Origin of the sequence: Pedobacter sp. SYP-B3415 (genome assembly GCF_004138205.1) — a bacterium.
GTDB lineage: Bacteria > Bacteroidota > Bacteroidia > Sphingobacteriales > Sphingobacteriaceae > Pedobacter.
This window is the reverse complement of the sequence record NZ_RXNQ01000032.1, coordinates 1-230,686: the sequence shown is the minus strand read 5'-3', so window position 1 is coordinate 230,686 and position 230,686 is coordinate 1. Positions and strand designations below refer to the sequence as shown.

Here is a 230,686-nt window from a genome sequence, read left to right as displayed (position 1 = left end):
TAAGTTGGAATCATTTCGCGCAGTTTAGATTGCCATTCAGGCGTCTGCACCTCCTCCCTGAAGCAACGATGCAGCAGGTCGATCATAATGGACACCGCTGTAGATGCGCCGGGCGATGCACCAAGCAATGCAGCGATCGACCCGTCGGCAGCACTCACCACCTCGGTGCCGAATTCGAGAATACCGCCTTGTTTTTCGTCTTTTTTAATAACCTGTACCCGCTGGCCGGCTGTCTCGAGCTCCCAGTCTTTCAGTTCGGCCTCAGGCATATATTCGCGGAGCGCTGCAAGACGGTCCTCGTTCGACTGCCTGACCTGATCAATCAGATATTTTGTAAGCGGGAGGTTATGTATACCGGCAGAAAGCATAGGCCGGATGTTGTTCAGTTTTATAGAAAGCGGCAGATCGAAATATGAGCCGTGTTTCAGAAATTTCGTTGAGAAACCTGCATAGGGGCCGAAAAGCAACGCTTGCTTGCCGTCAATCATCCTCGTGTCCAGGTGTGGAACTGACATAGGCGGGGCACCAACGGCAGCCTTGCCATAAACCTTTGCATGGTGGCGCGCGATAACTTCTTCGTTTGTACATTTCAGCCACTGCCCGCTAACCGGAAAACCGCCAAAGCCCTTTCCTTCCGGAATATCTGATTTTTCCAGCAGCGGCAGAGAACCACCGCCCGCACCGATAAAAACAAACCGGGCAATTCGACTCCGTTTCTCACGCGTAGCCAGATCACGCACCACTACTTTCCAGCCACCTTGACGGTTTCTTTTAAGCGTACGCACATCATGATTAAAGTAAAGTGGTGAGGAATCTTTAAGCGAATTAAACATCGCGCGTGTTAGCGCGCCAAAATTTACGTCTGTACCGATGTCCATACGGGTCGCAGCAACTTTCTCATTTTTATCGCGGCCCTCCATCACCAATGGAATCCAGGAATCGATCTCTTCAAACGACTCGCTGTACTTCATATCCTTAAACAATACGCCCTGCTGCAGGGCTTCGAAACGGGTTTTAAGGTATTTAACGTTACGCTCGCCCCAAACGAAACTCATGTGCGGAATGTTGCGTATGAAACTGCCCGGATCTGAAACAATGTTTTTGTCAAGCAGGTAAGCCCAGAACTGTTTTGAAACTTCAAACGATTCGGCAATTTTGAACGCCTTGCTCGTTTCTACACTTCCGTCAGCAAGTTCGGGCGTATAGTTGAGCTCGCAAAAGGCCGAGTGACCGGTACCTGCATTGTTCCAGGCATCAGAACTTTCGGCTGCTGCTACATCCAGACGCTCATAAATCTCTATTTTGAGTGCCGGGTTAAGTTCTTTCAGCAATACGCCCAGGGTTGCACTCATGATCCCTGCGCCTATCAAAATTACATCAGCGTCTGCTTTAAACTCGGGTTTCGATCTCTTTTTCATTCAAATTCTCGCGAACCGCAAATTTAGAACGATTATCAATAAAATCCCGGTATTTCTTTAGGAAAATCCTAAAAATGACGGACTAATAATTAAAGCTTATCGTTTTCTGGATGTCAGGATGTAAACTATATGCAACCGGGCAGGTTTTTGCCGAATTTTCAATAATCGAACGTTGTTTCTGGCTATACTCCTGTGCATGAAAATGCAATTCGATGGTAATGCCTGTTACCCTTCTCGGCTGTTCGCCCATAATTTTTGTTACCTCGGCAGTAGCACCGTCAATACTAAAACCGTGTTCGTTTGCCGCAATACCAATGATGGTCAGCATGCAGTTACCAAGCGACGTTGCCAGCAGGTCGGTAGGTGAAAAGGCTTCGCCCTTGCCCTTGTTATCAACCGGAGCATCTGTTAAAATTTCATTACCCGATTTCAGGTGTACGGACGTGGTGCGGAGACCGCCGTTATAGGTTATTTTTGAGGTTGCCATAGATCAGCTATTTTCCACAAGGTTACGTTTTCTGAATGAAATTTTGCAATCCGGCATCAAAACTGAAGTTCATATGAAAAAGGTAAAGCTCCTGCCCTGCCGGCCAGGCCATCTTCTTACACGCCATAGACAGTAGCCGCTTCGCAGATTTGTTTTCTATTCTTTACCTTTGCTGTATGATTGAATTGCCTGTAGTTCCCGCGGTTGAGGTAAAGAGAAAACCAGACTGGCTTCGCGTTAAGCTACCTGTTGGTAAGGAATATGCTCAGGTTCGAAACCTGGTTGATACACACAAGCTGCATACCATTTGCGAAAGCGGCAATTGTCCAAACATGGGCGAATGCTGGGGTGCGGGCACGGCAACGTTCATGATTCTTGGTAATATCTGTACCCGCTCCTGTTCATTCTGCGCGGTTGCCACCGGCCGGCCCCTTGCCGTCGATGCCGGCGAGCCAAACCGGGTTGCAGATTCGGTCAGACTAATGGGTGTCAAACATTGCGTAATTACTTCAGTAGACCGTGATGACCTGAAAGATGGCGGCTCAATCATCTGGGCCGAAACACTGCAGGCCATTCGTCGGGAAAGTCCTGAAACAACGCTTGAAACACTGATTCCCGACTTCAAGGGTCAGTGGGATAATTTGTATCGCGTGTTGGCAGAACGTCCGGAGGTTGTTTCGCACAATATGGAAACCGTACGCCGGCTAACCAGGCAGGTACGCATTCAGGCAAAATATGACCGGAGCCTCGAATGTCTGAAAAGGATCTCTGAGCATAAGCTGCGTACCAAAACAGGTATCATGCTTGGGCTTGGGGAAACAGAAGACGACGTCTTTGAAGCAATGGATGACCTTGTGGCCAATGGCGTGCACATCCTGACACTGGGACAGTACCTGCAGCCAACAAAAAATCACCACCCTGTGGTAGACTGGATCCACCCCGATCAGTTTGCAAAATATAAAGAAGTTGGTCTTGCAAAAGGCCTGAAATACGTAGAAAGCGGTCCGCTCGTGCGGTCTTCTTATCATGCAGAAAAACATTTGTTCGATCTGTCGCTGATCGGCTAAAAACAAAGGTTCCTTTTTGGTGTTTAATTCATTATCTTAGCCCACTAGAGTGACCTCACAAAAAAAAACACCTATATCTGAACCTGAACTGGTTCTTGCGCTTCAACGCAAGGATCCGGTTATTTTGAAGCGACTTTACCAAATGTATTCAGGTGCACTTTATGGTGTCATTTCGCGTATCGTTACTCAAACCGAGATTGCAGAGGACCTTCTGCAGGAAACATTTGTGAAGATCTGGCACTCTGTAGACAGTTACGATTCATCGAAAGGAAGGCTTTTTACGTGGATGATGAATATCGCGCGTAACCTCAGCATAGATAAGTTACGTTCTAAAGATTTTAAGAACGCTTCGAAAAACCAGGACATTGAAAATAACGTAAGTGTTATCGACAGGGAAAACAACGTAAGTTTTAATCCGGATACACTTGGCATGAAAGACCTGATCGGCAGTTTAAAACCCGATCTGCAAAAGGTACTTGAACTCGTTTATTTTAAAGGATATACGCATGTTGAGGTTTCAGAAGCCTTAGAATTACCCTTGGGTACGGTCAAGACCCGGATACGCTTGGCCATTATGGAATTGAGAAAGAACTTTAATTAGCAGTGGAAGATATCAGATCATATTTGGAATCAGGAATTCTCGAGCTGTATGCGCTGGGTGAACTTTCACCCGAAGAAGCCATACAGGTCGAGGAACTCGCTGCGAAGCATAAGGAGATCGCCGATGAGATTGCCGCGATTGAACTTGCGCTCGAACGGTACGCGCTAGCAAACGCCGTTGAACCTGATGCTGATGTGCAGCAACGATTGTTTTCCAGTTTAAACCTAACCGTATCTCCCGGTATTATTGAGGAGCCGGAACCTTCTGTATCTTCAGCTGCGCCCGCAACACCTGTTGTCCAGCTTGAAACGCATTCTGGCAAAGTTCGCAGACTGCAGTTTTCGCTCGCAGCAGCCGTGGCCCTGCTGGTGTTAAGTGTTGGCGCACTGTTCTACACGTATAATGAACTTAATGTTGCCCGGGACCAGATAGCCGGCCTCAGCCAGCAGAACCAGCAATACACGCGCAATGCCGGTTACATACAAAAAAGCAACGAGGAGCTTAAAGAAATGCTCAGTATGAGCGCAGATGCGAATTGGGCGGCTGTTAAGCTTGCCGGTACAGCGAAAACTCCCGATGCTAAAATGATGCTTTACTGGAATAAAAAGAGCAAAGCAGTGATGGTGAACAATGCCAACCTGGCGCTTCCAAAAACCGACAAAGCTCATCAGTATCAGTTATGGGCCCTTGTTAACGGCAAACCGGTCGATCTTGGTGTCTTTGACGCAGGCGCTGATACCAGCAGCATGATGATCAGGATGAAAGAAATCGAGACAGCCCAGGCATTCGCGGTTACACTCGAGCCTGCCGGCGGAAGCAAAAACCCGACACTCGAACAGATGGTCGTAATGGGCGCAGTATCGATCTGATCAGTTTTACAGCAGACTTTTTAACTCAAGCGGAATGCGGGCTGCTACCGCAGATGCCGACACCACGAACTGGTCTTTTGCCAGGGTGGATCCGGCGGAGCCGTGCACATAACAACCTATTTTACAGGCTTCTGCAGTTGGATAACCCTGAGCCAGAAATGCCGTCAGGATACCGGTAAGCACATCGCCCATTCCACCCTGCGCCATCGCCGGATCGCCTGTCGGGTTTACGAAAATATGGCCCTGTCCGCCTACAATAAAAGTATATTGATTTTTAAGTACGATATGCAGTCCGTATCTGACTGCAGCTTCCTTTGCACGGTCCAGGCGCTGTGACCAACTGTCGGAAACACCAAAAAGCCGGTCGAATTCTTTCATATGCGGTGTAAGCACGCTGCCCGGAGCCAAACGTTCCACCCAATGTTTCTCCGCAAGGATATTGAGCGCATCGGCGTCGAGAAGAAGCGGCCTGCCTGTTTCCAGGAGGCTGTCAATCTTGCTGACCGCTTTAGCGTCGGTTCCCATGCCGGGACCGGCCGCAATGGCGGCGAATCGTTCCAACTGTCCGGCCTCAAACAGACTGTGGTCTGTCATAGCCATCACTTCCGGCAACGCCGCGTTCAATGCTGTCAGGCCCTGCTCCGGGATGGCCAGCGTGGTAAGTCCGGCGCCTGCGTTCAGACAGCCGCTGGCCGCAAGAAGCGCCGCGCCCATGGTAGCCGGACTGCCCGCTATAAGCAAAGCATGCCCATAGGTTCCTTTGTGCGTAAATGGCAGGCGGGGCTTTAACAGCGCTTTGATATCTGTTGCCTCCAGAAGATACATATCGGTGGGTTGCGCTTCGATAAAACTTTCATCAAGGCCAATATCGAGTACAGTAAATCCGATTTGGGCATGTGCAGACTCCGGCATAAAGAAACTACGTTTCGGCCTTTGAAATGTGAAGGTTTGCTGCGCACGGATGCAGGTATACGCGCCTGCAAAAGGCTGTTCAGCAGAAAGGCCGCTTGGAATATCAACCGCATAGACCCGGGCGCTCATCGCATTGATCCGCCCGGCCAGCCAGGCGTAGCCACCGCTAAGTGGCCTGTTCAGTCCGGAGCCAAAAATTGCGTCAATGACAACAGTAGCGGGCTCAGAGAAATCTGCAGATTGATCCTTTATCCATACCGGTTCAATGCCTGCCTGCCGTAAGCGTATCAGATTTTCGCTGAAGTCGGGGCTTTCCCCGCCGGTAAATGCCGCAATACTGACCTGTACCTGTGGGTAGCCCTCTGCTTTCAACAGCCGTGCAATGGCCAGACCGTCGCCGCCGTTGTTGCCCTGACCCGCAAATATATGAATGCTGATCTTCCTGTCGGGTTCACAATGAACAAAGGCTTCTGCAAAAGCGCGCGAGGCTTCTTCCATGAGCGTCAGTGAGGAAATCGAGCGCTGACTGATTGTATGTTCATCGGCTTGTCGCATTTGCGCTGCCGTCAGGATTGTCTGCATAAAACAAAGGTATAGTTATCCAAAGTTCCGGTAGCGGCAAAATGTTTTACCGCGGGCGAATCAGAATATAATTTAATAAATTGCAGGCTTATGCTTAAACACATCAACATGAAACAACTTACCTGTCTCCTGCTGGCTTTGGCGTTCTCCCTCTCTCTGGCAGCACAACAGCGATCTGCGAACGTAAATCTCATTCCCGAGCCGGTATCCCTTGTAAAAAACGGCGGGCACTTTGCGCTCCCGCAGCAGGTTACCATACAATGTGCAGCGGTACCCGAGCTAAAAATAGCTACCGATCTCCTGAAGGAAAAGATAGGAGCGGCAACCGGCAGTTTCGTGAACCAGGTAACACACAGTGATAAGACACCGGCTATTCGTTTTGTGCTCCTTGCCAAGAAAGACGAAACGCTGGGCGCTGAAGGTTACCAGTTAAGCGTTACCCCGCAGCAGATTCTGATCCGCGCGAATGAAGCTAACGGCATCTTTTACGGAGTACAGACGCTGCTACAGTTGTTCCCGGCAGAAATTGAAAGTAAAGAGAAGGTTGCCGGCGTAAAATGGCATGTACCCTGTCTGGAAATTACCGATTACCCCCGATTGGGATGGCGTGGACTCATGTTCGATGTTGCCCGGCACTTTTTTACGAAAGATGAAGTGAAACAATATATCGATGCTATGGTTCGGTATAAATTCAACCTCCTGCATCTGCACCTTACAGATGATGAAGGCTGGCGGATTGAAATAAAGGGTCTGCCCAAGCTAACTGAAGTCGGCGCATGGAATGTAAAAAAAGTTGGCACTTTCGGCAATTTTACGCCGCCGGCAGCGAACGAACCGCGCAACTATGGCGGCTTTTATACCCAGGATGACATTCGTGAACTTGTACAATATGCAAAGGAACGATTCGTAAACATTTTACCAGAAGTTGATGTACCGGGGCACAGTCTGGCGGCGATTGCGTCGTACCCTGAGCTATCCTGCACACCCGGCGCTGAAAATTACAAAGTGCGCTCCGGCGAACAGATTATGGACTGGTCGCGCGGTGCCCCGCCTATCGCTTTGCTTGACAACACGCTGTGCCCGGCAAATGAGAAGGTTTATACATTTTTAGATACCGTTATTACCCAGATTGCGAAACTCTTTCCGTTTGAATACATTCACCTCGGCGGTGATGAAGCACCGCATAATTTTTGGGAAAAAAATGAGCAGGTTAAGCAACTCATGAAACGTGAAGGTCTTAAGACAATTCCACAGGTACAGGCTTATTTCGAAAAACGGGTTGAGCAGATTGTGATCTCTAAGGGTAAAAAATTTATGGGTTGGGACGAGATCCTCGAAGGCGGCGTATCGCCTACTGCGGCCGTGATGAGCTGGCGCGGTATGAAGTACGGCATCGAGGCGGCAAAGGCCGGCCACAATGTAGTGATGAGCCCCACTGAATTTGCTTATATCGACTACATGCAGGCAGATGAGGCAACCGAACCGCGTGTTTATGCCAGCCTGAGGTTAAATAAAAGTTACCAGTTTAATCCTGTTCCGGCGGGTGTAAACCCGAAATATATTATCGGCGCGCAGGCCAACCTTTGGACTGAGCAGATCTACAATATCCGCCAGGCCGAGTACATGACGTGGCCCCGGGGTTTTGCTATCGCGGAGTCAGCATGGTCACCGGCAGACAAAAAAGAATGGAATGACTTTGTAAGCCGTACCGAAGACCATTTTAAGCGCCTGGACCTGGCAGAAACCAAATATTCTCCGGCGATTTATGACCCGGCGATCCGGGTACGGCGGGCGGCAGATAAATCGCTTTCTGTAGAACTTACGCCGGAAATCCAGGGACTTGATATTTACTACAGCTTCGATAATTCAACGCCCGACCGTTTTTATCCGAAATACACCGCACCGGTAGCAGTGCCAAAAGATGCTTCGCTCCTGCGGGTCGTCTCATATCGCGGTAAAGAACAGGTAGGCCGCCTGATCAGCATTCCCGTAAGCGATCTTGGCAAGCGGGTTGGCAAGTAAACAAATAAAGAAGCCGGTTTCATTTGGAACCGGCTTCTCTGTTATTTGAGTGTTGCGCCTGCGGCTAACCCTCCATCTCTTTCTTCAGGAATTTGCCTGTCAGACTGATTGGGTTTTGGATGAGTCCCTCCGGTGTGCCTTCGAAGATAATTCTTCCGCCCCCGGCACCGCCTTCTTCTCCCAGGTCAATTACCCAGTCAGCAACCTTAACGACATCCAGGTTATGTTCGATGACAAGAACCGTATTGCCGCGATCTACGAGTTCGTCGAGCACGCCGAGCAGCACCCTGATATCTTCAAAGTGGAGACCCGTTGTAGGTTCATCAAGAATGTAAAAGGTCTTTCCGGTATCTTTTTTTGAAAGTTCGGTAGCCAGTTTAACCCGTTGCGCTTCGCCACCCGAGAGGGTAACAGATGATTGGCCCAAGGTAATGTAACCCAAACCAACATCTTTGAGGGTCCGGATTTTTCTGTAGATGGCGGGTATATGCTCGAAAAACTCAACGGCATCTTCAATGCTCATATCGAGTACATCACTGATCGACTTACCCCGGTAACGAACCTCAAGGGTTTCACGGTTGTATCGTTTGCCCGAGCATTCCTCACAGGGAACCTGCACATCAGGCAGAAAATTCATTTCTATGACCTTCATGCCGGCACCCTGGCAGGTCTCGCAGCGGCCACCCTTTACATTAAAAGAGAACCGACCTGGTTTATACCCCCTGATCTTAGCTTCAGGGAGCTGAACAAACAGGTTGCGGATATCTGAAAACACGCCAGTATAAGTTGATGGGTTCGATCTTGGCGTCCGGCCAATAGGCGTCTGGTCAATCTCGATCACCTTGTCGATCTCCTTCAGGCCAGTTACCTTTTCATAAGGCAGCGGCGTCTTCTTTGCCCTGAAAAAATGATGGTTCAGAATCGGGTAAAGCGTTTCTGTGATCAGACTGGATTTACCACTCCCCGACACGCCGGTAACAGCAATAAATTTACCGAGGGGGAAATCTACCGATACCTCTTTCAGGTTATGGCCGGTTGCTTTGATGATAGAAAGTTTGTGTCCATTTCCTTTTCGGCGCTTTGCCGGAACCGGGATTTCCTTCCGCCCGTTCAGGTAGGCCGCCGTCAGCGTATCAGACTTCAAAATATCTGCGGGCCGACCCTGTGCAACCACGGTACCCCCATGCAGACCGGCGGCAGGCCCCACATCAATCACATAGTCTGCCTCCAGGATCATATCTTTATCATGTTCTACAACGAGAACGGTGTTCCCCAGATCACGGAGGTCCTTTAAGGCCCGGATCAGGCGCTCATTATCACGCTGGTGAAGACCGATGCTCGGCTCATCAAGAATGTACATGACGTTCATCAGTTGTGAACCAATTTGCGTAGCCAGGCGGATACGCTGCGCTTCTCCCCCCGACAGCGTCCGCGATGTACGGTCGAGCGTGAGATATGTCAGGCCAACATCAGTCAGAAAACCGATTCTTGCACGGATCTCTTTTAAGATTTCCCTTGCAATTGTATTTTGACGATCTGAAAGCTGCGGTTCGACATTGGCGAACCAGGCTTTGAGCTCGCTGATATCGACTGAAGCCAGCTCAAAGATGTTTTTACCGGCCACCTTAAAGTGAAGACTTTCCTGTTTAAGGCGCGCACCATTACATTCCGGACAGGTTTTCAGTTTCCTGAAGGCATCCATATCATCAGTAATACCTTCAGAACGGCGTTCCTGTTGTTCTTCCAGCGTCTTGATGATTCCGTCAAAAGTGATGCTATAGTTCTGAACGTTCCATTTGTTGTATTCTACCGGAACGCTCAACAGGTCCGGACTGCCATTCAAAATGATATCAACTGCCTCTTCGCTAAGCTTCTCTATGGGTGTGGAAAGCGAAAAGTTGTACTTTTTACCCAGGGCTTTGAGCACCTGAAACATAAATGTGTCCCTGTATTCGCCAAGGGGCGCAAGACCGCCGTTTATAATGCTCAGCTTGGGATTTGGAATGACAGACTCCCGGTCTACGACGGTAATGTAACCCAAACCACTACACCGCTCGCAGGCTCCATAAGGGGAGTTGAACGAAAAACTGTTTGGCTGCGGCTCATCATACGAGATCCCTGTTGTTGGGCACATCAGAAACTTACTGAAATGAGATACATTGTCATCTTTATCTGTGATCTTGATAACGCCCTTACCCATTTTCATTGCCGTTTGTACCGAATCCAGTAAACGTTTACGGTCTTTGCGGTCTACAAGCAGCCGGTCTATCACCACTTCAATATCGTGGATCTTGTAACGGTCTACCTGCATTTTCGGACCAATATCCTTGATCTCGCCGTCAACCCGGACCTTCACATACCCCTGTTTCCTGATCTGCTCAAACAGTTCACGATAATGGCCTTTTCTTCCTTTTACAACCGGCGCCAAAATGTTGACCGGTACTGAATCATATTTTTTGAAAATGGTTTCAATGATCTGATCTTCAGACATACGTTCCATCTTCTCGCCGGTGTTGTACGAAAACGCATCTGCAACACGCGCAAACAACAGACGCATAAAATCATAGATCTCTGTAATGGTACCGACGGTAGAACGCGGGTTTTTGCTCGTCGTTTTTTGCTCGATAGCAATAACCGGACTAAGGCCGGAAACCTTATCGACATCCGGTCTTTCCATGCCACCCATAAACTGCCGGGAATAGGCACTGAAAGTTTCCATGTAGCGGCGCTGGCCCTCAGCATAGATCGTATCAAATGCGAGCGAGGATTTGCCGCTTCCGCTTAACCCGGTTACAACCACCAGCTGGTTCCTTGGAAAACTGACATCAATATTTTTAAGGTTATGCACCCGGGCACCATACACCTCCACATCCTTTTGCTCGCCCAGATCGACGTTGTCTTTGCTCATATATTAAGTTGAAAATCAATGCCGGCAGGCGGCATTTTCCAGCACAAAAATGCTAAAAATTTTATCAAAAGAAAAGCCGGAATCTTTTGTTGATGTTGAACAAACAAACCTGGCGGTTGTTTTGCCGCCAGATCTGCTTACAAGCAAAAAAGGACATCCCGAAGGATATCCTTTTACCAAATGCTCGTTTTGTAATATCTTAATTGTTGTTCATGGCCAGCAGTGATTTGCCTTTATCATAACCATATTTGACGGGATCTTCAAGAATCTGTTTCATGGAGATCAGCTTATATACATACGCTCCCGTCTCGCGGTTAAGGCGCATTTTGTAATAGTTGTCCTGGTTTTGCCTGTGAATCTGCCGCATCAACCTTACATCGCCAACATTATACGCAGCGGCAACCAATGTCCAGCTGTCAAAAATTCCATAAAGTTCGCGTATATATCTGCAGGCTGCAACGGTAGACTTGCGCAGGTTGTGGCGTTCATCAACATGGCGATTTACCTTGAGGCCATAGTTACGGGCTGTTTGCGGCATAAACTGCCAGATGCCCGCTGCCCCTTTGGGTGAGATCCCTACTTTAAGACCCGATTCTACCAGGGCAATATATTTAAAATCGTTTGGTATTCCGTATGCCGCCAATATAGGCTCAATAACCGGAAACCACTTTGCTGCCTGCACATGCAATAAGTTTGTCTGCAGTTTTCCGTAGGCATGAGCAGATAACGTTTTCCTTAATTTCTTTTCTACCCTCCGGTCGCCCGCCGGGAGGTTCTCATCTGCAAAACTGAACTGGGCAATGTAAGGCCTTGCCGGCGCCTTTTTTACCACCCTCGCAGTGGCTTTCTTAGTGATTTTTTCTTCCTTCGGAAGCGGTTTTTTTGCTTGGGGCATTTGGTAAGCGAACACTTTTGCCATGATCAACAACGCTAAAATTATTGAACATATTAACAGGTGTTTCTTTATCATTTTCCTCCCTTTTTTGGTGAACAATTTAAAAACGGCAACAAATGTACGATATATATATCTAATTATCAAACAGTTACAAAAATAAGCCTCAGAATCACGGTTTAAAGTGCCGTGAAGGCCGATTTTAGAAACACAGAATCGGGCGGATTTACCTTCGGCGTAAGCACTTTTTTTTGTAAATTTGCTGTTGCATATTTTTATGCATTTACATCTTAACACATGAGTAGTCAGAACAAGAGGAACAGTCGGGATGACAAGTCCGGATCGGATCGCCCAAGATCCGAAAACAAGCGGGGAAGGAACACAGAAAACAGTGCAGACAGGAAACCCGCCGGCAACCGTGCAGCAAGGCCCGAGAGACCGGGTAGCCTGAGCGGAGCCAGAAAAAAACCAGCAGGATCAGGAGATGAACGCGGCTTCGGCGGCAGAGGCCCGGCAAAACGGAGCGGAGATAACGGATCAGAAAGAGATTTTCAATCAAAAGGTCGTGGTTATGGTGCCAGCGGCGGCCGTAGCTTTGCAGCGAAGCACGATCGCGGCGACCGCCCTGAACGTTCAGAGCGTTCAGCGCCCAGCAACCGCAAGCCATACAGCAACCGCGATGACCGCTCAGCGTCGTCGCGTGGAGAGCGTGGAGAGCGTTCAGAGCGCGGAGAGCGTTCAGACCGTACAGAGCGCAGCGACCGCAAGCCATACAGCAACCGCAACGACCGCTCAACCACACCGCGTGGAGAGCGTGGAGAGCGTTCAGAGCGTTCAGAACGCGGAGAACGGCCGGACCGTACGCCACGCACAGAGAGACCGGGCAGGTCAGCAGACCGCAGTGAACGGCCGTCATGGTCAGATCGCTCCGAACGGCCGCAACGCGCTTCAGATGCCGGCAGATCATCACGCGGAAGAGGAAACGACACGGAACGTGAATTTTCAGACAGCAGGCCTTTCAGAAAGCGCGAAACCTCAGCCCGGAAACCTTCGGCAAAAAGAGATACAACCGATACACCTGTACGCAGAACTGCAGCCGATGACGGGCTTATTCGTCTGAATCGCTACATAGCCAATTCAGGAATCTGCTCGCGCCGTAAAGCAGACGAATTGATCGAAGCTGGCGTGGTTATGGTAAACGGCATTGTGATCAGCGAACTTGGTCATAAGGTCGACCCTTCAAAAGATGAGATCCGCTACAACGGTGAACTTTTGAAGCGCGAGAAAAAAGTATACGTGCTGCTCAACAAACCAAAAGATTATATTACAACTACCGAAGACCCTCAGGAACGGAGAACCGTGATGGCCCTGGTCGATAAGGCCAGTAAAGAACGTATCTATCCGGTAGGAAGGCTTGACCGCAATACCACCGGCTTGCTGCTCATGACGAATGATGGCGACCTGGCCGACAAACTTTCACACCCGAAAAATGGTGTAACAAAAATCTACCAGGTAGAGCTCAACAAAAATTTAACCCAGGGCGATATGAACAAAATTGCTTTTGGCCTGGAACTGGAAGATGGCATAATCAAGCCGGACAGTGTATCTTACGTAACCGGCGGATCAAAAAAGGAGATCGGTATCCAGATACACAGTGGTAAAAATCGTATTGTAAGAAGAATATTTGAACATCTTGGTTACGAAGTTGTTAAACTTGACCGGGTTGTATATGCGAATCTGACAAAAAAAGATCTTCCGCGGGGACGGTGGCGTTACCTGGAGGAGCATGAATTGATTCAGATTAAACACCTGATCAAATAAAGAAACGCGTTGTGCTGAAGATGGCCCGGCAGGTGCCGGGCCTTATTTTTTTTAAAAAATTAAAATATTTTGAGATGAAAAGGCTTTTTTATGTGTTACTCGTTATTATGACGGCAACAGAAGCATCGGCACAACAGTTTAATCTCCTCATCGGCACCTATACCTCCGGCGGCAAGAGCGAAGGCATCTATTCATATCGCTTTACCGCGGCTAAAGATTCGTTCTCCTATGTCAGGCAGGGTGTTACCAAAATCTCTGACCCGAGTTTCCTGTCTGTATCGCCTGATGCGCGGTTTGTTTATGCTGTAACTGAACAAGACGATGCGAAAAGCGCAGTGAGCGCCTTCCGTTTTGACAAGCATGACGGAACGCTGGCTTTTGTAAACCGGCAGAGAACAGAAGGCGCCGCACCATGTTTCGTCACTTCAGACAGGCAGAACGTCATGACCGCCAATTACGGCGGCGGCAGTATTTCACTGTTCGGTATTGAGGAAAATGGCCAGCTGTCACCGCTCAAACAGCAAATACAACATACCGGAAAAAGCATCGATGCAAAGAAAAGACAGGAAAGCGCACATGTGCACATGGTACAGCTGAGTCCTGACAAAAAATTCCTGATCTGCACCGATCTCGGCGAGGATCATATCTATATCTATAACTATGATAAATCTGCCGCAAGACCCCTATCAATCAAGTCTGTGGTAAGAACAACGGCAGGGACAGGACCGAGGCACTTTACATTTAGTCCGAACGGAAAGTTCGCCTATCTTGTTCATGAATTCAACGGCAGCATTTCTGCTTTCCGGTATCGCAACGGTGAGTTGAGCCTTTTGCAACAGATTACTACGATACCTGCAGGCTTCAAGGGAAATGTTGATGCGGCAGATATACACATTTCGCCGGACGGTAAATTTCTTTACGAAACAAACCGAGGTGATGCGAATACCATCAGCGTCTTTGCTGTCGGCACAGACGGACGGCTTTCTTTTGTACAACGGATTCCTACAAAGGGAAAGGGACCACGAAATTTTGCAATCGACCCAACAGGAAATTACGTGCTGGTGGCACACCAGTATACCAATAACATTGTAATTTTCAAGCGTGACAAGACAACGGGAAGGCTTTCAGACACAAAATCACAGATTAAAGTCGGCTCGCCGGTTTGCCTTGTGTTTACACCGGTTCGTTAGGCGTTTATCTGTGCTCCTGAATTAGCCTTTTCTAATATCTCTGTGTAGTAATTGATGTACAGCGGCAGGATCTGCTTCAGATCAAAATCTTTGGCCCTGGTAAGTGCGTTGTTTTTAAATGTAGCCAGCACATCGTCATCCTGCAGGATATGAATCGCGTTAGCGGCCATACCGTCTACATCCCCAACATCATTCAGAAAGCCTGAGAAACCTTCCACGTTCAGTTCCGGCAATCCGCCCGCGTTCGAAGAAATTACCGGCACCTTGCAGGCCATCGCCTCAAGTGCAGCTAAACCAAAGCTTTCAGACTCTGACGGGATAAGGAAAAGGTCTGAAACGGACAGTATCTCTTCAACTGCATCCTGTTTACCCAGGAACCGCACATGATCGCCGATCTGCAGACTGCGGCAGAGCTGCTCATTGTAAGCACGCTCAGGACCATCCCCTACCATAAGTAGTTTTGATGGAATGACCTGCTGCACTTTCTGAAAAGTGCGTATCACATCATCAGTGCGCTTCACCTTTCTAAAATTCGAGGTGTGAATGAGGATACGCTCGTTGTTGGGTGCAATTGCTTTTTTAAAGTGGTCTTTCGCCTGCAGGCTGAAGCGCCTGAAGTCAATAAAGTTTGGAATGACGCGGATATCTTTTTTGATCTCAAAATGGCTGTAAGTATCCTCTTTCAGATCTGTTGAGACTGTCGTAACACCATCAGACTGGTTGATTGAAAATGTGACCACGGGTTTGTAGGTCGGGTCCTTTCCAACCAGCGTAATATCAGTTCCATGCAGCGTAGTTACAACCGGGATGCGAATGCCATAACTGGCCAGGATCTGTTTGGCCATAAAAGCCGACGATGCATGCGGAATGGCATAATGCACATGCAGCAGATCCAGATTTTCAAACCTCACAACATCTACCAGTTTGCTTGCCAGAGCCGATTCATACGGTGCATAATCAAACAGGGGGTAATCCCGTACCGAAACTTCGTGGTAAAATAGGTTGGCAGAGAAAAAATCGAGCCTTGCGGGCTGGCTATAGGTAATGAAATGAACCTGGTGTCCTTCTTCTGCGAGGGCTTTGCCCAGTTCTGTCGCCACTACACCGCTTCCACCAAAGGTGGGATAACAAACAATACCTATCTTCATGAACAGGAATCTATGGAAAATTGCCTTGATTAGCTCCCGGAGAGCCGCTCGCTGCTTTGTTAACTGATGTACAAAGAAAGAGGCTTTCGGTGAATATTGTGTTAAGCGATTGCAATTATTTACGGCTGCCGCCGGATCAGCGGGCCATCTCCTCGCGTATCACGAGATAGAGCTCATTGGGACGTTGCGTACCAATGTAATACTCAAGGCCATCGCGGTCTGTAAGAACTACCGCATCTTTGCCTGAGGCGTAGAACCGGATGCTGCCCTTGCGGTGCAGGTTATAGACCGGATTATTAAAGAGATAGGAGCTATACTGGTCTTTTCTGACATTGACAATCCCGGCCAGGTCAATTTTTACCTTTTTCGCTGTCCACAGGCCATCAAGAATAACGCTTTTATTGTGTACAATTATTTTATACTGGATCAGAAAAAGCAGGATGATGGAGACACCGATAATACCAAAGCCCACTACCAGGAATAGATCCTGTGTACGGTCACGGTCGCGCTCGTAAACGTAAGCGGCAAAACAGAACGCGGCCATAACCAGGCGTATACAGATTCGTATGTAGTCCCTGCCTATGTACTGTTTTTCGTGGTATGCGTATTTACCTTCCAACTGGTTTGATTTTGAATTCGAATATACTAACTTTTTTGGTGCCCGGCCCTATTTTATAACGCTCGTCCAGCCGCATTCCGGCAATCCAGACTATATCTCCATTGCCGTTAACGAGCAGCGGAACCCTCCCCTTTTCGGCTACATTCAGTTTCTGTCCGATAAAAAAGTCGCTCAGTTTTTTAAAACCTTTCATGCCAAGCGGCATGAAACGATCGCCCTCCTGCCAGTACCGGATAGTCAGGGGGTAAATAAGTAAGTTTGTGTCTACGCAGGCCACATGCTTTGAACGGGGTAGCCCGGCCACATCCTGCTCCAGTTGGTTTATAGACCACAGGAGTGTCTCCAATGATTCGCCGCGCTTTAATTTAGCACTGAATGGGTTCTCCCGCTCAAGTTCATCAATGATCAGATATTCGCGGTCCTTGATCAGCCTGTGCGTATGACTAAAAAACTGTCTGCCGCTAGGGGCGTTAAGCACGCTGATGATCCTGGTTACAGCCTCCTCATGAAAACCAAAAGGCCTGAGTAATCCGAAAAGAAGCAGCTCCTGCGGGAACAGGTCTTTGACGTCGCGGATTGGAATTTTTTGCTTGTTCCCGGGCACAAGCAACCTGGCCTGAAGATCAGAAATACTTTTGTCAACAAGCTGTCCGGCCTGAAGCATACGTACAGCGTTGGCAGCGAATGTATGTTCAAGAGAAGGGTTGATCTGCCGGAGCAAGGGCAGAACTTCGTGACGGATTTTGTTTCGCTGGTATTTCGTTTCAGCGTTTGAGCTGTCTTCCACCCAGCCGATGGCCGCTGTAGTGACAAGCCGGTCAATTTCTGCGGCCGTCAAGAACAATAATGGACGTATCAGCCTGCCGTTTTTTGGCAGAATACCATGCAGACCTGCAATGCCTGTACCCCGCAGCTGGTTAATCAGAACGGTCTCAACCAGATCGGTTTGGTGTTGTGCAAGCGCAATATAATCGTATCCGCCGGCCAGGCGCTCCTCTTCAAACCACTGATAACGAAGTTCGCGCGCAGCCATTTGAATAGAAATTCGCTGCTTGTCTGCATATGTACGGGTATTGAAATGTCTTACATGCAGGGGCACGTCGAATCCGGCTGCCAGTTCGCGTACAAACTGTTCGTCGCGATCTGATTCCGCACCGCGCAAACCAAAATTACAATGGGCAATTCCGAAGGCAACTCCGGCTTCTCTGAAGAGATGGGCCATGAACACCGAATCTTTTCCGCCGCTTACGGCAAGGAGGATGCGCTCGCCGGATGTGAAAAGCTGGTTTGAGGTTATAAACTCCCGTAAAGCGCTGAGCGGAAACATGCCTCAAAAATATTTAATTTAAAATGGCCCCGCAAACAACTAACTTTGTAGGGTGAAAAAGCTGTGTTTTCTGCTCTGCCTGATCTTGTTGCCGGGAATGCTCCTCGCGCAGAGCAAATCGCCCGTTCAGTTAACAAGTTATACCGTTATCAATGGTGTTCCGAAACAGGATCTTGTGCGCCTTGGAAAACCCACATTCAGGCAGGACAACGCCATCTTAAGTGCAGACAGCGCACACTTTTACCAGGAACGCAACGTATTCGAGGCCTTTGGCAATGTGCACATCAATCAGGCCGATACCGTGAACATTTTTTCAGACCGGCTTCACTATGATGGCAATAAAAAGCAGGCACACTTAACGAACAATGTAAGGCTGGTACAAAGGGAGTCGGTTCTGACGACCAATGTGCTTGACTACAACATGGTCAGTAAAATTGGCACCTATACCAATGGCGGAAAAATCGTTAACAAAGACGTAACGGTTACCAGCAGAAATGGTTATTACTTTGCTGCCTCAAACGATTCTTATTTCAGGTATAACGTTCTGGTCAAGACGCCGCAGAGCACAATTACCTCAGATACCATGCGGTACAACACGCAGAGCAAGTGGACTTATTTTTATGGTCCGACCAACATCAAAGGCAAAGATGATAACCTTTATACGGAAAACGGGCTTTATAATACGCTCACAGAAAAAGCTTTCTTCGGAAAAAAAAATCTTTACAAAAACGGCAGCAAGTCGCTGAAAGGCGATAGTCTTACCTGGGACGGCAGGCTTGGTTACGGCAAAGCAATGGGAAATATCTTTTTCCGCGATACGACCGACAAAACACTGCTTCGCGGCGAAGTTGGCGAATATTTCAAGAAGACCGAACGAACGCTCGTTACGAAAAATGCGTATTTCGGAATTGAAACATCAGACTCTGTAAAAACGGGTAACAAGATGACCCTTGATAGCCTTTGGATGGGCGCAGACACGCTCGAAACGCAAATGGTGCTGCAAAAAACCTTACGGTTGCTGCCCAAGATTTCGGTCAGGGCGAATAACGAACTCGATTTTGAAGAGCGCGGGGAAGAAACGTTACCTGACAGTACGGCAAACGTACCGGCAGCACCGGCAGCCGGGCAGGCTGAAGCGGCTGTACAGGCAGCTGTTGTGGCCGCAGCAAACGAAAAGAAGACAGCGACCCCTGTAAAAGAAACCGCGGCAGAGCGGCGGCGAAAACGGCGTGCAGAAAAAAGTGGAGAAACGGCGGTTTCACCACCGCCCAACCAGGGCCGGGAAAAAATTGCCACAGCACAGGCTGATTCACTTAAACTGGCGAACGCTGTAGCTGACAGCGCCGGCATTGCAAAAAAGACAGATAGCCTGGTCAGGAAAGGGGGAACATTCAAAACAGATTCTCTTGTTAAGCGGGCAGATACCCGTACAAAAGCCGAGATCAGAAAAGCCGGGAGAGCGACAAAAGCAGTCGCAACAGCGGCCAGGCCCGCAGTCAAACCGAAAGTTACAACACCGGCTTCTCCGCTCGACACACTGCGGACCCGTGTAATCAGTGCTTACCACAACGTCAGGGTTTATAAAAGTGATATTCAGGCCAAGGCCGACTCGCTTTTTTATACCAGTGCTGACTCGACGCTTCGCTGCTTTCAGAATCCTATTCTTTGGTCGCAGGGTTCCCAGCAAACCGGCGACACGATCAACATCCAGTTCGTGAATAAAAAAATCAATTCCGTTCAGGTGATTCAGTCCGCGTTTTTGGTCAATACGCCACAGGATTCGTTGAAATTTAACCAGATAAAGGGCAAGGTTCTTACCGGCTTTTTCAACAAGGGCAAATTAAACACGCTTTTTGTGGACGGCAACGCTGAAAGTATCTATTATACGCAGGACGACAGCACCAAAGCGTACAAGGAGATGAACCAAACGGTTGGGAGCCGGCTTAAGATTTCCTTTCTTGACAACGAGATCAACAAAATCGTCAATATCAAAAAGCCTGAAGGTGTTCTTTATCCGGCAGAAGACCTGCCTAAAGAACCGTTTCTGAAAGGATTTATCTGGAAACCGGAAGATCGCCCGCGGTCAAAGTTTGATGCCATCCGGCCGCGGAAGAAAACAGTTGCCAAGGCTGCTGCGGCAAAGAAACCGGCGGCGAAAAACATCGCGAAAAAGACGGTTGCCACCAATATACCCACACCAAAAAAGACGGTTACCACACCGGTGGCCCAGCAGCCTGCGGCAAACAGAACCCAGGGCCAGACCGGATCAACGGCAGATACGCTGACAAGGCGCCGCCTTCCGAACCTGATCCCGGATACGACAGGCAGAACCGAACCGCCTATTGTACGGCCGGGAAATGTGATCAGGAAACAGGCAGACAGCGTTCGGCGCAGGAATCAATAAGCAGCTTGCAAATTACTGCCGGGTCGTATTTTTGAGGCGCTATTGACCTGAGCGTAAAAAAGAGATCAGCTTCTCCATAGCCTTTGCGCGGTGGCTGATGCTGTTTTTTTGTTGCGTATCCATTTCCGCAAAAGTACAGTCATAACCCTCGGGCTGAAAGACCGGATCATAGCCAAATCCCTGCTGGCCCGCCGGCTCAGTCCGGATTGTTCCGCCTGCAATTCCCTCAAAGCAGTGTATTTCATCGTTGCGGATAAGGCAGATAACAGTTCGAAATTGCGCACGCCGGTCGGTAATGCCCTGCATATTTTCAAGCAGCAGCTTAACATTGGCAGCATCGCCGGCGCCACCCGCATAGCGGGCCGAGAACACACCCGGTTCATTATTCAGGGCAAAGACCTCCAGGCCGCTGTCATCAGAAAAACAGTCAAGCTGAAAGTTCTCCTTTACAAAGCTGCTTTTCAACAAGGCATTCCCGCTGAAGGTATCGGCGGTTTCGGGGATATCTGTCTCACAGCCAATATCTTTAAGGTTCAAAACCTCAAACGCATCGCCCAGATAGGCACGCACCTCAGCGGTCTTGTGATTATTATTTGTAGCAAAAACAAGTTTGGTTTTCATGAAGAGAAGTTAAGCTTTTGAAGGGTACCCCAAAGTTCTTTCTTTGCAGTGTTGTCTCCGTTCAGCGCGTCCAGCTCGGCAGTCAGTACGATCCCGTGTCCCAGTACCTGGCTGTGCTGATGAAGTGTTTGCGCCGGTATCTGCAAGGCATCGGCGGTTACGCCAAAAACAAGGAACTGGCAGTTCGCAAAAAATGATGCATAATCAGCGAACACCGCTTCGGGATGCCGGGCATGGTTGACCAGCGCAAAATCATTACCTGACAGGTTTACCGACTTGACAATTTTACGCAACAGTTCCCGACCGGCTTCGGTGCTTACATCGTTGACCGGATCATTAACCAGGATGACAACGTTCCGCGCATTTCTGCCAACAAATGGAAAACTGCGGGGCTCAGCCTTCTCTGTCGCCGGCAGGGCCTTCCCGGTAACCGGCATAGCCGGAACGCTGGACTGCGCTAACACTTCCGGCACCGCGATGACGGGTTGGGCAGCAGGAGCCGGCACTGTTTCAGCCGGCACTGCCGAAGCAGCATCTGCCGGGGTTGTCGCGGATGCGATTGCAGGCGCTGCGGCAGGGTCTTCTACCACAAAAATTTCTTCCGTAAAAAACAGTGCCAGTGCGGCAGGATCGGTACTTAACTGGGTTTCCATGAACAAAAAACGGTAGCTATTTTTTCTGTTAAAATTAGTTAAATATCTCCGATAGCGATCCGATATTCTTACTTTTATATTTTCCGCATGCTGTAAGTTAAGCGCTGAGCGCAGATTAGGAAATGACCATCTGTCAGTTGCAGAATTAGTTGTAAATTTGCGGGATATTAAAATTGAAATTCAATCAGAATGAAGAGAATTCTTATGGCAGTGCCTTTTGTGCTTTGCCTGGCGATCAGTGCGAAGGCTCAGAAGAAAGCGATAGATAAAGTGGCGGCCGTTGTAGGCAATAACATCATTTTAGCGTCTGATCTCGACCAACAATACACCCAGTACCTCGCGCAGGGGAATCCTGCGAATCCTGAAGTTAAGTGTTACTTTTTGCAACAGCTGCTTACACAGAAACTGTTGAAGCAACAGGCGGAGATAGATTCGGTGATGGTAGACGAGAGCCAGATTGACGATGAGGTAGATCGCCGTATGCGGTACAGTATTCGCCGGGCAGGCGGCCAGGAGCGTCTGGAACAAATGCTTAACCGGTCTGTACTGCAGTACAAAGACGAAATCAGGCCTGATGTAAAGGAAGCGCTGATCTCAAACAAAATGCAGGGACAGATCACAAAAGATGTGAATGTAACACCGCTCGAGGTAAAAAAATACTTCGAATCGCTTGGCGACAGTGTTCCTGAATTTAACACCGAAGTGGAAGTTGGGGAGATCGTTCTCTATCCAAAACTGACCAAAGAGGAAAAACAAAAATATTATGACAAGGCTGAAGCGATGCGTTTGCGTATAAAAAGCGGCGAAGATTTTGCGTTCCTGGCAAAATCGTATTCAGAAGACCCGGGATCGGCTGCAGATGGCGGAGACCTTGGTTTCTTTGACCGTTCTACCATGGCCAAAGAATTCACCGCATGGGCTTTCAAACTAAAAGCCGGTGAGATGTCGCCTGTTTTTGAAACGCAGTTCGGATATCACTTTCTGCAGGTTATTGAGCGCCGCGGGGAACAGGTTCATGCGCGCCATATCCTGGTTATACCGAAAAACACACCTGAAAGCATGACCCGCCTGAAGCTTCATGCAGACAGTATTTTTCAGAATATTAAATCAGATAAAGTGCCCTTTTCTACGGCTGCATCACTTTATTCCAACAATGATGAGACAAAGTATACCGGTGGTATGATCCTTTACTCTGATGATGTGTCGGCGCGTACAACGTTTATTCCTGTTGATAAACTGGACCCGAACATCTTTGTTGTAATCGACACGATGAAAGTGGGTGGACTTTCCACCCCTACCGAATTTACCGGTCAGGACGGAAAAACCGGCTACCGCATTCTGACGCTTAAGTCGAAAATCGCGCCGCACAAGGCAAACCTTGCGCAAGACTATCCGAAGATCCGCGAAGCTGCCCAAACCGACAAAGTGAACAGGACATTAAGCGAGTGGTTCGAAAAACGCCGCGAGAGCACATATATTAAAATCGATCCGGAATTCGCAACTTGCGAGCAGTTAAAGATCTGGACAAAAAATCAGGACCAGAAAGAATCTAAATAGCCGGATGCAGTATAAGGACGAGGTAGAAGCAGTTCAGGCACTGCAGACCGCTTACAGGCAGATCAGAGCCGAAGTAGCGAAGGTTGTAATAGGCCAGGACGAGGTAGTAAAATCTGTCCTGATCGCAATTTTCAGCAACGGGCATTGTCTGCTTGTCGGCGTTCCGGGTCTGGCTAAGACACTCCTTGTACAAACGGTTGCAAACGTCCTTGACCTGAATTTTAACAGGATCCAGTTTACGCCAGACCTGATGCCGAGTGACATTATTGGCTCGGAAATTTTGGGCGATGACCGGCAATTTAAGTTTGTTAAGGGACCGGTATTTTCAAACATTATCCTGGCCGATGAAATAAACCGTACGCCGCCGAAAACGCAGGCTGCGCTGCTTGAGGCCATGCAGGAAAAAGCTGTAACCGCTGCCGGTTTTACGCATACCTTGCCAAAGCCCTTCTTTGTTCTGGCCACACAAAACCCAATCGAGCAGGAAGGCACCTACCCGCTTCCTGAAGCGCAGTTAGACCGGTTCATGTTCAACATAAAACTTGGTTATCCGTCGCTGGAAGAAGAACTTAATATTGTGCGCAATACCACCAGTCAGCACCAGGTGTCGCTGAACAAGGTTATGGGCATGGAGCAGATTCAATTTTTTCAGTCGTTAATCCGCGAGGTTCCGGTAACCGATCATGTGCTGCAGTACGCTGTGAGGCTTGCATCAAAAACACGGCCCCATACTGCTCTTGCAACCGAGGCGGTAAACAAGTACATCAGTTGGGGCGCCGGCCCCCGCGCCTCGCAATTTCTCGTGCTGGGTGCCAAAACGCATGCCGTGTTATCGGGTAAATATGCTCCTGATGTGGAAGACGTTCAGGCCGTGGCCGAGGCCATTTTAAGGCACCGCATTGTGCGAAACTACCGCGCGGAAGCTGAAGGCCTGCCCGTTGAAAAAATTATCACCGATCTTTTCTAAAGTTTTATTACCTTTACAGAAAAATTTTATCATGCGGACTACGTACGTCATATCACTTCCGGACATGCAGCCCATTCGGCGCATGGCTGCAGTGTATGTAGCATACTTCTGCAGCTCCGGCCTCTAGTGTTGCCGGCTATCTGCCGCCAACAAGCTCAAATCTTATTTTTAATACACACAGTCCGCAAGGATTGTACAAACTATATTCAATGGACACATTGTTATCTGTCGAAGAAAAATATCTCCAGGTGTTGGAGGAAATCTGGTATGGCGAGGTACCAAAAGCCTTCCGCCTGCTGAATGAGATCCTCGCCGCCGAGCCTGATTATGCGCGCGCACATTTCCAGATGGGCGTATTGCAGCATGAGCATTTTCGCGACCTGCGCACAGCCGGTTACCATTACCAGCAGTGCGTTGCGCTCGACCCGCAGTTTCCGGACGTCTACCTGCCCTATCTGAAACTTTCTACCGAGATGGACATGCCTAAGCTGGCGCAATCGCTGGGCGAACAGGCGCTGAAAGTTCCGGGAACAAACCGTTTTATGATCTGCAGGCACATGGCCAGAACTGCCGAACAGAAACGGCAGTACGGAGACGCAAAGCAACTGATGAAAGAGGCACTGCGCTATGCACAGGAGCCTGATCAGGAAAAGGAAGTGCTGGACCAGTTGAAGGCGCTCAATACAAAAATGAAAGGCAGCGCGCCTTTCATATACAGGCTGGAGGAATAGAAAACAGGCGGACTAAATGGTCCGCCTGTTTTTTCTCAGAGCTGGTTGATCAGGTTTGGATAATCGGTAATCACGCCGTCAACCCCCAGGTCCATATAGTATTTAAGTTCTCTCAGGGAATTAACCGTCCAGGGGATAATCTTTACACCTGCTTCGTGACAGCGGTCAACGAGGCTTTTACCGACCAGTAATGAGTACGGACTGTAAATGGTGGGTTTAAATCCGAGACGGCTCAGGTAATCATCAAATGAATCTTTTTCATCAACAAGCAGCGAAGTGCGGATCTTCGGATATTTTTCGTGCAAATAACGCAGCGTTCGCATATCAAACGACTGGATGATAACACGTTTTGCTAATTTCTTCCGGTTGATAACCTCCATGATCAGTTCTACAAACTCAGCTGAATCGGGCTGAAACTCGCCGTCACCCTTAGGAATCATCTTGGTCTCTATGCTATAATCGACCTTCGGCAGCCTGTTCGCCTTGATGTGTGCCTCAACGGCATCTATAGCATCTTCCAGGAGGGGTTTGCTTACTTTGACCTTGCGCTGTCCGGGAAAGCGGGGATGCACCTTCGAACCAACATCATACTTTTTGACCTCGTCATAATCCATTTTAAAGATGTTATGCTTTTTCTGGTCTTTTAAGCTAATTGGTTTACCCGTAGGTGTGAGCGATATCTCGTGATTGAAATAGGGTTCCTGTGAAAGGACAACTCTTTTGTCTTTTGAAATTACCGCGTCCATCTCAAGGGTAGTAACGCCAAGATCGAGGGCAGTCAGCAATCCGGGGATGGTATTTTCGGGTGCAAGGCCCCTGGCACCGGCCTTACCCTGAATGTCAATTTTTTTCCGCTGCGCAGCGGCAGCAGAGACTAACAGTACCAGCAAAAAAAGAGGTAGTATCGTTTTCTTCATTAAAAATCGTTTTCAGAAAAGGAACAAAAACCCTGCCTTTGCCGGCAGATGAGTTGTCATTCCAGGATTCACAACCGCCCGGAAATAAAAAAACCTGCAGTATTTTGCTGCAGGTCTTTGTAAGATGTGATAAGGTTAGCGTTCAGCGGAAACGAACACCTGGGCAATAATGTTCCAGGTATGGTCTGCCTGCCGCTCCCAGACAAATACATAGTTGAAAGCTTCGCGGAGATCGGTTTTGTAATCTACCGTTGCCAGACCATAGGTATAGGCCAGGTCGCCACCGGCTGCCTTTTCAGCTTCTGTGGTCTTGAGATTGATCTTTCCGATCATTCCGTTCATGAATTGAAGAATTTTGTCTTTGCCTACGATGGGTTCGTTACCAGGAAAAAGCAAACGTGCGTCATCATTAGAAAAACCTGCAAATGCTGCAACGCCATAGGTTTTCAGCATTGTGTTCAGCGTTTTTTCAGTGGTCAGGATGATATCCTTTCCAGCTTTGATTTCTTTTGGGTTGGCCAGCTTTGGTTTGTAGTGATCTTTTGGTTCAATAAATTTTGCTGCAGGCTTAGCCAGCGGCTTGTTGTGCTCTGTACCGATATCAAGAGCAACCTTCCAGCGGTCGTTCTCAGCCTTCCACACCGTAAGGTATGAGCCATACTTTTTATCAGAGGACCCAATGGTATATTCGCCGGTTGTAAAGCCCCAGTCGCCGCTTCGCGACACCTTTGCCAATACAGGTTCCCAGGCCATTCCCTGAATGTCAGGTGCGCTGGTATTGTAACTCTTCACGTTGACGGGGTTGGGTCTGAATACAATCCCTGTAGCAGATGCATAATCATCTGTTGCGGCCTTCAGGCCTTTTTTACCTGCGTCGGCAGCGTATTCCTTTTCAGCTTTCACTAAAGACTTTGTGGTACCGTCTGCACGTTGCGCAAAAGCGCCTGCAGATATAGCCAGAACCAGGCAGGCTGATAATATTGATCTCATATATGGGTATTTGTTGTACGAATATAACCTGTTCAGCACAGGTGCTTCAAAAAAGTAATTAACAACTGAACATTTAAGGCGCAGGCTGTTCCCTGTAAATTGTTTCGAGGACCGTTTGCCCGGCGGCCTTGAGTGTGTTTTTGTCCAGGTTAGCCATATTATCCAGCTGGGTATGCCAGTTGATGTAGAAACCAGCATTGTCAGAATAGTGGATAATATCTATGCAAGGTATTCCGGCCTTATTAACCCATACATGGTCGTCAATAAGCCTGCCCGAGGTAATGTAAACGAAGTAAGATGCATAACCGATCTCATTGCCAATATCCCATACCTTTTTCACAACGTCGCCGGCGTATTGCCGTGAAACTTCATCCTGCGTAAACTGGGCGTTCCCACCCCCGACCATATCCAGGTTAATACCATAAAGCGGTTTGTTAGCCTTAGCGAGTGCACTTTTCGCCCAGAACTGGGAGCCAAGACACCAGGTAAGCTCCTCAGGCGTACTGTCATTTGCCTCGCCGTAATCTTCGAGGTCCCACAAGATAAAATCAACACCCACGTTTGGTTGTTTTTGTTGAATCTGGCGGGCCATTTCAAGAATCACCGCTACGCCGCTTGCGCCATCATTTGCAGCATCAAACGGTTTGTTTCGCAAGGTGCTGTCCGGATCCTGGTCAGAAAAGGGCCGTGCATCCCAGTGTGCAGTAACGAGTACGCGGGCTTTGCGCTCCTTATTAAATGACGCAAGGATATTTTTTAGCTGGTGGCTTTTGCCGTCGTAGGTTTTCACCGTACCTGTTTGCAATGATACATCGGCACCAAACTGCCTGAGCTTATTCTGGAGGTACGCCGCGCAATCTGCGTGCGCCTTTGTGGAAGGAATTCTGGGTCCGAAATCTACCTGCGCCTTTGCAAAGGCATAGGCACTGTCTGCATCAAACTCAGGCGATACCAATTTTACCTCCTGTTTAACAGCGGTATCATCCTGGCTCTTTTTCGGCTCATTGTTACAGGCAGCCAAGGCCAGAGATGTCAGAGCGGGTAACAGCCATTTAATTTTCTTCATTGATCTGTGGATTCTTCAATGCCCGGCCAAAACCCTGAGCATTGCACTAGCATAAACGTTTGTTTCTTTTATTCGGTATCTCCAGATGAAAGTGTTATGTTCGGCTCCAGGTGGTGCCCTCTTTGCTGTCTTTCAGCTGAATGCCCATTTCCTGTAAACCGATACGTATTTTGTCTGAAGTAGCGTAGTCCTTATTCTCCTTTGCCTCCCGGCGAAGATTGATCACCATATCCAGCACTTCTTTGAAACCGTTATCACCTTGCGCTTCTTCCTGCAATCCGAAAACGTCAACAACAAAGTCCTGCATCAATTGTTTCAGGCCATCGAGGTTACCTGCGTCAATTTTTCCTTTGCCATCGTAGAGTGTATTGATGATGCGTGCAGCTTCAAACAGCTCGGCAATAACAACCGGCGTGTTAAAATCATCATTCATAGCCACAACGCATCGCTCGCGCAGCGCAGCGATATCAAAATCAGTTGTACCCGAGGCCTGGATTTTTTGCAGAAGCGATAATGCATTCATCAGCCTGCGGTATCCTTTCTCGGAAGCTTCTAGTGCTTCATTGCTGAAATCAAGCGTACTCCGGTAGTGGGCCTGGAGCATAAAAAATTTCACTGTCATCGGGCTATAGCCTTTTTTCAGCAGCGGATGTTTTCCTGAAAAAAGTTCATGCGGGAGAAAGCCGTTACCGGCCGACTTTGACATGCGCGCGCCGTTAACCGTAAGCATATTGGTATGCATCCAGTATTTTGCGGGCTGCTGGCGGCTGCAGGCCTCAGACTGTGCAATTTCATTGGTATGGTGGGTTGCGGCAAGGTCCATTCCGCCGCCATGTATATCAAAGGTATCGCCCAGATATTTGGCGCTCATTGCCGAACACTCAATGTGCCAGCCCGGAAAACCGAGACCCCAGGGCGATGCCCACTTCATCAGCGTTTCGGGTTTGGCCTTTATCCAAAGTGCAAAATCAAGCCTGCCGCGTTTTTCATCCTGTCCGCCCAGTTCGCGCGTATTAGCGAGCATGTCTTCCAGGTTGCGGTTGGTCAGAATGGTATAGTTATAAGTTTCACTGTATTTTTCAACGTCGAAATAAACGGTACCGTTAACCTCGTAGGCAAAACCATTCCCGAGAATCACCTTAATCATTTCGATCTGCTCAATGATATGTCCTGTAGCCGTCGGCTCAATACTCGGTGGCAGCGTATTAAAAAGGCGCATGACCTCCCGAAATCCCAGGGTGTACTTCTGTACTATTTCCATCGGCTCAAGCTGCTCCAGTTTGGCGCGTTTTGCAAACTTGTCATCGCCTTCGTCGCGGTCGCCTTCGAGGTGCCCTGCATCGGTTATGTTCCTGACATACCTGACTTTGTACCCGGCATAACGCAGGTAGCGGAAAATGATATCAAAAGAAATAAAGGTTCTGCAATTGCCCAGGTGAACATCATTGTAAACAGTTGGCCCGCAAACATACATACCGACATGGGGTGTATTAACGGGTTCGAAAATCTCCTTCCTGCGAGTGAGGGTGTTGTAAACCTGTATACCTGTAATCATCCAGCAAATATAAGATTCTGGCGTCAGGATAAATGCGGTTTTTTAAGTGCAACATAACTGTGCAGTGGAGAAGCTGTGCGGGTTGACTTCAGCAGGGTTGCACGTTTACATGAAGCGTCTATTCAGCGGAAGCTTTAAACTCCAGATCGCTGCGCACGGGAAAATGATCTGAAAGGCGGGCTTCGATAATGCGGTAACTTTTTACATCAAGCGCTTTGCTGCAGGCAATATAATCGATCTGGAAGTTTGGAAACTTCCCGTTATAGGTTTTTCCGAAACCCTTACCCTGCACGGCGAATGCGTTATGAAGCGAATGGGTAAGTTCGGTCACGGCATACGAGGCTGGTGTATCGTTAAAGTCGCCGGCAATGACGTAGGGTGTCTGGCAGGTGCTGATGTTTTGCTTGAGCACGTCAACCTGCTCACTGCGTTTACGGAAAGCATTACGCAAGCGGATCAGGATCTTTTTCGAGGGTTTAAGCTCTGTTCCGATCTTGTGGGTCATGCGGTCCATATAGTCATAGTCGTTCTTATCAAAGCCGATAGACTGAAGATGTACGTTGTAAATGCGAACCGTTTGTTTACCGACAGACAAATCTGCATAGATGCTTTCATTACCGCGAATGGCTTCATCAAAAAGGATATTACCTTTGCCGCGGATCGGGTACCTCGAGAAAATGGCAAGGCCGATTGATTCGTAGTCATTTTTCATCGACGGGTTGAAATAATGATGGCGCATGCCCAGTCGCTTTTTCAGCGTATCAATATTATTGTAAGGACCTTTGTTGCGCGTATAAAATTCCTGGAAACAAACCACGTCAGGATTTTCAGCCTCGACCGTCCTGAACATTTTTTCTTTTATCTCCTTGTTGTTTTCACCACCATATACTTTGAAATTGTGCACATTGTATGTAAGCAGCCTGAGGTAACTGCTGTCTGCCTTCCGGGCTTCGCCGGCTGTACCCGAAAAGCTGAAGGTAGCATGAAGCGGTGTCCAGCCAACAAAAATGAGGGCCACGGTACCAATGGCGAGCAGCCACTTGCTCCTGATGAGCCACCAGGCAACCAGGACCACGTTTACAAACAGGATGTATGGATAGGCAAGGCCGAAGAAAGGAATCAATCCGTGCTGCCGCGGATCAAACTGCCCTGCAGAGAAACCAAGAACCAGCGAGACGGCCATTACAAGCGCCACCAGCAGCATAATTTTATCCAGGAAATTGAGGCCTTTCTTTTTCTTCATTACTGTTTGCCGGCTTTGAACAGCGTTTCTTTTTCCTCTTTGCTTAATTTGTCATAGCCTGACTTCAGGATCTTGTCAAGAATGGCATCAATCTCATCCTGCCGAACCTGGCTTGCAGACCGTGCCGCCGGCGCCTGGCGGGGCCTTGGCGGCGGATTTTTCACTACGCGCAGTTTCGGTTTGCGCTTAAAGATCTTGCTCCAGTCGCTGCCACGCTGCAAACTTTTTATGTAGAAAAAGCCAAGCAGCGCACCCCCAAGATGAGCAATGCTGCCGCCTGCGTTAGTCGATGCTATACCAATCAGGTCTAGCACGATATAGGCAATAGCCAGGTACTTCAGTTTAACCGAGCCAAAGAACAGGAGAACGATACTGTAGTCAGGAACAAGGGTGGCCGTAGCAATAACAATTGCCATGACCGCTCCTGACGCTCCCATGAGCATAGCCAGTTCAGTATTGGCGGCAAAGAATGGGATAAAGTTAAAAGCAAGAAGAAAAAATATGCCACCAGCTATACCCCCGGCCCAATACACGAAATGAAATTGGCGGTTGTTGAGAAAATCGAGAAAGATACGGCCCATCCAGTACAGCCATAACATATTAAAGAGGATGTGAAAAAAGCCGGCATGAATAAACATACTGGTAACCAGCGTATAAAAACGCTGCGGAAACAGTGCAAAAGGTGCGGGCAATGCCAGATACGCGGCGACAAGCCGGTCAATGATGTTTCCCTGCCCTGAAATAACAAAAACTACGTTAAGCAGCGCGGTAATTACAAAGATCAGCACGTTGATGCCGATATAAAGAAACAGCGGGTTGCCCGATTGAAATACCTTTTGCTTAATATCTCTGAACAATGTATTACTCATAGTAATTGTAGAAGTTGTTGTTGTCTTTCCATAGTTTAACCAGGATATACCCGATCAGCGCACCGCCCAGGTGTGCAAAATGCGCAACCGAATCACCTTCAAAACGCGCCAGGCCGAGCGAAAGTTCTACCAGTATATAGACAGGAACGATGTATTTTGCTTTTACGGGTACCGGGATAAAAAAAATAAACATCTCTGCATTTGGGTAGAGCATACCGAAGGCGATCAGCAAACCGAAAATAGCACCTGAAGCACCGACCATAGGGCTCTGGTAAATGGCTATGGCTTTTTGTGCATCGGCTATATCTATCGTCTGAAGGTATTCAATCGAAGGCATGATCTGTCCGGTTGCCTGGTGCATTTCAAATGCCTGAACTGCCCATTGCAGCGCAAGTGCACCCAGTCCTGTTACCAGATAAAAAATGAGAAAACGTTTGGCGCCCCAGCGGTTTTCCAGCAGGCTGCCAAAAGAATACAAGGCAAACATATTAAAGAAAATATGTGCCCAGCCGCCATGCATAAACATATAAGTGATTGGCTGCCATCCCTTGAAGAACGGTGACCCGAAATAATAAACCGGAAGCGTGCCGACAACCTGATCTGAAAGCAACCCTTCAAAAACGGCAGTACCGAGAAAGAAGAGCACGTTAATAATGAGCAGGTTCTTGACTACGGGTGGGATATAGATGTTGTTCATGTATTACTTATCGAATTTTTTATCGAGTTCGGCCAGGCCGATCGTTTGGATAACAGGTTTTCCACTGATGCTGAAATTGGGCGTCTCGCAGGCGAACAATTGATTAATCAGGGTATTCATCTCCTCCTGGCCCAGCGGCACGCCGCTTTTAATGGCACTGTTGCGCGCCAGGCTTCTGGCCAGACGGTCGCGTTTGTCCAGCTTCAGTTCCTGCTGCGAATTTTTGAACCCTTCGATCAGTTGTTCAAACAGCTGGATCTCATTTATGTTTGTGCTGCCGAGGTCTACAGGTATTCCTTCCACAACCAGCGTATTTTTACCAAATTCGCGTACCTCGAAACCCAGGCTTTTGATATCGTCAAGCAGATTCCTGACCAGTTCATAATCCTGCGCGCTCAGCGTGATCGTTTGCGGGAAAAGACTTTGTTGCGACGCTCCCTTGCGGTCTTCCAGGTGCAGCAGAAAACGTTCGTACAAAATGCGTTCGTGTGCCGCCTGCTGATCAATCAGCATCAGGCCTGACTTGATTTGCGAAACAATATACCGGTTATGCACCTGCATGAGTTGTTTTGGCTGCGGATGCGCGATTGCTTCGGGCTGCCCGGTTTCGTCTTCGACGGAAAGCTGCGTCTGCTCAACCGGCGCCTGCCGGCTGATCTCATACAGCGAGCCCCAGTTTTTAGTACTGGCTGCCGGTTGATAACTTCCACCGCTCCGGGTATAACCATTGCCGGCCGGCCGGCCATCTTCTGATGTATTGAACGGATTGAAATCAGGATTGAAGCTGATGCTTGGCGGCACGATATCTTCAGGAGCTTTCGGTGTAATCATACCGCTAAAGCCGGTCTCCTGATCAAAATCAAGCGTTGGGGAGATGTTATAACGGCCTATAGAGCGTTTAACCGCAGATTTAAGAATGGCGTAGATGGATTTTTCGTCCAGGTATTTGATCTCTGTTTTTGTCGGGTGAACATTCACATCGATTTTTGCCGGATCAATCTCAATAAACAGCACATAAAGCGGAAAACTATCGTCTGGCAGCAGTTCATCAAAGGCTGAAGCCACAGCATGGTTGAGATAGCCATCTTTTATAAACCGGCTGTTTACAAAAAAGAACTGCTCGCCACGCGTTTTTTTTGCGAACTGAGGCTTACCTATGAAACCTTTAATATTGATAATTGAGGTCTCTTCTTCTACGGGAACAAGGCGTTCATTGTAGTTGCTGCCGAACAAATGAACAATGCGCTGTTTTAGCGTACCCTTTGGCAGGTGAAAAACCTCCTGCCCGTCATGGTGCAGGCTGAAAAACACCTGCGGATGCGCCATGGCCACACGCTGAAATTCGTCGATGATGTGCCGCATTTCAACGGGGTTGCTCTTGAGAAAGTTGCGCCGTGCCGGAGTATTGAAAAATAGATTTTTTATCGAAAACTGCGTTCCCGCAGGTACGGCAACGGGTTCTTGTCCAATCACTTCTGCACCCTCTATACTGATACAGGTTCCAATCTCATCCTCATGCCGGCGGGTCTTCATTTCTACCTGTGCAATGGCAGCAATAGAGGCCATGGCTTCGCCCCTGAACCCCATGGTCCGGATGGCAAAAAGATCTTCGGCTTTCTTGACCTTTGAAGTTGCATGCCGTTCAAAACACATGCGCGCATCGGTTACGCTCATTCCGCAACCATTGTCGATGGTTTGGATCAGCGCCTTACCGGCATCCTTCACAATCAGCTGAATTTTGTCTGCCCCCGCATCTATCGAATTTTCCAACAGCTCTTTCACCGCTGATGCCGGTCGCTGAATCACTTCACCAGCAGCAATCTGGTTGGCTACAGCATCCGGCAATAAATGTATCACGTCTGTCATGTGTCGGATTAAAAATATACCCGGCTAATTTAAGCAAAATCGGTCAATTGCCGGCCGGAAGACACCGCAGGCGGATGTCAAAAAATCATAAAAGCGTCTGGATAATGACGTTTACCTCCCTGGCGATGTTCATACCTCTTTGTTCTATTTTTGTTGTGAAAGAACCAATGCCTCCCGGGCTGAACAGCAGTATGATGGCCACTGTGCATACAAACCTGTTGTTCTGTTCAAACGGCGTAGAATCAAAGCGCGATACATTTTCTATATTTAAGCCATGAAATATTTTGCCGGCGTTTTTTTACTCTTTACGCTATTTTCCTGCACAAGTCAGCAGGCAGATCTGCTGGTCTACAATGCAAAGATCTATACGGTTAATGATCGTTTTGACACCGCAGAGGCGATGGCCATACGCGATGGAAAAATTATTGCCATTGGCCGCTCGGCCGATCTGCAGCAGCAGTTCCGGGCGACAGAAAAACTTGATGCAGGTGGAAAGCCCTTGTACCCCGGCTTCATTGATGCACACGCCCATTTTTTTGGCTATGCCCAAAGTTTGTATACTGCTGACCTGCGCGGCACAAAAAGCTGGAACGAAGTGTGCGGCAGGATTGCTGATTTTGCAAAGACACAGCCCGACGGCTGGCTGATTGGACGCGGATGGGACCAGAATGACTGGCCGGACAAACAGTTTCCTGACAACGCTGCACTCGACAGCCTGTTCCCAAGCCGCCCGGTTTTGCTGGAACGAATCGACGGGCATGCAGCTATTGCCAACCAGGCGGCACTGACTGCTGCCGGAATTCTCGAAGCGAAAAAAATTACAGGCGGCGACTTTATAACCCGGAACGGCAAATTAACAGGAATTCTGATCGACAATGCAGTTGGAATGGTAGCGTCAAAAGCGCCTGAACCTAATGCACGGCGGTGGCAAAAAATGCTCGCTGCGGCAGAGCAGAATTGTTTCGCCGCCGGACTTACGACTATAGACGACTGTGGTCTGGATTTTCAAGCCGCCGAACTTATAGAGAAATTGCAGGACAAAGGCAATCTGAAAATGCGGCTGTATGTCATGCTGTCTGATAAACCGGCAAATTATGATTACCTGTTTAAGCGCGGTGCGATTAAAACGGAGCGCCTTCATGTGCGCTCTTTTAAAGTATATGCAGACGGTGCCCTTGGTTCGCGCGGTGCATCCCTCCTGGCCGATTATCACGACAGTCCGGGAAAACGTGGTTTTTTACTGAGCGATATAAAGCACTTTCAGGCAGTTGCCAATAAACTAGCCAACAGCGGGTTTCAGATGTGTACCCACGCAATAGGCGATTCGGCCAACCGCACGGTATTAAAAATCTACCAATCGGTGCTGAAAGCCGGCAATGACCGGCGCTGGCGTATTGAGCATGCGCAGGTTGTTAGCCCGGAAGATTTTGACAGGTTTGGCGCTTCGGCGATCGTACCATCTGTACAGCCAACGCATGCCACCTCAGACATGTACTGGGCAGCCGACCGGCTGGGTGCAGACCGCGTTAGGGGTGCATATGCTTATAAACAATTGTTAGCCCAGAACAGATGGATCCCGCTTGGCACGGATTTTCCTGTGGAAGAAATCAACCCGATGTACACGTTCTACGCTGCCACTGTGAGAAAAGATGCATCCGGTTATCCGGCGGCGGGATTCCAGGCCGAAAACGCGCTGAGCCGGGAAGAGGCCCTGCGTGGCATGACGATCTGGGCCGCAAAGGCAAATTTTGAAGAGAAAGAAAAGGGAAGTCTGGAGCCGGGCAAACTTGCAGACTTCGTCATTCTGGACCAGGACATCATAAAGGCGCCGCAAACAAAATTACATGACATCAAAGTATTGAAAACCTACCTGAACGGAGAAAAAGTATATGAGAAGAAGTAACCTTGCCGCCCTGATGGGGCTCGGCATAGCCTGCACCATTGCCGTAGGCGCCTGTGCACAGGACCACAGTAAAAACGAAAAGCGGCTGGCAGAGATTAAGCGCATCAGTAGCTCGACCGTGCTGCTAAACAACGAGGCGAAAACGGTGCCGGTTGTTACGCTTACCAACAACAGGATCGCTTCGGTCAGCCTGTTTTATAATCAGCGCCAGACATTTGACAGCCTGATGAACAAGTATGCGAAAGTAGACTCCTTCAATGCAGACCAGTACCGGGATTCAACAACGCTTAATACGCTTGAAGACGATCTTAAATTTTATCAGACAGTTGTGGTAAGCCTGACCGACAGCATCGCAACAAACGGAAAATACCTGAACTTCATTAACAGTCTCAGCAAAAGCAAAAAGGTTATTGTTTCGCTTTTCGGAAGCAATGGCCGTGCACTGGCATCATTTGATAATCTGAACGGTCCGCTGATCTGGAGCCCCATGAACAATGCGGAATCTGCCAGCATGGTTCCCCAGCTCATTTTTGGCGGTGTGGCCGCAACGCAGCGGCTAAAGGCTGGATTCTCTCCAAAATATACGGCCGGGTCGGGATTTACTACTGAAAAAATACGACTGTCTTATTCGGTTCCTGAAGCAGTTGGCATCAACTCAAATAGCTTGAAGGAGATTGACAACATCGCCGCCGAGGCTATTGCACAACGTGCTGCGCCGGGCATGGTTGTTTTGGCCGTTAAAGACGGGCAGGTTATCTTTAACAAGGCATACGGCACGCACACGTATGACACGAACGTGGCCGATAAGGTGACGGACATATTTGACCTGGCCTCGGTGACAAAGGTAACTGCCACCACGCCAAGCGTCATGCGACTTGTGGAACAGGGAAAACTGAACCTGGATACAAACATCGGACTGTACATTCCGCGGGCAAGGACCAGTCCGATGAACGCAATTCCCGTTCGCGAAGTCATGCTGCACCAAGCCGGCTTTATCCCATATATCCCTTTTCACAACGCAATTAAAGCAGGCGATTACAGTCGTGACTCATCGGCTCTCTATCCGACCAAGGTGGCTGACAACTACTATATAAAGAAAGGCTTTTTCCGTGATTTCATGTGGCCAAAGATGCTCAACTCACCGATAAGGACGCGCGGAAAGTATGTATACAGTGACATCAGCATGTACGTAATGAAAGACATAGTTGAGCACCTCGCCGAACAGCCTCTTGACGAATACACACAGGAAAACTTTTATACGCCGCTGGGCATGCAGACTGCAGGTTTCCTGCCGCGTAACCGTTTTCCACGCGAACAGATCGTACCCACCGAAAACGACACTTACTTCAGGAAGACACTTCTGCAAGGTTACGTTCATGACCAGGGTGCAGCACTCGTTGGCGGTGTTTCGGGCCATGCGGGATTATTCTCATCTGCGAACGACCTGGCGATTATATACCAGATGCTGCTGAACCGCGGCACATACGGCGGCACGCAGTACTTTAAGCCTGAAACGGTCGATATGTTTACGCAGAAACAATCGGCTGTGAGCAGACGCGGCCTGGGCTTCGACCGCTGGGATCCGGATCTGTCAAAGCACTATCCATCTGAACTGGCTTCCTCTCAGACCTACGGCCATACCGGCTACACGGGTACCTGTGTATGGGTAGATCCGGCAAAAGGATTGGTATACGTGTTTCTTTCTAACCGGGTAAATCCGACTGTAAGCGATAAGCTTATTAACATGCGCATCAGGGGGCGGATTCAGGACGTATTGTTAAAAGCAATTAAATAACACAAAACCTGGCGGTGGCAGGGTGTTAGCTAGCAGCACTGCCTTCGCCTGGTAAACCTGATCGAAGCGGCAGCCCCGACGAAGGAGGGCTACAGCGAAGAGCAGGACTTTCAGTGAATAGAGGGAAGTGTCCGGGCTTTTCTATCAGAGAAACTCAAATAAGTGTACGACTATGAAGAAATGTGTTGTCTTGACATCCGTTATATTCAGCCTGATCATGCATTCCTGCGGGTTAAGGAATGATCGGCATATTGCGGCCCGCCCGGTAATTGTTACAAGGGGCGAATGGCAGGCGGCGACGGCGCGCCCTTACAAAAGCCACAAACCGGTAAGGATTACTGTGCATCATGAGGGAACACTGATAGACAGCACTAAAAACGTAGCTGTTTTTATTAAGAATATCCAACGCTGGGGCATGGGCAACGACCGCAAATGGGCTGATGTCCCTTATCATTTCTTCGTTGCCCCCGATGGCCGGGTGTATGAAGGCCGGAACGTCTTTACTGCAGGCGAAACCGCCACCGAATATGATCCCAGCGGGCATTTGCTGATCAGCTGCCTGGGGAACTTTGAAAAACAGGAGATACCGAAAAAACAGCTGGATGCACTGGTCGCATTGATTGCTTATTGCAGCAGAAAATATGACATTGCCACCGATAGTTTGGGAACACACCGGGATCATTCAGGCAAGACCGATTGCCCCGGAAAAAATTTATATCGCTACTTCGCAGACGGGTCTGTCGGGAAGCGGGTTAAGGAATTACAACAGTAATGCTCATTGTTATAACCCAAGCATCAGGCAAGGAATTGCTCATTTACACTTTTTGACCTGAAGAAGCAGAGTTCGACTCCTGCAAAGTTGGTAACTTTCGTAAAGTTACCAACTTTAAGTTAAAAAATAAACTAAAAAATAATTTTCAGCCTTGTAACGCAGTTAAGCTGGTTTCCAAACACTGCTTTCTAACGATCAGGTCAATCTTTATTTCCACGTATATTAAACATAGTTTTCAGCCGGCAATCGCTTATTAAGAACAGAACCAATCGGGGAAGAGGCCGCATAACCAGATAAGACGGTCATGTATCTACTCAAGTTTATTGGAGGGCTGTGCTATTGAAACCTGAAAAGAGGCGAGCGCCTCGTCCAGGCCCTGTAACTTGGTTATTTGCCCGATTTGCATGATTGTTCTAATAAGGAGTGTACTTATTGATTATATGAAGAGGCTGCTTGCAAGTACTGCTTCAAACGGGATATCCACAGACCGTGATTGAGCGGCTGAACAGAAACTGGTGCGTCGGCCAGTGCGCCACCATGAGGTCCTTTGAAACTATTGAATTATGAGAAAAAAGACCTCGACTACTGCAAAGTTGGTAACTTTTATAAAGTTACCAACTTTAAGTTAAAAAATAAACTAAAAAATAATTTATTTTTTCAATCCAATCTCCCGAAGCCGCTCATCAAGATACTCCCCTGCTGTCATATCTTCATAGATCTTCGGGTGCAGGCTATCTATACAGCTTTCAAGGCTGGCGAGGTCCATATCACTTTTCGGATGCAGGAAGAAGGGCACGGAAAAACGTGACGTTTTCATCAGATCGCGGGGAGGGTTCACAACACGGTGCGTTGTCGATTTCAGCTTATTATTGGTAAGGCGCTGCAACATGTCGCCCACATTAACCACGATATCGGTATGGTGTGCTTTGATCGGCAACCATTCGTTACTCATCGTCAGCACTTCAAGTCCGTCGGCACTGGCGCCGATCAGCAGGGTGATGAGGTTAATGTCTTCATGCGCACCCGCCCGTACTGCATCAGCCGGCAGACTGTCCGGATTTTCAATAGGAAAATAGTGGATTCCGCGTAAAATCGAATTTCCGTTGTGCACATGCGGATCAAAATAATCAATGGGCAGGTTAAGGTATGTAGCAATGGCACGAAGCAATTGTATGCCGTTTTCTTCCAGTTTGCGATACACCTCGCGGGTTACTGCATTAAATTCCGGCAATTCTTCCAGTACCTCGTTATCCGGATATTGCGCCTTTACCGGATCGCCGTCTTCAACTTCCTGCCCGATCTGCCAGAATTCTTTCAGATCTGGCGTCTGTGCGCCTTTTGCGGTCTCCTTCCCCGGACTCGTATAACCCCGCTGTCCTGCCAACTCGGGCTTTTCATACTTCTGTTTGACCTCCATTGGCAAGGCAAATGCAGCGCGAATGTTTTCATACAACTTATCAATGAGCTCCTGGCTCAGACCGTGGTTGGTAATGGTTACAAAACCCGAATCATTAAAAGCGCGGCCAAGTTCGTCAGAAAATTTTTTCCGTTCTGCTTCAGAACCGTTTACATAAGAGCCAAGGTCAAGGCAAGGAATATATGGTACAGACATACGATTTATATTTATAAACGAAGGTAATAAGGAATGTTAACAACCCTGAAACACTTCACAAATTACAAAACATAAAACTGATAAACAATCCCTTATGTTTTCCACAATTCGGCGCTTTCACATACAAGTGTCAAAAACCTGTACTAATCATCGATTGTGCGATCTATCTCTTTTTCTTTGTCGTAAATGAAATAAAAAGGGGAATTAATGAGAAAAACATTGTTAGCTGCATTTATGCTGTTTATGGCAATCACGGTGCAGGCGCAGAAAGTAAAACTGGAAAAGGCAACATTCGGGATGGGTTGTTTTTGGTGCACAGAAGCCTTGTTTCAACGTTTGGATGGCGTCAGCACGGTACGTTCAGGATATGAAGGTGGCTCTGTTGCCAACCCGACCTATGACGAAGTTTGTACGGGCACAACCGGCCATGCGGAGGTAACCGAAATCACCTATAATCCGGCAAAAATTTCTTACGACGAATTGCTGGAGGTATTCTGGAAAAGTCATGATCCGACAACGCTGAACCGTCAGGGTGCAGACGTGGGCACGCAGTACCGTTCTGTGATCTTTTATCACAATGCGGCTCAAAAGGCAACTGCAGAAAAGTATAAGGCCGAGCTGATCAAAACGAATGCCTACGGTAAAAAGGTTGTAACAGAAATAACCGCAGCAAAGCCATTTTATGTTGCGGAAGATTATCATCAGAATTATTATAACCTGAACGCTCAGAAGCCCTACTGCAGAGCAGTCATTTTGCCTAAGCTTGAGAAACTGGAAAAGGTGTTCAAAGCCAAGCTGAAGAAGTAAAGCTTATAACAGAGAGAGGGCGGTGCTGATCAGCACCGCCCTCTTACATTTTAGCTATTGAGGAAATACCACGCCCCTGAACCTCGTAATATCTGGCGTGGGGATCGTTGAACCGTATTGTTTATTAATCGCTTTTATAAACTCACTTGCCGTCAGCGCGTAGCCCATTGGTGTAAGGTGAATCCCATCCAGCGAAAACAAATTCCCGGTCACAAAGGCCGAACTCAATTCGATACCATTTACCGTCTGTTTAGTCGCATATTGCGTAAGCAAAGCATTGGCATCCATTACAGCAAGATTTTTCGAAGCTGCGACACTTTTAATACTCTGATTGTATGAGTTGGTGAAATCCTTCACTAATGCAACTTCGTCCTTGTCGAGCACATACTGATCTTCTATCGGGTTTCCCGGATGAAGGCCATACGGCAATCCGCCAACGTTAGGCTTGCCAAGCAGCGTTGGTGCCAGCGTACCGAAAGGAAGGATGAAAAGATCCTGATCGGTAGCTGCGCGGGGGCCCGATTTCGTCTGAATGACCAGGGCAGTTACCTGTGGTGCACTGGCTTTCACGGTGGCCAGCAGAAGGGCATAGGTTACCGTACGAAAATACGGTGTGGTCGAGACATCCGGAATTGTTGCGACCACTCCTTTTGCTCCGTTGGCCGTTAACCTGGCAATTGCTGCGGTGTATGCCGCCGCGAACGTGTTTTTATCTGTAGGCGTGTCACCAACACCGCCCCCGCTTGCATAACCAAGTACATCATTATTCCCAAGCCAGCAGCTAAAAAAGGTGTATGGCTTGGCTGTTGCAAAGTCAAGGTATGCGGTGTTGTGCGTACCGATACTTCCGGGAAGCATCCGTTCAAAGTATGGATTCGCGTTGCCATAGGCGGCCACCCCTGCATGGATCAGTTTAATACCGGGAACACCGAAGTTATTGATCTCACCGGTATATTTGGCCAGTCGTTTTACCGTACCTATACCAGGTATGGTAACAGATCCTGTTTCTGCACCCGGAGCAACATCGCCAATAACCGGATTACCGTTTGGCGCAAAGCCCTGCAATTTTTTGTATCCCGAACCATTGGCCTGATTGGCATTGAAGAATGGCGTATAAAAATCACCACCGCCCACAGTTTTTAACTGTGCAGCAATCATTTCCGGATAGGAATTTTTCTGTCCGTCTAAATAAAGGCCAGCGTCGGCAAATCCTGCCGTAAGGGAGTTCCCCACTGCGATATACCGGCTGAAGTCGGCATTGCCCTTTTCAGGATTGACGCTTGAAAGCTCGGGCTTACACGATGCAGCTGCCAGAACGGCCAGCGCAAGGAGGCTTTTTGATATATATCTGAATTTCATGATGCTTCTGATTTTGTCTACCATTTATATGACAGAGAGATTCCGGGGATATAAGCTGCCGTTTTAAACGTGCCGCTCAGGTTGGTTTCAAGATTTGTTTCTGTACGCGACTTCACGTTTTCATAGAGGAAAGAAAGGTCGATCTGAAAACGTTCATCAGGTTTGTAGCCGAGTCCTGCACTCAGCAGCCAGCGGTCTGCATCCGGCACTTCGGGTGTAACATACCCTTCTCTAACCGGCGTAATGGCATAACCAACTCCTGCCCGCACAACAAACTTATTGTCGATCTCATGTTGTCCGCCCAGGCGGAGCGCTCCTGCATCCTTGTAGTTACGGGGCGACTCCGTATCAGGTATACGCGCATTGTTGTCATAATCAAAAGCCAGCGTTTTGTAGCGGTGCCATTGTACCCAGTTTACATCGAGGGCCAGCGTTGTCTGCTCAGAAACTTTATATCCGATTCCCAGGCTGGTCGTGGCCGGCAGATTCAGCGTTGCATTAAACGTGGTGGGAAATGTTGACCGCAAAGCATCCGGCACTTCAAATCGTGCATCGCCATCTTTTACGGTAGCATCAACTTTAGACCGGTGGGTAATGCCGAATGTCAATCCCGATCCTGCATCGGCAAAGATTCCGGCGTTCCAGCCGAAATTATGCGAATGGCCTTCAAGCTGGGCGGTCGCGCTGCTGCCATCTGCCCGGGTAATCGGAAGCGCGCGGCGCAGATCTACCTTGCCGTTCGCATAGACGAAACCGGCACCAATGCCTAGCCAGTCTGTTAACTTGTAACTTACCGTGGGCTGTACAAAGATCGCCTGCAGATCAAGCGAAGTAACCGTAAACTTGCCCGTCCAGTTTTCATCCCAGTGCATTGCCCCGCCAAATGGCGTATAAATACCGATACCAAACCGAAGCTTACCTTCAGGCGAGCCAAATGTAGCATAAGCTTCGAGGGGTGTAGCCAGCTTACTTTTATTGTATTCGGTCACATCTGATCCGGCGGCGCGAAAGGCGGTTTTAAGAAACAGCGGACTAATGCCTGCCTGCACACCGTTTTTTTTAAGGAACGATACTGCGCCGGGGTTAAAAAAAACCGAGGCTTCATCGAGCGCGAGCCCGGTCCCGGCTCCGGCCATACCGATCTGTTTCTGGCCTTGCAGGTTCACCTGAAAGGATTGCGCAAATCCGAGTACAGGCGCGGCCACGAGCATACTGAGTAGAATCTTTCTCATTACATGTAAATATTTGGATGTTAGAACTGGAGGGCGTTGGACAAATCTAGAATTTTTTAAGTCTTATGCAAGCATAGTAAACATTTTTCAAATGATCCTGAATTATCATAAAAAGGTAAATACAGCATAATTGTTTTTGGAGATATTAAGATCATCATTAGTTTTGCTAACACTGTTAACTTTTATAATGGGTATTAGCGAAAGAAAGATCAGGCAGCGCGTAGCAATGAAAGACTCTATTCTTGCTGCTGCGCAGGAAATTGTTGCTACCGAAGGCTGGCAGGCACTCAGTATCAGAAAGATTGCCGATGCCATTGAATACAGCGCGCCGGTCATCTATTCCCATTTCGAGAACAAAGATGCTATTCGCGAAATCTTTATCCGCGATGGTTTTACCTTGCTCGGGAATGCAGTTGAGCAGGTTTTAGCACAACCAGGCACCCCTGAAGAAAAACTTCGTGACGTTGCCGATGCGTACCGGCATTTTGCCATCACACAAAGCAGTTATTACCGGATCATGTTTGATTTTGGTATTCCGGGATGCGAAGCAGCTTCCATGTATGATGAAATTCACAGATTCGGGGCACTCATACGCCGGGCAATCGGTTCAGCCATGGGGCCAGCTGCTGCCGAAGAAAAGATCTGGTTGAAATATCACACTTTCTGGTCTATCCTTCATGGCCTCATCGCTATCAATCTGCTCAAACTGACTGAAACGCCCGGAGAACTCAAAGATCCGGTGTTTGATGATGCTGTTCAGGGCTTTATTCATCACATTAATGCATAATAATTTACATAATTCATAAACCGATGAGCTTAAAACAAGCACTTCAGTGGCGGTATGCCACCAAAAAAATGAACGGTCAGGCCGTTGCGCAAGAAAAAGTTGATAAAATTGTCGAGGCGGCTCTCCTTGCCCCTTCATCGTCAGGCCTGCAGCCATATAAGTTAATCGTTGTGAGCAATCCGGAACTTCAGGAGAAGATCAAAGCGGTTGCGAACAACCAAAGCCAGATCACCGATGCCTCGCATGTGCTGATCTTCGCTGCATGGGATAATTATACCGAAGAGCGCATCAATAACGTGTTTTCGCGTATGAACCAGGAACGCGGCGTACCTGATTCGGCAACAGATGCTTACCGTAATATGCTGCTGAATTTGTATGTACCACGTGAAGCTGAAACCAATTTTGAGCATGCGGCACGCCAGGCATATATCAGTTTCGGTATCGCCCTGACCGAGGCTGCTGTGCTGGAAGTAGATGCAACACCAATGGAAGGATTCGATGCTGCAGCGCTCGACGAACTGCTTGACCTGCGTGAACAGGGCCTCCGCAGCGTGGTCATTTTGCCGCTGGGCTATCGTGATACGGAAAACGACTGGCTCTACCCACTAAAAAAGGTAAGAACACCACGAGAGGAATTCCTGATCGAACATAATTAGGACAACACCTGACATCATGAAACGCCTGTATCACCCGTGAACAGGCGTTTTGTTTTATGTACAGCTGGCCAGGGCCCGCCGTTAATAAGCATACTGGCCGGGCCGCCTAAACCTGGTTGAAGCGGCAGCCCCGAGGCACGAGGGCTACAGCGAAAAACAGGGCTGCCGTTTATCTGGCCGCTGCCCCTGCTTTCCTGACAAGCAGCAAACCTTATTTAACCGCCAATGTCAAAATATGTTAAAGCCGCGCTGACGGTTTGATCGCTGGCTATTTATAAATATCTTTATGCGGTTAACCATACAAAGATTTAGATGAAAGGATTTTTACGTTTTTGCCTCTCGCTTACCGTTCTTGTTCAGTTTTACAGTTTTGCTTCGGCGCAGACAGACAGCACAAGGTCGGCAGGAGGAATAAACGCCCTGCTTTCAAAAACGGCGGGAGCACTTAACAACTATCCCGCAGAAAAGATCCACCTGCACTTTGATAAGCCTTATTATTCGGTTGCAGACACAATCTGGTTCAAAGCATACGTTTCAAGCACATTTAACCTGGCTTCCGCGATAAGTAAAGTGCTTTATGTTGATGTGATCAATGAGAAAGACTCGTTGATCCGCTCGCTGAAGCTCCCGGTTAATATGGGTGTCGCGAAAGGACAGATTCCGATAGACCAGGGCGAGTTTACACAGGGAAATTATCATATCCGCGCCTATACCCAATGGATGCTGAATTTCCCGGACGATTCCTTTTTTAACAAGAACATTTTTATCGGCGAGGCAATTGATAAACAACTTATCACCCATGTCAGATTTAAAAATGTCTCATCAGACAAACTGCGCCGGGTCGATGCACGTATCCAGTTTAAAGATGCCGACGGGAAGCCTTATTCCAATAAAAATGTAAGCTGGCAGGTCATTTCAGGTTACGAGGCTACACTCAAGGGTCGCGGCACGACCGATGCCAATGGTTACCTGACCGTAATCATGAGTGAAAAGCCGACCGTCGAGTCAAAACTGAATGACGGGGTCCTGGTTACGGCGATAGCAGTATCTGATAAAAAAAACCTGTCCGGCAGCTTTTCGCTGAAAAAAACCATTCTTGAAAACGATATTCAGTTTTTCCCTGAAGGTGGCAGCCTGGTAGCGGGTCTGACGAACCGGATCGCTTTTAAGGCACTGAAAAGCGACGGCCTTGGGGTGGGTGCAAAAGGAACTGTAACAGATGCAGCCGGCAAACAGGTGGCGACCTTCACTTCAGAACACCTTGGCATGGGCAGCTTCAATCTGGCGCCGCAGGCCGGCACAGCATATAAGGCAAACGTTATTTTCTCTGATGGAAGCAGCAAGACCTACAATCTCCCTGAAGCGAAGGCCTCTGGCATTGTGTTGAGCCTGAACAACAGCGATCCTGAAAAAATCGCACTGAAGATCATGGCTAACGAGGCCTTCCTGGCCGCAAACCCGCGGCTTGGTCTTTACTTGATCGGCCAAAGCAAAGGCGGCATCTGTTATGCGGCGCAGACCGTTCTGAGCGGAGCCGAATATAGTGCGTCTGTAGCTAAAAATAAGTTTCCGAAAGGCATTGCGCAGATCACACTGGTGTCGGCAGCCGGCGTACCCCTTAGCGAGCGCATGATCTTTATTGACCGGAAAGACAGCCTGGATCTGAAGATCAGCAGTGATGCCCCTGCTTACGGAGCAAAGAAAAAAGTTAAGCTTACGCTGGATGCCAAAAAAGCTGCCCAGCCCTTTACAGGCGGCGACTTTTCAGTGGCCGTGATTGATGAATCAAAAGTGCCGGTCGATACGGATGCTGAAACGACCATTATGACCTCCCTTCTGCTTTCGGGCGACCTGAGAGGTTATGTCGAGAGACCAAACTATTATTTTAATAAACCCACCGAGAAAAAATCGGCCGATCTGGACCTGCTGATGCTCACACAGGGTTACCGGAGTTTCGCGGTAAAAGAAGTACTGGCAGGGAAATTCCCGCAGGTTACCTATATGCCTGAGCAAGGCATTGAGATTTCGGGAATGCTTCGCATGAGCAACGGACTCCCGGTTCGGAAGGGAACCATGCTGCTCAGCATTCCTGACAAGCGTTATAACAAAGATATCCAGACCGATCCCGTAGGTAATTTTAAGTTCAGCAATCTTGTATTTAACGACAGTTCGAAAGTGACCATCTCTGCCAAGTATAATCCCAATTACCGCGACATGGTCATCACACTTAACGGAGCGCCTTTCCCTTCACCGGGCATTAACCCGAATGCACCTGATGAAGCGCTGAACATCGACAGCCTGATTGCGCCCTATCTGAATAACAGCAAAAAACGGTACAGTTACCTGCATACGCTTGAAGACGTTGTCATTCGCGGTACCGCTGAGAAAAAACCGAGTCATGCAGATTACCCCGCACTGTCTGGTCTCTCCTCCATTCCTGATCACGTAGTAAGCGGCGACCGTCTTACTGCATGCGCCATGTTTATTAACTGTTTACAGGGCATGCTTGCCGGTGTGACTTATGACCAGCAGACAAACGCATTTTATGTGACGCGCGATTATAATTCCGGACGCCGCATACCGATGTCTATTTTCCTCAACGGGATGAACATTGACGTGAATGGCTTGAACGCGGTAATCGCTTCTGAAGTGGAATCGATCGAAGTATTCCTGCGCGATGATCTGGGAACCGTTAACCGCGCCTACAACACAAACGGGGTTATCGTAATCAACAACAAGAAAAAACCAAAAGGAACCAAGATTTCAAGGGAACAGCTGTTAAGCATGCTGCCGAAAAGTTATGAACTTAATTTTTCACCGGGCGGCTACAGCGTTGAAAAACAGTTTTATTCACCGAAATACGAGACAGCCGCTTCTGTAAACCAAAACGACCTGCGCACAACCATTTACTGGAATCCCAACGTTACGACCGATGCGACGGGCAAGGCGAACTTCGAGTTCTACAATGCCGACGGCAAAGGAAATTACAAGGTCATTGTTGAAGGCTGGGACCAGGACGGCAATCTTGGTCGCGCGGTGTACAGGTACACAGTTAAGTAACAAAGCTCAGCCCGATTCTTTCTGAAAATTGAGGCAGCAGACAGCAAGATTCATGGAGCCGGGCTGTAACTTCAAACAATGCTGGTTCTCAGCGGCGCGTTTGCCTGTCTGAGAGCTGCCGGCACGGAGCGGTCAGCTGCCTGAATTGCCCGAAAAAACGTTATGGAAACAAGGTATGCTGCACAGGAGTCCTGCCCTGTCAGTAAGCAGGACTGAAATTCCTCAGGGATCCTTGCCTTAAGGGAAGGTGAGCATGCCGAAGGTTAAACTTAAGGCACCGTTACGCTCATCCGCTGCACGGTATGCGCGCTAAAATAGCCGAGCGCACCGCCGCTGATATTTGAATCGGGGTTCGATGGTGTCGTGCCGCCGCCCGGACCACGTCCTGAAGATTGCGTGAGCACATACCAATAGTTATACATCTGCCTGTCTACGCACTGCATCTCCACCTCGATCACGTCGCCTGTCTTTACAGACTCGACATTGTCGCCCCGGTAAAACAGCTGGGTCGAAATATTATTTCCGTTGGTAAACCGGTCATTATACGGAAACGGTCTTTTGATCTGCGTGCCGTTTACAAACATCTTAAAGTGATAGAAATTCGCCTCTGCTGCCGGATCTTTAAAATTGACATACAGTTCTTTCTGTTCTTCATTGAAAAATGTCTCTGTAGCAATGCTAAGGGAGTCGAGCACAACGCGCGCCGGCATCACTGATGTGGCTGTGTATGTTTTTCCTTCTGCAGTTACCTCAAGCTTGTAACTCCGGCCTGAGCGCCCGCGAAACAGGCGCCTGTATACGCCCGGTTCGGCCTCGGTAAATGACAGGATCGTACCCATATTGTCGGTTACCCGCACGGTAGCACCGCGTACCGCCGGAAATACAGATTGCTCTGTGTAGGCCACAGATTTGCTCAGTCTGATCACCTGCGATGTCGTCTCATCTGTAATCGCTCCCTCAATCACCAGCTGCGGTTCGGCATTCGTGGTATCGATCTCAATGACCTTTTCGCAGCCCTGAAAACCAAGGGCGGCTGCAATTAACATCAGCAGGAAAATATGCGGTTTTTTCATCTGTTAAAATTTAAAGTTCCAGGTAACTGAAGGAATAATGCCGAATAATGATGTCTGAACGGCTTCAGTTCGCGTCGGATCATGTTCTACGTTGCGGAAATCGATTGAATATGGATTTTTTCGATTCAGCACGTTATATACGCCAAAAGACCAGCTGGACTGGAAGCGACCGCCTGGTTTGCCTTCAAGTGTAGCACTCAGGTCGAGCCGGCTGTTGTAAGGCATGCGTCCGCCATTGCGTTCAGTGTAATAATAAGTTGTCGTACCGTTTACCTGGTATTTACCGGCCGGATACGTCACAGCGTTTCCTGTTCCGTAGATATAACTTCCGGAGAATGTCCAGCGCTGATTCAGGTTATAAATGCCAACAACAGCGACATCATGCGTGCGGTCATATTTTGCCGGAAAGTAGTTGCCATCATTTATCCCCGCGAACTGCCGTTCGGTGCGCGAGAGGGTATACCCTACCCAGCCGTTCAGCTTACCATATTTCTTTTTGAAAAAAAGTTCGATACCGTACGCCCTTCCCGTTCCGTACAGCAACTCAGATTCTACCTGCGTATTGGCCAGCAGCTCGGCTCCATTTTTATACTCGATCTGGTTGTCAAGCGATTTATAATAGAGCTCTGTAGAAAACTCGTAGGCATTTTCTGCAAAATTGCGGAAGTAACCTACCGCAAACTGATCGGCAATCTCCGGCCTGATGTTGTTGCTGCTTAACACGTACTGATCTGCGGGACTTCCCGCATTTGAGTTACTCAAAATGTGAATATTTTGTGTATTGCGGTTGTACGAAGCTTTGAATGACTGCTCATCCGTAAAGCGGTAACTCAATGACAGTCTTGGTTCGAGGTTATAATAACTTTTGTAAAATGTTCCCGAACCCACCTGTTCGGTCGAAACGAGCCTGCCTGCCGCATCATAATTGTTAAAGGTACCGGGCCCCAGCAGCGAAAAGGCACTGAAACGCAGCCCGTACAGCAAGTTAAGTCTTGGCGATACCGTCCATTCGTCTGAAATGTATGCTGCAGCTTCAATACCATACCTGCGTTGTTGCCTCAGCGGGTTGATGCTTGAACCGGCCTGCGACTCGATCTCGATCGGTGAAACGCGGTGATGAATACCCTGCAGACCGAATCTGAAGGCATGTTTGTTTACAAAATACTGGAAATCCTGTTTCAGGTTGAAATCGCGGATCAGTGAGGTCGCTTTAAAATTTACATCATCATCAAGCAGGGTGACTGAAAAGTTATAATTATTATAGATGAGCGATGTGTTGCTGAACAAACTGTTGTTAAAAATGTGGTTGTACCTGATGGTGGTGGTAACATTGCCCCAATTGTTCTGAAAGAGGTCTTTGACACCGATGTTGTCCTTGCCAAAATAACCCGAAATATAGAGAATGTTCCGGTCGTCGAACTTATAGTTCATCTTGGCGTTAATGTCGTAGAAGTTCAGTGCGCTGCCGTTAAGTAATGAGTCTGATGATGCTTTCAAGAATACATCCAGGTAGGTACGCCGTGCACTGAACATGAAAGATGCCTTGTCTTTGATCAGTGGCCCCTCTGCCTTAATACGCGAAGCGATTAAACCGATGCCGCCCTGAAATGCAAAGTTCTTGTAATTGCCTTCATTCATTTTCACATCGAGTACCGATGACAGGCGCCCGCCGTACTGGGCTGGCATGCCGCCTTTGTACAACGAGACATCTTTAACCGCGTCGGCATTAAACGTTGAAAAAAAGCCGAGCAGGTGCGATGAGTTGTAAACGACCGCCTCATCAAGTAGAATCAGGTTTTGATCTGATGCCCCTCCGCGCACATAAAAACCGGTATTGCCTTCGCCTCCCGATTTTACACCGGGTAAAAGCTGAATGCTGCGCAGCACATCTTTCTCACCCAGCAGCACCGGAATGTTATTCAGCGCTTTCATATCTACTTTCTCAAGGCCCATCTGCGCACTGCGTACATTTTCATCTTTCCGCGCATTTGCCCTTACCACAACCTCCTCAAGGTCGCTGATGTTTTTAAGCTCCGGATTGAAGCGCTGGTCTTTGTTAAGTACAATAGCTTTATTTAATTGTTCATAACCGACAAAAGTTACAGTCAGCGTATATTGCCCCTGTGGCATGGTGAGCGCATAATAGCCGTATGCATTACTGGTTGTTACATAATTGTTCCCGGCTCTGACCGTTGCACCGATCATGGCCTCGCCTGTCGCTGCGTCGCGAACGGTTCCGCTCAGGGTAAATTTCTGTTGCGCTTTCAGGTTCAGAAAAAAAAGGAGGGAGATCAGGGTCAGAAAGGTTGTCTTCAAGTCTGGATGCAACTATATTAAATTAATGAACTGCCTAAAGGTACAAATCATGAACAGATACGAAAAACCCGGCTGCAGTTTTCTTTGCTACAGCCGGGTTTTTATTATAATTTAACAATTTTCTAATGAGCACTTAATTTTCCGGACTACTTTCAGGGATGTCCAGGCACTTAAGCCCCTCGTTTGTCATAATCCAGTTGCTGTATTCTCGCTCTGCGTGTTCTTCATCATTCAGACACGACCAGATATAGTAGTTCTGAATATACCCGTTTACCTTGCGGTTAATGCGGAGCCTTGTGCCAACCGGCACCTGAAGCAGCAGGCGTATTTCCTGATTACGCCAGCGTTCTTTGTTACCTACACGTGGTTTCGGGCTGAAATTCAGAACAGAATCCTGCTGTACAAATTTGTAACGGATATTCTGTGCATTGCGCAATGCCTGCTCAAATGTTCTGCCGTTCGATGAATAGTTTTCGCTTAAAATCATCCTGCCTGCCTCGCTCTTCACAATTTCCAGCCGCATGTTGTTCGGGGATACAAATGGCCTGTCGCCTGTGTTCAGCACCACATGCCGATCTGACGGATAATTGCCAAGCCCATAACGCACGCTGTCGCTTTTACTGAAAAGTTCTGTATTGTCGAGTTCCAGACGATACGCGGGGTATGCCTTTACAGCCTGCTGCCGGTTAAATTCGGCTACCTCACGGAATTCTGTCGATACGCGGGCAGCCATGTAAACCCCGACACCAACACCGGCAAGCCAGATAATCAACAAACTGAAAGAGGTAATTTTATTTACCGGCCGGTCGGTAAACGCCACCCGGATGGAAAACAACACCAGCGCCAGAACCGGAATGAAAAACAGGACAAACGCCGTGATGGCGATAGGCACCTGCAGGTGCTCATCTACCGCGTTCATCGGGAAATAATTGCTTACCTCGTAATCCCAGAAACCTAGAAATGCAACCAGACCAATAAAAAAAGTAAGCAGCATGGCGAAACCAAAAGCAATGATGCAGATCGCTGCGATCTTGATCAGGATCCGGCCCAGTACACGCAGAAAGCGGCCGATTGCATCAAAAAACTCCCGTATAAATGAACCTGCCTGGCGGCCTGCCGGACCAAACCGCTCATCGAGCGCCGCCATCTCCTCGTCAAAGTTCTTTTTGAAATTTCGCAGGTTTAGTTGTTCGCCACGCATAGCCATTTTTTCCGGTCTTGTTTCAGCCTTGGGCATAATGATCCACAAAATCAGGTAAACCAGCAGTCCGGAACCGCCCAGCAATACCAGCAGCACAAGTGCTACGCGCACCAGGTTCACATCAATACCAAGGTAATGGCCCACGCCCGAACATACGCCTGCAACCACGCGGTTATCCATGTCGCGAAATAACTTTCGCGGCTGTGGTTCTGAAAATTCCGGTTCAAAACTCCGCTCGCGCAGGGTCTCGTCGGCAACGGCCTCCGCCCCTTCAGCAAAATCACTTACGCTTCCCATCTGGGCGACCACAGCCTGCACATCTTCGAGCGATGCAAGTTGTTTGTTGTCGCCACGCATTCTGCCCAACAGCAGCTCGGCAATTCGGTTTTCTATATCGGTAACAATTTCAAAATCGTCAGCACTATGGGCAAAATGCGCCTTAACCTCGTTCAGGTAGATAGTCAATGCCTCGTACGCATCTTCCTCCAGGTGGATGATTGAATTTCCTATATTTATGATCGTCGTCTTTTTCATGATCTTTTATATGTCCGGCTGTCTGCCGTTATGCTTGGTTAGAGTTATCGTCTTTCATTAATTGCTGCGCTGTGCGGACGGCAAACGACAGTTCGTTCCAGGTACCGTCCAGCTGGCCGAGAAAAGCGCGGCCGTCTACCGTCAGATTATAATATTTGCGTGGAGGCCCTGAGGTCGATTCGACCCAGTTATAGCTTAACAACCCATTGTTCTTCAGCCTGGTAAGCAAGGGATACAGTGTTCCCTCCACAACTAGTAAACGGGCATTCCGCAACTCCGTAATGATGTCTGAGGCGTAAATCTCCCCGCGGGAAATGATCAGAAGTACGCAGTACTCCAGGATCCCCTTACGCATTTGTGTTTGTGTATTCTCTGCTAACATATTACAAAGATATATGTCTTGCTAGGTAATATGCAATACATAGTACCATATAAAAATACAAAATATTGATTATCAAGATTCTAAAATTTCAATATTCGCTTTACACCCGGTTAAAGGTTCTGACAAAGCATCTTTTTTGCCTTGAACAAACCGGCTTTGTGCTGCTGGCAACGTAAAAAATGCGAGCGCCTGTTGGTACATTCACTAACCTTTCGGCAATTCGTTATTGTCTGCAGATACATTATATTTACTGCGGGATCAACACCGGTTTGTATTCATGGAACCTTTTAACATTAAAAAACTTGCACAGGCCCTCAACCTGTCTACGTCGACTGTTTCGAGGGCTTTTCGCGATAATGCCGACATCAGTGCGGCGACAAAAGAGCGCATCCTGACCATGGCCCGGGAGATGAATTACCAGCCAAACCACTATGCCAGTAACCTTCGTGAACAAAAAAGCCGAACAATTGCCATCATCGTCCCCGAACTAGCCAATGATTATTTTTCGCAGGTCATTCACGGTATTGAACGTGTTGCACGGGCCCGGGACCACCATATCCTGATCTATGTAACCGACGATGATTATGAGAAAGAGCTAGCTTTTATCCGCCACCTGCATAACGGACGCGCAGATGGCATCATCATGTCTGCCTCAGGCGAAGCCAATGACCATACCTATCTGAAGAACCTGCCTCATCAGCGGCTGCCACTTGTATTTTTTGACCGTGTCTACGAAGACATTGCTTGTCCGCGAATCACCACAAACGACTACGACAGCAGTTTTCAGGCAACGAGGCACCTCATCAAACAAGGCTGTAAACGAATTGCGTATCTGGCGGTGAACAAAAACCTGTCTATCGGCAAAACACGCATGCAGGGTTATATTGATGCCCTGCTGAAATACAAACTGCCCGTTGATGATCAACTGATTATTGACTGCTCGAACAGTTATGCGGAAAACAGCCGGATCATTAAGGAAATGTTGCAGCAGTTGCAGCCCGATGGTGTCTTCACATCTGTTGAGCGTCTTGCGTTTGCAACCTATTATGCCTGTTATGACCTGGGCATCAGCATCCCAGGCGAGCTGAAAGTGATCAGTTTTTCAAGTCTTGAAATCGCTGCGCTGTTAAACCCTTCGCTGAGTACAATTACCCAGCCTGCGGCGGATATAGGTCGCGAGGCGGCACGCATGCTCTTCCGGATATTCGAAGATCCGGCGCTGGCAGGCAGTCAGGAAGAACTGGTACTCCATTCCCGGCTTATCAAAAGACATTCATCAGCCGTTGATTTTTAGGTTGGTATGATCCGGCGGGAAAATTCAATCTTTGGCTACATAAACAACCGTAAAATTAATACGCTTTAAGTTTCCTGTACGCAGGCATTTTATAGTTTTGAATATGGATTCCAGACGCGAGTTTTTAAAAAAGGCAGCCCTGCTATCGGGTGCCGCAGGTCTATCGGGAATGCTGCCCGCCTCCATCGAGCGGGCCATGGCCATTACAGCAGATCCGGGCACCAGCTTTTATGATGCCGAACATGTTGTTTTCCTGATGCAGGAGAACCGGTCATTTGACCACCTGTTTGGCAGTCTGAAGGGCGTTCGCGGGTTCAACGACCCCCGGGCAATACGCCTGCCGAACAACAACAAGGTTTGGCTGCAGGATGCAAAAGATGGCAAAACACACGCGCCTTTCCATGTAGATATTCAGAAGACGAAGATTACCTGGCAGGGCGGTTTACCTCACTCCTGGTCCGATCAGCTTGCCGCACGAAACGGCGGACACTACGACAAGTGGGTACCGGTAAAATCACTGATGAGCCTGGGGCATTACAAGCGTAGCGATGTGCCATTCTATTACGCACTTGCAGATGCCTTTACCATCTGTGATCATTATTTCTGTTCTTCCTTAACGGGTACCACGCCAAACAGGCTTTTCTTCTGGACAGGCACAGTACGACCCAGACAAACCGGTGCGGCTATGGCCGTTGTAAATAATTCGCAGGCGGAGTCGCGCACCAATACTTTTATTGACTGGCAGACCTTTCCAGAGTTACTGGAAGACAATAACATCAGCTGGCGTATTTATCAGAATGAATTGTGGACCAGCAACCTGAAAGAAGGGAAAGACGAGTGGCTGGGCAATTATGGCGACAACGCCGTTGAGTATGTGCGGCGGCACCGGGTTAAACTTTCGGCCTGGTTCAGAAAAAACGGCGATCCGACCGCGAAACCTCCGCTTAGTCCCGAGCAGGTTACGGCGCGGTACGAACGGCTGAGTCAGCGCGAAAAAAATTTGATTGATAAGGCATTCAGCACAAACATCGACAATCCTGGTTATCTTGAGCTTGAACCCTATACCTTCACAAATGACAAGGGCGAAAAACAGACTATCGATTTGCCAAAGGAGGACATTTTCCACCAGTTCAGAAAAGATGCAGACAACGGAACATTGCCGATGGTATCCTGGCTGGTGGCTCCCGAGCGGTTTTCTGACCACACAAGCGCGCCTCTATATGGCACCTGGTATGTTTCAGAGGCGCTCGATATCCTGACACGCAATCCGGAGGTATGGAAAAAAACGATCTTCATTTTGAACTATGATGAGAACGACGGGTATTTCGACCATTTGCCTCCATTTGCAGCGCCCCGGCATGATGATCCTGAAACAGGTCGCGTAACACCCGGCATTGATGCCAGACCTGATTTTGAATACCGCAAAGGCAGCCCGATCGGCCTTGGGTACCGTGTGCCCATGCTGGTGGCCTCACCCTGGAGCCGCGGAGGTTATGTGAACTCCCAGGTTTTTGACCACACTTCGACACTGATGTTCCTGGAGAACTTTTTAAGTCGCAAAACCGGTCGCAAAATCTACAATCCGAATATCAGCAGCTGGAGACGCGCGGTATGCGGCGATCTGAGCTCTGTATTTCGTCCATACCAGGGCGAGAAACTCCGCACACCGGCCTCACTCAGGCGCGATCAGGTGGTAAACGCTATTCAGAATGCCCGGAATAAACCCGAGCAGCTTACCCCCGCAGCACTTAGCGACATTGAAATAAAAAGTTACAATACGTTATTACCCTTTGATAAAAAGGCTCTTGCAAGAATGAGCCGACAGGAGAAAGGCAGCAGCAAAGCCTGTGCACTGCCCTATGCGCTTTACGCAGACGCGGGCGTCAGCAACGGAAAACTTAACATACAGATGGAGGCTGCGCGTTACAATTTCGGTAACGTTACGGCAACGGGTGCGGCATTTCAGGTATATGCACGCAGCAGTTATGGGGGCGAAACCGGCAAAAACCGGGATTATGCGCTCGAAGCAGGCTCAACTCTTGAAGACAGCTGGGACGTCGGCGCCTTTGCCGATGGCCGTTATAACCTGCATCTGCACGGGCCGAATGGTTTTTTCAGAGCTTTTACCGGCGACGACCACGACGCCCCGCTCCTGGTTAGCTGCCGCTATGAAAAAGGAAGCCTGCTGCGAACCCGCTCAACCGGAAACCTGGTGTTGATCCTAAAAAACGCCGGAAACCAAACCTATCGGGTGATCTTGCAGGAAAGCACCTACAACAGGCGACGGCTGGAGATTCCGGTGCCCGCAGGCGAGGAACGTGCGGTGCCCTTTAACCTGCAAAGCAGTCACGGCTGGTATGACATCAGCCTCAGCCTTGAAGAAGGAGCATGGTCACGCCAGTATGCCGGACATGTGGAAACAGAGAAGGAGTCGATGACCGATCCGTATATGGGTGGTCAGGCTTAAACAAAAAAAAAGCATCCGGTACTAAACCGGATGCTTTTGCGTGTATGATGGACACAAAGCTGCAGCTTTGTGGATGTTACTAAGAGAAAATTACGGCTCCTGTAATTACCGCGGCCAGCAGTGCCAGCATCACGATGCGGTCTATTGTGACCCACTGACCTTTAGTAAGTTTTTCTTGCTTCTTGCTTTCTTCCAGGCTCCTCTGCCTTGCATATCCCGGAATAACGGTTCCCAACTTTGCTAACATAACAGGTGATGTTTTTCTTACTCTGTTACAAACAGGTTGCCAGAATTTCAGACACCCGATAAACTGTTGAAAACTCAGTAATTTTTGTTAAAATCAAGGTTATTTATCACTTTTTTGTTTGTAAATCAGGTATTTGCCACGTAATTAGAGCCAGGCGCACTCTTGGGTGTGTCACGATTTCGGTACAGCCCGAAGCTCCGCGCGCATTAAAAACACATTGTAGGGTTTCCACATGGACATAAGAAAATAAAAGCCATGTTTGTCAAGTTGAGGATGAATGAACGCTCCATATAGTCCGGGATAGCGTCGCGCGTCTGCCAGTACCTGTTCTGCAGACCACGGTCCGGTAAGTGCTGAAGCCCGGCGCAGAACCAGCGCATGTCTTTTTTCATTTAAATAGGTCAGCAGCCAGCATCGCAAGTGTGGGTGCCAGATTACAGAAAGCTCACCGGCAGGCGCATCAAACAAGTCTGTCGCTTCATCTTCGCGGTTGGTTACCCATCCTTTTTCTTTATTCCAATACGCCCAATGCGCTTTTGATGCGAAGTTTTTCTGCTTCACGCGTGCCAGCCTGATGCGTCCCCAGCGACCAGCAGGCGTTGCTAACGTATAAATATAATCGCCTTTTACCGCAAACCCGCCTTGCGCAAAATTACTCCCTGCATTAAAAGTAAAGTTCCTGACTCTTTCCCAGGTCCTGCCCAGGTTGGCTGATGTATACAGGCCGGAGAAGTTTGTTATCCATCGCCCCGGCCCAAGCCACTTTCGTACATCCATGTATTGAACATATTCTTTGCCCGCTGCGTGAATAGCGGCCGTTGGAATAGTGGTATGACTGCCTTTACCATCTGTGGTATGCGGGCTGAATATTACTTCTGCAGCGCCTTTTTTACCCGGCGAAGAGAACATATCATCAATGTGAAGGCCATCTTCAAGCCCGGAGTCTGAGGAAAAGGCAAGGAGGTTGGAGCGCCAGTTCCCTGCCTTGCCGGGCCCGCCCTCAGGCACCGGGAAAAACTCAGTCCCATATGAATCGCCGAACCATAGGCCTACCTTGCCATCTCCCATTCTCCAGGCTATTCCCAGATCGGTACCGCCCAGATCGAAGCGTGCAGCCGTGTTGTTTGGGTTCGGAAAGCGCTCACCATTGATGCTGTTGCCGGTAACCCGCGAAATGCGTGTTACCCGGATTGTATCTGACTGCCCGGCCCGAAGTTCCGTACTCGAAAAGACGGTCATTAACAAGAAGACATAGGTTACTAATCGATGCATAACATACTTAAACGTTTAAGCTCAAAGCTAGTAATTTCCAGCTAATTGCGCGGCCACAAGAAAAAGCCGCTCTGAAACCAGAGCGGCTGTATGATATACTGTTTCTTGCAGAACGCCGGATGCTGATCCTGGCGGCTGCATTACTTCCGAACCCTGACCGGAAAGGGAGGCCTTACAGGTTGTGCCGGCGGGTTTTGCCTGAGTTCCTCCATGGCAATACTGATGGCTTTCTCAAGCTGCGGGTCGCGGCCTGCGATTACGTCGGCGGGTGTTTGTTCAACCTCGATATCCGGGGCGACACCCTCATTTTCGACAATAAAACCATCCTTGGTCCAGATAGCCACGTTTGGTGCTGTCAGGCTTCCACCGTCGAGCAATTCGGGAAAACCGAGAATGCCGACCAGTCCGCCCCATGTCCGTTTGCCGACAAGTGTACCTACCTTAAATTTGCGGAACATCCAGGGAAGCATATCGCCGCCTGATCCTGCTGTTTCATCGGTAATCATAATCTTTGGTCCCTGGATGGAACCGCTTGGCGTTTTCAGGTCCATGCCGTAGCGCATATGCCAATGCGCCTGGTAGGGGTTCTGGAGCAGATTGATGTAATAATCGGCCAGCTGCCCGCCTCCATTGAAACGTTCATCGACGATCACGGCCTTCCGGTTTGCCTGCGGAAAAAAGTATCGCTTAAAGTAATCATGCCCCTCTCCTGCTGTATTCGGAACATACACATAGGCAACCTGCCCGTTGGTGGCTTGCGTTACCTTTTTCAAATTTCCTTCTACCCAGTCGCGGTTGCGCAAAGCCGCTTCGCTGGTAATTGGCACAACTTTTACCACGCGCGTGCCTGTCCCATTGACATTTGACGAAAGGGTAAGTTCTGTAATTTTCCCTGCGGTGTTCTCGAAGTATTCATACAGATTTTCTTCCGCCCGCACTTCACGGCCATTTACGGCCAGCAGGTAATCACCAACATGGGCATCAACGCCGGGCTCGGTCAAAGGCGACCGCAGATAAGGTGTCCAGTTCAGTCCGCCGTAAATTTTCCTGATCCGGTAACGGCCGTTCTGCACTTCATAATCAGCACCAAGCAGGCCACCATTGATCCTGCTGGCGTTATTTAAATAGTCGCCCCCATTGGTGATGTAATGGTGTCCAACGGCGAGTTCGCTGCACATCCATTGTATCAGTACGTTCAAGTCATTACGGCAAGCAAGATCCGGCAGAAAAGCCGCGTATTTTTTCTTCATGGCTACCCAGTCGGCTCCGTGCATCCCCGGGTCATAAAAATAGTCTCGGTTCATCCGCCAGGCTTCATCGAACATCTGCTGCCACTCAGCCCGCGGATCGATCTTGACCTGCAGCACATCGGTATTCAGCATGCCCTTGCCCGGTTCGGGCTTCTCGCCGGCATTGCTGATGTAGTACCGCCCGCCTGCGTTGTATATCATCTTTTTCCCATCGGCAGACAAGCCATAGAAATACATGTCCATCACTTCGCTATCGCTGCGTTTGGTAAAGCTGTAGCGATGAAGTTTGGGAGCGCCGTTGCCCGGCATTTCGATATACAACAAATCGCCATTGGCCGCAACGCCGAGGTTGCCGAAGTTCGAGGGCCCCAGGGGCAGGTCGATGATCCTGTTTTCTATACCTTCCCAATCAATTTTAAAGGCCGGGTTGCTGGTTGTGGTTGTCGTTCTGACGGTTTTTTTGCCTTTGCTGGTCGTCGTTGTTTTTTCTACAGTAACCACTTCCGGTTTAACCGGTTCCTCGTCATTCTCGCGGAACAACGGTGAAGGGGTAGATTTTTGCAGGGTAACCAGGTAAATGGAAGCGGTTCGGCGCATGTCTGCGTTTGATTGGTCAAACCAGTTGACGACCGGGCCTGCGTCTGTCGACGCAAAGAAATAGAGAAACTTCCCGTCGCGGCTAAATTTCGCTTCGTCAGCATCACTCAGGCCATCTGTAAGCGCATAACTTTTGTTTTCATCGGCAGACCAGAGGTAAATGCGCCTGAAATTTGTTCCTGTGATTACCGTATAGGCCAGCCATTTGGAATCGGGCGAATAGTCCGAAGCCATATCATGGAAAGCGCCCGGCGTGTACACCTCATCAGCAGCCACCTTTCTGATCCGGCCATCCGATACGCTCAGTACATACAAGTTGCGCCCATTGTCTACGTAACTGATCAATTTTCCATCGGGCGACCATTTCGGATAAGCATAAAAGCCTGTACCTTCCAGCTTAAAATCTTTGACAGCCCCTTTCCCATCCTGGGATTTGATGTGCAGGCGATATTCACCCGAGGCATCGGTCAGGTAGGCAATCCACCGGCCATCTGCCGACCACGCCGGGTGTTTTTCATGGGTGCCGGTGGTTTGTGTCAGGTTGCGGTAGTCGCCTTTTTGCGCAGGCACCGTGAGAATATCGCCACGGAAGCCGATAACCGCCCTTGAACCCGACGGCGAAACATCTGCGCTGCGCACGTACGCGCTGCCGGTGGCGAAACGCTCGCGCAGTTCCAGCAGATCTGCTGCAATTCCGATCGTCAGTTTCCTTGCCGTACCCGGTTCAGGATCAAACGTATGCAGGTAACCTGCCTGCTCAAAAACGATCTTGCCGCTTCCGGCCGAGGCATTGAGGATCGGAAAATCGGTATAGAAGGTCAGCTGCTTTACAGCTTTCGTATTCAGATCATAGGAAAACAGGTTGAACTCGCCGTTGCGGTCGCTGCGGAAATAAATAGTTTGTCCCATCCACATCGGTCCGCTGTCGTTGCACCCTCCGGCAGGCTGCGGAATCTTAACGATGCTATTATCTGCAAAATTGAACAGCCAGATATTGGCGATTGAGCCGCCCCGGTAGTTTTTCCATTGTTTAAAGGCATCGGCGATGGGTGTATAAGCCATGAACTTGCCATCAGGCGAATAGGCTGCATGAAACGCATTGGGAATCTTCAGCTGAAATTCCTGACCTCCGGTTACGGGCACGGTGAACAGCTGCGTGTAGCGGTTGTTTGAGGCCGCGCGGGATGAACTGAACAGTACAGATTTCCCATCGGGCGAAAAGCCCCGAACCAGATCGTTGCCCGGGTGCCAGGTAAGGCGTTTGGGTACACCACCTGCCGCCGGCACCACAAATACATCTGTGTTGCCGTCATACTGTGCACTGAAGGCAACCAGTTTCCCGTCTGGCGACAGGTAGGGATTGCTTTCGGCGCCGCTACTTACGGTTAACCGGCGGGGCTGGCTGCCATCGGCATTAGCCACCCAAAGGTCTTGGGCATAGATAAAAGCTACGTTGCCACCACCAATGGTGGGCTGCGACAGCATCCGGGTGTCTTTGGTGTCGACGGCAAAAGCCATTACAGGCAGCGCGGACAGGATTCCGGCCACCCTGATCAGGGGCAAAAATAGTTTTCTTAGCATATAGCTGGTCTGGTTTATATAGAGGACGATGATTTCAACAGAAAGGTAGCAAGTAAATTCGAAAAATTTTAGCCCCTTTGGCCCTGGCGAGATCTGTTTTCAAAAAAACCATTACATTTGTTTCACCAGACTTCGTAGCTCAGTTGGTAGAGCAACAGACTCTTAATCTGTGGGTCCTGAGTTCGAGCCTCAGCGGGGTCACAGAGTGACAAAAGCCATGCGCATGCGTGGCTTTTCTTTTATGCGAAGCAGAAAAGCCTGAGGCGAGAAGTTTATCCCGAGGAACCGAGGGAACGCTCAGCGGGGTCACGGAGTGACAAAAGCCATGCGCATGCGTGGCTTTTCTTTTATGCGAAGCAGAAAAGCCTGAGGCGAGAAGTTTATCCCGAGGAACCGAGGGAACGCTCAGCGGGGTCACGGAGTGACAAAAGCCATGCGCATGCGTGGCTTTTCTTTTATGCGAAGCAGAAAAGCCTGAGGCGAGAAGTTTATCCCGAGGAACCGAGGGAACGCTCAGCGGGGTCACGGGGTGACAAAAGCCATGCGCATGCGTGGCTTTTCTTTTGTGCGAAGAAGAAAAGCCTGAGGCGAGAAGTTTATCCCGAGAAACCGAGGGAACGCTCAGCGGGATCACAAAATGACTTACCGTAAGCCCAACGTACTTTGATTACGGTTCTCTTATTTATAACTGTATTGACTCTTTCTATTTCCATTCAAGTTCATTTGAACTAATTTTAGATAATCTATGAAATGGATCACAAGAGAAAAACCGAAAATTGACCGCATCGCCTGTCCTTGGCTGATTAAACGCTTTATTGATGCGGATGCGGAAATCATTTACGTTCCGACTGACCAGGTAATTGCTAAAGCACTTGAATTGGACGCAACACCGTTTGACATGCCGGAAGTAGAATACAGCCATTATGATGACCGTTGTACATTTGATTATTTCATCAAAAAACATCGGTTAAAAAATGCCGTATTCTAAGACTTATCAAAATTTTTTTTGAACTCGGCGACATTTATAAATGCCAGAAATCTTTGAGTTGAACTCTCTAATTTATTGATACAAAAATTTAGAGTATTCGTACTGACTTTTACCAAAATTATCGGCCAACTCTTTAAAACGATTATTTTTTTTATCGCTGCCAAACATGCAAAAAACGCTTCTAACACTCTTGTTTTCTAAAACTGGCAAGAGATTTTCTGGCTCCTGATTTTGAGCCATCGTGTATATGAATTCTGTTAACGAAGAAGCGGTTCTTAAGCTATCAACCTTATTCAATCCTTTCAAATTTTCAAGTTCAAGGCGTTTAAGCTTGTTTAATTTATTGAAATCAGGAAGCTCTTTAATATTCGGAAGAGATTGAATAAACAAGTGTTGCAAAGCTGTTAAATCAGAAATGAATGTTATATCGGATAATTCTCTTACTTGCCAGAGTTCCAGGTATTTTAAGTTTGGAAGAGATTTTAACGCGTTAAAATCTTTGATTCCCCCCAATTTCACATCAACCGACCATAGTTCTTTTAAACCGCTTAAAAAGTTTAAGTTTGGAGTTGAAATAGATCTTAATGTAATTTCTTTCAATTTCTTCAAAGAATTAACAGCATCTATGCCTTTTGACTGTGCTTCGAGATATAGCTCTTCCAGATTAACAAATCTCGCGATCGCATCAATCTTCGGTTTTTTTGACCGTGTTTGATGTAAGTAGAGTTGTTTCAAATTTGGATTGATTTCATATAGAAAATCAAAATTGTCCAGTTCAAAAATTCCAACACCTAGAGTTTCAAGGTTTTTTAGCTCTGTGACAACTTCAATTTCTTTCGCATTTCTGAGACAATCCGCAGAGACCTTTCTTAATGATGGCATTTGTCTTAGGAAGCTTAAATTGCATTCTTCCAAATAATGGCCGTAAACCCTTAATGCGATATCTGGTCGCTGAGAAAAAATAACATCGTCTAATAAGCCAATTTCTTGTTCGTCAAGCGGTGAAGAAAACTGAATTGACGAAGTGATAGGATCATTCGCCAATGGTCTTAGGTCTTCTTTTTTAAAGCCTTTGGAAACTTCGTATTGCCCAATAATCTTGTTAACAGCATGTATAGCCATATTTGAAGAGTAATAGTTTAGGTGATAGTCATTGATTCAACAAATATACTATTATGATTATCAAGCTTAAACTACAGTGGCCTTTAGCGAAATTATTAGTTTCTTAACAAACATTTCATCTTATCACTCTCACAAAGTTCAGTTCCATTCAGAACCTGTAAAGGGTATATAAACAGCTTCGTCCGCTACGCTACCTTCGCTGCCCTTTACAGAACCTGCCTGGAAGCTGCTGCGGTGTTTAAGCGTTAAGATGCTACCAAACTAAGCTGCATATTTCGCCAATTCAACATAACCTGATTGTCGGTTAATAAGAGCAAACATGCGGGCGAGAATCTTATTACGAAGAACATTTATCGTACTCATCTTGCTTTTGCCTTCGCTTACTCTCCTCAGGTAATATGCTCGTAGCTCTTTGTTATGAATGATAGCACTGATTGCAGCCAAATGAAGCAGCTTTTTAAGCTGTTTATTAGCCAAATGGCTAACCTGCGTTTTTCCTCTGACGCTTGTGCCGGACGTATGTTCAAAAGGAGCCGTTCCAATATAACAAGCGAACTTTCGCCAGCTGGTAAAACGGGTAAAGTTATGGGTACTTGTAATCATATTCGCTGCAATGACAGGCCCAATACCTTTCATGCTGGTTAGCAGGTCATAGGTCTTCTTTAAAGAAACATCACTATCAATAATACTTAATATCTGCGCATCTAAGCTTTTGATCTGCGTGGTCAAGTGACCGATCATGCTTTTATAGACCTCAAACATCTCAGCATTGTCGGCTATCCCTAGTAACAAACGCTGTTCTTTTAAAGTTGCTTCGAAGCCGCCCCTGTCACGTACCAGGCGGTCGCGCAAGGTCAACAGCGTTTGAAGTTTGAGTATACTTTTTGCTGGCAATACGGATGGTTTGATATCGTCCCGGTGTAGCCAGGCATAATTAGCAATGCGTTTGGCATCAATAAAATCGCTTTTACCTCGGTGCATACCCAGTGACTTCTTGATCTCCAATGGAGAAATCATTGCGAATGGAATATTGGCTTCCTGTAAATGAATAGCTAGTCCAATGCTATACATGCCCGTATGCTCAAAGCATACTATAATACCACCGTGATCGACGCTTGGAAGAAGTTTTTTAGTCCATATTAATAGCGCTGTGAAGCCCTTGATATTATTAGCAAACGTTTTGCAAGCATTGCTGCCTCGCACATGTGCATCAATAGTCAGCTTGGAAACATCTACGCCTACAAAATTTGAGAAGTTCATAGTTCGTCAGTTTAAGAATAAAAAAACCCGTTAAAAGATATGCCGGTGACTAATGCCTTTATAAGACCTTAATGTCTACTATTCTAACTGGTCACGACATGATCCTGTGATTTGGAGCAGAGACTAATACGGCGCATAGGTCATTAACCTAGCCCTTGACTGAGTTCACCCTGATCCTTATCAACAAGATAGTTACTTTTAACTAATGACAAATCTAAAGGCCCTTGACAAAATAGCCGCTATCGTCCGGGGAGCGGATACTGACCGCCATGATTTTGCGCCACAGTCAGCAGGACTGGAAGCAATATTTTCGGGGCTGGCTTACCATAGTTCTGATGACCAGGAATTACTCGCGTTCGGAATGCGCATATATGATGGCTTGTATAGCTGGGCAAAGCACCTTTACAAAAAAAAGCATACGGAGGCCGGGCCTGTAGAGAAAATGTTATTGGAGATATATAATAAATATCTCCAGGATAACAAGGGAAAGAAAGCCCCGGTCTGGGCAAAAGAACTCAAAGAAATGATACAAGATCAGATGGACACTAATATGAGCTTAAGCTTGCAGCAGGTGTCTGACGAACTGGAGATCAACCCTGCTTATCTGTCAAGAGAATTTTCCAAATACTTCGACAACCTTTCGTTCGGAGACTATATCCGCAAAATCCGAATTGAAAAGGCAATGCTGCTGATGGAAACTACAAAATATTCTTTGACGGAAATTGCGTACCTCACGGGGTTCTCTGACCAAAGTCATTTTAATAGGATCTTTAAAAAGCAGACAGGAGAAAACCCATCTGCTTACAGGAAAAAAGCCCTGAAAGGTAAAGAGGATACAAATAGTTAAATCCGTACAATTTTACCACTCTCTGGTTGTTCAATATTGCAGTTCGATACCATGACTGCTAATGAAAGTAAAACAAAGAAAAATCCAGCCTCTTTACTCACTTGCCGGGATCACTACATATTTCCTGAAACTCGGTACCTGGGGATTTGGCGGCCCTGTAGCCCTTATCGGTTATATACAGCGTGATCTTGTTGAAAATAAAAACTGGCTAACCAAAGAAGAATACAAAGAAGGACTCGCGCTGGCGCAACTGGCACCAGGCCCGTTAGCAGCACAGTTAGGTATTTATATCGGCTTTGTACATTATGGTCTTTTGGGTGCCACGCTTACAGGATTTGCCTTTGTACTACCATCTTTTATCATCGTGGTATTATTAGGAATGGCATACAAAGTGTATGGCGGACTGGCCTGGATGCAGGCGGTATTTTATGGCGTCGGTGCAGCGGTAATTGGCATCATTGTGATGAGCGCTTACAAGCTGACTGTTAAATCCATTAGCAGATTTGAACTGCCGGAAATGAAATCCAAATGGCTATTGTGGCTGTTCTATGTCCTCGGCATTGTGGTTACCGTCATCACCGAACAGGAGGAAGTAATGTTGTTCCTGGCCTGCGGTATTTTGTATATGCTGATCAAGGCACCGCCGAAATGGATTAAAAAACCGACTGCGCTGCCTGCCGGGATACTAGTCAGTACAGGCTTTTGGAATTATGAAGGAAAAACCTTAGAGGAGATCGGCTGGTTCTTTGCCAAAGCCGGGGCATTTGTGTTCGGTAGCGGCCTTGCTATCGTGCCTTTTCTCCACGGCGGTGTGGTTAAGGAATTTGGCTGGCTAACCGAAGGGCAATTCGTTGACTCAGTAGCTGTGGCGATGATCACGCCGGGGCCGGTGGTTATCACTGTTGGTTTTATCGGTTACCTTGTCGGCGGATTTCCGGGAGCCTGCATTGCTGCCCTGGCTACTTTTCTGCCTTGCTATTTATTTACCGTAACTTTAGCGCCATTCTTTAAAAAGATTGCAAAGAACCCCAGTATCAAGGCATTCGTAGACGGTATTACCGCAGCAGTTATCGGCGCATTGGTGGGTTCGGTAATCGTGATCGGTATGCGATCCATCAAAGATATTCCAACTATCCTGATCGCCATAGCGGCGGTACTGGCACTCCTGTATATTAAAAAATTGCAGGAGCCTTGTATCATTGCGGTCGCCGCTGTTATCGGTTTGCTTTTTAAGTTCATTTAAACTACACTTATGCTCATATCATTTACCTATCGTACTATAGCAGTATTCTTATTCGCTTCAGCAATAGTTTTTTCAGCAAAAGCACAGCAGACCGAACAAGCCCACACATACCCGAGAACAACAGGCTATTTTAGTATAATGAACCCAATCGGGACATGGAACAAAGACGGGTTTCATGACAACTTTTCAGAGGTATATACCATTATCTTCCCTTTTGGAATGAACATACTGAAAAGCGATAAGTTCGGGATAAGCTTCGAGGTAGCGCCCGTCATTCGTACAGAGCATTACATTCCAAAAGTTAGTTTTGTATTGTTTCATCCGGGAGCAATGTTCCGCTTTAAGCATGGCTTCACTTTTATAGGCCGTATAGCCTTTGAGACCAATGGCCGCTTCGGATTCACGCCGGTCTTTAACCAGGTGATTAAAAAAGGTAAAGATGCCAGCCTGTTCTTATCTGCTCCCTTTCCTGTTAGATTTGGAAACAATCAGCCAGCTTCTTTGACCACAGGCTTACAGATAGGCGTATCATTTTAGACAACCTATTTTCCTTAGATCCTCTATAAATCGGCTGGAAAATTGCACCTCTGGCTTCACGGCGTGACAAAAGCCATGCGCCTGCGTGGCTTTTCTTTTATGCGAAGAGAAAAGCCTGAGGCGGGAAGTTTATCCCGAGTAACCGAGGGAACGCTCAGCGGGTCACCTGTCTAAGCCGCCTTTAGATAGTTTTTTTTATCGCTGAAGCGAGAAGTTTTCCCGGGGGAACCGCGAACCCGGCTATCGCTTTTTTTTATACTTCGTTAGCCAGGGGGGAAATTCGATGAACCGATGTGATTGCCGGGAAAGCTGGGACCTGCGAAGACCTGGATAACGCAGATTCCTTCAGCAGGTGGCTCCGGGCAAGGCTGATCAATCACTGTTGTCCGGGGAAAGTTTGCGAAAGGCTATGGTTCTTTGGTTTCCGTTAGACGTGAGGCTATGGTATCGAACCGCTCACCGCCGCGGGGGCTCCTTCTTTTTGGCGAAACAGAAGCAACCTGAGGCATAGCCGAAAGCGTTCCTACCATTAAAAACCACATACAAGACATGAACAAACGCTCCGGCTGTGTATCTCTTCTTGCATAAAAGCATCAAAAGTCCTCCGGCGGCGGGAAAAGGCCCGGATTATCCCTGCGCCATTCCGTTCCGGGCTGGTTCCCCTCCTTGGTTCTTCCCAACCTCCTTAAAACAGTGCAAGACTTTTAATACTTTTCTGCGGCGAGAAGATACAAGGCCGGTCCGCACCTATCAGTGGCAGTAATCAGGCTAAACCGCCATCAAAACCACCGCCTGTACGTAAAACCCGCAGACATAGAATACAGGGGGGCTTGATTCAGAAGACTCAGGCAAATACTGCTTGGAGACTGTTCAGAAGGATCTTACTTCATTCAGCCAATTTTTAGCGGACAACAATGGCTGATCAATCCTGAATACGGTCATTATTTGCCCGTTGACTAAGTCGCCGCCCCGCTAATCTGGAAATTCAACCTTAAAGCCAATACCACGCACCGATTCGAACCTGATACGCTCATCATCCTTAAAATATTTGCGCAGCCTCGTCATAAACACATCCAGGCTTCTGCCAAAAAAATAATCGCTCTCGCCCCAGAGCTTTTCCAGAATTTCTTTGCGACTTACAACTTTATGATTGTTTTGGCTCAACAACAGCAAAAGCTCGGTCTCCTTTTCGGTAATGGTCGTAGCACTACCGTTGAAAACGATTTGATACTGCGATGGTAAAAACCTGTAACTTCCAATCTGAATAATCGAAGCCGGCTTATTTGTTTGTCCGCGTTTCAAGATGTTTTTTACCCTCAGCAATAACTCTTCAGGCTCACAAGGTTTGGCAATATAGTCTTCCGCACCCAGTTTTAAGCCTAAGATCCTGTCTATGCTTTGCGCTTTGGCAGTTAGAAAAAGAAAAGGGATGTTGGTATGCTCACTAATGGCCTTAGATAACTCGAAACCGTTCATTTCGGGCATCATCACATCTACAATCGCCAATTGAATGCCCTCCAGCGTCTCTAAGTTTCGTAAAGCATCCAAAGGGTTCGAAAACCAGGTAATTTGAAAGCCGGAAAACTCAAGATATTGTTTTAAGACCAGTCCTAAATCAAGGTCATCTTCTACCAATAAAACATGGTTACGCATTAGGCAAAGAGATGTTAAAGGTTACGCCATTTGCCGCATTTGATGTGAGCTTTATGAGCCCCCGGTATTTATCTACGATGGTCTTGACAAGGTGCAAGCCAAGTCCGAGACCATGTATTTGCAGGTTCTCGGGGCGGCTGACCCTGTAGTATTTGTCGAAAACATAAGGCTGTGCCTCCTCTGGTATGCCAATGCCGTTGTCGCTTACTTCGATAATAATGCATTTTTCAAAGCGCAACTGTACCTTAACTTCAGTGGCCTTGTATTTAACCGAATTTTCTACCAGGTTGTTCAATATCTGCTCAAAATCATTTTTAGGAAGCGTCTGATTATCACGATATTGAATAGTGATACTTAGTTTGACCTGCCCAAACCTGCTTTGAAGGTCGGCGGTAAACGCTTCAAGCTCGGCCAGCGAAAAGAGCTTGCTATCGGAAGACCCACGATATACGGAAGCTGCCACGTTTTCCAGACGTTGAATTTGCCGTTCCATCAGTTTCTTAGAATCGTTGGCGGGCATGGCCGCAACAGTGAACTTCAGCGTGGTTATTGGGGTGTTTAGCTCATGGGCAATTGAATCTATCGAGGTGTAAAGTTCATTTACCTTAAGTTGCTGCAAGCGAAGATTTTTTTGAGTTCTCCAAAACAAGTAGGTTAACAAAACCATGATTGCGAGGCTGACGGAAGATAAAGGGAATATCTTTTTGATGATCAATACTGTGATGTTCAGCAATTCGGCCGATGTTCTGGACCGGATGGTATAGTGATAATGCTCATCTACCTTAAGCTCGGTATTTCTTTCTGAAAAGTTTGTATCCCATTTTCCTTCAGTAAAAACAATTCCGTTACTCACCGGTGCCTGGGTTCTAAACAGCACCAATGACGATCCCGGCTTCAGCAATTCCGCTTTGCTGTTTTCGTCAATTACGGAGTAAATCTCACTGCGGAGCCCAATTTCCAACCCCGTCCCGGAGCTCTGCTTCGCCAAAATAGAATCGACCTGTTTTTCATAATAATTTTTGAACGCGTACCACTTTTTCCTTTCAGTAAGTTTTTGATTCATAAACTGCTTACTCGAAGAAAGCTTTTTCAAACTCAGGATCAACGCATCCTCGCTTGCTTCAGTTTCATACTTTTCAAGCTGCACCAGTACTTCGCTTGCAATGGTTTTAACCTGTTGGTTAAGCTCTTTTTTTTGCAGCACATAGGCATTGTACACATAGTAACTTTGCAAAATAATCAGCACCAAAAAACTGACTATAAAGAGTAAGGCGCTACCGGTTTGCTTATTCATTAGTCAAAACTACACTTCTGCGTGCATTCTTGGCAACGTTAACCCTCCATTAACCTTTCATTAACGCAATGCCTATGGTTTTCGCCGGAGTTTTGCAGAAAACTAATGTAAATGAATAAGTACCTACTGGCTTTAATCTGCCTGCCTTTCGCTGCTTTGTCGCAACAAGCAGACACAGCTCAAAAATCTTTAAAGAAGGATTCGTCTATTGTGCTCAATACCGTGCATATCAACCATAAAAAACCGATGTTGAAGCGCAAAGCTGACAGGCTTGTCTTCAATGTCGACCAGACACCGTTACAAAATCTGAATGGATGGGACATTTTAAAGAACACCCCGAATGTCGTCATGAAAAACGATCAGCTTTCGGTGCAGGGCAGTACGCAGATTGTTATTACCATTAACGATAAGCGAACATTGATGAGCCAGGAACAGCTGAAACAATTGTTAGAGAACACCGATGGCAATAGCATCGATGCGGTAGAAGTGATTACCAACCCACCGGCCAGGTACGACGCACAAGGCGGCGCCGTGCTCAATATCAAAATGAAACAAAACCAATTGGCAGGCTATAAAGGCCGGTTATCTGGTCGCTACCATCAATCTATCTACGCCAAGGGCAGAATTGGCCTGATGCAGTCCTTAAACCTGAAAAAGTGGCAACTGAGCGGCGACTATAATTTTGTATCAGGAGATTATGTAAGGAAGAATTTCGATGTGGTCACATTCGCTGAGGATCGAACGCGTTGGGAAAGCGATATGGTGAGAAAAACGAAGTCGCATGCGCAACATGCTTATAATTTTTCGGCGCAATACAGCATGGATACAACTCAACATATACAATTTGGCTTTGACGGAAGTCACAACCCCGCCGCTATCGGCAATTACAATGTGCCTACCAACATTTACAATACGCTTACCAACCAGGTAGAATCCAGCTATCAAACCCTGAACGATCGGCACCAGAGCTATGGCGGCATGAATGCCTATTTGGCCTACGACAAGACGTTTGGTGCGCATAAGCTGACCTGGTCTAACGTTTACAGCAATAACCATCACAGAGAAGGCCAGGATGTAACAACTTATTTCCGCTTCATCAACCAGCCTCCAGGTAATGATCGTTTCGCCAGCCAAAACCTGCAGCTGATTAATTTATATGCCTCGCAGGTAGATTACCGGCTCGACCGCCAAAAGCTAAGTGTTGAAAGCGGAGCAAAATACAGTTTTGTAAGTACGCAAAGCGATATGAATTTTTTTGCCAGCGACAAGCAAGAACTGGTGCCAGACCCTGCAAGAAGCAATGCATTCACCTACAGAGAAAACATTCTCGCTATGTATGCATCTGTAAATTACCAATGGGAAAAATGGGAGGCCAAGGCCGGTTTAAGGTCAGAAACCACCTTGATCAAAACGATCTCTGGCAACCCTTTTATAGCAAATAGAACCAGCACTACTAATTTGTTCCCCACCCTGTACCTTATGCATAAATTTGCTGAACATCAGCAATTCGGCTTTTCTTACGGGAAAAGAATTAACAGGCCAAACTACAATTTCCTCAACCCGTCTAAATCTTACCATAATTATTATGCTTACTTTCAGGGCGACGCCACTTTGAAGCCGACTACCATACATAACTTCAGTACCAGTTATACCTTAAAAGATTGGAATTTCGAAGTCTATTACAGTCACAGGAAAAATCCGTCGATGGAGATTTCTGTTCAGAATCCGGAAACTTTTGAAACTGTTTATAACTACACCAACATTGAAAAAAGCAATAACCTGGGCGCTAATCTTTCCAAAAGCCTCTCGGTCGCTAAACAATTGAGAGTGAACTTCTACGCGATGTGCGAGTATAATGACGATTATTTTGTCGGTGTGGATAAAGCGTTGTATAAGAATAAAAACTTCTTCTACCACGGGAATATTTCCAGCCAAATTACTTTAGACAAAGCGAAAACCTGGGACTTGCATATGTCTTACGTGTATAATTCCAGGTCTATACAGGGGTCCTTCAATATCACTTCTTCGCAAAACACCAACATCGTGCTTAACAAAAAACTGTTTTCCAAAAAATTTGAAGCGGGGCTGGTGATCAACGACATTTTCAAAACAGACAACAGCATTGTGTCTGCTAAATATGCGAATCAGAATCAATACTTTACAGACTATAGAGATACGCAGTATTTCATGATTAATCTAAAATATAATTTCGGCAATCAGAAAGTCACAGATGCCAAAACAAGGACAAAGACGGCTGAACAGAATAGGATGTAGTCGTTTTTATGTCATTCTGAAGATAATAGACACGTTACCGCAGAATGGTAAAGACAGGGCGCAAAAAGACGAGCAAATCTTTAAGCTTTAGTTCCCTATCAGCATGGCTGGCCCCTCATCGGTTTATTTATTGAGATTAGGTACTGAACTGCACACAGGCCGTCAAGCACATACTTGCCAGGGGTGAGTAGATTTTGTTACTTGCTGCGTTTCAGTACGGTATCACATCTCTTGTAATCAATGCTCCATGATTGCGTTTCACCGAATACGCCATAGGCACCGGATAAAACTGAAAATAAACATGCCTTTTTGATAATGTCAGCCCTCCCCCGGGCTATCCAAGCCGTTGGTCATGAGCCGCGCATCATCAACCAAACGCATTTTTGCCTGTCAGATGACAAAAACGAAAAAGTCTGCCGGCATGAAGCCGGCAGACTGAGCACATAGATGTCGGGATATGGATGATTAGTTTCGCGATAGCTTGAGCTGAAGTCCGATCTCGAACTTGCTATAGCTAAAGTTTTGAGGGTCGCCTGTAGCTGACCGGTACATGCCGGTGATACCCAGCGCATCTTTAATTCTTACTCCGGCTCCCGCGGTAAAGCTTAGATCGCTATGATAGAGGCCCATGATGCTTAATTTTTCCTGCAGAAATGTCAGGTTAGCTCCTGCATCAAACAAAGCTTCGTATCCTGCAATTTTTCTGTAAACGAACTTCGGTTCAATACCAAGCGGATTCACTCCGTCGAGATTTAGTTTCGATTTGTAGCTCGCTGCGGCGAAGATCATGCCGCGGTTTGACAGCCCCTCCATCGTATAATCTCTGAAAAAACCCATAAAGTTTGGTGCTGATGCCTGGAGCGTCAGCTTTCCATCCGTATAGGATATGCCGAGGTCGCCGTCAAAATAGTTACCGCGATCGTTAAAAGCGGCAACACTTGGATCGTTCGCGCCACCAACCATATCTCCGGTACTTAGACGCTCACTCATGAGTCCGGCCGAAATTCCAAAATTCAATTTGGCGTCATTGGCGTTTAGTGGAAGATGGTACGCATAGCTCACCATTGCGCGGGTGCTGCGAAATACACCTACCTGGTCTGTGTAAACGTTGAGACCAACACCCATCTTTTCACCAAGGCCGTATTCAGCGGTCAATGAGGACAGGTTCGGGGTTTGTGCAATCTCGGTAAACTGCCGGCGATAAGCCAGGTTGAGATTCAGACCCTCAGTTAAACCGGCCATCGCCGGATTTGCAAAGTACTGATTGGTGAAGTACATATTGCCAAGCTCACTCAGCTGCGCTTTCACTGGTGCGCTTGCGGTCAGCGCCATGCCTATGCCGAGAAACAAGCCGAAATACCGGCCTGGCTTACTATATTTTTTAATGTCTAGCATTTCTTTCTGTTTTGATTTCTTTACATTATTAACTACCTGTCGCGCACAAGAAAGAGCGCACCCTTTGCGTCAGGAATGCCTGGCCAGAACCTGATCACATAATAGTATGTTCCTTCAGGTAGCGGTCTGCCTTCAAAGGTTGCATTCCAGTCATTCTTATAATTGGCCTGACGAAACACCATTCGACCTGTTTTGTCGTAGATCAGCACCTCGTTTTTTTCATAATAATCCAGATACTTAATGGTCCAGGTGTCATTTATACCATCTCCGTTAGGAGACAATACATTGTTTGGAATAACTGTAGGTGTACCCTCTACATCGCTTTTGGTGGTAACGGTAAAGTTTGCGGTGTAAGGTGAATTCGCCACCGCACCCAGCGAACGCATGCGATACGTATATTTGACGCGTGCATTCAGATTTTTGTCTGTATACGTTGTGACGTTTGAACCCAGCGTTGCGATGCGGGTAAACGCCGCACCCGCAATTGAACGCTCCAATTCGAATCCAGTAGCGTCCTCTACGGCCTTCCAGTCAATTTTAATCTCAGTTTGAGAAAGAGCGCTACCGCTTGGTTCAGGCGCAAGCGGAATCGCACCTTCCAACAGGCGCCATTCAGAAGCCTGAAACAACGTCGCCCCGTTAATGGCAGAAATAGTTAGCCTGTAATAGAGATAAGGGGTGGTGTTGGCAATTTTAAAGTACCGGGTCTGTTTCCGCGACTGGAAGGTTTCGTTTGTCCTTGTGTCAAGCAGGGTCCAGGTTGTCCCGTCATTTGAACCTGACAGCGTCCAGCTCTTAGGATCGCGTTCTGGCGCATCATCACCAGAGGTAAGGGTATACTGTCCGCAAACCGCAGCCACACGGCATTGCCACTGCATCCAGGTACCTGAAGCGAAATTAAATAGAAGGAATTTCGAGTTAACATTGTTATCGACGAATTTGCTGGAGTTTTCACCGGCATTTGAGTTGTCGGCAGAAACGGTTAATGTTCCTCCGCGGCTGATGATATCCTGTGCTGATGCCTGCCAGGCAATAGCCGGCAGTATCAGGCATAGAAGAAGTTTGATATATAGTTTCATAATTTTCGCGCTTTAAATTTATCTGCTACCAGCCCTCGTTTTGCTGAAGATTGGGATTTCTGAGGGTTTCATCCTGAGTAATAGGGATGACATACATTGCATTTCTCCAGAGGCGGTCTTCGACTTTAAAGATGGTGTATTCATAACCGTCAGGAGCGCCGGCCTTTGGCGCTGCCTTCATGCCGAAGATTTCTTTTTCTGTCGTTTCGGCAATTTTCCAGCGGCGAACATCCCAGAACCGGTGATTTTCGAAAGACAATTCAATGCGGCGCTCATTTCTGATACGCTGGCGCATTTGATCCTGGGTAAGCCCGGTAGGAAGGTTTGGCTGACCGGCCCGCGCACGGATCCGGTTAACGTAGGTGAGGATCTCCGGGTTTCCTGGGTCATATTCGTTCAGCGCTTCTGCATAGTTGAGGTAAATCTCAGCGAGGCGAAAAACGATACCATGAACATTCCGGCCTGCGCCCTGCCCGATCGTAATCGCCTCGTCGGTAAGTTTGCGCAGGAAGTAACCGGTACGCGTGCGGTCTGTTGCCGTACTTTGTTCGTCTCTGCCACCCGGCTGTGTTTCAATTGCGCGTCCCTTGAATTGCGCTCTGTTGTAGAGAATGTCTGTGTAGAAACGCGGGTCTCTGTTGATATATGGTCTTGCCGGATTATAAAGCGGAGAGGTGCGGATCGACAGGCCATCGTTCATTTCATAGTCGTTTACGAGGTTCTGTGTAGGCGCTGCGCCAGACCAGCCGCCATTCCCGTTCGAAAAGATATACTGATCAAGGGCCTGACCGGTAAAGTCATTCATACGTACCCAGATCACCTCTTTGCTCTGCAGGGTGGTGCTTTTAAACATGTCCTGCCGCAACGCAAGCGTGGGCTCGAGCGCATATACCTCGGCACCGTCTTTATTACGAAGATCAATGACCGCTTTTGCAGCTGCAGCTGCACGCTGCCATTTAACAGGGTCTGATGCTGTGTTGTTACTGCTTATATCAGGGCGCGCCGAAGTCTTACCTGCGATGGCCCACAGCGGACTTGCTGAATAAAGAGTCATGCGGGACTTCAGTGCGAGGCAGGTACCTTTTGTTACCCTTCCCGCCTGTGACGCCGGGTATTCAGTAGGCAGGCGCTTGGCTGCTTCGTCGCAATCCTTTGAAATCTGCTCAACACACTGATCGTACGTACTGCGCGGTTTGTTCAACTCGTCTATATCGGTTGGCAGCATAGTTTTGGTCACGATAATCGCCCCGCCGAACTGGCGAAGCAACTCTGCAAGAAAGTGTGCGCGGAGGTAATAAACTTCGCCGATCCTGTTTTCCAGATAACCAGGGTTATTGGGATCGTCCGGGGTATTGTATTTGGCAATACCTTCCAGGATAGAGTTTGCCTGTCTGATCGCAACATAATTATCGCGCCATGTGTTTCCGATTGGGTTATCATTTCCTGACCACGAACCATTGTTAAAACGCATGGAAGCCATCCATGTTGAAGCATCTTTTGATTCGTCGGTTGCAGACGACATGTTGTAACCTGCCAGGTAACCGTAAACCCGCGGCGTACGGCGATACAGGTTATTTATGACCAGGTCGGTTTGATTAAAACTTGTGAATATATCGACATCCTGCTGCTGTGTCGTAGCGGCACGGTCCAGAAAGCCTTTCTTACAGGATGTCATTGTCAGACCGGCACACAAGGCCAGCCCCATCATTGTTATTATCTTTTTCATCTTAAATTATCCGTTAAAAATGAACATCAATACCGAAATTCCAGATTTTTTGAATAGGGTACATGGCTCCGTTGCCGTCGCCCACTTCAGGGTCTACCTGAAAATCTTTCAGCTTATCGAACGTCAACAGGTTCATACCGTTTGCATAGATGCGGAAGTATGACAGTCCAAGCGGCATCACCCATTTCTGCGGCAGCATATAACCAACTTCGGCATTTTTCAACCTCAGGTAACTTGCATCTCTGACCCAGAAAGATGAAGCACGGTGGTTATTTCCATGTGCACCGGTATGCAGTCTTGGGTACGTTGCCGTCCCGGCAGTTTCAGGAGTCCAGCGCCCAAGGTGGAAAGGCTTAACCTTACCCTCCTGGAAAAATTCGTAGGCAGCTTCATTGTTCAGGATAACATCGGCATTTGTAGCTCCCTGGAGCAGGAGTGTAAAATCAAAACCTTTATAATCCAGACCTAGCGAAGCACCAAACATAATCTCTGGCGTGCGTGCATATCCGATCCGGGCTTCGTCAAATGACTGCTGTACAAATGCATATTCCGGTCCGGTAAGTTTGCGGTACTTCATATCGCCGGGGCCGTATGCAGAGAAGTTCTGCGCCGGGCTGTTGGCAATATCAGTCGCATCGCGGAAGAAACCGTCCCAGATCAGGCCAAATTTAGTATCAATGGGATTGCCCGTACGGACCATCCATGGATAAGCGCGCGGCACCTCATCCTGATAAACAATCTTGTTTTTGGTGATTGTCATGTTCGGTTTGATAAAGTATGTTACTTCACCAACCTTTAGTTTGTGGTTAAGCTCAAACTCCATACCCCAGCTGTCTACAATTGCAATGTTCTGAGGTTTGATACCCTGACCAAATACATCTGACAACGTGTTCCTGCCGGTAAGAATGTCGCTGCGGCGCTGGGTAAAGGCATCAACGGTGAAACCGAGTTTATCTTTGAACAGCATCGCATCGATACCGACATTCACCTGACGTCCGCGCTCCCATGTCACACCCTCATTACCTACCGCTCCCTGAGCCCAGCCATTCGCCTGACCGGCTCCGGTTCCGAACCAGTATGGATCTGCACCTGCCCATGATGTAAACCATAGGAAACGATCTGATGTCGCATCGTTACCAACTTCACCATACGAACCGCGTAGCTTCAGCATGGATACCCATGGTGCACTTTTTTTGATAAATTCTTCTTCAGAGATATTCCAGCCCAATGAGATCGCAGGGAAAAGGCCGTAACGATCCTGAGTCGGGAAGTTTTCAGAACCCTGATAGGCTGCGTTCAGCTCAACAAGATACTTGCTTCTGAAATCATACGTTACACGGCCAAGAAAACTCTGATACGCATAAGGAATTCGTGAGTCTTCCCTTCTCAGCTGCCTGTTCATCAATGCCATTGCGGTTAACGTGTGGCTGCCAAATGAACGGTTCCAGTTTGCAGCGAGTTCCGTATAGGTTGTACGCGTAGCGCCCCCGCCGTTGAAGCTTCCGTTGGGATCAATCTTGCTATTCTCCCCTCTTTGTGTATAGCTTTGAATCTCTCCCGCATTGTTATAGTTTGGCTGATACACTGCGTAGTTACGGCCATAAGTTACACTTGGCCTGTTGGTGTTATCATAGGAGAATGATCCCTTCAGGCTAAGGTTCTTCGTTATGAAGTCAAGCTTACGGGTCAGTGAGAATGTACCCTGAACAGTGGTGTTGTTAAATACCCGGTAACCGCGGCTGGTCACCTCGCCATAAATGTTGCTGGTAAAAGTACCGTTTCCGAAGAGCGACCCATCCGGGTTAAAGATCGGGTAGATCGGCGCCATCCGGTTTGCCAGGTTCATTACCGTGCCTGCAGATGTGTTCGGGTCATTCCTGTTGGTCAGGATACCTGCAACGTCTACCCGTGCTATCAATGTAGGTGTAATGTCTACGTCGACGTTGGCACGGAGGTTATAACGCTGCATAATATTATTCGAGTTATACCCTTCAGGATTATTTTTAGTAAACTTATAATTACCCTCCTGCATGTTGTAACCGGCAGATATAAAATATCTCGCCGTTTGCGAGCCGCCCGAAACGTTCAGGTTACCCTGGCCCACTTTAGATGGCTGCATGATGAATTTGTAATAATCGGTGTTCGGCAGGCTCCCGTTGCGATAACCTTCTAATTGTGCATTTGTAAAGCTGGGCTGACTGCCGTCGTTTACAAGTGCCTCATTACGCAAACGTGCATAGTCATATGAACCGAGATAATCCGGAAGCCGTGTTGCTTCCTGAATACCCAATGACGAGCGGAAACTTACAACAGGAGCACCGACTTTTCCGCGTTTGGTGGTAACAAGCACAACACCATTGGCGGCACGCATACCAAATGGTGCAGTCGCAGCAGCATCTTTCAGGATGGACAAAGATTCGATATCGTTCGGATCAAGATATTCGAAACTACGTTCAACGCCATCTACGATGATGAGTGGCGTCTTACCGTTCAATGTTGCAAGACCGCGAATATAAAGCGTACTGGCATCAACGCCCGGTTCGCCGCTTCGCTGGGTGGTCAGCAAACCCGGCAACCGGCCGGCCAGGGCATTACTCAGGTTAGATACCGGACTCTGAACAAGTTCTTTGGTGGTAATGGTTGCAATTGAACCCGTAACTTTTGCTTTTTTCTGCTCGCCGTATGCGATTTTTACAACTACCTCTTGCAGCGACTCGCTGGTTTGTGTCAAAGTCAGGTTGATACTGCGTTGTTTGCCTACAGTCACTTCCTGACGGTCGTAGCCAATGGCCGAAAAGATCAGCACAGCACTTTCAGAAGGAACCTTGATGGTAAATGTACCGGTTGAGCTCGTGCTCACCGCCGTCTGAGTTCCGGAAACGCGGACTGTAACACCCGGCAGCGGCTCTCCGTTTGCCTCCTTTACAATTCCTTTTATCGTCAGGTCATCCTGGCGGCTCGCGCCGGAAGATGCCGGTGCTGGTTTTGGAGCAGTGTTTCTGATAATAATATAGTCCCCTTGCACTTCGTAAGCGAGTGATAAGGGCGTTAACAAATCAGACAGGACTGCAGACAACGGCTTCCTGGTCACATTTAAGGACAAATTCCGTTTAATATCTGTTACATCCGTCTTGTAAATAAAGCTGAAGTCGCCAGCTTTTTCAATGGCCTGCAGCGCTGTTTCAAGCCTTACATTGGCTTGTTTGACTGTGATCTCCTTATTCAGCCTGACCTGTGCACTGACGGTGGCGGCAAGCGCTCCGCTAATCAGACACAGGCCTAGTGAGAGCTGCAAGATCGACATTCTCATCATCAAGAGTAAAGGTTTCTTTCTCATAGATCTGGTTTATTTGGTTAAAATTTTGAAAAAAAGGTCTCTGTCCGGCCGTAAATACGGCCGGTCAATTGGTTCCGGAAATGATTCGGATTTAGCTTGTCGTAGTAGTCGTTATCGTCATAGTTCGTATTTGGTTATAGTAGTTTAATTAGTTGCATCCCTTACCAATAATTACAATCCTCCCATCCTCTGCTGTAAATGTGGCATCAATGGTTTTGCAGATGATTGAGAGTTTATCAAGTAAGGAGTCTTCCTGTAACGACACCGATAGCCGGCAGGCCGAAACCGTTTGAGGGTTATAATTAATCGGAATCTCATAGACTTCACTTAGTTTGTTCAGGATCTCGGAAACAGGGCTGTCTTTGAAACTGAATAACTGCCGGGCCTGTGCGCCGGAAAGCGGCGAAGAATGCTCAAGTGACCTGGTTTCAAATGTTCCGCCTTCCCGGCTAAACCTGACCTGTTGGTTCGGAAATAGCTCAACGTGGCCCTGCGATGATGACTCACGGAACCGTCCTCCCTTTCTGACCTCCACCTCTCCGGTACTTACAGTAACGCTGAATTGTTTTGATGTCTCCGGTGCATCTATCAGAAAACTGGTTCCCTTAACAATTGTCTCCATTTCCCCGCTGACAATGTGGAAAGGGGATTTCGGATTCCTGGTTACCTCAAAAAATGCCGTCCCGTTTAGTGAAACAATTCTGCGTTGTGGGGCAAATCTTTCAGGAAATTCGATTGATGATCCCGGCCTTAAAATGACTGTACTGCTGTCAGGCAAGACAACAAGCCGAGAAGTGTTTGTGGTATTCTCAATCACAAGACCGGTTTTCCAGAATGCGAGATCCGCGTGATAATATAAGGCCGCAAAGCTGCCGATTAAACACAAACAGGCAGCGATAGCCAATAGCCTGCCCCGGTTAAAGGTTTTGCGGATTTTCCGCTCTTCCTGTTCCCGTATTTTTTCTTCGTTAATGAACTGCGCTACGGCTTCGGCCGGCAGTTGCCTACCCGGATCAAAGCGCAGTGAGCGAATAATGTTTCTTGCATGAAGCACTTTCTGCCTCTGCCCGGGATGCTTGGACATCCACTGTTCCCATTGCTCATCGTTGACGAGATCATGGCCGAGCGCCCAGCCCGTAAAAGCCTCATCGAAGATAAAATCTTGGAGTTCAAAATTGATATAGGCGTCCTTCATGAATACTGTTTGGCGATGGCTTTCAATAACAAGAGAGGGCTTATGGAAAAATCTAACCTTCCCGCTAATTATTTATTTCAATTTGTTTCTAGCTCAGGCGAGCATACAATGGCAGAAGCAGCCCGAGCGCAGCCCAGTCCCGCCTGAAACGAAGGAGTGACTTATGCAGCAGGTTGTATACGACTTGGTGGTTGATCTGCATAACTTCGCAGATTTTTTGGTGATTAAGGCCCTCATAAAATCGGAGATATAAAATTTCCCGTTGTCTGGCCGGCATATTATTGAGCACTGTTTGAATACGTGTTTTTTGTTCTTTCAGTTCCTGGTCCTCTATCAGGCGTGTTTCGATGTTAATTTCTACGTCAAAGCAGTAGTCATCTTCAATTTTTTCAAAGCGCAGCCATTCGCGGCGTTGTTTAACGAGCAGCCGCCGCAGGCAGCTAAAGAAATAGGGCTTTACAGATACTTCCTGCGCAAGATTTTTATGGTTTTTCCAGATATCGTGGAACATGGTTTGGATGCAGTCCTTAACGAGTTCTTCATCGCGCTCCAAACGTACGCCGTAGCTATACAAAAGTTGAAAATAATTACCAATTAGTTTGGTATAGGCATCATGATCACCCTCTTTCATGGATCCCCACAACGAGCGCTCATGCTCAGCACGTTGTAATTCCTTATCTCTGTTCATGCCTGTAAAAGGTACTTAGGTTTGTTTGTAATGGTTTATCGCAGTCAGGATTTGGTTAGCCGTTTTGATGCGACATACTGATTTATTAACTAGAATTATAGCTAATAAATCGATTTATTAACGAGTTTATGAAAAATTTATTAAAGCATTAAAGGCGAAAAGTAACATTTATGTTGCCAAACAATATTGATCACCCTTCCTGCTTAGATGTTATAAAATCATTCGAGAATAAAATTTTAAGAGAGCAACTAGTTATTACTCAATTTAAATATCGTAATATTGCAATATACAATTATGGGGCTTACAAAATCAGAAATCTTCACCGACGAGCAAAACCAGCTTTCCACCTTACTGAAAGCTATTGCCCATCCCGCACGCATAGCCATTCTGCAACGGATTATGATATCAAATACGTGTATCTGCGGAGACCTGGTAGGCGAACTTGGTTTGGCACAGGCCACAATTTCTCAACACCTCCGGGAACTGAAGACTGCCGGGATCATCCAGGGAACAGTTGAAGGGGTAAGTGTTTGTTATTGCATCAACCCTAAAACATGGAAATCCTTGGAAGAACAGCTGGGCGTCTTCCTGCGCTCTTACAAAGGAGAAACAGCCTGCTGTTAGCTGCTTTTAGCAGGACAATCGTAAAAATTGCAACAGAACTATACAACAAAATCTATGAAACTATCGGAAATTAAACACATCCTATCTACCGCCCAGGGTGTCAGTTTCAAACTGGAAAATGGAGACATGGTACCTGAACACTTCCATGTAACAGAGATCGGAACTATGACCAAAGACTTTATTGACTGTGGAGGAACTGTGCGCCATGAAAAAGTGGCTAACTTCCAGCTATGGGATGCCAATGATTATGAGCACCGCCTGAAAGCAGCGAAACTGCTGAATATCATTGCTCTTTCAGAAAAGATACTGGCAATGGAAGATCTGGAAATTGAAGTGGAATACCAAGCCGAAACCATTGGAAAATATGACCTGAACTACGACGGGCAAGACTTCGTTCTGATCGCAAAAAAAACCGCATGCCTCGCTACAGATCAATGCGGCGTGCCGGCTGAGAAACAAAAAACTGCAATGATTAATCTGGCATCCGGGTCGTCTTGTACGCCGGGTAGTGGCTGCTGTTAAATACGGACATGAAAAAGATACTCGTGCTGTGCACCGGAAACAGTTGCAGGAGCCAGATCGCCGAAGGTTACCTGAGACACTTTGGCGGCGACCGTGCGGAGATTTATAGTGCCGGAATCGAAGCGCATGGTGTGAATCCCAAAGCGGTCCAGGTAATGGCGGAAGATCACATCGATATCTCGGGCCATACATCCAATCACGTAGACGACTACGCATCAATTAACTTTGACGCGGTGATCACCGTTTGCGACAACGCTAACGAGGCGTGCCCGGCATTTCCTGCAAAAGCAGATCGCTATCACCAAAGCTTCCCGGATCCCGCAAAAGCAACCGGGACGCCTGAAGAGGTAATGAATGAGTTCAGAAAAGTTCGCGATGTAATTAAAGCCTATTCAGCAGAAATCATAAGTAACCTGACAAATAACACGAAGCGCTGATTCGTCCAGCCAGCCATACAAACAGCAGATGTGCGCCCCGAAGAGTGCTCGGAAATGTATCTGTCGGTGGTATAGGTGACCTCTGGCAGGAAATTCGCGCCTTAATTCTGCGCACGATCTTCCCTTTTTCATTTACCTTCCTCTGCCCGCTCTGGCCGTTGGTCAATCGCGTGCTTCTTTGTAACAAAACCACGATCGATCTGCATTCTGGCTACATCCAACAAGTTATTTTTTAGTTTTACCGTTTCCTTACATCACGCCCGCAACCGGACAACATACAGATGGAAAACAGCAGCCTTTCTACCAAACCGCACTACCCGATACTGGACGCGTTACGTGGTGTAGCAGCTATTATTGTCGTTACTTTTCACCTCACCGAACCCCTGGGTACTGGTCACCTCGATATCCTGGTCAACCATGGTTACCTGGCTGTCGATTTTTTCTTTCTGCTGTCGGGCTTTGTAATCGGTTATGCATACGACGATCGCTGGAACAAGATGACTTTCGGCGCCTTCCTCAAACGGCGCATTGAACGGCTTCAGCCGATGGTTGTATTAGGTATGACACTCGGAGCAATTGGTTTTTACTATACAGATTCAGCCATATGGCCGCTTATCCACACGGTTCCGCTTTGGAAAATGCTGCTCGTCTTATTGATCGGTTACACCATCCTGCCAATACCTTTATCGCTGGATATTCGGGGCTGGCAGGAAATGCATCCGCTTAACAGTGTTGGCTGATCCCTGTTTTTTGAATACATCGCCAATACCCTGTACGCCATTGGCATACGGAAGTTCTCCAAAACAACCTTGAGCATCCTTGTCGTTATCGCAGCTGCAGCGCTTGCCCATCTGGCCATTACAAGTCCGAACGGAGATGTTAGCGGCGGCTGGACGCTGAATGCCGAACAGCTACGCATCGGGATTACGCGTACGATGTATCCTTTTTTTGCCGGCCTGCTGCTTTCGCGTGTCGCTAAGCCGACGCGTATCAGACATGCATTTTTATGGTGCACGCTTCTCATTGCAGCAGTTTTGTACATGCCTCGAATCGGCGGGGCGGAACATCTCTGGATGAATGGCCTGTATGAATCCATATGTATCATCGTTGTTTTCCCGCTGATCGTTTATCTTGGTGCCAGCGGCATCATACACAGCCGGACAGAACAAAAGATCTGTAGATTTTTGGGTGATATCTCCTATCCGCTTTACCTGGTTCATTACCCACTGGTCTATTTTTATGTAGCCTGGATCAGTAACAACAAGGGCACGACAATCATACAGGCCTGGCCTTACGCACTGGCTATTCTTGCCGGAAGCATTGTCCTGGCATACGCTGCGCTTAAATGGTATGATGAGCCGGTTCGGAAGTGGCTGAGAAAAAAGATAGGCTAGCCGATATATGAAAGTATCTCGAATCTCTTGTAACCCAAAAAACATCGTGTTTGATAACCCAGGTTTTTTTATCTTTTTACCGAAGAAACTCCGCTGTAGGAAGATAAATATGTCAAAAACCATTTTTTTTGCGATCACCGCTATTACCTGCCTGTTATCTGCCTGCGCGCAGGAATCACGAAAGCCCATGCAATCGGTTAACCGCCGGAGCGTACCGGTCGATGTTGCCGGCACTGCTTCGTCAGATAACCCGACAGCCGCTCTGCTGCCCATCTCTGAAGATGAATTTCTTCGTGCCGGCCGGTCATATAAGAACCAACTGGCAAAAGACTCCCTGCGTTTTACCGTGCGTAACGGCGTCCTTGCTGTGCCAATCCATCAGGACACCATCCGCTTTACCGACAACGCCGGTGTGCCGTACGATGAAAATGAGAAACAGCACAGCTATTATGGGTTTCTGAAGGGTCTGAGAAAACATGTCATTTTACTCAACGAATATGAAAGCCAGTCGGTACTTCTGCTTGACCAGCGCAATGCGAAAATTGATACGATAAGCGGCCTGCCCCTTGTATCGCCAAACGGAAAATTCATTTTTGCGAGCTACCAGAACGGCTATGAGACGTACGAGCATATGCCGCCACCTACCGAAGATATTGAAGTCTGGGCGCTGAAAGGATCAGACAAAATGAAACTGATTTTTTCTGCACCCTACAAATGGATATTGCAGGACGCTCATTGGGATACGAACAACTCGGTTTGTATCAGGGCGGGGAAAGAAAACACATCTGAACAGGTCTTCTGGCGATTAACATTGCAAAGATGATGAACAGATAGGGTTTTCTTCATTCTGACGGCCTTTACGGCCTGTAGAAAAAAGCGGGAATACTGGTCACAGCAAAAAAACCGACAGCGAAAGAAAACCACTCTGCTGAGCCCCGGCACCTTTATCGGGTGCCCGAAGGCTATCATGTGTCTGAAAATGTTTTCGATTTGAAACCGGCCGGCCAGCCGGTTCTCTGGTTACGGTCGTAGTTAACCGTTAGCTTTCGTCTATACCGGCCGCTGCATTAGTGAAATGAGCCAGGGTTCGCCAGTATTTGTCTTTATAAATATCGAACGAAATTCTTAACTGCGCCCCGCTTCTTTCTGCCATTTGTTTCAGTGTACGCGCTGGCTGCCGGAATTCCCGGCATGCAAAAAAGATGTGCCGCTTGCCGCCGCCTGTTTCCCGGCCGAGGTTCAGATACCCGTTCTGTTCGGGCAGCCGGGCCATTAGCTCCTCTTCCAGTGCTTCCATCAATCCAAGGTCTGTTTCATTCGGGAAGCCCGAGTCGCCCTCGGCGGTGTATGACAGCTCTATATTGACAAACCAGGGGTGGGAAGCCTTGGCGTCCCAATCAAGCAGGGTGGTGTTCAGAACAGCAACAATGCGTGTACCATCATTGGTTTGCCCCTCAAAGCTTTGAAAGGCATCCTCGCCGGTTGTTCTCCGCATTCCATCATATTTCTCTACGAATTCCTTTTCGCGCCAGACCAGGTACGCCGGGAGCTTTTCTACAGGAATCAATTCCTCAGGCTCTTCGCTTTTCGATATGATTCGAAGATGATCTATGGTCGTGGCAAAGTTCAGTTCGCCCAGCAGGTTATCGAGGTAAATATAAATGCCATTCGTAAAGTCATCGTGCTGGCCGGGTTCGTATTCCTGATGAATAACAGCCAGAGCAATTTCGTCAGGGAAGTCAGGCTGCAGCACCGGCGAAAAAAAAATGTTATCGCGGGTAAATTGCAGGCCATTCATTTCAATGTTTACATCCTCGGCCTGAAGCGCCGGCTTGAGCGCAGTGAATTTCCAGTTCGGAAGCGCGGGTGCGGCATTCACAAGATCTTCGATAAAGGGAATAATGCGTAAATCGCCATCTGCCGAAAAGATCAGTTCGGCTGTATCATCCTCCATCATGCCGGTAAGGAAAGCAGTCCCTGGGATGATCCTGCCAATTACCGGTCCGATGACATCGAGAAATTCGGCTTCCACCTGGCTGCCCCGGCGCACGGCCTGAAAAAAGTCCCGCTCCTGCCCGGCGAACCATTTCCAAAAGCCAGATATGGTTAATGGAAGTGTAACTGCTTTTTTTCTGAATAATTTTTTAAACATGCGCATCCGGTTTCTACGTCCGCTGCTAATCTGCAAAAAAAAATGAGAACAGAAATGCTGATGTGCATAAAAATAGGGCACAGGCCTTCCAGGCAAAATATCACCGGTCTGTTCACATAATCGCGCCTGAGACAGCAATAAAAACGACTTTTTATCCGGGCAAACATTTCGGTTGCCCGGCTGGTTATTTCGAAAAAAAAAGACATGACAACAACGACAAATAAAGTGGCGCTTATAACCGGAGGCAGCAAGGGCATCGGCCTGGGTATTGCAGAAGCACTGCTGCAAGCAGGATATAAAGTCGCCATAACCAGCAGGTCGGCCGAAAGCGCCGGCGCCGCAGCACAACAGCTTGGCGATAACGAAAACGTTCTTGGCCTCGCGGCCGATGTAAAGGATCTGAACTCCCAGCAGCAAGCCGTCCGGGAAATACTTGATAAGTGGGGCCGTATTGATGTACTGGTTGCTAATGCGGGCATCGGTACGTTTGCGCCCATCGATGAACTCGATGAAGAAGCCTGGCACGATACGATCGACACAAACCTTACCGGTGTTTTCTATAGCATCAAGGCCTGTGTTGAAGAGATTAAACGTAATGAAGGACATATCTTCACGATCTCCAGCCTGGCAGGAACCAACTTTTTTCAAAATGGAGCCGCTTATAACGCCAGTAAGTTCGGACTGACCGGATTTACGCAGGCCGTTATGCTCGACCTGAGGAAATATAACGTGAAGGTCTGCACGATTATGCCGGGCTCTGTAGCTACCCATTTTAATGAACACACGCCCGATGCCGAAAAAGATGCCTGGAAAATACAGCCGGAAGATATTGGTCAGCTGGTGAGCGATCTGCTGAAAATGCATCCACGGACGCTGCCCAGCAAAATCGAGGTGAGGCCAACCCTGCCAAAGTAGGCCGTTTCAGCAGTCAGCGTATCAGCAGACCGTTTATCAGCCCTTCCACAGTCAGCAGCACCTGATCCAGAGGCTGCTGCCTGTTTTTTAGTTTCGCGATCATGACCCCGCCTTCAATCAGCGCGATAAGCGACAGCGCAGTCTGTTCGGCCTGGCATGTCGCATGGAATTCGCCGTTCTGCTGCCCCTGCTCAATGATACGCACAAGGGATTGCTGCCACTTTTCCAATGCATCAACCGTCATTTCGCGCAGGCGCGGCATGGTGTCGTCGGCTTCGGTGGCGGTATTCATAATCGGACAGCCGCCCTGCGGGAAATCACCATCTATAAAATGGCGGTAAGCTGCCACATAGGCCATTAGTGCTGCATGAGCTGAGGCGGCTTGCTCCTTGTAACTGCTTATGATTTGTTCTACCTGCTGCAGGTTATGGTTGAACACCGCAATAGCGACAGATTCCTTATTTTCAAAGTTCCCGTAAATGCTGCCCTTTGTCAGGCCGGTCGCTGATGTCAGATCGGACATAGACGTGCCGGCATAACCTTTCGTGTTAAAAAGAGCAGCAGTTCTCTCGATGATCAACTGCCGGGTACGGGCCGATTTTGGAGTATTTTTTAACACGGGTTAAATATATCGATTGGGCTGGTAATTGGCAAAACGTTGCCGGACTAAGGACAGGGGCCATTGTCGGCCGGTAAAAATTGCACAACAAAATAAGATCCTTCCGAACAGACTCAAAGCAGTATTTGCCTGAGTCTTCTGAATCAAGCCCTCTGTATTCTATGTCTGCGGGTTTTACGTACAGGCGGTGGTTTTGATGACGGTTTTGCCTGATTACTGTCACTGATAGGTGCGAACCGGCCTTGTATCTTCTCGCCGCAGAAAAGTATTAAAAGTCTTGTACTGTCTTGGGGAGGTTGAGAAGAACCAAGGAGGGGAACCAGCCCGGAACGGAATGACGCAGAGGTAATCCGGGCCTTTTCCCGCCGCCGTCGGACTTTTGATGCTTTTATGCAAGAAGAGATACACAGCCGGAGCGGTTTGTTCGTGTCTTGTATGTTGTTTTCAATGGTACGAACGCTTTCGGCTATGCCTCAGGTGCTTCTTTTCCAAGAAAAAGAAGGAGCCTCCGCGGCGGTGAGCGGTTCGATACCATAGCCTCACACTTATTGGAAACCAAAGAACTATAGGCTTTCGCAAAACTTTCTCGGGATAACAGTGAACCGCAGCCCATAAATACCGTTCGGTATAATTATTATATATTTGCGCCGATCAAAAAAAACAAGTTATGCTTAAAAGAGTAGTGGTGACCGGACTTGGCGCTTTAACGCCGCTGGGTAACAACGTGGGAAGCTTCTGGCAGAATATCGTTGCGGGCAAAAGTGCTGCGGCAAGAATTACCCGGTTCGACGCCTCCCTGTTCCGTACAACCTTCGCCTGTGAGTTAAAAAACTTTAATGCCGCCGATTTCCTGGATCGCGCTGAGCTTAAGCGCACAGATCCTTTCACACAATATGCGCTGGTTGCTGCAGACGAAGCCATAAAAGATTCCGGCTTCGAGCTGAAAAACATGGATCCTTTTGACGTTGGCGTAATCTGGGGTACCGGCCAGGGCGGAATGGAAACTTTCGAAGAGCAGGTAACAGGCTACGCCCTTGGCGACGGGCACCCGCGATTCAGCCCTTTCTTCGTTCCCAAACTGATCGCCAATATGGCCTCAGGCATGATTTCGCTGCGTAATGGGTATATGGGCGTGAACTACACAACGGTTTCTGCCTGCGCCACCTCGAACACGGCAATTATGGACGCTTACAATTATATCCGCCTCAACAAAGCAAAAATTATCATCACAGGTGGTTCTGAAGCGCCAATCACACCGGCCTCATTTGGCGGTTTCAGCGCAATGAAAGCGATGTCGGCCCGGAACGAAAATCCGGAAACGGCGTCAAGACCCTTCGACGCCGACCGTGACGGATTTGTCATGGGCGAAGGGGCAGGCGCTTTGGTGCTCGAAGAATACGAACATGCAGTAGCCCGCGGGGCACATATTTATGCGGAGATCTGCGGTGCAGCAATGACTGCGGATGCTTACCACATGACTGCCACACACCCCGAAGGCTTAGGTGCTGCCCGGGCTATGCGCGACGCGCTTAGCGAAGGTGGGCTGACGATCGGCGATGTCGATTACCTGAACATGCACGCAACGTCAACACCTGTAGGCGATCTGTCTGAGGTAAACGCCATCCAGGCACTTAGCGGGGGCAACGATCTGAAGATGAAAATCAGCGCCACCAAATCCATGACGGGTCATTTACTCGGTGCGGCCGGGGCTGCAGAAGCAATCGTTTCTATACTCGCCATCCGCGACCAGGTCGTTCCGCCAACAATAAATACGGAGGTACTGGATCCGGCTGTACCCGGAAATCTGCAGATCGTTTTGAAAGAAACGATTGATCACCCGGTAAAGGTGGCCATGAGCAATACATTCGGATTCGGCGGACACAACGGAATCGTAGTTTTCAAATCCGTCTAAACTAAAGACAACGTAATTCTGAAACCCGGGCTAAATGCCCGGGTTTCCTTATTTAATTGCCTTACAAATCCAACATTATCAGCGTAAATTCAGCAATTGGGTGGTTTTCAACACCAGCCGGTCTGCTCTTTATGGTTAACTTTAGTATTTCACGCGCATCCCAGTTAACCATGTATAGATGTATTATAATTGATGATGAGCCGCACGCCGTTGAAGGGTTAAAGCGTTATGTTGAGGCCTGCCCCGGACTGGAATTGCATCAGAGTTTTACAGATCCGCTTACCGCGCTTCGCGCTTTTTCTGCTGTCACTCATGTTGACCTTGTCCTGCTCGACATCGACATGCCCAATTTGAATGGGATCGAATTGTCAAAGGAGATCCGCCGGAAAACAGATAAACTTGTTTTCACCACGGGCCATACCCGCTATGGGTACGAAGCCTTCAAAGCAGATGCCGATGATTACCTGCTTAAACCCTACAGTAAAGCGGAATTTTTTATTGCCATGAACAAACTATTTCCCGACTCTGGCACAACAGTTTCAGCAAAAGAAGAGGAATTTTTCTTTGTAAAAAGTAAGACAGACCAGTACAGGTTGGTACAGATTCGTTTTTCTGATGTAGTGCTGATTGAGAGTAAGCTGAACTATGTGCTGATCCGCACCCTGACCAGGGAGGTACTGACCTATATGCCACTACGGGAGATAGCAGCGATCTTTGGCAGGCATGCCGGATTTGTGCAATTTCAGCGCAGTTATATCATCGCACGCGCCCATATCGATTATATTGACGGCAATACCATCAAAATGGCCAATGGTGTAACCTTAACAGTTGGCGCCTACTACCGGAAAGATTTTACTGAGTTTGTAAACCGGCATCTGTTAAGAACGGGGAAGAAGCCCTAACCTCCCCCCCGTCTGGGACGATATCAACAATCGGTAAGAATGTTTACGGTTTGCGCAGTGCCCGGCCTGTCGTATGCGTGGTCGTTGTGATCATCGACGTAGTCGGATCCGAGCTGCGTTTTGAAGCCTTTCCCTGCTTAAAGATGAAAAGCTTCGCGTCTGAAAAGTTAAAGGTTCGCTGTTTCATAGTTTTAATTTTTACTGAATCTACGCCTGTAGAAGTGCATGAAAAAAGAGTTTATATCGAAAGCATGAAACCTGATACATACCGCTTATTCTCCATGAAAAAGATTCTGCAAATTTTAGGTCGTTACCGCGCTGACCTGCTTGTATGGGCGGCATTTATTGCTTACGAAACCGTACTTCTTTGGCTGGTTCTTGGTGTATCCGGTGCTCCGGCCGCCTATGCGGTCCATTTTGCGCTAACCATTATTTGCTTTTATGTTACTTCGCTCATCGCTTTGCCCTGGGTCTTTCAGCATCATGCAAATGCCTGGTGGAAAGTTGCACTGGTGTTTATAAGCTATCTTCCTGCCTACGTTGTTATGCATTTTGCGGGCGAACTTTTTCTTGGGCTAACCGGCGTCACAAGCTTTAACAGAATAAGATTAGACCAGCAGTACCTGTTGCGAAACATGTACAGGGGCACTTTCTTTTTCGGCCTGGCCGTGGGCTATTATTTCCTGTCGGCCTTTATTCGTGAACAACAAGAACGGGAAAAACTTCGCGAGGCACATTATAAAGCGCTTCTGCGCAAGCAGGAAGCAGAAAAACGGCTGGTCGATATTCAGAATGCCTATATGAAAGCACAGATCAACCCGCATTTTTTATTCAACACCTTAGACTTTGTGTATCACAATATGAACCTGCGCACCGAAGATGCTGCTGAGGCCATCCTGATTCTTTCACGGCTTATGCGTTATGCAATAGCGTCTGCACAAACCGAATCAGTCCCGCTGCGGCAGGAACTGGACCAGGTCAGGCAACTGATCACGCTTTACGCACTGAGGAAACCAGGAAACATTCAGATTGATCTCCGGTACGACCCCGCCACCGCCGGCCTGCCCTTCATTCCCTTGGTACTGATAACGCTTACTGAAAACATGGTTAAACATGGCACAATGTCGCGGGAAGGGGCCGTGCTCCGGCTTACAGTGCTGAACGGTGATCTGTTTATTGAAAGCAGAAACCTCAGTTCTTCGGTCCCGGTGCCTGGTACCGGGACAGGACTGGAAAACTTACGCAACCGTCTGCACCACGCCTATGGAACAAGGGCAGCATTTCAAACTTTTACTGACGCTACGGGCCACTTTAATGTTCAGATCACCGTTCCTCTGCTTTCTTTGCACGTGCATGCTCCGTCTGCAACGCCTTTAAAAGGTATTGATAGATAATGGCTTCGTGCATGCGCTGATCAGAAGAAAACAGCCGGTTAATATGCATATGGATAAGATCAGACAGCATTTGATTTTTCTCCCGCGGCGATTTACAGGTTTGCATAATCAGGGCGAGCTGCCGGCTTAATTTTCCCATACCAACCAGCGCCGGTGTTGAACCATGTGTTTCGCGCGAGATGCGGTTTAACTCGCGAAAGCTCCCCGTATCAAACTTCATTTCATTTGCAAATGCAGCGGCCATACGCGAAACGAACCGGATCCGGGCTGTTATGCTCCCTGCAAACGGCAGAAAAATTTTTTTAATGACCTCCATAGCATGTTGATGCAGTTGCGTTTCGTTCGGGTTGCGCATCAGCACTTGTAAGATGCCGGCACTGTCCTCGTGAAAAAAACGCTCCACATCTATGATACGCCCGGCCCCATATCGAAAGGTCTCGCGGAAATACGTATTGAGCGTAAAATCGCCCACAATCCCCAGCTGTGTATAGGGTTCAAGGGCCACTTGCATCGCCTGGATGATTTCGGTTGCATGCCGTCGGTCTTTCAGCAGCAAGCGCAGCCGAAGGTGCGGACGCGGCTCCTGATAGCGGATGAAAAACCACCTGTGTATGCAGATCCGGAACTGCTCAAGTATGTCGCTAAGCTCATACTGTAACAAAGCATTGCTTCGCGAGGGATGACAGTAGATAGAAAAATACAACCATTCGCTTCCTGGCAACTGCACATCTTTGAAATGAGAAACGCCCTTTGTGACGTCCGGGTAATCTGCATATATACGTTTGCCATGACACAGGGAGACCACGAACTTTGCCGCATACGGCTGTCCTGCCTCATCAACAACATGCCCATCGTCCGGCAGCAACGCCTCGGCAACATAAACCTCTGCCGGCTTATCATGACCCAGGTACTGAAGGAACATGTGCAGGTCCTGGTCGCTTTCCGTATCAAAAACCAGGGTCATATCACCTGTGCCCGTTTTGAATTTTCCGCAAATTCCTTTTTCACTTAGCCAGCCCTTAAGCTGCAACAGATCGTTGGTTCGCCCCTTAGCAGGAAACAGACTGCCTGGTACTTTCCACATTGCTTCTGAAACTACCAGCGTTTTGTAATACACCCGCGGATAGTGGTCCAACCCGGGCAGGTAGTCGGCGGGCCGGAAACCCAGGTCGGCGCAGAGTCCCTGGTGCTGAAGGTCGCATAAAAAGCGGTAAAGATCGAGATCTGATCGCGTATAGTTGTATGCCGAAGCCAGGCGGGGCACGAGTCTTTTGCCGGCACGCTCAGACCTGAGAATAATCTCATCTCCCCGCACCGACACGAGGATCTCGTCAAAACTAATGATGTTATCGGCACAAGACCAGCTTAGAACAGGAAGCTCGTGACTGTATACGGCGCGGCGCCGGTTAACGTTGTCTATCTGCTGTTCTGCCTGGTAGGCGATATCGAAAAATATAACGTCCGGATTGGCGCGCATCTCAACCGATGCAAGATCGCGGGCAAGCTGCTCATACGCGTCGCCGGCCAGCGTAAATCTTCCATGAAGCGCGGTTGCTACGCCGCCTGCCTGGGAGCCCAGCACAAGCTTATCTTCTGAAAAATGCACAAGGACAGCCAGTGTATTCGGAATGGCCTTCTTATCAGGTGCTACAGTTTTGAAGTTCTCAAGCCTGATATCAGCCCCATGCAGCATGTTATTCAGCAGAAAGCGGTGAAGCGCGGTGTATGTGATGTCATGGGTGCCTACGGTATCTGTTTCCTCCTGCCGGAGCGACTGCGCCAGTCCGGCAATGCCGGCGACAGCGGCGTGCTGTCCGTAACCAATACCCACCTCCGGATCAAGTGCCACACTGAGCGGAACTTCAGCCGATTCGAACCTGTTTAGAAATTCACCTTTGAAATGTTCGAGTGCCGGATGCTCGTGTTGAGTCAGGTTGGAGGCGACAAAGTCTGCCCACTCTTTCAGAACGTTCAACCGCCGCTCAGTAAGATTGCCGCCGATGGTTTGCCGGCATGCAATTTCGTATTTCAGGCTTTGCCTGGACCGATAGTTCAGACGCCCGAAATAGTCCGGACCGGTAATGTTTGGCCAGCGGTCTGTAAGCAGCAATTGACGGCTCAGTAATTCATCAAGCAGAGTCCTCATATCGGCCTGCACCATGTCAAACTCAGCTGCCATGACTTCAGCGAGTGACCGGAAAGACCGCGGCCGGCGACAAAGAAACAGCACGGCCTCAAGCTCAGGGAAACCCTGCACAGAAGCCAGCTCAAATTGGTTTTCATCAAAGCGGATATACCTGATCTCACTTCCAAGTCGATAGATACCAGGGTTGGACATCAGCAGTACGTCTTCTGCAGGTCCCGGCATAGCGGCGGGATCTATGAATTGTTTTTCGCTCCAGTCTGTAAAAGACCTGAGCTGGGGCTCTGATGTCAGTATAATGGCAGCTTCCGTTTCGCGAACAAGAGGCACCAACGAAACAGCCGCGAAAGCGCCGAATGGCGTAGCGCGGTACCTGGCGCGGTTGAAGTATTTCCAGACGGTAAACCCGACCCGCGGCGGAAGCGCCTCAAGGCCGGCATAAGACACACCTGCTATCTGTTCGTAAAATGCCGGCGAGGCCCCGGCAATCATTCCTTTAAGCGTGTTCCAGGAAATATCCGGCGCCGCCGTCATAACAAACGCGGGCGTGCGGCACATGGCCGTTTCAAAAAAATATCCGCTCATTCGAGGTTTCGTTTTATAGTTGAAAATACCCTACGATTGGAAAGGAATTCGATACGATAAAACGCTATAAAACTTTACCACGACTACTGCAGCAAAACACCACCTCCGCGCTACAGCTACAGCAAGATCGGAAAAAAGAATGGTACATAAAAATACACCGATCAATTTATCTATCAGGCTGGTTTTTGAAAGGAAAAAAGGCATGCGGGCCTGTCAGACGCTGCGCTGTTCGTCAATTTCGAGCCGCTTCTGTGCGGCGGTCTCAACGGTGTTCTTTTCGCGGATAAAAACAAAACAAATCAGGGCTGCCAGGATCATTAACCCGCCACCAAGCTGCACGGCAAGCATACGGTCGTTATTCAGCACATTGCGCATCAGCCAACCAAAGCCGAGCGAAGCGAGAATCTCAGGCAGCACAATAAAGAAGTTGAAAATGCCCATGTAGATACCGACTTTATTTCGCGGCAGTACGCCACTGAGCATGGCGTAAGGCATGGAAAGAATGCTTGCCCAGGCAATGCCCACAGCGGTCATACAGACATAAAGCATATTCGGGTCGCGGACAAAAGCGACACTGATCAGTCCGGCTGCGCCCGCGCAAAGGCATATTGCATGGGTTGCCTTCCGGCCGAGGGTGTCTGCTATTTTAGGAAGCACAAGCGCGAACAGGAAGGTAACAACATTATAATAGGCCAGTGTAAGGCTGCCGAAATCTGCACCTGAAGCATACACGGGGTCGCTGGCGTCTCTCCCGCCGAACACATTGACCGCCACAGCGGTGGTGTAATAAAACCACATCAAAAACAAACCGGGCCAGGTAAAGAACTGGACAAGTGCAACGATTCGCATGCGCGGAGGCATATTGATCAGCGCATTAAAGACTTCCGAGATACCGCTGGTTAAGCCCCGTTTTTTGTCTTTGACAGGGCGCTCATGCTCATCGGGCGGATACTCGCTGGTCGTAAATACAGTATAACAAATTGCCGTCAGGAAAAAGAAGGCGCCTATATAAAACGAAAACCTGACGTTAGGCGGAATCCCGCCTGCAGCCGCGGTGTTTTCGAGCTGAAAAACGTTTTTCATCAGCCACGGCAGCGCAGAGGCAATGCTGCCGCCCAGGCCGATCATCATACTCTGCATAATGAAACCCCGGTTTACCTGCGAATCGGGCAGTTTGTCGGTAACGAATGCCCGGAAAGGTTCCATAGCTACATTGCCACAGACATCCAGGATCCACAGCAGTCCGGCCGCCATCCACAGCGCACTGCTATGGGGCATAAAAATCAGTGCAATTGAGCTAAGCACAGCGCCGATCATAAAATAAGGACGGCGACGGCCCCAGCGGGGATGCCAGGTGTGGTCGCTCAGGTAACCGATTACAGGCTGTACAAGCAAACCGGTTAACGGAGCGGCGAGAAAAAGCAGCGGAACCTGATCCGGATCTGCGCCCAGGTTCTCGTAAATCCGGCCCATGTTGGCGCGCTGCAGATCCCAACCGAACTGGATACCAAAAAAACCAACGCTCATATTGACGATTTCAATAAGTGAAAGTTTTGGCCGGGGGGTGCTGATTGCGCTCATGGTCTATTCTTAAAATTCAATAATTTTTGCTGTTCCGGCTGCAACAGAAACGTTTAGCCGGTTCGGCGCAGGTAGTTTAAAACGGCTATCAGTAAGCAGCTCTTTTGCGCCTGCTTTCGCTTCGAAGGGTAAGGTAAACGTTTCCTGCCAGCTTTGGGTACGGTCAAAATTTACCAGGATGAGTAGCCGGCCTGCAGCTGATGTACGGAAATATCCATATACGCGGTTACTTCGCGTGTTATTAACAGGCAAGGATTCGGTTTTGCCAGACATGGCAGGATGCCTAGCCGCAATGTTCAGAATACGCTGGTAAGCTTTGCGCAGTTTCTGTTGGCCTGCTGATAACTTACCGCCGTCGAAAGTGCCTCCGTTCATCCATTTCTGGTGTTCAGGCATACCCCAATAGTCAAAGATTGTGCTGCGCCCGTCATCTTTCCCAAAGCCCTCGGCACCAAGGCCTGGCTCTCCTACTTCCTGTCCGTTATAAACCATCACAGGGCCGCTGCCCAGTGTTGCTGTGATAACGAATGCGGGCAAAGCAGCTTCGGGCCCGCCTGCAAAAAAGCGCGAGGCAATGCGTTCTTCATCATGATTTTCGAGGAACCGGAGCATCTGCCCGTCAAAACCTGCAGTTTGTTTGCGCCAGACAGCCTCGATGTCTGCTGTATTCGCATCAGGCTGATTACGGATCAGTTTTTTCAATGCGTCATACAAACCTACCTTATCATAAAGATAGTCAAAATGCCCGCGTTTAAGATAGGTTTCATAGACCGAGGGATCATATGCTTCGGCCAGAAAAACCAGGCCGGGATATGTCTTTTTCAGCTCAGGAATTACCCAGGCCCAAAATTCTACGGGAACCATTTCGGCTACATCACAGCGGAACCCGTCTACGCCCTTACCGGCCCAATAATTCAGAATGTCCTTCATTTTGTCCCAGAGTGCCGGCCGCGGCTCAAAGTATGTTTTTCCCTTACTGCTGTGATCGACACCATAATTCAGTTTGATGGTTTCATACCAGTCATCCGCCGAAGGCTTTTCTGAAAAGACATTATTGCCGGTAGCCCTGGCAGGAAATTCACTGTATTTACCGTCGCGAAGCCTGGAAAAAGCATCATCAGCCTTCGGAAAACCGGGAACTTTCAGGGCCTTGCCCGGAATATAATAGAAGTCGTTCGCGGCACTGAACGCCTTACCGGTATCGTCTGACGAGCCAAAATCGCTCACTCCGGCGGGCTTCATGAGCGACTTGTAACTCCGCGCAACATGGTTGGGCACAAAATCGATCAGTACTTTCAGACCGGCGGCATGGGTTCTGGCTAACAGCGTTTCAAATTCCTGCATCCGCTTTGCGGGGTCGGCAGCCAGGTCAGGATCTACATCATAATAATCACGTATGGCATAGGGCGAGCCTGCAAGGCCCTTCACCACATCCGCGTCATCGCGCGGAATGCCGTATGCCGTGTAGTCGCTCATGCTGGCGTGCGCAATAATGCCGGTGTACCAGACATAATTCACGTGAAGTTCTTTGATACTGTTCAGCGCAACCGTGGTAATATCATCGAATTTACCACAGCCATTCTGCCTGCGATCGCCAAAGGGCACGTTGTTCGTTTGCTTGTTTCCGAATAAACGGGGTAAAAGCTGGTAAAGGACAATTTTCTTTTCTTTCATAGCCGGCTCAGACTGCTGGGCAGATGCAAGTATAAAACATAATTGCAACGCAGAAAGTATGACGGCAGTTTTTATGGACATGATCAGGCTGATGCTGTTAAAGCGGTCTGCAGTTGCTTGTTTGCCGGCAGCTGAAACTGCCTGCCATGAATCACTACTTCCAGATCACTGTCGCCCAAATTAGAGATCAGCATATCCTCGACGGAAATGCGTATATGCAGGTTGTTTCCCCTGAAGCCAATGCGGAATGAAAAAGATTTCCAGTTTGCAGGAAGGAAAGGATTAAAGTGCAGTTTGTTGTCGCGCACGCGCATGCCGGCAAAACCTTCTACAACGCTCATCCAGGTACCGGCCATTGATGTGATATGGAGGCCGTCTTCGGTGTCGTTGTTATAGTCGTCGAGGTCGAGACGTGCGGTTCTGAGGTAAAATTCATAAGCCCGGGCCTCGTCATTTAGTTTTGCGGCCAGAATGCTGTGAACACATGGAGATAATGAACTTTCGTGAACCGTTCTTGGCTCATAAAAGTCGAAATTCCGGCGTATTGTCTCAACATCGTAATCATCTTCAAAAAAGTACAATCCCTGCAATACATCGGCCTGTTTGATCAGGCAGGATCTTAGAATACGGTCCCAGCTCCATTTTTGGTTAATAGGCCGTTCTGATGCAGGGAGGTCTGCGGCCAGCACCTGTTCTTTATCCAGGTAACCGTCCTGCTGCAGGAAGATGCCCAGGCGGGCGTCTTCGGGATAAAACATTTTTTCTATAATGTTTTTCCAATGCGTAACCTCTTCCTGCCTGAAAGCCAGCTTAGCCAGCAATGCTTCAAAACGTGCAGGCTCTTCGGACTTCAGCTGCTCCATCACATCGAGCGTATACCGCAGGCACCAGGTTGCAATGGTATTTGTATACCAGTTGTTGTTAACATTGTTCTCGTACTCATTGGGGCCCGTTAAGCCAAGCATAACATATTGTTGCCTGGCTTCGCTCCAGTTTACGCGCTGCGCCCAGAATCTGGAAATGCCGATCAGCACCTCAAGACCATGACTGGCCAGGTAACCGCGATCGCCGGTGTAACGCACGTAATTATAGATGGCATAGGCAATAGCACCGTTACGGTGTATTTCCTCAAACGTGATCTCCCATTCGTTGTGGCATTCTTCGCCGTTTATGGTTACCATCGGGTACAGGGCGGCACCATCCTTAAAACCAAGTTTCGCAGCATTTTCAATGGCTTTCTCCAAATGATTATAGCGATAAATCAGCAGGTTGCGACTAACTTCCTGCGGTGCGGTAGCCAGGAAAAACGGAACACAATATGCTTCAGTATCCCAATATGTTGAGCCGCCATATTTTTCCCCGGTGAAACCCTTCGGCCCGATATTCAGGCGGCTGTCTTTACCCGTATAGGTCTGAAACAGCTGGAAAATATTGAAGCGGATAGCTTGTTGTGCGGAGACATCGCCTTCTATAATGATGTCACTTTCAGCCCAGCGCTCCTTCCAGGCTTGAGCCTGCTCAGCTTTCATCTGATCAAACCCTTTGGCTGAAATTTGCGAAATGACCTCGCGGCATCTTGTCTCCAGCTCATCTTTACCGTGGTTCTCTGACGACAGGTTGGCCGCAAACTTCAGGATGGTTAAAGTCTCATCGGTGCCGGCCGAAACATGGTGAACCAGACCGGTATATTTCGTTCGTTTAATTGGCTCGGACGCTTCGGTTACAGGTGTACCGTTTTTAAAGAGCCGGGTGGCCGTACCGGTACAAACCTCGAATGCGGTTTTTCTGGTACGAAGCGTCAGATATGCCTCGGCACCCTGCGCGTCGCTGCTTACTTCTTCCCAGAATTTCTCATCGTAATTGCTGTCCTGGTTGCTGACGTCTCCGTCGATGAAACTTTCAATCGAAAAAGTTCCTGAAAAGTTTAGTGGCCTGATGCTGTATTGCATGGCCGCTGCTTCATCGTCTGCAATGCTGTAAAAACGCGTAGCCGTGACCTGCAGTTCCCTTCCGCTCTTTAACCTGGCAGTAAAATCTCGCTTCAGGTAACCTTCATGCATGTTCAGGTTGCGCGTAAACGCAAGGACTTCAGTTTTGGCCAGATCCAGTTCTTCTCCTTCAATGCGTATACGAAGGCCCATCCAGTTTGCGGCGTTCAGCACCTTGGCAAAGTATTCCGGGTAACCATTCTTCCACCAGCCAACGCGGGTTTTATCAGGGTAGTAGACCCCGGCAATATAGTTGCCCTGCAGGCTTTCGCCGGTATAGGTCTCTTCGAAATTTGCACGCTGTCCCATCCGGCCGTTACCAAGGCTGAACAGACTCTCAGAAATTTTATTCAGGTGCGGATCAAAGCCCTCCTCAATGATGTTCCACTCGTCTTTGATAATGTAGTTTTTCATTCCCTCACGTTAGATATTTAGAGTTCTTCAAGGTCTGCCACATGCAGCTTGTCAAGGCCCGTAACGCAGCGGTCCGCACCGCTGAGAATTTCCGGGTTCCCGATGCCGATGGCTTTCATTCCGGCATTTTTTGCCGCCTGGATACCGGCTACAGCATCTTCAAAAACCACGCACGCCTGTGGGCTGCAATCCAGAATTTCAGCGCCTTTCAGAAAAACCTCAGGGTCGGGCTTTGACCGGCTTACCGTGTTACCGTCTACCACAGCGTCAAAAAGTGCGGTGAGCCCGGTGCGCTCCAGAATAAGTCCCGCGTTCTTGCTCGCCGAGCCAAGCGCGATGCGGATGTCGTTCTTTTTGAGTTCTTCAAGAAAGCTGCGTGCGCCCGGAAGTACATCCGCAGGCGTCATGGCACTGATCATCTCTACGTACCAGTTATTTTTGGTTGTGGCAAGCTCAATCGCTTCAGCATCACTTTTTACCTGCCCGCCCCAGTTCAGAATTTTTGCGAGCGATTCCATGCGACTGATGCCTTTCAGCTCTTCATTCTGTTCTTCGGTAAAGTCGAACCCAAGTGTGGCTGCCAGCCGTTTCCAGGCCTGATAGTGGAACACAGCCGTATCGACCAGTACACCATCAAGATCAAACAGACAGGCTTTTATTTTTCTAAGATTTGTATGCATTTTTTATTTTTCGCTTTAGCGCAATTCCAGGACCAGAGTTGTTTTGGCTGGTACCGGGATCTTTGCAACAGGCTGTTCTTTTCCGGTTTGAATATCTTTACCATAAGTTAAGCCCTGCATCCTTTCGCCAAACCTGGCTGTATCCAGTTCCTTCCCGCTATCATTGCTGTTTACAATAACCATCACTGTTCCGGCAGCCTGACCGGTATACCTGAAATAGACATAGATACCATCCTGCGGCACATACTGCATCAGTTTACCCGACTGCAGGGCCTCGCTTTTTTGCCTGAAGCGGGCAAGATTACGAATATGGTTAAATGCTTCGTTCTCCTGCGCCGTTCTGCCTGCGGCGGTGAACTTATTGGTTTTATCGCCTTTCCAGCCGCCGGGAAAATCTGAACGGACAAGGCCATCGGGATTGGAAAAGTTTTTCATCAAAATTTCGGTCCCATAATACAGTTGTGGTATGCCGCGCATGGTAAGCAGAAGAGACATACCCGACTTAAACTTGTCAAAATCCTCATTCACCATCGAATAGTAACGGCTCATGTCGTGGTTATCCATGAAAATCACATTCTGGTTGGGGTTCTTGTACAGGAAATCCTGCGCAAGTGTTGCATAAAGCCGGTTTATACCATCTGTCCAGCCTGCTTTACCATTCAGCGCTTCATAAATCGCGTCTTTCAGAACGGCATCGGTTATCCCCGGCAGGTGTGTATCCAGGCCGCGGCCAACCGTGTTACCGCCGGTAAAAAATGCCTGGTTAGCAGCAGCCGTAACGAGCGTTTCGCCGAAAATTGACAGATCTGGAAACTCGGCCTGCAAACGCTGCGCCCAGTCGGCCATAAACTTCGGATCGTTGTATGGATAAGTGTCTAAGCGCAGTCCGTCAATTCCGGCATATTCAATCCACCAGATGTGGTTTTGCGTCAGGTAATTCTGAACAAAAGGATTGGTCTGATTCAAATCTGGCATGCTGGGCACAAACCAGCCGTTCAGCATTTGTTTCTGGTCTGATTTTGATGCATGAATGTCCAGCAGTGGCTGCTCCCGGTAGCTGGTTTGCTGATACGAAGGCCATTGGTTCAGCCAGTCTTTCATTGGCAGGTCGGTAAACAGCCAATGTCCCGTGCCGATGTGATTGTGTACAATGTCTTTAATTACCTTGAGCCCTTTTTCATGGCAGATCTCTGCGTATTTTTTGTAAAGTTCGTTGCTGCCATAGCGCGGGTCAATCCGGTAGTGTTCGGTTGCGGCATAGCCATGATACGACGCCTTCGGCATATTGTTCTCTATTTCAGGGGTCATCCACACAGCAGTTACGCCGAGATCTTTTAGATAATCAAGATGATCAATTACGCCCTGAATGTCCCCGCCGTGTCGCGCATACATGCTGTCGCGGTTCATCGTGTTTTCGGCAAGCTCCCTGCGTACATCATTCCGCGGATCGCCGTTTGCAAAGCGGTCGGGCATGAGCAGGTAAATCAGGTCTTTTTCAGTTACACCCTGGATACGGCCTGCCGCGCTGTTTCTTGCTTTGAGTTCATACGAGTAGCCGGCTATTTTTTTTCCGCTGCGCGTGAAGCGTAATTCAAACTTTCCCGGCCTGGCCGTTGCGTCAATTTCAAGATCAACGAAAAGATAATGCGGGTTTTCAACGCGGTTAACCTTTATAAGTTTTACCCCGGGATAATTTAAACTTACGTCTGCCTGCCCAATGCTGTTTCCGCGAACAAGGAGCTGAAGTTGTCGATGTTTCATTCCTGTGAACCAGAACATAGGCTCTATGCGCTCCAGGGCGGGCAGCTGAGCCGGCAGCCGGCAGGCAATCAGGAGGAACAATACAAGAAAAATACCTTTTTTCATGATGGTAAGATAACGGCTATGGGGCCGTCTGTAAACGGCCCCATTGTGTTTTATTTTTTCGTGAGCGTATAGGTACCTGTCTTGTTGTCTGCATTTACTTTCAGAACAATCTCATATGTGCCGGCCTCGGTCACGGTGATATCTGAACCGCCGTTACCGATATTGGTTCCCCAATCATGCCCGCGACGAAACTTCATTGCGCCGGGTGTTAACGCCGTCGTAATTGTCCAGTAGGGTTCTTTTGCGTTTACATATTTCAGGTCAATGTCTTTTTCCCAGTTGCTGCCGGGAACAGCATTGCCTATAAGCGACCATACGGGAGCGGCCTCCATTTTCCAGGTATTTGCATTCAGATCTATGGTGAGCAGCTGTGTGCCTGTACCAGGCGAAACGATATCCCCGCCGCTGGTACTAAGTTTACCTCCACCAGCATCGCCATAGGCAACATCCCATTTTTTTGCAGGTGTCAGTTTAAAAGCCAGGTTCCCGGGGGTAAAGTTGATGATACCGGTATAAACACCGTTCCCAGTTTCAGATATCAGACTGTCTGCAGTGGCAGGATTCCAGCCCTGATAGGCGCCCGGCACATAAATCCACGAAGTAAGCGGGAACGGGCGGGCGTTTATAGACACCGCACTGCTGTAAACGGGAGCCACAGCATTTGAGATGGAAGACTTCAATCTGACTTCCACATCGGTATTTGAGGTAAAGGGCAGGTTCAGGCTAAGCAGCAGGTTATTGAACTCCATTCCGTTATAACTTTTGGACGTATTGTTTCCCTCAAGCAAAACCTCTTTTGGCTGGGCAAAATTTGTTCCCTTCACTGCCATTTGCAGGCTGTTTGTTACCGCAGCCCGGTAACCAAAATCGGCGGGGCTGAATGTGAAGGTCACTACGTTTGTGTTCAGCATACTTCTGTCAAGCACGAGGCTGGTAGCCGACGTTTTCAACGAGCCTGCCGTACCTGCGGTCGCGACCACAGAATTTCCTTCCTTTTTGCAGGCTGCAAAACAAGCGGCCAGCAGCAGGATAAAGACCGGTTTGATGTATTTTGATCTCATGTCTTGTTTTATTTATGAAATTAGTAGCCAGGGTTCTGTGTCAGATTGGGGTTGGCAATCAGATCTGCCGCCGGAATCGGGTAAAGGTTCCGGTGCGCGGGAAGCGCCGTGCCTGCTTTTACGCCGCCCTTAAACGGCCAGAGGTAACTGCCATCTGTAAATTTGCCGTAACGTACCAGATCACTTCGTCTGAAACCTTCCCAGTACAGCTCCCGTCCGCGCTCATCCAGGAAAAAGTCAACGTTAACGGTCGAGATATTTCCTGATGCGTTGCCATAGGCACGCTGTCTGAGCTGGTTAACGTAGGTCACTGCCTGCGCAACGGTTCCCCCGGAGCCGCCGCGGGCTACCGCTTCCCCGTAAATCAGATATTGTTCGGCAAGCCGGAATAAAGGAAAGTCCAGCGAACTGAACGTTCCGTTCAGCGATGCCGGTGTAACGCCGGTCGACGTGACATTTTTGAATTTGGTGACACGAAGACCATCGGTAAAGACACCGATATCATCTACCACAGCCTTTGTTCCGAAGAACATCGCTCGGCCATCGCCGGCAGGAAACAGCGCCGGCAGGTTTTGGCGGGTACGGTTACCTCCCCATCCGCCGTTAGGCACACCAAAAGATGCCGGATTCATATCGCCGTTAATGGCAGCATTGATCAGGAACGTGGTACCGCCAAAGTTGGTTCCGCGTGTGCCGTCGTAGTTAATGGTCAGGATCGCCTCGGCATTGTTGTTCTGGTTGTCTGCAAGGAACAGGTCTTTGTATTGAGATTTAAGGCTGTATCCCCCGTTGATCACTTTTGACGAATAGGTAATGGCTTCGGTATATTTTGCTGTACCGGTATAAACCTGTGCGTTCAGGTACAGCCGCGCAAGCAGCGCCCAGGCTGCACCTTTGTCTGCCCTTCCGTATTCATTGCTTCGTGGATCAGCGAGGTCGGCTTCGATTGCCTTGAGTTCTGATTCTACATAATTGAACAGCTCGGTGCGTCTAATCTGCTTTGGAAAGTCTTTGCCGATGTTATCGTTCTCTGTAACAAACGGTGGATTACCGAAACCATCCAGCAGTACCCAGTATTGGAAGGCACGAAGAAAACGTGCTTCGGCGCGATAGCGCTGAATGGCGGTCGCATATGAGCCGGTAATTCCACGCGCCGCCAGTTTTTCAGGTGTGCTTTCACGGATAAATTCGTTACAGACCGTAATCTGGTAAACGCTCCGCGAATACAGTCCGCGCAGAAATACATTGTCTGCTGCCCAGGTTGAGTAATCAAGCTCGGGAATACCGATATCACCCCATGAACAGACAGCTTCATCTGTTGTCAGTTCCTGTGATGTCCAGAACAGGCGCAAAAAATCGGAGAAACCCGCGTTTATACCACCCAGGTCGCTGTTGTCTGAGCCCGTTGCACTCGTAAGCGCATAACTTGCGTATAACTTAACCAGCCCCTGTTTGTATCCTGCCGGATTGGCGTAAACGATTTCTGCAGTCACATCATTTGTTGGCCGCAGGTTCAGATCATCTTTTTTACAGGCCTGCAGCACGGTGATCAGCGCGATAGAGGCGAAAATATATTTGAATGAATTTTTCATGTTTTCAGGAGATTAAAAACCAACATTCAGACCCAGCGTGTAAATTCTTGGGCGTGGGTACAATTTGTAATCAATGCCGCTTGTCAGTTCAGGATCGAGCCCTTTGTATTTTGTCCATACAAACACGTTCTGGCAGTTGGCAGATACGCGCAGGGTAGCAGTTCCCGTTTTCGAGAGGCGGCCGGCATCATAAACGAGGCCGATATTATCCATTTTCAGGAACGACGCATTACCAACATAATAGTCGCTCAAAAATTGATTGGTCTGGAACCCTGTATTATAAAAATCGCTTACCGAATTGTTGATCAGTCCGCTCGGGCTGAGGATATTGGTGCGGATGCCGAAATTTGAAGACACGTTATCATACACATAGTTGCCAAGGTTGGCGCGAAGCACGGTGCTTAATGTTAACCTTTTCCAGGTCAGTGAACTGTTCAGGCCAAACACAAAATCAGGATCCGGCGAATTGTAGAAATACTGGTCGCTGGTATTGATGATCCCATCGCCGTTCGTGTCTTCGTAAACACCTTCCAGCGGACGGCCTTCAGCGTTATAAACCTGTTTGTAAACAAAGAATGAGCCCGGTCTTTCATTGACCGAATTGTATTTTACAACCGTTCCGGTACCGCCGGTAATTTCGCCCGCGGCAACCCGGCCCGAGGCATCCGGATAAAGGGTCAGGTTCGTAACAGTGCGTTTATTATAGGCTCCGTTTACACCAAGGTCCCAGCTCAGGTTTTCTGTTTTAACAAGGCCGAAATTAACGCTTGCCTCCAGACCCCGAACATCCATATTACCCACGTTGGTGGTTAACAGGTTGCTGAAATTTGTTCCGACGGGGATGTTGACTGTGCTCAACAGATCGCGTGTCTTTTTGTAATACGCATCAATACTACCATAAACGCGGCCTTTAGCAAAACCGTAGTCGATCCCGGCGTTATAGGTTGTCGTACTTTCCCAGCGCAGATCGGGATCATATGCCGCCGGACTGTAATAGTTATAAAACGTATCGCCGATCTGATACTGTCCGGTATTGCTGTTTGCGTAATATTTGGAGAAATACTCATAGTTGCCTATGCCATCTTTCTGACCGGTTTCACCATAACTGAGACGGAATTTCAGGTCAGAAAAGACCTTGCTGTCTTTAAGAAAATCTTCGTCGATGGCCCGCCAGGTAAAGCCTGCGGAAGGGAAGTATCCCCAGCGGCCAGACTCGCTGAATTTTGATGATGCATCTGCTCGGATGGTGCCCGAGAGGATATATTTACCTGCCAGGGTATAAACCAATCTTCCGTAATAAGACAGCATTCTGTTTTCCTGGTCTGCAAAGGGGAATACCGGCGTTGTTATGATGCCGCCAACCGCATTGCGCTCTTCGAAGTTGTAATCGCGCTGCGAGATGTCATAGAAACCATAACCCGCAACTGCGTTGATATTGCTGTTGATACCGCTCAGGTTTTTATTGTAGCTCAGGTACGCTTCAAATGTTTTGTTATTCTGGGTGCTCAGCGAACGCCTGATGCTGCCCCGTGTAGATACGCTTTGCGCCGCGAATTCCGGTACATAAATGGCCCCCTGGCCCTTGCTGACATCGTAGCCAAGGTTTACGTTTGCATGCAACTCAGGAAGAAAGTGGAAGGAATAATCGAGGGTCAGGTTACCGAAACTCCGGTCAGCCTTACCGTTGTTATCCTGCTGGCGAATGAGAGCTACCGGGTTGCGCGGAGCATTCGGATTTGGCACTGCGCCCTGCACCCATTCAAAATATCCGCCAAAGGCGTTATTCGCATAAACCGGCTGCGTTGGGTCAAACTGAATTGCTGAATTAATGGCATCACCATGCGCAAAATGTGAGTTGCTCATGGAACCGTTCAGGCTCAGGTTAATTTTCAGGTGGTCATTGAAAAGGCTGGGACTCAGGTTAAAACTTCCCGTGCTGCGGCCAAGCCTGTCGGTTATGATGAGACCATTCTGATCCAGGTAACCTGCTGAAAATCGGTAAGGAACGTTTTTGAACGATCCCGATATACTTAGGTTATTATCGGTCGAAAATGCGTTGCGGTAAATTTCATCCTGCCAGTCGGTGTTCGCAGTTCCAAGCAGGGCCTTCTGAGTCGCGTTGCCATTGGCATTTACATAGGCACGGATCTCGTCGGCAGAAAATACGCTAACCTTTCTGGCAACAGTCGAATAGGAATTATTTGTGCTGAAATTGATGACAGGAGCTCCGCGCGTACCTTTTTTTGTGGTAATGAGTATCACGCCGTTTGATGCCCGGGATCCGTAAATGGCTGTAGCGTTTGCATCTTTTAGAACGGTAAATGTTTCAATATCATTCGGGTTGATCAGACTCAGCGGGTTGGCGACGTTATTAATGCCGTTTCCGCTAAAGGGATTTCCGTCTATCACAATGAGGGGATCGTTGGTAGCATTGAGTGAGGCGCCGCCGCGTATACGAATGGTTGAACCTGCTCCCGGCTGTCCGCTGTTGGTGGTAATGGAAACACCGGCCACTTTACCAGCAATAAGCTGCTCAGGTGAGGTAATGTTGCCGCGCTGAAACTCGCGTGATGTAACGGTGGCGACAGAGCCGGTAAGGTTTTTCTTTTCAGTGGTCCCGTATCCGATCACAACGACCTCATTAAGTTTTTGCGCGTCTGGCTGCAATCTGAATTCTACGGTAACGTTCCCGGAAACAGTCACTAATCTTTCCTGGGTCTGGTAGCCGATGTAACTTACGGCCAGGGTAAGGCTTCCGTTTTCCAGTCCGCTGAGGCGGAAAGCACCTTCTACGTCGGTTTGGGTTGTTTTGGGTCCACCCTTCACGAGGATGGTAGCGCCAGGCAGGCCAACGCCGGTCTCGTCGAGGACCTTTCCGGTAACGGTGCCGGATTGCGCAAAACTTGCTGCTGAGGCCAGCATAAACAGTACAAACAGCCCCTGTTTAAGCAGGTAAAATATTCTCATACTTTTAGCTCGGTTAATGGTTAGAATTTGGTTAAACTTTTTAGTTCTTTACACAAAGACTAATTTACAGCAGCATTTTTCATTTCAAAGTGTTTCTTTAAAATATTTTTTTAGCGCAAAAAATGGCATGTAAAATCTTGCGCCTGTTTGATGATTCCCGGGAATGAAACCAACAAAAAGCAGATAAGGAATCGTCAATTTATCGTTGGTTATCAGGTTATTACAAATATACTTAAATGTTGTTATGTGTATTTATTACACTAAGCCATTTCGCGGCAGGCAATATGGGAACGTTCCCGACCAGTTTGATCAATTCGGCGTCCAAAATTCGGGAACGTTCCCGAATTTTGGAGTTAATTCTGCGTATTTTACACTAAGGCTTCACATTTTTTGTTTGAAAATTCATACCGAGACGTCCTTAATTCCACGCATTTTCTGAAGGCCGGCCGGCCACCTGCCGGGTAGTGATGCCTTGCCGGAAAATAAGATCAAATTGATTCAGTAAGCCTACTCATAACAGTGAGGTGTTTGGTATTGCCTGAGCTGGGTCAGTCGCAAGGAAGCCATCTGCCTACCGGCGTCCGGGTGAAAAAGTATGGATGCACACCGTCTACTGACTGCAATAAGCCGCAGCCAGATGTGAGCCGAATCTTTGAATGCTGCCTGCCTGTATGGCGGCTGGCTCATTCTCATGCTTCAGTCGGGTACCCAAGGCAGCTTGCCTGATGTTCACGCCATTTTTTTCAGAATGAAACGCAGGTCTGCCTGACGCACTCAATCATTAATTAACAACCGGTGCAACGAGACCACTATTTTCAAACCCCGATTAAGATGGGGTGTACGGAGCTTTTTTCAATCATCACATGCAGATGTGACAGCCACACAGGCCCTTGTTTAACCATCAGAAATACCCTTTCCTTAATTTTGCCTTATAACAATACGAATGCTCATGAAGAAGTACATGCACTCTTTAATCGCGGCCGCAGTTGCCGTGTTTGCCACCGGCACAACCTCCCTGGCTCAATCGTCTGCAACATCGCAACCCGTTACGGTTAACATTGATCTGTCAGCGTCAGTGATATCGATTGCGCTTGGAGCCACGCCAACGGTGAATTTTGTTTATGCATCGGCAGCAGATTATACCGCGCCGAAAACCGTCAGTAAGCCGGGGCACTTTACGGTAGTCAGTAACCGGAATTATACGATAACGGCAGCAGCGCAGACCCCATTTACCGTCGTTGCTACAGACCCTACGCCACTATCGCTTGGTGTTGTAAACATCAGCGTTGACCCGGCAACATTGAATGGCGGTACACCGGCAACACAAGCCTTGTCGCAAACGCCTGCACCCATTATCACCAATGCAGTGCCAACAGTCGGGGCGGTCTATAATATCAACTATGCTATACCCGATGCTACTCCGCTGCTGGGCAGATCCGCTTCGATTTATTCAACAACCGTAGTGTATACCGCTACCCAGTTGTAATATGCAGGAAAACCGGCTGATGAGAGTAGAAGGCATGCTGGGGATACTTTTTTTGCTTCTGGTTCCCCTGTTTACCCGGGCACAGGGCATCTCCATCTCGCCGTCGAGGATATTTATACAGGGCCAGCCCGGAGAAACAGTTACCCGGTCCGTTCAGTTCACCAATACATCACCGCGTGAACTTAATTTTGTGGCAAGCGTGAAAGACTGGGAGCGGGACTCGCTGGGCACCAAAGTCTATCATCTGCCGGGAAAGTTAAAAGGATCAAACGCAGCCTGGATTGGCCTGCAGGCAAATAGCGTGCGGGTTGCGCCCGGAGAAACCAGGGTTGTCAATTTCTCCTTTACCATCCCCGCCGGCGCGGATGCGGCTGAACTGACCAGGAGCATGCTGTTTTTTACGCAGGTCAGGGAACAGTCGGCAGCAAACGGCAACCGCCAGGCTATCGGCCTCAACATCCTGTTTGAAGTAGGCATTCAGATCTACCATGTACCGGATGGCCTGACACCCGGGCAGCTTAACTTCGAGGCCTTCCTGGATAAGGGTCAGGTCGAAGTTTCAGGTAAGCCCGTAAGGCGTATGATGCTGAAAATAAGAAACGACGGGCAGTTGAATAAAGATGCCTATGTACGTTTTGAACTAACCAATAAAACGACCGGCGAGGAAACCAGGGTATCGCCGGTTGCCATTGCTATGCTGCCAGGCGCAGCTCAATGGGTCAATATCGACTTACCTGCCGGGTTGAAAGGAAACTTTCTGGGTATTGCCATTCTCGACGCAGGAAGCCAATACAATCTGAAAGTTGCTGAAAAAGAGATTACATATTAGACTGTTTCTGCTGGGCTGGCTGCTGCCATGGTCTTGTATTGCACAGCTTAACATCATACTGCCCGAGGCAAACATTTCTGCACGGAGCGACTACACCGCATCATTAGGTACCGGCAATTATAACAGCGTGCTTGGTCTTCTGCCCGTTTTTTCGGTCCGTTCAAACACATCAACGTTTGCAAATACGGTTGGGGGTTCATCAAACGTTGCTTTAAATACCACAAGGCTAACGCTAAGAAGCATCGGCTCACTGTCATTGCTCGGATTTTCTCAGGAGGTAACGCTGAGTACCGCTACGGGAAATATGTACGCCAGCCTTGCAACCGTTGCCTCAGGTCCTGTTCTTATCGATTACAGGGTCGTAACGTCCATACAACGCTGGATTGCCGGAAATTATCAGGCTGAGCTGGAATTTCATACCGGTGGCTTAGCTCCCAACCAGATCATCCCTGTCACGCAAAAACTAAACATCCAGGTCCCGGCCTTTATAACCCCGGCCTCCACCCTCGGAACCATTACCATGGCCGTAAATGACCTGTCTTTTTTCCGGTCGGCAGCAGGTATCAGCACCAGCAATACATTTAATGTTGCCTCTACCGTACCCTACGTGCCGGCGCTTGCTTCTGGTGCAAACAATTTCAGCTTTACAACTGCAGCGCCTTATGCACAGTTACCGGTTACAGCAACAAACAGCGTCAATACCGTGCTTACCGGGCTGTCGAATGCAGTTTCTGTTCCGCTTGCAAGCACGCCGCAGAACCTGATCAGCACGGGCAATGTGGCTGTTCCGGCTGCCAACAACCAAATGCTCACTGCTACCTTTTCTATAACCGGAGCGAACCTCAGGCAGTCATTCGTGCAGGCCGGCACCTATTCTGTTCCTATTACATTTACCTATAGTAAACCGACTGACATTTATCCCTCAGGTCCGTTGCAGTCAACCCGGTCAGGCACGCTGCAGGTGGTCGTGAGTGATCTGTCTGAAATTACGGCGAACCAGACGTCAGTTGGCCTGGCCTTTAATACCGCTGAGGCCTGGAGGCAGGGACTTACGACTCAGATGGCCTCGCACATTCGCCTGAGCCGCACAACGCCATATAGCGTTTATGTCCGGGCTACTTCTGCCAGCTTCAGTTCGGGCTCCAATACCATCCCGGTTTCAGTCATGCGTATAGGTCCCGGCACAAATCAGACCGGGATGAACACGGTAACGCTATCCACTACTCCGCAGCTGCTTATTGCCAATGCAGCACCTGAAACAGACCGCAGCCTGAACATTGCTTACAGCATCCCCGCAGCAAACACACCTCAGCTGTTAAACAAACCTTCAGGTAATTATTCAGCCGCTGTTATTTATAGTTTCACCGCATTGTAATCGTTGGTTAGAAACGAACAACTTCGATCCTACGGCGTTCGTCCCTGAATTTGAAATCAAGTACCTGCTGCAGGTTTCCGTATTCGAGGGTGACGTTGTTCCGGGCATTTACGATCGAGATGGGAAGGTCTTTGGCAACAATCGAGACCTGGTAGCTGCCCTCGGGCAGGTGTAAAAAATAGGTGCCGCCGGCATCTGTCAGTGTTTCAAAGGTTCTGCCCAGCCGGTCGGCTGCATGCACGCGCAAACCGGCAAGTTCGGGCGAGGTTTCCAGGTATTGCTTGCCGGTCATAACCAGGCGGCCTTTCAGGACCATAGTTTTGGTGACAGCGACATCCATTCGCTTGTTTTTTCCCAATGCAAGGGCCAGCGGCTGCTGCATAGACCATTCACGGCTGTTCAGCACTTCTATCTTGTAGTTTCCGGCCTTCATGTTATAGAATTTAACAACACCTTTGCTATTTGTTACAGCAGTCTCCTGGTTGGCCCTGATTGTCAGACCCGACAGCGCGCGCTCGCCGGGCTCGGCAACGCCGTTGTTATTTTTATCCTCAAAATAGCGCAGTTCGAGTTTTTTCCGGGCACCGTGGCTGATGCCTGCAAACTGTTTCTCAACGCCGATACGGAACTGCCTTGTATCAAACCGTGCATCGGGAAGAGCAACTTCGGTCATGCTGCTCAAAAAACCAGACCGAATGAGCGTGTAAAATATATCTGCAGATAGTGCCCAGTTTTCAGGCAGTACCCAGCGCAAATTGCCATTTACAGAATAGTTTTTGTTTCCGGATGCGCCGTAATCATTGTACTGGGCTGAAGCCTGAACCTTCAGCCGCTCCCTGAAAGCGGTGAAACTTGTATTCGGACCTATAGAGAAGATTTTGAAGCGGCCGTTAGAAATAACAGTAAGTGCATCGGTGAGGTAATAGGGGTTCAACTGCAGATAGCCGTTCAAACCAAACCAGTTGTTTGTGTAACTGGCGTTCAGGCGCAGTGAATGGTACCGGTTTTCTGTGCCTGCTGCAGTGTTCCTGAACACATAGCCATAGTCCGTTTGCAGATTTAATGTATGCGATTTAAGAGAAAACCCGGTCTGCACTTGGGTCCTCAGCGCCGAAGACCGCCAGTTGAAGCCTGTAGATACAGGCTGAAAATAATGAGTGCCGGCGAGCCGCTGGTCAAGCAGGTAAGGTCTGATATCAAAGCTGAATGCACCTGCTGACCTTCCGAATGTCAGTTCATAAATATTTATAGTATTGCGGTTTGAAAGAAATCTGAACCCCATCCTTGAAGTCTGAAACGCCGGATCATTGGTCATCAGACTCAGGCGGGCGCCATAGTGTGCACCGTTTGTGCCCGTATGGAGCAGGCGCGTTTCCGACTGGAAGAGACCGCGTCGCAAGCCTACAAAGTATGGGCTGCTGAAATAATTCAAACTGGACAGCTGCCATTGCTGTGTACTAAACTGGTAACTGAGGCCCCCGGCAAACCCCGACGCTGAATTGCCGCTGTCAGAAAGCTCATTACTTAAACCCCCTTCCAAACCGAGCTGCTGATAGTTGCCCAGACGAAAACCCGTTCTGCCGCTAAACATGTGACTGCGCTGTCCGAAATAATTATCATCGCTGAATAAGTAGGTCAGCCGGCCTTGTTGCTGGTCTCCGGCCAGAAAGTTATAATTAAGTGCAGCAATGTTTGCTCCAGGCAGTGCCGGCGACGCGCCGCTGACCAGCATATAGTTATTCTGCAGACCATAAACGCTTAAGCGACGATCGTCGCCAAATTTCAGACTTGCTCTCACACCTCTTCCGCCGAGGGCGTAATCCAGGTTTTCGTATATGTTCCCGGCCTTCAGTCCCCATGTTTTCCCTTCATAATCCAGATGAGTGTCGTACAAATTTATGCCTTGCAGGTGCTGCTGGTAGTAGTCCAGGTTAAGCCGGTAATTCAGCGCATCTGACGAAGACAGATCTATTTTTCCGTTGGCCTGTAACTGGTAAAATGACGCCGCATTACTGATCGTCATGTACCTTAGGGCCGCCGCATTGTTCAGGTTTTTTGCAAAGGGACCGTCGGCCAACCCTGCACGGCGTATGCTGCTCAGGTTCAGTATGCGGATGCGGTGACTTGCCAGCTGCTTCCCATTGAGATCCAATGCATCTATTTTCACATTAAAATCTACGGCCTGCCGGCTGCCCGAGCGGTTACGTGCCTGAACAGGCACAAGCTGCCGCGCTCCCGGGCGTAAGGTAATGGTCGATTTGTCCAGCGTAAAATCAAGCCCCTCTGGCAGTTCGGTAAGCTCCAGCCTGACCTCAGCAGGTAGTACCCCGTCATTGCTGCACTGGATCATAAGCTGTACCAGGCCCGTTTGCGGGTTCAGGTAATATTCATTCTGACTGCTTGTTAAGGTGATTCCGGCAATCTGATCGAGTTGTACGCAGAAGGTGGCTGAAATCCCTGATCCAGCGCCTTCTGTTTCCCGAAACCGAATAGTAAAACTTTGAACCACCGAAGTCAGCAGCTCCTGGTTAGCCAGATATTTCACCGGAAAACTTTTGCGTTCGCCGCCGCCAATATCAATCACCGGAGGAATATTGATCAGCCCCTGCTTTGCTGCTGTCCCTGCGGCATCTGTAAAAAGTCTGAGTGGCCGGCCACTGGTATTTGATAGTATCAGGGTATTCGAAAATGTTTGCCCAGCATTCACCCTTACGGTGTCGACCTCAAACACACAGCGCAACGCAGCAGTCTGCCCATGCAGCAAACCGGACTGACAAAACATGAAAAATATCGTAATGGCAATGCGTATATATCCAGCCATTTTCTCGGGCTCATTTAATAAAAATCAAGGTCTGCATTTCCGACTGAATAGCGAAGAATCAGCCATCACATGTCGATGTAACGAATCTGAGGGCACTTTTTGTGAACAAAAATCACATACCTGACGTGCAGGGAACGAACAAAAAGAACAGACGTATAAAAGGCTGTCTGACATAAGTTTATTGCCGATTTCTGAGTTTCACGGTGACGCGATCCTGGATTTAGCTTCCTGGACCTCTAACTTTACAGTCGGTTATATGTTTAAACGCATAGTACCATCAACTTATTAACATAAGAAGAAATCTCCCCTATGATGAAGATCGGTATACTTGACAAAGATCCTTTTGCATTGGCGAAGATCGAACAGACCCTCAGGGGTCAGACTAAGGGAAACATGGCGTATGCCATTTCCAGATTTAATTTCGATGCACTGACAAACCGGGCATCCTTTCCCGACGTGCTGCTCATTGACATAGAGGGCTTCGATCCGAGGATAATTCACAAGATCCGGCTCCGTGCGCCCGGAATTACAATTTTGATTGTTAGCGACCAGAGCGACCTGCAGGTTGCTTATTCCTGCTTTCGTTACGGCGCATTAGGTTACCTGACAAAAAAGACATGTCTGTCAAACCTCTCAGAAGCAATTTCGGTTACATTCGCCGGCGGTTCATTCCTGAGTCCGGGTATTTCCAGAAACCTGATCAGCCAGATGCAGCTGGCAAGACAGCAGGAGGATTTGTTAACAGCGCGCGAACTGCAAATTGCCAAAGGGATTGTAGATGGCCTGAGTTATAAACTGGTTGCCGACCGTTATAACATTGCACTTGATACGGTTCGTGTATATATAAAACGTGTATACCGGAAACTGAATATTCATAGCAAGGGCGAGCTCATCACCATGTTGCTTCATCAGCAGGAAGTTAAGCGAACAGGATAAAAATACGCGAACCAGCAACGCAAATATTCGTTCCCTTCACTGTTCTGAAAAGCCAGGCCTGCATTACAACGTAGGGCAGGTCCCGTTCTCCGCTATAGCCCTGTATACAGGGGCTGCCGCTGCGACCGGGTTTAGATGGCCAGGCCTCCAGCAACGAACAGCGGAGCCCACCCACCGCCTTACCTGCAAGCGGCTAGGGTGAGATGATTATGTCGAAATCACTCAATAATCCCTCAAGTCCTGATCTTGAAAATTTTGCTTTTCTAATCTGGTTTTTGTCAGGTCTGATCGTGTAATTGAACGCTGTCCGGAGATCCGCTTTCTGCAAAACTGTGCCGTCAAAGAGAGCCATCATGAGGTCGCACTCATCAAAGCGTGCTTCGGACAGATCTGCACCGGTAAAGTCGGTCTCGCGGAGGCTGCATTTGACAAACCTGATCTTTTTAAGCTTAAGTTTATAAAATGAACAGAGATCGAGCTGGCATCGTTCAAAAGCGAGATCAAGCAGAAATGTATCACACTGACTAAACTGAACACCAAGAATTTTACAGCCATTAAAGCGCACACTGCGCAAAGCCGTTCTGGCCAGGGTAGCGTTACTCAGGTTACAGGATTCAAAAAGGCAGTCTACAAACGCGCATGCCGAGAAAACGGCATTGCTCAGGTCTGCATTTTTGAAAAGGCAATTGCTGTAAGTACCCGGCTGCAGCACAGACACCTGGCTAAATTCCTGATCCTGAAAAAAATTCTGTGACATGCAGCAGCCTTAGAAAGTGGCCTGATAAACGATGTGGGAATTACTGGGTTCGAACCAGTGACCCCTACCTTGTCGAGGTAGTGCTCTAAACCAGCTGAGCTAAACTCCCGGGGCTCGAAATGTTTGTTTCGAGCAGCGAATATACAAATTCCGGATTAACTGCGAAGGCTTTTTAATTTTTTGCAGTCGCCGGTTTATGGTACTATTGCAGGTAAAACGTCTGGCTGAATGCTCCGTTTACCGCACTATCCCAGGCTTCTACACGCATCCATTTCCGGCCTTTTAATTTGGGACGGAATGCAAATTCTTTTGTGCCAAATGCCTGTGTGTCTGTCAGGTCAATGCGCTCGCGGTAAACCTTTTGGCCATCCCCCGAAATGATCTCGATAAAGTTCATCGGGAATGTCCAGCTTAGTTTCAAACGCACATCTGCGGTTCCATCAGCATTCAGCTTTAGTGTTTCACCCGAAACTTTTCCATTTACAAGAAGTTTGTGCATCAGCACTTCGCCCGTGGTACCAAAGAACTTCCCTTTTTGCATGGCATCAACAACAGGCTTCCAGCCATCCTTATACTTAGGAAGCTGGTCAAGCATCATGTAATTTACATTCATGTGTGCATACATCTCATTCTCATTCGTAATGGTAAAGAGATCTGCCTCGGTGATCACCGTTTTTTTCTCACCCCAGTTGTTCATATCATCAAGAAGATCCAATACTCGGTTACCTAACCGCTGTTGCGACAGATCTGCAGGCATGGCTTTCCAGGCTGCACCCATAAAGCGGTCAGATTTGAAGAAGTTCTCATGATTATAGATATCAGGCGCATTAACGGAGCCCTTCGTACGCGCATGGGCGGTCCAGGCCAGACCCTGCTCCTGCTCCAGCAACCGCAGCATATCATCCTGGTTGCCTACGTGGTATACTTTACCAAAACCCGGCCTTTCCTCTACAAACGGAACACCATTTCTGCGCGACATGATCCAGTATACCGGCTTTGGAAAGATCTGCAGCCAGTGCCCGCCGAAAAATTCATTGGGCTCTTCGCCCGGCATAAGGAGAAACTCATGATCAGACAGGCGCTCACATTGCTCAAACAAGGCCTTCAGCTCCCGCAAACGCAATGAATCGGGACCTTTGGGATGAGCGGTATAATGAAATTCACCGAGATGCACCATGTCTACACCAAGGCGTTTAAACACATCTACAAACTCGGGTTTCTCGGGAATCGGCTTACCCGCAAGCACAACATTCATAATAAATTCATTGTGAAAATGGCTCGACATTGTTTTGAAGGCGGGAAGCTGTACATACTTGTCGGCATTTGTGAACTTTTTGACGGCATTCAGCGTCTGGGTGTTTCCCGCATCGTCTACAAGACAGAAAAAATTAAGCCGTTGACGTGTACCGGGAGGCGCATTAAACCATGGAACGAAACGGCGGTCGCCCTGCAGTTCCTGTCTGATGCCCATGCCATACCCGTCGAGCATCTTGCGGTACTGTTTGCCATGCCAGATAAATTTCAGGTTAAATGCTTCGTCGAGCGGATAGAAGTATTGGTGCGGTGCCGGAAAAAGCGCCAGGGAACCGCCGCTGGTCTGCGCACTGATTGTACGGTATTTTACAGACAAGTTTCTGGCCGAGTCTGCATAGCTAACCTTGGCCGACTCGACCTGATCTGCGGTATTTGTCCAGGATAACGTTTTCCATTTTTCGGTTCTGCTGATCAATCCGGCGTCGTAAACGATAGCCGTGGCATCGGCTTTCGTAGACATGACGGCTGCAACATTAAACAGCGGACTGCCGTTATAAAACGTTACCTCCAGTTCACCTGAAAAACGGTCGGCGGTCAGGCTACCGATGCTTACCACCGTACGGCTTCCCACTGTTTTTACAGAGATTCCGGTCTTTTTCAAAACGACCGGATAGGTTTTGTAGGGGCGCAGGGGCACCTTATCAAAAAAGATGTTCCATCCATTTTGCGAAAGCAGGTCGCGCTTGCCGACGCTGAGCAGGAATGCCGGATCGAGGTCTTCAGAAACTGCTTTGAATTGATCTTTTATGCCAAGGCCGATGTATTTAAACAGAGGTGAGCCAGGGGAAAGATCGAAGGTCACTTTGCCGGTCTTGTTTTCGGCGACGGGCCAGGTGATGTCGACAAGATTATTTTTTTGACTGGCGGTTACCTGCGCATTTGGCTTGAATTGTTTGGTATTTAACCGCACTTGTGCATGCGCAAAAAATGCCTGAATAAGCAGGGCAGTAAGAAATAGGGCTCGAAGGTTCATATCAGGTTATAAATAGACCAACATACGAATTAAATCCAAAAATGCCCAAAATAGACCTTGCTAAATCGAAAAATCACTCAGAATTTTTACGTAAGCGGCCGGTTCTTGCGTAAGTTCCACAAGGTCAAAATGCTGAAATCTATGTTAAGAATGCGGTAAGCCGGAGGCATCTTTCTTACATCGGTAAGATTGACATAATCGAATATCCCCTGGGCAGTAAACTGATCAGCTTGTGTTCGGCAGTATTCAAGGGCTAGTAAATAAGCTCGCAAAGTAAAAAACTTATTCCCTTCCCCACAACTTTTCCGCTTGATCCCCGACTCCGTAGGGACGCTCCAAAGCAACAAAAGCATAAAAAAAGCCCAAAACTTTCGTTTCAGGCTTCTTTGTGGGAGATACTGGGTTCGAACCAGTGACCCCCTGCTTGTAAGGCAGGTGCTCTGAACCAGCTGAGCTAATCTCCCTTGTCCCGTTTGGGAATGCAAATATAGCGCGATTATCTTACTCTGCAAATATTTTTTAAAATTTTTTAGGAAAGAATTTCCTCGAGGATTTTATGAGATTTCACCTCCCCGAAGCCTGCCACATGTAACTGGTAGTATATCAATATTTTGCCGAGAACCGACTTCCTTGTAGCTGCAGAGATTTGCAAATGATTAAGTTCCTCAAATTTTTCCCGGAACAGTTTCAGAAAGAGATCCGCATCTTCTTCATCGAGAAAATAAGGATGAGACGGCAGGGCAGAACCAAATTCCCCTTCCTGCAAATCAAAGTACAGATGTACCCCCCTGCCCGTACCGCCGGGTCCGAAACCAAGAAATCCGGTCAGTTTTAATAAAAAAGACAGGTGAAAATTACTGTTATGCCCGACTGAGCCATCAAGCCAGCATAACGCATGATGAATAAAGTCAAACAGGTTTTGATCTGCATCCTGCCCCCTGATGCTTTTGTAAAGCACCTCGTTCAGGAAAATTACAATCGTGCGTTTAATCGGATCGTAAGGGATACTTAAGTACACAGGTGAGGTTCGCAGTTCTGCAACGCGCTGAACCTGGTTGGCCGGCTTGTGATACGCCACCATATCAACCAGATGTAAAGGCTGCAGCATGTTAAGCCTTATCTTTGCCTTCGGCTTTTTTACACCGTTTATCAGGTAAGACTGGATGCCGAACACATCAGTGTATATCTGTACAACCACGCTGCTCTCAGAATAATCTGTCGTTTTAAGTACAATCCCTTTTACCTTGTATAACATTGTTCAACTTTCATCCAAAGTTAATGTTTTTCGCGCTTTGCATTCGCGTCTGACAGCCATCCGCCGGCAGGCGAACAGCATGCCAGGATCGTTGTTCAGATTTGTGCCAATCAGCACGATAATTTCACCGCCGTCAGCCATGGAATTATGCTAATAAATAGCATTTTTGTCAGAACCTGCTGCCTGCAAAACCGCATGTAAGGCGGTATTCTTCTAAATCATTATGTGGAAACACTTCGCCAATCTCATTCTGCGCAACCGGATATTTTTTATCCTCTTTTTCCTTGCCGGAACCATATTCATGGCCTTCCAGGCAAAAAACGTACAGCTTTCATATGCCGGAAGTAAGATCCTGCCCCTCACAGATAAAGCGTTTATCGAATACAATGCTTTCAAAAAACAGTTTGGCGAAGATGGCAGCATCATGGTGCTTGGCATCAGTTCGCCAAATATTTTTGAACGGCGCCTTTACGCGAAATGGGTTTTACTTAGCAATGAAATACAAAAGCTGTCCGGCATAAAAGCAGTTCTTTCTACCGGGAAAATTTTCACGCTGCAAAAGGACACCACGAATCAGAAATTTATACTGAAGCCGTTACCTGCCCGGCCAGTAAACACCCAGGCGGAGGTCGATTCGATCAGACAGGAACTGTTTAACATCCCTTTCTTCGACGGACTAGTGTTCAACAAACAGACGAACGCCACATTGATGGCGGTGACTTTCGACTCCAGGATACTGAATTCGGCTGCGCGCAATCCGGTGTTGAAGGAAATCGAAGCGAAAGCACGTGCGTTTAGCAAAGAAACCGGCGTCGAGGTACATCTGTCAGGCCTGCCCTACATCCGTACAGCGGTGAGTCAGCTTGTATCAAAAGAGTTTATACTTTTCCTTGGACTGTCGCTCGGCGTATCTGCCTTGATCCTTGCGGTTTTCTTCCGGAAATTCTATGCTGTACTTTTTCCGGTACTTGTCGTTATTATGGGCGTAGTCTGGAGTATCGGGACGCTGGTTCTGTTTGGCTACGAGTTGACGATCCTGACTGGCCTGATCCCCCCGCTGATCGTTATTATAGGCATACCAAACAGTATTCTGCTTTTGAATAAATACCACGGCGAACTCCGTAAGCATGCCGACAAAACAGAGGCAATGAAAGTTACCATACAGCGGATAGGAGAAACGACCCTCGTTGCAAACGTTACCGCCGCAATCGGCTTCGGCGTCTTGTATTTTACCGGCAGCGAGTTACTGATGCAGTTCGGGAGTGTGGCTGCCATAAATGTGATGGTTACCTGGGTTATGTGCCTCTGCCTTATTCCAATTATTTTTAACTACTTGCCGGCGCCGAGGGCTGTAAGCGAAGAGCAGACTGCAAAAAGCGGACTGTCGCGTATGCTGCTGTTTGCAGACAGGCTCGTGCAGGGCAGGCGAAAACTCATATACGGCGTGAGCATTGCTTTGACACTGATCGCCGCTGCCGGCGTAATGCTGATCAATGTGAACGGTTATGTGGTCGATGATTTACCGAAGAGCTCGGGGATTTTGAAGGACCTGAAATTTTTTGAACGTAATTTTGATGGGATCCTCCCGCTGGAAGTCAGCATTGACACCCGGAAGAAAAACGGGGTACTCAGCCTCGCAAACCTGAAACGGATTGAAAAAGTTGAGCGGATGCTGGCAGCCTATCCGGAATTTTCGCGTTCAGTATCGTTAAATATGGGACTCAAATACGCATCGCAGGCCTTTTACAATGGCGACAGCACCTTTTTCAGGCTTCCGGGCGATATCGAAAAGAACTTTATCTTGTCTTACCTTGCCAACTCCGGTGGCAACGGAAATATGCTTGGGAATTTCCTTGATAAAGACCGGCGGATGACGCGGTTAAGTTTTCAGATGGCAGATGTTGGCTCAAAGCGTCTTGATAAGCTTTTGGGCGAAATCAAACCGCGGATAGATTCAGTGCTAAACCCAAAACGCTTCGACGTTATGCTAACCGGTTCAAGCATTATCTTCTCAAAAGGCACAGATTATATGCTTAAGCACCTGGTCGAGAGTGTTGCGCTGGCTATTGTGCTTATTTCGCTGCTGCGTCTTGTACAATTCAGAAGTTTGCCCGTCATGTTTATTTCGCTTCTGCCGAATGTGATTCCGCTTGTTATTACGGCCGGAATTATGGGATTTGCAGGTATCCCGCTCAAGCCGTCAACGATTCTGATCTTTACGATTGCCTTTGGACTGGCATCAGACCAGACAATATATTTTTTGACACGGTATCAGCAGGAACTTGTGCTTACCGGCCGGCCCGTTCCGGTGGTAATCAGCGAGACAATCAGAGAAACGGGCGTAAGCATGACGCACATTGCGCTGATCCTCTTCTTTGGTTTCGGCATTTTTACGGCGTCAACCTTCGGCGGCACGGTTGTGCTTGGACTGTTATTATCTGTCACACTTCTGGTTGCGCTGATCTTCAATCTGACGCTGCTGCCGGCGTTGATGCTCTGGATGCAAAAGTCAACACCTTCTACAACACCTTCTAGGTTTCTAAAAACCTAGAAGGTGTTGATAATCTAAAAAAAACGAATTCCCACTGACAAAAACAAATATTTAGCGATAATTTTTAACTTTTAATTAATTGACATATCTTTATATTTCATCCTTATGTTATGAAATACTTTGATCCCTTCACAGATGGAGGCTTTTATCACATTTTTAATCATGCCGTCGGCAGCGAAAACCTTTTCCGTAACCGGGAAAACTACAGGTATTTTTTAGAGAAATATCATGAATATATCGATCACGTTGCTCAAACGTATTGTTACTGCCTCATGCCCAACCACTTCCACTTCCTCGTGCGGTTCCATCCACAACAGAAGGAATCAGGACATAAAAACCTGATGCAACCGATCAGCAACCTGCTGAACAGCTATACCAAATCGTACAACAATATGTTCAAAAGACGCGGAGCGTTGTTTATTAACAGAACAAGGAGACGCGCCGTAACTGACGATATTTACCTGCACACGTTGGTGGAGTATATTCACACAAATCCTGTAAGAGACGGGTTTTGCGAATCGGCAGATGACTGGCGATATTCATCCTTCAGAAACTTCGCATCAAACAGCAGCTTTCCGGGGCAGCAAGAACCTGAGGGATATCAACCTTTCTGCCCGGCCACGGTTTCCTGGCCTTCCGTATCAGGCTTTGGCTCTTCAACATGATGAAGTCCTTTTACGTCGGTGATTACCCGCACATTTCCCTCTTTATCTTTACGGGCAATCAGGATCGGGTACAAAAATAATAAGGCTGCCATAATCATCAGGAATCCCGCCAGTTGTAATACATACACACTCCCGGTAATCTTATATGAGCTCATGACCATACCCGCAGCAGCTGTCAGGATACCCATGATCGCTGCAATACCTGACCTTTTAACCTTTACAACCTTCATCGCGATTTTTATTTAGATTTTTTGCCGCCTATGTATGCAGAAAGCACCAGCGCCAGGCCAACAACTTCCAAAACCATGCCGAAACCCAGGAGAATCCGGCCCGCCAAAATGAAACTTTCGCTTGCCCGTAACAACGCTGCAATGGGAATGAGTATCAGCGCTGCAATCATACACACGAGGCCTTTCCGGAATTGACTTCTCATAAACTTAATTCAAGCCAAAACTACCATTTATCAATCATTAATCTTAACTTTGCAACCTTAATTTTTGAACGATACTGCACTGATGTATAGGGAATTTAAACAACTTGAGCTTGCCAAAATAGGAAAGGAAATACTGGAGTTCTGGAAATCTGAAAATATCTTTGAAAAAAGTATCAGCAGCCGGCCTCAGTCAAATCCTTTTACGTTTTACGAAGGTCCTCCTTCGGCCAACGGAATGCCCGGCATTCATCACGTTATGGCCCGCGCCATCAAGGATATTTTTTGCCGGTATAAAACGCTCAAAGGTTTTCAGGTAAAGCGCAAAGGCGGCTGGGATACCCATGGCCTTCCAATTGAGCTTGCCGTTGAGAAAAAACTCGGCATTACGAAAGAAGACATCGGGAAAAAGATTACGGTAGAAGAATACAATTCGGCCTGTAAGGAGGAAGTTATGCGGTATACCGATGTGTGGAATGACCTGACAGAAAAAATGGGTTATTGGGTCGATCTCGAAAACCCGTATGTGACTTATCATAACGAGTATATCGAAACGCTCTGGTGGATCCTGAAGCAACTCTATAATAAGGGACTGCTGTATAAAGGATACACCGTTCAGCCTTATTCGCCAGCAGCGGGAACCGGTCTGAGTTCACACGAACTGAACCAGCCTGGAACCTATAAAATGCTCAAGGATACGTCCATCACAGCAGAATTCAAACTGAAGCGTAACCAGCAGCATCCCTTACTCCCGGTTCTTTTTGAAGATGACAGCGAGGAGACGGCAATCATTGCATGGACAACAACACCATGGACCCTGCCTTCAAACTGTGCGCTGGCAGTTGGAAACAAGATCACTTATGTAAAGATCCGCACCTTCAATCCCTATACCTTTTTACCGGTCAGCGTTGTCATGGCAAAAGACCTGGTTTCAAAGTACTTCAAAGCTGACGCAAAAGATCTTTCTTTTGAGAACTATAAGGGTGGCGACAAGCTTATACCGTGGTCTGTAAAAGCCGAATTTGAGGGTTCGGAACTTGTAGGCCTACGCTACCACCAGCTCATGCCTTATATTACCAATGAAGAGCTTGAGAAAAATGCCTTCCGCGTAATTGCCGGCGATTTCGTAACAACAGAAGACGGTACAGGCATTGTTCATACTGCATCTGTTTACGGTGCAGACGACTTCCGTGTGGCCCGTGAAAATGGTGTTCCGTCAGTGATGGCCAAAGACGAAAAGGGAAATGAACTCCCGCTTGTAGATAAACAGGGTAAGTTTCTTCCGGAGGTTACCGACTTTGCCGGCCGCTATGTAAAGGAAGAGTACTATACAGACGAGGAACGCGCTGCGGCCGACTTTAAACCGACCGATGTACTCATTGCCATCAAACTGAAAGAAGACAATAAGGCATTTGATGTAAAAAAATACGAGCACAGCTATCCGCATTGCTGGAGAACTGACAAGCCAATTCTTTATTATCCGCTCGACAGCTGGTTTATCAAAACCACGGCGCTTAAAGAAAAAATGGCAACGCTCAATAAATCGATCAATTGGAAACCCGAGGCTACAGGAACCGGTCGCTTTGGAAATTGGCTCGAGAATCTGGTTGACTGGAACCTCTCCCGCTCAAGATACTGGGGAACCCCGTTGCCAATCTGGCGCAGTGAAGATGGAACAGAAGAAAAATGTATCGGTTCAATCGAAGAGCTGAACGCCGAAATCCAACATTCAATTGCTGCCGGATTCATGCCTGAAGGTTTCAGCCTGAAAGACATGCATCGTCCGTATGTAGACGACGTTATCCTCGTTTCAGCCTCAGGAAAAAGAATGGTACGTGAAGCTGACCTGATCGATGTCTGGTTTGACAGCGGCGCAATGCCGTATGCTCAGTGGCACTTCCCATTCGAGAACAAAGATCTTTTTGAAAATGCCTATCCGGCAGATTTCATTGCGGAGGGTGTGGACCAGACGCGTGGCTGGTTCTTTACGCTTCATGCTATTGCGGTGATGCTCAGTGAATCGAGCGAGGAAATCATGGCCATCAATGCGCGTCTGAACAATCCGGGGATTGCATTTAAAAACGTGGTTTCCAATGGTCTCGTTCTGGATAAGAACGGCAATAAAATGTCTAAACGTCTTGGTAATGCCGTAGATCCATTTAGTACAATTGAAACCTATAGCGCAGATGCAACCCGCTGGTATATGATCAGTAATGCATCGCCATGGGATAACCTTAAGTTTAATACCGAAGGTCTTGATGAGGTGCGCCGTAAGTTTTTCGGAACACTTTACAATACCTACGCATTTTTCGCGCTCTACGCCAACATTGACAAGTTTGAGATTGACCGCGATAACGAGACACCTGTTTCCGCACGTGCAGAACTTGACCGCTGGATACTTTCGCTGCTGCAGACACTCATTGCCGAGGTCGACGAGAGTTATGCCGCCTATGAACCGACAAGAGCGGCGCGGGCTATTCAAAACTTTGTAGACGAGCACTTCAGCAACTGGTACGTACGCCTCTCACGCAGACGTTTTTGGAAAGGTGAGATGACGGGCGACAAGAAATCTGCCTATGAAACGCTTTTCACGTGTCTGGAAACGATAGCGCAGCTGATGTCGCCGATTGCGCCTTTCTTTGCCGACTGGCTCTATAAAAATCTCGACGTCAAAAACACAGGTGAGCAATCGGTCCACCTGAGCATTTGGAAAGATGCTGACCAGAGCCTGACTGACAGAGCCTTGAACGAACGTATGCAGCTTGCCCAGCAGGTATCATCAATGGTGCTGTCGCTCCGTAAAAAAACAAGCCTGAACGTCCGTCAGCCACTTGCAAAAATCCTCGTACCGGTACTTGATGCTGAGTTCCAGGATAAGGTTGAACTGGTTAAGGAACTTATCCTTTCTGAAACCAATGTAAAGGAAATCGAATACATCACAGACACTGCAGGGTTCATTAAGAAAAAGGTAAAGCCGAACTTCAAGGCGCTTGGACCTAAGGTTGGCAAAGATATGAAGTCTGTTGCCGCAGCAATCAGCAGTCTGACCCAGGAAGAGCTTAGCCGATTTGAACAGGCTGGCGAAATCCAGGTTCCGGGAACTGAATATATGGTCTCAATAGAAGATGTCGAGATCATCGCGGAAGATATTCCAGGCTGGCAGGTTACCAATATGGGTAGCCTGACAGTTGCACTTGACGTAACGCTTACAGACGCGCTGAAACAGGAAGGAATATCGCGCGAACTGGTAAACCGGATTCAAAATCTGCGCAAAGAACAAGGCTTTGAAGTAACTGATAAAATTGGTGTGTTGCTTCAGGATCACGAACTGATTAAAAACGCGGTTGAAAGCAACCAAACCTACATTTGTGAGGAAGTTCTTGCAGAAAAAATAGAGTTAACCGGGACTTTAAATACTGGAAACAAAATCGTAATTGAAGATGTTGAACTTCAAATTTTGATTACAAAAAAATAAAACATGGAAAATAACACTAAAACACGTTACTCTGATGCTGAACTTCAGGAGTTTAAAGAACTCATTCTGGAGAAACTCCGCATTGCAAAAGAGGAGTTCAATGAGCTGACTTCATCATTGAGCAACCCTAATGCAAACGGCACTGAAGATACTTCAGGAACCTATAAAACGCTTGAAGACGGTTCTGCAACCATGGAAAAAGAACAAATCAATCAGCTGGCGGCCAGACAGAAAAAATTTATTGACAACCTGGAAAACGCACTGGTTCGTATTGAAAATAAAACTTACGGAATTTGCCGGGAAACAGGAAAACTGATCCAGAAAGAGCGCCTGCGCGCGGTACCGCACGCAACACTGAGTATGGAAGCCAAATTGAAACAGTCTTAATGAAAGGATATACCAAACCCTTAATTCTCGTTCTCCTTGTCCTGATCGCGGACCAGGCCATTAAGACATGGGTAAAGACGACCATGTTTTACGGTCAGGAATACAAAGTACTTGGAAACTGGTTCATCCTTCATTTCACCGAAAATAACGGAATGGCTTTTGGGATGGAGTTTGGCGGCGAGTTCGGAAAACTTGCCCTTTCCTTATTCAGAATCGTTGCTGTAGCCGGCATCGGTTATGGCCTGCATTACCTTATCAGGCATAAATACCACCGCGGGCTGATACTGAATGTTGCGCTCATTTTTGCCGGGGCAGTCGGTAATATTATCGATTCGGTATTTTACGGGAAAATTTATGGCTATGCCAGCTTACTGCATGGCCGGGTGGTGGATATGTTTTACTTCCCCATTATCGAGGGTAGATTTCCTGCATGGTTTCCTGTCTGGGGCGGTGAAGATTTCATTTTCTTCAGGCCGGTTTTTAACCTCGCAGATGCAGCCATTTCGGTAGGTGTGATTCTTATCCTGATCTTTCAGAAGAAATATTTCAAAGAAGATCAGAAAGATGAGATCAGCATCAATAATGAAGTTGTAGAAGACTAACTCAACATAAGTACAGAAAACTCCGGCACCCCGGAGTTTTTTTTATATGCGTTTTTTGCTACAACATGATGGAGCAACGCATCTCGGCTTTATCCTGGATTTTTTTACACAGCGCTTTCACAGCAAAGCCACTCTTCTAAAGCGACACACTGAAAATTACTGCGCTAAATATCAGTCATGTATGTAAGATATTTCGTGTTGTTCTGCAAAACTGTAGCATTCATATCGCCGGTTTCGTTTCGCGAGGCACCGCATTTTTTTCTTACAAGTTCAAAAAAATCTTGTGGAATTGGTATGATATTTTCATCATACCGGCAAAGAAAGACAAACACACATAACTACAGAAACATGAAAAAGTTCATCACACTTGCCATTGCTACCATCTTCAGCCTCGGCGCTATGGCACAGCAAGCAGACCTGCGTAAAAAGATCACTGTAACAGGAAATTCTGAGATCGAAGTTACACCAGATATTATCTACGTGAATATTTCGCTCAAAGAATATTTGGAAAACAACAACAGCAAGCGGAAAGTAGACATAACCAAACTGGAGAATCAGTTGTATGCGGCGGTACAAAAGGCCGGCATTGCAAAAGAAAACCTTACGGTTAACAACCTCGCCAGTTACAACTATGCTACTGAGAAAAAGAAAAACCCCGACTTCCTGGCCAGCAAACAATACAGGCTAAAAGTAAGCGACCTTAATAAGTTTAATTCAATCATTGGCGCCATCGACCCTAAGGGCATCAGCAATACAAATATTGATGGTTATGATTATTCTAAACTGAAAGAGCTAAGAAAAGACATGAAGATCAAAGCGCTCATGGATGCCAAAGAAAAAGCAACCTACATGGTTGAGGCATTAGGTAACAAGCTGGGAGGTGCACTCGATATCCAGGACCTTGGTAACGACAATATTAATCAGCCTGTCTTCCGCAATTATGCTATGGCGAAAACCGAAATGGCTGACTCCGGAGCCGCACCTGAACTGGATTTCAAGAAAATTAAACTGACTTACAATATCAATGTCGTCTTTGAAATCAGGTAACCTGTATACTGCGCTGTACAGAGGCTGATCGGTAAGACAGACCTTAAATTAACGTACAGCATTGCGTATCAAATATTTACGGGTACAGATTACAAACAAAAAACCTACCGGCAAAGCTTGGTAGGTTTTTTGTTTAGCCCTTGCAGACACTTTAAATCCTGAATACATGAAAAAACTCGTTTACACCCTCATCCTTGTTTTTACCCTCGGACTATCAGTAGGAAATGTATCTGCTGCTGACAAGAAAGCAAAAAACCCAACCGAGCTGACTGCTGAGCAGCGCGCTGAATTGAAAAAACTTACCGATCGCGTTGAGGAGATCCGGGCAATGGACAAATCAAACCTTTCGAAAGAAGAGCGTAAAGCGCTTCGTAAAGAATTAAAAGAAATGAAGAATCAGGCGCGTGCGATGTCTGGTGGTGTTTACCTGTCGGTAGGTGCTATCATCATCATTATCCTGCTGTTGATTCTGATTCTGTAAGATACCGCCTTCAACACACCTGCGGATGCCTTCGCATCTGCCTATGAACAACAAAGCTTCCGCAGCATGATGCCACGGAAGCTTTTTTTATGCCTCGGCCGCCGACCTAACTAATCAAATCAAAACCGGTGTAGCGCACAAGGGCTTCCGGTACTTTGATTCCCTCAGGTGTCTGGTAGTTTTCAAGAATCGCCGCAACAATCCGCGGAAGCGCCAGCGCACTGCCATTCAACGTATGTGCAAGTTGTGTTTTTCCTTCTTTGCCCTTGAAACGAAGTTTAAGCCTGTTACTCTGATAGGTTTCGAAATTGGAAACTGACGAAACTTCAAGCCAGCGCTGCTGAGCTCCGCTCCAAACCTCCATATCGTAAGTCATGGCTGATGTAAAGCCCATATCGCCGCCGCACAGGCGGAGTACCCTGTAGTGAAGGCCGAGATCCTGAAGCAGGGACTGAACATAAGTATTCATTTCTTCCAGTGTCTCGTACGATTTTTCGGGGTGATTGATCTGAACAAGTTCAACTTTGTCGAATTGATGCAGACGATTCAATCCGCGAACGTGCGCGCCATAGGAACCGGCCTCACGGCGGAAACATGGCGTATAAGCTGTATGACGGACCGGTAACGACTCCTCTTTAAGGATGACATCCCGGTACAGATTGGTAACCGGAACCTCAGCTGTTGGAATGAGGAAGAGATTATCTACAGCTGCATGATACATCTGACCTTCTTTATCTGGCAACTGACCTGTACCGAAGCCCGAAGCCTCATTTACCAGGTGAGGTACCTGAACTTCATTATAACCGTGTTCAACAGCACGGTCAAGAAAAAAGTTGATCAATGCACGCTGCAAACGGGCACCTTTTCCTTTATACACCGGAAACCCGGCACCGGTTATTTTGTTTCCAAGTTCAAAATCTATTATATCATATTTCGCGGCCAGCTCCCAATGGGGCAAGGCTGCGTTGTCAAGTACTGCAGGTTGCCCGTGAACAAGAACGACATCATTTTCTTCGGCGGTACTGCCCTTGCTGACCAGGTCATGCGGCAGATTCGGCACCTGTACAATGAGCTGATGCAATGAAGTCTCAAACTGACTCATACGCTCGCCCAGTTCGCGTACCTGTTCCTTATGTCCAGCCGTGTTAGCCTTTATCGCTTCAGCCTCTTCTTTCCGGCCTGAACGCATAAGTTCACCAATCTGTTTTGCCGCTGCGTTGGCCTCGGCTGAGATCTTATCGAGAGAGGCCTGCGTCTGTCTGCGCTGATCATCAGTAGCGATGATCTGGTCAATCAGTTCTGGTTGTTTGAAATTGCGGACCGCTAAACGTTCCAAAACTTTCTCCTTATTCTCCCGGATATAGTTAACTTGCAGCATTCTTTAAAATTTTTAGGCAAAGATAATAAGAGTTGGGAGAAAGCCTGCCCATTCAGGAAAAACTCGGCGCCCGCACATCACATGACTGGTAAACTGTATCTTGTTCCCACCCCGATCGGCAACCTGGAAGATATGACCTTCCGTGCAATTAATGTTCTGAAGGCGGCAGATCTTATCCTGGCTGAAGATACGCGCACCAGCGCGCCGCTGCTCAAACATTTCGGTATTGACAAAAGGGTTTTTGCCCATCACCAGCACAATGAACATAAGGCGAGTACAGAGATTGTCCGTTTTCTCAAAGAAGGACAGCAAATTGCACTCATCTCAGATGCCGGGACACCCGCTATTTCTGATCCCGGCTTTTACCTGGTTCGCGAGGTATTGAAGGCTGGGTTAGAGGTTGAGTGTCTTCCTGGGGCGACTGCTTTTGTACCTGCCCTCGTTAACTCGGGCCTTCCGGCCGATACCTTTGTTTTTGAAGGTTTCCTTCCGGTGAAGAAAGGGAGGCAAACGCGCTTGAAAAAACTGGCTGAAGAAGACCGCACAATGATCTTTTATGAAAGTCCGCACAGGCTGCTTAAAACACTCGCTGAGTTCGAAGCCACATTTGAATCAGACAGGCTGGCTTCGGTAAGCCGCGAGCTTACAAAAATGTACGAGGAAACAGTTCGTGGCACACTCGAAGAAGTCCGAACCCATTTCGAACATAATGTGGTGAAAGGCGAGTTCGTTATCTGCGTTGCGGGGAAAAGCCCGCAAAAAGGAAGGCAGCGGGATGCGACTGACCAGGTATAATTCCATGGCCATTGCTCCCTGAACGGGAAAAAACAACATTCCGAAAACAATACATTAAAAAGAGAATTTGTAATTTGTAAACCGGGTACATGCCCTGAAAACAATTTAGCATACGATGATTTCAATAGATAGATTTTTAAGTGATGAACAAGACCCGAAGGCGGTCGAGAAAGTTATTGGTAAACTAAATGACCTGTTAACCAGTAACGAGGAAATTCTTTACCTGGCCGTTCAGAAGAAGCCTGCAGTGAATCTGCTTCCGGATAGCATAGCGATTACAAACAAACGTATTTTTTATTGTGAGCCCGGCAATCTGGGTCTTACCATGAATTTCAAAGACATTTCCTGGAAAAACGTAAAAGAGGTTTCATTCAAAGAAGAGTTTTTCGGCTCGAAATTTATCTGTGTACCGCAGCAGGGAGAAAACATTGTCACTGAATTTATTCCGAAAGTTCAGGCGCGCCGGCTTAACCAGGCTGCGAATGAACAGCTGGAGCAACTTCGTGAGCGGGCCAGACTGGAACAAATTGAAGAAAAAAGGCAAGTTGAAACTGTAACGCCTGTTGTTCCCGAACCCACACCAGCGCCGGCACCCGAACCCCTCTACACACCACCGGCGCCCGCTACCCTGCCTGCACAGGAAGAGCCGGAAGATGAGGCAACATCGAAGTTGAGGAAATTGAAGACCTTATTTGACAAGCACCTGATTACGCAGGAAGAATACGATGCAAAAAAGGCAGATATTCTGAACAGCCTGTAACAAGTAGTCCGGATGTTATCAAAAAAAACGTACCTGCTTGCACTGCTCAGTGCATTGCTGCTTTGGCTGGGCTGGCCTCCGATTCCGTTTACCGGGGCGTTGCTGCTTTTTGCGCTTGTGCCGTTGCTTTTTGCACTGAAGGCCATTCGCGAACGTAACGAGCGCAAAGCGGGCCGGCGTGTTTTTCTGCACGCCGGACTGACTTTCCTGCTATGGAACACCGCAAGTATCTATTGGGTGTATAATGCCATCAGCGCTTACAATGGTCCGATCGTTGCGCTGCCCGTTTCCCTTGTGCCATTCTGCCTGGGTCCTTTACTGCTTACCTTTGCGTTCTGGTTATACCATCAGTTATCGCATTACGTAAACCGCTATGTGGCATATGCCGGTTTGATCTGTTTTTATATCGGTCTCGAATATCTTCAGCAGGTATGGGACCTTTCTTTTCCATGGATGACGCTTGGTAATGGCCTGGCCGCTACCCATCAGCTTGCACAGTGGTATGAATTTACCGGTGTTTATGGTGGATCGCTCTGGATATTGCTTGCCAACATCCTGCTGTTCGAGGCCCTGCAAACACCTGCCGGAGTGCCCGGCCGGCGGCCGCTATGGATTTGCCTGGCTGCCTGGGTCCTGATACCTGCCGGTTTTTCCATATGGCGGTATACAAGCTTCGAAGGTAAAGGTACGCCTTCAAATGTTGTCGTTGTTCAGCCTAATGTTGACCCGTACCAAAAACTTGGCGCTATACCACCATCTCAACAGGTCTATCTTCTAACGCGCTTATCTGATTCTCTCGGACAGCCGAATACTGAGTTCTTCATCTGGCCGGAGACTGCTATTCCGAACTACGCAGACGAAGGCACGATCAGAACCAATTCAGAGTTTTTACAGGTGCAATCCTTTCTTAGCAAGTATCGCAATGGATCGCTGATTACAGGGATAGAGAGTAATACCCATTATGACACAAAAAAAACTGCTTCAGCTTATTTCGATCCAAATCATGGCACTTTCCGGGACAATTTCAATGCAGCAATGCAGGTAGAAAACTCGCCTAATGTTCAATTCTATCACAAATCAAAACTGGTACCCGGAGTCGAAAAAATGCCTTTTCCGGCTGTATTTTCATTTCTTGATGGCGTGTTTGCACAACTGGGCGGTACTGTTGGCGGTTGGGGATGGCAAAATGAACCCGGCGTCTTTTATACACAAAGCGGTATCGGCTCAGCACCGGTGATTTGTTATGAAAGCCTTTGGGGAGACTGGATCGGCACGTCGGTTAAAAACGGGGCGCAGTTTATTGCAATCATTACGAATGATGGGTGGTGGGGAAATACCTCTGGCAAAGACCAGCACATGTTGTATGCAAAACTGCGTGCCATCGAAACACGCCGCGATGTTGCCCGCTCTGCCAATACGGGCATTTCTTGTTTCATTAACCAGCGAGGAGATATCGTGAAAGAAACCGCCTGGTGGACGAGCACCGCCATCAAATCTGATATTTTGCTGAATGATAACCTGACGCTGTACGTGAGATCGGGCGATATAATAGCGAAGCTGTTAAGTCTCGCTGGTATCGCGCTGGCCTTCGCTATTCCTATTTATAAATGGAAAAACCGGAAGCAGCGTAGGTAAGTGAAACAAGGTTACTCCGGTGTGCACAGATTAAAACTTATCAAATAAAATAAACACATTACTCATACAATGTGCAGCTGAACCCATTCACGGCAATCTGTTTTCAGGTTGATTTTGACTATGGTTAACGCAAGGCGCATTAAACTTTCTGCCGATGAAGATTCCGGTCTATATTGATGACCAAATAAAAAAGTACCCTCCAATTCTCAGAATGGAAATTATCATTACTTTTAAACGAAAGATAAGCACTTAAATACCTATTATTTATAAACCATGCCCTCACCGCGGGCAAAACTTTAAAATCAATGAAAAGACACGCAACCGCCGTATGGCAAGGATCCGGCAAATCCGGAAAAGGAACGCTCAGCAGCCAAAGCACCGTCCTGACTGACACGCAGTATTCTTTCAATTCACGTTTTGAAGATGGCGTTGGCACCAACCCGGAAGAACTGATTGCGGCAGCGCATGCAGGATGTTTCACCATGAAACTTTCGTTCAATATCGACGAAGCGGGCTTTACGGCAGACAAACTTGAAACCAAATGCGAGATCAAATTTGAAAATGGCGCTATTGTAGAATCGCATCTTACATTAAATGCTACGGTTCCGGGTATCTCTAAAGAAAAATTCGACGAAGTCGTTGCTGACGCTGAAAAAAACTGCCCCATCAGCAAACTGCTGAACACAACTATTACTGTTGATGCTACACTTGCAGAATAACTAAGAGACCCGGCCCTGCCGGGTTTCTTGTTTAAATCAGATCAAACGCTCTCGCATATTGAGAAAGTTCAAAATGCGTGTTTACGCCAAGTTTGGTGCGAATGTTCCTTCGGTGTGTATCAACCGTAGCTGACGAGATAAAAAGTTGTTCAGCAATTTCATTTGAGCTTTTTCCCCTTGCCATTAAGCGCAAAATTTCTTTTTCCCGCTTGCCAAGCCTGCTGAAGGCAGGAAGGTTTTGCCGTAGGAAATTATTTTCTTCAAGCAAGCGCTCGGCCTTTGCCGACATGTGGTGCATGGCATCTATTGGTGCAGCGGTTGTTACACATAAAAGAGGCAGACCTTTATCATCGCGGGCAAGTATTCGCGTCGCCGCCATGTGCCAGTTCCATTTTCCCTCCGCAGTCGTTCTAACCTGCTGGAAGTAAGTGATCGAGTCATCGGCATTATTTTCAGCAATGAATGCCGCCAGTTTGGGAACATAGTCTGCCGCGTCATCCGGATTGAAATAACGCCGGTGATATTCCTCGTTGTCCATAGCACGAAGTTCGTCCAGCGTAATGCCAAGCTGATTTCGTCCGTTCTCCGTCATGTACACAACATGCCAGGAACGTAATTCATGGACAATTACGGTTCCGGGCATGGATTCGAAAGTTGGAATATGTTTTTTCAGTATCGCATCTATCAATGCTAAAAACTTGTGATCAGTCATGTTTGCTTGAGGCGTTAAATTATTAAAAAAGAGGCGACGTTGGAGACAACGCTGCCCCATGCGCCAACCATGGTGGCTGTTTCAGGACATGTACTTGCCGACAATAGGCATGCGTCGTCCCATTCCGAAAGCTTTTGGCGACACCCTCAAAATCGGAGGCGTTTGGTAACGTTTGAACTCTGCCAGATTGACCAGCCTGAGCGTTTTGGTTACAACCTCGGGATCGAAGCCCTGGTCAATGATTTCGGCTGCACTCTTTTTAAGTTCGATGTGTTGGAACAGGATCTGGTCAAGGGTGCCATAGTCTGGCAGAGAATCGCTGTCTTTCTGATCGGGACGCAGCTCTGCAGATGGAGGTTTGACGATTGTATTAACCGGAATAATCTCCCTATCCTTATTAATATATTTCGCAAGTTCAAATATCTGCGATTTGTATACATCACCGATTACGGCAAGGGCGCCACACATATCGCCATAAAGCGTACCATAGCCTACTGCACATTCACTTTTATTTGAAGTGTTTAATAATATGTAACCAAATTTATTCGACATGGCCATGAGGACAATACCACGGCATCTTGCCTGTATATTTTCTTCTGTAATGTTAAAAGGAAGATCTTTGAACACAGGGCGCATCATGTTATCAAAAGCCTCTGCCGCATCTTTTATAGGCACAATTTCATGTTTACAGCCAATGGCTTCGACCAGATCCAACGCATCTTTAAGCGAATGGTCTGTACTGTATTTCGATGGCATCAGGACGGCCATCACGTTCTCGGGACCAAGCGCCCTGCAGGCCAGCGCACAGACGATAGCAGAATCTATACCACCGGAAAGCCCCAGTACTGCTTTGCTGAAGCCTGATTTACGAAAATAATCGCCAATTCCAAGCAGCAGGGCATCGTGAATTTGCTCTATGTCTGATGCCCGCTCCTGAGCAGGATATTTATTCCGGACGTTTTGCACCTCTGCCAGGTCAAACACCTGCACATCTTCTGTAAAATATTTCATTTCCGCCTTCAAAGCGCCTTCTTCATCAAAGACCAGCGAGCCTCCATCAAAAATGATTTCGGTCTGGGCGCCTACCTGATTCACATAAAACAAAGGCAGCTTGTATTTTTTCGCGTTGGAAGAAAGGACCTTGATACGCTCATCATCGTGTGTATATGAGAACGGCGATGCTGCAATGTTGATCATCACATCGGGCTGCTCTTTGATAAGATCATCCATCGGGTTATGGATATACAGCGGATTATCGTCAATATTCCAAAGGTCTTCGCAAATAGTAAGGGCAATCTTTTTACCCATAAACTCTACACAGGTAAAACTGCTTGCCGGTTCAAAATACCGGTATTCATCAAATACATCATATGTTGGCAAAAGAGCCTTTCTTACTATGGCTTTGATCTGGCCTTTCTCTATAAACCATGCCGCATTAAAAAGATCTTTACCGTCTGGCAATTCATTACGCACGGGCAAACCAATAATGCAGGCAATATCCTGGCAGTGCGAAGCAACTTCTGTTGCCGCACGCTCACATAGATCGATAAAGGCATTTGACTCGAGAAAATCGCGGGGCGGGTAACCACATATCGCCAGTTCCGCAAAAACTACCAGGTCTGCTCCTTTTTCGCGTGAAGCCTGCAAACAGGCAATCATTTTCTCTGTATTCGCTTCGAAATTTCCGATGTGATAATTAAGTTGTGCAAGCGCGATTTTCATGTTCTGTTGTTGTAGCTGCTAAAAAAATATACCTAAGTTCAAAGAAACATAATGGTTTCGAACATTCCTGTTCCGGTCTGTGGTAATGTCTGTGAATCCGTTATTCAGCGTCAGTCCGGCGGTGAAGCTGGCGTTTCTGTCAAGATCATATTCTGCACCTCCGCCAATAATAAGGCCGGCCCGGTAAATAGCAGTGTTCGAGTTAATGTTCAGTCCGTCGGTAATGTAGCCTCCCGGCGATCTCGCAGCATCCTGCCTGGCGCTCAAGCGTATACCATTTGAGAGACCAAACTGACCGTACCAGCGCAACAGCCCGACTTTGGATGTCTTCAGCTTCAGGGTAAGCGGGACTTCCAGGTATTGTGTGCGGTATTTCAGGTCGTACGCATCTGCTTTGCCCGGGCTGCTTTCATCGTAGGGCATCACATCTAATTCAGTGCTTTTGCCATTGATGGTTGTAACCGTAAGGCCGGTGGCAAAACTGTAATTCTCAGCAAAGTTGAAGTCGCCCATAAGACCGTAAGAAAAGCCCAGACCGAGACCATTACCCTTAACCCTGTCTCCTTTGATCCAGCCGAAAGTAGGGTGAGCGGTCAGACCAAGTCTGAAACCATAATTTCCTTGTGGAACCAGCTGAGCATGCACATTGTTTGCGAAAAATAAGATCAGTATGACCGTTGCTATTCTCTTCATCTCTTTATATTTGTTTAGGGATAACGTAAAACTTCTCAAATCTATCTATTTCCCGGGGTTTTCAAATCGTTTTAGAGCCCGCTTTCGCTTTGAATGTAAGGTACTGCGGAAGCGTCTGAATCACTAACAGCAAACTATGAAGATAGGAATCGTATTATCAGGAGGCGGCATCAGAGGCATTGCACATCTGGGTGTTCTGAAAGCTTTTTCAAACCTGGGCATCAAATTCAGTCACATCAGCGGCACGAGCGCCGGTTCAATAGCAGGTGCCTTCTTCGCTGCCGGCATTGACCCGAAAGAAGGCCTGGACATTTTTATAAAAACCAAGCTGCTTCGGTTTCTGCGGCCGGCGGTAGGTTCGCTCGGCTTGATTAACATTGAGCGTACTTCATACCTTCTGAAGAGATTCTTCCCGGATGACCTGATCGAAAAACTGAAAATTCCGTTAACTATCGCCGCAGTGAACTTCAGCGAAGGCCGGCTCGTTTATTTTGATAAAGGACCTCTTATTCGCAGTATCCAGGCCAGCAGTTGTATACCGGGAATATTTAAACCGATCATGATCAATAACCAGATGTACGTTGATGGCGGTATTCTGAATAATTTTCCTGTGGAACCGCTTCTGGATAACTGTGAATACATTATAGGCTCCTCCTGCAATCATCTGCGTCCGGTGGATAAGATTACCAACATTGCAGGTCTGATGGGACGTGCGGGTGTTATGTCGATTAACAAAGACATGGAACAAAAGGCCGCCTTCTGTAATATTCTGATTGAGCCAAAAGGAATGGGTGAAATCAGCACATTCGATATGGCAAAGGCAGAAACTATCTATTATTTAGCTTACGAAGAAGCGTTGAAAACCATTCGTTCAAACGAGAGTCTGCGTACGTTGGTTGAAAACAATATCCAATCGCAAAAAGTGTCCGGCTCTCTGCCTGCCGGCTAGTCTTTCTGTTCTGCAAGCCTGACAAGGCGATTACCATTGAGCACCGGAATTGCTGTACATACGTCGGTCTGCAGGCAGAACTGAACATCGTCCTCAATATTGAGTTCAGCGAGCCTGTGACTGTGAGAAGATTTATGCAGGTACGCCCTTAGATCATCTTTTGCAAGCAGGAACAGGTCTTCTGCTGCAACGCCGGCATCATCAAACTGAGAAAAGCCTTTGCGAAGCCTGTTTACAACCGCCCCCGCGAAAAGGGTGTCCTCAAGATTAAACTGGTCTTTCCAACCTGCACAGAGCAGCAGCACATCACGGTTCTGAGCTTCCAGCCAGATGCAAAGCGACGTGAGGTTGAGAAACGAACCGATTACCACTATATTTTCATCTTTATTGGCAAGATGAAGCGCCTTCGTTCCATTTGTTGTTGTCAGCACAACAGTTTTGCCCGAAACCTTTTCAGCGGTATACGAAAAAGGCGAATTTCCAAAATCGTACCCTTCAACCACTTCTCCATTGCGTTCCGCTGCCAGGAGATACCCGTGGTCTTTATATGCCAGGCATTCTTCTACCTGAGATACGGGGATGATTGCTTCAGCGCCATTTTCGATACCGTAGGTGATAGACGACGTAGCGCGGAGGATATCAATAACGACAACGATGTGCCGCTCGATATTATAGAGATGCAGCAGTGCCGGTGTGAGACAAACCTCAATTTTGCGCTGCATACTATTTATAAAATGGAAGTTTGACCACTTTAGCGCGGATGTTGTTTCCGCGTATAGAGATGTAGATCTCAGAACCTTCCTTACTGAATGCCTTATCTACGTAACCAAGCCCAATGGCTTTCTGAAGTGACGGCGACTGTGTACCGGAGGTTACCCTGCCTATGGTTGCTCCGGCTGCATCGACAATTGGATAATCATGACGCGGAATGCCTCTGTCGATCATTTCGAAGCCCACAAGTTTACGGGGAACACCGGCTTCTTTTTGTGCCTGAAGCGCCTTTGAGTTGGTAAAAGGCTTGGTGAACTTGGTAATCCAGCCCAGACCCGCCTCAAGCGGTGACGTGTTATCATCAATGTCGTTTCCATAAAGGCAGAATCCCATTTCCAGACGCAGCGTATCCCGGGCACCCAGACCTATGGGTTTAATGTTATATGGCTGACCTGCTTCAAAAATGGCGTCCCAGATGGCATCAGCCTTGTCATTATCAAAATAGATCTCAAAACCACCGGCACCTGTGTAGCCGGTTGCAGATATCAAAACGTTATCAAAACCAGCAAACTTACCCTTCTTGAAGCTGTAATATTCCATAGATCCGAGGTCTATATCAGTAAGCCCCTGCAGTGCATCAGCGGCACGCGGCCCCTGCACGGCCAGCAGGGAGGTTTTGTCTGATATATCAGTCATTTCAACGCCTTCGGTATTAAACTGGCTGATCCAGTTCCAGTCTTTTTCAATGTTTGACGCATTTACAACCAGCAGATACGTTTTTTCATCTATACAATAAATAACGAGGTCATCCACAATACCTCCTGTGGTGTTAGGCAGACAGGAATATTGGACTTTTCCTGGATACAGTTTTGATGCGTCGTTACTTGTAATCCATTGAATCAGGTCAAGGGCGCCCTCACCTTTCAGAATAAACTCCCCCATGTGACTAATGTCAAAAACGCCAACGGCATTACGCACTGCGGCGTGTTCAACGTTGATGCCTTCATATTGAACAGGCATATTGAAGCCGGCAAAGGGAACCATCTTTGCGCCAAGAGAGATGTGTTTATCGGTAAGTGAAGTATTTTTCATGCGTTGTGTTTGTCGTCGCAACCCGCAGGTTCAGGGTTTCCGAATAAAAGCTAGTTTTGAATTGCCAAAAGTAGCAAAAATTACAGATTAGTCAGCTCTGTATAGACCTCAAACATTCTTTTGGCAGAAGCGTACATCTCATGATCACGTTCAATGGTTCGCCGCGCATTTTCACCGATTTCCCTCCAGATCTTCGGGCTGACGATGCATTTGAGAATCGATCGGTAAAACTCATCGGGCGTGTTCGCGATGAGGATGTTGTGTCCGTGGCGGCAGTCGATTCCTTCTGCGGCATAAGAGGTAGCAATGATGCAGCGGCGCATAGCCATTCCCTCAATGATTTTTACGCGCATGCCGCTTCCTGACAACAAAGGGGCTATCATAATAGACTTGGAGTTCATGAATTCGACCGCATCGAAGATCTCGCCTTCAACAATCAGGTTTTCTGAATCATACTCAAAAAACTGCTTTTGCATGTTCTTGCCGGCGATGTAAAATCTCAGGTCTTTATTCAATGCTTCGATATCCGGCCACACCTCGTCAAGAAACCACTCAAGCCCTTCCTTATTGGGTCGCCAGTCCATAGCCCCTAAATGAAACAGGGTAGGAAAACTTGTCTTACTGAGATCACAGCGATAGCGCTCAAGGTCGACCGCGACGGGAAAAACATCGATCGGATTTTTGCAGCCAAACTTAACAATGCTCAGGCGATCGGGTTCGCTGATAGCAAAGATGCGGTCGAAGCGATTGATCTGATCGGTTTCATACTGTTTCAACCTGCTGGCCAGGAACTCAAGATAACGGCGCCTTGGCGCGAACTTTTCTGAAAGGGCAAGCCGCTCCCATATGGCTGACTCTATGTTGTGTGCCCGGTAAATAAGCCGCGCTTTGCTGTTCTGTTTGACAATGTCCAGGTAAGGCACAACAAATAAGCCCTCGAATTGAATTACATCAAATTCCTGCTCCCGCAGGATGCCTTCCAGCATCTTAACTGCTTCTTCCTGGAAAAACCTGGATACATTGTAAGACTCGTTGGTAAAGATATTCATAAAAGCACCCCAGACGTTTACATCGGTATCGATGGTCAGGGAATGGAAACTGATACGGGAAAAGACGGGATCATAGATATCTTCAGCCTCAACCCAGGTCTTCCGCGGATTTAGACTAAACAGCGTGACTTCAGCATCGAGGCTAAGCAATCCCTTGATTGTATTATAGACAACAATCGGGTAACCGCTGTTTGGCGGAAACGGAATCCGGTAGCTTAACAGAAGTACTTTCACAAGCCCTGAAAATACGAATTATTGAGCGCTTACAGAAAACAGTTCCAGTTGCGGATCTGTAATACGGAAAGTCTTTCTATGGTAAGGAGAGTGCCCATTGCTCAATACGGCCTCCCGATGATAGATAGTCGGGTATCCCTTGTTCTGCTTCCACTGAAAGTGCGGAAATTCGCAGTCAAGCTGTTCCATATAAGCATCCCGATGGGTTTTGGCAAGAATAGAAGCTGCCGCGATGTTCAAGTATTTACCATCACCTTTTATTACACAGCAATGCGGTACTTCACCGTATTTTTTGAACCGGTTTCCATCAATGGCCAGAAAGCCGGGTTTCATATGCAATGCATCAAGCGCGCGGTGCATGGCCAGGAAAGAAGCATTCAGAATGTTGATGCGGTCAATTTCCTCGTTGTCGACAGAGGCAACGGCCCATGCGAGTGCTCTCTCCTCGATTAGCGGGCGTAAGGCATCGCGCTGTTCATGATTAAGTTTTTTCGAATCATCAAGTCCGTCAAGATGAAAATCGCGCGGCAGGATAACCGCTGCAGCGAAAACTGGTCCGGCCAGACAACCACGACCCGCCTCGTCCAGTCCCGCCTCAATAAATTCTTCCTGGTAGCAGTTGATCAGCATACAACAAAGGTAAAACATCTGAAAAAAAGAGGCAAGGGGGTAGGGAAGGAACTTGCAAAAAGCTTAGAGGCTGTCTGGCAAGAAGCGTGTCACAAATCGAACTTTTTTTGCCTATTTATGCTTAAAATTTAACTTAAAGTTGGTAACTTTACGAAAGTTACCAACTTTGCAGGAGTCGAGCTCTGTCTTAAACAGAAGCGCCGGGGGCCTTTACATCAAACGCATCGCGCAGGCCGATCGCCAGAACGTTGAATGCATACACCGTAAGCATGATTGCCAGGCCGGGCAATATGGCGAGGTAAGCCGCATCCATGATAATGTAACCATAATGTTCCTTAATCATGCTTCCCCAACTCGGCATCGGCGGCTGGGCGCCGAACCCAAGAAAACTAAGTCCGGTTTCCAATAAAATGGCTGCAGCGAAATTTGATGATGCCACAACCAGTACCGGACCTGCTATGTTCGGCAAAATGTGTCTTACTATGATCCGGCTGTGGCCGAAACCCAGCGCGCGCGCCGCCTCTACGAACTCAACCTCCTTAAGGGCGATCACCTGTCCTCGTACCAGCCGCGCCACGTCTACCCATGTGGAGAGCCCGACAGCAATGAAAATCTGCCAGAAACCTTTGCCTAACGCAAACGATATAGCTATTACCAGCAATAATGAAGGCAGTGACCAGATCACATTCATCAGCCAGCTGATAGATGCATCGACCCTCCCGCCCCAGTATCCGGCCAGGGCGCCGAGGCCAACTCCGATAAATACGGAGATCAGCACCGCCATCAGGCCAACCGATAACGATACACGGATTCCAAGAATCAGCCTGCTCAAAAGATCACGTCCATAAATATCGGTACCAAGGTAAAAGGTACGCTTGTAGATGTGTGCAGCAACAATCTCATCAGTGCTGTTACAGTTTGGACAAAGATGCTTCCATGCAATGGATTGCTCTTCTGCCCGTTCCTCATCACCGATATAGGGGCGTACATACACGCTGTCGCCCGACAAACGGTAACCGGAAATTGGAATGCTTTTATAATCGGCAGGCTGACCAAAAAGCATGCGTTCAAACAGTCCGAGCCTCTCCACACCGTTAACCCTGGAGGTTTTCAAAAAAAGAAAACTTCGGCCAGGCTTCTTCGTACTGATCTGCAGATGCATGGTGTTCGCCATGGGCGTCTGGTCGGGCATAATCAGGTAACCAGCCAAACCCATCAAAGTCAACAGCCCGATAAAGACCATACCTGCCATGGCGAGTTTGTTTTGCCTGAACTTTTTCCAGATCTTTTGTGACGGGCTGCTCATTTTACCATTCTGTCTTTCCAGTTATATTTTCCGCTGTTACCGGCTATTCCAATATAAACCATGTACAAAATATGTAAAACATTGAGCAGTGGCAACATGAGCATTAATCTTTTCCGCTTCATAAATGCGGTAACGTCCCAAAGGAAACAGGCTTCGATAAAAAACTTAGCCAGAAACTGGCTTATCGCCACCTTAAAAAAGAAAGGCAGAAAAATTCCTGTTACGGCGTTCAGGAGAATACTTAGGTTAAACAACCAGATGCAAACCCCGAGTGCAATGATCGACTTATCCTTGTACCGGGTACTTTTAGATGCCCAGCGCTTTCGCTGCTGAATAAATTCACCAAGCGTTTCTTTTGCTGTTGTATAAACGACGGCATCAAGGCTTTTCAGAAAGCCGATTTTACCGGGATAACGCTGTGCCATTTTATGCAGCAGCAGTTCATCATCGCCGGAGGCCAGATCATCTATACCCTTAAAACCTCCTACCTCATGGAAGGCGGCGCGCTCATAAGTAAGATTTGCACCGTTGCATGTTGATGGCTTGTTGTTACCTATGGTTGAAGCACCTAATCCGATCAGATAAAGAAACTCCAGAGACTGAGCAGTTTCAAACCAGTTTTTCTCCTGATGATAAGCGACAGGCGAAGAAATCATTTTACACCCCGAAGATTCGTAGAACCCGACGATAGCGCTAAGCCAGCGCGTGCCCATGCGGCAGTCTGCATCTGTTGTAACAATTACCTGGCTTGCTGACGCGCCAATGGCCGTCTGGATCGCTTTTTTCTTGTAACTGTTTAATGCGCGGTCTTCGTTTAACCTGATGAGTTTAACGCCACTCGCAGCATAACCCATTACAATCTCGGCAGTACGATCGGTTGAGTGATCATCGATAATGATAATTTCATACGGCCCGTTGTAGTCCTGGGCCAGTAGGTCATCTATGGTCAGGGCGATATTTGTTTCTTCATTACGGGCAGCCACAATGACAGATACCGAGACATTCCCGGAAGAGGCTTCGACAGAGGATACTTTGAGTCTGTGCCAGCCTCTGATAAATGCAAGCACCAGCACAACATATAATACAGCCAGAAAAGCAGATATGAAGCTAAGTACGACGGGAATTTCCAAAGAAATTGAGTTTAAAAACGAAATAAGTGCCTAAGATAGCAGGAAAAATAATATTTACGAGCCAGATGCTGGCCGTGCAGGCTATAACCGCCACCTCCTGATCCGTTATAAAGCCAAAGAAATATGAAGCGGTGAGGCTTCGCACGCCAACATCGAACAGATCGAGCGAGGGCAGCGTTGACTGGACGAAAAACAACAGACAGATCATCATGATGATGTCTGTACTATTCAGGCCCGGAATGAGCCACGAAAACAGAAGAAAGTACTGGCTGCTGAAAACCGCGTATCGCGCCAGACAATACAGCAGGATTTTTAGCAGTTCACTTTTGCGATACCTGCCCAGCACCTTGTAAAATTTTTTGTATTTGCGTGTAAACCGGATGGACAATAACAATCCGTTCAGCCAGCGAATATTAAAGTAGAATAGTACAAAAAACCCCGAAAACGCAATACTGAGAATCAGCAGCGCATAACTGAAGACGGGATCCATGGGGACATAACGAAAAACAAACAGGCACGCTGCCAGTGCGCCAAAAACGTTCGTCAGCACAAGCTGGCCAATGTTGCCTACCGCCATAGCCACCACGCCGATAATCCGGCGCTTTGGCGAAAGAAAAAACACCCGCCCCCCATACTCCCCCAGCCGGTTGGGCGTAAAGATGGCCAGCGACAGACCGCAAAAAACCGACTCGACAGATCGCCACAACGTAATTCTTTCGATATGTCTAACCAAACGTCGCCATTTAAGCGCTTCCAGCAACCAGTTCAGCAGCATCAGGCCAACGATAACGAACCCGGCAAACCAAATCTTCGTTGATGAAAAACTGCTCACCAGTACAGCGAAGTTTTTCAGATTCGCATTTTCGGAAATTTTCAGGTAAATAAACCAGAATGTCAGAAAGACGATTACCGCTTTGATGACAAGAGATAGTACTTTTTTACGGCCTGCGGTCAATTTTAATCGGGTTAGTCTGTGCAAATATGCTTATTATTGTCCTAATGTCGATTGAAAAAAAGGAACGGGTCATTCTGGGTATCGACCCGGGAACGTCGGTGATGGGTTATGGAGTTATTTGCGAAAACGGCAGTAAAAACACCTTGCAGAGCTTAGGCATTGTAAAGCTTGACCACCTTAATGACCATTTCTCTAAACTCAGGCTGATCTTTGAAAAAACTGTCGGTTTGATCGATGCTTATCACCCCGATGTGCTCGCCATAGAAGCTCCCTTCTATGGCAAAAACATACAGGTGCTGTTAAAGCTGGGTCGTGCTCAGGGCATTGCGATGGCAGCGGCTCTCAGCCGGGATATTCCCGTGTTCGAATATGCGCCGAGAAAAATCAAACAATCGATTACCGGGAACGGAAATGCAACGAAAGAGCAGGTTGCAGCCATGCTGCAGCGCCTGCTCAATTTCAAGGAAACGCCTGAATTTCTCGATGCCACCGATGGTCTCGCGGTCGCCTTGTGTCATGCATTCCAGCGTACGCCAACCAGCAGCAGTAGTTCAAAATCTTATGCCGGCTGGTCAGGCTTTGTCAGAGACAATAAATCCCGGTTAAAATAGTCGTTTAGCTGCCAGCCGTTTTAACTGTAGTTTTTCTAACACGCTTAAGCACGATGTAAGTGATCAGTCCGAGAACAGGCAGCATCCACAGGTGTGCCAGCAAGAGCAGCAACTCTTTAAACATTATCCAGCCTGACGCCATATTGAGCCATAAACGGGAGAAAAAAGGCGGACGGAAATTTGCCAGATTATCGTTCGCTACCGTTACGCGGCTAATCGAATTGCTCTCATAGAAGGCAAGTACAACGGTACTAAATCGCACCTGCTGATCTATTTTCATGTTATCTATCTTTCGCTTCACATAGTCATCGCTCATCAGGGCTGCGCTGTAAACATCACTTTGTCTGCTCAGTTTCTTTTTTGCCGTCATGTCAAGAAGCACTTTTCTGTTTGCCGCCGTGAGGCTGTTTTCCAGGTAGGTGAGTTGCTGATCATCGCGTTTCATTGATTCCTGCTCAATATATACCGCCATCCCCTGCACATGGTTTAAGAACTCGTCCAGGTTAGGGGCCGGAACGCTCACTTTCATTCTCCCTTCATAGTAGAATGAACTTACTTCCATCAGGGAATCTGCCGACTGCCGCATCCGTTCATTTGAAACCTGAACCCTATTAAGTTCACTCTCTATCGTTAGACCGCCCTGCCTTTGCAGTTCTGCTACTACGGCCTGTTTTGTTTGAAGGGCATTGCCAACGCGCATCCGAAGATCAGCTGTACGTATAACTTTCAATTCGGCAGCCGTGTCTGTGGCAGACAGTACGGTATCAGCACCCATTTCTGCGAGCGATGCGCTTTCAATTTTTTTGTCGCTGCTGCAGGCCCAGATCAGTGGAATCAGGACTACGAGATATGCATTTCTTTTCATGACTTTTTTGTTTATCAGGCAGTTGCTTTTCAGAGCAGTTCTGCCGAAGTGGTTCATTTTTTAGTTTACCGGACATACCAATCCCACTCCGGCTGCAGTCCGGAAAAAATTTGGCATATCGTTAAAAATTGATTATTAATAAGCCAGACAACGGAACGTTAACCCTTGAAGGTCAATTCGTTGCCATTGTTTTTCTAACTGGCGAGGTATTTACCCTTAATACCAAAAGCCGGTATTGGTAACCTGGAAAACCTGAATGTAACAGAATGATTACAGGTAAGGTTGAGCTTCGGTCTTTGATTCAAAAGAAAAGCCTGTCAGTTATTGACAGGCTTTGGTATAATATAGTTAGCTGTGACCAGTTCTAAGCTTTTAAGATCTTGAATACACCAGCAATAGAAACAATAGCGCCTACAAAGAGGATGATCCAGGACACAAGTGAAAGCATAAAAGAATCAAATGCGAAACGTAGGTAGGTACCTACCATGGCGATAAGAACGCCGACAATAATTGTTGAATAAATGCCCGGCTGGTTTGCCTTCTGCATGCTCTGTGTATTGTGTCTAACGGGTTGTTCCATAATGCAATATTCAATGTTCAGCGGCAAAAATAAGATTTATTCAGGTGAAACTGAAGGCCTTTTTAATAAGATTTCAAATTTTCAAAGCGTTTATCGCTGCGTTCCTCCTCTGAAAGGCTGCCAGCCGGATAAAGCGGTTTCTCCCAGTCGCCATACATCGGATTTGGAACAACAATAAAGCGCTTTCCAAACAGTTCACGCGCATGGTCGACCTCCTCACGGGTATTGCGGTTCTCGCGGTAGAAAATATTGGAAAAATCACTGAGGTTATCGCCGCAAAGAAGCAGGATGTTATACCTCCCTGCAACATCCTGGCGCCGCGGTTCTTTGTCTGAGGTGCCCCCTTTCACAAGCAGATGTGCCGGGTCAGCATTTGGAAAACCAAAGCGCTGCAGGTTTTTCAGCGTTCCCGCATACTCCGGCTGTTCACGGTTGGTGATATAAAATATCTCGATCTTCTTACGTGCGGCAAATTTCAGAAAAGAAAGTGCGCCGGGGACTGTGTCGGCCCTGGCCAGATTACCCCATTCTGTCCAGTCTGCCTGTGCGAAACTTATCCCTTTCCTGATTTCATGTCCCTGAAAGGCAGAATTGTCAAGAACAGTTTCGTCTATGTCAACAACGATGCAGTTTGGCTTGCTCCGGTCGCGCTTTTTGAGTGCTTGCTTCAGCGAAACGCGGGCAAAATTATAGGCCTGAAAACATAATGCACGGTACTCGCCCGAGTGTTGCTGCCAGAGAACTGCTGTCGTATAGTCGCCTGCGGCAGACTGCCGGTTCTGCGCATGAACCAGGTTCACACTTAAGATCAATAACAGACATGATAGCCAGAACGGTTTATGAGCCATATTGTAAAAATAGTAAAATTCGGAGGGCAAGCTGTCCTCAAAAAAAGAAAGCCCTGCAGTTCTGCAGGGCTTTGAAAAAAGATACAATTTTTTTAGCCATTCAGCGCCGCCGCTCCGCTTACAATCTCTGTAAGCTCGGTTGTAATAGCCGCCTGACGGGCTTGGTTATATGACAATTTGAGCGACTTAAGAAGTTCGCCGGCGTTGTCGGTCGCTTTATCCATCGATGTCATGCGCGCGCCATGTTCAGAAGCATGCGAGTCGAGCACCGCTTTGTAAAGCTGAATTTTTATCGACTTTGGAATCAACTGCTCAACAATCTCTTCCTGTGAGGGCTCAAGAATGTAATCGACCTTTGATGTCTTTACTTCTTCAGCAGATTCAGTTCTGGGCAATGGAAGAAGTTGTTCGGTGGTGATAAACTGAACAGCAGCATTTTTAAACCGGTTATAAACCAGCTCAACCCTGTCGTAATCACCTTTAACGAAACCCTGCATAATCGCCTCAGTAACTTTGGTTACATTCTCAAAAGTAAGATCAGAATAAACCTCATTGTTGTTACCGATTACGGTGTACTTACGCTTCTCGTAGAAATCCTGAACCTTTTTACCGATAGCCACGATACTTACATTACCATTTTTATACTGCTGGCTGTAGGTGGTCGCGATCAGGTTGTTTGCGGCTTTGATTACATTCATATTGAATGCCCCTGCAAGACCCCGGTTAGATGATATCGTAACGATGAGCACCTTGTTCGGTTCACGCTGCTGGATAAAAGGAGAGTGTGAGCCTTCCAGGCTTGCAGAAAGATTACCAAGAATTTCCTTGAGCTTGGTGGCGTAAGGCCGCAAGGCAGTGATGGCATTGGTAGCGCGTTTCAGCTTGGCGGCCGAAACCATTTTCATGGCTTTGGTGATTTGCTGTGTCGACTGTACCGATGCAATTCGGTTTCTTACTTCTTTTAAGTTTGCCATTCTTTATTGATGTGAGATGTGAGTCAGAACGGAAGCCTGTTGCCAAAGCTGCCTGCTTCCGTCCTTATGCTCAAATCTATCTTCTCAGATCTTTATTAATATTTCCCTGCCAGTTCTTTGGCAACAGTTTCAAGTACACCGGTAATGTTATCATCAAATTTACCGGCTTTCAGCGCCTGAAGTGTTTCAGGATGACGCTGTTCAAGTTGCTGAAGGTACTCTACTTCAAACTCATGTACCTTATTTACCGGCACTGAACGCATCAGGTTTTTTGTTCCTGCATAAACAATTGCAACCTGTTTCTCAACGGTTAGCGGAGAGAACTGCGCCTGTTTAAGAATTTCCACGTTACGTGCACCTTTGTCAAGAACTGATTTGGTAGCTGCATCAAGGTCTGAACCGAATTTCGAGAACGCCTCAAGCTCACGGTACTGCGCCTGGTCAAGCTTAAGCGTACCGGCAACCTTTTTCATCGACTTGATCTGTGCGTTACCACCTACGCGGGATACAGATATACCTACGTTAATGGCCGGACGTACACCAGAGTTGAACAGGTTCGACTCAAGGAAGATCTGGCCGTCAGTGATAGAAATAACGTTTGTAGGGATATAAGCAGAAACGTCGCCCGCCTGTGTCTCGATAATCGGAAGTGCAGTCAGTGAACCGCCGCCTTTCACGATACCTTTGATTGAATCAGGAAGGTCGTTCATATTACGGGCGATCTCATCAGATGCGTTGATCTTCGCAGCACGCTCGAGAAGGCGGCTGTGCAGATAAAATACGTCTCCCGGATAAGCTTCGCGGCCTGGTGGGCGGCGCAGCAACAGGGATACCTCGCGGTAAGCTACCGCCTGTTTTGAAAGGTCATCATAAACGATCAGCGCCGGACGGCCTGTATCACGGAAGAACTCTCCGATCGCTGCACCGGCAAACGGAGCATAAAACTGCATCGGAGCCGGGTCTGAAGCTGAAGCCGAAACAACAACCGTGTACGGAAGGGCACCATTTTCTTCGAGTGTACGAACGATATTGGCTACGGTCGAGTTTTTCTGACCTACCGCCACATAGATACAAAACACGGGATTACCGGCTTCGTAAAATTCTTTCTGATTGATAATGGTATCGATACATACCGCCGTCTTACCGATCTGGCGGTCGCCGATTACCAGCTCACGTTGTCCGCGGCCGATAGGGATCATCGCATCGATCGCCTTGATACCTGTTTGCAGGGGTTCGTTTACCGGCTGACGGTAGATTACACCCGGAGCTTTACGCTCGATAGGCATTTCATAGGTATCGCCGCTGATTGGTCCTTTGCCGTCGATAGGCTCGCCAAGCGTGTTTACCACACGGCCAAGCATACCCTCGCCAACACGGATCGAAGCGATCTTTTTGGTACGTTTAATGGTATCACCTTCTTTGATCTCGTCTGATGCGCCCAGGAGAACCACACCAACGTTATCTTCTTCAAGGTTAAGTACAATACCCTGCAAGCCACTGGCAAATTCAACCAGCTCACCTGATTGAACTTTTGTTAAACCGTAAACACGGGCGATACCATCGCCTACCTGCAGTACGGTACCTACTTCTTCAAGTTCGGTTTCTGATTTGAAGCCGGCCAGCTGTTGCCTGATAATTGCCGATACTTCATCTGGTCTTACCTCTACCATAATTTTATTTTAATTGTATCTTTTTTAATAATTCAATGTCCTCCGCAGAGGGGATCTTATTTTACCGCGAGTTCTTTTTTAAGTTTATTCAGGCTGCCAGACATACTCGCGTCAAACTGCCTGTCGCCAACTTTAAGAATGAAACCGCCAATGAGTTTCTCATCTACCTTTTCGCTCAGTACAACTTCGTTCGAGCCGGTCTCCTTCTGAATGATTGACTTAAACTGGCTGCGCGCATCTTCAGTCAACGGCGTTGCAGAAACAACCTCGGCCGTAATGATTCCTTTCTGGCTCTGATACTGACGCACAAATTCTTTTGCGGTGCCATACAAAACGTCTGAGCGGCCTTTGTTAACCAGGATTTTGAAATAACTGCTGGTAACCTGGCTAACGTTGCTGGCAAAAATGGCATTGAGAATGCCGGTTTTTTTATCAAGCGGAACGATCGGATTGTTCAGGATCGCTTCCAGTTGCGGGTTCTCACCAACAACGCGGTCAAGCAGGACCATGTCGTTCCTGGTTGCTTCTAATGCGTTATTCTCATTAGCCAGGTCGATCAGCGCTTTCGCGTACCGGGATGCTACTTTTGTATCTGACATATATTCTGTTTGAAGAGTCTGTGCAGCAGATTATTTCTGTTGCCCTGGCCTCTGCTTAATTCAATTCAACGTCTTTCAGCAGGTTTGCAACAAGCGCTTCCTGTTTACTTTTGTCTTCAAGCTGGCTGCGCAGTACGCGTTCAGCGATTTCCAGCGATAGGGCAGATACCTGTCCTTTTACTTCTGCAAGCGCCGCTTTTTTCTGGTTCTCGATCTCAATCCTTGCTTTCTCGATCAATTTCGCACCTTCAGTCTGTGCCTGTTTACGTGCTTCGCCAACGATGCCGTCTTTGAGCTCTTTTGCTTCCTTAAGGATGCGGTCACGTTCAGCACGCGCCTCTTTCATCAGGTCTTCGTTTTGCGCAGTCAGACGGGCCATTTCCTGTTTCGCCAACTCAGCTTTATTCAGGGCTTCGTCAATACTCTGCTCACGATCGTGGATTGCAGACATAATCGGCTTCCAGGCAAACTTTCTAAGCAGAATGAGTAAACAAACGAAAGCGACAACCGTCCAAAAAACCAATCCGATACTGGGAGTAACTAATTCCATTTTATATGATTATATCAATTAAAGATTGCTAATAAAAGAGCGGAGGCCGACCAATCGTCGGGCTCCACTCATTTGCTGATTATTGAGGATTGTTACCCAACAATGCAACTACCACACCGAACAGTGCAGCACCCTCGATAAGGGCAGCAGCAATGATCATAGCAGTTTGAATTTTTGATGCAGCTTCTGGCTGACGGGCAATACCTTCCATTGCTTTACCACCTACCTGACCGATACCGATACCAGCACCGATTACTGCTAAACCGGCACCAATTGCCGCGATTGAACCTACCATAATTAATTTAATTTATATAATTTGTAAAAAAGGTTTATTGTTAATGATGCTCTTCAACTGCCATCCCGATAAACAGCGCCGTAAGCAAGGTAAATATAAATGCCTGCAGGAATGCTACCAGCAGCTCCAGAACATCCATAAACAATACGAATGCAACAGATACGGGGGCAATAGCCAGGCTCTCGAAAATAAAGATCAGAGAGATCAGACTAAGCACGATGATGTGTCCGGCAGTGATGTTTGCAAACAAACGGATCATGAGTGCGAAGGGCTTGGAAATGATACCGATCAGCTCCACAGGAATCATAATCGGATACAACCACCACGGAACGTCTGGCAATAAAATGTGTTTCCAGTAATATTTGTTGCCGTTCAGGTTTACAACAAGCAGCGTAATCAATGAAAGCACAAAAGTAAGCGCAATGTTTCCGGTTACGTTGGCACCTCCCGGGAAAATCGGAATAAGACCCAGCAGGTTGTTGATCCAGATGAAGAAAAACACCGTCAGCAGGTAAGGCATAAACTTGGCGTACTTGTGACCGATGTTCGGACGAGCAATATCATCGCGAACAAAGATGATGATCGGCTCAATAAGCGACTGAAGTCCTTTTGGAGATTTGCCAACCCGTTTCCTGTAAGCACCTGCTACAGAAATGAAGATAAGCAGCATGATCACAACCGCAACAAACATCGCGGCTACGTTTTTTGTAATTGAAAAGTCGATGATTGCACCGCTGGCCGTCTCGTCTACCTGACCCCCATTTACAACCTTAACCTTATCATGAACCAGTCGATACGTGTTATACTTCCCGGTAAAGTCATGCTCACCATGATGAAAGTTACCAGACGAGAAGAACTCCAGCCCCTGCGGCGTGTACAAGATAACCGGTAAAGGAAGAGATGTATGTCCCCACAGATGCCACATGTGTGAATCTGCAATGTGCTCCATGATCACCTTGGTAGGCTCGAATTTTTCTTCGCCTTTATGCGCGCCATGACCGGCTTCAGCAGCATGTTCGCCATGTACCGCTGTACTGTCGGCAGCTGCCAGACTGTCAACCTGTGCAAAAGCCCGGGTATTAAATGAGAAAAACGCGATTAAAAGCGTAAAAACAGTGATTAGCCTCTTAACTTTTGACACAAAAATTGGGTTATAATCCATTTACTGGCAGATTTTTACTTTAAATTTTGGTGGCGCAAGTTACGCAACAAACAGAATATTTCAAAGGCTGTAAACAATAAATATAAAGAAAAAAAGTTCAGTGTAAATGTAATCTGATTCCCCTTAGCTTTTATGCTGTAAATCAGCACAAAAGCCATACAAAATATCATTTTCAGCCCGATCGATGCCATGATGGCCATGATACCCGATTCGGGCTTGCTTTTCAGCCCCAGCGAGGCCAGTATATAGGCGATGAAAGTGATGCCCGCCAGGAAGCCAAAGATCAGCCAGAATTTCGGAACAAAGAGGTCTGCCTGCGGAAACAGGTTTTGCAGCAGAACTACCAGACCAATCAGCACTCCGCAAAAAATCAGGTAAAGGCTCGTAAAACGTGTAAGGTTCAAAATGGTACTTTTATGCAAAGGTAGTGTTTTCCCGTCATCGGCCGCAAACTATGGCCCCCGGATCATGGATTCGGCACCCCGCCTACTTCCCTTTTTTCGTGAGTTGCCTTACGGTCTGAACTAAACCGCCGCAAACACCAAGAAGACCAAACAGGGCGGTAAAAACGGGGGTCTTGCCGGGGCGGGTTTTATCTATCTGGTAACCGATAAAGGTAAAAACACCGATCACGGCTAACAGCTGGAAACCTACAGCCGAATACTTCAGAAATGTATTCACGTCTTTTTCTTCCCTTTTTGGCTCCATACCCCTTTTTTGTTAAATGAATCCTAAGTTACGCGCCTTTCGAATATTTTTGTGTACATTTTGTCATTTGATCAGACCATTGAAGCGCGTTTTTGTTTTCATAATCTTCTTTCTCCAGGCCGCTGTGGTTCTGTTACAAAGCTGCAGTACACAAAATGCGTCGACTTACAGCCGTGGCATGCAAAATCTTACGGCACGTTACAACTACATTTACAACTCAAAAGTCCTGTTGGATGATTACAGCAATACCCAGCTTGCTACCCAGCCGGAGAATTACGCCGAAATATTGCCCGTATATCCCGGGCCGCCGCCGCTGCAGATTGATGCTCTTGCACTTCCGGGTCAGAATGTAAAGGCGCTTGATGAGCTTATTGTGAAAGCAAAGGCCATCATCACAGACAAAAGTTACAGCAATTACATAGACGATGCCTATCTGCTACTTGGAAAGGCGTACTACTACAAAAGCGACTATTTCATATCATTTGAGTACTTTGATTACGCCGCACGCACTTATCAGAGCAACCTGCCGGTTTTTCTTGAGGCAAACACCTGGGCAGCACGTACGCAACTGCAGCTCGGCCGCTCTTCGCAGGCGTCCGTTTTGCTTGACTCTGTTAAAAAACGGCTTCCGCTGGCAAAAAACAAAAAGGCTGCTCCCCTGGCAACACTAGCCCAATTTGAAATAAACAGAAAAAACTATGCTGCTGCGCTTGATTTTCTCCGGCAGGCCATGAAACAACGTCCGTCAAAACAAGAGCGCATCCGCTGGAATTATATCTGCGCACAGTTATCCGAACGACTCGGTCATCCGGCGCAAGCCTACAAATACTACACACTTGTTAAAAACAGTAACGCGCCCTTCGAGCTGTATTTCAACGCAGACCTGAACCGGCTGCGCATCGGGCTGGCGGGTATAAGCAATCTCAGCGAAAAAGAAAAACGCCTGCTGAACCTATTACGTGATGACAAAAACCTGGATTTTTCTGACCAGGTATATTATCAGATTGCTGAGCTTTTCCGCGATGCGGGACAGCAGTCTGAAGCGGAGCGCTATTACCGCCTTTCGGCCAGGCTGAGCAGCCAGAATAATTACCAGAAAGGGCTGTCTTATCTGCGGATCGCAGATCTTAATTTCAATCAGGCGAGCGACTACATAAGAGCTAAACTGTACTATGACAGTGCTGTGGTAAGCCTGCCCCCAACATTTCCGGAATACGAAATTATCTCAAAAAAAGCATTGAACCTTCAGTATCTGAGCAGTCGCTATCAAACCATAGCGCGGCAGGACACACTGCAAATGCTGGCGGCTTTGCCCGCACCCGCCAGGCAGACCCGGATCGCTGCACTCGTCAAAAAAAACCAGGAAACTGTCGAACAACCAGCTGTGCAGGGCGGCAGCAACCTCTCAAATCCCGACCAGCCATTCCCTGCATCGGCAGTTGCTACCGGCAGCAACTTTTACTTCAATAATCCGGCAGCAATCAGCCGCGGACGAACCGACTTCATCAGGCGGTTTGGTAACAGGCCGCTAACAGATAACTGGCGTCAGCAACAGCGCTCATCGGCACAAAGCTCAACAGCTGCGGTAAACCAGGGGCTAAATTTGCCTGCCGGCACAGCAGCAGGCAACCCGGCCCTGGCAGCAGAGGCCACCGAGATCCGCGCTTATACAGATTCGCTTCCGCTGACGGCCGATCAACTGGCAGCATCAAACAAAAAGATAGCTGATGCTTTATTTCAGCTCGGCTCCTTCTATCAGCAGGTGCTTACAGATACAACCCAGACGATTGCAACCTATGAAATGCTTCTGAAGCGGTTTCCCCAAAACGAGTATCTACCGGTCGTCTATTACAGCCTCTACCTGGCTTACCAGGGGCGAGACCAGCAACAGGCTGAGAATTACAAGCAAAAACTGTTGAGGGCTTACCCATCCACCCTGTACGCGCGCATCCTGTCAGACCCTTCTTTCCTGACAGAAAATGCTGAACGCGACAGAAAAATAAATCAGGATTATGATGCCGTGTTTGCACTATACGATAAGGGGGATTATCAGGCAGTGCGCGCGGCGAGCGATAAAATACTGCAGCAGACCGGGGCGAACTTTCTGGCGCCGCAGTATGCCTATCTCCGCGCAATTGCCATTGGCAAAACCCAGCATGTGGATTCGCTGATCAACGCATTTAACGCCGTCGTGATGCGCTTTCCTGAAGACAAGGTGATTACGCCGCTGGTAAAAGAACACCTGGCCTACATCCAATTGCACTTACCCGAGTTTAGCCGCAGGCAGGTAGCCCTGACAGACTTTGACCCGAACGAACCTCATTTCCTGGCACGCAGTGCAGCTCCCGGAACCGTAACAGGAAAACCGGCAGGCACGACAAGACCGCCCGCCGTTGCAGTGGTCCCGGTAAGACCCGAAACCGGCAAACCCGTTGCAGCTGCGCCGGTTGCCCCTGCAAAGGAACCGCCTGCTGCATCGCCACCTGATACAAGCACACGCGTCGTTTCCAGGCCGCCGGTACGGCCTCCGGCTGGCCAACAGCCAGCAAAACCAAATCCGCAGGCCGTTTTCAGCAAGGCTGCGGCATCCGGCATATTTTACTTTGTGATCCGCGTGGCAGACCCTTCTTTGGTACTGAGTTCGTCGCGTTTTGGTATCGGGCAGTTTAACCGGGGAAATTACGCTGCCGCAAACCTGAGACATCAACTGGTGCAATTGCCGGCCGATCAACTCATCTATATAGGAAACTTTAGTAGTTTTGCAGATGCAAAGGCTTATTCGGCAGCCATGGTACCATTGTTGCGCAGCGTTATGAAAGTTCCGGCAGACCGCTATGAGCACTTTGTAATCAGCAGGGAAAATTTTGATCTGTTAAAAAACGCAGATCTGATCGAGGCATACCTCGAGTTTTACAAAAACAACTTTTAACACAAATGAGCAAAACGCTTACTGAGGCAGACATTAAAAAATATAATCTTCGCATCTGGAAAATCGTAATAGGGGGCATCGCGCTGTTTGCAATCTTTATTACGTGCGTCGGATTCGGCTTTTTCGGCGACCTCCCCTCCTTTCGCGACATCGAAAATCCGAAGAGCAACCAGGCTTCAGAAATTATCGCCGACAACGGCCGTACCCTTGGAACCTATTTCGTACAGAACCGTTCGAATGTTACCTATCCTGAGATTTCCCCGAATGTGATCAATGCCCTTGTGGCCACAGAAGACACCCGGTTTAAAGACCATTCGGGCATCGATTTCAGGCGTACATTTACAATCATCTTTTATAACCTCATCGGAAAAAAGCAAGGCGGCAGTACCATTACACAGCAACTTGCATTGAATCTCTTTTCAGAGAACGGCCGCGAAAGGAATTTCTTTAAGCGTGTGATGCAGAAATTCAAAGAGTGGATCGTTGCGGTTAAGCTTGAAAGAAATTATACCAAGGAGGAAATTATCACCATGTATCTGAACACGGTCGATTTCGGCAACAACGCATTCGGTATTAAATCTGCAGCCCGCGTTTATTATAGCACGACGCCGGATAAACTTACCATTACCCAGGCAGCAACCCTCGTAGGCATGCAGAAGGGCATTACCCGTTATTCGCCCACGCGGAATCCTGAGCGTTCGCTGGCACGCCGCAACACCGTAATGGCCATGATGGTGCGTTCGAACCTGCTTACCGATGCAGATTTTGAACGCGAGAAAGAGAAACCGCTTGGCCTTCGTTTCAATGCCGCAACAGTATCAGACGGAATTGCGCCATACTTCCGCGCTGTACTTAAGAACGACATTAAACGCATTTTTGAAGAGCGATCAATACTGAAGGCAGACGACACACCTTACGACCTGGACCGCGACGGTCTGAAGATTTATACAACGATCAATTATGACATGCAGGTCTATGCTGAAGAGGCACAAAAAGAATACATGAAACAGCTGCAGGCTCAGTTTATAAGAAGCTGGCGCGGCCGCAACCCGTTCAAGGGCAAAAAACTGGAGATTGATCAGGGCATGCGCCGCTCAGACCGCTACAAAGCGCTTAAGCTGGAAGGAAAAACCGATGAGGAGATCCGCGCAGACTTCAACACGCCAACCAAACTGACAATTTTTACCTGGAAGGGCGATATTGATACACTCATGAAACCGATCGATTCGGTGCGTTATTACAAAATGCTGCTCCGCAACGCAATGATGGCAATGGACCCGCGCACGGGTTACGTGAAAGCATGGGTGGGCGGAATTAATTTTCAGCATTTCAAATATGACCAGGTGAAGATGGGTACCCGCCAGGTAGGGTCGACAGCAAAACCCTTTACCTATGCTGTAGCGATTGAAAACGGCTATTCACCCTGCTTCTCCGTGCCGAATGAGCCAGTAACAATTGACGGCTATGGCGAACCCTGGACACCACGTTCATCAGGCACCATTCCGGGTTATCTTACGCTGCAAAAAGGCCTTGCTGCATCTCAGAACTATATTGCCGCCTACCTGATGAAACAGGTTGGCCCCGTAGCGGTGGCAAACCTGGCCACAAAAATGCATATACCAAACGTGCCGCCGTATCCCTCCATTTCGCTCGGATCTTTTGACGCATCGGTGTTTAACATGACCGGAGCCTACAGCGTTTTTGCGAATCGTGGTGCATGGACCGAGCCTACCTATCTGCTTAAAGTGACAGATAAAAACGGTGTTGTACTTTTTGAGCAGACACCAAAAGTAGAGCTGGTTATGAATGAAGAGGTCGCCTATGTCATGACACGTATGCTTCGCGGCGTGGTAAATGGTGGTACAGGAAGCCGGCTTAACTACAAATACCAGGTAAATGCGCCTGTCGGCGGAAAAACGGGAACCACAAACGACAACAGCGATGGCTGGTTTATGGCCGTAACCCCGCAGCTGGTTACCGGTGTCTGGACCGGCTGCGAAGACCGTGCCTTCCACTTTATTAATACCCGTGAAGGTGATGGTGCCACTACAGCGCTGCCTATTTTTGCCGGATTTATTAAGCGTGTTTACGCAAACCCTAAACTTGGTATTCAAAAGGTTGATTTTGAACCGCCCAAGAACGGCGTTTCAATCGTGATTGACTGCAATCAATACCAGCAGCAGGAACAGGGCAGCACGGAACTGGACGAGAAGCTGGGCTTCTGATAAAAAACCACCAGGGTAAAGCCACATAATCTAATTTTTAACGGTTATCCCGGTAAGCCGCGGGGAAAGAGCATGGAAACAAAAGACAGCAACGGAAACATCCTGAACGATGGCGATGCCGTAATCGTAAACCGGAGCCTGAAAGTTAAGGGCATGGCAGCGACGATTAAACAAGGCACAACCGTTAAGAACATTCGCTTAACAAATGACCCGAGGGAAGTGGAAGGCCGCATTGACAAAACCGTGATTGTGCTGAAGACAGAATTCCTTAAAAAGAAAGCCTGAACTCACCCTCCTTCGGCACACTGCTTTCTTTAGCGACATAAATTGCGGATATTTGCCTTTTGATGAGCAAATTCGATTACAAATCTGAACTCCAGAATATTCCACACCGGCCTGGCGTTTACCAGTACTGGGATGCCGAAGGCAACCTGATCTATATTGGAAAGGCAAAAGACCTGAGGAATCGTGTCGGTTCGTATTTTATTGAAGGGAACCATCGTGTCAATGGAAAGACGCGGATGCTTGTGTCGAAGATCAGGAAGATCACTTTCACACTCGTAGATACCGAGATCGATGCGTGGCTGCTCGAAAACAGCCTGATAAAAAAACACCAGCCGCGATACAATATCAACCTCAAGGATGATAAAACCTATCCCTGGATCATCATCAAAAAAGAGCAGTTTCCGCGTATCTTCTGGACGCGCAAGGTTATCAAAGACGGCTCAACCTACCTTGGTCCATATGCCTCTGTAGGCATGATGCATACCATCCTGGATCTGATCAGGGAAACGTATCCCCTGCGCACCTGCAACCTGCCGCTGAACGAGAAAAGCATAGCTGAAGGTAAATTCAAGGTTTGCCTGGAATACCAGATCGGTAACTGCAAAGGCCCCTGCCAGGGTTTCCAAACCGATGACGATTATGCAACAAACATCGAGCAGATCAAATCCATTCTGAACGGCAAAATTGGCAGCGTAATCAAAGACGTAAAGCAGGTTGTAAAAAAAGCTGCTGAAGACCTCAACTTTGAACTTGCACATGAATACCAGAAAAAGCTGGCTATTCTTGAAAAATACCAAAGCAAATCGACTGTGGTGAACAGTTCGATTACCAATGTGGATGTTTTCAGCATCGCATCAGACGAGCGGTACGCTTTTGTAAATTACCTGAAGATTATAAACGGAACAATTACCCAAACGCAGACCATCGAAATCAAAAAACGTCTTGATGAATCGGATGAAGAACTGTTAAGTATCGCCATTACCGAAATCAGAAGTAATTTCAACAGCACATCAAAGGAGATTATTGTGCCTTTTGAGCTGTCGCTCGAAGACGAGAATATCCGCTTTGTTGTTCCGAAACTCGGGGAAAAGAAAAAATTACTTGAACTTTCAGAAAAGAACGTGCTCTTTTTCCGTAAGGAGAAGCTGAATCAATACGAAAAACTTAATCCTGAATTGCGTACCGACCGCATCCTGACGCAGATGCAGAAAGACCTGCGGTTAACGCAGCTGCCGCGGCACATCGAGTGTTTTGACAACTCGAACTTTCAGGGTAAATACCCGGTTTCGGCCATTGTTGTGTTTAAAGATGCGAGGCCGTCAAAAAAAGACTACCGGCATTTCAACGTTAAAACCGTTGAGGGTCCGAACGACTTTGCTACCATGGAAGAAGCCGTTTTCAGGCGGTACAGGCGTATGCTGGAGGAAGGAACAGAACTGCCGCAGCTAATCATTATTGACGGCGGCAAGGGACAATTGTCTTCTGCTATGACCAGCCTGAAGAAACTGGGAATAGATAACAAGGTTACGGTTATCGGCATCGCCAAACGACTGGAAGAGTTGTTTTATCCGGGCGACTCTTACCCGCTTTACCTCGATAAGAAATCAGAAACCTTAAAGGTTATTCAGCAGCTGCGCGATGAGGCACACCGCTTTGGTATTACCTTTCACCGTAAGAAACGCGACCAGGGAACGCTTAAAACTGAACTCGAACAGATTCCCGGCATAGGTAAGACAACAGCAGAAAAGCTGCTCAAACAATTTAAATCTGTTAAAAAAGTAAGGGAAGCCAGCGAAACTGAACTGGCAACAGTGCTGAATCTTAAACAGATCAGGATGCTTAAAGCGCATTTTACGGGCGAAACGCTGTCCGTACAAACAGAAGACGACCAATTACCCGAACAGTAGTAATACTGCTGGGGCAGGGCCGAAACTACCTGACCTTTCGGGGCGCTTTATTTTTTGCTTTGCCTTTAACCGGGCGCTGAACGGGATCAGGCGTTTCAACGGCAGCATTATGCTCTTTCATAAGCAATTCGAGCCTGCTCATCAATTCCCGGTCTATACGTTCCCGTACTTTCTCGAGATTTTGTCCCTGGTACATCACATCGAGCGGTACATCGAGCGGATTGGAAATCTTGTAAATGCGACCGTTAAAGCGTCGTTTCATAAACCAGTCGTCATAACTCCATTGTGAGGCGTCGTTCTCAAACAGCGCAACCTTGCGCGTAGCCAAAATGTAGCGCAGCTCAGGAAAATAAACCCAGAAAGGCACATAATCATCTATTTCCTCACCACCGGCCCTGACACTCAAAAGCGGTGCGATTCCCAATATCCTGGCTTCAAAAACACCCCGGTTGCGGTCAAAAACCCAGTCTTCCATGATCATGTACTTTTTGATCTGGTCAGGGTTGAAATCCTGCTGCATCATCCGTCCGCCTATCTGGTTGCCATCTTTATCGTACTGCGGGACAAAAATACTGTCTGATAACTTTTTAATGATCTGATCGTTGTTCAGCACCTTTGAAAAGTAACTTCCTGATGGTCCCGCAGGCACATCATATGCCGTAAGTTCTCCTTCCTTCAGCGCGTTCATCATGATATCGCTCAGTTTGGACTGTGGGGCAAGCAAACTCCAGTTTACCGTATCTTTCGTATCGAGCGTACGCCAGAGCCGCTTTGAAAACAGCACGTCTTCTTCAGCAAGAGGGACATAATCGATCACCTGGCCGTTCAAAAAAAGCGAACCATAGTAACCATAAGAGGTTTTCTCATCAGGTTTCTGTGCAAACAACACCTGGCAAAGCAGTAGTAAAGCAGGTACTAAAAAAATGCCTTTCGTTTTCATATCAATTGATGGTCATAATGATTGGATTCAACACCCGGTCTACGCCATCCGGACCGGTGGACAGAATGTTGTCGAAAATAACTTTGCTTCCCGGCCGAATGGCATTAAATGCATTTTTAACATTCTGGCCAAACTCGGCGCCGGTATTCTGAATGACGGTAAGCTCGCGCGATGGACCCACGATCGTTACGGTAAACCGCCTGATAGAATACCTGACATCGAATTCAAAGTCTTCTGCGTTGGCATAAATAAAGTCCTGGTTACGCAAAACAACCGGATTCATGGTACCGGTCGTTTTGCCTGCGAATTTAGCTGTTGGATCTTTCAGCTTTTTAATGCGGAATTCCTGGCTGCCAAGCGTCATGCTTCGCCCGTCAACAACCGTACTTGTTTGCAGGACTACACGTTTACCAATACCCTCGCTGCCTACCCGGAATGTATAACCAGATGCGCTTCGGCGCAAAGTTCCGGGACCTGAAACACTAACGTTAAGTTTATCGGTAGGAAAACCCGCAGCAGAAACACGAAGCGGATTGGCGATGCCGGCATAAAAAATATTAAGTTTTTCGAGGGCAATGGTTGCTGAAGGGGCGGCTACCTGATACGTTTGCGGCTCGGTTTGAAATTCTTTAATTGTGCCATCGGTTTGCCGCACCCGCACGGTTCCCCGCCACGTGTAAACACCCGGCCGCGATGAACGGGTCTCGTATTTCCCTATACCATTTACTACGGGTACAGACTGGCCATTTACTGTAACCTGGGCAGCCCTTGCAGAATTGAACGAATTCAGATATACATCCGCCCGGTAGGGCTGACCGGCAAGCACATAGGCCGTTGGTGCCGCAGCGGTAGCTACAAAGCGGTCGAGTGTAATAACGCTTTCATCGTAGTGCCCGAGAATCTTCTTTACGAGGTAGTTTTCCGCATTTACTGCTTCAGACTTTAGCATCGAAAGGATGGTTATAGCAGCGGTTACCGGTGTTTCTTTACCAAAGTTGTACATCTCCCAGCTTTCGGTGCCGCCCGAAGCGTTTTTTTTGTCGACCGCATTCATCTTAAAACTAAGCGTACTGCGTTCATCTTCAGGAAAGAGTTCGAGCAGGCGGCGGCGTGTTGTATTGATCCGTTCCCGCAGGGCTGAAGCATGTTTTTTGTTTATAAAAAACTGGTAGGTAAGATCGGTGTTTTCACCGTTCATCACCTCCCCTGTTTCCTTTCTATACCCGCCTGTCTGGCTCAGCAACACAGTTTTAAGGGAATCGATATAGTTGTTTAAAGCCGCGGTGAGCGAAACCGCCCGGCTTGCTTTTTCCAGGACGGCGGTATTCTTTTCCGGATCACCTTTCAGTCGTTTTTCGCGGAAGCTGGCCAGATAAGAATTTGTCTCAACCTGATTTTTTTGAATAGATTCCTGCAGATTGTCATCCAGGTTGCGGAACGCATTAAGCACCGAATCAGGAATGCTCAGGGCAAGCATAGCCAGCAAAACCAGATACATCAGGTTCACGAGCCGCTGCCGGGGAGTCATTTTTGATTTCGACATGGCGTAGATCAGGCTCCCGGCATATTCATCGCTGAAAGCATATTCCGGTATACCGAATTAATTGCCGTCAGGTTCTTCGCCATTTTTTCCATTTCATGCTGTACACGCTGGGCAGTCTCCGCCTGGTTTTCCAATGCCTGAAAGTCAGCCGCCATTTTTTCGAAAGACCGGTTCATAAAGGTGAGCTTCCGGACCAGCTCCTCAACCTGTGCGTCATAGGCTACAGTCGTCTCTGCAGAAAATCCTGTCGTTACTGCTGTGCCCTTATTACCCCCATAAGTGCCGCCGGAAATGCCGGTAGCGGCCGGTTGAACGGAATTATTTACTGCTGCTCCCGTAGCCGGATGACCCGCTGAGGCCGGTATGGCTACAGGCTGTGCTGCAACAGCCGTATCATCATCATCTTCACGCTGAAAGCCAAGAATAAAGAACAGCACTGCTTCTGTCAGCATACCCGCAATGATCAATGAATCTGCTGCCTGCCAGCGTAACAGCTTGGCCATGACACCAATAATCACAACAGACGCACCCCAGGAGGTTACGGAATTGATGGTGACCCTGAATTTTCTTTTCTGTTTCATGATGCTTTACTTTAGAATAGCACGCTCATCACTGATGCTTACCACAGTTCTGAACCCAATGTTTGAACGGGCTGTATCCTGGTATTCGAACGAGCGGGCAGCATTACGCATAAAGTAAGGACCATCTTTCCAGGAACCACCCTTGATTACACGACGCTGCATATCTTTGGGATCGGTGCGCTGCGGAAGGTGCTGGTTACGTGGATTAAGATCGCCGGTTTTTGCAAGGACAGAAGTTGTGTAAAGATCTGCGGTCCATTCGGCAACATTACCGGCCATGTTATACAGTCCGAAACCGTTTGGATAAAAAGATTTTACCGGAGAGGTATAGATCCCTTTTTCTTTGACATAATTTCCGGGACCCGATTTAAAATTAGCCATCAGACAGTCGCAGTCGTTTTTCAGGTTATTTCCCCAGGGATACTCTTTGGCAACGAGTCCGCCTCTGGCGGCATACTCCCATTCAGCTTCTGTAGGCAGGCGGAATTCTGATTTACGCCGCTTTTTGTTGCGCGCATAATAATTATTGACATAGTTGGTGCGCCAGACCGTAAATGCCAGCGCCTGGCGCCAGCTTACACCCACAACCGGGTAATTAGCCAACGCAGGATGCGAGAAGTAATTTCGCATCAGCGGGTCATTTGCGGAGTAATTGAAGTCCTTTACCCATACGGTGGTGTCGGGATAAACATTAACCGTATCGCGGAAGGTAAATTCCTCACGCCCGCGCACAGGACTGTTCCGGGCCGCAAAGGCCTGTCTGAAATCAAACAGACTGTACGTATACCGAAGCTGGCTAACATCCAGGTCGCCCTTGTTGCTGAACAAGCCGTCGCTGGCCAGAAACATACGTTCAAGGTCAGGGTTTTTCTTGCGGTTTACCTTATTCCAGATCAGTCGCCCGTCGCCAACCTTGGCCCAGTTGATACGTTTCGGATCAAATGAAGGGTCTGCCTTTTTCCCCGGCGGCGGCTTCATGTACCATGATTCCTTATCAGTCGTGTAATTGGTAATGGCTATAGAATCCCGAACCCAGTTTACAAACTTTCTGTAAAGTTTATTGTCCACCTCCGTCTCATCCATATAGAAGGAAGAAACGCTCACCTTTCTTTGCTGGGCAAGCTGGTCAAACAATTCGTTTTCCTTACTCTGGCCCATCATAAAAGAGCCCGATGGAATGAAAACCATGTTTTGTTCGCCCGGATTGGTGCTGTAGGTTACTTTCGCAGATTTTCTGGCAAGCTCTGCCGTTCTGCTGCTGTTAAAGCTGTTGCAGGCGGTAAGAGAGAAGCAGCATGAAAGGACCCAAAGTAGATGTTTGGTCATTATCGGCTATACGTCTGAATTGAAACTGTTTTTCAACTAAGATAATAATCCGATGGGCAAGTCGGCTTATTTATTTGAAATTTTAACATAGTTTTCAATCGCCATAATCATAGACGGAACACCCGGTGCAGGGGCCGCGATATCAACGATCAATCCCTTTTCCTCAACGGCTTTCGAGGTATTTGTACCGAAAGCAGCTATACGCGTCTTATTTTGTTTGAACTCAGGAAAGTTCTTGTAGAGCGATTGGATGCTCGACGGACTAAAGAAAGCGATCACATCATAAAACACATCTGCCAGGTCTGACAGGTCACTCACAACCGTACGGAACAGAACCGCCGGCGTAAAATTATAACCATTCTTTTCAAGAAAATTCATGGTATCTTCTGTTGCCACATCAGAACATGGATACAGGAATTTCTCGTTGGCATGTTTCTTCAAAACCTCGGCCAGATCTGCCGCAGTTTGTTTACCGAAAAAGATCTTCCGCTTACGGTATTGAATATATTTTTGAAGATAAAGTGCAATAGTCTCAGACAGGCAGAAATACTTAAGGTCTGCCGGCACTTCATAACGCATCTCCTCGCAGATCCGGAAGAAGTGGTCTGCTGCATTACGGCTTGTGAAAATTACAGCAGTAAAGTCGGCCAGATTGATCTTCTCTTTTCTGAAATCGCGGGCAGGAACACCTTCGACATGGATGAAAGAACGGAAATCAATCTTTAAGTTGTACTTTTTTGCGAGGTCAAAGTAAGGAGATTTTTCAGTCTCTGGCTTTGGCAACGTGATCAGGATACTCTTCACCTTGCTGCGTCTTTCTTCAATCTTGTCTTGCATGTTTTCTGGATCCGCTATAAACCTATGGTCTTTATTAGTATCAAAATAGGACATATTTCGAGGGCGCAAAAGTACAGAAACAAATAGACTTTTGAAAACTTATTGTGAGACAGAATATTAATTCCCGCCCTGATCAATTGAAATGAGAAAATAATGCCGGTTATAATAATTGCTAAAACGATAAAGACTTGTCCGTACCGCAGCGGCATCAATGCAAATGCCAGCACCAGCGGCATAAAAACCAGCGACGCGTTGAAATAACTCAGGTAAAGAATTGAAACATATTCACCCACTGGTTTTTGTATATTGAAAACATAGCCAAGAAACCGCAGAATAAGGATTTTTAGTGCGTACAAAAGAATAATTGCCACTGAAATACCTGCGTAAAATTCAAATTTACTCCATGGAGATGACACGCCGTAGTACCGGCTTACCAGATAAAAGAACATGCCGATAGTGAATCCAAACTGGATAAACAACAGGAGGAATGGCCACGACGTAAACAGGTTTTCCTCTTTATTCAGGTTTCCGAGCACCCGGTTGCTAAAGAAAGACTGCACAATGGTCTGCAATTGCCTGAAGAACGAGAATTTGAGGATGGCAAACAGCAGCAGCAGCAGAAAAATAACGCCCAACACCCAGATCTCTCCTTTGGCCAGAAGTTTCCCTTCCCTGAACCTGCTTTCCTTTTTTTTCAGGTGTCCGTATTTGGCAAACCAGCCATCCAGATCAAATTTTGGATAAAGGTATTCCTTTTCGATACCGTCGAGTGTTTTATTTGGCAGGGGTGTTCCGGGCCGGTGTAACCATACCTGGTACATTGACGAGTCGGTAACCTGCCGCTGCCGTTCCAGGTAGGCCGAATCGCGCACGGGCCTCCACCTGTAGACCCTCCGCACACTGTCTCCAACAGTCTGCTGCTGCGCTCCTGCACAGAAAGCGCTGATCATGAGTATAAGAGCCAGAAAAAACTTACGCATGCCGGGGCTTTCCTGTTGGTTTCCGCAAAGTTAGGTCATTATTTGCGGATTGGAGGCAGGTTGCTGCAAGTAATTAATGCACCAGGCCGTGCAAAACCGCGAAACGTATCAGCGATGCCGTATTTTTTGATCCCGATTTTTCGATCAGACTATGCCGGTAGCCTTCGATCGTCCTTTTGCTGATAACCAGCTTCTCTGAGATTTCTGAATTGGTTAGTCCATCGGCTATACTTTGCATAACCAGCAGCTCTTTTTCTGAAATTTCCAGACCAGCATTATCCCTCTTGAAGTAAGATAAGGTGTTCAATTGCGTGTTCAACATTTTCTGGGAAAGTTCTGAGGCGATATATCGGTTGCCATTGCTCACATGTTTTAGTGAAAATATCAGCTCGTCTGCCTTGACGGTTTTCAGGAGAAAACCGTCTGCCCCCTCATGAAATGCTCTTGAAAGATATTTTTCAGCGTCGTGGGAGGTCAGAATGACAACTTTAATGTCTGGCCCTAGCGATTTGATCTCTTCAATCAGTGAATATCCATGGTTTTCCCATTTAATATCTGACAACACCACATCAGGAATGCTTCCTTTTTTTATAAACTCTGTAACCTCTTTTGCATCAACAGCCTCGCCGATGATACTGATATCCTGATCTGTTTCAAGCAGCATCCTGATCCCGTTGCGAACAATATTTTGTTCTTCCGCTAATAATATATTTACCATGATGCTTTAAAAATCTGTGTATAATTTCCTGAATGAAGAACGCAATCCGAACATAAGCCAGCCCGTTTTTTCGTTGAACTGGGCGTTGGTCTCATGCCTGTAGATCCCTGAGAGCTCCAGCCTGAGGTTATAACTCGGATTGATCATAAACGACAGGTTGCCTTCACCGTAATAGAGTTTGGTAGCCAGTCCCTGGCCGATATAATTTCCGCGCTCCATGGAGTTTATCTCATAAAGATTGAAGATGTTTTTTCCGTAATTAATGCCGTTCATGTCATAACCATACGTTGCGTAGTTGCCCTGGGCAGATGCGGTAAACCGGCCGAAGTTGTAAGACAACATACCGATCACTTCCCTGAAGTTCGCGCCGAGGGGATGAGCCAGAGGCTGATTATAATGGGCGTAGTTAATAATTGACATCGTTTTCTCAGAGTAGGTAAAGGGCCTGACACTATTGAATTCTGCAAGGTAGTTCAGCCTCTTCTCTCGATGACTGACGGCCCCCTTCACGCCGAGTTGGAAGCCGCTTTTGTTCCTGAAAAATCCATTACCGGAGAAAAAGTGTTCGGCAACAAAATCGTCAAGCACAAATTGTCCGTAGAAAATAGCTTCTTCAGACAGCTTGTATTTGCCGGTAAGTCCCATTACAGCATTATCAGGTGAGCCGCTGGAGCCTTCAAGTGGCCGCAAAAAAATGACCGGATTAATATAGTCGACATCAAACCCCCTCCGGTTGCCGGTATCATCAGTTCTGGCCCAGACTACGGCATCAAAAAAGCCGACAGACAACCGTTTGTTGATGTTCCAGTCTAGGTAATGGAAGACAGCGCCTTTTTTCCGGTTGCCCGAATACTCGGATAACCTGGGGGCACTGGGATCCTGCATGCCCGTCCACATAGCCGTATATTGCACGCGGCCCAGGGTACCTGTCAGTTTCAGGAATGTATATGGCGATGCCACGTCAGAAAGCAGCAGCGAACGGTAACCGTCGCCTATAAAGTTTTTGTCGTGGCCGAGCGTTATGTTCAGGTATTTAATTGGCGCGTACGAAAGCAGGGCTGTTACATAAGACCAGTCTTTGGTTTCGGGAATAATAAATTTATCATAGCCCCGGTTATAGGATTGCCCGGGAACGACATCAGTTTCATTCACAAAGCGGTCGTAGTAATTGGGAAAACGCGCCTGGTTTTCAAAGCCGCTGGTATGGAAGGAGAACTTCCGGAGCACTGTACCCCCAACCTGGTAACCGCGGGTGTTTAACCATGTATTGCGGTGGTTCGCAAAATCCCGGCCGGCCATAAAATCGGGCAGAAAATCTGCGTAAAAACTGTAATCCGGTTTTGATACCTGGACCAGGTGTTCATTAAAAAGTTTACGATGTACCCAGCTCCTGGTTGAATCAATTGCCGGGAGCGTATCGTTCAGGAACAACGGCCTGAAGGCGGTATGGGCTGCAAGGGTCGCGGAGTCTGCATCCTGGGCGATCACTTTGTCCGCATTGCACAACAGCATTGCGATGAGAAAAATTTTAAAATGCGTTTTCATCTCCTTTAATTACAGCTAACATTGTTAATAGGACTATTTTCATATCAAGCCCTGACGACCAGTTTTCGAGGTACCAGATGTCATGCTGAACACGTCTTTCCATGTCTTCCTTTTGTCGGGTTTCCCCTCTGCATCCGCTGATTTGTGCCCAGCCGGTAATTCCCGGCTTCAGGAAGTGACGAACCATAAAGCGGTGTATGAGTTGTTTGTAGTGCTCAGTATGCCTGATCATGTGTGGCCGGGGCCCAACCACACTCATATCGCCCAGAAATACATTGATAAATTGCGGGAACTCATCCAGGCTGGTCGACCGGAGAAAGCGACCGATTGGTGTTATGCGGTCATCAGTTTTCGAGGCCTGCCTGACATCGCTGTCCCCATTAACCCGCATACTTCTAAACTTATAACAATAGAAGGGAACATCGTCCCGGCCGCTGCGCAGTTGCTTGAATAGAATTGGTCCGCGGCTCTGCAGTTTGATCAGGATTCCGATAATTGGAAAGAGCCAGCTCAATATGAATACAATAACCAGCAAACTGATCACGACATCTGCAATTCGCTTTTTTATTTGATTGGTTTGCCCTGCAAGCGGACCGTATAGATTTTCAGCGCTGTTCATCAGATTAAATCAGGTTATCGTAAATCCCTTCGAGTTCTTTAATCGTCTTTTCAATGTTGTGATGGGCGGCAACATACCTTCGTGCAGCTTTCCCGGTAACAGTTCTCAGGTGCTGGTCTTGTACCAGGAAGGTTAACTTTTCGATAAACTCTTCCTTGCTCAGACATGCATATCCGTTTTCGTTGTTCTGTATCACATCTGTGTTGCCGTCTACTTTTGATACGACACAGGGCAGGCCAACGCCCATGGCTTCAAGTAATGAAAAAGGAAGACCCTCGAATACAGAGGTCATCAGAAAGACGTCAATGCTGTTCAGAAAACGCTCGCTGGTGCCATCTTCTCCCCAGTTGATAAAAGCTACCCGGCTGGTCAGTTCATGTTTTTCCAGATATGCAGTGATTTCTTTCGACAGGTGATCATGCAAACCGGCTCCGAGCATCGAAAACTTCAGCCCGGGAAACTTTTCCAGTAAAGTTTTTGCAAGCTCCAGGAAAAGAAGAGGATTTTTCTGATAGGTTAGCCGCCCGATCATGCCGATATGCAGGTCAGGTATTCCCATTACTGTGCGCGGTTTGAAAGGAATGGGTATCGCGTTTAAAATCACCTTGACCTTGGCCGGTTTAAAACCAATTTCAAATATCGCGCGGTTGCCTTCCGAATAAGAAACGGCCAGCAGGAGGTTTGTCCAGCGCTGCGCAAGTATTTCCAGAGAATAAAACAGCACACGTTTTACACCGGTAAAAGACATGTATGAAAATCCATGAGGTGTATAGATAACCTTTGACTTGGCAAATTTTGTAGCCAGCCGACCCAAAAACCCGCCCTTAGCGCTGTGCGTATGTATCACATGGGGCTTTTCTTTACGAATCAGCGAGGCGATTCTGAACAGCCCTTTCAGATCGGCCACCGGTGCTATGCTTCGCTGGAGGTTTATACAGTAATACCTGATGCCTTTGCTGGCACAAAAAGCCTCAAAGGCTTCGTCTTTTGGCGCAATAATCACGAACTCGTATTGATCGTGATCTGCATAGTTAAACACGTGAGTAAGATATGTCTTAACCCCTCCCATGGCCTGCGTAATGTGCAGTATTTTCTTTCTAGCTGACATATTGTTCGATTAGGCGGTATAATTTTATTGCACTTGTATTCCAGTTATAAAGTGATGCCCGCTCCTGCCCCTTTAGTTTAAGAGCTTCCAGCCGGTGACCGTCATTAAGGAGCGCACTGAGTTTTAATGCCAGTGTCCCGGTTTTATCCGGATCGAAAAACTCGCAGGCATCACCCAGTACTTCAGGCATAGAACTTGTACCTGAGGCAAGTACCGGGCAGCCTGAAACCATAGCCTCCAGAGGGGGTATACCAAATCCTTCGTAGAAGGATGGAAATACAAAGAGGGCAGCTTGGCTATAGAGGTAGCGCAGCTCGGCATCACACACATATCCGAGCTGAACAACGGCAGGATCAAGCGTGGTTTGCTGCAAAGTTTTCATTGCACCACCGGCAATCAGCATCCGGTAGTTCTTAAAATCGACCTGTTTAATCGCTTCGCTTAAGCCCCTGAAATTTTTATTGGCGCTCAGGCTACTAACGGCTAGCACATATGGCTTTAAAGAATTAATCCGTTTTTTAAAGGCTTCGCCCGGCCTGCCAAAGCGTAATATATGCTCAGCGCTATTATAGATAATATCTATATTATATGGCTTAAAACCGAAATATTTACAAAGCTCAGCTTTTGAAAATTGCGACACGGTTATGAGACGGCAGACTTTTTTGCCCAGGATGGGAATAGCGAAATTGTACCACTTCCGGAGCGCCTTCGGGAAAAATTGCGGATTGGCTGCAAACGAAGCGTCATGCACCATAAGCAGCTGCCGGCGCTTAAAAAGCGTAGAAATGGTGCAAAGACTAACCAGCAGTCTACCGGCGGTATAAACCGGGAGTTCAAACTGTTCCCATGCATTCCCTTTCAGGACACCCTTTTTCAGAAGTTTGATATGCTTCAGCGTGATGGGGTTAACAATTTCGCCTGAATAAATCACTACATACTCATAAGAATCAGGCACTTGCTGTTTGTCAATGATCTGATCTAACGCACGAATCAGCTCATAAGCCGTACGTTCCACGCCTGTAATTGGCCTGGTGAGAAATCTCCCGTTTATATAAATTCGTTCTTTAACCATGAGTTACCTCCATTTGAATCTGTAGACGTATAAGAGAATAATGACCAGGGGCGGCATAAAAAACATATTAAGCTGCGTGAAATTGATGATAGTGCCGTAGATGGAACCAAAGGCGGTAATGCAAACCGTTTTGATCAGGATCGAGGAAAATTTGGCAAACCAATTTTTGAGAATCCTTAGAAAATAGCCGTTCAGAAAACCCGTTGAAACGCAGAACAACACAACCCCAATCCATTTGAAAGACACATATCCCCATAACGGCAGCGGTAAACGGATACCGCCTGAACCAACCTGGTTGATATCCTCAGTAGGTGCGATGATGCTGAGTGTGTAAACCGAAGGATTCCACTTGTAATGGCCAGGAATAAGACCTCCATAAATTGTACGACCATAGGTAAAAACAGGATTGTCTTCAAATTTGACGAGAAATTCAAACTGATCCTGAATATCAGAAGAGCCGGCGGCAAGGATCTTCCAGAAATTATCATTTGATGTAAAGGTCCTGACACCAATAATGTAATAGAAAAATGAGCTCATGATAAAGATGCCGATGATACCGAACATGAGAATAATGAAGTGTTTGCGACTTTTGAGCGACATGACAATAGTGATGGCAAACACGACACCGCCAAAACTGCCTGCTCGTACCAGTGAAAAAGACATAAGGACAAGTGCGGCAAGTACAAGCAGAAGAAAATAGCCGCTGCGGAATTTATACCATATGATGCAGGCGATGGGCATGATGGTAGCGAGGATGTAGAAAGACGACCGGAACAGAACGGCTACGCGCAGATACGGCGCCTGATACTGTGCTCTGAACAGCTTTGCTGCAATAGGATCTTTTGCAAACATGGGAATAAAGCCCATGCCGGCATAACTGATCGCAAGTCCGGCAATCCCGGCCAGCATCAGGAACTGCGTAAGTTTGACCGTTCTTTTCTCAAACACGGCTTCGGGGAGAACATCAAATGTAAATTTTGATGTTTTTCCTTTGGCCATCGCAAAGCCTAGTATGAAAAATGGCAGGTAACAGACAGCTCCGAGCAGCAATACAGATACATAGAGAGCCACTACAGATTCAGGATAATCCTGCTTGACATTTAGAATAACGATTGGAACAAATATGGCAATGAACCCCCCGCCCACACTAAGGTGTGACACTACGTTCTGCCTGCTCGGCCAGACAATGTAGCTGCTGAACGCAAAGATCAGTAAAGACGTAAATATAATGAGGTTATCCACGAGCCAGTATTTGGTGTTTGCGGTAAATGATATTATTGTAGGTGTTTGCCATCTCACTGATGCTGAACTTTCGCCTTACCTTCTGCCGGGCTGCTCTGCCGATTTCTTCTCTCCTGGCCGGCGTTCTGATTGCCTGCGAAAGCATAATGAATAAATCATTCATGTTGCCCGGCTCGAACAGAAAGCCGTTCAGCCGGTTATCGATAATCTCCGGACTTCCGCCGGTAGCAGACGCAACGACGGTACGCTCGCAAGCCATAGCCTCGTAGATGCTTGTACCGAGAGATTCGCTCCTGATCGCGTCACTGTTGCTTACAATGACATCACAGGCATTGTAAAATGACAGCATATCTGACACATGCCCCAGATAACATGTGTTTGGAGAATCGGCAAGTGCACGCCTTACCGCCGCATTATAAGCAGGGTCATCAGCATTATACGTGCCTGCCATGAGCAAGTAAGAGCCGGGAGAATTTTGATGAAGCTTTTTAAAAGTTTCGATCAATGAAAGTTGTCCCTTCCCCGGGCAGATGCTGGCTGCCATCCCGATAACAACCGCATCCTGTGAGATATGGTGTTGTTGTCTGAAAGCTTCTCGAAGCCGCTTGTCTTTTCTGAATGTGTTCAGATCCAGCCCGTTGTAGAGGACCGTGATTTTCTCCTGGTGCGGATATTTGTTTTTTACGGCATTTGACACAACGATGGTTTGGTCGTAGCGATTAACACAAATCTTTGAAAGCCTGGTTTCTATTTTTGAGAAATAGCGCATATCGTGATCAGTCCACAGCCACTTCAGGCTGGGGCGCACGATCGAAAGGATATTAACCAATGGTAGGGCATAGACTGCGGGGACAATCGTATTGGCGTGAACGATGTCTATGCTGAACTTGTTGATATACCGTAAAATGACAAGAGAAATAGCCAGGTAATTACGAAGAAGCCGGCCGTAAAATCCCGCTGCACTGCTTTGGCTGCGGTTTAGCTTTTTAAGGTAACTGCACGTGACAATTTTGTAAGGCTTATCTTCAGCAAGCAGCCTGCTTGCAAATTCGCCCGGTGAGATGAGCAGCACTGCCCTTACGTGCTCGCTGTTGTAAGCCATCAGCCGCTCCATAACAATCTCCGCTCCCTGCGCCTTCTCGCCGCCGAAGATGTACAGTATATTTTTATTTCCTCTATCCGGCTGCATAAGTTTTTTCAATTGATTGAATTGCGGTACCGAAAAATTTTCCCGAGATAACTTCAGGCCTGATGCGGAGTACATTTTCCTTCATCGTATCATATTGCCCCTGACTGATCTCTACAGACTGAAGCTCCTCCAGGCTGTCTACAAGAAAACCGATGTTTGATGAAAGAATGAATCTGCCGATGGCCGAGTTCTTCGGAGCAATAAGCGGCAGGCCGGCCGCTATATACAGGGAACACTTATGCGGATTGTTGTATCGCATGTAATTTCCAAGAACTGCATCTGTATGGCTTGTCTCGGCACCATCCCAGATCAATCCGAAATCACCTTCGAGTGCAGCTGCTATGTGCTGGGGATCAAAAGATCCCGCCCAGTGCAGGTTGGGGTATCTGTTTACGAAACCTGCATCGAAGTTTGAACCGTATAAATTGAAGTTCCACCCGGCAAACTCGTGAAGCTTATAAATAAACGTGCTTTTCCCCAGGTTGCCGGCAAAAACGATGGTGCGCCTGCCTGGCGTATTTCCTGCGGGCTCCTGAGATTTCAGGAGATAGTCAAACAAGTCAAGCGAAATGACCTTACGGACCAGTCCGTGGGTTTTCAGCCACGAGGACATAGACGCATTATGTGAAATTACGATGTCGTAACAGCTGAGGTTACTGATTTCCCGGCGAATCAACACTTCATCTTTCCCACCGGTTCTGAGCGATTCAAGGTCATGAATAATGCAGAAAAAACGTACACCCTTTAGCCGGGCCACTTTTATGAAATACCGGAAAACCTCATTGATGCTTAACAAAGGGTATTGTACACCCACCAGCGATCCGGAACTGATCTTCATGAAAAAAGCAGTGAGTTTCCTGATCAGCTTCAGGTAATAAACCAGCTTGTTCCGGTTGTCTGTTACACTGAACGTATAGTCTGAAAATCCATGCTGCGCAAAGATTTCATTACAATCTGAAACTGCCTTGGTTGCCGCAGAGTTGACGTCTATGCCGGTAAACCTGATACAGAACTGGTACTTCCTCATATCCGGTGAATTTTTGGATTGAAAAAAATGGAATCCCAGGCCGAGCTGCACAGAACAGAGATAAACCTGAGCCGGTTATCTGTCCTTTTTTTAATGAGTTTCAGTGATGTATAACCAACCTTTGCAGCAAGCCAGAAAATGAAATACGCGAATCCTTTATTTTTCTTTATCATAAAGAATTCGTTTCTGAAGCCATATTTATGTTTCCAGAGATTGTTTACGGAATCATTATAAAAGTCGGGGAAGTAATTTACGCCGGTCTTGTGCAGGGCAATACTATCGCTGCAATACAAACCGACATAACCGGCGGCGGAGATCCGGCGGGTATATTCCTGATCATCGCCCCAGATGAAAAATTCCTTATAGGGAAGTCCGACTTCTTTCACTGCCTTTGTGCTGATCAGGAGCGAAACGAACGAACAGGTTTCAATGAGTAAGACGTTTATATCGTCGAAGGTGTTAAAAGGCACCGAACCATTAAAGGAAGGTTTAATTGCCGGCACATTCATCATGTGCGGTTTTTCGTCTTTCCAGATACATTTGCTGCCGATAAAGCCAACTTCAGCATCCACGAGCAGAAGCTTTTCGACGAGTTTTTCGAGCGTGTCCGGTTTGCAGATGGTATCATCATCCATCAGCCAGATCCAGTCGGCGCCGAGCTGCGACGCCATTTCAATGCCGGTATAAAATCCGCCGGAGCCACCAGAGTTCGCCTGGTACTTTACAACGATGTCCGTCTGGGTATTCAGCCAGGTACCAGTCCCATCCGTGCTGCCATTGTTAATAACAATGATCTGATGCAACGGATAAACCTGCTGCCTGAGCGCCGCAAGTGCCTCTTTCAGCAACTCCAACCTGTTGTTGGTAACAAGGACCGCTACAATTTTATTGATTTCCATATTCGGTTGTTGTCTGATCAAAGTGCACCGATACTTTCTTGAGGGCTGAACCGATAATCTGGTGCATGTCGTAGTACTTGTATTCAGCAAGCCTGCCGCCGAAAATCACGTTGCTTTCCCGATCAGCCAGTGCCCTGTACCGGTTAAAAATTTCGGTATTACGCGCATCGTTAACCGGGTAATACGCTTCTTTATCCGGCGTCCATTCTTCCGGATATTCTCTCGTTACCACGGTTTTAGGCTGGCTGCCAAATTCGAAATGCTTATGTTCAATGGTACGTGTATACGGTATGTCGCGAGTGGTGTAGTTGACTACAGCATTCCCCTGGTGGTTTTCCTCATTATAAATTGTATGTTCGAACCGCAGGCTCCTGTACTCAAGCCTGCCGAACCGGTAATCGTAATATTGGTCAATGTTGCCTGTAAATACCACCTGCGCGGCCATTGCATCCCAGTCGGCACGCGATTCAAAATAGTCGACGCCGAGCCGCACATCAATCCCTGCAAGCAACCCATCGGTTAGTTTATTATATCCCCCGATCGGGATGCCCTGGTATTTGTCATTGAAATAGTTGTTGTCATACGTAAATCTGACCGGGAGCCGCTTGATGATAAATGCCGGCAATTCGGTGGCAGACCTTCCCCACTGTTTTTCGGTGTAGCCCTTGATCAGCTTCTCATAGATATCTGTGCCTACCAGCGACAAGGCCTGTTCTTCCAGATTGGCAGGGTTTGACACTTTATTCTCGTCAACCTGCGATTTGATCATTGCCCGGGCCTCAGCCGGAGTTTTCACTTTCCACAGCTGATAAAACGTGTTCATATTAAATGGGAGGTTGTACAGTTCGCCGTTATAATTTGCCACCGGACTATTCGTATAGCGATTGAACTCGACGAAAGAGTTTACATAATCCCAGATTTCCCTGCTGTTGGTATGGAAAATATGTGCCCCGTATTTATGAACATTAATACCCTCCATCTCTTCGCAATACACGTTGCCGCCCGTGTGCCCGCGCTTGTCGATTACCAGGCAGCTTTTCCCCCGGTTTGTAGCCTCATGCGCGAAAACGCAGCCATACAAACCGCTGCCCACTATTAAATAATCGTACTGCTTCTTCATATCCATCGGTATTAGTTTTTTCGTTTTCTAAGCACTGGTTTGGTTGACCAGAAATTTTCCGCATAAAAGGCCTGTACTTCTGCCGAAACAGGCGTGCGTTCCAGATCTCCCCTGAGCCGAAGGAACTGGCCGAAGCCCAGCGCAACGTACCATGCCGAGCGAAAGCCTTCTCTTTTCAAGATTTTGAGGTTGTTTAATAAGGTGCGGACAAGAAAGCGCAGCCGCTCCGTACTGAAGTACTTATAGACGATAGCCAGTTCATTCCGTGTAGCAAAGACCAGCATATTTTTCTTCAGCCTGTTAAGTTTGCTGACCCGGTGAACCACCAGTGCGTTTTCAAAAAATTCTATTTTGTATCCCGCCTGCATGCACCTGATCGAATAATCAAACTCATGTGTATAGAGGTAGATCCAGTCTGCATAACCACCGATGGCATCATACACTTCTTTCCTGATTAATGCTCCGCAACCAATAAAGCCGGCTACTTCCTCCCCGTCTTTCCAGGCTTCATCGGGATTCAGGGCAGGATCGCCTTTCAGATCTTCGTCTACAATATTGCATGCAAGAATTCCGATTTGCGGGTGTTGCTCCATATAAGCCACCGCTTCAGTTAGTCCCTGTTCCACGCAGCTGTCATCGTCAAGTACGAGCATATATTGGCCGGTTGCTTTAGCAAAGCCGTCATTCCAGCCGGCTATGCCATTATTTTTTTGTTTGGTAATCAGCACGGCGTCCGGATACAGGCGGCTTACTTGTGCCGATGTATCATCTATCGAAGCATTATCGACCACGATAATCTCAAGCGCAAAGGGCAGGGACCTGCGAACGGCAAAAAGTTTTTGCAGCGTAATAAGTACTTCACTGCACCTGTTATACGATAATATGATCGCTGATACCATCTCTATTTAATTAAGCCATGATTTCTCAAAAGCCGCTTGAACAAACGGCCGTTTCTAAGCACGATGTTTCTGAGGTTGACACCGGTTGGCCGGTACCCTTTGAAGGGCGTCATTCTCAGGTACTTCCAGTACAGATATTTATAGGGATGCGTATCGACGTAATGCCAGGGCTTAGACGCGGTATTGTAATGCACAATAACGGGCTGATACATTCTTTTTTCCTGAATATGGGTCCCGTTATATTTTTCATTCAGTCTGAGCCATTGGTCTGCAAATCCGATATTCATGACATCCTGATCCACCCAGATCAGTTTACGTCCGTATTTCTTACATATAGACAGGAATGACCGCGTTATGCCCAGAGCGCGCCAGCGCACCAGGCTGGCCTGAATAACACCCGCATTGAAATACCCATTGAGGGTTTCCCCTAAAGCAGACAGTCGACCTGTATTCTCAGCAACAGCCGGCTCGCTGACGGCAGCAATAGCGAAGGTATCCAGATCGCTTGTTTCCAGTTCGCGCAGCGATCCGGTAATAACCGTGTCTACATCCAGAAATAAGACCTGATCTATATCGGCGGGAGCTATATCTGCCAGGTAAAGTCTGAACAAGGTATATTTGCCATAGTAGTCATCTGTATTCAGATCGGGCAAATCATCGCTTTCAAACCGCAGCAGTTTCACGTCTATCTGGTATGTTTCATCGAGGAACATCTTGGCCAGGTGTAATGCCGGCGGAGCAGGACCATCATGAATTACGAAAAGGTTGATATCAATATCCCTGTTGTTTTCCAGCAGGGAGACAGCAGACACAGTAAAGTGCTGAACATAAGACTCGCTGGTCGAATAAAATACATTGAGACTCATATTCTTCAATTTTTGTTAGCCAGTGCCTTAATCCGGCGGGTCAGGAATCTGAAAACCGGGAAAGTATTCATGTAGTTGCTCGTAAAGAATTGCTGAACGTCGCTGTTAACGGGCGTATGCGGAATCGTATGCCGTTCCTTTAAAAACTTGATCCCGCCGAGGAGGTAGTAATAACCGGCTCTCGGACCCTCGGGATACATTCTCTTCATGTTGTTGATAAACATGCGCAGCAAAAACTTCCAGCGGTTTGCGATAAACTGGTAGACCATCAGCATTTCGTTCTTGCTGCCGTAAATCATCATTCTTTTTTTAGACCGGTTAACCATACTTGCCCGGTGGTTCACGCTGCTGGTCTGGAAATACCTGATTTCATAACCCGCATTCATACACCGTAACCCATATTCCCATTCGTGTGCGTAGACCGTCATCCATTCGGCAAATCCGCCGATCTTATCATACACATCTTTCCTGATGATGGCCCCGCAGCCAAAAAATCCAAGAATCAGTTCTTCGTGCTGCCATGGCTTTGCATTCTGCCAAACCCAGTCGTCGGTACGATAGGGCCCGCTCGTTATGTTCAGCGCAAGAATTCCGGTGCGGGGATGAACCTCCATGTATGCAACCGCTTCGGCCACGCCGTGCTCCGGGTGGCTGTCGTCATCGAGTACCAGCATGTATTTGTGTCTGGCCAGCGCAAAACCATCGTTCCAGCCGGCTATGCCGTTGTTTTTGATTTTGGTAACCAGCGTGATATCGGGATGCTGCTCCTGAATACGTAGGGTGGTATCATCCACCGACGCATTATCGACCACAATGATCTCGACCGGAAAAGGCAGGGTAACCGCAAACGCCTTGAGTTTACTGATCGTGATCAGAACTTCAGCACAACGGTCATAGGCAAGGACAACAACAGATAGCATGAGTTAATTTTTTATTCTTTGAAGTGAAAGTTTGCTGAGCATAAACTGACTGACTGTTTTGATATGCTCGTTCTCTATAAATACCAGCAGGCAGGTACAATAAAACAGTCCGCAGGCCACGATAATGACCATCTCTCTAACCATATAATCAATATCAAGCAGCCTTATGCCAAGCGCTATAGGGACAAAGAGAATGGCAACAGTTAAGCATTGAAAAAAAATGCGGGTGTTCAGGGTTGCAGCTTTGGCCTTCCTTACACTGTACCATAACATGCCCACGAGCAGCGCTTCGGTAAATACATTTGTTACCGCAGCCCCATTAAATGAGTACAATGGGATAAGAATGAAATTGCTGCACAGGCTGAAGATCATACAGATGACCGCAAGTACCAGAAGCTGTCTTTCCATGCCCATGGGTGCAAGCAGCTGCGTAGCCAGCAGGCTGTTCATCCCAATGAGCATGACCACCGGACACAGTATGCGAATAACGTCTGCCGCCTGCGCAAAGGCAGGACCGGCGAAACAGCTGACCAGAAAACCCGCGCTGACAAAAAGGCCCGATACGATCGGCAAGCCAACAATGCAGGTAAAAGCAAACGATTTGTTAATCAGTTCATTTACACGCTCCCGTTGTTGTTCTGCAAATGCCCTCGACACCTGGGGGAGAATAACTGCACCGATCGCGGCGATAAGCGTAAAAGGTATCCGGACAATCTTCAGGCTCGTCGAATAGATACCTACCGCCGTTTCGTTTTTGATGAAGCCGAGTAAAACATTATCCATTAGCGTGTACACACTGACGGTTACCGCAGAACCAAAGATTAAGACCAACGGGCGGATGTGCCTGGTCAGGCCGGCAGGTCTGAAATCGAGCCTTACATGCTTACGAAGCATGATAACATTGATAATCGCATTCATCAATATGGCCGACACAAAGATGACGCTGTATACAACGGGGTCAGAACCGGGTTTGAGAAAAACAAACAGAATTACTACTGTTAACAACCTGATCAACAGGGTTCTCCTGGTGATGTATACAAACTGCTCCGTCCCCTGGTAAAACCATTCTACCGCAAAGACATTAAAATACATGGAAGCAATGCCCACTGCAACGAGCGGCCAATGCACCTGCAATGCGGTCACGTTGAATGCAATTGCCGCGTACACTATCGAAAACAAAACCGTAGCAGCAAGATGAATTACCAGGATCTCGCTGAATATGCGGTTTCTTTTCTCCTGGTCATCACCGCAACGGGAAATCTCCCTGATGCCGTACAGCGGTACGCCAAGCGCGGCAAACAGGATAAAGTACTGCGTAATGCTGTCGATAAAGCTCACCGCCCCCATTCCCTGCGGCCCGAGAATTCTCGACGCATAAGGAAACGTGATCAAAGGAAAGATCAGGTGGCTTACAGAAAGCAGCATATTGTATAGCAGATTTTTCCTGAGCATCTTATTTTTCGAGATTATCGGCGATATAGCGTGCACGCATTACACAGTCGTCGGTCCAGTAGTATTTCCATTGCGCAAACCTGCCGGCCAGCATGAGGCTGCCTGGTTGCCAAATTGGTTTTGTATCCCACTCGGTCATGGGCTCCAGGTCGTCATCTTCCCGTGCCAGTCCCTGTGTGGCCAGCCACTTGAATACGGTTTCCTGCGCTTCCTTTCGGAGTATATCGAAGATTACATTTGCCCAGTCGACCCATTTCGAATGGTAACTTGACACACTTTCCTGATCTGCAATCAGGCCCATGATGATCAGCTCACGAATCACCTCTTTTTCGATCATCTCGACCTGGTGATTCACCGGGTGATAATCCGAAAAATAGACTTCGACCTGTATACCAGTCTGGCCTGTTATGCCATTGCTGGCTGACAAGAGTTCGGTAAAGTTGATCCGGGTACTGTAAAAAGCTTCGTCGTAAACATAGATCCAGTGGGCGTCCACCTTCGCAGGATGATTGGCTACGACATTAATGATCAGCACGCTGGAGCATCTAAGTTGCTTTGCCGCCGCCTTCACTGGAAGGGGTGCGTCACTGCATCCGATCAGGAGCGGAAGCGGAAGGGTCGATATCAATTTATCGAACGAAATGTGGGCACCATGCTCAAAAATGATTTCCTTTCTTTCGAACGAAATGGCTGTGAGCTTATGGTTGTAGGTAATGTTAAGCTGAGATTCCACATCTCTGATGTAGCTGTAATAACCGCCTTCTTGCGGATAGCGCACGCTTGAGATATAGTGTGTCTGTTTTTCAAGCGGACCCGAGGCGCTGTCGGTCATGTCGCTTAATTCAGGAAAATAGATCCGTTTTCCGATCCAGTCGGTTGTTAGATTTTCGGGATCTGTAGTCCAGTATTTCCTTGTGTAAACGCCTGCAAATTTTTCTGCGAACGTTTCGCCGAAGGCATAGTCGATCCACTCCTGATAATTATTCGCTATAAAGTTCTTGGGCTGTCTGCTGCGTGCTACTTTCACATCGGCGATACACGCTTCGCGCAGCGCCTCGGGCACCGCATACATGTTGGCCTGTGCCGGATGGGGGATCCAGTTGCCGGAAGCATAGTTCGAGGGAACAGGAGCAAACTCCTGATACGCCTGATTGCAATTGGCCGCAAAATATTCCCTCACATATGCGTATTTGGTAAACGATACATGAGGTCCCTCATCCCATATAAATCCATCCCTTTCTTCGCTGTGAACGTGTCCGCCGCCGTGGGCCTTTGCTTCAAAGATCCTGAAAGCTATGCCTTTCTGCTGTAAATGGTGCGCGGTGCTTAAGCCGGCCAATCCCGCTCCGAGTATCGTGTACATATTAGTTATATCTTAAAATTGTGGGACCATAAGTCTGCTTTTTTACTTTACCGGTTATCTTGAGCAGGATGAGTGGCAACCGGGTGCCGATTGCCTTTTGCAGTTTGTTTTGTCCGGGAAAAAATGCGTTTTTGAGATAGAGGTACTCTTTAAAAAAGATGTTGTCCATATTAATATGAAAGTTGGCAACTGCCTCAGTATTGATCTCAAATGAATGCAGGTCAACCGGTTGCTGACGGTACTCGTTATTCAGCAATGCAGCGAATTTTTGCGCAAACGTTTCCGTGGTGTCAATTCCATCGGCCAGCTCGCGGGCGTAATCGTCACGATATTGTTTATCATTGATCAGCTTTCCCGCAATACGCACAAACTTTTCCCTGTCGGTGATGATAAATTTATTATCCCATTCCTTATCAAAAAGCTTGTCCATCCTTACGAAAACCAGCTCAGCGTCTGAAAGCGACAGCACTGGTTTCTGGTGTTGGATCGCATACTGCATCATCAGGCTGCCGCTAAAGGGATACGTGTTGATATAGATATCAATGCGTTTATAAACCTCGTTGATATCGCGTCGGTTGCCGATCAATATGAATCGATTTTCCAGGCCGTGTTTTTTTATAAAATCGCGCAGCAAAGAATCGCCGAATACATTCGCGAAGAGGAAAAGAAAGTCCGGGTTTTCATCGAGCACCGTTTTGATCAGATGCAAAAAAGTATTGTCCTTATCTATAATCTTATAGACCATGCCGCCAGAAAATCCAATTACTTTTCCGGTCGTCTCAACGGGAAAGCCTTCAAAAGTGGTATAGGTTTCAGGCGTCAGGTAAGGCGGTGTGGGGATAACAAGTAACCGCGATCTGTCAATGCCGCGCAGCAATGCGTTTAGCTGGTGGCCATAGATACGGAAGTCGATGAAAAAGTCGAATGCGTCCCGCCCGAGAAAAAAGGCGTGATCTGAAATATTTAAAAAATATGAGCGTATGCCTGTATTTTTAAGCGCAAATGCCACGCAAACAGGCAGAATATCATATGGAATATTGTGGTTAAACCATTTTGAAGGCGCAAACCTGAGGATCTCCTGCGTCATCAAACGCACTTGTTCCGCTTTAGGCAGCTGATAGGGAACAACATATACAGACGCTTTTCGATATCCACGAAGCGTCCTGATGATGGCGTTATCTTCGTTTAAATCGCGCTCATCTGCAAGCGTGATAAACAGCAGTTCGACATCATTTTTAATAATCTGATCAATGTACTGTTGGGTGAAGCCCCGGTTTTCCAACAGAAAATAATCATAAAAGACAACCCTGTCTTCATGTACCTGAACGGCTGAGACGGGGGGCTGTATTTGTTCCGTAAGCCGAAGAATGAGCGCATCTGCCTCCGTATCGACGAACTTATCCAGGAAATTATACCTGTAGCCGATATAACCGAGGGCCTTAAGCAGCCTGAATGCTTCAGGATGGTCTTCCCGGTCAACAGCCTCTCCAACCAATTTCTTTAAAGCCGACCAGTCTCTGGCAAGCTTGTGTGGACTGGCATTGAAAAGTTGATCTGTAAGGGCATTCATAATCTTATTCTTAATTTTTCAGAGGTAATTGAAAAGCTTTGATTTGCTGGCTCAGGTAAAGGGTTTGATTCTATCATTAAATTGTTGGAGGTTCGGACTCGGGGCTGAGACCCGGACATACTTTCCTGCGCGATGGTTAACTGACGGCCTGGATAAAGACTGCGGACTTTCTGCTTCGGAAAAAAACTTTTATGGCCATGGCCACTGTTTTTACCATCTCCTCAGTCATGCCTGGCCATAAGGGAAGGCTAAGGCAGGTCTCTGCGATTTCTTCGGCAAGCGGATAGGCTCCACGCTGTATACGAAGGCTGCTGTAAGCTTTCTGCAGGTAGGATGGCATCGGATAGTAAATAACTGCATGTTGCCAGATGAAGGTATTTTCCCCCACCTGCGCGGTCTGAACCTCGGCTGTCTGATGAATCTGTTTCATATGGCCCGGTATGTTTTAAATTCCTCGTAATCCCGGATATAATCTTCGGGTGAATATTTTTCTGATGCCAGCACCAGGCAGATCGAACCGGAAGAAAAGTTGATCTCGTGGGCCCAGATGGATGGGGGAATATGGAGCCCCATGTAAGGCCGGTTTAATTGGACAAGCCGCTGTACATCCCCGTCATCGAGGAGTACCTCAAAACTTCCGCTTGCGGCAACGAGAAACTGATGACAGCGCTTGTGCGCATGGGCTCCCCGTGATTCGCCGCCGGGAATATCATACAGGTAAAATATCCGTTCAACATTAAATGGTATTTCCCGCTCATTATGAATCGGCGTAATGTTTCCCGCCCGGTTCTGAATCTTCGGCAGGCTGATAATGCTGCAATCAAAAACAGTTTTAGTTGGCATGTTTCAGGTTTTTGTATTCGTCGAAATCTCTTACATAATCCTCACTGTTGTAAGCCTGGTCTGACACAATCAGTGCAAGCGAGTTTGTAGAGAAATTATCTATTGTTCTCCAGATCATGTTTGGCACATAGAGCCCGTAGTAAGATCTGTTAAGTGTAAATCTTTGCTCTTTGACACCATCGTGCAGCACAACATCGAAACTTCCTGAAAGGGCGATAATCACTTCATGCAACTCCCGGTATGCATGTCCGCCCCGTTGCTGTCCGCCGGGAACATCATAGATCCAGTAGGTTCTTTTGATGGCGAACGGGATCTGCTCGGGCCCCTGAAAAAATGAAAGGTTTCCCCGCTCATCCAGAATTTTTGGCAATTCCAGCAGTTTTACGTTATTCATAACTTTGATAGTTTGTATTGATGTATTCTTTCAGCGCCAGTTTCCAGTGTCGCATCGTGTTGCACCCTTTCAGATTCAGATTGCGGTTTTCGAGGCATTCATTATCAGGCATATTGGCTCTTCGCGGAAACATTGAAGAGTTGACGGCTTCAATCCGGGTGTCCAGCTCAAACAACCTGACTATTTCAGAGACATAACTGAATCTTGAGGCCTCCCCTTCATTTACCAGGTTGAAAAGACCGGTATAACCATGATCTAAAAGTACAACCAGCTGTGCAGCAACATCTTTTGTAAATGTTGGCGAGCCAATTTTATCGAAAGCGCTTTGCAGCACCGGGTTAGTTATGGCTTCTTTACGGCGTGCGGCAACAAAATTCTTTTTGTGTCCAGGGGTGCCTCCAAACAACCATCCTGGTCTTACAATCAGATAGTCTGAATGGTGCGTCTTCACCTGCCGTTCGCCTTCCAGCTTAGTCTGGTGATGATAATTAACCGGCTGCGTTGCGTCCATCTCGTGGTATGGCGTTGATTTCCCGTTACCATACACCCCGCAGCTGCTTATGTAGACCAGACGCGCACCTGCTTGTGCAGCAGTCATCGCCATGTTTTTTGTTCCGGTCACATTTACCGCATAAGCCAGTTCCTGCTCATCCTCACAGCGGTCTACAGCGGTCATGGCCGCGCTGTGAATCACCACATCAGGCCTGAAATTTTTGACGATGCCGCTTACCGATTCAAAGTCTGTGATAGCGATGTCCGATGAATTAAACCCCAACACTTCGTCTCCGCGCGATTCGAGCTGTAATTTGATATCTGTACCGAGGATACCCGACGCACCTGTAAGCAACACTTTCATAATTCCGTATTAAAATTCCACTCGTACGGTATCTGCTTATCGCCAGGCTCAAGTCGCTCACTTTCTGAAGGATCATGTGCAACACTTGCCACATTCAGAATAATGCTTTCACGCTGTTTGCCGATTGCGGAAAAACCGAACCAGATACCCGGTTCAATAACCAGCCGCCCATAGTTTTCTTCAGAAAGGAGAAACTCTTCAACCTGCCCGAAGTCAGGGCTTGCGGGCCGGTCGTCAAAGAACACGAACTTAACTGCCCCAGAAGGCACAAAGAGGTTGCATACCATCTGGCTGTGTTTCTTCCAGGCTTTAGGATCCTGTGGTCTCGCCGTTGAGAAGTAACATTCGCCGAATGCGGGCAGATGCGCATCCAGGCCCGTTATGCCTTTCATGACCCGACCGCCCGTCGTTGAAATGGGCTGAACAGGATAGAAAATCACGCCTTCTATTATTTTTGTGCCCATGATATACCTTTTTCTTTTGCGATAGTGATGTACTGGCTGATCTGCGCTGTTGTGTAATCCATCATTGACCCCGGCTGCTCCTGGTAATAGTATTTGTACCAGTTGCTTGTAAATGCAGCGGTCTCCTTGAAGCTCAGCGTCGGGTTCCAGTGCATATCAAACAGAGCCTTATCAATGTTGAGTTTAAGCAAACCGGATTCGGGAAATTTCCCGTCTTCTACCTGCAGCATATCATCATTTCCTTCTTCCCAGTTGAGCGCAAGTTCTTTCAGCAGATCGAGTACGGTGTAATTCTGATCGGTCGGCGGACCAAAATTGTATGCCTCGCCGTTTACGTTGATTTTTCCCGGCTCTGCAAGCAGCTGTCCGGTTCTCAGGTAACCGCTTAACGGCTCAAGCACATGCTGCCATGGCCGCGTGGCATCGGGGCTGCGGATGACTACTTTCTCGCCTTTTGACCATGCCCGGAAACAGTCAGGAACTATGCGCGCATCGGCCCAGTCGCCGCCGCCAATCACATTTCCGGCCCGCACTGAACACATTTTTATGCGATCATCTTTTTTGAAATAGGAGTGGAAATAGGTTTTGATCATCAGTTCCGACCCGCCTTTTGAAGCAGAATATGGGTCTTTACCGCCCAGGTGGTCGGTTTCTTTGTAACCCCAGATCCACTCGACATTATCATAACATTTGTCGCTCGTAATCATGACGGCTACACATGGAAAGTCGCCGACTCTGAGCGCCTCGAGGATATTTGCCGTGCCGATAATATTGGTTGTGAAGGTATCTACCGGTTCTTCAAACGCCTTTTTTACAATCGGTTGGGCTGCCATGTGAAAGAGAAAGTCAGGCTTTATATCACCGATGATCTGTTTCATTTCATCGAGGTCCCGGATGTCCGCAAGGTGAGACTCGAGTTCATGCCCGATTCCGGCTACCTGAAACATGGATGGATCAGGATAGATCTCATTTGAAATGCCATAAACCCTTGCACCCATCATTTTCAACCAGCTGCACAGCCAGCTTCCCTTAAAACCGGTATGGCCCGTTACCAGGACTTTCTTGTTTTCGTAAATATGATTAAACATGGCTGGCTACTGAAGTTTTGATATCCCATTTTGCGTGTCCGGTTGCCCATTCAGCTTCCAGCTCCTGTTTGTCTCTAAGGGTATCCATTGGCTTCCAGAAGCCATCATGCCGGTAAGTTGACATTTCGCCCGCCCTGGCAATATCTTCCATCGGTTCTTTTTCCCAGGTGGTACTGTCAGCCTCGATGTATTTAAATACGCCCGGCTCGCAGACAAAGAACCCGCCGTTTATCCATGAACCATCGCCTTTCGGCTTTTCCATGAAAGAGATCACGTCATTGTCGTTTCCGATATTCAGCGCTCCGAACCTGCCCGAAGGCTGCACAGAGGTCACTGTACATAATTTGCCCTTCGATTGATGGAAGGCGACCAGCTCGGTAATATTCACATCGCTTACACCATCTCCGTAGGTTAAGAGGAACGGTTCATTGCCCACATATTTCTCAATACGTTTGATACGGCCGCCTGTCATGGTTTCTGTCCCCGTATCTACCATTGTGATGGTCCACGGCTCTGCCTGAGATCCATGAACCTTAACCGAATTATTGGCCAGGTTAACGGTCACGTCAGACTTGTGGAGGAAGTAGTTGCTAAAGTATTCTTTGATCAGATAACCCTTATAGCCGAGGCAAATGATAAAGTCATTATACCCATGAGCTGAGTATATTTTCATGATATGCCACAGTATAGGCATACCTCCTATTTCAACCATAGGTTTCGGCTTCAGAACAGTCTCTTCCGACAGCCGTGTTCCCAGCCCTCCGGCTAATAGTACCACTTTCATATTTTTATTTTTTAAATTTTAATACCTGTTTAATCCTGCCGAGCATGCCGGCGTCTGACTGTTCTCCGCTGTAGCCGTAGCCATAACCATAGCCGTAACCATATTTTTTTGAGGATATATCATTCACTACCACGCCGAGATTTCGCATTTTTCCTTCCTGATAAAGTGTCTCAAGGACTTCGACCTGTTCTCTTCTGGTAACCTTGTGTCGCACCAGGTAGAGGGTCACATTCGCATAATCAGCAAGCAGCTGCGCATCGGTTACAATGCCCACCGGCGGGGCGTCAAGCAGCAGGTAATCAAACTGCAGTTTCAGTTCAGTTATCAGCCTGGCTGTGCGGGGATTCATCAGCATCTCCGCCGGGTTTGGCGGCAGCACACCAGAGCTTAGGAGGTATAGGTTCTCAGAAACGGGTTGGAGCAGGTCTGAGACATTTTGATTCGGATTAACAACATAATTTGTAAAGCCAATTCTGTTCTCCCTGCCCAGTTTGTTTGACAAACCAGGCTTTCTCAGATCCATTTCCATCAGCAGGACCTTTTTACCCGTCATGGCCAGAATGTTTGCCAGGTTTATTGCCGTAAAAGACTTCCCCTCACCAGACATGCTGGACGTAAAAAGCACTACCTTCTCATGCTCATCTTTCAGATAAAACGACAGGTTCGTCCTGAGCGCCCTGAATTGCTCGGCAATTGCCGATCTGCCGTTATTTGCAACGAGATTGGCATCGCCGGCATGGTTGATTTCACCAAAAATTGGCGCCTGCGTAAGCTCGATGATATCATCTTTAGACGCAATAGTTGTTCTAGATAGTTCAACCGCGATGATGTAGACAACCGGCAGCAACAGGCCGATAACCAGCGCTGCCAGCAGGATCATGTTCCTGTTCGGGCTAACAGGTACCAGATCGGCTTTCGGCGGGTCTATTGTTTTGGCAACCGAAACGTTTGACGTTTTTGAAATGGCGGTTTCCTCAGCCTTTTCCATCAGGAAGATGTAGAGCTCCTCCTTGATTTTTTGCTGCCTGGCAAGTACCAGGTAATTTTTCTCGGTTTGCGGCACTCCCCTGATTTTGCCTTCCGCACTGCTGATCTGTCCGCGCAGTTTATTCCTGGTAATCACGTATGAACTTTTGGTACTCCCTATATTCGAGATGATGTCGCTGCGCAGGTTGCTGATCTGGTTATCGAGGTTTTTAACGAAAGCACTTTCTTCAGTAACACTCAGTAAGAGCCGGTCCCGCTCAAGAAGTAAAGCATTGTAGCGGTCCATGAGGCTGCCGTAAACCTGGTCATTTGGCACGAGCGAACTCGGCAGCACACGTTTGCTTGTCTGGGGATCTTTCAGGTATTTTTCAAGATCGGTCAGCACTGAAAGTTGAATTTCTGTCTTACCAAGCTCGCTATTGATTTCTCCCGTGTTCGCCACCAGAAGTTTGCTTTGCTCAGACATGTCTGCCAGGCTGTTTCGTTCCCTGAAGCGTTGAATATTGCCCTCAAGATCTCCCAGTTCGCTGCCCAGGTATGACAGACGCCCCTGTATAAATTTGATCGTGCTATCGGCTACTTCGTTCCGCTCCTCGATATTCGACGCCCGGTAACGGGTAATCAGGGTATTTAGAATGTCTTCTCCCTTTTGCTGAAGCGGATACTGGAGCGAAAGATCGATAACCGTTTCTTTGCTGCTGCTGACCGCGATATTGAGCCGCCCGGCCAATTCTGCAACTTTCTGATCAAATGAAGATATGGTGATGATGTAGGGATCGCCTTTCTTCATCTTTATGCCCGGCACGGGCGTTATATTTACTTCACCAATACCGGGAAGTTTAAAAGGTTGTCCCCATCTGACTGTCATCTGGAACTCGTCGCCGCTGAGCTGCAATGTACCCGCATCCAGCAGCTCTACATTGAAGGCCGAGGTGCGAAGCGTATCCGCTCCCTTTATAAAATTAAGCTTAAACGGCGGCCGGTAAACCTCTGTGGTTCTGATGCCCGTCTTTTTACTTACTACCAGATTGAGCTGCATTTCACGCACAACCTGTTCCATTAAAAATCTCGTTTTGAGTACCCGGGCTTCGTTATCTACGGTGCTTTTTCCACCAAACAGGTTCATATCGGCAACACCTTCGCTCTGCGGGATGAAAGAGCCGCCGCTTCCTTCGGCATTGACAAGAACTTCGGCCGTGATCCGGTATACCGGCGGTGTGTAGATAATATAGATGTAACCTATTACCAGGCATATAAGCGCGCTGGCAAGAAACAATGGCCACCGATCGGTAAGCTTTTGAGCAATTTTCTTTAAGTTGATGACGTCGTCATCCTTACGTGCCGGTCGGCTGAAGTTTGGCGTGGGAATACTCATTGATAAGTATTTTATCTAAGGGTGGTAAATATTAGGACAAGAACTGTAAGCACTGATGTGACCACGCCGAGTGTCTGCAGACTGTTCGCATTGTTTGCAGCAGTACGTGCCTTATTCGGCTCGACATAGATGACATCATTCTGTTTGAGATAGAAATAAGGACTCTTGAAAATATCTGAGGAGTTGAGGTTTACACGCGCATACTCCTTTTTGCCTTCGGTATCACGTACGATCAGAATGTTATCCCGTTTGCCGTAAATGGTAAGGTCGCCGGCCAGGCCGATCGCATCGAGAATAGAAACTTTTTCTTTCGGAAGTGTGTAAGCGGCAGGGGCATTAACCTCGCCGAGAACAGTTACGATGAAGTTCGCATACCTGACCTGCACATTAGGTTCTTTAAACACCTTTTTAGCCTTCTCCCTGATGAGCTCTCTGGCCTCGGTAGTCGTCAGGCCACTCACTTTGATCTTTCCGATTGCCGTCAGCTCGATTTCGCCGTTTTCGTCTACCAGGAACCCATTGGTCGCCTGCGCGCTGAGGGCGGTATTTTGCCCGCCCCCGAGTGTCGGCAGATTAATAGCCTGGTTTACTACGCTCGCCGTTGCCGGGTTCAGCGTAAAAATGGATACAGATAAAATATCGTCAGATTGAATTACCGGTTTGGTAAACCGGGCAATGCTGTCCAGCTGGTCACTATTTCGCGACTTGATATCGCCGAAATAGGGCACATGTTTACTTGTTCCGCACGCTGCCAACAGCATGGTCAAACAGGAAAAACACAGATTTGCGATAGTGGGTAGTTTTCTCATCAATAACTAGGGAAGCTTTTTCAGGAAGTTTATTGATGCGAGCACATCAATCGAGGTGCCACCATGCCAGAAAACACCATTATGGCGTAGTTGAAGCCTTATAAGACGTGTTAATACATTTTAACCACGATGAAATGCTGTACAAATACAGTCTTTACGTATTAATACATCGTAATAATTTTGAGCATTTAATAAAATACGCTTGTTATGTAAAAAACATCACAAAAAAGCGTCCTGCAATGACCCTTTCTTTTAGTACACCACTGTTGTTTTTTGCAGAATAAGGTCTAAAATCTAACGAAAGCTCGGGACGGAATAGAATTGAGTATCTTTGTGCGAACGTTTTATAAGCACAGAACCTTATTGCAGTATATGTAAGGTATCTGAAAATTCAAATAAGCAAAACAGACTGCAGGGCGTGTTCGGAATTTACATACATATACCTTTTTGTAAGAAAGCCTGTCACTATTGTGACTTCCATTTTTCCACGTCTCTTAAGTATCTTGATGAGATGGTAGATGCCATTTGTCTTGAAATTGCGCTGAAAGCAAACCGCGTACAAGGTCAGGCAGGAAGCATTTATTTTGGTGGCGGCACGCCATCAATCCTGCCGCCAGCGGCACTTGGAAAACTTTTCGGAACGATCGAACAGCACTTCTCCGTCGCTGCCGAAGCTGAAATTACACTTGAAGCAAATCCTGATGACCTGGATGCTGCGACGATCAAAATGTTGCGTACACTGCCCGTTAACCGGTTCAGCATAGGCGTGCAATCATTTTTTGACGAGGACTTGCGCTGGATGAACCGCGCCCACCACGCGGCAGAGGCAACTGACAGCATAAAGCGCAGTCAGGATGCAGGCTTCGAAAACCTCAGCATCGACCTGATTTATGGCTATCCGCTGTTAAGCGATGAGAAGTGGCAGCGAAATCTTAAAACTGCAATCGATCTGCAGGTTCCCCATCTTTCTTCCTATTCACTCACTGTAGAACCACGTACGGCTCTGTGGGCTGCAATTGAAAAAAGAAAGGAGCCTGCGCCAACAGACACACAAAGCGCAAGGCAATTTGCTGCGCTCATGACCACACTCGGGCAGGCAGGCTTTGAACATTATGAGATTTCGAACTTTGCCAGGCCCGGCGCATACGCCGTTCACAACACAAATTACTGGCGGGGTATCCCCTACCTGGGTATCGGCCCGTCTGCTCATGGCTTCGACGGTTATATCCGCTACATGAATGTGGCGAACAACGCTTTGTATATGCGCGACCTGGTCGGCGGAAAATTGCCGGAACAGCAGGAGATGCTGACGCAGAACGATCGCTACAACGAGTACGTAATGACAAGTCTGCGCACCATGTGGGGGCTGGACCTCGATAAGGTTGATACTGATTTTGGCTACCTGTACAAAAGTCATCTTGAACGTGCATTAAAAGACTTTGCAGGTAAGGGTTGGCTTATTGAGGATAATCGCCGATTAAAGCTGACTACCGATGGCAAGATGTTCGCAGATCATATCGCATCTGAATTATTCAAAGTTGACGAAGATTAAAAGATGAAAGACAAAATTATCTGGATAACCGGTGCATCATCAGGGATCGGAGAAGCCCTGGCTTATGCCTATGCAGAAGCTGGCGCGAGACTTATTCTATCCGCCAGAAACCGCGATGAGCTTTTCAGGGTAAAACAGCAATGCCGCACACAGGCGCATGTACACGTCCTGCCGCTTGATCTTGAAGATACTGATGCCCTTGCCTCCAAGGCAGCAAATGCTTTGAATATCTATGGCCGGATTGACGTGCTGATCAATTCGGGTGGTATCAGTCAGCGTGGACTGGCGCTGCAAACAGGTAATGAAACCGAGCAGCGTATCATGAATGTAAACTTCTGGGGTACGGTAGCCTTGAGCAAAGCCGTCCTGCCTGCCATGATTAGCGCCGGATCAGGTCAGCTCGTGTGCATCAGCAGTATAGCCGGGAAACTCGCTACAAAAAACCGCTCGGCATACGCCGCATCGAAACATGCTCTTCATGGGTATTTCGATGCACTCCGGTCAGAGGTTTTCAAAGATAACATCAGGGTTACTATAATCTGCCCCGGCTATATCAAAACCAATATCTCGCTTAATGCGCTGACTGCCAGCGGAGAAGTGCAGGGAACCATGGATGAGAATCAGGCAAATGGTATGTCGGCTTCAGCCTGTGCCGCCGAAATCATAAAGGCTATCGCTGCGGGTAAAGAGGAAGTTTACATTGGCGGCAGGGAAACGATTGCCGTTTGGTTAAAAAGGCTCTTTCCCGGCTATCTTTCAAAAAAACTGAGAAACAGAGAAAATTAATGGGCTGAATAACAATTTATCATAAATAAGAATTGATTTTTTTTCATTTTCAAAATCCGCAGAAGTACCTGGCTCCGTAAATCTGGTCAGTTAAAAAACAAATTAAGCAATGAAAAGCGCTTAAGCTTAAAGCTTACCCTGATCAGTAACCTTAACGCTGCTTCCTGCTCCTCAAAACAGATCATGAAAATGAAAAAATTCTTTATGTCTGCAATAGCTATCGTAGCGATCGCGTTTGCAACCAATGTTCAGGCACAAAAAACCAAAATGGTAGGCGGGGCCGCCATGTATCCAACAAAAGATATTGTAGAGAATGCTGTAAACTCGAAAGACCATACAACGCTGGTTGCAGCTGTTAAGGCAGCCGGACTGGTAGATGTGCTGAAAGGTGCCGGTCCCTTTACAGTTTTTGCTCCGACAAATGCCGCTTTTGACAAACTTCCGGCCGGAACCGTAACCAGCCTGCTTAAGCCTGAAATGAAAGATATGCTGACCAAAGTTCTGACCTACCATGTTGTGGCCGGAAAAATGGGAAGCAAGGAGATCGCGAAAGCTATCAAAGCCGGCGGCGGAAAAGCGGAACTGACTACAGTTCAGGGCGGAAAACTCTGGGCATGGATGGAAGGTAAAAACCTGATGATCAAAGACGAAAAAGGCGGAACCGCTACTGTAAGCATTGCTGATGTGTTTCAGAAAAATGGCGTAATCCACGTCATTGACACGGTCCTGATGCCAAACTAGCCACATTTTACACATCATATATTGAACAGAAAGCAGTATCCAGCCGGGTGCTGCTTTCGTTTTTCCGGTTAAGGGAAGTACTGATACAAACTGACTTTAAGAGTATAATTGTCAGTTGTTTTTCAGAATTTTGACAGCGGTGCTGACCACGCCCTATTTTAGATTAATTTTGCAGTAAGTTTATATAAATTTAATGCGATGAAATTCGATTTATCTCCAATCGACATTGTTGACAGTATTTCCAGATCTGAGTTTGAGCAGAGATACCTCAATCCCAGAAAGCCACTTATCATCAAAAAAATGGCTAAAAACTGGCCGGCTTATGAAAAGTGGACAATGGACTACATGAAAGAGGTGGTCGGCGACACCACGGTTCCGCTGTACGACAGCTCAAAGGCTGACCCTTCAAAGCCAATCAATGCATCGGCTGCGGAGATGAAATTTGGCGACTATATTGACCTGATAAAAGAAACCCCGACTGATCTGCGTATTTTCCTGTTTGACCCGATCAAATTTGCACCTGACCTGCTGAAAGATTACCGCGCACCGAAGGAACTGATGGGCGGTTTTCTTGACAGTTATCCGAATATGTTTTTCGGGGGCCGGGGTTCAGTTACTTTCCTTCACTACGACATTGATCTGGCTCATATCTTCCATACCCATTTTAACGGCAGAAAACACATTATTCTGTTCGATTACAAGTGGAAAGAGCGGCTTTATCAGATTCCCTTTGCTACCTATGCGCTCGAAGATTACGATGTAGAGCGGCCTGACTTTGAAAAATTCCCGGCCCTGCAGGGTGTGCAGGGCCTGGAAGGCTTTTTAGAACATGGCGATACGTTGTTTATGCCTACCGGATACTGGCACTGGATGAAGTACCTGGACGGATCTTTCTCGATCAGCCTTCGTGCCTGGGACAAGAGCTGGGCAGTCAAAGCAAAAAGCCTTTACAACCTGACCATTCAGCGTAAATTTGATGATTTTATGAAAGGTAATTTCCGCGAGAAATACATGAGCTGGAAAGAACAGCTGGCCATAAAAAGAGCAAATAAAGCGCTTGAAAGACACTTACCCCGGTAAAAAAACGTTCTAATATCAGCAGCCGGCCATTCCGCCGGCTTTTTATTTATATATGCATCAGAATATCAGCAAAATACAGGAACAAATTGCGCCACTAAGGCAAAGCATAAATGACCACCTGTTATACAGGTCGGTATCAGGAGTCGAAGACCTGCGCATTTTTATGCAGTTCCATGTTTACGCAGTTTGGGATTTTATGTCACTCCTGAAGGCACTGCAGATCCGGCTAACGGGGGTTTCAATACCCTGGTTTCCTGTAGGCGATCCGCAAACCCGCCAGCTCATCAACCAGATTGTTGCCGGAGAAGAAGCCGATATCAATGAGCTTGGCGAGATAAAGAGCCACTTTGAGATGTATCTCGATGCTATGGAACAATGTGGTGCGGATACTGCTCCCGTGCTTGATTTTCTGCGCAGACTGCAGCAGGGCGAATCGCTTGCAGAAGCATGCCTGGCTGCAGGCGTTCCGGCGGCGGCGCGGCGGTTTATGGAATTTACCTTTCAGCTCACCGCACAGCCAAAAATCCATGAAACTGCTGCGGCATTTACTTTTGGCAGGGAAGACCTGATTCCCGGCATGTTTATCGCCATGGTGCGCGATCTGAACAGTGCTGGCAACGGCTCCATCTCCAAATTGCACTATTACCTGCAGCGCCATATTGAAGTTGATGGCGATGAACACAGTCACCTGGCTCTTTCAATGACCGAAAAACTTTGCCATGGGGATGCCCGTAATTGGGAAGAAGCAACCGCAGCAGCAGCACGCGCACTTGAAATGCGTAAACTGCTCTGGGATGCTGCACTCGAAGAAATTAAAGGCCGACAGGCGAAACCCACACAATCTTTATAAATAGACCGGTTATCCCGCGTAAATACCCATCTTTGTCTGAAGAGAACAAATATTTAGAAATTTCGCTGGATCATATCCTTCTCTTCAAAACTCCATGGGTTTCAAACTAGCTGCCGTTGATGTGGTCGAACAGATCAGCGCAGACGATTTCAGAAGAAAGTATCTTCTGCCGCGCAAACCACTTGTTATTAAGGGGCTTACCAAAACATGGGCTGCACGCGATAAGTGGAATACCGACTTTTTGAAAGATCTGGCGGGCGAGCTGACCGTTCCCCTTTACGACAACTCAAAAGCAGACCCCGCAAAGCCAATCAACCAATCGGCTTCGGAAATGAAATTCAGAGACTACCTCGATCTGATCCGGCGGGAGCCGACCGAGCTTCGTATCTTCTTTTTCAACCTGTTTAAACACCGGCCGGAACTGTTGAAAGACATCAAGCTGCCGCGTTCACTTATGGGTGGTTTTCTGGAAAGCATGCCTGCTATGTTCTTTGGCGGCTCTGAATCTGTTACGTTTTTGCATTACGATATCGATCTGCCGCATCTGTTTCATACGCATTTTTGCGGTCGCAAACATGTTATCCTGTTTGACAACAAATGGAAGGAGCGGCTTTACAAACTCCCGAATACCACCTATGCACTGGAAGATTTCGATGTTGCCAAGCCAGATACCAGCAAATTCCCCGCGCTGGAAGGCGTAGAAGGTTATGAAGTGGTGCTCGAACATGGAGACACATTATTCATGCCTACAGGCATGTGGCACTGGATGAAATATCTCGATGGCTCGTTCTCGCTTACCTTACGGGCATGGGATGCTTCCTGGAAACGGAAAGCCGAAAGCGTATTAAGCCTGGCATTAAAAGGCGGACTGGACAGTGTGCTGAAAATGGCTTTTAAAGGCCGCTATGGAGCCTGGCGTGAGAAGATCGCAATAAAACGTGCTGAAAAGGCCTTAAAAGCAGGCCGGCCCCGCTAAACCGCATCGACCTATTCGTAATTACAACAATCCGGTCAGGAGCTGTGATCTGAAATGATCTTCCAGCCCCGGGGTGTCTTGCGCATGAGTAAAGTAAAAAACCCCTGCGGTTCATCGCTGGCACGCTTAAGATGCCAGCCGCCAAGCACAAAGGCGATGTCTCGCGCCAGGAATTCGACCTTTCTGATATCAAATGTCAGCGTTCCCATAGCAGCTTTATCCGGATATCCCTTGCGGTAATTATCAAGCGTTTGCTGCCAGCCATACGTTGGGCCGCTTTTTCCGACAAACAGCAGGCTGTCACTCTTCTGATAAGTTTGCATAAATGTTTCCAGATCTCCCGCGTTCCACGATTTTCTCTGCGTCTCAAGAAGCGTGAGTATCTCGCGCCGGTCTGCAGAAGTCTGTGCCGACGATACCAGGCTGCAAAAACAGCCGCAAAGCGCGAGGAAAAATTTAAGTACCATTCTATTTGTCATGGGCTTAAGGTAATCAATTTTTACATGGCCGGAAAGTCTTGCATAGCCGGAATCAACCCAGTACTTTTATGTTATGCAAAAACGGGTCGTATCTATTGGCGAGATTCTATGGGATCTGCTCCCCTCTGGCAGGAAGCCGGGCGGGTCGAGTATGAATGTGGCACTTAACCTGCACAAGCAGGGAATAGACAGCCGGTTTATCAGCGCGGTAGGCAGGGACACAGATGGCCGCGAACTTAGCGACTTCCTTGCTTCACAGTCGTTCCCTGCCAACCTGATTCAGCAAAACCACTTGCCTACCAGCACTGTCGAAGTGGAACTGGATGCTGCCGGTCATGCCAGTTATACCATTGTTGAGCCAGTAGCCTGGGATGCCATCGAAGCCGTTCCCGAAGCACTTAGCGCGGTCAGCGAAGCTGATGCGCTGGTCTATTGTTCGCTTACCTGCAGGAATGAAAAGACCCGCCATACTGTTCAGGAACTGCTCGGCAGGGCATCATTTAAAGTGTTTGATATCAACCTGCGCGCGCCGCATTACCAGCCATATACGCTTAAAAATTTACTGGCCGCGGCCGACCTGCTTAAGATCAATGAACATGAGATTGCGTATCTGCGCACGGCCTTCTCACTGAAAGGCAGTGAGGACGTTGCGCTGCTTGAAGAAATTGCCCGTTTATTTGATATTTCTATCATTTGCCTTACACTCGGCGATAAAGGTGCCTGGGTGTGGACGGCAGAAAAGTTATACACCCATCAGGGCTACCGCGTTGAGGTTGCAGATACAGTCGGCGCCGGCGATGCCTTTCTTGCTACATTTGTTGCCAGTTATCTGCAGGGTTATCCCCTTGAAGCAACACTTGACCGGGCTTGTAAGGTTGGTGCATTTGTAGCATCGCGCGCAGGCGCAAACCCTGATTACTCGAGCGCTGTTTTTGAATAGCCGTTAGTTGGCAGTTTCTTTTTCGCAACTGCCACGCGGAGATTATACCCGGTAATCTCCGCATTTTATGCGGAGATTACCCTGCCTATTCGCCGCACAAGATGCGGAGAATAAAATTACAGATGGGCGGTTTTTTAATTAAACCGTAGAAATGCGCTTTAATTTGCGGAGAATAACAGCTATATTCACCGCAAGATATGCGGAGAATACCAATATATATTCATCAGCTTCCAGATTGGCCGGCATTTAAATGGGATGAAAGGACAGTATATAAAGCCTTGGCCTCGACGCGATTCAAACAGGGAAAAATACTGGGTAAAATGCATAAGCTCGGATTTAATCTGATAGCCGAAGCCAGCCTGCAGACTCTTACTCAGGATGTAGTGAAATCAAGCGAAATTGAGGGAGAAATTCTGAATGCGTCACAAGTGCGTTCTTCGATTGCGCGGAGGCTTGGACTGGACATTGGCGGACTTGTTCCCTCTGACCGGCATGTAGACGGTGTGGTAGAGATGATGTTAGACGCAACACGCGGATATACGGAACCTTTGTCGGCCGAGCGTTTATATGGATGGCATTCCTGCTTATTTCCCTCTGCACGCAGCGGGATGCATAAAATAGTTGTAGGAGCCTGGCGGGATAACACCAAAGATGACCCTATGCAAGTTGTTTCAGGCGCAATGGGCAAGGAGCGTGTCCATTATCAGGCACCTGATTCTGAGTTGCTGGACGCGGAAATGGCTGCCTTCATTGACTGGTTCAACACTTCAGATGAACCGGATCCGGTTATCAAGGCGGGCATTGCGCATTTATGGTTTGTCACCATTCACCCTTTCGATGACGGCAATGGCCGGATCGCGAGGGCACTGACAGACCTCCTGCTTGCACGTGCCGACGAAAGTGCCGATCGCTTTTACAGCATGTCTGCCCAGATCAGACTGGAAAGAAACAGGTATTACGATATGCTTGAAGAGAAACAAAAGGGCTCTTTAGATATTACAAACTGGCTGATCTGGTTCCTGGAATGTCTTGAACGGGCAATTGCGGCAACAGAGGAATTGCTCGGGTCGGTTATAAGAAAAGCAAAATTGTTCGAATCAGCCGCTGCACTGGGTATCAATGAAAGGCAAAGACTTATGCTGAACCGGCTCACCGGACATTTTGAAGGGAAACTAACATCATCCAAATGGGCCAAAATAACAAAATGCTCGCAGGATACTGCTGGCAGGGATATTCAGGACCTGATAAACCGGGGCATTCTGATCAGGGAAGATGCAGGCGGGCGAAGTACAAGTTATGCGCTTATACAGTAAAATCTTTAGCCCGATAAAATGGCCTGTAATCTGACTGCAGGCAAAAATGACACCCGGCTTAAAATACTGCGGCACTAAACTTTTAACTTAGTTATTCCTTTAAAAGATATGCGCGGTTTCAGATTTACAGACTTCCTGCCCGGAGAGCTTCCGAAGGGCGGCTTTGACGAGCTGCTCAAACTATTCAGCGAACTGCTGAACTATACGGCGGGCGATGCCGGCGAGGCGCTGGCCTGGCTTAATGAGCTGGATAAACAATATAACCTTACCAACAATGATTATGGTATGGGCGATTTTATCCAGGATCTTAAAGACAAGGGTTATTTGCAGGAAAATCCGGCCGATGGCGAACTCAGTATAACTGCAAAAACCGAGCAGACCATTCGTAAATCTGCGCTTGAGGAAATTTTCGGCAAATTGAAAAAAGCCGGAAAAGGGAATCATAACAGCAACATTTCAGGGATAGGTGAAGAAAAAAATGCCGACCGCCGGGAGTTTAACTTCGGCGACAGCCTTGATCAGATTGACATGACTGCATCGATTCATAACGCGCAGATAAATCACGGTATTGGCAATTTCACGCTGACAGAACGCGATCTGGAAGTTGAAGAGAAGGACTACAAAACGCTTACATCTACTGTGCTGATGATCGATATTTCGCACAGTATGATCCTTTACGGTGAAGACCGGATCACGCCAGCAAAAAAAGTTGCGATGGCCCTGGCTGAGCTCATCAAAACCAGGTATCCTAAAGATACCTTAGACATTGTGGTTTTTGGTAATGATGCTTGGCCGATAAGTATAAAAGATCTGCCATACCTGCAGGTGGGACCTTATCATACCAACACGTTTGCGGGTCTCGAGCTTGCAGCTGATCTGCTTCGCCGCCGTAAAACGCACAACAAACAGATCTTTATGATCACAGATGGTAAACCAACCTGTCTGAAAGAAAACGGGCGTTATTACAAAAACAGCATGGGCCTTGACCGTAAGGTGATCAATAAAACACTAAACATGGCCGCGCAGTGCAAAAGGTTGAACATTCCCATAACAACCTTTATGATCGCTAAAGACCCTTATCTGCAGCAGTTCGTGAGGCAGTTTACGCAGATAAATGGTGGCAGGGCATTCTATAGCTCGCTCAATGGTTTAGGCGAGTATATATTTGAGGACTATATCAAAAATCGCAGACGAACGGTGCGTTAACCGTTCACAACAGAAGCACACACATGGATATCAACATAAAAACACTTGGTGAATTAAAAAAATCTGGTTACAAAAGCCGGTCGGTAAAAGAAGAGCTCCGGGCTAACCTGATCACATTGCTCCGCAGCAATAAGGAAGGATTTCAGGGCATTCTCGGTTATGATGAAACGGTAATTCCGGAGCTTCAGACCGCATTGCTTTCCCGGCATAATGTTTTGTTACTGGGCTTACGCGGACAGGCAAAAACGCGGATTGCGCGGTTAATGATCAACCTGCTTGATGAATATGTTCCCTATATTGCAGGCAGTGAGATTTTTGAGGATCCCCTGCAGCCGATATCCTGGTACGGACGTGCAGAGATCGATGCGCATGGCGACAACACACCAATTGCCTGGCTGCACCGCTCTGAGCGGTATACGGAAAAGCTTGCCACACCTGATGTTACCGTTGCAGATCTTGTTGGCGATGTTGACCCAATCAAGGCGGCAAGTCTCAGGCTTACCTATAACGATGAAAGGGTAATTCATTACGGTCTGATCCCGCGGGCGCACAGGGGTATCTTTGTAATTAATGAGCTTCCTGACTTACAGGCGCGCATTCAGGTGGCGCTGTTTAATATGCTGCAGGAAAAAGACATCCAGATCAGGGGATTTAAATTGCGGCTACCGTTAGATATCCAGTTTGTGTTCACCGCCAATCCGGAAGATTACACCAACCGTGGCTCCATCGTTACACCCCTCAAAGACCGTATTGAAAGCCAGATCCTGACCCACTATCCGAGGAGCATCGAGATCTCACGGAAAATTACATTCCAGGAGGCAAAACTGACCGAAGAGCAGAAAGCGATTGAAGTAGACGGACTCTTGAAAGACCTGGTAGAGCAGGTTGCGTTTGAAGCCAGAAAGAGCGAATATATTGATCAAAAATCGGGCGTGTCTGCACGACTTACTATATCAGCTTATGAAAACCTGGTCAGCACGGCAGAACGGCGCATGATCATTAATGGCGAGAAAAACACATTCGTCAGGCTGTCTGATCTGTCGGGAATCACACCGGCTATTACGGGTAAAATTGAACTTGTTTACGAAGGAGAACTGGAAGGCCCGGTTCACGTAGCAAACACGCTCATTGGTAAAGCAATCAAAACACTGTTTACGCGGTATTTCCCGGACCCGGAAAAAGCGAAAAAAAGCAAGCGGGCTAACCCATATGCGGAAATAACCGATTGGTTCGCAGACGATCACAGCGTTGATCTGACAGATCAGCTTCCATATAGCAGCTATAAAAAATTGCTCATGGAGGTGCCTGGTTTGTATGACCTTGCCAGGAAATTCCATCCAAAGCTGACTGAAAACCAGACGCTGCTCTTAATGGAGTTTGTGCTGCATGGACTCGCCGAGTTTTCGCAGCTCAGCAAAAACAGCATGGCAGGCGGAACCGCTTTCTCTGATATGTTCGGAAGTTTGTTCAATGCCGAGTTTGGTGAAGACGATCACGACGAAAACGACTTACATTAACTGACGGCCTGTCAGCAGGATTGCCATGGCATTCTCTTTGACAGGCTACCATAAAAATTCCGGAATTAATGGGAAGAACTTCCTTACTGATCATCGCCTCTATCTTTATACTGGCGTTTGATGTTTATTGCTATAAAGCTTTATTGTCCGTTTTTCATAAGTGGAAGCCCCGAACTAAGCGGATCTTTGGCATGCTCTATTGGGGATATAGCATTGTGCTTATCCTGGGAGTTTTTTGCAGCATCTATCTGAACCTGTATTTAACTATCCGCTCGATCATCCTGGTTGCGTTTTTCCTGACAGTAGTCTGCAAGGTAATTATGTTGCCTTTCCTGCTTGTAGACGATATCCGCCGCGGCGGGATAAAACTCTGGCGGTACGCCCGGAAAAATAAAACTCTTTCAACAGCTAACGAAGCACCTGTACATTCAGGCGAGCCTATCAGCCGGTCTGCGTTTCTGGTAAAAACAGGTCTCGTAGCAGCGGCCATTCCGCTTAGCTCGCTAAGCTGGGGCATCATATCGGGTGCTTATGACTACCGGGTGAGACGGCAGCAATTGGTATTACCTAACCTGCCGAGGGCTTTCGATGGCATCACGATGGCACAGATATCTGACGTTCATTCGGGCAGCTTTTATAACCGCAAGGCCGTAAATGGCGGGATTGATCTGCTTCTTGCCGAAAAACCTGATTTTGTGTTTTTTACCGGTGACCTTGTGAATAACGTAGCTACAGAAATGCGCGACTACCAGGACATCTTTGCCAGGGTAAAAGCACCGCTGGGCGTCTATTCGTCTTTAGGGAACCATGATTACGGCGATTATTACTTTGGCCGGACAGCTTCGCCCGCACGTACCAAAAATCTGAACGACCTCAAGATGGTTCATAAGATTATGGGTTATGATCTGCTGATGAATGAACACCGCCGGTTAAAAGTTGACGGCGAAGAGATCGGGATTTTAGGTATTGAAAACTGGGGCATGGGCCGTTTTCCAAAATATGGACGGATGGATCTTGCGGTGAAAGACACTGATGACCTGCCGGTAAAACTTTTGCTCTCCCACGATCCCTCGCACTGGCGTGGTGAGGTTCTGGAGAAGTATCCGCAAATTGACGCTATGTTTAGTGGCCATACACACGGTATGCAGTTTGGTGTACGCCTGGACCAGTTTCAATGGAGTCCGGTGCAGTATATCTATAAAGAATGGGCAGGCCTTTACAGGGAGAAACATCAGCAACTATACGTGAATGTAGGTTACGGTTTTCTCGGCTATCCCGGACGTGTAGGTATGTTACCGGAAATTACGATTTTCGAACTTAAAAGAGCTTAAATAAAAAAGAAATATTTTTTCTTTTTGGGAAATTTGGATCAAAGTTGGTAACTTTACGAAAGTTACCAACTTTAAAGGCTGAAGTCCGTTTTTTCGCGTTTGACATAAACACAAGATTCAATTAGTTTTCCGTAATAGGTCCGGTGATTCGTCCGGCGGTAGCCGTTCTTCTCAAACAGCTCAATTATATCCGGCATCCCTTTTACCTTTACGATGTTTAGTTGCCGGAAAAATGCATACATCGCGCTCATTAACAAACGCTTCCATAATTGGTCAGACGATTTTAACGCGCAAAAGTCCGTGTAGACCCATAATCCATTTCCCCTCAGCAGGCGGTGCAGGTTTGTGAAAAGTGCTTCTGCTCCCGTCTGGTCAAAATGATCAAATATAAACGGCGTAAACACAACGTCAAAAAGGTCGTCTGTGTTATAATCGAATGCCGATCCCGTGACAAATTCGATCATATGTTTGCCCGGTTCGCGTTTTTTTGAAAGGCCGACCATTCGTGATGATTGTTCCAGGTAAACGATATGCAGCCGACGGGTTATCTTACCGAGTTCATCCAATATCCAGCCGGTGCCTCCACCAACAATTAAAATCCGTTCGCCCGCCGCAAGGTAATCGAGCTGATCTGTCTGTGCCCGCACCTGGGCACGCCCAAATATCAGGCGGCTCATCTGGTCGTAAATCCCTGAAATCCGATCGTAACCTGACTCCGTTTTCATACTCCTAAAAACTGCATACCTAAAATTCCGCAAATTGCTTTGAAGAGTATTAATCCGTCAATCACCATCAGGTAGTACAAAATGGGCTGGCGTTTATGCATTGAATAAGCTACCATGATCGTGGCAAGAAAAGGAAGTACATTAAAACCGATCTGCAGGGCGCTGAACTCCCTGTACCAGGCAAATACAAAAAGCGCGGCAAGTCCGACTAGCAACAGTGGGATCAGGATATAGAAAATCGTGCGCCGTAATCCAAAACTCACGACAAAAGTACGCAGGTGCCGGTTTGCATCGCTTGGGTAATCTTTGATATCAAAGAGAATAGCATTTACCGTACAAAACATCCAGTTCTTTATAAATAACCAGATCCAGAGCGGAAGGTCTTCTTCTGCCACTCCCTTTTCCACTTTTAGTACGATGAGAAGCAGAACATTTACACAGCACGCCCATACAAAGCCGATTACGAAGGCCTTTAGCCAGCCCGTGTTTCGAAGATTCAAGCGAAAAACGGAACGTGGAAGCAATCCATAATACAGTCCGGCGGCTATCAGCAACACAAAGACGCTCAACCAATAATCGGCCGGCAAGGCCAGGATAGCACTGAAATTTTGCTGAATTAACCAAACGAGCAGACTAATACAGACAAATGTGAGAACGGCCTGGCTGCGGCGCACAAACCGCCGGTGCTTCTCGTACCAGCGTGTGCGGGAATTGGCAAATTTAACCCGGGCGGTGCTGCCAGCATAAGCATATGTATAATAAACAACAGGCGCAAGAAACAACAGCAGATAGTAGGCTGCAGAACAAAAAGGTAGCTGCAGCTGCATGCCGGCCTCGAGGGTAAGTGCTACAGCAAGCAGACCTACAAAGTAATTCCCAAAAAAAATAAAGCGGATGAGCGACCCGGTCATAGGCTCCTGTTTCAACTGCAATAATCCCCATTTTTACCGGTTGCTGCAAGAAACGTACCCCCCATCGCCTCTTCAGTCAATTAATCCGTATCTTTAACGTTCAAATGTGTGATGCAGTGAAACCAGTGTTACGCAAAAATGTATGCCATTGTTCGTAAAACTTTGCAGCAAACACATCTGACAAGATTTAAATAAAAAACACTTCTATCCTATGAAAAAATATGCTTTTGCGCTGATCCTGCTATGTTTTTTTGGTTCATGTCTCGAAAAAGCCGACCTGGCAAGCCTGAATGGCACAAAATGGGAATTGACAGAGCTTCCCGGAAAAACGCTGCCAACCTCGGGAAAAGGCACACTTAACATTGATGGCGACAAGGTAGGTGGCAAGGCCTTTTGCAATGGCTTCGGCGGAAACGTTGTTGTAACCGGAAATAAAGTACGCATAGAAAAAATAATATCTACAAAAATGTTCTGTGAGGAACTCAGCACCTTCGAAAACGCGTACATCCGGGCGCTCGAAGCTACCAATACGGTAAAAAAAGATGGCGAAAAACTTGTTCTGCTAAACGGAGATCAGACACTCCTCGTTTTCTCAAAAGCAGAATAAAGACAGCGGGGGGACGGAGATGCGGGTGAGGTTGTTTCTGCTGTTTTTTGTTTTGTTTTTCCGGCTGGGTGGTGCGCAGGCTCAGCAGCCTGTTGTGCTTACTGATCAGCTTCAGGAACATATCTTTTCCTTCGGGCAAATCGAGCAGTATGAAGACCCGGGCGGTAAGCTGTCGTTTGAGCAGATCAGCACACCGGCATGGTCGGCTAAATTCAGTGCCAGCAAGAAAAGCACGCCGCAAACCCTGCACCTTCAAAGTGCCTATTGGTTCCGCATCCGAATTGATCAGAAAGAGGTAACCAAAAACCCATACCTGCTCGAATTTTTTGACCAGACTATAGATGATATTGAGGTTTGGGCACCAAAAAATGGTGGCGGCTACACGCATATACAGCTGGGCGATAAACACGATTTTGCGAGCCGCAGCATCAGGCACAAAAATTTTGAGGTTAGACTGGACAATACCCAGGCGGGTGTTCACACCTGGTATTTCAGGGTAAGATCTGCCCAGATTGCTGATGTCATCGTTGTTCTTCGTTCGGTAGATTATTTTATAGGATATGCACTCAACGAATACTTCTATTTCGGCATCTTCTATGGTATGATCGTGGTGTTCAGCTTTTATAACCTGATCATGTTTATCGCCATCAGGCAAAAGCAGTATCTCTATTACGTTCTTTATAACCTGAGCGTGGGCTTATACGAAATGAGCACCGATGGCATTGCTTACCATTACCTCTGGCCGTCCTGGCCCGAATGGAACCAGATTGCTTATGCGTTCGCCTTGTATGCAGTAGGTGTATTTGCGTTGCTGTTTACCCGGCAGTTGCTGTATGTAAAGGCAAAGGCGCCGCTGCTGAACAAACTTATTCTTGTTATTATTGGCCTGCGCACAGCATTTCTGTTGTATGCCTACTTTTTTGACCGGGCATTACTGAATTATAAATTTATAGAAGCAATTCCACTGGCAACCGCGTTTTTTACCGGTGTGTATATTTACCGGCGCGGCTATCAGCCTGCCCGCTTTTTTGTGCTCGGTTACAGCTTTCTCTTCCTGGGCTTCCTGCTCAAATTTTTAATCATGCTGGGCTTTTCATCGCTCAACTTCGGCGTTGTCAGTTACTATAGCCTTAGCTTTTGTTTTGTGCTCGAAATGATTTTTCTTTCACTTGCCATCGGCGACAAAGTGCGTCTGCTAAAGAAAAAGAAAGATAAAACCCAGCAGAAGATGTTCAGGCAAATGACAATCAATGCCCGGCTCAAAGACACGCTGAATACCGAGCTTGAAAAAAAGGTTGAGGAACGGACACGCGAGGTGTATCACAAGTCGCTCATCATTGAAAAGAAGAATGAAGAGCTGGAAAGGGCTAACCTCCTGCTGCAGCAACAGGCCGAGGAAATATCGCGCATGAATGTATTGCTCGAACAGGATAACTTTGAACTGCAGCACAGTGTTGAAAAGGTGACACGCGACAGGGTCATGTCTGCCGATGTTGACTTCGAAGAATTCAGCCGCATCTATCCCGACAAAGACAGCTGCTATGATTTTCTGGCGCGGCTGAAATGGCAACATGGTTATGCCTGCAAAAAATGTGGTAATGACCACTATTATCCCGGCCACATCAGCCTGAGTCGCCGGTGCTCAAAATGTGGCTATGAAGAATCAGTAACCAGTTATACGATTTTTCATAACACACGTATCCCGATCAATAAAGCTTTTTATATGATCTATCTGGTGTATTCAACCAAGGGCAAGATCTCTTCACACAAACTTTCTGAACTTCTCACGATCCGCCAAAGCACCTGCTGGACCTTCGGTACGCGGATCAAAAAGGTAATGGATGAACGGCGGCGGGAGTTGAAGAAAGCAGGACGAAATGACTGGAGCCAGCTGGTGCTTGAATAACCTGCCAATTTTCTCTGCAACAGATTTTTCCTCACAACTTTCCGTCATTTTTCGCTTACGGTACCATAACGTATCGGCAGGGCGGATGGTTACATGCAAACACCGATACTGCGCGCTGAAATACAGCGGTTTCCGTTGAGATAAGTTACGGTACCAAACCGTATTAAATTAAGTGCAACTTGCTATTTTTCAGACGGTTACATTAAATATTTTTACTGTTTAACTTGCTTTTATCCTATTGCCGCTGCTAACTTTACACCCTGATTTGTATTAACAGCAAAATTTATGAGAAGAACCATTACGTTATTTGTCTGTTTCCTGATCTGTCTTCCGGCCCTGGTATTCGCCCAGGATCTTACAGTAACCGGAATGGTTAAAGACAGAAGCGGAGCAGGAATCCCGGGCGTTTCGGTTCGGGTAAAGGGAAGCACGCAGGGTGTAGCCAGTACGGCAACCGGTGCCTTCAGTATTCGCGCAGCCGCCGACGCCACACTTGTTTTCACGTCCATCGGTTATGTCACCGTCGAAGAGGTTGTGAATAACCGGACAACACTAAACATCACATTGGGTGATGACAACCAGCAGCTGAATGATGTGGTCGTAATTGGTTATGGAACACAAACCAAAAAAGATCTGACCACAGCGGTAGTATCTGTATCGGCAAAGGATATCGAAAATCAGCCCATCACCAACCCCCTTCAGGCGGTGCAGGGGCGGGCGGCAGGGGTACAGGTTTCCTCTCAATCCGGCAAACCCGGATCGGGTATATCTATCACAATCCGCGGTAACACTTCGATTACAGCCTCAAACAGCCCCCTGTATGTTATTGATGGCGTTACCTCACGGGATGCAAGTTTTCTGAACCCCAACGATATCGAAACGATGACCATCCTGAAAGATGCATCAGCTGCGGCGATCTATGGCTCAAGCGGCGCCAATGGTGTGGTTTTGATCACAACGAAAAAAGGATCTGCAGGCAAACTGAAAGTTGCATTTAACGCTTTCAGCGGATTTTCAAACCTGTGGCAAACGCAGGGTGTATTAGACAGGGATCAGTATATCGCATTGATGCGCGAACTTGGCTATACCACCTTCGGCGGCGACCTGAACACAGACTGGCAAAAGGAAACTTTTGGCACAGGTACGCAGAACAGTTATCAGCTTTCCCTGTCTGGCGGACTTAAAGGCGGTCAGTACTATTTCTCATCTGGTTATCAACAGGATAAGGGCACCGTTGCCCCGGCAAAGCTGGACAGGTATACGTTCAATTTTAATGGCACCCAAAGTTTAACCAAATGGCTGAAGCTATCTGCGAATGCAGCGCTGACATCGCGAAATTCGATAGATGTGAGCGATAATGCCGGCGTTTCACGCGGTGGAACCATTCTGGCTGCTTTGACGACGCCGCCAACTATAGGCGTTTTTGCACCAAACGGCCAATACACGACAGTGCCAAATGCGGGTGGTTGGGACAACCCTGTTGCCCTGGCCTTTGGGAATGACAACAATACCCGCAACCTGCGTTTTGTAGGCGCCTTCGCAGCAGAACTGAACTTTACAAAAGACCTGTCTCTGAAGTCGAGCATCAGCAGCAATGTGAATAAAAACCACTACCGCTACTATGTTGATCCGTTTTTAACTACCTATGGCAGGCAGGAACGCGGGTTGTTTCGCACCAATGACACGTATGACAATGTATGGCTGAATGAAAACATTCTCAACTACATCAAGAACGCGGGCAAGCATGCATTTACGGCCACAGCTGGTTATACAATGCAGGCATCGAATTACCGCTATTATGAGTACCAGGAGTCGCGTTACCTGGATCAAACAACAGGCGCTCCCATTCAACCTTCAGTAGCACTCACCATCCCGCAGCAGGCGCAGTGGTCAAAGCAGTCCTTCCTGGGTCGCATAACCTATGCGTGGGATAGCCGTTATCTTTTCAGCTCGAACTTCAGGGCAGACGGATCTTCGCGCTTTTCTTCTAAAAATAAGTTCGGCTATTTTCCTTCGTTTTCAGCCGGCTGGCGAATCTCGGGCGAGAACTTCCTGAAAGACAGCCAAACCATCGACGATCTGAAAGTACGCGCAAGTTGGGGCCAGGTTGGCAATGATGAAGGGATTGGTGACTACGCCTACCTGAAGCTTTATCAGATCACAGCCCAGGGCGACTACACGCTTTCTAACCCCGCAAACGAGGATCTGAAATGGGAACGCACCACACAAACCAATGTTGGCCTGGATCTGACGATGTTTAACAACCGCCTGGTGTTTACAGCTGATGCCTACCTGAAGCGCACAAATGACCTCCTCATAAATGTCCAATTGCCGCCATCGTCTGGCTTTGGCGTTCAGGCCTATAACGTGGGATCAATGGAGAATAAAGGACTGGAGTTTGTGCTTTCTACAAAAAACTTTGTACGGGAAAAGTTTAACTGGTCTACAGACCTCAACTTCTCGCTAAACCGGAACAAGGTAACCAGCCTCGGCAATACCCAGAAGTCGCTCGACTTTGCAGGAATTTATGAACGTGATGCGGCGGTGCGTATTGAAGCAGGGCGGCCTCTCGGAAGTTTTTATGGTTACGTTTACAACGGAGTAAATCCGGCGAACGGCAATGCAATCTATGCTGATCTGAATAACAATGGCAGCACAGACGCAGGCGACCGTACATTTATCGGTTCCGCGCAGCCCGATTTTACCTACGGCCTCAATAATAGTTTTACGCTGGGCAACTGGGGCTTAAATATCTTTTTCCAGGGTGTTCAGGGTAATCAGTTATTCAATGCATCAAGAATTGACCTCGAGGGTATGTTTGACAGTAAGAACCAAAGTGCAGCCGTATTGAACCGGTGGACCACCGCAGGACAGATCACAAATATACCGCGGGCCCTTTCTCAATCGTCTGCAAACTCGCTGACCTCGAGCCGTTTTGTCGAGGATGCATCTTACCTGCGTCTTAAAACTGCTACCCTTTCCTATAATTTCGGCCAGGCGGCGCTCGGCAAGTTACGCATGAGCAAACTGATGCTGTTCGCCACCGGTTACAACCTGCTCACTTTTACAAAATACAGTGGACTTGACCCGGAGGTTAATCAGTACGGAGCAAACGGCCCTTCGATGGGTGTCGATTACGGCACTTACCCGCAGGCCAGGACTTTCCTTTTTGGTGTAAACGTTGGCTTTTAATTCTACAACCCATGAAACTAAAAATATATTTATCTACTGCAGTACTGATCGCCATCACCGCAGCGGGCTGCAAAAAAGATTTCCTGGATAAACAGCCTTTTAACCAGGTTACGCCTGATGTGGCATTCACAAATGCCGCCGGTGCTGAAAAGTTACTGTCAGGCGCATACGGCTCAATGTATAATGACTACCATATCTGGGACTATATGGTAAACGGCGATGTAACAGCTGATAATGCCTATGCCGGAGGCGACAATCCGGCAAACATCCAGATCGACCTGTTTACTGCGACATCGACAAATGGAAATATTGGGCGTGACTGGGGTGCCCTGTACAGCGATATCAAAAACGCCAACGAGGTCCTGGAAAACGTTCCGAATATCCAGGATCCTGTTCTCGATCAGGGTAGCCGCCGGAACCAGATTCTCGGCGAAGCCAGCGCCATCCGGGCCTATATGTATTTTCACCTCGTTCGTTTATGGGGCCCGGTTCCGCTGATTCTAAAAACGCCTGCAAGCCTGGAAGAAATGCAGAAAGCAAAATCGCCGGTTAGCGAGGTATATGATCAGATTATTAAGGACCTCGAATATGCGCTTGTTCATGTAAGAACAACTGCACCCCACAAAGGTATCGTTACAAAAGGCGTTGTAAACGCCCTGCTGGCTAAAGTACACGCTTCAAAACCCACACCCGACTGGACCAGGGTAAATCAATATGCCGACGCAGTGATTACCGGCGGCTACAGCCTTTTTGGTAGTTTTGATGGTCTTTTCTCAGGCAACAACAAAAACAATTCAGAATCGATCTGGGAAATGCAGTACGATGGCTGGGGTGGCCCGACCGGACGCGGAAACTGGATGCCTGGCGTTATCGTCGGTAGCGGCTGGAAACGCTTTTGTACCCCGACAAATGATCTTGTTGCCGCTTTCGATGCTGAAGGTGATGTACAGCGGAAAAATGCTAGCGTTGTATTCAGAAACGCATCAGACGAAGGCTGGTCGGACAACTACTGGTCAAAATCAAGTTATCCCTACATTAATAAATACCGCAATGACGACCGTACAAATTCATACATCATCAGGCTGGCGGATATTATCTTACTGAAAGCAGAAGCGCTCAATGAGCTTTCAGCATCCGGCTGGTCACAGGCTAAACCATTGGTAGACCAGATCAGGAACCGGGTTGCACTTGGCAGCACATCGGCAACGAGCCAGACCGCTATGCGGCTCGCGATTGAAAAAGAACGCAGGCTGGAATTAGCTTTCGAAGGTCACCGCTGGTTCGATCTGCTTCGTACCGGACGTGCTGCTGAAGTCATGAATGCACAGAAAGACGGGCGCGGCAACAATCTGAACTATAACGTTTCGCCCGCGAAACTCCTGTTTCCAATCCCTCAGGCAGAACTGGACCGGAATCCAAATGCCAGATAAATCTTTAATATAAGGGGACCCCGTTAAGGTCCCCCTTTAAAATCATTTGATATGTACTCAACCCTATCGTTGCGCAAAGTGATATTGACGCAGTTGTTGTTCGCGGTTTGTATCTTGAATGCCTGCGCCCAGACAACAACAATCAGTCAATACCTGACAACTGCAAACAAAAGCAGCCTTCTTCAGGCCGTTCCTGATGCGATCAGTTGGACCGACGGTCCGGCGTCAGGCACCGTAATAAAAGTGGATGCCGGAAAAATTTATCAGGAAATAGACGGCTTTGGTTATACATTAACCGGCGGCAGTGCCAGCCTTATCAACCAATTACCTGACGACAAGAAAAATGCGCTGTTACGTGACTTGTTTTCAGGCGATGGAATCGGTGTCAGTTACCTTCGTATCAGTATCGGAGCTTCAGACCTGAGTGCCTCGCTGTTTACATACAACGAGCTGCCCACAGGCGAAACCGACGCGGCGCAAAAGAAATTTTCTCTGAAACAAGAACAGTCTGATCTTATTCCCGTGTTAAAAAAAATTGTTGCCATCAATCCAAAAATAAAGATTCTTGGATCACCCTGGACGGCACCAACGTGGATGAAAGACAACAAAAATTTTAAAGGCGGTAGTCTTCTGAAACAGTATTTCCCCGCTTATGCACGCTATTTTGTGCGCTATGTTCAGGCGATGCAAAAAGAAGGCATCACGATCGATGCGATTACGCCGCAAAATGAACCGCTGCATCCGGGAAATAACCCGAGCATGTTTATGTCTGCAACAGACCAGGCTGCTTTCATCCGCCTGCTCGGACCGGCATTAAAAAAGGCCGGCATCAAAACGAAGATCATAGCGTATGACCATAATGCTGATCGCCCGGATTATCCGCTTACCGTATTGCGCGATCCCGAAGCCAATAAATGGACAGACGGTTCTGCATTTCACCTGTACGCAGGCAAGCTTTCTGCGCTTTCAGAGGTTCATGATGCCTTTCCAAACAAAAACATCTACTTTACTGAACAGTGGGTTGGCGGGCCGGGTAATTTCGCCGAAGATCTGAAATGGCATGTCGGCACTTTATTGGTTGGCGCCACACGCAACTGGAGCCGCACCGTGTTAGAGTGGAATGTAGCGGCCGATGCCAACTATGGTCCGCATACAGATAAAGGAGGCTGCACCAGCTGTCTCGGGGCAATCACAATAAATGGAGAAGAAGTAACCCGCAATGTAGCCTGGTATGTTATCGGCCACGCTTCGAAGTTTGTTCAACCCGGCTCGAAGCGAATTGAATCTGACCTTGCCACTGGCCTGCCAAATGTAGCATTCAAAACACCCGGGGGTAACACTGTGCTTATTGTTATGAATACGACGGCCTCCGATCAGAAATTTTCTGTTCAGGATCGTAGCCGGCATTTCAGCACCTCTGTTCCCGCAGGCGCCGCAGCGACCCTGACCTGGTAAATCAGGCTCGAAACCTAAGGAGGGGATGTGATTGTACAATCCCCTTTTTAAAATTCTTGTAAACAAGTCGAAACCACAACGAAGCGCGACAAGGGAAACCGAAGGCCAACTGTGAAGAAGAAGAATAGTTGACTTCAGTGCCTTAATACACCGCATCTATAGTTAATGGCCGGTCGCCGTGCCCATGATTCACTGACCAGAAAGCACTGTCTCTGAAGCCACCTGCTTACAAATTCCAACAGAGGTTTTGCCTAACAACAATGTTGCGTATCTTTAAAACATGAACCGCATTGACAGGCTTTTCGGGCTTCTGACTTATCTGCAATCGAGGAAACACACCTCGGCAGAGCAGATTGCTGAAAAGTTTGGCATGAGCATCCGCACCGTCTACAGAGATATCCGGGCATTGAACGAACAGGGTGTTCCCATCGGATTCGAACCAAACAAAGGGTATTTTGTTTCAAGCGGGTATTTCCTTCCTCCTATCTTATTTAACATGGAAGAGGCCAATGCCCTCCTGCTTGTTGAAAGTATTGTAAATGGCTTTGCTGACAAGTCGATCAGAAAGCATTATTCTGAAGCACTTGTAAAGGTTAAAAATGTCTTAAAGCATACACAGAAAGAGGCATTGGAAACGATGAATAATCACATTCGTCTTCAGTTGCCCGAACGGTATACGCTGGATTTCGAATACCTGTCTGCGCTGCAGACGGCAATTTCAAATAAAAAAGTGATCCAGGTTACCTACCTGAGCAGCAAGAATGAGCAAACCATCAGGTGTTGTGAACCGATTGGCCTTATTTTTTATGCGTTTGGCTGGCACCTGATCGCCTGGTGCCATATGCGCAAAGATTACCGCGATTTCAGCCTGGTAAGAATTAAGCATATCCGATCTTTAGAGGATAATTTTACGCGCAGCGAGCATATGCACATTAACGATTATATGAAGTTACTTCCGGTAGCCTATTAATTTTTTTCAGGGCATGTGCTCGCTGACATAGGGTTGTCAGTAGCCGCGGTTTTCTTTGTCATATCAAAAGCAAAACAAAGAAAACATGAACATCATTGATCTCCTTATTACCGAAATGACCCGGGAAGCTGAAACCACCCGGAAAATGCTTGCGCTGGTACCTGCTGAAAAGTTTGACTGGGCACCACACCAAAAAAGCATGAAGCTAAAAAATCTTGCCACGCATATTGCTGATTTACCTGGCTGGGTAACCATGGCCATGACTACAGATGAGCTGGACTTCGACCAGAATAACTGGACGCCGACAGATGTAACCGGCACAGCCGAACTGCTGGCGCTGTTTGAAGAAAACTTCCGGTCAGGACTGAGCACACTTGAAAATGCGACTCCGGAACTGCTGACGGGAACATGGACCATGCGAAGCGGTGATCAAATCTACAGTACCTGGACAAAGTATGAAACGATTCGCCATGCATTCAGCCAGACCATTCACCACCGCGCGCAGTTGGGCGTGTACCTCCGCCTTTTAAACATCCCGATACCAGGAAGTTATGGCCCAAGCGCAGATGACCCTAGCATGTAGCTTAATTTGCTGGCTACAAGAATTTTATCATTCCTTTAAGAATCCCGGGGCGGTTTATCCGCCCGGGATCATTTTTTCATATGCTGGCGGTTTGCGCTTAAATTTTTCGGTAAATTTGCAGCCTGATGGTTCCAGTAAAAAAAACAGACATACGTTCGCTCAATCTTGAACAGCTGCAGCAGCACTTCGTTGCTATGAATCAGCCTGCATACAGGGCCAAACAGGTTTACCAGTGGCTATGGGAAAAATCTGCCCGCAGTTTTGACGAAATGAGTAATCTTTCGAAAGATCTGCGTGAACGCTTAAAAGAAACCTGTGTGATCAATGCGGTTGAAGTAAATAACTCACAATTCAGCAGCGATCAGACAATAAAAAACACCTTCCGGCTGGCCGACGCCAACATTGTTGAAGGGGTATTGATCCCGGCCGACGACCGGATGACCGCCTGTGTGAGTTCGCAGGTGGGCTGCAGCCTGACCTGCAAATTCTGTGCAACCGGTTATATGGATCGTAAACGAAACCTCAATGCAGATGAAATTTATGATCAGGTTGTGCTGATCGATCAGCAAGCGAAGAAACATTATAATGCTCCGCTCAGCAATATCGTTTACATGGGTATGGGCGAGCCGCTGCTTAATTACGCAAACGTATTACGCTCGATTGACAGAATTACATCCCCAGACGGCTTAAATATGTCATACAAGCGCATTACTGTTTCTACCGCGGGCATAGCAAAGATGATCAGAAAGCTGGGTGATGACCAGGTGAAATTTAACCTGGCGCTTTCGCTGCACGCCGCAAACGACAGGAAGCGGAATGAAATTATGCCGATCAATGAACAGAATTCCTTGCCTGCGCTTGCTGATGCACTTAAGTATTATTTTGCGAAAACAAAGAATCCGGTAACGTATGAGTATATCGTCTTCAATAATTTCAATGATGAGATTGAAGACGCCGCCGAACTTGCAAAGTTCTGTAAACATATCCCCTGCAAAGTGAACCTGATTGAATACAATCCCATTGCATTTGCCGATTTTAAAAATGCTGAGGGGGATAAAATCGATGCATTTGCTGCTCACCTGAAAGCAAAGGGAATTATCACCAACATCCGGCGCAGCCGCGGAAAAGACATCGATGCAGCGTGCGGCCAGCTTGCTGTAAAAGAGCAGGAATAAATTTTATATTTCGCAGAAATTTATTTAACTTCAAATAATGAAGCTAAATGGTTTTCGCCGATATCCTTTATGACTTAAGCCTGCTCCTGTTTCCTGAACCCTGCCAGGCGTGTGGTACCTCACTCTTCAAAGGCGAGCGGCTCATCTGTACAACCTGTATCTACAATCTTCCTTATACAGATTATCATCTTGACCCCGATAATCGTGTAGCACGACAATTTTGGGGCAGGGTGCCGCTTCGGTATGCCATGGCATTACTCTACTTCCGAAAGGGAGGCCATGTTCAGGCCTTGTTGCACCGGTTAAAATACGGCAATCAACCGGAACTGGCCACTTTGATGGGTACACTCCTCGGAGAAAGGCTTAAAACGAATCCCGACCTGCTGAACATAGATTTCGTAGTCCCAATCCCAATGTTTAAAAAAAGCGAAAGAAAGCGGGGCTACAACCAAAGCCGGCTGATTGCAACCGGGATGTGCACCGCTACCGGGGCGCAGCTCGAAGACCGGCTATTATTAAAGAAACACCAGACAGGCAGCCAGACACGTAAGTCACGCTTCAGCAGGTACGAAAATATGCGCCTGGTTTTCTGTCTTTCAGCAGATGCTCATGTAAACGGGAAACACATCCTGCTTATTGATGATGTGGTGACTACGGGTGCAACGGTCGAAGCCTGCGCGCTTGTATTGCTTGAAGCAGGTGCAGCAACAGTGAGCCTGGCCACGCTTGCTTTTACCGAATAACATTTTAATATCTTGATTATCAGTGTTTTACGATTAATATAATATTTTTTATAACCTCCGTGCAACAATTTACTTCGCAGCTCCGTTAATAATATCGAGAGCGTTAATTTAGATGGTAAGGGTCGATATTTTCATTGTAAGATATCGGCCCTTTACTTTTTAAACGCCGGCCCGAAACCGCTCGTCTGCCCGATCTTATCCTGCAAAAAAGGCTTTAAAAATTTGCCCAACTTCTTCCGGTTTAAATGGCTTTAGAAGATAGGCGCTCATACCGCTTTCGGCAAAAGACGCTGCTTCTTCTCTCGGTATTGAGGCTGTCAACGCAACAATTGGCAGGCCGGAGAGGTAAGGTCCTCCCATTGCCCGGATCCTGCGTGTAGCTTGGTAACCATCAAGAACCGGCATATGAATGTCCATAAACACCATATCATAGGGTTCATCTGCTGCAATTCTATCGATGGCTTCCTGGCCGTTTGATGCTGTCTCTATGACGACATCCCAGCGGGCAAAAATGCGTTTGGCAACGACAATATTGATTTCATTATCATCGACAATCAGAATGCGTCTGCCTGTATAACGGTCAGGCGCTTCCGTTGCTGTGTTTTTAGCTGCTTCGGCAGCTGCAGGCTCAAACCCGATCATGAACGAGAATGATGTGCCCCTGCCTTCCCTGCTTTCCAGTTCCAGTTCAGCGTCAAAAAGCTGGAGCAGCTTTTTCGTGATTGCGAGCCCTAAGCCCGTTCCGCCGTATTGCCGGGCAATATCAGTTTTCGCCTGTCTGAAGGGTTCAAACACAGAGGCCTGTTTATCTTCAGGGATACCAATTCCAGTGTCTGTCACCTGGAAGCTCACCGTCACTTTCCCCGGCTCCTTCGAGACCTGCCTGATCACCAGACTAACAGTCCCGTTTTCAGTAAACTTAATCGCATTGCCGAGCAGATTCATCAGCACCTGGTACAGGCGCGTCTGATCGCCAGTTACCAACGGTAAAGCGTCAGGTATATCAAGCCGGAGTACGTTGCCCCTTTTGCCGGCATTTACCTGAAGCGACTGCATAATGTCCCGGCAAAGCACACGCAGATCGAAGGGCAGATGCTCGAGCTGAAGGTTTCCGGTTTCTATCTTGGTAAAATCAAGAATATCATTGATAATACCGAGAAGGTTATCTGCCGAAAATTTGAGGATATTAAGATCAGCCAGTTGCGATTCTTTCGGATCGTTTTCGAGCAAAAGATTGGTCATGCCGATCACGGCATTAAGCGGCGTTCTGATTTCGTGGCTCATCACCGATAAAAACATTTCCTTTGCTTCGCTGAGCTGAACAGCCTGTTCCTTCGCCTGGATAATTTCTGCCTCAAAAGTTTTTCGCCCGGTGATGTCTGTAACCAGCTCAACCTGCCTTTCCACCTCACCTTCTGCGTTGATGATAGGTGTATTTGATACCGAAACCCAGATGGGTCTACCCGATTTGTGGCCAATCAGGATTTCGATGTAATACGGTTCTTTAAGCAGCGCTTTGGTCCTTGCCTGCTCAATCAGCGGTATATCGGTATCAGGAATCGCAAGAAGATCTCCCGGCTTTTTTCCCAGCAGCTCGGCAAGCGCATACCCGCTTAGTTTTTCAAAAGACTCATTCACCCAGGTTACCTCTCCCTCGCGGTTGTAGATGATGACGCCGGTGTTTGCTTTGCTTGCAACCAGGGAGAGCACCTGCAACTGCTCTTCTACTTTCTTTTTTTCGGTGATATCCAAGATGATCTCAACCTCTGCATCAACCTTGCCGTCTTCGCCCATGACAACCGTGTTGTAAATGGAAAGCCAGATCGGACGTTTATCTTTGCGATACGCAAGGATATCAACAGTAAATGACTGCTTGTTTCTGCTTAATTGTCTGGCCCTTTCGATGAGGTCGAGGTCTGTTTTCGGACCTGCGATCAGGTCGCCCAGACGTTTTCCTCTCAGGTCGTCTGAACTGAAACCTGTAATTTTTTCAAAGGCATTGTTAACCCAGGTCACCTTGCTGCCGGCATCGCTGATGACGATACCATTATTTACTTTGCTCGCCACAAATGACAGCTGCAGCAGTTCGCTTTGAACGCGTTTACTTTCTGTAACATCGCGCCCGTAGCCATACCAGCGGTCAGCTTTTGACACCATGTTCCAGTTTATCCAGCGGGTCAGTGCGTAATCGCCCACCAGTCTGAACTCCACATTGAATTGCTTTTTATTATTCTTCAAACCTGCCTCCAGCAAACTGATCAGTTGGGCTCTGTCGTCTTCGTGGCAAAAAGACCACATGCTTTCGCCGGTTACCTCGTCTGGCTTATAGCCGAGCATGGTGGTTACGGCATCGTTAATAAAAAGAATTTTTCCCTGACGGTCAAGGATACAGTGCAGGTCTGGTGATAAGTTAAAAATATCGCCGAACTCCCGGCTTCTCGCAACCTGCTCCCGAAGAGCCAGGTTACTTTTTCTCAGTGAGAGGTGTACAATCACCTCGCGGGATAGTGTTTCAAGCGTAGTCCGCTGGGCATCGCTAAGTACCCGGGGTAAGGTATCGCTTACGCAAAAGGCACCAAGGCAGTTGCCTGCCGTGTCAATGAGGGGCACGCCTGCAAAAAACTTTACAAAAGGGCTTGCAGATACAGCCCCGGCATGCCTGAACCGGTCATCCCTGGATGCGTCTTCTATTTCGATATAAGAAGCGCTGTCGATGACGAACCGGCTCAATGTGCCTTCGAGCGGGACCCTGGACTCATCAAGACCGGATCCGGATTTGATCCAGAGTGAAGCGCCTTCTTTGAAGGAGATAAATGCCCATGGAACCTCGCAGATCATGGCTGCAAGCCTGGTGAAATTATCGAACGCTAACTCCTGCCCATGCTCGATGACCCCGTGCGCGCCAAATGCAGGCTGCCGGGGGTCATCAGGCTGGAATGTTGACGGTTCGTCCATAGGATTCTCCGGGTCATTTATAAGGTTATTTGTAAAGCGGGAACTTACTTACAAGCTGTTTTACTTCTTCCCTGACCGCCGAAATCGTTCCTTCGTTTTCAGCATCAGTTAATACGCGGTCAATCAGGTCCACAATGGCCTGCATGTCCTGCTCTTTCATTCCACGCGATGTAATGGCAGCTGTACCTACACGGAAACCAGAGGTAACAAACGGCGACTTATCGTCAAACGGAACCATGTTTTTATTAACCGTAATTTCGGCTTTTTCCAGTGCGTTTTCAGCAAGTTTGCCGGTAATGTTTTTATTGCGGAGATCAATCAGCATCAGGTGGTTATCTGTTCCGCCTGATATGATTCCATAACCTTTCTCAAGAAAAGCTTTGGCCATGGCTTGTGCATTTACCTGCACCTGTTTGATATACTCAGCATACTCGTCAGTTAATGCTTCGCCGAACGCTACTGCTTTTGCGGCAATAATGTGCTCAAGCGGACCGCCCTGGGTTCCGGGAAATACGGCCGCATCCAGCAACGCAGACATCATTTTCACTTCGCCCTTAGGTGTTTTAAGGCCGAAAGGATTTTCGAAATCCTGACCCATCATGATCATCCCGCCACGCGGACCGCGGAGTGTTTTGTGCGTTGTCGTGGTAACAATATGACAGTGCGGAAGTGGGTTAGCCAGCAAACCTTTAGCGATTAATCCGGCCGGATGCGAAATATCGGCCAAAACCAGCGCACCGATCTTATCGGCAACGGAACGGATAAAGGCATAATCCCATTCGCGGGAATAAGCAGATGCGCCGCAGATGATCAGCTTCGGTTTTTCTGCAAGGGCTGTTTCTTCAAGTTTTTTATAGTCGATCAGCCCGGTTTCTTTAACAACACCGTAAAAAAGCGGCTGATATAATTTACCTGAGAAATTAACAGGGGAGCCGTGCGTAAGGTGACCACCATGAGACAGATCAAAACCAAGGATCTTATCACCAGGTTGAAGTACCGCCAACATTACCGCTGAATTTGCCTGTGCACCAGAATGCGGCTGCACGTTAACCCAGGCAGCGCCAAAAAGTTGTTTGGCACGCTCAATGGCCAGCGTTTCTACCTGATCTACAACCTGGCAACCGCCATAATAACGCTTTCCGGGAAGCCCTTCAGCATATTTATTGGTAAGAACGGAGCCTGCTGCCTCAATTACCTGTTTGCTGACAAAGTTTTCAGAGGCAATCAGTTCAAGCCCGTGTTCCTGACGGTCGAGTTCCTGGTTAATTAGATCAAAAATCTGGGTATCTCTTTTCATTTATAAGTTGGTTTTAAAACGCAAAATTACGGAATCAAAAACAATTTTAAGCTTCAAATTCAGAAGCAGTTACGCTAAAATTATTGAAACCGGCTCCGATTTGAATATTTAACAATTTTTGCTGCAGCATCTCCAGAATAGCCAGAAAATTATATACAAAATGAACCTTGTTATCGGAGTTTTTTGAAATTAACGCAAAATCAAGGGTGCGATTTATTTCAACCAGCTGCGCAATCACGTTCTTCTGTTGGGTTATGGTGTAAGGATACTGGACAACCGTATGTTTAACCTCAACCTTTCGCAGGTCGTATTTTTGGCTGACACGCTGGAAAGCGAGCAACAGTTTGTACAGGTCGAGGCTGTGCAGTTCGTCTGCCGGACCAGCACCGGCCGCATCTGCCATCAGCGGGATATCCTGGGAAATATTGCCCCGTTTGAACTGAAGCATCCTTGAATCTTCAAGGCCCTTCAGCTTCTCAGCAACCTCTTTGAACTGTTTGTAAGCAATCAGTTTGGCAATCAGGTCTTGCTGCGGATCGATTTCGTTGCCGTCGGCATCCTGTTCGGGCCGCGGCAGCAGCATCTTCGACTTAATCCGCATCAGGGTTGCGGCAACCAGGATAAATTCGCCTGCCAATTCCACATTCAGGGCGGTCATGCGATGCAGATAACTTAAAAAGTCGTCTGTAATGCGCGCAATCTCAATTTCCTGAATTTGAAGTTCGTCTTTCTCGATAAAAAAAAGCAAAAGATCAAAAGGACCTTCAAACACAGGCAACCTGATTTCAAAATTCTCTTGCTCGTCATTTACCATCAGGCCTCAAATATACGACATTGATGCCGGAACTTTTATCGCAAACAATCACACAAAGGAGACCGATTTTGGTTAATATATAAAACAAAATAGTTTACTTTGCATCTTATTTTTGCACCAAACCAGGATATGGAAGTTAAGGCAGGGCCGTTGTTGTCGACCATTAATTATCCCGCTGATCTTAAGCGGTATACCGAAGCAGAACTTGAACAGATCTGCCACGAGCTGCGCCAGTACATTATTGATGTAGTGAGCGTGAATGGCGGTCACTTCGGCGCAAGTCTCGGCGTGGTTGAACTGACGGTTGCCCTGCACTATGCCCTCGATACTCCTTACGATAAACTGATCTGGGATGTTGGCCATCAGGCTTATGGCCACAAGATCCTTACGGGGCGCAGGGAGGTTTTCCATACCAACCGCATCTATAAAGGCATAAGCGGTTTTCCAAAGATCAGTGAAAGTGAATATGACACCTTTGGTGTCGGCCATTCATCTACCTCAATTTCTGCAGCGCTGGGCATGGCCGTGGCGTCGCAGCTAAAAGGTGAAAAAGACCGCCAGCATGTTGCCGTTATCGGCGATGGCGCTATGACAGCGGGCATGGCCTTCGAAGGACTAAACCACGCCGGAATAGAAAATTCGAACGTACTGGTTGTCCTGAATGACAACTGTATGTCTATTGATCCAAATGTCGGGGCCTTGAAAGAGTACCTGACCAGCATTACGACTTCAAGATCATACAATCGCTTTCGGGATGACATATCGACCGTGCTTAGCAAATTATCAGAGCTCGGACCGAATGCGCATAAATTCGTGAAGAAAATTGAGAAGAGCGTAAAAGGAACATTACTTAAAAACAGCAACCTGTTTGAGGCATTAAACTTCAGGTACTTCGGCCCGGTTGATGGTCACGATGTAAAACGGCTCGCTGCGATCATTAAAGACCTGAAGGAGATTCCTGGTCCGAAATTATTGCATTGCGTAACTGTAAAAGGCAAGGGCTTTGCGCTGGCAGAAAAAGACCAGACCAAATGGCATGCGCCCGGCCTGTTCGACAAGATTACCGGAGAAATAAAAAAAGCGGTTTCGACGAAAGCACAGCCACCCAAATATCAGGATGTTTTTGGCCATACCATGGTCGAACTGGCAGAAGCAAACGAGAAGGTAGTCGGTATTACGCCGGCCATGCCTTCGGGTTCCTCGCTTAATATCATGATGAAAGCCATGCCTACCCGGGCGTTCGATGTGGGTATTGCTGAGCAGCACGCTGTAACATTTTCAGCCGGACTTGCGGCTCAGGGACTTGTACCTTTCTGCAATATTTACTCGAGTTTTATGCAGCGCGCTTATGACCAGGTTATACACGATGTGGCTATCCAGAAACTGAATGTGGTATTCTGTTTGGACCGTGCCGGCCTTGCAGGGGCCGATGGGCCGACGCACCATGGCGCGTACGACCTTGCTTTTATGCGTTGTATACCCAACATGACCATTGCAGCACCAATGAATGAGGAAGAGTTGCGTAACATGATGTACACCGCTCAACTGGACGACATGGGTCCGTTTTGTATCCGTTATCCACGGGGGAACGGCGTGCTGCCAGACTGGAAGCGTCCTTTCAGACGTTTGGAAACCGGCAAAGGCAGAATGATCTGCCCCGGCGATGAGGTAGCTTTACTTACCATTGGCCATGTAGGCAATTTTGCCGTTGCGGCCTGCCGTGAACTGAATACAGAGGGCATCTATCCAGCCCACTACGACCTCCGCTTTGTAAAACCACTTGATGAGAAATTGCTTCATGAAGTGTTTACCAGCTTTAAGAAGGTAATTACCATTGAAGACGGCTGTTTACAGGGTGGAATGGGATCGGCGGTTCTGGAGTTTATGGCAGACCATCAGTATCAGGCAGAAGTTGTACGGTTAGGTATTCCTGACAGGATCATTGAACACGGCGAACAACCTGAACTGTGGGCAGAATGTGGTTATGATGTTGATTCGATCATCCGCACGGTTCGCGGAATGGCCCAGGCGCGCACAACAAAGACCATGGCTGGCTAGTGTAACCAAACATTCCCGGCACCCGGGTGTTTCCCATAGTACTAAAACTTTATGTACTATGGCTGTCCACGAACACAAACCCAAAACTCCAAAAAACTGGTACCTGGCACTTGGTGCCATAATTGTTGTCCTTATCCTCGTTGCTGTATTTGCCACCGGCAAGAGTGACCATAGCACCGAACACCACGGTGCGGCAAGCGACTCATCAACGATTGAAAGTGAGATCAATGCAAACTGGTCTGGTGTAGACCCTAAACCCGACGCAAGCCTTCATGCTTCAGACTCATCATCTATCAACAGTGATAATCTGCAGCAATACAGCATTGACGAAACAGTCGCCTTCAAACCCGGAACAGCGACCCTTGATGCCGACGCACAGTCAAAATTGAGATCGCTCGCATCAACCTTTACTAAGTCGTTTCCCGAATCATCGCTTGACATCGCGGGAGTGAGTAACAATGAGGCCGGAAATAAACTTGCAGACGAGCGTGCAAAGGCCGTGCGCGACTTTATCGCCAAAAATGGCCGGATACCTTCCAGTCAGCTGAAATTGGTTCAGACCGAAGCGCCAGGCAAACAGCAAACCACAACCGGTAACGAAATTGGCGTGCATATTTCTGCCAGGAAGAAGTAAGCATACTTTTCTCAATCGAACGCCCGCCACAAAAATGGTGGGCGTTTCTGTTTGCAGAGGAAGAGATTGGAAACTTAGGAAACGCAACAGAAAAAACCGTCGGCAAGTGTGGGCGTATTGAGGGGGTATGCCGTTTTAGCGAAATATTGAGATGTGAGTGTTGAGACTGGGTGCAAAACCCCTCGGCAGGCTTTCCGGAGATTTGGATCTTGAGACATGGAACAATGCCCGTCTGCAGGCTATGCGTATTGAGGGGTTGGGCGCCTGTCATGTCCTAAAAAAAGTAGACACTTTTATTGTTGTTGTTAGATCTGTTGGAATGTGGGAAACTCGGAGAGTTTTCCATATTTCAACAGTTTTCTTTTTTTGCTTCTTTTTTTCTTTTGAACTTGTGTTGGTAATCCAGTTATGCTATCTGATGCACCTGGTTTGGTGTCTTTAGTTGCAACGACCAATGTGGTCTCTGATTGAATGCATCAATGGCCTGTTTAACGGCTTTTCTAGCCAGGTCTATGTTCCTAAAGGTTCCTTCCAAAGCGTATTCCTGTTTTAATATTCCATTCATCCTTTCAGCCAGCGCATTTTCATAGCAATGATTCTCTTCTGTCATGCTGATGGCTATTCCTGCTTTCTTCAATATCCCTGTATAACCTTTACTACAATACTGAATACCTCGGTCTGAATGGTGGATCAGCCCTTTACTTTCCGGACATTGTTTTACAGCCA

190 protein-coding genes, 3 tRNA genes and 1 pseudogene (1 of these 194 cut by a window edge) are annotated in these 230,686 nt (G+C 47.6%); 76 read left to right on the top strand and 118 right to left on the bottom strand.

The window, feature by feature from the left end:
• Positions 1 to 1,418: the 5' portion of a malate:quinone oxidoreductase gene (locus EJV45_RS12895; RefSeq protein WP_129716095.1), read on the bottom strand. 91 nt of this gene lie to the left of the window's left edge; the window shows 1,418 of its 1,509 coding nt (coding positions 1-1,418); it begins with the start codon at positions 1,416 to 1,418; its stop codon lies off the left edge, out of view.
• 82 nt (positions 1,419 to 1,500) lie between these two features.
• On the bottom strand, positions 1,501 to 1,905 hold the full coding sequence (locus tag EJV45_RS12890) for an OsmC family protein (protein ID WP_129716094.1): 405 nt from the start codon (positions 1,903 to 1,905) through the stop codon (positions 1,501 to 1,503).
• A gap of 176 nt (positions 1,906 to 2,081) precedes the next feature.
• Between EJV45_RS12890 and lipA the strand changes: the two genes are divergently transcribed.
• From lipA to EJV45_RS12875, 3 genes are read left to right on the top strand one after another with little or no spacing between them, the layout of a single operon-like run.
• Positions 2,082 to 2,972: a lipoyl synthase gene (gene lipA, locus EJV45_RS12885; protein ID WP_129716093.1), complete on the top strand. Its 891-nt coding sequence runs from the start codon at positions 2,082 to 2,084 to the stop codon at positions 2,970 to 2,972.
• Positions 2,973 to 3,021: 49 nt separating this feature from the next.
• Positions 3,022 to 3,573: an RNA polymerase sigma factor gene (locus EJV45_RS12880; protein ID WP_129716092.1), complete on the top strand. Its 552-nt coding sequence runs from the start codon at positions 3,022 to 3,024 to the stop codon at positions 3,571 to 3,573.
• Positions 3,574 to 3,596: 23 nt separating this feature from the next.
• Entirely contained in the window at positions 3,597 to 4,442 is an 846-nt protein-coding gene (locus tag EJV45_RS12875) for an anti-sigma factor domain-containing protein (RefSeq protein WP_165305058.1), read from the top strand.
• Positions 4,443 to 4,448: 6 nt separating this feature from the next.
• On the opposite strand, the gene EJV45_RS12870 is transcribed toward EJV45_RS12875, so the two are convergent.
• A complete protein-coding gene (locus tag EJV45_RS12870; protein ID WP_129716090.1) occupies positions 4,449 to 5,936 on the bottom strand; it encodes an NAD(P)H-hydrate dehydratase in 1,488 nt (495 codons plus the stop codon).
• A 108-nt stretch (positions 5,937 to 6,044) separates the two neighbouring features.
• Between EJV45_RS12870 and EJV45_RS12865 the strand changes: the two genes are divergently transcribed.
• A complete protein-coding gene (locus EJV45_RS12865) occupies positions 6,045 to 7,958 on the top strand; it encodes a beta-N-acetylhexosaminidase (protein ID WP_129716089.1) in 1,914 nt (637 codons plus the stop codon).
• 64 nt (positions 7,959 to 8,022) lie between these two features.
• Here EJV45_RS12865 and uvrA read toward each other — a convergent pair whose 3' ends face one another.
• Positions 8,023 to 10,866, bottom strand: coding sequence for an excinuclease ABC subunit UvrA (uvrA, locus tag EJV45_RS12860; protein WP_129716088.1), 2,844 nt, complete (start codon positions 10,864 to 10,866; stop codon positions 8,023 to 8,025).
• 199 nt (positions 10,867 to 11,065) lie between these two features.
• Positions 11,066 to 11,761 carry a lytic transglycosylase domain-containing protein gene (locus tag EJV45_RS12855; RefSeq protein ID WP_370291368.1) on the bottom strand — a complete coding sequence of 232 codons (696 nt, stop codon included), beginning with the start codon at positions 11,759 to 11,761 and terminating at the stop codon, positions 11,066 to 11,068.
• A gap of 294 nt (positions 11,762 to 12,055) precedes the next feature.
• Here EJV45_RS12855 and EJV45_RS12850 point away from each other — a divergent pair, with 294 nt between their 5' ends.
• Positions 12,056 to 13,579, top strand: a complete 1,524-nt coding sequence (locus EJV45_RS12850) for a pseudouridine synthase (protein ID WP_129716086.1) — start codon at positions 12,056 to 12,058, stop codon at positions 13,577 to 13,579.
• Positions 13,580 to 13,653: 74 nt separating this feature from the next.
• On the top strand, positions 13,654 to 14,769 hold the full coding sequence (locus tag EJV45_RS12845; protein ID WP_129716085.1) for a lactonase family protein: 1,116 nt from the start codon (positions 13,654 to 13,656) through the stop codon (positions 14,767 to 14,769).
• Here EJV45_RS12845 and bshA read toward each other — a convergent pair.
• From bshA to tilS, 3 genes are all read right to left on the bottom strand, one after another.
• Positions 14,766 to 15,917, bottom strand: coding sequence for an N-acetyl-alpha-D-glucosaminyl L-malate synthase BshA (gene bshA, locus EJV45_RS12840; protein WP_129716084.1), 1,152 nt, complete (start codon positions 15,915 to 15,917; stop codon positions 14,766 to 14,768). The two genes, EJV45_RS12845 and bshA, sit on opposite strands and share 4 nt — an antisense overlap.
• 136 nt (positions 15,918 to 16,053) lie before the next feature.
• Positions 16,054 to 16,536, bottom strand: coding sequence for a hypothetical protein (locus tag EJV45_RS12835; protein ID WP_129716083.1), 483 nt, complete (start codon positions 16,534 to 16,536; stop codon positions 16,054 to 16,056).
• Positions 16,526 to 17,863, bottom strand: coding sequence for a tRNA lysidine(34) synthetase TilS (tilS, locus tag EJV45_RS12830; RefSeq protein WP_129716082.1), 1,338 nt, complete (start codon positions 17,861 to 17,863; stop codon positions 16,526 to 16,528). The genes EJV45_RS12835 and tilS overlap by 11 nt, the downstream gene beginning before the upstream one ends.
• A gap of 52 nt (positions 17,864 to 17,915) precedes the next feature.
• Here tilS and EJV45_RS12825 point away from each other — a divergent pair, with 52 nt between their 5' ends.
• A complete protein-coding gene (locus tag EJV45_RS12825; RefSeq protein WP_240755282.1) occupies positions 17,916 to 20,267 on the top strand; it encodes an OstA-like protein in 2,352 nt (783 codons plus the stop codon).
• A 39-nt stretch (positions 20,268 to 20,306) separates the two neighbouring features.
• On the opposite strand, the gene rdgB is transcribed toward EJV45_RS12825, so the two are convergent.
• Positions 20,307 to 20,888, bottom strand: a complete 582-nt coding sequence (rdgB, locus tag EJV45_RS12820) for an RdgB/HAM1 family non-canonical purine NTP pyrophosphatase (protein WP_129716081.1) — start codon at positions 20,886 to 20,888, stop codon at positions 20,307 to 20,309.
• Positions 20,885 to 21,541: a hypothetical protein gene (locus tag EJV45_RS12815; RefSeq protein WP_129716080.1), complete on the bottom strand. Its 657-nt coding sequence runs from the start codon at positions 21,539 to 21,541 to the stop codon at positions 20,885 to 20,887. Before EJV45_RS12815 ends, rdgB begins: the two co-directional genes overlap by 4 nt.
• Positions 21,542 to 21,730: 189 nt before the next feature.
• Here EJV45_RS12815 and EJV45_RS12810 point away from each other — a divergent pair, with 189 nt between their 5' ends.
• From EJV45_RS12810 to EJV45_RS12800, 3 genes are all read left to right on the top strand, one after another.
• Positions 21,731 to 23,098 (top strand): peptidylprolyl isomerase, encoded by a 1,368-nt coding sequence (locus EJV45_RS12810; protein WP_129716079.1) that lies wholly within the window; start codon positions 21,731 to 21,733, stop codon positions 23,096 to 23,098.
• A gap of 4 nt (positions 23,099 to 23,102) precedes the next feature.
• Positions 23,103 to 24,065 carry a MoxR family ATPase gene (locus EJV45_RS12805; protein WP_129716078.1) on the top strand — a complete coding sequence of 321 codons (963 nt, stop codon included), beginning with the start codon at positions 23,103 to 23,105 and terminating at the stop codon, positions 24,063 to 24,065.
• A 209-nt stretch (positions 24,066 to 24,274) separates the two neighbouring features.
• The gene (locus EJV45_RS12800; RefSeq protein WP_129716077.1) at positions 24,275 to 24,796 is read left to right on the top strand and encodes a hypothetical protein; all 522 of its coding nucleotides are present in this window, start codon (positions 24,275 to 24,277) and stop codon (positions 24,794 to 24,796) included.
• A gap of 35 nt (positions 24,797 to 24,831) precedes the next feature.
• On the opposite strand, the gene EJV45_RS12795 is transcribed toward EJV45_RS12800, so the two are convergent.
• The 8 genes from EJV45_RS12795 to mutL form a co-directional block, all read right to left on the bottom strand.
• Positions 24,832 to 25,713 carry a glycerophosphodiester phosphodiesterase family protein gene (locus EJV45_RS12795; protein ID WP_129716076.1) on the bottom strand — a complete coding sequence of 294 codons (882 nt, stop codon included), beginning with the start codon at positions 25,711 to 25,713 and terminating at the stop codon, positions 24,832 to 24,834.
• A 135-nt stretch (positions 25,714 to 25,848) separates the two neighbouring features.
• Positions 25,849 to 26,703: a nuclear transport factor 2 family protein gene (locus EJV45_RS12790; protein ID WP_129716075.1), complete on the bottom strand. Its 855-nt coding sequence runs from the start codon at positions 26,701 to 26,703 to the stop codon at positions 25,849 to 25,851.
• Positions 26,704 to 26,776: 73 nt separating this feature from the next.
• Positions 26,777 to 27,769 carry a M28 family peptidase gene (locus EJV45_RS12785; protein ID WP_129716074.1) on the bottom strand — a complete coding sequence of 331 codons (993 nt, stop codon included), beginning with the start codon at positions 27,767 to 27,769 and terminating at the stop codon, positions 26,777 to 26,779.
• Positions 27,770 to 27,863: 94 nt separating this feature from the next.
• Positions 27,864 to 29,324, bottom strand: coding sequence for a cysteine--tRNA ligase (gene cysS, locus EJV45_RS12780; protein ID WP_129716073.1), 1,461 nt, complete (start codon positions 29,322 to 29,324; stop codon positions 27,864 to 27,866).
• A 118-nt stretch (positions 29,325 to 29,442) separates the two neighbouring features.
• Positions 29,443 to 30,567: an endonuclease/exonuclease/phosphatase family protein gene (locus tag EJV45_RS12775; RefSeq protein ID WP_129716072.1), complete on the bottom strand. Its 1,125-nt coding sequence runs from the start codon at positions 30,565 to 30,567 to the stop codon at positions 29,443 to 29,445.
• Positions 30,567 to 31,436, bottom strand: a complete 870-nt coding sequence (locus EJV45_RS12770) for a rhomboid family intramembrane serine protease (RefSeq protein ID WP_129716071.1) — start codon at positions 31,434 to 31,436, stop codon at positions 30,567 to 30,569. The genes EJV45_RS12775 and EJV45_RS12770 overlap by 1 nt, the downstream gene beginning before the upstream one ends.
• Positions 31,429 to 32,133, bottom strand: coding sequence for a rhomboid family intramembrane serine protease (locus tag EJV45_RS12765; protein ID WP_205942380.1), 705 nt, complete (start codon positions 32,131 to 32,133; stop codon positions 31,429 to 31,431). The genes EJV45_RS12770 and EJV45_RS12765 overlap by 8 nt, the downstream gene beginning before the upstream one ends.
• Positions 32,134 to 32,136: 3 nt before the next feature.
• Positions 32,137 to 33,999 (bottom strand): DNA mismatch repair endonuclease MutL, encoded by a 1,863-nt coding sequence (gene mutL / locus EJV45_RS12760; protein ID WP_129716070.1) that lies wholly within the window; start codon positions 33,997 to 33,999, stop codon positions 32,137 to 32,139.
• Positions 34,000 to 34,273: 274 nt separating this feature from the next.
• On the opposite strand from mutL, the gene EJV45_RS12755 reads away from it, so the two are divergent.
• The 3 genes from EJV45_RS12755 to EJV45_RS12745 all read left to right on the top strand — a co-directional run bounded on the left by EJV45_RS12755 (position 34,274) and on the right by EJV45_RS12745 (position 38,469).
• Complete coding sequence (locus tag EJV45_RS12755) at positions 34,274 to 35,902, top strand: amidohydrolase (protein WP_129716069.1); 1,629 nt, start codon at positions 34,274 to 34,276, stop codon at positions 35,900 to 35,902.
• Entirely contained in the window at positions 35,889 to 37,697 is a 1,809-nt protein-coding gene (locus EJV45_RS12750) for a serine hydrolase (RefSeq protein ID WP_129716068.1), read from the top strand. Before EJV45_RS12755 ends, EJV45_RS12750 begins: the two co-directional genes overlap by 14 nt.
• Before the next feature lie 172 nt (positions 37,698 to 37,869).
• Positions 37,870 to 38,469: a peptidoglycan recognition family protein gene (locus EJV45_RS12745; RefSeq protein WP_129716067.1), complete on the top strand. Its 600-nt coding sequence runs from the start codon at positions 37,870 to 37,872 to the stop codon at positions 38,467 to 38,469.
• A gap of 649 nt (positions 38,470 to 39,118) precedes the next feature.
• On the opposite strand, the gene EJV45_RS12740 is transcribed toward EJV45_RS12745, so the two are convergent.
• Positions 39,119 to 40,081, bottom strand: a complete 963-nt coding sequence (locus EJV45_RS12740) for an isopenicillin N synthase family oxygenase (protein WP_129716066.1) — start codon at positions 40,079 to 40,081, stop codon at positions 39,119 to 39,121.
• Between the two features lie 207 nt (positions 40,082 to 40,288).
• Between EJV45_RS12740 and msrA the strand changes: the two genes are divergently transcribed.
• Positions 40,289 to 40,888 (top strand): peptide-methionine (S)-S-oxide reductase MsrA, encoded by a 600-nt coding sequence (msrA, locus tag EJV45_RS12735; protein WP_205942379.1) that lies wholly within the window; start codon positions 40,289 to 40,291, stop codon positions 40,886 to 40,888.
• 54 nt (positions 40,889 to 40,942) lie between these two features.
• On the opposite strand, the gene EJV45_RS12730 is transcribed toward msrA, so the two are convergent.
• Positions 40,943 to 42,247 (bottom strand): SGNH/GDSL hydrolase family protein, encoded by a 1,305-nt coding sequence (locus EJV45_RS12730; RefSeq protein ID WP_129716065.1) that lies wholly within the window; start codon positions 42,245 to 42,247, stop codon positions 40,943 to 40,945.
• A 17-nt stretch (positions 42,248 to 42,264) separates the two neighbouring features.
• Positions 42,265 to 43,479, bottom strand: coding sequence for an OmpP1/FadL family transporter (locus tag EJV45_RS12725; RefSeq protein ID WP_129716064.1), 1,215 nt, complete (start codon positions 43,477 to 43,479; stop codon positions 42,265 to 42,267).
• Positions 43,480 to 43,666: 187 nt separating this feature from the next.
• Between EJV45_RS12725 and EJV45_RS12720 the strand changes: the two genes are divergently transcribed.
• The 3 genes from EJV45_RS12720 (at position 43,667) to EJV45_RS12710 (ending at position 47,982) form a co-directional block, all read left to right on the top strand.
• Entirely contained in the window at positions 43,667 to 44,266 is a 600-nt protein-coding gene (locus EJV45_RS12720; RefSeq protein WP_129716063.1) for a TetR/AcrR family transcriptional regulator, read from the top strand.
• Between the two features lie 23 nt (positions 44,267 to 44,289).
• Positions 44,290 to 44,922, top strand: coding sequence for an NAD(P)H-dependent oxidoreductase (locus EJV45_RS12715; RefSeq protein ID WP_129716062.1), 633 nt, complete (start codon positions 44,290 to 44,292; stop codon positions 44,920 to 44,922).
• A gap of 312 nt (positions 44,923 to 45,234) precedes the next feature.
• Positions 45,235 to 47,982: a carboxypeptidase regulatory-like domain-containing protein gene (locus tag EJV45_RS12710; protein ID WP_240755281.1), complete on the top strand. Its 2,748-nt coding sequence runs from the start codon at positions 45,235 to 45,237 to the stop codon at positions 47,980 to 47,982.
• Positions 47,983 to 48,251: 269 nt separating this feature from the next.
• On the opposite strand, the gene EJV45_RS12705 is transcribed toward EJV45_RS12710, so the two are convergent.
• The 4 genes from EJV45_RS12705 to EJV45_RS12690 all read right to left on the bottom strand — a co-directional run bounded on the left by EJV45_RS12705 (position 48,252) and on the right by EJV45_RS12690 (position 53,488).
• Positions 48,252 to 49,055, bottom strand: a complete 804-nt coding sequence (locus EJV45_RS12705; protein ID WP_129716061.1) for a DUF4249 domain-containing protein — start codon at positions 49,053 to 49,055, stop codon at positions 48,252 to 48,254.
• Between the two features lie 3 nt (positions 49,056 to 49,058).
• Positions 49,059 to 51,371: a TonB-dependent receptor gene (locus EJV45_RS12700; RefSeq protein WP_240755280.1), complete on the bottom strand. Its 2,313-nt coding sequence runs from the start codon at positions 51,369 to 51,371 to the stop codon at positions 49,059 to 49,061.
• Positions 51,372 to 51,504: 133 nt separating this feature from the next.
• Positions 51,505 to 53,106 (bottom strand): PspC domain-containing protein, encoded by a 1,602-nt coding sequence (locus EJV45_RS12695; protein WP_129716059.1) that lies wholly within the window; start codon positions 53,104 to 53,106, stop codon positions 51,505 to 51,507.
• A gap of 28 nt (positions 53,107 to 53,134) precedes the next feature.
• Complete coding sequence (locus EJV45_RS12690; RefSeq protein ID WP_129716058.1) at positions 53,135 to 53,488, bottom strand: PadR family transcriptional regulator; 354 nt, start codon at positions 53,486 to 53,488, stop codon at positions 53,135 to 53,137.
• Between the two features lie 277 nt (positions 53,489 to 53,765).
• Between EJV45_RS12690 and EJV45_RS12685 the strand changes: the two genes are divergently transcribed.
• Together EJV45_RS12685 and EJV45_RS12680 are read left to right on the top strand one after the other, a co-directional pair.
• Positions 53,766 to 54,782, top strand: coding sequence for a LacI family DNA-binding transcriptional regulator (locus EJV45_RS12685; RefSeq protein WP_129716057.1), 1,017 nt, complete (start codon positions 53,766 to 53,768; stop codon positions 54,780 to 54,782).
• 103 nt (positions 54,783 to 54,885) lie between these two features.
• Positions 54,886 to 57,249: a phosphocholine-specific phospholipase C gene (locus tag EJV45_RS12680; protein WP_129716056.1), complete on the top strand. Its 2,364-nt coding sequence runs from the start codon at positions 54,886 to 54,888 to the stop codon at positions 57,247 to 57,249.
• Positions 57,250 to 57,328: 79 nt separating this feature from the next.
• Here EJV45_RS12680 and EJV45_RS19500 read toward each other — a convergent pair whose 3' ends face one another.
• The 3 genes from EJV45_RS19500 to EJV45_RS12670 all read right to left on the bottom strand — a co-directional run bounded on the left by EJV45_RS19500 (position 57,329) and on the right by EJV45_RS12670 (position 62,196).
• Positions 57,329 to 57,496: a hypothetical protein gene (locus EJV45_RS19500; protein ID WP_165305057.1), complete on the bottom strand. Its 168-nt coding sequence runs from the start codon at positions 57,494 to 57,496 to the stop codon at positions 57,329 to 57,331.
• Between the two features lie 171 nt (positions 57,497 to 57,667).
• Positions 57,668 to 58,768, bottom strand: coding sequence for a DUF4185 domain-containing protein (locus EJV45_RS12675; RefSeq protein WP_129716055.1), 1,101 nt, complete (start codon positions 58,766 to 58,768; stop codon positions 57,668 to 57,670).
• A 140-nt stretch (positions 58,769 to 58,908) separates the two neighbouring features.
• Positions 58,909 to 62,196: a S41 family peptidase gene (locus tag EJV45_RS12670; RefSeq protein WP_129716054.1), complete on the bottom strand. Its 3,288-nt coding sequence runs from the start codon at positions 62,194 to 62,196 to the stop codon at positions 58,909 to 58,911.
• A gap of 128 nt (positions 62,197 to 62,324) precedes the next feature.
• Between EJV45_RS12670 and EJV45_RS12665 the strand changes: the two genes are divergently transcribed.
• Together EJV45_RS12665 and EJV45_RS12660 are read left to right on the top strand one after the other, a co-directional pair.
• Positions 62,325 to 62,397 (top strand) — tRNA-Lys (locus tag EJV45_RS12665).
• A 544-nt stretch (positions 62,398 to 62,941) separates the two neighbouring features.
• The gene (locus EJV45_RS12660; protein ID WP_129716053.1) at positions 62,942 to 63,184 is read left to right on the top strand and encodes a chromate resistance protein ChrB domain-containing protein; all 243 of its coding nucleotides are present in this window, start codon (positions 62,942 to 62,944) and stop codon (positions 63,182 to 63,184) included.
• A gap of 72 nt (positions 63,185 to 63,256) precedes the next feature.
• On the opposite strand, the gene EJV45_RS12655 is transcribed toward EJV45_RS12660, so the two are convergent.
• Together EJV45_RS12655 and EJV45_RS12650 are read right to left on the bottom strand one after the other, a co-directional pair.
• Positions 63,257 to 64,306, bottom strand: a complete 1,050-nt coding sequence (locus tag EJV45_RS12655) for a hypothetical protein (protein WP_129716052.1) — start codon at positions 64,304 to 64,306, stop codon at positions 63,257 to 63,259.
• Between the two features lie 261 nt (positions 64,307 to 64,567).
• Positions 64,568 to 65,566 (bottom strand): IS110 family transposase, encoded by a 999-nt coding sequence (locus EJV45_RS12650; protein ID WP_129716051.1) that lies wholly within the window; start codon positions 65,564 to 65,566, stop codon positions 64,568 to 64,570.
• A gap of 205 nt (positions 65,567 to 65,771) precedes the next feature.
• Here EJV45_RS12650 and EJV45_RS12645 point away from each other — a divergent pair, with 205 nt between their 5' ends.
• The 3 genes from EJV45_RS12645 (at position 65,772) to EJV45_RS12635 (ending at position 68,193) form a co-directional block, all read left to right on the top strand.
• A complete protein-coding gene (locus EJV45_RS12645) occupies positions 65,772 to 66,413 on the top strand; it encodes a helix-turn-helix domain-containing protein (protein ID WP_129716050.1) in 642 nt (213 codons plus the stop codon).
• Between the two features lie 61 nt (positions 66,414 to 66,474).
• Positions 66,475 to 67,656: a chromate transporter gene (locus EJV45_RS12640; RefSeq protein WP_129716049.1), complete on the top strand. Its 1,182-nt coding sequence runs from the start codon at positions 66,475 to 66,477 to the stop codon at positions 67,654 to 67,656.
• Positions 67,657 to 67,794: 138 nt separating this feature from the next.
• Positions 67,795 to 68,193 (top strand): hypothetical protein, encoded by a 399-nt coding sequence (locus tag EJV45_RS12635; RefSeq protein WP_129716048.1) that lies wholly within the window; start codon positions 67,795 to 67,797, stop codon positions 68,191 to 68,193.
• 972 nt (positions 68,194 to 69,165) lie between these two features.
• Here EJV45_RS12635 and EJV45_RS12630 read toward each other — a convergent pair.
• Together EJV45_RS12630 and EJV45_RS12625 are read right to left on the bottom strand one after the other, a co-directional pair.
• On the bottom strand, positions 69,166 to 69,846 hold the full coding sequence (locus EJV45_RS12630) for a response regulator transcription factor (RefSeq protein ID WP_129716047.1): 681 nt from the start codon (positions 69,844 to 69,846) through the stop codon (positions 69,166 to 69,168).
• Complete coding sequence (locus EJV45_RS12625) at positions 69,839 to 71,140, bottom strand: HAMP domain-containing sensor histidine kinase (protein ID WP_129716046.1); 1,302 nt, start codon at positions 71,138 to 71,140, stop codon at positions 69,839 to 69,841. The genes EJV45_RS12630 and EJV45_RS12625 overlap by 8 nt, the downstream gene beginning before the upstream one ends.
• Positions 71,141 to 71,251: 111 nt before the next feature.
• Here EJV45_RS12625 and EJV45_RS12620 point away from each other — a divergent pair, with 111 nt between their 5' ends.
• Positions 71,252 to 73,414, top strand: a complete 2,163-nt coding sequence (locus EJV45_RS12620; RefSeq protein ID WP_129716045.1) for an outer membrane beta-barrel family protein — start codon at positions 71,252 to 71,254, stop codon at positions 73,412 to 73,414.
• 465 nt (positions 73,415 to 73,879) lie between these two features.
• Here the strand turns inward: EJV45_RS12620 and EJV45_RS12615 are convergent, their stop codons facing one another.
• The 6 genes from EJV45_RS12615 to EJV45_RS12590 form a co-directional block, all read right to left on the bottom strand.
• On the bottom strand, positions 73,880 to 74,809 hold the full coding sequence (locus EJV45_RS12615) for a PorP/SprF family type IX secretion system membrane protein (RefSeq protein WP_129716044.1): 930 nt from the start codon (positions 74,807 to 74,809) through the stop codon (positions 73,880 to 73,882).
• A gap of 32 nt (positions 74,810 to 74,841) precedes the next feature.
• Positions 74,842 to 75,888 (bottom strand): gliding motility-associated C-terminal domain-containing protein, encoded by a 1,047-nt coding sequence (locus EJV45_RS12610; RefSeq protein ID WP_129716043.1) that lies wholly within the window; start codon positions 75,886 to 75,888, stop codon positions 74,842 to 74,844.
• 25 nt (positions 75,889 to 75,913) lie between these two features.
• Positions 75,914 to 77,614, bottom strand: coding sequence for a RagB/SusD family nutrient uptake outer membrane protein (locus tag EJV45_RS12605; RefSeq protein ID WP_129716042.1), 1,701 nt, complete (start codon positions 77,612 to 77,614; stop codon positions 75,914 to 75,916).
• Positions 77,615 to 77,627: 13 nt separating this feature from the next.
• The gene (locus EJV45_RS12600) at positions 77,628 to 80,951 is read right to left on the bottom strand and encodes a TonB-dependent receptor (protein ID WP_129716041.1); all 3,324 of its coding nucleotides are present in this window, start codon (positions 80,949 to 80,951) and stop codon (positions 77,628 to 77,630) included.
• Between the two features lie 148 nt (positions 80,952 to 81,099).
• Complete coding sequence (locus tag EJV45_RS12595) at positions 81,100 to 82,146, bottom strand: FecR family protein (protein WP_129716040.1); 1,047 nt, start codon at positions 82,144 to 82,146, stop codon at positions 81,100 to 81,102.
• A gap of 88 nt (positions 82,147 to 82,234) precedes the next feature.
• Positions 82,235 to 82,834: an RNA polymerase sigma factor gene (locus EJV45_RS12590; protein ID WP_129716039.1), complete on the bottom strand. Its 600-nt coding sequence runs from the start codon at positions 82,832 to 82,834 to the stop codon at positions 82,235 to 82,237.
• 294 nt (positions 82,835 to 83,128) lie between these two features.
• Here EJV45_RS12590 and EJV45_RS12585 point away from each other — a divergent pair, with 294 nt between their 5' ends.
• From EJV45_RS12585 to EJV45_RS12565, 5 genes and pseudogenes are all read left to right on the top strand, one after another.
• Positions 83,129 to 83,458 carry a helix-turn-helix transcriptional regulator gene (locus tag EJV45_RS12585; protein ID WP_129716190.1) on the top strand — a complete coding sequence of 110 codons (330 nt, stop codon included), beginning with the start codon at positions 83,129 to 83,131 and terminating at the stop codon, positions 83,456 to 83,458.
• A gap of 54 nt (positions 83,459 to 83,512) precedes the next feature.
• Positions 83,513 to 83,980 carry a DUF6428 family protein gene (locus EJV45_RS12580; protein ID WP_129716038.1) on the top strand — a complete coding sequence of 156 codons (468 nt, stop codon included), beginning with the start codon at positions 83,513 to 83,515 and terminating at the stop codon, positions 83,978 to 83,980.
• Between the two features lie 8 nt (positions 83,981 to 83,988).
• Positions 83,989 to 84,417: an arsenate reductase ArsC gene (locus EJV45_RS12575; protein WP_129716037.1), complete on the top strand. Its 429-nt coding sequence runs from the start codon at positions 83,989 to 83,991 to the stop codon at positions 84,415 to 84,417.
• Positions 84,418 to 84,698: 281 nt separating this feature from the next.
• Positions 84,699 to 85,811: pseudogene (locus tag EJV45_RS12570) on the top strand (acyltransferase family protein).
• 109 nt (positions 85,812 to 85,920) lie between these two features.
• Positions 85,921 to 86,634, top strand: a complete 714-nt coding sequence (locus EJV45_RS12565; protein WP_129716036.1) for a hypothetical protein — start codon at positions 85,921 to 85,923, stop codon at positions 86,632 to 86,634.
• A 216-nt stretch (positions 86,635 to 86,850) separates the two neighbouring features.
• Here EJV45_RS12565 and EJV45_RS12560 read toward each other — a convergent pair whose 3' ends face one another.
• Positions 86,851 to 87,963, bottom strand: a complete 1,113-nt coding sequence (locus tag EJV45_RS12560; RefSeq protein WP_165305056.1) for a DUF695 domain-containing protein — start codon at positions 87,961 to 87,963, stop codon at positions 86,851 to 86,853.
• A 204-nt stretch (positions 87,964 to 88,167) separates the two neighbouring features.
• Between EJV45_RS12560 and EJV45_RS12555 the strand changes: the two genes are divergently transcribed.
• Entirely contained in the window at positions 88,168 to 88,878 is a 711-nt protein-coding gene (locus EJV45_RS12555) for an SDR family oxidoreductase (RefSeq protein WP_129716034.1), read from the top strand.
• Between the two features lie 13 nt (positions 88,879 to 88,891).
• Here EJV45_RS12555 and EJV45_RS12550 read toward each other — a convergent pair whose 3' ends face one another.
• Positions 88,892 to 89,497 carry a TetR/AcrR family transcriptional regulator gene (locus tag EJV45_RS12550; RefSeq protein ID WP_129716033.1) on the bottom strand — a complete coding sequence of 202 codons (606 nt, stop codon included), beginning with the start codon at positions 89,495 to 89,497 and terminating at the stop codon, positions 88,892 to 88,894.
• 667 nt (positions 89,498 to 90,164) lie between these two features.
• On the opposite strand from EJV45_RS12550, the gene fabF reads away from it, so the two are divergent.
• Entirely contained in the window at positions 90,165 to 91,409 is a 1,245-nt protein-coding gene (fabF, locus tag EJV45_RS12545; RefSeq protein WP_129716032.1) for a beta-ketoacyl-ACP synthase II, read from the top strand.
• Positions 91,410 to 91,579: 170 nt separating this feature from the next.
• Entirely contained in the window at positions 91,580 to 92,311 is a 732-nt protein-coding gene (locus EJV45_RS12540) for a LytTR family DNA-binding domain-containing protein (RefSeq protein ID WP_240755279.1), read from the top strand.
• Positions 92,312 to 92,354: 43 nt separating this feature from the next.
• Here EJV45_RS12540 and EJV45_RS19495 read toward each other — a convergent pair whose 3' ends face one another.
• Positions 92,355 to 92,498 (bottom strand): hypothetical protein, encoded by a 144-nt coding sequence (locus EJV45_RS19495; RefSeq protein WP_165305055.1) that lies wholly within the window; start codon positions 92,496 to 92,498, stop codon positions 92,355 to 92,357.
• A 64-nt stretch (positions 92,499 to 92,562) separates the two neighbouring features.
• Here EJV45_RS19495 and EJV45_RS12535 point away from each other — a divergent pair, with 64 nt between their 5' ends.
• Positions 92,563 to 93,705, top strand: a complete 1,143-nt coding sequence (locus EJV45_RS12535; protein ID WP_165305054.1) for a sensor histidine kinase — start codon at positions 92,563 to 92,565, stop codon at positions 93,703 to 93,705.
• Here EJV45_RS12535 and EJV45_RS12530 read toward each other — a convergent pair.
• The 9 genes from EJV45_RS12530 to EJV45_RS12490 all read right to left on the bottom strand — a co-directional run bounded on the left by EJV45_RS12530 (position 93,635) and on the right by EJV45_RS12490 (position 110,256).
• Positions 93,635 to 96,433: a lantibiotic dehydratase gene (locus EJV45_RS12530; RefSeq protein WP_129716029.1), complete on the bottom strand. Its 2,799-nt coding sequence runs from the start codon at positions 96,431 to 96,433 to the stop codon at positions 93,635 to 93,637. The genes EJV45_RS12535 and EJV45_RS12530 overlap by 71 nt on opposite strands.
• A gap of 213 nt (positions 96,434 to 96,646) precedes the next feature.
• A complete protein-coding gene (locus EJV45_RS12525; protein ID WP_129716028.1) occupies positions 96,647 to 98,014 on the bottom strand; it encodes an MFS transporter in 1,368 nt (455 codons plus the stop codon).
• Positions 98,015 to 98,023: 9 nt separating this feature from the next.
• A complete protein-coding gene (locus EJV45_RS12520) occupies positions 98,024 to 99,769 on the bottom strand; it encodes an alpha-amylase family protein (protein ID WP_240755278.1) in 1,746 nt (581 codons plus the stop codon).
• 2 nt (positions 99,770 to 99,771) lie between these two features.
• Positions 99,772 to 102,090 carry a glycoside hydrolase family 65 protein gene (locus EJV45_RS12515; RefSeq protein WP_129716027.1) on the bottom strand — a complete coding sequence of 773 codons (2,319 nt, stop codon included), beginning with the start codon at positions 102,088 to 102,090 and terminating at the stop codon, positions 99,772 to 99,774.
• A gap of 17 nt (positions 102,091 to 102,107) precedes the next feature.
• The gene (gene pgmB, locus EJV45_RS12510; RefSeq protein ID WP_129716026.1) at positions 102,108 to 102,770 is read right to left on the bottom strand and encodes a beta-phosphoglucomutase; all 663 of its coding nucleotides are present in this window, start codon (positions 102,768 to 102,770) and stop codon (positions 102,108 to 102,110) included.
• A 15-nt stretch (positions 102,771 to 102,785) separates the two neighbouring features.
• Positions 102,786 to 104,636 carry a glycoside hydrolase family 13 protein gene (locus EJV45_RS12505; protein WP_129716025.1) on the bottom strand — a complete coding sequence of 617 codons (1,851 nt, stop codon included), beginning with the start codon at positions 104,634 to 104,636 and terminating at the stop codon, positions 102,786 to 102,788.
• A gap of 50 nt (positions 104,637 to 104,686) precedes the next feature.
• Complete coding sequence (locus EJV45_RS12500) at positions 104,687 to 105,697, bottom strand: SusE domain-containing protein (RefSeq protein WP_129716024.1); 1,011 nt, start codon at positions 105,695 to 105,697, stop codon at positions 104,687 to 104,689.
• A 20-nt stretch (positions 105,698 to 105,717) separates the two neighbouring features.
• On the bottom strand, positions 105,718 to 107,289 hold the full coding sequence (locus EJV45_RS12495) for a RagB/SusD family nutrient uptake outer membrane protein (protein WP_129716023.1): 1,572 nt from the start codon (positions 107,287 to 107,289) through the stop codon (positions 105,718 to 105,720).
• A gap of 12 nt (positions 107,290 to 107,301) precedes the next feature.
• Positions 107,302 to 110,256, bottom strand: a complete 2,955-nt coding sequence (locus EJV45_RS12490) for a SusC/RagA family TonB-linked outer membrane protein (RefSeq protein ID WP_129716022.1) — start codon at positions 110,254 to 110,256, stop codon at positions 107,302 to 107,304.
• Positions 110,257 to 111,205: 949 nt separating this feature from the next.
• On the opposite strand from EJV45_RS12490, the gene EJV45_RS12485 reads away from it, so the two are divergent.
• The 3 genes from EJV45_RS12485 to EJV45_RS12475 are packed head-to-tail and all read left to right on the top strand — an operon-like array spanning position 111,206 to position 113,946.
• Complete coding sequence (locus tag EJV45_RS12485) at positions 111,206 to 111,742, top strand: hypothetical protein (RefSeq protein ID WP_129716021.1); 537 nt, start codon at positions 111,206 to 111,208, stop codon at positions 111,740 to 111,742.
• 19 nt (positions 111,743 to 111,761) lie between these two features.
• The gene (locus tag EJV45_RS12480; protein ID WP_129716020.1) at positions 111,762 to 112,571 is read left to right on the top strand and encodes a hypothetical protein; all 810 of its coding nucleotides are present in this window, start codon (positions 111,762 to 111,764) and stop codon (positions 112,569 to 112,571) included.
• Entirely contained in the window at positions 112,546 to 113,946 is a 1,401-nt protein-coding gene (locus EJV45_RS12475) for a hypothetical protein (RefSeq protein WP_129716019.1), read from the top strand. Before EJV45_RS12480 ends, EJV45_RS12475 begins: the two co-directional genes overlap by 26 nt.
• A gap of 7 nt (positions 113,947 to 113,953) precedes the next feature.
• Here the strand turns inward: EJV45_RS12475 and EJV45_RS12470 are convergent, their stop codons facing one another.
• Positions 113,954 to 116,767 (bottom strand): SdrD B-like domain-containing protein, encoded by a 2,814-nt coding sequence (locus EJV45_RS12470; protein WP_129716018.1) that lies wholly within the window; start codon positions 116,765 to 116,767, stop codon positions 113,954 to 113,956.
• Between the two features lie 309 nt (positions 116,768 to 117,076).
• Between EJV45_RS12470 and EJV45_RS12465 the strand changes: the two genes are divergently transcribed.
• Positions 117,077 to 117,703 carry a response regulator transcription factor gene (locus EJV45_RS12465; protein WP_129716017.1) on the top strand — a complete coding sequence of 209 codons (627 nt, stop codon included), beginning with the start codon at positions 117,077 to 117,079 and terminating at the stop codon, positions 117,701 to 117,703.
• 193 nt (positions 117,704 to 117,896) lie between these two features.
• Here EJV45_RS12465 and EJV45_RS12460 read toward each other — a convergent pair whose 3' ends face one another.
• The 5 genes from EJV45_RS12460 to recO all read right to left on the bottom strand — a co-directional run bounded on the left by EJV45_RS12460 (position 117,897) and on the right by recO (position 122,002).
• Positions 117,897 to 118,460 (bottom strand): pentapeptide repeat-containing protein, encoded by a 564-nt coding sequence (locus tag EJV45_RS12460; RefSeq protein WP_129716016.1) that lies wholly within the window; start codon positions 118,458 to 118,460, stop codon positions 117,897 to 117,899.
• A gap of 34 nt (positions 118,461 to 118,494) precedes the next feature.
• Positions 118,495 to 118,569 (bottom strand) — tRNA-Val (locus EJV45_RS12455).
• 93 nt (positions 118,570 to 118,662) lie between these two features.
• Positions 118,663 to 120,747: a hypothetical protein gene (locus tag EJV45_RS12450; RefSeq protein WP_129716015.1), complete on the bottom strand. Its 2,085-nt coding sequence runs from the start codon at positions 120,745 to 120,747 to the stop codon at positions 118,663 to 118,665.
• Between the two features lie 389 nt (positions 120,748 to 121,136).
• A tRNA-Val gene (locus EJV45_RS12445) sits at positions 121,137 to 121,211 on the bottom strand.
• A 65-nt stretch (positions 121,212 to 121,276) separates the two neighbouring features.
• Positions 121,277 to 122,002, bottom strand: coding sequence for a DNA repair protein RecO (gene recO / locus EJV45_RS12440; RefSeq protein WP_129716014.1), 726 nt, complete (start codon positions 122,000 to 122,002; stop codon positions 121,277 to 121,279).
• A 223-nt stretch (positions 122,003 to 122,225) separates the two neighbouring features.
• Between recO and EJV45_RS12435 the strand changes: the two genes are divergently transcribed.
• On the top strand, positions 122,226 to 124,553 hold the full coding sequence (locus EJV45_RS12435; protein WP_240755277.1) for an RND family transporter: 2,328 nt from the start codon (positions 122,226 to 122,228) through the stop codon (positions 124,551 to 124,553).
• A 601-nt stretch (positions 124,554 to 125,154) separates the two neighbouring features.
• Here EJV45_RS12435 and EJV45_RS12425 read toward each other — a convergent pair.
• Both EJV45_RS12425 and EJV45_RS12420 read right to left on the bottom strand, forming a co-directional pair.
• Positions 125,155 to 125,448, bottom strand: a complete 294-nt coding sequence (locus tag EJV45_RS12425; RefSeq protein ID WP_205942378.1) for an isoleucyl-tRNA synthetase — start codon at positions 125,446 to 125,448, stop codon at positions 125,155 to 125,157.
• Positions 125,449 to 125,456: 8 nt separating this feature from the next.
• Entirely contained in the window at positions 125,457 to 125,651 is a 195-nt protein-coding gene (locus EJV45_RS12420; protein ID WP_129716012.1) for a hypothetical protein, read from the bottom strand.
• An 82-nt stretch (positions 125,652 to 125,733) separates the two neighbouring features.
• Here EJV45_RS12420 and ileS point away from each other — a divergent pair, with 82 nt between their 5' ends.
• From ileS to EJV45_RS12395, 5 genes are all read left to right on the top strand, one after another.
• A complete protein-coding gene (ileS, locus tag EJV45_RS12415; RefSeq protein WP_129716011.1) occupies positions 125,734 to 129,123 on the top strand; it encodes an isoleucine--tRNA ligase in 3,390 nt (1,129 codons plus the stop codon).
• A gap of 3 nt (positions 129,124 to 129,126) precedes the next feature.
• Positions 129,127 to 129,510: a TraR/DksA C4-type zinc finger protein gene (locus EJV45_RS12410; RefSeq protein WP_129716010.1), complete on the top strand. Its 384-nt coding sequence runs from the start codon at positions 129,127 to 129,129 to the stop codon at positions 129,508 to 129,510.
• Positions 129,510 to 130,112 carry a lipoprotein signal peptidase gene (locus EJV45_RS12405; RefSeq protein ID WP_129716009.1) on the top strand — a complete coding sequence of 201 codons (603 nt, stop codon included), beginning with the start codon at positions 129,510 to 129,512 and terminating at the stop codon, positions 130,110 to 130,112. The genes EJV45_RS12410 and EJV45_RS12405 overlap by 1 nt, the downstream gene beginning before the upstream one ends.
• A gap of 348 nt (positions 130,113 to 130,460) precedes the next feature.
• Positions 130,461 to 131,159 carry an SIMPL domain-containing protein gene (locus EJV45_RS12400; protein WP_129716008.1) on the top strand — a complete coding sequence of 233 codons (699 nt, stop codon included), beginning with the start codon at positions 130,461 to 130,463 and terminating at the stop codon, positions 131,157 to 131,159.
• 166 nt (positions 131,160 to 131,325) lie between these two features.
• Positions 131,326 to 131,640: a hypothetical protein gene (locus EJV45_RS12395; RefSeq protein WP_129716007.1), complete on the top strand. Its 315-nt coding sequence runs from the start codon at positions 131,326 to 131,328 to the stop codon at positions 131,638 to 131,640.
• Between the two features lie 106 nt (positions 131,641 to 131,746).
• On the opposite strand, the gene serS is transcribed toward EJV45_RS12395, so the two are convergent.
• Positions 131,747 to 133,018, bottom strand: a complete 1,272-nt coding sequence (serS, locus tag EJV45_RS12390; protein ID WP_129716006.1) for a serine--tRNA ligase — start codon at positions 133,016 to 133,018, stop codon at positions 131,747 to 131,749.
• A gap of 81 nt (positions 133,019 to 133,099) precedes the next feature.
• Between serS and rsmI the strand changes: the two genes are divergently transcribed.
• The 4 genes from rsmI to EJV45_RS12370 all read left to right on the top strand — a co-directional run bounded on the left by rsmI (position 133,100) and on the right by EJV45_RS12370 (position 136,927).
• Positions 133,100 to 133,813 carry a 16S rRNA (cytidine(1402)-2'-O)-methyltransferase gene (gene rsmI, locus EJV45_RS12385; protein WP_129716005.1) on the top strand — a complete coding sequence of 238 codons (714 nt, stop codon included), beginning with the start codon at positions 133,100 to 133,102 and terminating at the stop codon, positions 133,811 to 133,813.
• A gap of 115 nt (positions 133,814 to 133,928) precedes the next feature.
• Positions 133,929 to 134,573 carry a PH domain-containing protein gene (locus EJV45_RS12380; RefSeq protein WP_129716004.1) on the top strand — a complete coding sequence of 215 codons (645 nt, stop codon included), beginning with the start codon at positions 133,929 to 133,931 and terminating at the stop codon, positions 134,571 to 134,573.
• Between the two features lie 12 nt (positions 134,574 to 134,585).
• Positions 134,586 to 136,208 (top strand): apolipoprotein N-acyltransferase, encoded by a 1,623-nt coding sequence (gene lnt / locus EJV45_RS12375; protein ID WP_129716003.1) that lies wholly within the window; start codon positions 134,586 to 134,588, stop codon positions 136,206 to 136,208.
• Between the two features lie 305 nt (positions 136,209 to 136,513).
• Entirely contained in the window at positions 136,514 to 136,927 is a 414-nt protein-coding gene (locus EJV45_RS12370) for an OsmC family protein (RefSeq protein ID WP_129716002.1), read from the top strand.
• A gap of 31 nt (positions 136,928 to 136,958) precedes the next feature.
• Here EJV45_RS12370 and EJV45_RS12365 read toward each other — a convergent pair whose 3' ends face one another.
• The 3 genes from EJV45_RS12365 to EJV45_RS12355 all read right to left on the bottom strand — a co-directional run bounded on the left by EJV45_RS12365 (position 136,959) and on the right by EJV45_RS12355 (position 140,054).
• Positions 136,959 to 137,639, bottom strand: coding sequence for a response regulator transcription factor (locus tag EJV45_RS12365; protein WP_129716001.1), 681 nt, complete (start codon positions 137,637 to 137,639; stop codon positions 136,959 to 136,961).
• 81 nt (positions 137,640 to 137,720) lie between these two features.
• A complete protein-coding gene (locus tag EJV45_RS12360; RefSeq protein ID WP_129716000.1) occupies positions 137,721 to 139,361 on the bottom strand; it encodes an NAD+ synthase in 1,641 nt (546 codons plus the stop codon).
• Positions 139,362 to 139,379: 18 nt separating this feature from the next.
• Entirely contained in the window at positions 139,380 to 140,054 is a 675-nt protein-coding gene (locus tag EJV45_RS12355; RefSeq protein ID WP_129715999.1) for a porin family protein, read from the bottom strand.
• Between the two features lie 136 nt (positions 140,055 to 140,190).
• On the opposite strand from EJV45_RS12355, the gene EJV45_RS12350 reads away from it, so the two are divergent.
• Positions 140,191 to 141,003, top strand: a complete 813-nt coding sequence (locus tag EJV45_RS12350; RefSeq protein ID WP_129715998.1) for a patatin-like phospholipase family protein — start codon at positions 140,191 to 140,193, stop codon at positions 141,001 to 141,003.
• Here the strand turns inward: EJV45_RS12350 and EJV45_RS12345 are convergent.
• The 7 genes from EJV45_RS12345 to EJV45_RS12315 all read right to left on the bottom strand — a co-directional run bounded on the left by EJV45_RS12345 (position 141,000) and on the right by EJV45_RS12315 (position 148,134).
• The gene (locus EJV45_RS12345; protein ID WP_129715997.1) at positions 141,000 to 141,725 is read right to left on the bottom strand and encodes a 2-phosphosulfolactate phosphatase; all 726 of its coding nucleotides are present in this window, start codon (positions 141,723 to 141,725) and stop codon (positions 141,000 to 141,002) included. The two genes, EJV45_RS12350 and EJV45_RS12345, sit on opposite strands and share 4 nt — an antisense overlap.
• A gap of 1 nt (position 141,726) precedes the next feature.
• Positions 141,727 to 142,806, bottom strand: coding sequence for a glycine cleavage system aminomethyltransferase GcvT (gcvT, locus tag EJV45_RS12340; protein WP_129715996.1), 1,080 nt, complete (start codon positions 142,804 to 142,806; stop codon positions 141,727 to 141,729).
• An 80-nt stretch (positions 142,807 to 142,886) separates the two neighbouring features.
• A complete protein-coding gene (locus EJV45_RS12335) occupies positions 142,887 to 144,089 on the bottom strand; it encodes a glycosyltransferase (RefSeq protein ID WP_129715995.1) in 1,203 nt (400 codons plus the stop codon).
• Positions 144,090 to 144,107: 18 nt separating this feature from the next.
• Entirely contained in the window at positions 144,108 to 144,719 is a 612-nt protein-coding gene (locus EJV45_RS12330; protein ID WP_129715994.1) for a ribonuclease HII, read from the bottom strand.
• Positions 144,720 to 144,906: 187 nt separating this feature from the next.
• On the bottom strand, positions 144,907 to 146,025 hold the full coding sequence (locus EJV45_RS12325; RefSeq protein WP_129715993.1) for an ABC transporter permease: 1,119 nt from the start codon (positions 146,023 to 146,025) through the stop codon (positions 144,907 to 144,909).
• Positions 146,022 to 147,155: a glycosyltransferase gene (locus EJV45_RS12320; RefSeq protein WP_129715992.1), complete on the bottom strand. Its 1,134-nt coding sequence runs from the start codon at positions 147,153 to 147,155 to the stop codon at positions 146,022 to 146,024. Before EJV45_RS12320 ends, EJV45_RS12325 begins: the two co-directional genes overlap by 4 nt.
• Complete coding sequence (locus EJV45_RS12315; RefSeq protein WP_240755276.1) at positions 147,133 to 148,134, bottom strand: hypothetical protein; 1,002 nt, start codon at positions 148,132 to 148,134, stop codon at positions 147,133 to 147,135. The genes EJV45_RS12320 and EJV45_RS12315 overlap by 23 nt, the downstream gene beginning before the upstream one ends.
• Positions 148,135 to 148,154: 20 nt before the next feature.
• Here EJV45_RS12315 and ruvC point away from each other — a divergent pair, with 20 nt between their 5' ends.
• Complete coding sequence (ruvC, locus tag EJV45_RS12310; RefSeq protein ID WP_129715990.1) at positions 148,155 to 148,721, top strand: crossover junction endodeoxyribonuclease RuvC; 567 nt, start codon at positions 148,155 to 148,157, stop codon at positions 148,719 to 148,721.
• A 4-nt stretch (positions 148,722 to 148,725) separates the two neighbouring features.
• Here the strand turns inward: ruvC and EJV45_RS12305 are convergent, their stop codons facing one another.
• The 11 genes from EJV45_RS12305 to EJV45_RS12255 form a co-directional block, all read right to left on the bottom strand.
• On the bottom strand, positions 148,726 to 149,586 hold the full coding sequence (locus EJV45_RS12305) for a hypothetical protein (RefSeq protein ID WP_165305053.1): 861 nt from the start codon (positions 149,584 to 149,586) through the stop codon (positions 148,726 to 148,728).
• Positions 149,587 to 149,950: 364 nt separating this feature from the next.
• A complete protein-coding gene (locus EJV45_RS12300) occupies positions 149,951 to 150,166 on the bottom strand; it encodes a hypothetical protein (protein WP_129715988.1) in 216 nt (71 codons plus the stop codon).
• A 62-nt stretch (positions 150,167 to 150,228) separates the two neighbouring features.
• Positions 150,229 to 151,014: a 5'-nucleotidase, lipoprotein e(P4) family gene (locus EJV45_RS12295; protein ID WP_129715987.1), complete on the bottom strand. Its 786-nt coding sequence runs from the start codon at positions 151,012 to 151,014 to the stop codon at positions 150,229 to 150,231.
• 92 nt (positions 151,015 to 151,106) lie between these two features.
• Entirely contained in the window at positions 151,107 to 151,988 is an 882-nt protein-coding gene (gene atpG / locus EJV45_RS12290) for an ATP synthase F1 subunit gamma (protein ID WP_129715986.1), read from the bottom strand.
• A gap of 95 nt (positions 151,989 to 152,083) precedes the next feature.
• Positions 152,084 to 153,658: a F0F1 ATP synthase subunit alpha gene (gene atpA, locus EJV45_RS12285; protein WP_129715985.1), complete on the bottom strand. Its 1,575-nt coding sequence runs from the start codon at positions 153,656 to 153,658 to the stop codon at positions 152,084 to 152,086.
• A 56-nt stretch (positions 153,659 to 153,714) separates the two neighbouring features.
• On the bottom strand, positions 153,715 to 154,257 hold the full coding sequence (gene atpH / locus EJV45_RS12280) for an ATP synthase F1 subunit delta (RefSeq protein ID WP_129715984.1): 543 nt from the start codon (positions 154,255 to 154,257) through the stop codon (positions 153,715 to 153,717).
• A gap of 55 nt (positions 154,258 to 154,312) precedes the next feature.
• Positions 154,313 to 154,807, bottom strand: coding sequence for a F0F1 ATP synthase subunit B (locus EJV45_RS12275; RefSeq protein ID WP_129715983.1), 495 nt, complete (start codon positions 154,805 to 154,807; stop codon positions 154,313 to 154,315).
• 79 nt (positions 154,808 to 154,886) lie between these two features.
• Entirely contained in the window at positions 154,887 to 155,102 is a 216-nt protein-coding gene (gene atpE / locus EJV45_RS12270; protein WP_056087863.1) for an ATP synthase F0 subunit C, read from the bottom strand.
• Positions 155,103 to 155,142: 40 nt separating this feature from the next.
• Positions 155,143 to 156,264 (bottom strand): F0F1 ATP synthase subunit A, encoded by a 1,122-nt coding sequence (gene atpB, locus EJV45_RS12265; RefSeq protein WP_129715982.1) that lies wholly within the window; start codon positions 156,262 to 156,264, stop codon positions 155,143 to 155,145.
• 14 nt (positions 156,265 to 156,278) lie between these two features.
• Positions 156,279 to 156,668 carry a hypothetical protein gene (locus EJV45_RS12260; protein ID WP_240755275.1) on the bottom strand — a complete coding sequence of 130 codons (390 nt, stop codon included), beginning with the start codon at positions 156,666 to 156,668 and terminating at the stop codon, positions 156,279 to 156,281.
• Between the two features lie 82 nt (positions 156,669 to 156,750).
• Positions 156,751 to 156,972 carry an AtpZ/AtpI family protein gene (locus EJV45_RS12255; RefSeq protein ID WP_129715981.1) on the bottom strand — a complete coding sequence of 74 codons (222 nt, stop codon included), beginning with the start codon at positions 156,970 to 156,972 and terminating at the stop codon, positions 156,751 to 156,753.
• Positions 156,973 to 157,150: 178 nt separating this feature from the next.
• Here EJV45_RS12255 and EJV45_RS12250 point away from each other — a divergent pair, with 178 nt between their 5' ends.
• From EJV45_RS12250 to uvrC, 4 genes are all read left to right on the top strand, one after another.
• Complete coding sequence (locus EJV45_RS12250; protein ID WP_129715980.1) at positions 157,151 to 159,901, top strand: gliding motility protein; 2,751 nt, start codon at positions 157,151 to 157,153, stop codon at positions 159,899 to 159,901.
• Positions 159,902 to 159,906: 5 nt separating this feature from the next.
• A complete protein-coding gene (locus tag EJV45_RS12245; RefSeq protein ID WP_129715979.1) occupies positions 159,907 to 162,126 on the top strand; it encodes a transglycosylase domain-containing protein in 2,220 nt (739 codons plus the stop codon).
• A gap of 72 nt (positions 162,127 to 162,198) precedes the next feature.
• The gene (locus EJV45_RS12240) at positions 162,199 to 162,411 is read left to right on the top strand and encodes an alkylphosphonate utilization protein (protein WP_129715978.1); all 213 of its coding nucleotides are present in this window, start codon (positions 162,199 to 162,201) and stop codon (positions 162,409 to 162,411) included.
• A 62-nt stretch (positions 162,412 to 162,473) separates the two neighbouring features.
• A complete protein-coding gene (uvrC, locus tag EJV45_RS12235) occupies positions 162,474 to 164,318 on the top strand; it encodes an excinuclease ABC subunit UvrC (RefSeq protein WP_129715977.1) in 1,845 nt (614 codons plus the stop codon).
• Between the two features lie 25 nt (positions 164,319 to 164,343).
• On the opposite strand, the gene gldN is transcribed toward uvrC, so the two are convergent.
• From gldN to EJV45_RS12080, 31 genes are all read right to left on the bottom strand, one after another.
• Positions 164,344 to 165,258, bottom strand: a complete 915-nt coding sequence (gldN, locus tag EJV45_RS12230; protein WP_129715976.1) for a gliding motility protein GldN — start codon at positions 165,256 to 165,258, stop codon at positions 164,344 to 164,346.
• Between the two features lies 1 nt (position 165,259).
• Positions 165,260 to 166,801, bottom strand: coding sequence for a gliding motility protein GldM (gldM, locus tag EJV45_RS12225; RefSeq protein ID WP_129715975.1), 1,542 nt, complete (start codon positions 166,799 to 166,801; stop codon positions 165,260 to 165,262).
• 8 nt (positions 166,802 to 166,809) lie between these two features.
• The gene (locus tag EJV45_RS12220) at positions 166,810 to 167,382 is read right to left on the bottom strand and encodes a hypothetical protein (protein ID WP_129715974.1); all 573 of its coding nucleotides are present in this window, start codon (positions 167,380 to 167,382) and stop codon (positions 166,810 to 166,812) included.
• Positions 167,383 to 167,388: 6 nt separating this feature from the next.
• Positions 167,389 to 168,708 carry an SUMF1/EgtB/PvdO family nonheme iron enzyme gene (locus EJV45_RS12215; protein ID WP_129715973.1) on the bottom strand — a complete coding sequence of 440 codons (1,320 nt, stop codon included), beginning with the start codon at positions 168,706 to 168,708 and terminating at the stop codon, positions 167,389 to 167,391.
• Positions 168,709 to 168,774: 66 nt separating this feature from the next.
• Positions 168,775 to 169,545, bottom strand: coding sequence for a uroporphyrinogen-III synthase (locus EJV45_RS12210; RefSeq protein ID WP_129715972.1), 771 nt, complete (start codon positions 169,543 to 169,545; stop codon positions 168,775 to 168,777).
• A 14-nt stretch (positions 169,546 to 169,559) separates the two neighbouring features.
• Positions 169,560 to 170,525 (bottom strand): DUF4271 domain-containing protein, encoded by a 966-nt coding sequence (locus EJV45_RS12205; protein WP_129715971.1) that lies wholly within the window; start codon positions 170,523 to 170,525, stop codon positions 169,560 to 169,562.
• 73 nt (positions 170,526 to 170,598) lie between these two features.
• The gene (locus tag EJV45_RS12200; protein WP_129715970.1) at positions 170,599 to 171,243 is read right to left on the bottom strand and encodes a response regulator transcription factor; all 645 of its coding nucleotides are present in this window, start codon (positions 171,241 to 171,243) and stop codon (positions 170,599 to 170,601) included.
• Positions 171,244 to 171,249: 6 nt separating this feature from the next.
• Complete coding sequence (locus tag EJV45_RS12195; protein ID WP_129715969.1) at positions 171,250 to 172,788, bottom strand: gliding motility protein RemB; 1,539 nt, start codon at positions 172,786 to 172,788, stop codon at positions 171,250 to 171,252.
• A complete protein-coding gene (locus tag EJV45_RS12190) occupies positions 172,772 to 173,407 on the bottom strand; it encodes a sugar transferase (RefSeq protein WP_129715968.1) in 636 nt (211 codons plus the stop codon). The genes EJV45_RS12195 and EJV45_RS12190 overlap by 17 nt, the downstream gene beginning before the upstream one ends.
• Before the next feature lie 4 nt (positions 173,408 to 173,411).
• Positions 173,412 to 174,515, bottom strand: a complete 1,104-nt coding sequence (locus EJV45_RS12185; RefSeq protein WP_129715967.1) for a glycosyltransferase family 4 protein — start codon at positions 174,513 to 174,515, stop codon at positions 173,412 to 173,414.
• Positions 174,505 to 175,587, bottom strand: a complete 1,083-nt coding sequence (locus EJV45_RS12180; RefSeq protein WP_129715966.1) for a glycosyltransferase family 1 protein — start codon at positions 175,585 to 175,587, stop codon at positions 174,505 to 174,507. The genes EJV45_RS12185 and EJV45_RS12180 overlap by 11 nt, the downstream gene beginning before the upstream one ends.
• Positions 175,588 to 175,590: 3 nt before the next feature.
• Positions 175,591 to 176,829 (bottom strand): hypothetical protein, encoded by a 1,239-nt coding sequence (locus EJV45_RS12175; protein ID WP_129715965.1) that lies wholly within the window; start codon positions 176,827 to 176,829, stop codon positions 175,591 to 175,593.
• Positions 176,822 to 178,018 (bottom strand): glycosyltransferase family 4 protein, encoded by a 1,197-nt coding sequence (locus EJV45_RS12170; RefSeq protein WP_165305052.1) that lies wholly within the window; start codon positions 178,016 to 178,018, stop codon positions 176,822 to 176,824. Before EJV45_RS12170 ends, EJV45_RS12175 begins: the two co-directional genes overlap by 8 nt.
• Positions 178,005 to 179,045 carry a hypothetical protein gene (locus EJV45_RS12165; protein WP_129715963.1) on the bottom strand — a complete coding sequence of 347 codons (1,041 nt, stop codon included), beginning with the start codon at positions 179,043 to 179,045 and terminating at the stop codon, positions 178,005 to 178,007. Before EJV45_RS12165 ends, EJV45_RS12170 begins: the two co-directional genes overlap by 14 nt.
• Positions 179,042 to 179,944, bottom strand: a complete 903-nt coding sequence (locus EJV45_RS12160; protein WP_129715962.1) for a glycosyltransferase family 2 protein — start codon at positions 179,942 to 179,944, stop codon at positions 179,042 to 179,044. The genes EJV45_RS12165 and EJV45_RS12160 overlap by 4 nt, the downstream gene beginning before the upstream one ends.
• Positions 179,931 to 181,064, bottom strand: coding sequence for a UDP-galactopyranose mutase (gene glf / locus EJV45_RS12155; RefSeq protein ID WP_240755274.1), 1,134 nt, complete (start codon positions 181,062 to 181,064; stop codon positions 179,931 to 179,933). Before glf ends, EJV45_RS12160 begins: the two co-directional genes overlap by 14 nt.
• Positions 181,065 to 181,075: 11 nt before the next feature.
• Entirely contained in the window at positions 181,076 to 181,963 is an 888-nt protein-coding gene (locus EJV45_RS12150) for a glycosyltransferase (RefSeq protein WP_129715960.1), read from the bottom strand.
• 2 nt (positions 181,964 to 181,965) lie between these two features.
• Positions 181,966 to 182,829, bottom strand: a complete 864-nt coding sequence (locus EJV45_RS12145) for a glycosyltransferase family 8 protein (RefSeq protein ID WP_129715959.1) — start codon at positions 182,827 to 182,829, stop codon at positions 181,966 to 181,968.
• A 5-nt stretch (positions 182,830 to 182,834) separates the two neighbouring features.
• Positions 182,835 to 183,749: a glycosyltransferase family 2 protein gene (locus EJV45_RS12140; protein ID WP_129715958.1), complete on the bottom strand. Its 915-nt coding sequence runs from the start codon at positions 183,747 to 183,749 to the stop codon at positions 182,835 to 182,837.
• A gap of 3 nt (positions 183,750 to 183,752) precedes the next feature.
• Positions 183,753 to 185,201: a flippase gene (locus EJV45_RS12135; protein ID WP_129715957.1), complete on the bottom strand. Its 1,449-nt coding sequence runs from the start codon at positions 185,199 to 185,201 to the stop codon at positions 183,753 to 183,755.
• Between the two features lies 1 nt (position 185,202).
• The gene (locus EJV45_RS12130; RefSeq protein ID WP_129715956.1) at positions 185,203 to 186,564 is read right to left on the bottom strand and encodes an NAD(P)/FAD-dependent oxidoreductase; all 1,362 of its coding nucleotides are present in this window, start codon (positions 186,562 to 186,564) and stop codon (positions 185,203 to 185,205) included.
• 1 nt (position 186,565) lies between these two features.
• On the bottom strand, positions 186,566 to 188,134 hold the full coding sequence (locus EJV45_RS12125) for a hypothetical protein (protein WP_129715955.1): 1,569 nt from the start codon (positions 188,132 to 188,134) through the stop codon (positions 186,566 to 186,568).
• Positions 188,135 to 188,270: 136 nt separating this feature from the next.
• Positions 188,271 to 188,564: a DegT/DnrJ/EryC1/StrS family aminotransferase gene (locus EJV45_RS12120; protein ID WP_129715954.1), complete on the bottom strand. Its 294-nt coding sequence runs from the start codon at positions 188,562 to 188,564 to the stop codon at positions 188,271 to 188,273.
• The gene (locus EJV45_RS12115; RefSeq protein ID WP_129715953.1) at positions 188,561 to 188,977 is read right to left on the bottom strand and encodes an FdtA/QdtA family cupin domain-containing protein; all 417 of its coding nucleotides are present in this window, start codon (positions 188,975 to 188,977) and stop codon (positions 188,561 to 188,563) included. The genes EJV45_RS12120 and EJV45_RS12115 overlap by 4 nt, the downstream gene beginning before the upstream one ends.
• On the bottom strand, positions 188,967 to 189,371 hold the full coding sequence (locus tag EJV45_RS12110) for an FdtA/QdtA family cupin domain-containing protein (protein WP_129715952.1): 405 nt from the start codon (positions 189,369 to 189,371) through the stop codon (positions 188,967 to 188,969). Before EJV45_RS12110 ends, EJV45_RS12115 begins: the two co-directional genes overlap by 11 nt.
• Complete coding sequence (gene rfbD / locus EJV45_RS12105) at positions 189,364 to 190,227, bottom strand: dTDP-4-dehydrorhamnose reductase (protein WP_129715951.1); 864 nt, start codon at positions 190,225 to 190,227, stop codon at positions 189,364 to 189,366. The genes EJV45_RS12110 and rfbD overlap by 8 nt, the downstream gene beginning before the upstream one ends.
• Positions 190,224 to 190,691, bottom strand: coding sequence for a dTDP-4-dehydrorhamnose 3,5-epimerase family protein (locus EJV45_RS12100; RefSeq protein WP_129715950.1), 468 nt, complete (start codon positions 190,689 to 190,691; stop codon positions 190,224 to 190,226). The genes rfbD and EJV45_RS12100 overlap by 4 nt, the downstream gene beginning before the upstream one ends.
• Entirely contained in the window at positions 190,676 to 191,779 is a 1,104-nt protein-coding gene (rfbG, locus tag EJV45_RS12095) for a CDP-glucose 4,6-dehydratase (protein ID WP_129715949.1), read from the bottom strand. The genes EJV45_RS12100 and rfbG overlap by 16 nt, the downstream gene beginning before the upstream one ends.
• Positions 191,772 to 192,563: a glucose-1-phosphate cytidylyltransferase gene (rfbF, locus tag EJV45_RS12090; RefSeq protein WP_129715948.1), complete on the bottom strand. Its 792-nt coding sequence runs from the start codon at positions 192,561 to 192,563 to the stop codon at positions 191,772 to 191,774. Before rfbF ends, rfbG begins: the two co-directional genes overlap by 8 nt.
• Positions 192,564 to 192,567: 4 nt before the next feature.
• A complete protein-coding gene (locus EJV45_RS12085) occupies positions 192,568 to 194,925 on the bottom strand; it encodes a tyrosine-protein kinase (RefSeq protein ID WP_129715947.1) in 2,358 nt (785 codons plus the stop codon).
• Between the two features lie 11 nt (positions 194,926 to 194,936).
• Positions 194,937 to 195,686, bottom strand: coding sequence for a polysaccharide biosynthesis/export family protein (locus EJV45_RS12080; RefSeq protein ID WP_240755273.1), 750 nt, complete (start codon positions 195,684 to 195,686; stop codon positions 194,937 to 194,939).
• 466 nt (positions 195,687 to 196,152) lie between these two features.
• Here EJV45_RS12080 and hemW point away from each other — a divergent pair, with 466 nt between their 5' ends.
• The 6 genes from hemW (at position 196,153) to EJV45_RS12050 (ending at position 201,719) form a co-directional block, all read left to right on the top strand.
• Entirely contained in the window at positions 196,153 to 197,286 is a 1,134-nt protein-coding gene (gene hemW, locus EJV45_RS12075) for a radical SAM family heme chaperone HemW (RefSeq protein WP_129715945.1), read from the top strand.
• A gap of 3 nt (positions 197,287 to 197,289) precedes the next feature.
• Positions 197,290 to 198,072 (top strand): SDR family oxidoreductase, encoded by a 783-nt coding sequence (locus EJV45_RS12070; RefSeq protein ID WP_129715944.1) that lies wholly within the window; start codon positions 197,290 to 197,292, stop codon positions 198,070 to 198,072.
• A gap of 189 nt (positions 198,073 to 198,261) precedes the next feature.
• Positions 198,262 to 198,813, top strand: a complete 552-nt coding sequence (locus EJV45_RS12065) for a fasciclin domain-containing protein (protein ID WP_205942377.1) — start codon at positions 198,262 to 198,264, stop codon at positions 198,811 to 198,813.
• 198 nt (positions 198,814 to 199,011) lie between these two features.
• Positions 199,012 to 199,893, top strand: a complete 882-nt coding sequence (locus EJV45_RS12060; RefSeq protein ID WP_129715942.1) for a cupin-like domain-containing protein — start codon at positions 199,012 to 199,014, stop codon at positions 199,891 to 199,893.
• Between the two features lie 52 nt (positions 199,894 to 199,945).
• Positions 199,946 to 200,743, top strand: a complete 798-nt coding sequence (locus tag EJV45_RS12055) for a DUF3050 domain-containing protein (protein WP_129715941.1) — start codon at positions 199,946 to 199,948, stop codon at positions 200,741 to 200,743.
• 94 nt (positions 200,744 to 200,837) lie between these two features.
• Positions 200,838 to 201,719, top strand: coding sequence for a cupin-like domain-containing protein (locus tag EJV45_RS12050; protein ID WP_129715940.1), 882 nt, complete (start codon positions 200,838 to 200,840; stop codon positions 201,717 to 201,719).
• A gap of 35 nt (positions 201,720 to 201,754) precedes the next feature.
• Here the strand turns inward: EJV45_RS12050 and EJV45_RS12045 are convergent, their stop codons facing one another.
• Complete coding sequence (locus tag EJV45_RS12045) at positions 201,755 to 202,198, bottom strand: DUF4440 domain-containing protein (RefSeq protein WP_240755272.1); 444 nt, start codon at positions 202,196 to 202,198, stop codon at positions 201,755 to 201,757.
• Positions 202,199 to 202,271: 73 nt separating this feature from the next.
• Between EJV45_RS12045 and EJV45_RS12040 the strand changes: the two genes are divergently transcribed.
• From EJV45_RS12040 to EJV45_RS12020, 5 genes are all read left to right on the top strand, one after another.
• Entirely contained in the window at positions 202,272 to 203,138 is an 867-nt protein-coding gene (locus EJV45_RS12040) for a carbohydrate kinase (protein ID WP_129715939.1), read from the top strand.
• A 197-nt stretch (positions 203,139 to 203,335) separates the two neighbouring features.
• A complete protein-coding gene (locus EJV45_RS12035; protein ID WP_205942376.1) occupies positions 203,336 to 204,451 on the top strand; it encodes a Fic family protein in 1,116 nt (371 codons plus the stop codon).
• A gap of 108 nt (positions 204,452 to 204,559) precedes the next feature.
• On the top strand, positions 204,560 to 205,657 hold the full coding sequence (locus EJV45_RS12030) for a VWA domain-containing protein (RefSeq protein WP_129715938.1): 1,098 nt from the start codon (positions 204,560 to 204,562) through the stop codon (positions 205,655 to 205,657).
• 23 nt (positions 205,658 to 205,680) lie between these two features.
• Positions 205,681 to 207,174: a sigma 54-interacting transcriptional regulator gene (locus tag EJV45_RS12025; RefSeq protein ID WP_129715937.1), complete on the top strand. Its 1,494-nt coding sequence runs from the start codon at positions 205,681 to 205,683 to the stop codon at positions 207,172 to 207,174.
• Between the two features lie 68 nt (positions 207,175 to 207,242).
• Positions 207,243 to 208,505, top strand: coding sequence for a metallophosphoesterase (locus tag EJV45_RS12020; RefSeq protein WP_129715936.1), 1,263 nt, complete (start codon positions 207,243 to 207,245; stop codon positions 208,503 to 208,505).
• A 71-nt stretch (positions 208,506 to 208,576) separates the two neighbouring features.
• Here the strand turns inward: EJV45_RS12020 and EJV45_RS12015 are convergent, their stop codons facing one another.
• Together EJV45_RS12015 and EJV45_RS12010 are read right to left on the bottom strand one after the other, a co-directional pair.
• Entirely contained in the window at positions 208,577 to 209,230 is a 654-nt protein-coding gene (locus EJV45_RS12015; RefSeq protein WP_129715935.1) for a class I SAM-dependent methyltransferase, read from the bottom strand.
• Positions 209,227 to 210,141, bottom strand: a complete 915-nt coding sequence (locus EJV45_RS12010) for a hypothetical protein (RefSeq protein ID WP_129715934.1) — start codon at positions 210,139 to 210,141, stop codon at positions 209,227 to 209,229. The genes EJV45_RS12015 and EJV45_RS12010 overlap by 4 nt, the downstream gene beginning before the upstream one ends.
• A 211-nt stretch (positions 210,142 to 210,352) precedes the next feature.
• Here EJV45_RS12010 and EJV45_RS12005 point away from each other — a divergent pair, with 211 nt between their 5' ends.
• The 9 genes from EJV45_RS12005 (at position 210,353) to EJV45_RS11965 (ending at position 222,202) form a co-directional block, all read left to right on the top strand.
• Positions 210,353 to 210,748, top strand: a complete 396-nt coding sequence (locus EJV45_RS12005) for an META domain-containing protein (RefSeq protein WP_129715933.1) — start codon at positions 210,353 to 210,355, stop codon at positions 210,746 to 210,748.
• A gap of 19 nt (positions 210,749 to 210,767) precedes the next feature.
• Positions 210,768 to 212,654 (top strand): 7TM diverse intracellular signaling domain-containing protein, encoded by a 1,887-nt coding sequence (locus EJV45_RS12000; protein WP_129715932.1) that lies wholly within the window; start codon positions 210,768 to 210,770, stop codon positions 212,652 to 212,654.
• A 285-nt stretch (positions 212,655 to 212,939) separates the two neighbouring features.
• Positions 212,940 to 215,846 carry a TonB-dependent receptor gene (locus EJV45_RS11995; RefSeq protein WP_129715931.1) on the top strand — a complete coding sequence of 969 codons (2,907 nt, stop codon included), beginning with the start codon at positions 212,940 to 212,942 and terminating at the stop codon, positions 215,844 to 215,846.
• 11 nt (positions 215,847 to 215,857) lie between these two features.
• Positions 215,858 to 217,276 carry a RagB/SusD family nutrient uptake outer membrane protein gene (locus EJV45_RS11990; RefSeq protein WP_129715930.1) on the top strand — a complete coding sequence of 473 codons (1,419 nt, stop codon included), beginning with the start codon at positions 215,858 to 215,860 and terminating at the stop codon, positions 217,274 to 217,276.
• Positions 217,277 to 217,327: 51 nt separating this feature from the next.
• Complete coding sequence (locus tag EJV45_RS11985) at positions 217,328 to 218,731, top strand: glycoside hydrolase family 30 beta sandwich domain-containing protein (RefSeq protein ID WP_129715929.1); 1,404 nt, start codon at positions 217,328 to 217,330, stop codon at positions 218,729 to 218,731.
• A gap of 280 nt (positions 218,732 to 219,011) precedes the next feature.
• Positions 219,012 to 219,701, top strand: coding sequence for a YafY family protein (locus tag EJV45_RS11980; protein ID WP_129715928.1), 690 nt, complete (start codon positions 219,012 to 219,014; stop codon positions 219,699 to 219,701).
• A gap of 85 nt (positions 219,702 to 219,786) precedes the next feature.
• Positions 219,787 to 220,284, top strand: coding sequence for a DinB family protein (locus EJV45_RS11975; protein ID WP_129715927.1), 498 nt, complete (start codon positions 219,787 to 219,789; stop codon positions 220,282 to 220,284).
• A gap of 125 nt (positions 220,285 to 220,409) precedes the next feature.
• Positions 220,410 to 221,459 carry a 23S rRNA (adenine(2503)-C(2))-methyltransferase RlmN gene (gene rlmN, locus EJV45_RS11970; RefSeq protein WP_129715926.1) on the top strand — a complete coding sequence of 350 codons (1,050 nt, stop codon included), beginning with the start codon at positions 220,410 to 220,412 and terminating at the stop codon, positions 221,457 to 221,459.
• A gap of 47 nt (positions 221,460 to 221,506) precedes the next feature.
• Positions 221,507 to 222,202 carry a ComF family protein gene (locus EJV45_RS11965; protein ID WP_129715925.1) on the top strand — a complete coding sequence of 232 codons (696 nt, stop codon included), beginning with the start codon at positions 221,507 to 221,509 and terminating at the stop codon, positions 222,200 to 222,202.
• A 195-nt stretch (positions 222,203 to 222,397) separates the two neighbouring features.
• On the opposite strand, the gene EJV45_RS11960 is transcribed toward EJV45_RS11965, so the two are convergent.
• Genes EJV45_RS11960 through EJV45_RS11950 form a run of 3 tightly spaced genes read right to left on the bottom strand, consistent with a single transcriptional unit; the run spans position 222,398 to position 227,268 of the window.
• Positions 222,398 to 225,157, bottom strand: coding sequence for a PAS domain S-box protein (locus tag EJV45_RS11960; protein ID WP_129715924.1), 2,760 nt, complete (start codon positions 225,155 to 225,157; stop codon positions 222,398 to 222,400).
• A 25-nt stretch (positions 225,158 to 225,182) separates the two neighbouring features.
• A complete protein-coding gene (gene glyA, locus EJV45_RS11955; protein ID WP_129715923.1) occupies positions 225,183 to 226,454 on the bottom strand; it encodes a serine hydroxymethyltransferase in 1,272 nt (423 codons plus the stop codon).
• Between the two features lie 46 nt (positions 226,455 to 226,500).
• Positions 226,501 to 227,268 (bottom strand): ScpA family protein, encoded by a 768-nt coding sequence (locus EJV45_RS11950; protein ID WP_129715922.1) that lies wholly within the window; start codon positions 227,266 to 227,268, stop codon positions 226,501 to 226,503.
• Between the two features lie 129 nt (positions 227,269 to 227,397).
• Here EJV45_RS11950 and dxs point away from each other — a divergent pair, with 129 nt between their 5' ends.
• Together dxs and EJV45_RS11940 are read left to right on the top strand one after the other, a co-directional pair.
• On the top strand, positions 227,398 to 229,326 hold the full coding sequence (dxs, locus tag EJV45_RS11945; protein ID WP_129715921.1) for a 1-deoxy-D-xylulose-5-phosphate synthase: 1,929 nt from the start codon (positions 227,398 to 227,400) through the stop codon (positions 229,324 to 229,326).
• A 58-nt stretch (positions 229,327 to 229,384) separates the two neighbouring features.
• The gene (locus tag EJV45_RS11940) at positions 229,385 to 229,960 is read left to right on the top strand and encodes an OmpA family protein (RefSeq protein ID WP_165305051.1); all 576 of its coding nucleotides are present in this window, start codon (positions 229,385 to 229,387) and stop codon (positions 229,958 to 229,960) included.
• A gap of 406 nt (positions 229,961 to 230,366) precedes the next feature.
• Here EJV45_RS11940 and EJV45_RS19755 read toward each other — a convergent pair whose 3' ends face one another.
• The gene (locus EJV45_RS19755) at positions 230,367 to 230,525 is read right to left on the bottom strand and encodes an integrase core domain-containing protein (RefSeq protein ID WP_370291386.1); all 159 of its coding nucleotides are present in this window, start codon (positions 230,523 to 230,525) and stop codon (positions 230,367 to 230,369) included.
• Positions 230,526 to 230,686: the final 161 nt, after the last annotated feature.

Coding starts and splice junctions, on each gene's coding strand:
- EJV45_RS12890 (WP_129716094.1), bottom strand. CDS start 1,905: ATGGCAACCTCAAAAATAACCTATAACGGCGGTCTCCGCACCACGTCC.
- lipA (WP_129716093.1), top strand. CDS start 2,082: ATGATTGAATTGCCTGTAGTTCCCGCGGTTGAGGTAAAGAGAAAACCA.
- EJV45_RS12870 (WP_129716090.1), bottom strand. CDS start 5,936: ATGCAGACAATCCTGACGGCAGCGCAAATGCGACAAGCCGATGAACAT.
- EJV45_RS12865 (WP_129716089.1), top strand. CDS start 6,045: ATGAAACAACTTACCTGTCTCCTGCTGGCTTTGGCGTTCTCCCTCTCT.
- uvrA (WP_129716088.1), bottom strand. CDS start 10,866: ATGAGCAAAGACAACGTCGATCTGGGCGAGCAAAAGGATGTGGAGGTG.
- EJV45_RS12855 (WP_370291368.1), bottom strand. CDS start 11,761: ATGCCCCAAGCAAAAAAACCGCTTCCGAAGGAAGAAAAAATCACTAAG.
- EJV45_RS12850 (WP_129716086.1), top strand. CDS start 12,056: ATGAGTAGTCAGAACAAGAGGAACAGTCGGGATGACAAGTCCGGATCG.
- EJV45_RS12845 (WP_129716085.1), top strand. CDS start 13,654: ATGAAAAGGCTTTTTTATGTGTTACTCGTTATTATGACGGCAACAGAA.
- bshA (WP_129716084.1), bottom strand. CDS start 15,917: ATGAAGATAGGTATTGTTTGTTATCCCACCTTTGGTGGAAGCGGTGTA.
- tilS (WP_129716082.1), bottom strand. CDS start 17,863: ATGTTTCCGCTCAGCGCTTTACGGGAGTTTATAACCTCAAACCAGCTT.
- rdgB (WP_129716081.1), bottom strand. CDS start 20,888: ATGAAAACCAAACTTGTTTTTGCTACAAATAATAATCACAAGACCGCT.
- EJV45_RS12815 (WP_129716080.1), bottom strand. CDS start 21,541: ATGGAAACCCAGTTAAGTACCGATCCTGCCGCACTGGCACTGTTTTTT.
- EJV45_RS12810 (WP_129716079.1), top strand. CDS start 21,731: ATGAAGAGAATTCTTATGGCAGTGCCTTTTGTGCTTTGCCTGGCGATC.
- EJV45_RS12805 (WP_129716078.1), top strand. CDS start 23,103: ATGCAGTATAAGGACGAGGTAGAAGCAGTTCAGGCACTGCAGACCGCT.
- EJV45_RS12800 (WP_129716077.1), top strand. CDS start 24,275: ATGGACACATTGTTATCTGTCGAAGAAAAATATCTCCAGGTGTTGGAG.
- EJV45_RS12795 (WP_129716076.1), bottom strand. CDS start 25,713: ATGAAGAAAACGATACTACCTCTTTTTTTGCTGGTACTGTTAGTCTCT.
- EJV45_RS12790 (WP_129716075.1), bottom strand. CDS start 26,703: ATGAGATCAATATTATCAGCCTGCCTGGTTCTGGCTATATCTGCAGGC.
- EJV45_RS12785 (WP_129716074.1), bottom strand. CDS start 27,769: ATGAAGAAAATTAAATGGCTGTTACCCGCTCTGACATCTCTGGCCTTG.
- cysS (WP_129716073.1), bottom strand. CDS start 29,324: ATGATTACAGGTATACAGGTTTACAACACCCTCACTCGCAGGAAGGAG.
- EJV45_RS12775 (WP_129716072.1), bottom strand. CDS start 30,567: ATGAAGAAAAAGAAAGGCCTCAATTTCCTGGATAAAATTATGCTGCTG.
- EJV45_RS12770 (WP_129716071.1), bottom strand. CDS start 31,436: ATGAGTAATACATTGTTCAGAGATATTAAGCAAAAGGTATTTCAATCG.
- EJV45_RS12765 (WP_205942380.1), bottom strand. CDS start 32,133: ATGAACAACATCTATATCCCACCCGTAGTCAAGAACCTGCTCATTATT.
- mutL (WP_129716070.1), bottom strand. CDS start 33,999: ATGACAGACGTGATACATTTATTGCCGGATGCTGTAGCCAACCAGATT.
- EJV45_RS12755 (WP_129716069.1), top strand. CDS start 34,274: ATGAAATATTTTGCCGGCGTTTTTTTACTCTTTACGCTATTTTCCTGC.
- EJV45_RS12750 (WP_129716068.1), top strand. CDS start 35,889: ATGAGAAGAAGTAACCTTGCCGCCCTGATGGGGCTCGGCATAGCCTGC.
- EJV45_RS12745 (WP_129716067.1), top strand. CDS start 37,870: ATGAAGAAATGTGTTGTCTTGACATCCGTTATATTCAGCCTGATCATG.
- EJV45_RS12740 (WP_129716066.1), bottom strand. CDS start 40,081: ATGTCTGTACCATATATTCCTTGCCTTGACCTTGGCTCTTATGTAAAC.
- msrA (WP_205942379.1), top strand. CDS start 40,289: ATGAGAAAAACATTGTTAGCTGCATTTATGCTGTTTATGGCAATCACG.
- EJV45_RS12730 (WP_129716065.1), bottom strand. CDS start 42,247: ATGAAATTCAGATATATATCAAAAAGCCTCCTTGCGCTGGCCGTTCTG.
- EJV45_RS12725 (WP_129716064.1), bottom strand. CDS start 43,479: ATGAGAAAGATTCTACTCAGTATGCTCGTGGCCGCGCCTGTACTCGGA.
- EJV45_RS12720 (WP_129716063.1), top strand. CDS start 43,667: ATGGGTATTAGCGAAAGAAAGATCAGGCAGCGCGTAGCAATGAAAGAC.
- EJV45_RS12715 (WP_129716062.1), top strand. CDS start 44,290: ATGAGCTTAAAACAAGCACTTCAGTGGCGGTATGCCACCAAAAAAATG.
- EJV45_RS12710 (WP_240755281.1), top strand. CDS start 45,235: ATGAAAGGATTTTTACGTTTTTGCCTCTCGCTTACCGTTCTTGTTCAG.
- EJV45_RS12705 (WP_129716061.1), bottom strand. CDS start 49,055: ATGAAAAAACCGCATATTTTCCTGCTGATGTTAATTGCAGCCGCCCTT.
- EJV45_RS12695 (WP_129716059.1), bottom strand. CDS start 53,106: ATGAAAAAGACGACGATCATAAATATAGGAAATTCAATCATCCACCTG.
- EJV45_RS12690 (WP_129716058.1), bottom strand. CDS start 53,488: ATGTTAGCAGAGAATACACAAACACAAATGCGTAAGGGGATCCTGGAG.
- EJV45_RS12685 (WP_129716057.1), top strand. CDS start 53,766: ATGGAACCTTTTAACATTAAAAAACTTGCACAGGCCCTCAACCTGTCT.
- EJV45_RS12680 (WP_129716056.1), top strand. CDS start 54,886: ATGGATTCCAGACGCGAGTTTTTAAAAAAGGCAGCCCTGCTATCGGGT.
- EJV45_RS19500 (WP_165305057.1), bottom strand. CDS start 57,496: ATGTTAGCAAAGTTGGGAACCGTTATTCCGGGATATGCAAGGCAGAGG.
- EJV45_RS12675 (WP_129716055.1), bottom strand. CDS start 58,768: ATGCATCGATTAGTAACCTATGTCTTCTTGTTAATGACCGTCTTTTCG.
- EJV45_RS12670 (WP_129716054.1), bottom strand. CDS start 62,196: ATGCTAAGAAAACTATTTTTGCCCCTGATCAGGGTGGCCGGAATCCTG.
- EJV45_RS12660 (WP_129716053.1), top strand. CDS start 62,942: ATGAAATGGATCACAAGAGAAAAACCGAAAATTGACCGCATCGCCTGT.
- EJV45_RS12655 (WP_129716052.1), bottom strand. CDS start 64,306: ATGGCTATACATGCTGTTAACAAGATTATTGGGCAATACGAAGTTTCC.
- EJV45_RS12650 (WP_129716051.1), bottom strand. CDS start 65,566: ATGAACTTCTCAAATTTTGTAGGCGTAGATGTTTCCAAGCTGACTATT.
- EJV45_RS12645 (WP_129716050.1), top strand. CDS start 65,772: ATGACAAATCTAAAGGCCCTTGACAAAATAGCCGCTATCGTCCGGGGA.
- EJV45_RS12640 (WP_129716049.1), top strand. CDS start 66,475: ATGAAAGTAAAACAAAGAAAAATCCAGCCTCTTTACTCACTTGCCGGG.
- EJV45_RS12635 (WP_129716048.1), top strand. CDS start 67,795: ATGAACCCAATCGGGACATGGAACAAAGACGGGTTTCATGACAACTTT.
- EJV45_RS12630 (WP_129716047.1), bottom strand. CDS start 69,846: ATGCGTAACCATGTTTTATTGGTAGAAGATGACCTTGATTTAGGACTG.
- EJV45_RS12625 (WP_129716046.1), bottom strand. CDS start 71,140: ATGAATAAGCAAACCGGTAGCGCCTTACTCTTTATAGTCAGTTTTTTG.
- EJV45_RS12620 (WP_129716045.1), top strand. CDS start 71,252: ATGAATAAGTACCTACTGGCTTTAATCTGCCTGCCTTTCGCTGCTTTG.
- EJV45_RS12615 (WP_129716044.1), bottom strand. CDS start 74,809: ATGCTAGACATTAAAAAATATAGTAAGCCAGGCCGGTATTTCGGCTTG.
- EJV45_RS12610 (WP_129716043.1), bottom strand. CDS start 75,888: ATGAAACTATATATCAAACTTCTTCTATGCCTGATACTGCCGGCTATT.
- EJV45_RS12605 (WP_129716042.1), bottom strand. CDS start 77,614: ATGAAAAAGATAATAACAATGATGGGGCTGGCCTTGTGTGCCGGTCTG.
- EJV45_RS12600 (WP_129716041.1), bottom strand. CDS start 80,951: ATGAGAAAGAAACCTTTACTCTTGATGATGAGAATGTCGATCTTGCAG.
- EJV45_RS12595 (WP_129716040.1), bottom strand. CDS start 82,146: ATGAAGGACGCCTATATCAATTTTGAACTCCAAGATTTTATCTTCGAT.
- EJV45_RS12590 (WP_129716039.1), bottom strand. CDS start 82,834: ATGAACAGAGATAAGGAATTACAACGTGCTGAGCATGAGCGCTCGTTG.
- EJV45_RS12585 (WP_129716190.1), top strand. CDS start 83,129: ATGGGGCTTACAAAATCAGAAATCTTCACCGACGAGCAAAACCAGCTT.
- EJV45_RS12580 (WP_129716038.1), top strand. CDS start 83,513: ATGAAACTATCGGAAATTAAACACATCCTATCTACCGCCCAGGGTGTC.
- EJV45_RS12575 (WP_129716037.1), top strand. CDS start 83,989: ATGAAAAAGATACTCGTGCTGTGCACCGGAAACAGTTGCAGGAGCCAG.
- EJV45_RS12565 (WP_129716036.1), top strand. CDS start 85,921: ATGTCAAAAACCATTTTTTTTGCGATCACCGCTATTACCTGCCTGTTA.
- EJV45_RS12560 (WP_165305056.1), bottom strand. CDS start 87,963: ATGTTTAAAAAATTATTCAGAAAAAAAGCAGTTACACTTCCATTAACC.
- EJV45_RS12555 (WP_129716034.1), top strand. CDS start 88,168: ATGACAACAACGACAAATAAAGTGGCGCTTATAACCGGAGGCAGCAAG.
- fabF (WP_129716032.1), top strand. CDS start 90,165: ATGCTTAAAAGAGTAGTGGTGACCGGACTTGGCGCTTTAACGCCGCTG.
- EJV45_RS12540 (WP_240755279.1), top strand. CDS start 91,580: ATGTATAGATGTATTATAATTGATGATGAGCCGCACGCCGTTGAAGGG.
- EJV45_RS19495 (WP_165305055.1), bottom strand. CDS start 92,498: ATGAAACAGCGAACCTTTAACTTTTCAGACGCGAAGCTTTTCATCTTT.
- EJV45_RS12535 (WP_165305054.1), top strand. CDS start 92,563: ATGAAACCTGATACATACCGCTTATTCTCCATGAAAAAGATTCTGCAA.
- EJV45_RS12530 (WP_129716029.1), bottom strand. CDS start 96,433: ATGAGCGGATATTTTTTTGAAACGGCCATGTGCCGCACGCCCGCGTTT.
- EJV45_RS12525 (WP_129716028.1), bottom strand. CDS start 98,014: ATGAGCGCAATCAGCACCCCCCGGCCAAAACTTTCACTTATTGAAATC.
- EJV45_RS12520 (WP_240755278.1), bottom strand. CDS start 99,769: ATGTCCATAAAAACTGCCGTCATACTTTCTGCGTTGCAATTATGTTTT.
- EJV45_RS12515 (WP_129716027.1), bottom strand. CDS start 102,090: ATGAAAAACTACATTATCAAAGACGAGTGGAACATCATTGAGGAGGGC.
- pgmB (WP_129716026.1), bottom strand. CDS start 102,770: ATGCATACAAATCTTAGAAAAATAAAAGCCTGTCTGTTTGATCTTGAT.
- EJV45_RS12505 (WP_129716025.1), bottom strand. CDS start 104,636: ATGAAAAAAGGTATTTTTCTTGTATTGTTCCTCCTGATTGCCTGCCGG.
- EJV45_RS12500 (WP_129716024.1), bottom strand. CDS start 105,697: ATGAGATCAAAATACATCAAACCGGTCTTTATCCTGCTGCTGGCCGCT.
- EJV45_RS12495 (WP_129716023.1), bottom strand. CDS start 107,289: ATGAAAAATTCATTCAAATATATTTTCGCCTCTATCGCGCTGATCACC.
- EJV45_RS12490 (WP_129716022.1), bottom strand. CDS start 110,256: ATGAGAATATTTTACCTGCTTAAACAGGGGCTGTTTGTACTGTTTATG.
- EJV45_RS12485 (WP_129716021.1), top strand. CDS start 111,206: ATGAAGAAGTACATGCACTCTTTAATCGCGGCCGCAGTTGCCGTGTTT.
- EJV45_RS12480 (WP_129716020.1), top strand. CDS start 111,762: ATGAGAGTAGAAGGCATGCTGGGGATACTTTTTTTGCTTCTGGTTCCC.
- EJV45_RS12470 (WP_129716018.1), bottom strand. CDS start 116,767: ATGGCTGGATATATACGCATTGCCATTACGATATTTTTCATGTTTTGT.
- EJV45_RS12465 (WP_129716017.1), top strand. CDS start 117,077: ATGATGAAGATCGGTATACTTGACAAAGATCCTTTTGCATTGGCGAAG.
- EJV45_RS12460 (WP_129716016.1), bottom strand. CDS start 118,460: ATGTCACAGAATTTTTTTCAGGATCAGGAATTTAGCCAGGTGTCTGTG.
- EJV45_RS12450 (WP_129716015.1), bottom strand. CDS start 120,747: ATGAACCTTCGAGCCCTATTTCTTACTGCCCTGCTTATTCAGGCATTT.
- recO (WP_129716014.1), bottom strand. CDS start 122,002: ATGTTATACAAGGTAAAAGGGATTGTACTTAAAACGACAGATTATTCT.
- EJV45_RS12435 (WP_240755277.1), top strand. CDS start 122,226: ATGTGGAAACACTTCGCCAATCTCATTCTGCGCAACCGGATATTTTTT.
- EJV45_RS12425 (WP_205942378.1), bottom strand. CDS start 125,448: ATGAAGGTTGTAAAGGTTAAAAGGTCAGGTATTGCAGCGATCATGGGT.
- EJV45_RS12420 (WP_129716012.1), bottom strand. CDS start 125,651: ATGAGAAGTCAATTCCGGAAAGGCCTCGTGTGTATGATTGCAGCGCTG.
- ileS (WP_129716011.1), top strand. CDS start 125,734: ATGTATAGGGAATTTAAACAACTTGAGCTTGCCAAAATAGGAAAGGAA.
- EJV45_RS12410 (WP_129716010.1), top strand. CDS start 129,127: ATGGAAAATAACACTAAAACACGTTACTCTGATGCTGAACTTCAGGAG.
- EJV45_RS12405 (WP_129716009.1), top strand. CDS start 129,510: ATGAAAGGATATACCAAACCCTTAATTCTCGTTCTCCTTGTCCTGATC.
- EJV45_RS12400 (WP_129716008.1), top strand. CDS start 130,461: ATGAAAAAGTTCATCACACTTGCCATTGCTACCATCTTCAGCCTCGGC.
- EJV45_RS12395 (WP_129716007.1), top strand. CDS start 131,326: ATGAAAAAACTCGTTTACACCCTCATCCTTGTTTTTACCCTCGGACTA.
- serS (WP_129716006.1), bottom strand. CDS start 133,018: ATGCTGCAAGTTAACTATATCCGGGAGAATAAGGAGAAAGTTTTGGAA.
- rsmI (WP_129716005.1), top strand. CDS start 133,100: ATGACTGGTAAACTGTATCTTGTTCCCACCCCGATCGGCAACCTGGAA.
- EJV45_RS12380 (WP_129716004.1), top strand. CDS start 133,929: ATGATTTCAATAGATAGATTTTTAAGTGATGAACAAGACCCGAAGGCG.
- lnt (WP_129716003.1), top strand. CDS start 134,586: ATGTTATCAAAAAAAACGTACCTGCTTGCACTGCTCAGTGCATTGCTG.
- EJV45_RS12370 (WP_129716002.1), top strand. CDS start 136,514: ATGAAAAGACACGCAACCGCCGTATGGCAAGGATCCGGCAAATCCGGA.
- EJV45_RS12365 (WP_129716001.1), bottom strand. CDS start 137,639: ATGACTGATCACAAGTTTTTAGCATTGATAGATGCGATACTGAAAAAA.
- EJV45_RS12360 (WP_129716000.1), bottom strand. CDS start 139,361: ATGAAAATCGCGCTTGCACAACTTAATTATCACATCGGAAATTTCGAA.
- EJV45_RS12355 (WP_129715999.1), bottom strand. CDS start 140,054: ATGAAGAGAATAGCAACGGTCATACTGATCTTATTTTTCGCAAACAAT.
- EJV45_RS12350 (WP_129715998.1), top strand. CDS start 140,191: ATGAAGATAGGAATCGTATTATCAGGAGGCGGCATCAGAGGCATTGCA.
- EJV45_RS12345 (WP_129715997.1), bottom strand. CDS start 141,725: ATGCAGCGCAAAATTGAGGTTTGTCTCACACCGGCACTGCTGCATCTC.
- gcvT (WP_129715996.1), bottom strand. CDS start 142,806: ATGAAAAATACTTCACTTACCGATAAACACATCTCTCTTGGCGCAAAG.
- EJV45_RS12330 (WP_129715994.1), bottom strand. CDS start 144,719: ATGCTGATCAACTGCTACCAGGAAGAATTTATTGAGGCGGGACTGGAC.
- EJV45_RS12325 (WP_129715993.1), bottom strand. CDS start 146,025: ATGAGCAGCCCGTCACAAAAGATCTGGAAAAAGTTCAGGCAAAACAAA.
- ruvC (WP_129715990.1), top strand. CDS start 148,155: ATGTCGATTGAAAAAAAGGAACGGGTCATTCTGGGTATCGACCCGGGA.
- EJV45_RS12305 (WP_165305053.1), bottom strand. CDS start 149,586: ATGAAAAGAAATGCATATCTCGTAGTCCTGATTCCACTGATCTGGGCC.
- EJV45_RS12300 (WP_129715988.1), bottom strand. CDS start 150,166: ATGGAACAACCCGTTAGACACAATACACAGAGCATGCAGAAGGCAAAC.
- EJV45_RS12295 (WP_129715987.1), bottom strand. CDS start 151,014: ATGGCTCATAAACCGTTCTGGCTATCATGTCTGTTATTGATCTTAAGT.
- atpG (WP_129715986.1), bottom strand. CDS start 151,988: ATGGCAAACTTAAAAGAAGTAAGAAACCGAATTGCATCGGTACAGTCG.
- atpA (WP_129715985.1), bottom strand. CDS start 153,658: ATGGTAGAGGTAAGACCAGATGAAGTATCGGCAATTATCAGGCAACAG.
- atpH (WP_129715984.1), bottom strand. CDS start 154,257: ATGTCAGATACAAAAGTAGCATCCCGGTACGCGAAAGCGCTGATCGAC.
- EJV45_RS12275 (WP_129715983.1), bottom strand. CDS start 154,807: ATGGAATTAGTTACTCCCAGTATCGGATTGGTTTTTTGGACGGTTGTC.
- atpE (WP_056087863.1), bottom strand. CDS start 155,102: ATGGTAGGTTCAATCGCGGCAATTGGTGCCGGTTTAGCAGTAATCGGT.
- atpB (WP_129715982.1), bottom strand. CDS start 156,264: ATGGATTATAACCCAATTTTTGTGTCAAAAGTTAAGAGGCTAATCACT.
- EJV45_RS12255 (WP_129715981.1), bottom strand. CDS start 156,972: ATGGAGCCAAAAAGGGAAGAAAAAGACGTGAATACATTTCTGAAGTAT.
- EJV45_RS12250 (WP_129715980.1), top strand. CDS start 157,151: ATGCAAAATCTTACGGCACGTTACAACTACATTTACAACTCAAAAGTC.
- EJV45_RS12245 (WP_129715979.1), top strand. CDS start 159,907: ATGAGCAAAACGCTTACTGAGGCAGACATTAAAAAATATAATCTTCGC.
- EJV45_RS12240 (WP_129715978.1), top strand. CDS start 162,199: ATGGAAACAAAAGACAGCAACGGAAACATCCTGAACGATGGCGATGCC.
- uvrC (WP_129715977.1), top strand. CDS start 162,474: ATGAGCAAATTCGATTACAAATCTGAACTCCAGAATATTCCACACCGG.
- gldN (WP_129715976.1), bottom strand. CDS start 165,258: ATGAAAACGAAAGGCATTTTTTTAGTACCTGCTTTACTACTGCTTTGC.
- gldM (WP_129715975.1), bottom strand. CDS start 166,801: ATGTCGAAATCAAAAATGACTCCCCGGCAGCGGCTCGTGAACCTGATG.
- EJV45_RS12220 (WP_129715974.1), bottom strand. CDS start 167,382: ATGAAACAGAAAAGAAAATTCAGGGTCACCATCAATTCCGTAACCTCC.
- EJV45_RS12215 (WP_129715973.1), bottom strand. CDS start 168,708: ATGACCAAACATCTACTTTGGGTCCTTTCATGCTGCTTCTCTCTTACC.
- EJV45_RS12210 (WP_129715972.1), bottom strand. CDS start 169,545: ATGCAAGACAAGATTGAAGAAAGACGCAGCAAGGTGAAGAGTATCCTG.
- EJV45_RS12205 (WP_129715971.1), bottom strand. CDS start 170,525: ATGCGTAAGTTTTTTCTGGCTCTTATACTCATGATCAGCGCTTTCTGT.
- EJV45_RS12200 (WP_129715970.1), bottom strand. CDS start 171,243: ATGGTAAATATATTATTAGCGGAAGAACAAAATATTGTTCGCAACGGG.
- EJV45_RS12195 (WP_129715969.1), bottom strand. CDS start 172,788: ATGAAAACGCATTTTAAAATTTTTCTCATCGCAATGCTGTTGTGCAAT.
- EJV45_RS12190 (WP_129715968.1), bottom strand. CDS start 173,407: ATGAACAGCGCTGAAAATCTATACGGTCCGCTTGCAGGGCAAACCAAT.
- EJV45_RS12185 (WP_129715967.1), bottom strand. CDS start 174,515: ATGTCAGCTAGAAAGAAAATACTGCACATTACGCAGGCCATGGGAGGG.
- EJV45_RS12180 (WP_129715966.1), bottom strand. CDS start 175,587: ATGGTTAAAGAACGAATTTATATAAACGGGAGATTTCTCACCAGGCCA.
- EJV45_RS12170 (WP_165305052.1), bottom strand. CDS start 178,018: ATGCAGCCGGATAGAGGAAATAAAAATATACTGTACATCTTCGGCGGC.
- EJV45_RS12165 (WP_129715963.1), bottom strand. CDS start 179,045: ATGAGGAAGTACCAGTTCTGTATCAGGTTTACCGGCATAGACGTCAAC.
- EJV45_RS12160 (WP_129715962.1), bottom strand. CDS start 179,944: ATGGAAATCAATAAAATTGTAGCGGTCCTTGTTACCAACAACAGGTTG.
- glf (WP_240755274.1), bottom strand. CDS start 181,064: ATGAAGAAGCAGTACGATTATTTAATAGTGGGCAGCGGTTTGTATGGC.
- EJV45_RS12150 (WP_129715960.1), bottom strand. CDS start 181,963: ATGGTATCAGCGATCATATTATCGTATAACAGGTGCAGTGAAGTACTT.
- EJV45_RS12145 (WP_129715959.1), bottom strand. CDS start 182,829: ATGAGTCTCAATGTATTTTATTCGACCAGCGAGTCTTATGTTCAGCAC.
- EJV45_RS12140 (WP_129715958.1), bottom strand. CDS start 183,749: ATGCTATCTGTTGTTGTCCTTGCCTATGACCGTTGTGCTGAAGTTCTG.
- EJV45_RS12135 (WP_129715957.1), bottom strand. CDS start 185,201: ATGCTCAGGAAAAATCTGCTATACAATATGCTGCTTTCTGTAAGCCAC.
- EJV45_RS12130 (WP_129715956.1), bottom strand. CDS start 186,564: ATGTACACGATACTCGGAGCGGGATTGGCCGGCTTAAGCACCGCGCAC.
- EJV45_RS12125 (WP_129715955.1), bottom strand. CDS start 188,134: ATGAATGCCCTTACAGATCAACTTTTCAATGCCAGTCCACACAAGCTT.
- EJV45_RS12120 (WP_129715954.1), bottom strand. CDS start 188,564: ATGAAACAGATTCATCAGACAGCCGAGGTTCAGACCGCGCAGGTGGGG.
- EJV45_RS12115 (WP_129715953.1), bottom strand. CDS start 188,977: ATGCCAACTAAAACTGTTTTTGATTGCAGCATTATCAGCCTGCCGAAG.
- EJV45_RS12110 (WP_129715952.1), bottom strand. CDS start 189,371: ATGAATAACGTAAAACTGCTGGAATTGCCAAAAATTCTGGATGAGCGG.
- rfbD (WP_129715951.1), bottom strand. CDS start 190,227: ATGAAAGTGTTGCTTACAGGTGCGTCGGGTATCCTCGGTACAGATATC.
- EJV45_RS12100 (WP_129715950.1), bottom strand. CDS start 190,691: ATGGGCACAAAAATAATAGAAGGCGTGATTTTCTATCCTGTTCAGCCC.
- rfbG (WP_129715949.1), bottom strand. CDS start 191,779: ATGTTTAATCATATTTACGAAAACAAGAAAGTCCTGGTAACGGGCCAT.
- rfbF (WP_129715948.1), bottom strand. CDS start 192,563: ATGAAAGTGGTACTATTAGCCGGAGGGCTGGGAACACGGCTGTCGGAA.
- EJV45_RS12085 (WP_129715947.1), bottom strand. CDS start 194,925: ATGAGTATTCCCACGCCAAACTTCAGCCGACCGGCACGTAAGGATGAC.
- EJV45_RS12080 (WP_240755273.1), bottom strand. CDS start 195,686: ATGCTGTTGGCAGCGTGCGGAACAAGTAAACATGTGCCCTATTTCGGC.
- EJV45_RS12070 (WP_129715944.1), top strand. CDS start 197,290: ATGAAAGACAAAATTATCTGGATAACCGGTGCATCATCAGGGATCGGA.
- EJV45_RS12065 (WP_205942377.1), top strand. CDS start 198,262: ATGAAAAAATTCTTTATGTCTGCAATAGCTATCGTAGCGATCGCGTTT.
- EJV45_RS12060 (WP_129715942.1), top strand. CDS start 199,012: ATGAAATTCGATTTATCTCCAATCGACATTGTTGACAGTATTTCCAGA.
- EJV45_RS12055 (WP_129715941.1), top strand. CDS start 199,946: ATGCATCAGAATATCAGCAAAATACAGGAACAAATTGCGCCACTAAGG.
- EJV45_RS12050 (WP_129715940.1), top strand. CDS start 200,838: ATGGGTTTCAAACTAGCTGCCGTTGATGTGGTCGAACAGATCAGCGCA.
- EJV45_RS12045 (WP_240755272.1), bottom strand. CDS start 202,198: ATGACAAATAGAATGGTACTTAAATTTTTCCTCGCGCTTTGCGGCTGT.
- EJV45_RS12040 (WP_129715939.1), top strand. CDS start 202,272: ATGCAAAAACGGGTCGTATCTATTGGCGAGATTCTATGGGATCTGCTC.
- EJV45_RS12035 (WP_205942376.1), top strand. CDS start 203,336: ATGCGGAGAATACCAATATATATTCATCAGCTTCCAGATTGGCCGGCA.
- EJV45_RS12030 (WP_129715938.1), top strand. CDS start 204,560: ATGCGCGGTTTCAGATTTACAGACTTCCTGCCCGGAGAGCTTCCGAAG.
- EJV45_RS12025 (WP_129715937.1), top strand. CDS start 205,681: ATGGATATCAACATAAAAACACTTGGTGAATTAAAAAAATCTGGTTAC.
- EJV45_RS12020 (WP_129715936.1), top strand. CDS start 207,243: ATGGGAAGAACTTCCTTACTGATCATCGCCTCTATCTTTATACTGGCG.
- EJV45_RS12015 (WP_129715935.1), bottom strand. CDS start 209,230: ATGAAAACGGAGTCAGGTTACGATCGGATTTCAGGGATTTACGACCAG.
- EJV45_RS12010 (WP_129715934.1), bottom strand. CDS start 210,141: ATGACCGGGTCGCTCATCCGCTTTATTTTTTTTGGGAATTACTTTGTA.
- EJV45_RS12005 (WP_129715933.1), top strand. CDS start 210,353: ATGAAAAAATATGCTTTTGCGCTGATCCTGCTATGTTTTTTTGGTTCA.
- EJV45_RS12000 (WP_129715932.1), top strand. CDS start 210,768: ATGCGGGTGAGGTTGTTTCTGCTGTTTTTTGTTTTGTTTTTCCGGCTG.
- EJV45_RS11995 (WP_129715931.1), top strand. CDS start 212,940: ATGAGAAGAACCATTACGTTATTTGTCTGTTTCCTGATCTGTCTTCCG.
- EJV45_RS11990 (WP_129715930.1), top strand. CDS start 215,858: ATGAAACTAAAAATATATTTATCTACTGCAGTACTGATCGCCATCACC.
- EJV45_RS11985 (WP_129715929.1), top strand. CDS start 217,328: ATGTACTCAACCCTATCGTTGCGCAAAGTGATATTGACGCAGTTGTTG.
- EJV45_RS11980 (WP_129715928.1), top strand. CDS start 219,012: ATGAACCGCATTGACAGGCTTTTCGGGCTTCTGACTTATCTGCAATCG.
- EJV45_RS11975 (WP_129715927.1), top strand. CDS start 219,787: ATGAACATCATTGATCTCCTTATTACCGAAATGACCCGGGAAGCTGAA.
- rlmN (WP_129715926.1), top strand. CDS start 220,410: ATGGTTCCAGTAAAAAAAACAGACATACGTTCGCTCAATCTTGAACAG.
- EJV45_RS11965 (WP_129715925.1), top strand. CDS start 221,507: ATGGTTTTCGCCGATATCCTTTATGACTTAAGCCTGCTCCTGTTTCCT.
- EJV45_RS11960 (WP_129715924.1), bottom strand. CDS start 225,157: ATGGACGAACCGTCAACATTCCAGCCTGATGACCCCCGGCAGCCTGCA.
- glyA (WP_129715923.1), bottom strand. CDS start 226,454: ATGAAAAGAGATACCCAGATTTTTGATCTAATTAACCAGGAACTCGAC.
- EJV45_RS11950 (WP_129715922.1), bottom strand. CDS start 227,268: ATGGTAAATGACGAGCAAGAGAATTTTGAAATCAGGTTGCCTGTGTTT.
- dxs (WP_129715921.1), top strand. CDS start 227,398: ATGGAAGTTAAGGCAGGGCCGTTGTTGTCGACCATTAATTATCCCGCT.
- EJV45_RS11940 (WP_165305051.1), top strand. CDS start 229,385: ATGGCTGTCCACGAACACAAACCCAAAACTCCAAAAAACTGGTACCTG.
- EJV45_RS19755 (WP_370291386.1), bottom strand. CDS start 230,525: ATGAATGGAATATTAAAACAGGAATACGCTTTGGAAGGAACCTTTAGG.